At 38.3% G+C, this 230,686-nt stretch carries 220 protein-coding genes, 3 tRNA genes and 6 pseudogenes (2 of these 229 only partly in view); 201 read left to right on the top strand and 28 right to left on the bottom strand.

Going from position 1 to position 230,686, the window contains the following annotated elements; genetic code table 11:
* The 34 genes from BDR01S_RS01945 to BDR01S_RS01775 all read left to right on the top strand — a co-directional run.
* Positions 1–580 carry the 3' portion of a polysaccharide deacetylase family protein gene (locus BDR01S_RS01945; RefSeq protein ID WP_066252761.1) on the top strand. The gene continues 365 nt to the left of window position 1, outside the view, so only the last 580 of its 945 coding nucleotides appear in the window; its start codon lies beyond the left edge, outside the window; its stop codon occupies positions 578–580.
* Between the two features lie 103 nt (positions 581–683).
* The gene (locus BDR01S_RS01940; protein ID WP_066252763.1) at positions 684–1,919 is read left to right on the top strand and encodes a M16 family metallopeptidase; all 1,236 of its coding nucleotides are present in this window, start codon (positions 684–686) and stop codon (positions 1,917–1,919) included.
* Positions 1,920–2,214: 295 nt separating this feature from the next.
* On the top strand, positions 2,215–2,460 hold the full coding sequence (locus BDR01S_RS01930; protein WP_066252765.1) for a YlmC/YmxH family sporulation protein: 246 nt from the start codon (positions 2,215–2,217) through the stop codon (positions 2,458–2,460).
* Between the two features lie 166 nt (positions 2,461–2,626).
* Positions 2,627–3,529: a dipicolinic acid synthetase subunit A gene (gene dpaA / locus BDR01S_RS01925; RefSeq protein ID WP_066252766.1), complete on the top strand. Its 903-nt coding sequence runs from the start codon at positions 2,627–2,629 to the stop codon at positions 3,527–3,529.
* Positions 3,526–4,125: a dipicolinate synthase subunit B gene (dpaB, locus tag BDR01S_RS01920; RefSeq protein ID WP_066252768.1), complete on the top strand. Its 600-nt coding sequence runs from the start codon at positions 3,526–3,528 to the stop codon at positions 4,123–4,125. Before dpaA ends, dpaB begins: the two co-directional genes overlap by 4 nt.
* Positions 4,126–4,319: 194 nt before the next feature.
* A complete protein-coding gene (asd, locus tag BDR01S_RS01915) occupies positions 4,320–5,369 on the top strand; it encodes an aspartate-semialdehyde dehydrogenase (protein ID WP_066252770.1) in 1,050 nt (349 codons plus the stop codon).
* Between the two features lie 34 nt (positions 5,370–5,403).
* Complete coding sequence (dapG, locus tag BDR01S_RS01910; protein ID WP_066252772.1) at positions 5,404–6,648, top strand: aspartate kinase; 1,245 nt, start codon at positions 5,404–5,406, stop codon at positions 6,646–6,648.
* An 89-nt stretch (positions 6,649–6,737) separates the two neighbouring features.
* Positions 6,738–7,610, top strand: a complete 873-nt coding sequence (gene dapA, locus BDR01S_RS01905; protein WP_066252773.1) for a 4-hydroxy-tetrahydrodipicolinate synthase — start codon at positions 6,738–6,740, stop codon at positions 7,608–7,610.
* Between the two features lie 201 nt (positions 7,611–7,811).
* Positions 7,812–9,506 carry a ribonuclease J gene (locus BDR01S_RS01900; RefSeq protein ID WP_218007861.1) on the top strand — a complete coding sequence of 565 codons (1,695 nt, stop codon included), beginning with the start codon at positions 7,812–7,814 and terminating at the stop codon, positions 9,504–9,506.
* A gap of 100 nt (positions 9,507–9,606) precedes the next feature.
* The gene (locus BDR01S_RS01895) at positions 9,607–10,362 is read left to right on the top strand and encodes a ClpP family protease (RefSeq protein WP_066252777.1); all 756 of its coding nucleotides are present in this window, start codon (positions 9,607–9,609) and stop codon (positions 10,360–10,362) included.
* Complete coding sequence (locus tag BDR01S_RS01890) at positions 10,359–10,595, top strand: YlzJ-like family protein (protein WP_066252778.1); 237 nt, start codon at positions 10,359–10,361, stop codon at positions 10,593–10,595. Before BDR01S_RS01895 ends, BDR01S_RS01890 begins: the two co-directional genes overlap by 4 nt.
* Before the next feature lie 131 nt (positions 10,596–10,726).
* On the top strand, positions 10,727–13,072 hold the full coding sequence (locus BDR01S_RS01885) for a DNA translocase FtsK (protein WP_066252779.1): 2,346 nt from the start codon (positions 10,727–10,729) through the stop codon (positions 13,070–13,072).
* Positions 13,073–13,423: 351 nt separating this feature from the next.
* Positions 13,424–14,149, top strand: coding sequence for a GntR family transcriptional regulator (locus BDR01S_RS01880; protein ID WP_066252781.1), 726 nt, complete (start codon positions 13,424–13,426; stop codon positions 14,147–14,149).
* An 87-nt stretch (positions 14,150–14,236) separates the two neighbouring features.
* Positions 14,237–15,319: a BMP family lipoprotein gene (locus BDR01S_RS01875; RefSeq protein WP_066252782.1), complete on the top strand. Its 1,083-nt coding sequence runs from the start codon at positions 14,237–14,239 to the stop codon at positions 15,317–15,319.
* A 210-nt stretch (positions 15,320–15,529) separates the two neighbouring features.
* Positions 15,530–17,065, top strand: a complete 1,536-nt coding sequence (locus BDR01S_RS01870; RefSeq protein ID WP_066252784.1) for an ABC transporter ATP-binding protein — start codon at positions 15,530–15,532, stop codon at positions 17,063–17,065.
* Positions 17,058–18,104 carry an ABC transporter permease gene (locus BDR01S_RS01865; protein ID WP_066252786.1) on the top strand — a complete coding sequence of 349 codons (1,047 nt, stop codon included), beginning with the start codon at positions 17,058–17,060 and terminating at the stop codon, positions 18,102–18,104. The genes BDR01S_RS01870 and BDR01S_RS01865 overlap by 8 nt, the downstream gene beginning before the upstream one ends.
* A 1-nt stretch (position 18,105) precedes the next feature.
* Positions 18,106–19,065: an ABC transporter permease gene (locus tag BDR01S_RS01860; RefSeq protein ID WP_066252788.1), complete on the top strand. Its 960-nt coding sequence runs from the start codon at positions 18,106–18,108 to the stop codon at positions 19,063–19,065.
* A 191-nt stretch (positions 19,066–19,256) separates the two neighbouring features.
* Positions 19,257–20,537 (top strand): EF-P 5-aminopentanol modification-associated protein YfmF, encoded by a 1,281-nt coding sequence (gene yfmF / locus BDR01S_RS01855; protein ID WP_066252790.1) that lies wholly within the window; start codon positions 19,257–19,259, stop codon positions 20,535–20,537.
* The gene (gene yfmH / locus BDR01S_RS01850) at positions 20,538–21,830 is read left to right on the top strand and encodes an EF-P 5-aminopentanol modification-associated protein YfmH (RefSeq protein WP_066252792.1); all 1,293 of its coding nucleotides are present in this window, start codon (positions 20,538–20,540) and stop codon (positions 21,828–21,830) included. It begins immediately after the preceding gene.
* Between the two features lie 72 nt (positions 21,831–21,902).
* The gene (ymfI, locus tag BDR01S_RS01845) at positions 21,903–22,622 is read left to right on the top strand and encodes an elongation factor P 5-aminopentanone reductase (RefSeq protein WP_066252793.1); all 720 of its coding nucleotides are present in this window, start codon (positions 21,903–21,905) and stop codon (positions 22,620–22,622) included.
* A gap of 77 nt (positions 22,623–22,699) precedes the next feature.
* Positions 22,700–22,957, top strand: a complete 258-nt coding sequence (locus BDR01S_RS01840; RefSeq protein ID WP_066252794.1) for a DUF3243 domain-containing protein — start codon at positions 22,700–22,702, stop codon at positions 22,955–22,957.
* Positions 22,958–23,123: 166 nt separating this feature from the next.
* Complete coding sequence (locus BDR01S_RS01835) at positions 23,124–23,915, top strand: DUF3388 domain-containing protein (protein ID WP_066259859.1); 792 nt, start codon at positions 23,124–23,126, stop codon at positions 23,913–23,915.
* A gap of 21 nt (positions 23,916–23,936) precedes the next feature.
* Positions 23,937–24,836 (top strand): helix-turn-helix domain-containing protein, encoded by a 900-nt coding sequence (locus BDR01S_RS01830; protein ID WP_066252796.1) that lies wholly within the window; start codon positions 23,937–23,939, stop codon positions 24,834–24,836.
* Positions 24,837–24,887: 51 nt separating this feature from the next.
* On the top strand, positions 24,888–25,472 hold the full coding sequence (pgsA, locus tag BDR01S_RS01825) for a CDP-diacylglycerol--glycerol-3-phosphate 3-phosphatidyltransferase (RefSeq protein WP_066252798.1): 585 nt from the start codon (positions 24,888–24,890) through the stop codon (positions 25,470–25,472).
* 36 nt (positions 25,473–25,508) lie between these two features.
* Positions 25,509–26,762, top strand: a complete 1,254-nt coding sequence (locus BDR01S_RS01820; RefSeq protein ID WP_066252800.1) for a competence/damage-inducible protein A — start codon at positions 25,509–25,511, stop codon at positions 26,760–26,762.
* Positions 26,763–27,032: 270 nt separating this feature from the next.
* The gene (gene recA, locus BDR01S_RS01815; protein WP_082797276.1) at positions 27,033–28,076 is read left to right on the top strand and encodes a recombinase RecA; all 1,044 of its coding nucleotides are present in this window, start codon (positions 27,033–27,035) and stop codon (positions 28,074–28,076) included.
* 269 nt (positions 28,077–28,345) lie between these two features.
* Positions 28,346–29,896, top strand: coding sequence for a ribonuclease Y (rny, locus tag BDR01S_RS01810; protein WP_174523421.1), 1,551 nt, complete (start codon positions 28,346–28,348; stop codon positions 29,894–29,896).
* A gap of 109 nt (positions 29,897–30,005) precedes the next feature.
* A complete protein-coding gene (gene ymdB / locus BDR01S_RS01805) occupies positions 30,006–30,803 on the top strand; it encodes a 2',3'-cyclic-nucleotide 2'-phosphodiesterase (protein ID WP_066252803.1) in 798 nt (265 codons plus the stop codon).
* A 176-nt stretch (positions 30,804–30,979) separates the two neighbouring features.
* Positions 30,980–31,240, top strand: coding sequence for a stage V sporulation protein SpoVS (gene spoVS, locus BDR01S_RS01800; RefSeq protein ID WP_026566505.1), 261 nt, complete (start codon positions 30,980–30,982; stop codon positions 31,238–31,240).
* A 468-nt stretch (positions 31,241–31,708) separates the two neighbouring features.
* Positions 31,709–33,445, top strand: a complete 1,737-nt coding sequence (locus tag BDR01S_RS01795; RefSeq protein WP_066252805.1) for a 2-oxoacid:acceptor oxidoreductase subunit alpha — start codon at positions 31,709–31,711, stop codon at positions 33,443–33,445.
* On the top strand, positions 33,446–34,312 hold the full coding sequence (locus tag BDR01S_RS01790) for a 2-oxoacid:ferredoxin oxidoreductase subunit beta (protein WP_066252807.1): 867 nt from the start codon (positions 33,446–33,448) through the stop codon (positions 34,310–34,312).
* Between the two features lie 245 nt (positions 34,313–34,557).
* On the top strand, positions 34,558–36,108 hold the full coding sequence (gene miaB / locus BDR01S_RS01785) for a tRNA (N6-isopentenyl adenosine(37)-C2)-methylthiotransferase MiaB (protein ID WP_066252809.1): 1,551 nt from the start codon (positions 34,558–34,560) through the stop codon (positions 36,106–36,108).
* Between the two features lies 1 nt (position 36,109).
* Positions 36,110–36,565, top strand: coding sequence for a YlbF/YmcA family competence regulator (locus tag BDR01S_RS01780; protein WP_066252812.1), 456 nt, complete (start codon positions 36,110–36,112; stop codon positions 36,563–36,565).
* Positions 36,566–36,808: 243 nt separating this feature from the next.
* Entirely contained in the window at positions 36,809–37,354 is a 546-nt protein-coding gene (locus tag BDR01S_RS01775) for an outer spore coat protein CotE (RefSeq protein ID WP_066252813.1), read from the top strand.
* Positions 37,355–37,415: 61 nt separating this feature from the next.
* Here BDR01S_RS01775 and BDR01S_RS01770 read toward each other — a convergent pair whose 3' ends face one another.
* The gene (locus BDR01S_RS01770; RefSeq protein ID WP_066252814.1) at positions 37,416–37,967 is read right to left on the bottom strand and encodes a GNAT family N-acetyltransferase; all 552 of its coding nucleotides are present in this window, start codon (positions 37,965–37,967) and stop codon (positions 37,416–37,418) included.
* A 248-nt stretch (positions 37,968–38,215) separates the two neighbouring features.
* Between BDR01S_RS01770 and BDR01S_RS01765 the strand changes: the two genes are divergently transcribed.
* From BDR01S_RS01765 to BDR01S_RS01590, 36 genes are all read left to right on the top strand, one after another.
* Positions 38,216–38,875 (top strand): protein kinase family protein, encoded by a 660-nt coding sequence (locus BDR01S_RS01765; RefSeq protein ID WP_066252815.1) that lies wholly within the window; start codon positions 38,216–38,218, stop codon positions 38,873–38,875.
* A 466-nt stretch (positions 38,876–39,341) separates the two neighbouring features.
* Positions 39,342–40,541: an MFS transporter gene (locus tag BDR01S_RS01760; protein WP_066252816.1), complete on the top strand. Its 1,200-nt coding sequence runs from the start codon at positions 39,342–39,344 to the stop codon at positions 40,539–40,541.
* A gap of 244 nt (positions 40,542–40,785) precedes the next feature.
* Positions 40,786–43,080, top strand: coding sequence for an arylsulfatase (locus BDR01S_RS01755; protein WP_066252818.1), 2,295 nt, complete (start codon positions 40,786–40,788; stop codon positions 43,078–43,080).
* 92 nt (positions 43,081–43,172) lie between these two features.
* The gene (locus tag BDR01S_RS01750; protein WP_066252820.1) at positions 43,173–44,429 is read left to right on the top strand and encodes an anaerobic sulfatase maturase; all 1,257 of its coding nucleotides are present in this window, start codon (positions 43,173–43,175) and stop codon (positions 44,427–44,429) included.
* Between the two features lie 196 nt (positions 44,430–44,625).
* Positions 44,626–45,507, top strand: a complete 882-nt coding sequence (locus BDR01S_RS01745; RefSeq protein WP_235846469.1) for an alpha/beta fold hydrolase — start codon at positions 44,626–44,628, stop codon at positions 45,505–45,507.
* Between the two features lie 96 nt (positions 45,508–45,603).
* A complete protein-coding gene (locus BDR01S_RS01740) occupies positions 45,604–46,257 on the top strand; it encodes a GntR family transcriptional regulator (RefSeq protein WP_066252822.1) in 654 nt (217 codons plus the stop codon).
* Between the two features lie 53 nt (positions 46,258–46,310).
* On the top strand, positions 46,311–47,504 hold the full coding sequence (locus tag BDR01S_RS01735) for an acyl-CoA dehydrogenase family protein (protein WP_066252825.1): 1,194 nt from the start codon (positions 46,311–46,313) through the stop codon (positions 47,502–47,504).
* 101 nt (positions 47,505–47,605) lie between these two features.
* The gene (locus BDR01S_RS01730; protein ID WP_066252827.1) at positions 47,606–48,559 is read left to right on the top strand and encodes a VOC family protein; all 954 of its coding nucleotides are present in this window, start codon (positions 47,606–47,608) and stop codon (positions 48,557–48,559) included.
* A 47-nt stretch (positions 48,560–48,606) separates the two neighbouring features.
* Positions 48,607–49,089 (top strand): flavin reductase family protein, encoded by a 483-nt coding sequence (locus BDR01S_RS01725; protein ID WP_066252828.1) that lies wholly within the window; start codon positions 48,607–48,609, stop codon positions 49,087–49,089.
* Between the two features lie 49 nt (positions 49,090–49,138).
* Positions 49,139–49,927 (top strand): 2-keto-4-pentenoate hydratase, encoded by a 789-nt coding sequence (locus BDR01S_RS01720; protein WP_066252830.1) that lies wholly within the window; start codon positions 49,139–49,141, stop codon positions 49,925–49,927.
* Positions 49,928–50,029: 102 nt separating this feature from the next.
* The gene (locus tag BDR01S_RS01715) at positions 50,030–51,016 is read left to right on the top strand and encodes a fumarylacetoacetate hydrolase family protein (protein ID WP_066252832.1); all 987 of its coding nucleotides are present in this window, start codon (positions 50,030–50,032) and stop codon (positions 51,014–51,016) included.
* A 29-nt stretch (positions 51,017–51,045) separates the two neighbouring features.
* Complete coding sequence (locus tag BDR01S_RS01710) at positions 51,046–52,899, top strand: XylR N-terminal domain-containing protein (RefSeq protein WP_169801396.1); 1,854 nt, start codon at positions 51,046–51,048, stop codon at positions 52,897–52,899.
* A gap of 189 nt (positions 52,900–53,088) precedes the next feature.
* Entirely contained in the window at positions 53,089–54,405 is a 1,317-nt protein-coding gene (locus BDR01S_RS01705; RefSeq protein ID WP_066252836.1) for an MFS transporter, read from the top strand.
* A 179-nt stretch (positions 54,406–54,584) separates the two neighbouring features.
* Complete coding sequence (locus BDR01S_RS01700; RefSeq protein WP_066252838.1) at positions 54,585–55,424, top strand: alpha/beta fold hydrolase; 840 nt, start codon at positions 54,585–54,587, stop codon at positions 55,422–55,424.
* Between the two features lie 26 nt (positions 55,425–55,450).
* Positions 55,451–56,404 carry a VOC family protein gene (locus tag BDR01S_RS01695; RefSeq protein WP_066252840.1) on the top strand — a complete coding sequence of 318 codons (954 nt, stop codon included), beginning with the start codon at positions 55,451–55,453 and terminating at the stop codon, positions 56,402–56,404.
* Between the two features lie 60 nt (positions 56,405–56,464).
* On the top strand, positions 56,465–57,991 hold the full coding sequence (gene tcuA / locus BDR01S_RS01690) for an FAD-dependent tricarballylate dehydrogenase TcuA (protein WP_082797275.1): 1,527 nt from the start codon (positions 56,465–56,467) through the stop codon (positions 57,989–57,991).
* Positions 57,992–58,015: 24 nt separating this feature from the next.
* Positions 58,016–59,188, top strand: coding sequence for an acyl-CoA dehydrogenase family protein (locus BDR01S_RS01685; RefSeq protein WP_066252842.1), 1,173 nt, complete (start codon positions 58,016–58,018; stop codon positions 59,186–59,188).
* Between the two features lie 32 nt (positions 59,189–59,220).
* A complete protein-coding gene (locus BDR01S_RS01680) occupies positions 59,221–60,090 on the top strand; it encodes an FAD synthetase family protein (RefSeq protein ID WP_066252844.1) in 870 nt (289 codons plus the stop codon).
* 443 nt (positions 60,091–60,533) lie between these two features.
* The gene (locus tag BDR01S_RS01675; protein ID WP_066362961.1) at positions 60,534–61,229 is read left to right on the top strand and encodes a GntR family transcriptional regulator; all 696 of its coding nucleotides are present in this window, start codon (positions 60,534–60,536) and stop codon (positions 61,227–61,229) included.
* A 122-nt stretch (positions 61,230–61,351) separates the two neighbouring features.
* Positions 61,352–61,651 (top strand): hypothetical protein, encoded by a 300-nt coding sequence (locus tag BDR01S_RS01670; RefSeq protein WP_066252845.1) that lies wholly within the window; start codon positions 61,352–61,354, stop codon positions 61,649–61,651.
* A gap of 476 nt (positions 61,652–62,127) precedes the next feature.
* Complete coding sequence (locus BDR01S_RS26165; RefSeq protein WP_066252847.1) at positions 62,128–62,349, top strand: FAD-binding protein; 222 nt, start codon at positions 62,128–62,130, stop codon at positions 62,347–62,349.
* Between the two features lie 270 nt (positions 62,350–62,619).
* Entirely contained in the window at positions 62,620–64,182 is a 1,563-nt protein-coding gene (locus tag BDR01S_RS01660; protein WP_066252849.1) for an ABC transporter substrate-binding protein, read from the top strand.
* A gap of 22 nt (positions 64,183–64,204) precedes the next feature.
* Positions 64,205–65,149: an ABC transporter permease gene (locus BDR01S_RS01655; RefSeq protein WP_066252851.1), complete on the top strand. Its 945-nt coding sequence runs from the start codon at positions 64,205–64,207 to the stop codon at positions 65,147–65,149.
* 16 nt (positions 65,150–65,165) lie between these two features.
* On the top strand, positions 65,166–66,005 hold the full coding sequence (locus BDR01S_RS01650) for an ABC transporter permease (protein WP_066252856.1): 840 nt from the start codon (positions 65,166–65,168) through the stop codon (positions 66,003–66,005).
* A 17-nt stretch (positions 66,006–66,022) separates the two neighbouring features.
* The gene (locus BDR01S_RS01645) at positions 66,023–67,048 is read left to right on the top strand and encodes an ABC transporter ATP-binding protein (RefSeq protein ID WP_066252858.1); all 1,026 of its coding nucleotides are present in this window, start codon (positions 66,023–66,025) and stop codon (positions 67,046–67,048) included.
* Positions 67,023–68,015 carry an ABC transporter ATP-binding protein gene (locus tag BDR01S_RS01640; RefSeq protein ID WP_066259870.1) on the top strand — a complete coding sequence of 331 codons (993 nt, stop codon included), beginning with the start codon at positions 67,023–67,025 and terminating at the stop codon, positions 68,013–68,015. Before BDR01S_RS01645 ends, BDR01S_RS01640 begins: the two co-directional genes overlap by 26 nt.
* A 113-nt stretch (positions 68,016–68,128) precedes the next feature.
* Positions 68,129–69,478, top strand: a complete 1,350-nt coding sequence (locus BDR01S_RS01635; RefSeq protein ID WP_066252859.1) for an MmgE/PrpD family protein — start codon at positions 68,129–68,131, stop codon at positions 69,476–69,478.
* A 202-nt stretch (positions 69,479–69,680) separates the two neighbouring features.
* On the top strand, positions 69,681–70,568 hold the full coding sequence (locus BDR01S_RS01630) for an isocitrate lyase/PEP mutase family protein (RefSeq protein ID WP_066252861.1): 888 nt from the start codon (positions 69,681–69,683) through the stop codon (positions 70,566–70,568).
* Positions 70,569–70,613: 45 nt separating this feature from the next.
* Positions 70,614–72,035, top strand: a complete 1,422-nt coding sequence (locus tag BDR01S_RS01625) for an FAD-dependent oxidoreductase (RefSeq protein WP_066252862.1) — start codon at positions 70,614–70,616, stop codon at positions 72,033–72,035.
* A gap of 34 nt (positions 72,036–72,069) precedes the next feature.
* Positions 72,070–72,792 (top strand): SDR family NAD(P)-dependent oxidoreductase, encoded by a 723-nt coding sequence (locus BDR01S_RS01620; RefSeq protein ID WP_066252863.1) that lies wholly within the window; start codon positions 72,070–72,072, stop codon positions 72,790–72,792.
* 31 nt (positions 72,793–72,823) lie between these two features.
* Positions 72,824–73,261, top strand: a complete 438-nt coding sequence (locus BDR01S_RS01615; RefSeq protein WP_066252865.1) for a GlcG/HbpS family heme-binding protein — start codon at positions 72,824–72,826, stop codon at positions 73,259–73,261.
* Between the two features lie 14 nt (positions 73,262–73,275).
* Complete coding sequence (locus BDR01S_RS01610; protein WP_066252866.1) at positions 73,276–74,652, top strand: FAD-dependent oxidoreductase; 1,377 nt, start codon at positions 73,276–73,278, stop codon at positions 74,650–74,652.
* A gap of 310 nt (positions 74,653–74,962) precedes the next feature.
* Positions 74,963–75,817 (top strand): aspartate/glutamate racemase family protein, encoded by an 855-nt coding sequence (locus tag BDR01S_RS01605; protein ID WP_066252868.1) that lies wholly within the window; start codon positions 74,963–74,965, stop codon positions 75,815–75,817.
* 30 nt (positions 75,818–75,847) lie between these two features.
* Positions 75,848–76,642, top strand: coding sequence for an electron transfer flavoprotein subunit beta/FixA family protein (locus BDR01S_RS01600; RefSeq protein ID WP_066252870.1), 795 nt, complete (start codon positions 75,848–75,850; stop codon positions 76,640–76,642).
* A 13-nt stretch (positions 76,643–76,655) separates the two neighbouring features.
* The gene (locus tag BDR01S_RS01595; RefSeq protein WP_066252871.1) at positions 76,656–77,639 is read left to right on the top strand and encodes an electron transfer flavoprotein subunit alpha/FixB family protein; all 984 of its coding nucleotides are present in this window, start codon (positions 76,656–76,658) and stop codon (positions 77,637–77,639) included.
* Positions 77,640–77,784: 145 nt separating this feature from the next.
* A complete protein-coding gene (locus BDR01S_RS01590; protein WP_066252873.1) occupies positions 77,785–78,594 on the top strand; it encodes an ABC transporter ATP-binding protein in 810 nt (269 codons plus the stop codon).
* Between the two features lie 42 nt (positions 78,595–78,636).
* On the opposite strand, the gene adhE is transcribed toward BDR01S_RS01590, so the two are convergent.
* Positions 78,637–81,246 carry a bifunctional acetaldehyde-CoA/alcohol dehydrogenase gene (gene adhE, locus BDR01S_RS01585; RefSeq protein ID WP_066252874.1) on the bottom strand — a complete coding sequence of 870 codons (2,610 nt, stop codon included), beginning with the start codon at positions 81,244–81,246 and terminating at the stop codon, positions 78,637–78,639.
* 307 nt (positions 81,247–81,553) lie between these two features.
* On the opposite strand from adhE, the gene BDR01S_RS01580 reads away from it, so the two are divergent.
* Positions 81,554–82,414 (top strand): SCO family protein, encoded by an 861-nt coding sequence (locus tag BDR01S_RS01580; RefSeq protein WP_169801395.1) that lies wholly within the window; start codon positions 81,554–81,556, stop codon positions 82,412–82,414.
* A gap of 139 nt (positions 82,415–82,553) precedes the next feature.
* Here BDR01S_RS01580 and BDR01S_RS01575 read toward each other — a convergent pair whose 3' ends face one another.
* The gene (locus BDR01S_RS01575) at positions 82,554–83,096 is read right to left on the bottom strand and encodes a TetR/AcrR family transcriptional regulator (RefSeq protein WP_157406088.1); all 543 of its coding nucleotides are present in this window, start codon (positions 83,094–83,096) and stop codon (positions 82,554–82,556) included.
* Positions 83,097–83,264: 168 nt separating this feature from the next.
* Here BDR01S_RS01575 and BDR01S_RS01570 point away from each other — a divergent pair, with 168 nt between their 5' ends.
* The 5 genes from BDR01S_RS01570 (at position 83,265) to BDR01S_RS01550 (ending at position 86,937) form a co-directional block, all read left to right on the top strand.
* Positions 83,265–84,695, top strand: a complete 1,431-nt coding sequence (locus BDR01S_RS01570) for a DHA2 family efflux MFS transporter permease subunit (RefSeq protein WP_066252878.1) — start codon at positions 83,265–83,267, stop codon at positions 84,693–84,695.
* Positions 84,696–84,834: 139 nt separating this feature from the next.
* The gene (locus tag BDR01S_RS26035) at positions 84,835–85,023 is read left to right on the top strand and encodes a hypothetical protein (protein WP_066252880.1); all 189 of its coding nucleotides are present in this window, start codon (positions 84,835–84,837) and stop codon (positions 85,021–85,023) included.
* 277 nt (positions 85,024–85,300) lie between these two features.
* Complete coding sequence (locus BDR01S_RS01560) at positions 85,301–85,744, top strand: cell wall hydrolase (RefSeq protein WP_066252882.1); 444 nt, start codon at positions 85,301–85,303, stop codon at positions 85,742–85,744.
* Between the two features lie 302 nt (positions 85,745–86,046).
* Complete coding sequence (locus BDR01S_RS01555) at positions 86,047–86,256, top strand: hypothetical protein (protein WP_066252883.1); 210 nt, start codon at positions 86,047–86,049, stop codon at positions 86,254–86,256.
* A gap of 246 nt (positions 86,257–86,502) precedes the next feature.
* On the top strand, positions 86,503–86,937 hold the full coding sequence (locus BDR01S_RS01550; protein ID WP_066252885.1) for a hypothetical protein: 435 nt from the start codon (positions 86,503–86,505) through the stop codon (positions 86,935–86,937).
* Positions 86,938–87,509: 572 nt separating this feature from the next.
* Here BDR01S_RS01550 and BDR01S_RS01545 read toward each other — a convergent pair.
* Entirely contained in the window at positions 87,510–88,481 is a 972-nt protein-coding gene (locus BDR01S_RS01545; RefSeq protein WP_066252887.1) for an SMP-30/gluconolactonase/LRE family protein, read from the bottom strand.
* Positions 88,482–88,701: 220 nt separating this feature from the next.
* Between BDR01S_RS01545 and BDR01S_RS24680 the strand changes: the two are divergent.
* The 4 genes and pseudogenes from BDR01S_RS24680 to BDR01S_RS01535 form a co-directional block, all read left to right on the top strand.
* Positions 88,702–88,917: pseudogene (locus tag BDR01S_RS24680) on the top strand (DUF2179 domain-containing protein); the annotation flags it as partial.
* 37 nt (positions 88,918–88,954) lie between these two features.
* Positions 88,955–89,080 (top strand): hypothetical protein, encoded by a 126-nt coding sequence (locus tag BDR01S_RS26445; protein ID WP_268874647.1) that lies wholly within the window; start codon positions 88,955–88,957, stop codon positions 89,078–89,080.
* Between the two features lie 182 nt (positions 89,081–89,262).
* Entirely contained in the window at positions 89,263–89,550 is a 288-nt protein-coding gene (locus BDR01S_RS01540; protein WP_066252888.1) for a putative quinol monooxygenase, read from the top strand.
* A 109-nt stretch (positions 89,551–89,659) separates the two neighbouring features.
* Entirely contained in the window at positions 89,660–90,052 is a 393-nt protein-coding gene (locus BDR01S_RS01535) for a VOC family protein (protein WP_066252891.1), read from the top strand.
* A 47-nt stretch (positions 90,053–90,099) separates the two neighbouring features.
* Here BDR01S_RS01535 and BDR01S_RS01530 read toward each other — a convergent pair.
* Positions 90,100–90,173: transfer RNA gene (locus tag BDR01S_RS01530), tRNA-Arg, on the bottom strand.
* Positions 90,174–90,390: 217 nt separating this feature from the next.
* Complete coding sequence (locus tag BDR01S_RS01525) at positions 90,391–91,134, bottom strand: YwaF family protein (RefSeq protein ID WP_066252892.1); 744 nt, start codon at positions 91,132–91,134, stop codon at positions 90,391–90,393.
* A gap of 214 nt (positions 91,135–91,348) precedes the next feature.
* Here BDR01S_RS01525 and mutS point away from each other — a divergent pair, with 214 nt between their 5' ends.
* Both mutS and mutL read left to right on the top strand, forming a co-directional pair.
* Entirely contained in the window at positions 91,349–93,949 is a 2,601-nt protein-coding gene (mutS, locus tag BDR01S_RS01520) for a DNA mismatch repair protein MutS (RefSeq protein WP_174523420.1), read from the top strand.
* A gap of 13 nt (positions 93,950–93,962) precedes the next feature.
* Entirely contained in the window at positions 93,963–95,897 is a 1,935-nt protein-coding gene (mutL, locus tag BDR01S_RS01515) for a DNA mismatch repair endonuclease MutL (RefSeq protein WP_066252894.1), read from the top strand.
* Between the two features lie 339 nt (positions 95,898–96,236).
* Here mutL and mreBH read toward each other — a convergent pair whose 3' ends face one another.
* On the bottom strand, positions 96,237–97,244 hold the full coding sequence (mreBH, locus tag BDR01S_RS01510; protein WP_066252895.1) for a rod-share determining protein MreBH: 1,008 nt from the start codon (positions 97,242–97,244) through the stop codon (positions 96,237–96,239).
* Between the two features lie 308 nt (positions 97,245–97,552).
* Between mreBH and miaA the strand changes: the two genes are divergently transcribed.
* From miaA to spoVK, 3 genes are all read left to right on the top strand, one after another.
* Positions 97,553–98,509, top strand: a complete 957-nt coding sequence (gene miaA, locus BDR01S_RS01505; protein WP_066259882.1) for a tRNA (adenosine(37)-N6)-dimethylallyltransferase MiaA — start codon at positions 97,553–97,555, stop codon at positions 98,507–98,509.
* A 26-nt stretch (positions 98,510–98,535) separates the two neighbouring features.
* Positions 98,536–98,766 (top strand): RNA chaperone Hfq, encoded by a 231-nt coding sequence (gene hfq / locus BDR01S_RS01500; RefSeq protein WP_066252897.1) that lies wholly within the window; start codon positions 98,536–98,538, stop codon positions 98,764–98,766.
* Between the two features lie 196 nt (positions 98,767–98,962).
* A complete protein-coding gene (spoVK, locus tag BDR01S_RS01495; RefSeq protein ID WP_066252898.1) occupies positions 98,963–99,910 on the top strand; it encodes a stage V sporulation protein K in 948 nt (315 codons plus the stop codon).
* A 46-nt stretch (positions 99,911–99,956) separates the two neighbouring features.
* Here the strand turns inward: spoVK and BDR01S_RS01490 are convergent, their stop codons facing one another.
* Positions 99,957–100,562 (bottom strand): trimeric intracellular cation channel family protein, encoded by a 606-nt coding sequence (locus BDR01S_RS01490; protein ID WP_066252899.1) that lies wholly within the window; start codon positions 100,560–100,562, stop codon positions 99,957–99,959.
* A 239-nt stretch (positions 100,563–100,801) separates the two neighbouring features.
* Between BDR01S_RS01490 and hflX the strand changes: the two genes are divergently transcribed.
* The 5 genes from hflX (at position 100,802) to BDR01S_RS01465 (ending at position 105,728) form a co-directional block, all read left to right on the top strand.
* Positions 100,802–102,061: a GTPase HflX gene (hflX, locus tag BDR01S_RS01485; protein ID WP_066252901.1), complete on the top strand. Its 1,260-nt coding sequence runs from the start codon at positions 100,802–100,804 to the stop codon at positions 102,059–102,061.
* Positions 102,062–102,075: 14 nt separating this feature from the next.
* Positions 102,076–103,347, top strand: a complete 1,272-nt coding sequence (locus BDR01S_RS01480; protein WP_066252904.1) for a methionine gamma-lyase family protein — start codon at positions 102,076–102,078, stop codon at positions 103,345–103,347.
* Between the two features lie 143 nt (positions 103,348–103,490).
* Entirely contained in the window at positions 103,491–103,892 is a 402-nt protein-coding gene (locus tag BDR01S_RS01475) for a MerR family transcriptional regulator (RefSeq protein ID WP_066252907.1), read from the top strand.
* A 37-nt stretch (positions 103,893–103,929) separates the two neighbouring features.
* Complete coding sequence (gene glnA / locus BDR01S_RS01470; RefSeq protein WP_066252908.1) at positions 103,930–105,264, top strand: type I glutamate--ammonia ligase; 1,335 nt, start codon at positions 103,930–103,932, stop codon at positions 105,262–105,264.
* Positions 105,265–105,473: 209 nt separating this feature from the next.
* Entirely contained in the window at positions 105,474–105,728 is a 255-nt protein-coding gene (locus BDR01S_RS01465; protein ID WP_066252910.1) for a hypothetical protein, read from the top strand.
* A 137-nt stretch (positions 105,729–105,865) separates the two neighbouring features.
* Here the strand turns inward: BDR01S_RS01465 and lexA are convergent, their stop codons facing one another.
* Positions 105,866–106,489: a transcriptional repressor LexA gene (gene lexA, locus BDR01S_RS01460; RefSeq protein ID WP_066252911.1), complete on the bottom strand. Its 624-nt coding sequence runs from the start codon at positions 106,487–106,489 to the stop codon at positions 105,866–105,868.
* Positions 106,490–106,646: 157 nt separating this feature from the next.
* On the opposite strand from lexA, the gene yneA reads away from it, so the two are divergent.
* The 8 genes from yneA to BDR01S_RS01420 all read left to right on the top strand — a co-directional run bounded on the left by yneA (position 106,647) and on the right by BDR01S_RS01420 (position 114,813).
* A complete protein-coding gene (gene yneA, locus BDR01S_RS01455) occupies positions 106,647–106,970 on the top strand; it encodes a cell division suppressor protein YneA (RefSeq protein WP_174523419.1) in 324 nt (107 codons plus the stop codon).
* Positions 106,971–106,982: 12 nt separating this feature from the next.
* A complete protein-coding gene (locus tag BDR01S_RS01450; RefSeq protein ID WP_066252913.1) occupies positions 106,983–107,636 on the top strand; it encodes a YneB family resolvase-like protein in 654 nt (217 codons plus the stop codon).
* Positions 107,637–107,706: 70 nt separating this feature from the next.
* Positions 107,707–107,937, top strand: coding sequence for a DUF896 domain-containing protein (locus BDR01S_RS01445; RefSeq protein ID WP_066252915.1), 231 nt, complete (start codon positions 107,707–107,709; stop codon positions 107,935–107,937).
* A 178-nt stretch (positions 107,938–108,115) separates the two neighbouring features.
* Positions 108,116–110,122: a transketolase gene (tkt, locus tag BDR01S_RS01440; RefSeq protein WP_066252916.1), complete on the top strand. Its 2,007-nt coding sequence runs from the start codon at positions 108,116–108,118 to the stop codon at positions 110,120–110,122.
* Between the two features lie 250 nt (positions 110,123–110,372).
* Entirely contained in the window at positions 110,373–110,813 is a 441-nt protein-coding gene (gene sirA / locus BDR01S_RS01435; RefSeq protein ID WP_066252918.1) for a sporulation inhibitor of replication protein SirA, read from the top strand.
* A gap of 71 nt (positions 110,814–110,884) precedes the next feature.
* The gene (locus BDR01S_RS01430) at positions 110,885–111,100 is read left to right on the top strand and encodes a YneF family protein (protein ID WP_066252919.1); all 216 of its coding nucleotides are present in this window, start codon (positions 110,885–110,887) and stop codon (positions 111,098–111,100) included.
* 166 nt (positions 111,101–111,266) lie between these two features.
* Entirely contained in the window at positions 111,267–113,018 is a 1,752-nt protein-coding gene (locus BDR01S_RS01425) for an ABC transporter transmembrane domain-containing protein (RefSeq protein ID WP_066252922.1), read from the top strand.
* A complete protein-coding gene (locus BDR01S_RS01420; protein WP_157406087.1) occupies positions 113,005–114,813 on the top strand; it encodes an ABC transporter ATP-binding protein in 1,809 nt (602 codons plus the stop codon). The genes BDR01S_RS01425 and BDR01S_RS01420 overlap by 14 nt, the downstream gene beginning before the upstream one ends.
* A gap of 117 nt (positions 114,814–114,930) precedes the next feature.
* On the opposite strand, the gene BDR01S_RS01415 is transcribed toward BDR01S_RS01420, so the two are convergent.
* Positions 114,931–115,107: an aspartyl-phosphate phosphatase Spo0E family protein gene (locus tag BDR01S_RS01415; protein ID WP_066252926.1), complete on the bottom strand. Its 177-nt coding sequence runs from the start codon at positions 115,105–115,107 to the stop codon at positions 114,931–114,933.
* A 266-nt stretch (positions 115,108–115,373) separates the two neighbouring features.
* Between BDR01S_RS01415 and BDR01S_RS01410 the strand changes: the two genes are divergently transcribed.
* Together BDR01S_RS01410 and BDR01S_RS01405 are read left to right on the top strand one after the other, a co-directional pair.
* Entirely contained in the window at positions 115,374–116,081 is a 708-nt protein-coding gene (locus BDR01S_RS01410; RefSeq protein ID WP_066252929.1) for a cytochrome c biogenesis CcdA family protein, read from the top strand.
* Between the two features lie 204 nt (positions 116,082–116,285).
* On the top strand, positions 116,286–116,765 hold the full coding sequence (locus BDR01S_RS01405; protein WP_066252931.1) for a CcdC family protein: 480 nt from the start codon (positions 116,286–116,288) through the stop codon (positions 116,763–116,765).
* A gap of 80 nt (positions 116,766–116,845) precedes the next feature.
* Here BDR01S_RS01405 and BDR01S_RS01400 read toward each other — a convergent pair whose 3' ends face one another.
* Complete coding sequence (locus tag BDR01S_RS01400; protein ID WP_066252934.1) at positions 116,846–117,271, bottom strand: DUF2621 domain-containing protein; 426 nt, start codon at positions 117,269–117,271, stop codon at positions 116,846–116,848.
* Between the two features lie 302 nt (positions 117,272–117,573).
* Between BDR01S_RS01400 and BDR01S_RS25175 the strand changes: the two genes are divergently transcribed.
* Positions 117,574–117,670: transfer RNA gene (locus tag BDR01S_RS25175), tRNA-Sec, on the top strand.
* 134 nt (positions 117,671–117,804) lie between these two features.
* Here BDR01S_RS25175 and BDR01S_RS01395 read toward each other — a convergent pair.
* From BDR01S_RS01395 to BDR01S_RS01385, 3 genes are all read right to left on the bottom strand, one after another.
* Positions 117,805–118,044, bottom strand: coding sequence for a helix-turn-helix domain-containing protein (locus BDR01S_RS01395; RefSeq protein ID WP_066252937.1), 240 nt, complete (start codon positions 118,042–118,044; stop codon positions 117,805–117,807).
* A 154-nt stretch (positions 118,045–118,198) separates the two neighbouring features.
* Complete coding sequence (locus tag BDR01S_RS01390) at positions 118,199–119,431, bottom strand: acetyl-CoA acetyltransferase (RefSeq protein WP_066252941.1); 1,233 nt, start codon at positions 119,429–119,431, stop codon at positions 118,199–118,201.
* Positions 119,432–119,508: 77 nt separating this feature from the next.
* Positions 119,509–120,846, bottom strand: coding sequence for a sigma-54 interaction domain-containing protein (locus BDR01S_RS01385; RefSeq protein WP_066252943.1), 1,338 nt, complete (start codon positions 120,844–120,846; stop codon positions 119,509–119,511).
* Positions 120,847–121,145: 299 nt separating this feature from the next.
* Between BDR01S_RS01385 and BDR01S_RS01380 the strand changes: the two genes are divergently transcribed.
* The 26 genes from BDR01S_RS01380 (at position 121,146) to BDR01S_RS01255 (ending at position 149,930) form a co-directional block, all read left to right on the top strand.
* A complete protein-coding gene (locus BDR01S_RS01380; protein ID WP_235846467.1) occupies positions 121,146–122,870 on the top strand; it encodes a class I adenylate-forming enzyme family protein in 1,725 nt (574 codons plus the stop codon).
* 27 nt (positions 122,871–122,897) lie between these two features.
* The gene (locus tag BDR01S_RS01375) at positions 122,898–123,692 is read left to right on the top strand and encodes an enoyl-CoA hydratase/isomerase family protein (protein WP_066252946.1); all 795 of its coding nucleotides are present in this window, start codon (positions 122,898–122,900) and stop codon (positions 123,690–123,692) included.
* 15 nt (positions 123,693–123,707) lie between these two features.
* Positions 123,708–124,145 (top strand): VOC family protein, encoded by a 438-nt coding sequence (locus BDR01S_RS01370; protein ID WP_066252949.1) that lies wholly within the window; start codon positions 123,708–123,710, stop codon positions 124,143–124,145.
* Positions 124,146–124,213: 68 nt separating this feature from the next.
* Positions 124,214–125,005, top strand: a complete 792-nt coding sequence (locus BDR01S_RS01365) for an enoyl-CoA hydratase/isomerase family protein (RefSeq protein WP_066252951.1) — start codon at positions 124,214–124,216, stop codon at positions 125,003–125,005.
* Positions 125,006–125,020: 15 nt separating this feature from the next.
* Positions 125,021–125,449: a VOC family protein gene (locus BDR01S_RS01360; RefSeq protein WP_066252954.1), complete on the top strand. Its 429-nt coding sequence runs from the start codon at positions 125,021–125,023 to the stop codon at positions 125,447–125,449.
* Between the two features lie 135 nt (positions 125,450–125,584).
* A complete protein-coding gene (locus tag BDR01S_RS01355) occupies positions 125,585–127,159 on the top strand; it encodes an ABC transporter substrate-binding protein (RefSeq protein WP_066252957.1) in 1,575 nt (524 codons plus the stop codon).
* A gap of 58 nt (positions 127,160–127,217) precedes the next feature.
* Complete coding sequence (locus BDR01S_RS01350; protein ID WP_066252960.1) at positions 127,218–128,168, top strand: ABC transporter permease; 951 nt, start codon at positions 127,218–127,220, stop codon at positions 128,166–128,168.
* A gap of 14 nt (positions 128,169–128,182) precedes the next feature.
* A complete protein-coding gene (locus BDR01S_RS01345) occupies positions 128,183–129,082 on the top strand; it encodes an ABC transporter permease (RefSeq protein ID WP_066252962.1) in 900 nt (299 codons plus the stop codon).
* A 51-nt stretch (positions 129,083–129,133) separates the two neighbouring features.
* The gene (locus BDR01S_RS01340; protein WP_066252965.1) at positions 129,134–130,153 is read left to right on the top strand and encodes an ABC transporter ATP-binding protein; all 1,020 of its coding nucleotides are present in this window, start codon (positions 129,134–129,136) and stop codon (positions 130,151–130,153) included.
* Complete coding sequence (locus BDR01S_RS01335) at positions 130,134–131,147, top strand: ABC transporter ATP-binding protein (protein WP_157406086.1); 1,014 nt, start codon at positions 130,134–130,136, stop codon at positions 131,145–131,147. The genes BDR01S_RS01340 and BDR01S_RS01335 overlap by 20 nt, the downstream gene beginning before the upstream one ends.
* Before the next feature lie 66 nt (positions 131,148–131,213).
* Positions 131,214–132,647: an amidohydrolase gene (locus BDR01S_RS01330; RefSeq protein WP_066252968.1), complete on the top strand. Its 1,434-nt coding sequence runs from the start codon at positions 131,214–131,216 to the stop codon at positions 132,645–132,647.
* Positions 132,648–132,958: 311 nt separating this feature from the next.
* Positions 132,959–133,969, top strand: coding sequence for an NAD(P)H-dependent flavin oxidoreductase (locus BDR01S_RS01325; RefSeq protein ID WP_066252971.1), 1,011 nt, complete (start codon positions 132,959–132,961; stop codon positions 133,967–133,969).
* Entirely contained in the window at positions 133,966–135,387 is a 1,422-nt protein-coding gene (locus BDR01S_RS01320) for a carotenoid oxygenase family protein (RefSeq protein ID WP_066252974.1), read from the top strand. Before BDR01S_RS01325 ends, BDR01S_RS01320 begins: the two co-directional genes overlap by 4 nt.
* Before the next feature lie 119 nt (positions 135,388–135,506).
* Positions 135,507–137,213 (top strand): class I adenylate-forming enzyme family protein, encoded by a 1,707-nt coding sequence (locus BDR01S_RS01315; protein ID WP_066252977.1) that lies wholly within the window; start codon positions 135,507–135,509, stop codon positions 137,211–137,213.
* Between the two features lie 34 nt (positions 137,214–137,247).
* Entirely contained in the window at positions 137,248–138,447 is a 1,200-nt protein-coding gene (locus tag BDR01S_RS01310) for an acetyl-CoA C-acyltransferase (protein ID WP_066252980.1), read from the top strand.
* 37 nt (positions 138,448–138,484) lie between these two features.
* The gene (locus BDR01S_RS01305; RefSeq protein WP_066252985.1) at positions 138,485–138,787 is read left to right on the top strand and encodes a muconolactone Delta-isomerase family protein; all 303 of its coding nucleotides are present in this window, start codon (positions 138,485–138,487) and stop codon (positions 138,785–138,787) included.
* Between the two features lie 87 nt (positions 138,788–138,874).
* The gene (locus BDR01S_RS01300) at positions 138,875–139,384 is read left to right on the top strand and encodes an acyl-CoA thioesterase (protein ID WP_066252989.1); all 510 of its coding nucleotides are present in this window, start codon (positions 138,875–138,877) and stop codon (positions 139,382–139,384) included.
* 513 nt (positions 139,385–139,897) lie between these two features.
* Positions 139,898–140,656: an SDR family NAD(P)-dependent oxidoreductase gene (locus BDR01S_RS01295; RefSeq protein ID WP_066252992.1), complete on the top strand. Its 759-nt coding sequence runs from the start codon at positions 139,898–139,900 to the stop codon at positions 140,654–140,656.
* Between the two features lie 162 nt (positions 140,657–140,818).
* Positions 140,819–142,039: an acyl-CoA dehydrogenase family protein gene (locus tag BDR01S_RS01290; RefSeq protein ID WP_066252994.1), complete on the top strand. Its 1,221-nt coding sequence runs from the start codon at positions 140,819–140,821 to the stop codon at positions 142,037–142,039.
* On the top strand, positions 142,008–143,060 hold the full coding sequence (locus tag BDR01S_RS01285; protein ID WP_066252997.1) for a phosphotransferase family protein: 1,053 nt from the start codon (positions 142,008–142,010) through the stop codon (positions 143,058–143,060). The genes BDR01S_RS01290 and BDR01S_RS01285 overlap by 32 nt, the downstream gene beginning before the upstream one ends.
* Positions 143,061–143,081: 21 nt before the next feature.
* Entirely contained in the window at positions 143,082–144,230 is a 1,149-nt protein-coding gene (locus BDR01S_RS01280) for an acyl-CoA dehydrogenase family protein (RefSeq protein ID WP_066253000.1), read from the top strand.
* A 354-nt stretch (positions 144,231–144,584) separates the two neighbouring features.
* Positions 144,585–145,358, top strand: coding sequence for an enoyl-CoA hydratase/isomerase family protein (locus tag BDR01S_RS01275; protein ID WP_066253005.1), 774 nt, complete (start codon positions 144,585–144,587; stop codon positions 145,356–145,358).
* A 16-nt stretch (positions 145,359–145,374) separates the two neighbouring features.
* Positions 145,375–146,550 (top strand): acetyl-CoA C-acetyltransferase, encoded by a 1,176-nt coding sequence (locus tag BDR01S_RS01270; RefSeq protein ID WP_066253008.1) that lies wholly within the window; start codon positions 145,375–145,377, stop codon positions 146,548–146,550.
* The gene (locus tag BDR01S_RS01265; RefSeq protein WP_235846466.1) at positions 146,522–147,385 is read left to right on the top strand and encodes a 3-hydroxyacyl-CoA dehydrogenase family protein; all 864 of its coding nucleotides are present in this window, start codon (positions 146,522–146,524) and stop codon (positions 147,383–147,385) included. Before BDR01S_RS01270 ends, BDR01S_RS01265 begins: the two co-directional genes overlap by 29 nt.
* A gap of 19 nt (positions 147,386–147,404) precedes the next feature.
* The gene (locus BDR01S_RS01260; protein WP_066253010.1) at positions 147,405–148,538 is read left to right on the top strand and encodes an acyl-CoA dehydrogenase family protein; all 1,134 of its coding nucleotides are present in this window, start codon (positions 147,405–147,407) and stop codon (positions 148,536–148,538) included.
* Between the two features lie 1,140 nt (positions 148,539–149,678).
* Positions 149,679–149,930, top strand: coding sequence for a hypothetical protein (locus tag BDR01S_RS01255; protein ID WP_066253013.1), 252 nt, complete (start codon positions 149,679–149,681; stop codon positions 149,928–149,930).
* Positions 149,931–149,981: 51 nt separating this feature from the next.
* Here the strand turns inward: BDR01S_RS01255 and BDR01S_RS25170 are convergent.
* Positions 149,982–150,119 (bottom strand): annotated as a pseudogene (locus tag BDR01S_RS25170) (IS110 family transposase); the annotation flags it as partial.
* A gap of 516 nt (positions 150,120–150,635) precedes the next feature.
* Here BDR01S_RS25170 and BDR01S_RS01245 point away from each other — a divergent pair.
* The 5 genes from BDR01S_RS01245 (at position 150,636) to BDR01S_RS01235 (ending at position 155,049) form a co-directional block, all read left to right on the top strand.
* Positions 150,636–151,604, top strand: coding sequence for a DNA/RNA non-specific endonuclease (locus BDR01S_RS01245; protein WP_066253019.1), 969 nt, complete (start codon positions 150,636–150,638; stop codon positions 151,602–151,604).
* A gap of 281 nt (positions 151,605–151,885) precedes the next feature.
* Positions 151,886–151,970 (top strand) — tRNA-OTHER (locus BDR01S_RS25165).
* A gap of 231 nt (positions 151,971–152,201) precedes the next feature.
* A complete protein-coding gene (locus BDR01S_RS26440; RefSeq protein WP_268874646.1) occupies positions 152,202–152,336 on the top strand; it encodes a hypothetical protein in 135 nt (44 codons plus the stop codon).
* A gap of 658 nt (positions 152,337–152,994) precedes the next feature.
* Positions 152,995–153,465: a Gp49 family protein gene (locus tag BDR01S_RS26155; RefSeq protein ID WP_066362958.1), complete on the top strand. Its 471-nt coding sequence runs from the start codon at positions 152,995–152,997 to the stop codon at positions 153,463–153,465.
* Positions 153,466–154,866: 1,401 nt separating this feature from the next.
* The gene (locus BDR01S_RS01235; RefSeq protein WP_066253022.1) at positions 154,867–155,049 is read left to right on the top strand and encodes a Fur-regulated basic protein FbpA; all 183 of its coding nucleotides are present in this window, start codon (positions 154,867–154,869) and stop codon (positions 155,047–155,049) included.
* A 73-nt stretch (positions 155,050–155,122) separates the two neighbouring features.
* On the opposite strand, the gene BDR01S_RS01230 is transcribed toward BDR01S_RS01235, so the two are convergent.
* Positions 155,123–155,590: a DUF8821 family protein gene (locus tag BDR01S_RS01230; RefSeq protein ID WP_066253025.1), complete on the bottom strand. Its 468-nt coding sequence runs from the start codon at positions 155,588–155,590 to the stop codon at positions 155,123–155,125.
* A 134-nt stretch (positions 155,591–155,724) separates the two neighbouring features.
* A pseudogene (locus BDR01S_RS25630) lies at positions 155,725–155,887 on the bottom strand (IS1595 family transposase); the annotation flags it as partial.
* 27 nt (positions 155,888–155,914) lie between these two features.
* Here BDR01S_RS25630 and BDR01S_RS01225 point away from each other — a divergent pair.
* Positions 155,915–156,829: a VOC family protein gene (locus BDR01S_RS01225; protein ID WP_066253030.1), complete on the top strand. Its 915-nt coding sequence runs from the start codon at positions 155,915–155,917 to the stop codon at positions 156,827–156,829.
* A 264-nt stretch (positions 156,830–157,093) separates the two neighbouring features.
* Here the strand turns inward: BDR01S_RS01225 and BDR01S_RS01220 are convergent, their stop codons facing one another.
* Positions 157,094–157,537, bottom strand: a complete 444-nt coding sequence (locus BDR01S_RS01220) for a GNAT family N-acetyltransferase (RefSeq protein WP_066253032.1) — start codon at positions 157,535–157,537, stop codon at positions 157,094–157,096.
* A gap of 128 nt (positions 157,538–157,665) precedes the next feature.
* Here BDR01S_RS01220 and BDR01S_RS01215 point away from each other — a divergent pair, with 128 nt between their 5' ends.
* The 5 genes and pseudogenes from BDR01S_RS01215 to BDR01S_RS01200 all read left to right on the top strand — a co-directional run bounded on the left by BDR01S_RS01215 (position 157,666) and on the right by BDR01S_RS01200 (position 160,042).
* Entirely contained in the window at positions 157,666–158,118 is a 453-nt protein-coding gene (locus BDR01S_RS01215) for a MarR family winged helix-turn-helix transcriptional regulator (RefSeq protein WP_066253035.1), read from the top strand.
* 25 nt (positions 158,119–158,143) lie between these two features.
* Positions 158,144–158,662 (top strand): spermidine/spermine N(1)-acetyltransferase, encoded by a 519-nt coding sequence (paiA, locus tag BDR01S_RS01210; RefSeq protein ID WP_066253038.1) that lies wholly within the window; start codon positions 158,144–158,146, stop codon positions 158,660–158,662.
* Positions 158,663–158,686: 24 nt separating this feature from the next.
* On the top strand, positions 158,687–159,295 hold the full coding sequence (locus tag BDR01S_RS01205) for an FMN-binding negative transcriptional regulator (RefSeq protein ID WP_066253041.1): 609 nt from the start codon (positions 158,687–158,689) through the stop codon (positions 159,293–159,295).
* A 150-nt stretch (positions 159,296–159,445) separates the two neighbouring features.
* Positions 159,446–159,641 (top strand): annotated as a pseudogene (locus BDR01S_RS26150) (AraC family transcriptional regulator); the annotation flags it as partial.
* Between the two features lie 23 nt (positions 159,642–159,664).
* On the top strand, positions 159,665–160,042 hold the full coding sequence (locus tag BDR01S_RS01200; RefSeq protein WP_066253043.1) for a hotdog domain-containing protein: 378 nt from the start codon (positions 159,665–159,667) through the stop codon (positions 160,040–160,042).
* Positions 160,043–160,240: 198 nt separating this feature from the next.
* Here the strand turns inward: BDR01S_RS01200 and BDR01S_RS01195 are convergent, their stop codons facing one another.
* Positions 160,241–161,653, bottom strand: coding sequence for a PQQ-dependent sugar dehydrogenase (locus tag BDR01S_RS01195; RefSeq protein ID WP_066253045.1), 1,413 nt, complete (start codon positions 161,651–161,653; stop codon positions 160,241–160,243).
* Positions 161,654–161,939: 286 nt separating this feature from the next.
* Between BDR01S_RS01195 and BDR01S_RS01190 the strand changes: the two genes are divergently transcribed.
* From BDR01S_RS01190 to BDR01S_RS01155, 8 genes are all read left to right on the top strand, one after another.
* Positions 161,940–163,382, top strand: a complete 1,443-nt coding sequence (locus BDR01S_RS01190) for a glycoside hydrolase family 1 protein (protein ID WP_066253048.1) — start codon at positions 161,940–161,942, stop codon at positions 163,380–163,382.
* Between the two features lie 200 nt (positions 163,383–163,582).
* Complete coding sequence (locus BDR01S_RS01185) at positions 163,583–163,798, top strand: hypothetical protein (protein WP_066253051.1); 216 nt, start codon at positions 163,583–163,585, stop codon at positions 163,796–163,798.
* A gap of 436 nt (positions 163,799–164,234) precedes the next feature.
* Entirely contained in the window at positions 164,235–164,582 is a 348-nt protein-coding gene (locus BDR01S_RS01180) for an ArsR/SmtB family transcription factor (protein ID WP_066253057.1), read from the top strand.
* 26 nt (positions 164,583–164,608) lie between these two features.
* A complete protein-coding gene (gene arsB / locus BDR01S_RS01175) occupies positions 164,609–165,664 on the top strand; it encodes an ACR3 family arsenite efflux transporter (protein WP_066253059.1) in 1,056 nt (351 codons plus the stop codon).
* 26 nt (positions 165,665–165,690) lie between these two features.
* Positions 165,691–166,113, top strand: a complete 423-nt coding sequence (arsC, locus tag BDR01S_RS01170; RefSeq protein ID WP_066253062.1) for an arsenate reductase (thioredoxin) — start codon at positions 165,691–165,693, stop codon at positions 166,111–166,113.
* A 119-nt stretch (positions 166,114–166,232) separates the two neighbouring features.
* Positions 166,233–166,460: a hypothetical protein gene (locus BDR01S_RS25620; protein WP_066253066.1), complete on the top strand. Its 228-nt coding sequence runs from the start codon at positions 166,233–166,235 to the stop codon at positions 166,458–166,460.
* A gap of 598 nt (positions 166,461–167,058) precedes the next feature.
* Positions 167,059–167,886 (top strand): electron transfer flavoprotein subunit beta/FixA family protein, encoded by an 828-nt coding sequence (locus BDR01S_RS01160; protein ID WP_066253069.1) that lies wholly within the window; start codon positions 167,059–167,061, stop codon positions 167,884–167,886.
* Positions 167,887–168,921, top strand: a complete 1,035-nt coding sequence (locus BDR01S_RS01155; protein ID WP_066253072.1) for an electron transfer flavoprotein subunit alpha/FixB family protein — start codon at positions 167,887–167,889, stop codon at positions 168,919–168,921. It begins immediately after the preceding gene.
* A 164-nt stretch (positions 168,922–169,085) separates the two neighbouring features.
* Here the strand turns inward: BDR01S_RS01155 and BDR01S_RS01150 are convergent, their stop codons facing one another.
* The gene (locus BDR01S_RS01150; protein WP_066253075.1) at positions 169,086–169,574 is read right to left on the bottom strand and encodes a hypothetical protein; all 489 of its coding nucleotides are present in this window, start codon (positions 169,572–169,574) and stop codon (positions 169,086–169,088) included.
* 299 nt (positions 169,575–169,873) lie between these two features.
* Here BDR01S_RS01150 and BDR01S_RS24660 point away from each other — a divergent pair, with 299 nt between their 5' ends.
* Together BDR01S_RS24660 and BDR01S_RS01145 are read left to right on the top strand one after the other, a co-directional pair.
* Positions 169,874–170,296: a hypothetical protein gene (locus tag BDR01S_RS24660; RefSeq protein ID WP_174523418.1), complete on the top strand. Its 423-nt coding sequence runs from the start codon at positions 169,874–169,876 to the stop codon at positions 170,294–170,296.
* A 297-nt stretch (positions 170,297–170,593) separates the two neighbouring features.
* Positions 170,594–171,973, top strand: a complete 1,380-nt coding sequence (locus BDR01S_RS01145; RefSeq protein WP_066253078.1) for a Mur ligase family protein — start codon at positions 170,594–170,596, stop codon at positions 171,971–171,973.
* Positions 171,974–172,116: 143 nt separating this feature from the next.
* Here the strand turns inward: BDR01S_RS01145 and BDR01S_RS01140 are convergent, their stop codons facing one another.
* Positions 172,117–173,139 (bottom strand): YheC/YheD family endospore coat-associated protein, encoded by a 1,023-nt coding sequence (locus tag BDR01S_RS01140; protein ID WP_066253081.1) that lies wholly within the window; start codon positions 173,137–173,139, stop codon positions 172,117–172,119.
* An 82-nt stretch (positions 173,140–173,221) separates the two neighbouring features.
* A complete protein-coding gene (locus tag BDR01S_RS01135; protein WP_066253085.1) occupies positions 173,222–174,439 on the bottom strand; it encodes an ATP-grasp domain-containing protein in 1,218 nt (405 codons plus the stop codon).
* 431 nt (positions 174,440–174,870) lie between these two features.
* Between BDR01S_RS01135 and BDR01S_RS01130 the strand changes: the two genes are divergently transcribed.
* The 9 genes and pseudogenes from BDR01S_RS01130 to BDR01S_RS01090 all read left to right on the top strand — a co-directional run bounded on the left by BDR01S_RS01130 (position 174,871) and on the right by BDR01S_RS01090 (position 186,190).
* Positions 174,871–175,005 (top strand): BA3454 family stress response protein, encoded by a 135-nt coding sequence (locus BDR01S_RS01130; RefSeq protein ID WP_066253089.1) that lies wholly within the window; start codon positions 174,871–174,873, stop codon positions 175,003–175,005.
* A 66-nt stretch (positions 175,006–175,071) separates the two neighbouring features.
* Positions 175,072–176,574, top strand: a complete 1,503-nt coding sequence (gene zwf, locus BDR01S_RS01125) for a glucose-6-phosphate dehydrogenase (protein ID WP_066253092.1) — start codon at positions 175,072–175,074, stop codon at positions 176,572–176,574.
* 25 nt (positions 176,575–176,599) lie between these two features.
* The gene (tkt, locus tag BDR01S_RS01120; protein WP_066253094.1) at positions 176,600–178,597 is read left to right on the top strand and encodes a transketolase; all 1,998 of its coding nucleotides are present in this window, start codon (positions 176,600–176,602) and stop codon (positions 178,595–178,597) included.
* Between the two features lie 47 nt (positions 178,598–178,644).
* Positions 178,645–179,538: a phosphogluconate dehydrogenase (NAD(+)-dependent, decarboxylating) gene (gnd, locus tag BDR01S_RS01115; RefSeq protein WP_066253096.1), complete on the top strand. Its 894-nt coding sequence runs from the start codon at positions 178,645–178,647 to the stop codon at positions 179,536–179,538.
* A gap of 34 nt (positions 179,539–179,572) precedes the next feature.
* On the top strand, positions 179,573–180,232 hold the full coding sequence (gene fsa, locus BDR01S_RS01110; RefSeq protein ID WP_066253098.1) for a fructose-6-phosphate aldolase: 660 nt from the start codon (positions 179,573–179,575) through the stop codon (positions 180,230–180,232).
* 89 nt (positions 180,233–180,321) lie between these two features.
* Entirely contained in the window at positions 180,322–181,659 is a 1,338-nt protein-coding gene (locus tag BDR01S_RS01105; protein ID WP_066253100.1) for a glucose-6-phosphate isomerase, read from the top strand.
* A gap of 272 nt (positions 181,660–181,931) precedes the next feature.
* Positions 181,932–184,217 carry an EAL domain-containing protein gene (locus tag BDR01S_RS01100; RefSeq protein ID WP_082797271.1) on the top strand — a complete coding sequence of 762 codons (2,286 nt, stop codon included), beginning with the start codon at positions 181,932–181,934 and terminating at the stop codon, positions 184,215–184,217.
* A gap of 185 nt (positions 184,218–184,402) precedes the next feature.
* Positions 184,403–184,831 (top strand): annotated as a pseudogene (locus tag BDR01S_RS01095) (VOC family protein); the annotation flags it as partial.
* Positions 184,832–185,176: 345 nt separating this feature from the next.
* On the top strand, positions 185,177–186,190 hold the full coding sequence (locus tag BDR01S_RS01090) for a pirin family protein (RefSeq protein ID WP_066253103.1): 1,014 nt from the start codon (positions 185,177–185,179) through the stop codon (positions 186,188–186,190).
* A gap of 287 nt (positions 186,191–186,477) precedes the next feature.
* Here the strand turns inward: BDR01S_RS01090 and BDR01S_RS01085 are convergent, their stop codons facing one another.
* Complete coding sequence (locus BDR01S_RS01085) at positions 186,478–186,972, bottom strand: hypothetical protein (RefSeq protein WP_066253106.1); 495 nt, start codon at positions 186,970–186,972, stop codon at positions 186,478–186,480.
* 233 nt (positions 186,973–187,205) lie between these two features.
* Between BDR01S_RS01085 and cdaS the strand changes: the two genes are divergently transcribed.
* The 18 genes and pseudogenes from cdaS (at position 187,206) to BDR01S_RS01005 (ending at position 199,364) form a co-directional block, all read left to right on the top strand.
* On the top strand, positions 187,206–187,835 hold the full coding sequence (gene cdaS / locus BDR01S_RS01080) for a sporulation-specific diadenylate cyclase CdaS (protein WP_066253109.1): 630 nt from the start codon (positions 187,206–187,208) through the stop codon (positions 187,833–187,835).
* A 31-nt stretch (positions 187,836–187,866) separates the two neighbouring features.
* Entirely contained in the window at positions 187,867–189,192 is a 1,326-nt protein-coding gene (locus tag BDR01S_RS01075) for a glycoside hydrolase family 18 protein (protein ID WP_066253111.1), read from the top strand.
* Between the two features lie 193 nt (positions 189,193–189,385).
* Positions 189,386–189,790, top strand: coding sequence for a transcriptional regulator SpxA (gene spxA / locus BDR01S_RS01070; protein ID WP_066253116.1), 405 nt, complete (start codon positions 189,386–189,388; stop codon positions 189,788–189,790).
* 118 nt (positions 189,791–189,908) lie between these two features.
* Positions 189,909–190,331 carry a MarR family winged helix-turn-helix transcriptional regulator gene (locus BDR01S_RS01065; protein WP_066253118.1) on the top strand — a complete coding sequence of 141 codons (423 nt, stop codon included), beginning with the start codon at positions 189,909–189,911 and terminating at the stop codon, positions 190,329–190,331.
* A 63-nt stretch (positions 190,332–190,394) separates the two neighbouring features.
* Positions 190,395–190,793 (top strand): DoxX family protein, encoded by a 399-nt coding sequence (locus BDR01S_RS01060; protein ID WP_066253120.1) that lies wholly within the window; start codon positions 190,395–190,397, stop codon positions 190,791–190,793.
* A 92-nt stretch (positions 190,794–190,885) separates the two neighbouring features.
* The gene (locus tag BDR01S_RS01055; protein WP_066253123.1) at positions 190,886–191,842 is read left to right on the top strand and encodes a ring-cleaving dioxygenase; all 957 of its coding nucleotides are present in this window, start codon (positions 190,886–190,888) and stop codon (positions 191,840–191,842) included.
* A pseudogene (locus BDR01S_RS25155) lies at positions 191,820–191,927 on the top strand (carboxylesterase); the annotation flags it as partial. The gene BDR01S_RS01055 and the pseudogene BDR01S_RS25155, both read left to right, overlap by 23 nt.
* Before the next feature lie 135 nt (positions 191,928–192,062).
* Entirely contained in the window at positions 192,063–192,482 is a 420-nt protein-coding gene (locus BDR01S_RS01050) for a DoxX family protein (protein WP_066253126.1), read from the top strand.
* A 47-nt stretch (positions 192,483–192,529) separates the two neighbouring features.
* Positions 192,530–193,195 carry an NAD(P)H:quinone oxidoreductase gene (gene wrbA / locus BDR01S_RS01045; RefSeq protein ID WP_066253128.1) on the top strand — a complete coding sequence of 222 codons (666 nt, stop codon included), beginning with the start codon at positions 192,530–192,532 and terminating at the stop codon, positions 193,193–193,195.
* 199 nt (positions 193,196–193,394) lie between these two features.
* Complete coding sequence (locus tag BDR01S_RS01040) at positions 193,395–193,826, top strand: organic hydroperoxide resistance protein (RefSeq protein WP_066253131.1); 432 nt, start codon at positions 193,395–193,397, stop codon at positions 193,824–193,826.
* Between the two features lie 138 nt (positions 193,827–193,964).
* Positions 193,965–194,477 carry a CBO0543 family protein gene (locus BDR01S_RS01035; RefSeq protein WP_066253133.1) on the top strand — a complete coding sequence of 171 codons (513 nt, stop codon included), beginning with the start codon at positions 193,965–193,967 and terminating at the stop codon, positions 194,475–194,477.
* Positions 194,429–194,614: a diguanylate cyclase gene (locus tag BDR01S_RS24655; protein ID WP_082797278.1), complete on the top strand. Its 186-nt coding sequence runs from the start codon at positions 194,429–194,431 to the stop codon at positions 194,612–194,614. Before BDR01S_RS01035 ends, BDR01S_RS24655 begins: the two co-directional genes overlap by 49 nt.
* A 134-nt stretch (positions 194,615–194,748) precedes the next feature.
* A complete protein-coding gene (locus tag BDR01S_RS01030; protein WP_235846465.1) occupies positions 194,749–194,952 on the top strand; it encodes an NADPH-dependent FMN reductase in 204 nt (67 codons plus the stop codon).
* Positions 194,953–195,070: 118 nt separating this feature from the next.
* Complete coding sequence (locus BDR01S_RS01025; RefSeq protein WP_066253136.1) at positions 195,071–195,784, top strand: pirin family protein; 714 nt, start codon at positions 195,071–195,073, stop codon at positions 195,782–195,784.
* Positions 195,784–196,056: a hypothetical protein gene (locus BDR01S_RS01020; RefSeq protein WP_066253139.1), complete on the top strand. Its 273-nt coding sequence runs from the start codon at positions 195,784–195,786 to the stop codon at positions 196,054–196,056. The genes BDR01S_RS01025 and BDR01S_RS01020 overlap by 1 nt, the downstream gene beginning before the upstream one ends.
* Before the next feature lie 329 nt (positions 196,057–196,385).
* A complete protein-coding gene (locus tag BDR01S_RS01015) occupies positions 196,386–197,018 on the top strand; it encodes an FMN-dependent NADH-azoreductase (protein WP_066253142.1) in 633 nt (210 codons plus the stop codon).
* Positions 197,019–197,426: 408 nt separating this feature from the next.
* Complete coding sequence (locus BDR01S_RS01010; protein WP_066253146.1) at positions 197,427–198,491, top strand: Gfo/Idh/MocA family protein; 1,065 nt, start codon at positions 197,427–197,429, stop codon at positions 198,489–198,491.
* Positions 198,492–198,812: 321 nt separating this feature from the next.
* On the top strand, positions 198,813–199,364 hold the full coding sequence (locus tag BDR01S_RS01005; protein WP_157406084.1) for a hypothetical protein: 552 nt from the start codon (positions 198,813–198,815) through the stop codon (positions 199,362–199,364).
* Between the two features lie 92 nt (positions 199,365–199,456).
* On the opposite strand, the gene BDR01S_RS01000 is transcribed toward BDR01S_RS01005, so the two are convergent.
* Positions 199,457–199,768, bottom strand: coding sequence for a winged helix-turn-helix transcriptional regulator (locus BDR01S_RS01000; RefSeq protein WP_066253152.1), 312 nt, complete (start codon positions 199,766–199,768; stop codon positions 199,457–199,459).
* Between the two features lie 344 nt (positions 199,769–200,112).
* Here BDR01S_RS01000 and glpX point away from each other — a divergent pair, with 344 nt between their 5' ends.
* The 5 genes from glpX to BDR01S_RS00975 all read left to right on the top strand — a co-directional run bounded on the left by glpX (position 200,113) and on the right by BDR01S_RS00975 (position 204,030).
* Positions 200,113–201,063, top strand: coding sequence for a class II fructose-bisphosphatase (glpX, locus tag BDR01S_RS00995; protein ID WP_066253154.1), 951 nt, complete (start codon positions 200,113–200,115; stop codon positions 201,061–201,063).
* Positions 201,064–201,096: 33 nt separating this feature from the next.
* Positions 201,097–202,515 carry an MFS transporter gene (locus BDR01S_RS00990; RefSeq protein WP_066253157.1) on the top strand — a complete coding sequence of 473 codons (1,419 nt, stop codon included), beginning with the start codon at positions 201,097–201,099 and terminating at the stop codon, positions 202,513–202,515.
* Between the two features lie 312 nt (positions 202,516–202,827).
* Positions 202,828–203,115, top strand: a complete 288-nt coding sequence (locus BDR01S_RS00985; protein ID WP_066252888.1) for a putative quinol monooxygenase — start codon at positions 202,828–202,830, stop codon at positions 203,113–203,115.
* A 109-nt stretch (positions 203,116–203,224) separates the two neighbouring features.
* Complete coding sequence (locus BDR01S_RS00980) at positions 203,225–203,617, top strand: VOC family protein (RefSeq protein WP_066253160.1); 393 nt, start codon at positions 203,225–203,227, stop codon at positions 203,615–203,617.
* Between the two features lie 62 nt (positions 203,618–203,679).
* The gene (locus tag BDR01S_RS00975; protein ID WP_066253163.1) at positions 203,680–204,030 is read left to right on the top strand and encodes a Gfo/Idh/MocA family protein; all 351 of its coding nucleotides are present in this window, start codon (positions 203,680–203,682) and stop codon (positions 204,028–204,030) included.
* Between the two features lie 234 nt (positions 204,031–204,264).
* Here BDR01S_RS00975 and BDR01S_RS00970 read toward each other — a convergent pair whose 3' ends face one another.
* The gene (locus tag BDR01S_RS00970) at positions 204,265–204,861 is read right to left on the bottom strand and encodes a hypothetical protein (RefSeq protein ID WP_066253166.1); all 597 of its coding nucleotides are present in this window, start codon (positions 204,859–204,861) and stop codon (positions 204,265–204,267) included.
* A gap of 146 nt (positions 204,862–205,007) precedes the next feature.
* Between BDR01S_RS00970 and BDR01S_RS00965 the strand changes: the two genes are divergently transcribed.
* Entirely contained in the window at positions 205,008–205,712 is a 705-nt protein-coding gene (locus BDR01S_RS00965; protein ID WP_066253169.1) for a DUF421 domain-containing protein, read from the top strand.
* A gap of 59 nt (positions 205,713–205,771) precedes the next feature.
* Here BDR01S_RS00965 and BDR01S_RS00960 read toward each other — a convergent pair whose 3' ends face one another.
* Positions 205,772–207,604: a helix-turn-helix domain-containing protein gene (locus BDR01S_RS00960; protein ID WP_066253173.1), complete on the bottom strand. Its 1,833-nt coding sequence runs from the start codon at positions 207,602–207,604 to the stop codon at positions 205,772–205,774.
* Between the two features lie 241 nt (positions 207,605–207,845).
* Between BDR01S_RS00960 and BDR01S_RS00955 the strand changes: the two genes are divergently transcribed.
* The 13 genes from BDR01S_RS00955 to qoxD all read left to right on the top strand — a co-directional run bounded on the left by BDR01S_RS00955 (position 207,846) and on the right by qoxD (position 221,720).
* A complete protein-coding gene (locus BDR01S_RS00955) occupies positions 207,846–208,985 on the top strand; it encodes an acyl-CoA dehydrogenase (RefSeq protein ID WP_066253176.1) in 1,140 nt (379 codons plus the stop codon).
* A gap of 46 nt (positions 208,986–209,031) precedes the next feature.
* Positions 209,032–210,999, top strand: a complete 1,968-nt coding sequence (locus tag BDR01S_RS00950; protein WP_066253179.1) for an acetate--CoA ligase — start codon at positions 209,032–209,034, stop codon at positions 210,997–210,999.
* 179 nt (positions 211,000–211,178) lie between these two features.
* Positions 211,179–212,540 carry an acetyl-CoA carboxylase biotin carboxylase subunit gene (gene accC / locus BDR01S_RS00945; RefSeq protein WP_066253184.1) on the top strand — a complete coding sequence of 454 codons (1,362 nt, stop codon included), beginning with the start codon at positions 211,179–211,181 and terminating at the stop codon, positions 212,538–212,540.
* An 11-nt stretch (positions 212,541–212,551) separates the two neighbouring features.
* Positions 212,552–212,764, top strand: coding sequence for an acetyl-CoA carboxylase biotin carboxyl carrier protein subunit (locus tag BDR01S_RS00940; protein ID WP_066253187.1), 213 nt, complete (start codon positions 212,552–212,554; stop codon positions 212,762–212,764).
* 32 nt (positions 212,765–212,796) lie between these two features.
* The gene (locus BDR01S_RS00935; RefSeq protein WP_066253190.1) at positions 212,797–213,723 is read left to right on the top strand and encodes a hydroxymethylglutaryl-CoA lyase; all 927 of its coding nucleotides are present in this window, start codon (positions 212,797–212,799) and stop codon (positions 213,721–213,723) included.
* A 13-nt stretch (positions 213,724–213,736) separates the two neighbouring features.
* Positions 213,737–214,519, top strand: a complete 783-nt coding sequence (locus BDR01S_RS00930) for an enoyl-CoA hydratase (protein WP_066259894.1) — start codon at positions 213,737–213,739, stop codon at positions 214,517–214,519.
* 30 nt (positions 214,520–214,549) lie between these two features.
* On the top strand, positions 214,550–216,094 hold the full coding sequence (locus tag BDR01S_RS00925) for an acyl-CoA carboxylase subunit beta (RefSeq protein WP_066253194.1): 1,545 nt from the start codon (positions 214,550–214,552) through the stop codon (positions 216,092–216,094).
* A 47-nt stretch (positions 216,095–216,141) separates the two neighbouring features.
* The gene (locus BDR01S_RS00920; protein WP_066253196.1) at positions 216,142–216,843 is read left to right on the top strand and encodes a CoA transferase subunit A; all 702 of its coding nucleotides are present in this window, start codon (positions 216,142–216,144) and stop codon (positions 216,841–216,843) included.
* Positions 216,844–216,912: 69 nt separating this feature from the next.
* Positions 216,913–217,563, top strand: a complete 651-nt coding sequence (locus BDR01S_RS00915; protein WP_066253199.1) for a 3-oxoacid CoA-transferase subunit B — start codon at positions 216,913–216,915, stop codon at positions 217,561–217,563.
* Between the two features lie 362 nt (positions 217,564–217,925).
* A complete protein-coding gene (qoxA, locus tag BDR01S_RS00910; protein ID WP_066253202.1) occupies positions 217,926–218,831 on the top strand; it encodes a cytochrome aa3 quinol oxidase subunit II in 906 nt (301 codons plus the stop codon).
* A gap of 63 nt (positions 218,832–218,894) precedes the next feature.
* Entirely contained in the window at positions 218,895–220,841 is a 1,947-nt protein-coding gene (gene qoxB / locus BDR01S_RS00905; RefSeq protein ID WP_066253205.1) for a cytochrome aa3 quinol oxidase subunit I, read from the top strand.
* The gene (gene qoxC / locus BDR01S_RS00900) at positions 220,841–221,437 is read left to right on the top strand and encodes a cytochrome aa3 quinol oxidase subunit III (RefSeq protein ID WP_066253207.1); all 597 of its coding nucleotides are present in this window, start codon (positions 220,841–220,843) and stop codon (positions 221,435–221,437) included. Before qoxB ends, qoxC begins: the two co-directional genes overlap by 1 nt.
* A gap of 1 nt (position 221,438) precedes the next feature.
* Entirely contained in the window at positions 221,439–221,720 is a 282-nt protein-coding gene (gene qoxD, locus BDR01S_RS00895) for a cytochrome aa3 quinol oxidase subunit IV (protein ID WP_066253211.1), read from the top strand.
* Between the two features lie 55 nt (positions 221,721–221,775).
* Here qoxD and BDR01S_RS00890 read toward each other — a convergent pair whose 3' ends face one another.
* Entirely contained in the window at positions 221,776–222,048 is a 273-nt protein-coding gene (locus BDR01S_RS00890) for a hypothetical protein (RefSeq protein WP_066253215.1), read from the bottom strand.
* A gap of 298 nt (positions 222,049–222,346) precedes the next feature.
* A complete protein-coding gene (locus BDR01S_RS00885; protein WP_066253218.1) occupies positions 222,347–222,961 on the bottom strand; it encodes an RraA family protein in 615 nt (204 codons plus the stop codon).
* Between the two features lie 467 nt (positions 222,962–223,428).
* Here BDR01S_RS00885 and phaP point away from each other — a divergent pair, with 467 nt between their 5' ends.
* From phaP to BDR01S_RS00855, 7 genes are all read left to right on the top strand, one after another.
* A complete protein-coding gene (gene phaP, locus BDR01S_RS00880; protein ID WP_066253220.1) occupies positions 223,429–224,073 on the top strand; it encodes a polyhydroxyalkanoic acid inclusion protein PhaP in 645 nt (214 codons plus the stop codon).
* Positions 224,074–224,247: 174 nt separating this feature from the next.
* Positions 224,248–224,421, top strand: coding sequence for a sporulation histidine kinase inhibitor Sda (gene sda, locus BDR01S_RS24650; protein ID WP_082797270.1), 174 nt, complete (start codon positions 224,248–224,250; stop codon positions 224,419–224,421).
* Between the two features lie 94 nt (positions 224,422–224,515).
* Entirely contained in the window at positions 224,516–224,698 is a 183-nt protein-coding gene (locus BDR01S_RS00875) for a hypothetical protein (protein WP_066253223.1), read from the top strand.
* A gap of 183 nt (positions 224,699–224,881) precedes the next feature.
* Positions 224,882–225,955, top strand: coding sequence for a Wadjet anti-phage system protein JetD domain-containing protein (locus BDR01S_RS00870; protein ID WP_066253226.1), 1,074 nt, complete (start codon positions 224,882–224,884; stop codon positions 225,953–225,955).
* Positions 225,946–227,460 (top strand): hypothetical protein, encoded by a 1,515-nt coding sequence (locus BDR01S_RS00865; protein ID WP_235846470.1) that lies wholly within the window; start codon positions 225,946–225,948, stop codon positions 227,458–227,460. The genes BDR01S_RS00870 and BDR01S_RS00865 overlap by 10 nt, the downstream gene beginning before the upstream one ends.
* A complete protein-coding gene (locus tag BDR01S_RS00860) occupies positions 227,457–228,203 on the top strand; it encodes a DUF6063 family protein (RefSeq protein WP_066253231.1) in 747 nt (248 codons plus the stop codon). The genes BDR01S_RS00865 and BDR01S_RS00860 overlap by 4 nt, the downstream gene beginning before the upstream one ends.
* Positions 228,181–230,686, top strand: partial view of a coiled-coil domain-containing protein gene (locus BDR01S_RS00855; RefSeq protein ID WP_066253235.1) — the 5' portion only. The gene runs 1,961 nt beyond the window's last position; only the first 2,506 of its 4,467 coding nucleotides appear in the window; the start codon lies at positions 228,181–228,183; its stop codon lies off the right edge, out of view. The genes BDR01S_RS00860 and BDR01S_RS00855 overlap by 23 nt, the downstream gene beginning before the upstream one ends.

Here is a 230,686-nt window from a genome sequence, read left to right as displayed (position 1 = left end):
TCCTAATAAACCAATGGTAACGTTTATTATTAATGTGGCGTGGGGAAATGAATATTTATCAGAGATGCTTGCAACTCTAAAAAAACATAATATATCGGTTAGTTTCTTTCTTGAAGGAAATTGGGTCAAAAAAAATCCCGATCTGGCAAAAATGATTGTCAGTTCTGGTCATGAAGTAGGGAACCATTCCTATTCTCATCCAGATATGAAGCAACTAACCAGTGGTAGCGCCAGGGAACAAATCGTGAAAACCAATGAAATTATCGAAGCGGCTACAGGTAAGAAATGCGTATGGTTTGCTCCTCCTAGTGGCAGTTATCGGGATGAGACCATAAAAGTTGCCAGCGAATTAAAAATGAAGACCGTTATGTGGACAGTTGATACCGTGGACTGGAGGAAACCATCTGCAGATGTTCTTATAAATCGTGTAATGTCAAAAATTAATAATGGGTCAATGGTTCTTATGCACCCAACAGAATCGACTGCGAAATCACTCGATCGCTTAATCACACAAATTAAACAAAAAAACTTAGAAATTGGAACAGTTTCTGAGTTAATGAGTGAAGAAAGAGTTGAGTAATAATCGTAGTAAGATATACTGAAAATTGGAGAAAATACATTTTAATAAGTATAATGGTAAATGGAGTAGCAGCAGCTTCTGTTATAGAGACTGGAGGAAGTCGATGATTAATAAATACACTTGCCAAAATGGAGTAAGAATTGTTTTAGAAAATATCTCTACTGTACGATCAGTTGCAATTGGTGTATGGATTGGTACGGGCTCAAGAGATGAAAACCCCGAGAACAATGGTATTTCACATTTTCTGGAGCATATGTTCTTTAAAGGCACAAATACAAGGTCAGCAAAGGAAATTGCCGAATCCTTTGATAGTATTGGCGGACAGGTGAATGCGTTTACTTCAAAGGAGTATACCTGCTATTATGCAAAAGTTCTTGATACACATTCCCAATTTGCATTAGATGTGTTAGCTGATATGTTTTTTAACTCAACTTTTGTGGAAGAGGAACTAAACAAAGAGAGAAATGTAGTCTTAGAAGAAATAAAAATGTACGAAGATACTCCAGATGATATTGTTCATGACTTACTTAGCAGAGCAGTTTATGGAGAACATCCACTAGGATATCCTATTTTAGGAACAGAAGATACGCTTAATACGTTTACCGGCCAAACGTTAAAGGAATATATTCATGAGAGGTACACTCCTGAAAATGTTGTCATTTCAGTTGCAGGTAATGTATCGGAATCCTTTATTAAAGAAGTCGAAAAGTATTTTGGATCCTATAAAGGTGCGAACAACCAAGCAGTTGAAAATATTCCTACCTTCCATTCTAATCGTATTTCTCGAAAGAAGGATACGGAACAGGCCCATTTATGTATTGGTTTTGAAGGATTAAAGGTTGGGCATGAAGATATCTACAGCCTAATTACATTAAATAATATTTTGGGCGGCAGCATGAGCTCAAGATTATTCCAGGAAGTTCGTGAGCAAAGGGGCTTAGCTTATTCAGTTTTCTCGTACCATTCTGCCTATCAAGACAGTGGGATTGTGACGGTTTATGGTGGAACAGGGGCCAAACAGCTTAATGTTCTATATGAAACCATCCAAGAAACACTTAATAAATTAAAGCAAGAAGGGATTACTGAAAGAGAATTAACAAATAGTAAAGAGCAGCTGAAGGGCAGCTTGATGCTAAGTCTGGAAAGTACAAACAGCCGGATGAGTCGTAATGGTAAAAATGAACTTTTACTGAAACGTCACCGTTCACTCGATGAAATTATCGATCAGATCGATGCAGTTTCCAAAAAGAGTGTGGACGAAATGACCAAGGCAGTCTTTAATGACAACTATTCCGTAACCTTAATCAGTCCAGACGGAGAATTTCCAACTTCATTATAGTAAAAGAAGGCAATGCTAAAGCTTATTTGGCACCATGTTGATTGGAGCGGAAGGCGCGAAGACTCCTGCGGGAGGACGGGGCTGGGGAGACCCCGCAGGCGCTTGCGCCGAGGAGGCTCCCCGGACCGCCCGCGGAAAGCAAAGCGCCTGGAGCGGAAATCAACATGCAAGTTCATATAGCTCGAATGAAAAGAGGTGATCCATTCAGTTGGATTACCTCTTTTTTTAGTTAGTCTAAAGGAGGACTTCCTCTTATAAACTAATAGTAAGGGGTAATGAAGGGGGGACAAAAGCATTGAGGTTAAGTGAACTAAGCGGAAAAGAGATTGTTGATGTAAAAAAGGCAGAACGACTTGGTGTACTGGGCCAAACCGATTTAGAAATTAATGAAGGCACCGGTCAAATTCAGGCTCTGCTCATACCTTCAATTAAATGGTTTGGTTTTCGAAAACAAGGGGAAGAAATCAGGGTTCCTTGGCAGCACATTAAAAAAATTGGCTCTGATATGATCATAATCGATGTACCGGATGAAGACCAGTAACGTACTGTGGCAAAAAAGCCCAAGCAAGTGTCAACTTGCTTGGGCTTTTTTATTTAGTATGGATGGAAAACTCACCGAATGAGGTTAACCGACATAATATGGTGAAGTGATATAAAGAAAAGGGAATTCATAGTAGGATTTTAAAAAAAAGAAGGTGATTGTTTTCATGCTGACAGGGATGCAAATTGCCGTGATTGGTGGGGATGCCAGACAGCTGGAAATCATCCGCAAGTTAACCGAATTAGATGCGAGACTATCGCTTATTGGTTTTGAACAGCTTGACCATGCTTTTACGGGTGCGGTCAAGGAAAAGCTGGATGAAGTCGATTTTTCAACAATGGATACCCTTATCTTACCAGTGCCGGGTACTAACCTAGAAGGACAGGTAGAAACAATCTTTTCAAATGAAAAGGTAATTTTGACTGCAGATATACTTTCTAAGACTCCAGAACATTGTACGATTTATTCAGGAATTAGCAATGCCTATTTAAATGGGATTACCAAAGAAGCCAAGCGGACTCTTATTCAGTTATTTGAAAGGGATGATGTGGCTATCTATAATTCTATCCCTACAGTAGAAGGGACAATTATGATGGCGATCCAACACACTGATTTTACCATACATGGGTCTAATATTACGGTTCTAGGGTTAGGAAGAGTTGGAATGAGTGTTGCAAGAACATTTGCTGCACTTGGAGCAAATGTTAAGGTTGGAGCTAGAAAGAGTGAACATTTGGCAAGAATCACTGAAATGGGATTAACGCCTTTTCATTTGAAGGATTTGGAAAATGAAGTGAATAATAGCGATATCTTAATAAACACAGCGCCACATTTAATCGTAACAGCAAGAGTTATTTCTAAAATGCCTTCACACACGCTCATAATTGACCTTGCATCAAAACCGGGTGGAACTGATTTTAGATACGCAGAGAAAAGGGGAATAAAGGCATTACTTGCCCCAGGATTGCCAGGAATTGTAGCGCCAAAAACAGCGGGTCAAATTCTGGCGAATGTTCTTGCCCAACTGCTTCAAGATGATTTAAGAAAGCGAAAGGGGAAAGTGAAATGAGTTTAAAGGGTAAAAGAATTGGCTTTGGCTTAACCGGTTCTCATTGTACGTACGATGCAGTATTCCCGGAAATAGAAAAATTAGTGCAAGCCGGTGCAGAGGTCATGCCAGTCGTAACTTTTACAGTTAAAAATACAGATACACGATTTGGCAAAGGGGAGGATTGGATTCAGCGAATTGAAGATTTAACAGGGAATAAGATTATTGATTCAATTGTAAAAGCGGAGCCGCTCGGACCAAAAATCCCACTTGATTGTATGGTCATTGCCCCATTAACGGGTGTATCAATGAGTAAATTTGCCAATGCCATGAACGATAGCCCAGTATTAATGGCTGCAAAAGCCACGCTGAGAAATTTAAAGCCCGTTGTCCTTGGAATCTCTACCAACGATGCACTTGGATTAAATGGTGTAAACTTAATGAGGTTAATGGCAACCAAGAATATATTTTTTATTCCCTATGGCCAGGATGACCCCAAAAATAAGCCAAATTCAATGGTTGCAAGAATGGCATTGCTCACTGAAACTGTTGAAGCAGCAATCGAAGGAAAACAAATTCAACCCGTGCTAGTAGAAAGGTATAAAGATTCTGACTAATTATCTCCCCTCATTCATCAAAAAAGGTTATTTCTTTTATGGAATATGTTAAAATAAATTATTCTATCATCAGTGGGAAGATCATTTGCCCGCTGATGAGATAATAAAAATTATGGATAACATGCTGGCAGCTATATAAAGGCCAATTCCTTTTTTTGATATAATGACCAGCTAGTTTGGAAGGGGAACCTGTAATGAGTCAACAAAATGGATTTCACGTTGCTGTTGTTGGAGCAACAGGAGCAGTAGGACAACAAATGATACAAACATTAATTAAAGAGAACTTCCCAATCAGAAAACTAACTCTATTATCCTCAGCTCGATCAGCCGGGAAAAAAATAGATGTTAATGGTCAGGAATATACCGTTGAAGAAGCTAAGCCTGAGAGCTTTGAAGGTGTTGAGATTGCCCTGTTTAGTGCAGGTGGCAGCGTATCAAAGGAGCTTGGTCCAGAAGCTGTTAAACGTGGTGCGATTGTGGTGGACAACACTAGTGCTTTTAGAATGGATGAGAATACACCATTAGTTGTACCTGAAGTGAATGAAGCCGACCTTCACAATCAAAATGGGATTATTGCAAACCCAAATTGTTCTACCATTCAAATGGTGGTTGCCCTTGAGCCGATCCGTCAACAATTCGGCTTGAAAAAGGTAATTGTTTCAACCTATCAAGCTGTTTCTGGTTCAGGTGCAGCAGCAGTTGAAGAATTAATGGAGCAAACTCAGGCGATTTTAAACGGGGATGCATATGAGCCTAAAATATTACCAGTGAAATCCGATAAAAATCACTATCAAATTGCTTTTAATGCCATTCCACAAATTGATAAATTTCAAGAAAATGGATACACATTTGAAGAAATGAAAATGATTAATGAAACAAAAAAAATCATGCACTTGCCAGAATTACAGGTTTCCGCTACTTGTGTTCGACTTCCTGTTGCTGTGGGTCATTCTGAATCTGTTTATTTTGAAATAGAGTCGGATGATGTAAGTGCAAATGACATTAAGGCACTATTAAAAGATGCCCCGGGTGTTATTTTGCAAGATGATCCGGAAAACCAACTATATCCGATGCCGGCAAATTGCGTTGGGAAAAATGATGTATTTGTTGGACGAATTAGAAGAGACATTGATGAACCTCGTGGTTTTCATATGTGGGTAGTATCCGATAATTTACTCAAAGGTGCAGCATGGAATTCAGTTCAAATTGCGGAAAGCTTGGTTAAATTAGGCATTGTAAAATAAAGCTACGACAAAAAAGGCAGGTTTTGGTGTCACCATGAAAATTATTGTTCAAAAATTTGGCGGTACATCTGTAAAAGATGAAAATGGCAGGAAATATGCTAAAGGCCATATTGAGAAAGCGTTAGCTGATGGCTATAAAGTGGTTGTGGTTGTAAGCGCGATGGGTAGAAAAGGTGACCCTTATGCAACTGATACACTACTTTCATTAATCGGTGGCAATGTAAGCAAAATCTCAAAGCGGGAACAGGATTTATTATTGTCTTGTGGTGAGGTTATTTCTAGTGTCGTTTTTGTGAATATGTTATTAGCAAAAGGGATTCAAGCTGTTGCATTAACGGGTGCTCAAGCAGGTTTTCGAACCAACAATGACCATACAAATGCAAAAATCAATGAAATGAAATGCGATAGACTCCTTAGAGAATTAGAGAGTAATGATGTTGTAGTGGTTGCGGGCTTTCAAGGAGCCGCAAAAAATGGAGATGTGACCACAATTGGGCGTGGCGGAAGTGATACTTCAGCTGCAGCTCTAGGTGCTGCCCTTAATGCGGAATGGATTGACATTTTTACTGATGTGGAAGGAATTATGACTGCCGATCCACGAATTGCAGAAAATGCACGGCCACTATCCATAGTAACTTACACTGAAGTGTGTAATATGGCATATCAGGGGGCAAAGGTTATTCATCCGAGAGCAGTAGAAATTGCGATGCAGGCAAAAGTACCGATTCGGATTCGATCAACATACTCTGAAGGATTAGGAACATTGGTAACCTCATTAAATAAAAATAATCGTGGCAGTGACATTAAGGAGCGGGTAGTTACAGGGATTGCTCATGTTTCAAATGTTACGCAAATAAAAGTTTTCGCTAAAAAGGATCAATATTACTTGCAGGCGGAAGTATTTAAGGCAATGGCCAATGAAAGAATTAGCGTAGATTTTATCAACATTTCGCCGAACGGGGTAATCTATACAGTTACAGAGGAGATGACCGATCGAGCTATACAGGTCTTAAATCAATTAGGTCATGACCCTGTCGTTGAGCGTCATTGTGCAAAAGTTTCTGTTGTTGGTGCAGGTATCGCAGGGGTTCCCGGAGTTACTTCAAAAATTGTAACTGCCTTGTCGGATCATGGAATTCGTATATTACAATCTGCAGACAGTCATACGACGATTTGGGTACTTGTAAAGCAGGAGGACTTGGTTAAATCCGTCAATGCCCTCCATGATGCTTTTCAATTAGAAGAAGAATCATTGGAATTTAATCTTTTCGATTTATAATTTAGCTTTGACTGGGTAAATCATTCAAATGAATCGGAAGAGGCGATTAGTGTATTTGTATGATGGATTGTATCGAGAGGAGTAAGAATATGGTTCATTTCGGGCGAGTTTCGACGGCAATGGTTACCCCTTTTGATAAGAAGGGGCATATTGACTTAGCCAAGACGACGCAATTAGTGAATTTTTTAATTGAAAATGGAACGGATTCACTTGTGGTGGCTGGAACCACTGGTGAATCACCCACGTTATCTAAGGAAGAAAAGCTGGCATTATTTGATCATGTAGTAAAAGCGGTAAATAAGCGGATTCCTGTCATTGCTGGAACAGGAAGCAATAATACTTATGCATCTGTTGAATTGACAAAAAAAGCGGAGCAACTTGGCGTAGATGCGATTATGGCTGTAGCACCTTATTATAATAAACCAAACCAAGAAGGTTTGTATCAGCATTTTAAAGCCATTGCGGAAGCCACTTCCTTGCCAGTAATGGTTTACAATATTCCAGGCAGGTCCGCAGTTAATATCCATCCTGAGACGATTATTCGCCTCTCGAGGATAGCAAATATTGTTGCAGTTAAGGAAGCCAGCGGGGATCTAAATGCAATGACACATATCATTGCTAATACAGAGGACGATTTTGTTTTATATAGTGGGGATGATAGTCTAACTATCCCTGTTCTTTCCATTGGCGGTGCAGGCATTGTTTCAGTTGCTTCTCATGTTATTGGAAAACAATTGAAAGAATTGGTTCACGCATTTCTTAATGGTCAGAATGAAAAGGCAGCAAAATTGCATCAGCATCTCCTTCCTATCATGCAAGGTTTATTTACTGCACCTAGTCCTGCTCCTGTTAAAACAGCTTTACAGCTAAAAGGATTAGATGTTGGATCAGTAAGGCTGCCTCTCGTAGGCCTTACAGAACAAGAACGTTCAGCGTTAATAACCCTATTAAATAGGATATAATGAATAACCAAAGCCAACCGATGTATGAATCGGTTGGCTTATTTTTTTAATAAAATTAGACCAATTATTATTAATGTTGGAAAGGTTTTCTAAAATCAAGTATAATAATCATAACTGATTTGGAACGGAAATAAGAAAAGCGGTAGCAGCCGTTTAGCGGAGCTGGAGCTAGACATTTTTCGGAGATCAATTATATAAATTATGATACACCATAGGAGGATTTACAAATTGATAAAGAAACTAAATAATTCCATTAAGGTAATCACACTTGGTGGTATAGGAGAAATCGGAAAAAATATGTATCTTGTTGAGGTGGACAAGGATATATTTGTCATTGATGCTGGCTTAATGTTCCCCGAGGAAGAAATGCTTGGCATAGATATAGTGATTCCGGATCTAACCTACTTAAAAGAAAATAAGGAACGTGTAAAAGCAATTTTCCTAACACATGGACATGAAGATCATATCGGGGCTTTATCGTATGTACTTCGTGAATTAGATGTTCCTGTGTATGGAACCAAGTTAACCCTTGCCCTTGCAAATGCTAAACTTAAAGAGCAAGATTATTTTGGTAAAACAAATTTTATTGAAGTAGATTCAGATACGATTGTTAATATGGATACTGTTGACGTAAGTTTCTTCAAAACAAATCATAGTATCCCTGATTCTGTTGGTGTTTGTATTCATACATCTGAAGGAATCATCGTTTATACCGGTGATTTTAAATTTGATCAAGCGGCGACAAAGCTTTATAAACCAGAAATTGGCAAGATGGCATCGATTGGGGAACAAGGAGTATTATGCTTGTTATCAGATAGTACAGAAGCAGAAAAGCCTGGCTACACGGCATCTGAAGCAATTGTTGAGCGTGAAATGTCTAATGCTTTCTATAATGCACCAGGGAGAATTATCGCTGCGTGCTTTGCGTCTGATATTAATAGAATCCAGCATATTTTTGATGCAGCACAGGAGAACGGACGTAAAGTAGCAGTAGTAGGTAAAAGTCTTGAACGAATTTATCATATAGCCCTTGATTTAGGATATTTAGAAGTTGCAGAGGATTTAATCATTCCTATTAGTGAGATAAAAGACTATCAAGACCGTGAAATTGTTGTGTTAATGACAGGAAGTCAGGGTGAACCGATAGAGGCTCTACAAAAAATGGCGAAGCAAATTGATAAAGTGGTTAATATTCAAAAGGGAGATACCGTACTAATCGCGGCCTCACCGCTTAGAGGCAGTGAAGTGTTTTTATTTAAAACTATCGATATGCTTTTTAGAGCTGGTGCAAATGTTATATCTGGGAAAAGGGCCATCCATGTTTCAAGTCATGGAAGTCAAGAAGAATTAAAATTTATGATTAACTTGATGAAGCCTAAATATTTGATACCTGTTCACGGTGAATTCAGGATGCTGAAGGCTCATCGGAAATTGGCGATGGAATGTGGACTTACTAATGAACAAATTTTAATTCCTGACCGTGGCGATATTGTTGAATTAAAGGAAGGGAAGCTTACACTTGCCGGGAAAGTACCATCTGGGAATATCCTTATCGATGGTATTGGGGTTGGAGATGTAGGAAATATTGTCCTTCGTGATCGCAGGCTTTTATCGCAGGATGGAATTCTTATTGTGGTAGTAACCCTAACAAGACATGAGCGGAAAATAGCTGCAGGACCTGAAATAATCTCAAGAGGGTTTGTTTATGTTCGCGAATCTGAAAAATTGATGGAGGATTCAACCAAATTGGTACGGGACATAGTTGAAAGGAATATTGCAAAGGATTCCTTTGAATGGTCAAGCTTGAAGCAGGATATCAGAGAAGAATTAAATCGAAATTTATTTGAAAAGACGAAAAGAAGACCGATGATTCTCCCAATCATTATGGAAATCTAAAAAGAAGGCACTGGGTCGATCCAGTGCTTTTTATTTTAGGCATGAAATTACCTCATTTAGGTAAATACTAACCTATATCATGCTTGAAGGGAGTATTAGGATGAATAACGATTTACATAAAAATGAATCTGAAAACCAAGAAGGCGGGGAGCCTCAAAAAGAGGATAAACCCTCTTCAACTTTGATGGAAAAAATTCAGCAGCTAGGACAAACCAATGTACCACAGCTTTCAACAGACTCTAAAATTCATTGTTTGACCATAATTGGACAAATCGAAGGACATTTAGCCCTTCCACCACAAAATAAAACGACAAAATATGAACATTTAATTCCACAACTAGTTGCAATAGAACAAAATCCAAAAATCGAAGGAGTCCTTATTATATTAAATACGGTTGGCGGTGATGTTGAGGCTGGTTTAGCAATATCTGAAATGCTGGCCACACTATCTAAGCCAACTGTTTCGATTGTATTAGGAGGAGGCCATTCAATAGGGGTGCCGATTGCCGTTTCCTGTGACTATTCATTTATTGCGGAAACCGCCACAATGACCATCCATCCAATCCGACTGACAGGACTTGTGATTGGAGTTCCGGCAACCTTTGAATATATGGATAAAATGCAAGATCGAGTTGTTAACTTTGTAACAAAGCATTCCAAAATTACGGAAGAAACCTTTAAAGACCTAATGTTTGCAAAGGGGAATTTAACAAGAGACATTGGAACGAATGTCATTGGGGTGGATGCCGTAAAAACAGGGCTAATTGATGAGGTAGGCGGACTAGGCAAGGCAATGAAAAAGTTAAATGAATTGATGGAACTTCATAAGGAAAAGAATGAGGGGTTAGTTCAATGATTCTTTATACGATGATGCCGCCTGAACTAATTTTTCCATATGAGGCCGATTCACCTAGTAATCAACAAATGGTAAGCTATCAAGGCATACCACTCTTAGTAGAGATGTTGGATGGGCAAAATGTTCAAGTTGTCCGGATTCTGAGCACTGACCCACAGCATTATATGGACAATCAAATATGCCCGGGTGCAAAAATTTCTTTCGCGAACCTAGAAGGATTGTCCGCATTGTAATAGTAGATTATGGTATAATCAGGTATGATACAAGAGCAGCCACCCTAGGCTGCTTCTTCCTTTTTTACCCTTTTATCTTGAATTAATAGATAAGAAATTAATATACCATAACAAAATAACAAGGTGATTAAATGGCAAAGAAAAAAAGACGACAACCAAAAAAGAGAGATAACCATCTCAAAAAGACCGTACAATTCGAATTATCCGCACTGGCTCTTTTAGCTATAGCGATCATCTCGATAGCAAAACTCGGTGCAGTAGGCAAGGTAACCGTTATTTTCTTCCGTTTTTGGATGGGAGAATGGTATATGCTTAGTTTAATTGGGCTAATTGTATTAAGCATTTATTTGATGTGGAAACGAACAATTCCTTTTTTCTTCCATATAAAATTGGTTGGAAGTTATTTTATTATTTCGGCTATTCTACTTTTAAGCCATGTAACCCTATTTCATTTGCTGACCAATGATGGGGAATTTAAAGATCCTAGTGTGATCGGAAATACATGGGAATTGTTCATGATGGAACTTAGAGGTGAAACAAGCACAACCGATCTTGGCGGGGGGATGCTAGGGGCAATTTTATTTGCCTTATTCCATTATTTATTTGCCGAAACAGGTACGAAAATTATTGCATTTATTTTTATTTTAATTGGAATTATTTTGCTTACAGGTAAATCATTTGGGGATTTCATTGGGAAAATCATGATTGTAATGGCTGATTTTTCAAGAAGTCAGTGGGATGCCTTTAAAATGGACATGACAGACTGGAAACAAAAACAACAGGAGCGAAAAGCAGAAAAAATAGCTCAGAAGAGACAAGCGCAGGAAACCCGTGAACAAAATCAGCATGTCTTAAATGTAGAAACACCATTCCTTCAGGAGGAAATCATAACAACGGAACCTATTATTTCTAGTTTTGCTGATAGAGCAAATGTAGAAGAAGTAGTGAACGATTACCATCCTAGTGAGGAAACAAAGGCAAACGGAACCCATGAAGAGAATGATGATCCGATTCCGCCCATCACCTTTACTGAGGTGGAAAATACCTCCTATGAGCTGCCGCCGCTTCGATTGCTTAAGCTACCCAAGAAAACAGATCAAAGCGGGGAGTATGAACTAATCCATGCGAATGCGGCAAAACTAGAAAGGACCTTCCAGAGTTTTGGTGTGAAAGCGCGTGTTACACAAGTACATTTAGGACCAGCTGTTACAAAATATGAGGTTCATCCTGATGTCGGGGTTAAGGTTAGTAAAATTGTCAGTTTAAGCGATGACTTAGCCTTAGCACTAGCTGCTAAGGGTATCCGAATTGAAGCTCCAATTCCAGGTAAATCTGCCATAGGAATTGAAGTTCCTAATACTGAAGTGGCCATGGTTTCCCTTCGGGAGGTACTTGAAGCTACGCAAAATGACAAGCCAGATTCAAAGCTTCTTATTGCCTTAGGTAGGGATATTACAGGTGAAGCCGTGTTAGCTGAATTAAATAAAATGCCCCATTTACTGGTTGCAGGTGCAACGGGAAGTGGGAAAAGTGTTTGTATAAACGGTATAATCACAAGTATTTTAATGCGAGCAAAGCCTCATGAAGTAAAATTAATGATGATTGACCCTAAAATGGTTGAATTGAATGTCTATAACGGTATTCCACACTTATTAGCGCCAGTTGTAACGAATCCCAAAAAAGCCTCACAAGCTCTGCAAAAGGTAGTAAGTGAAATGGAAAGGCGTTACGAATTGTTCTCCCATACAGGAACCCGTAATATTGAGGGCTATAATGACCATGTTAGAAGGCATAATTTAGAGGAAAACGATAAGCAGCCTTTGCTGCCATATATCGTTGTTATCGTCGATGAGTTAGCTGACTTAATGATGGTCGCCTCTTCAGATGTGGAAGATGCGATTACCCGTCTCGCCCAAATGGCGCGTGCTGCAGGAATTCATTTAATTATTGCAACGCAACGTCCATCTGTTGATGTTATTACAGGTGTAATTAAAGCCAATATTCCATCTAGAATTGCCTTTGCGGTGTCAAGTGCCACTGATTCAAGAACAATATTAGACATGGGTGGTGCTGAAAAACTATTGGGAAGAGGGGATATGTTATTCCTTCCGGTTGGAGAGGCCAAACCAGTTCGTGTGCAAGGAGCTTTCCTATCAGATCAAGAGGTCGAGGACACGGTTGAATTTGTTATTTCACAACAGAAAGCGCAATACCAGGAAGATATGATTCCTGATGATATCCCTGAAGTATCAGGTGTGGTTGATGATGATATATATGATGAGGCAGTTGGGCTAATTATTGAAATGCAAACAGCATCAGTTTCCATGTTACAAAGACGGTTCCGAATAGGCTATACAAGAGCAGCAAGGTTAATTGATGAAATGGAAGCACGCGGGATTGTTGGTCCATATGAGGGCAGTAAGCCACGAGCTGTTCTCCAATCGAAACCTAAAGATAAAGAAGAACAAAGTTCATAATTAAATAGAAAGTAGTAATCTCTTTCAAAACCTTTATTATGTTAATGCGGAAAATACATAATAGAGGTTTTTTTCATGATAATAATAGAAGTAGGAGTTATTATGAACATTTAGAACTTGGTACTAAATGTTCATAATAAAAATATAAATGTGTTAGGAATTCCATCGAATTTCCCATTTTCAAATGGTTGGAAGTACCTAGCTTTATTTGTGACAACACCATTCATCCTATCTCATCAAATTTTTTTAATATCTATTTATTTATCTCAAAAAACATGTTAAGATAAATTTCGATTAGTAGAAATGATATCAGATGTCTGATGTCTAAGGAATAAGGCTGGAGGAAGCAGCATGTCTATAAAATCCGATAACCGGCATTTATACTTACAAGTAATCGATCGGTTAAAGCAAGATATTGCAACAGGGGTATATAAAGAAAAAGAGAAGTTACCTTCTGAGTTTGATCTTGCTAAACAGCTTGGTGTGAGCAGGGCAACTCTTCGGGAAGCATTACGTATTCTTGAAGAAGAAAACGTTATCATTCGGCGCCATGGTGTTGGAACCTTTGTTAACGTTAAGCCATTGTTTACGTCGGGGATTGAACAACTTAACAGTGTCACTGCCATGATAAAACAAGCTGGAATGATACCAGGAACAATTTTCCTTAGATCATCAACGCAAGGTCCGACCGAAGAGGATATTCGTCGTTTCTCATGTTCTACTAGTGAGGAGATTTTCGTGATGGAGAGGGTCAGAACCGCAAATGGAGAACCAGTCGTCTACTGTATCGACAAGGTGCCCGAACGAATTTTGCCGGAAACCTTTTCCCATACAGAAGAATCTATTTTCCGTATTTTGGATGAGGAGGCAAACCGAAAAATTACATACGCGGTTGCCCAAATCGAGCCAATTGGCTATCATGAAAAAATCTCCCCAATTCTAGAATGCGACCCGGAAACTGCTTTGTTAGTATTAAAACAAATGCATTTCGATGAAATGGATGAACCCATTCTTTTTTCGGTAAATTATTTTAAAGCGGACAAGTTTAGTTTTCATGTCTTAAGGAAAAGAATATAATTTTTTTTATCCATAATGGAAACGCAAACAATCTTGCAACAAAACCATTTTTACTAAATCAAACAATATTCATAGGGGGTCAATACCATGAAAAAGCGTAAAATTGGAATGGCATTATCACTAGTTCTAGCTGCAGGTACACTTTTAGGCGCTTGTGGGAAAAGTGATAACACAACCAAGGAACCAGCTAAGAGTGGAGAAAAGAAAACTGATTTCTCTGTAGCAATGGTTACTGATGTTGGTGGTGTTGATGACAAATCATTTAACCAATCTGCTTGGGAAGGTCTTCAAAAATTCGGTAAAGATAATGGTATGACAAAAGGTAAAGGCGGATATGATTACCTTCAATCAAAATCTGATGCTGATTATTCGACAAACTTAAATACTCTTGCACGCCAAAACTTTGACTTAGTATACGGAATTGGTTTCTTAATGCAAGCTGCAGTTGAAGAGATTGCGAAACAACAAAAGGATTCAAAATTTGCAATCATTGATGCAGAGGTTAAACAACCAAACGTTGCGAGTGTTCTTTTCAAAGAGCAAGAAGCGGCATTCCTTGCTGGTGTAGCAGCTGCCCTCCAAACAAAATCAAACCATATCGGCTTCATTGGTGGTATGGAAATTCCAGTAATTGAGCGCTTTGAATCTGGTTTCTTAGCAGGTGTTAAAGCTGCAAAACCAGAAGTAAAAGTGGATGTTCAATACTCAGGTGCATTTGATAAAGCAGAACTTGGACAAAATATTGCTTCTAAAATGTATTCCTCTGGTGCGGACGTAATTTTCCATGCTGCAGGTGGTACTGGTAATGGTCTATTCAAAGAAGCTACTGACAGAAAAGCAAAAGATCCTAGTAAAGAAATTTGGGCAATCGGCGTAGACCGTGACCAAAATGACATGGGTCCAGATGTTGTTCTTACTTCAGCATTAAAACGTGTAGACGTAGCAGTGCAGGATCTATCTAAAAAAGCAATGGATGGTAAATTCCCTGGTGGAGAAGTTGCATTATACGGATTATCTGAAGATGGAGTTGGCGTAGCCCCAATTAACGCTAAAGCAGATAAAAAAGCTGATATTGAAGCTGCCATTAAAGACTGGGTTGAAAAGATTAAATCAGGTGCAGTAAAAGTTCCAGGAACTCGTGATGAATTAAAGAATTTTAGTGCAAAATAATTTTTGTGAGGAATAAGCAGGATATACATCTTGCTTATTCCTTCCTAATGAATCTTAACTGAAGGGTAGTATAGAAGAAATATTCTACTTTTCATTTAAGATTTTAATGGGGAGGAAATCCCTGTTTTTTTTAAACATCGGAAAGGTCTGACCTCTTACTACTGTTGGTCAATTTTTCCTTTTACCTTATCACAGGGAGTGAGAAAAAGAATGGAATATGTAATTGAAATGCTCAACATCCGTAAAGAGTTTAATGGCTTCGTTGCGAATGATAACATAACCCTCCAATTAAAAAAGGGTGAAATTCATGCCTTGCTTGGCGAAAATGGTGCTGGAAAATCCACCTTGATGAATGTTCTCTTCGGTTTATACCAACCGGAACAAGGTGAAATACGTGTAAAAGGCAAACCGGTTAACATTTCAAACCCTAATATTGCTAACGACCTCGGTATTGGAATGGTCCATCAGCATTTTATGTTGGTTGATACATTTACAGTTACCGAAAATATTATTCTTGGAAGAGAGATTACATCTGCCGGGAAAATCGATATTAAAAAGGCCGAGCAACAGGTTAGAGAAATTTCGGAGCGTTATGGATTAGCAGTTGACCCACAAGCGAAAATTTCCGATATTTCCGTAGGAATGCAGCAACGTGTCGAGATTTTAAAAACACTGTATCGCGGTGCCGAAATTCTTATTTTTGACGAGCCTTCAGCTGTACTAACACCACAAGAAATAAAAGAATTAATCCAAATTATGAAAACGCTTATTAAAGAAGGTAAATCTATTATTCTAATAACCCATAAACTGAAAGAGATTATGGAAGTTTCTGACCGCTGTACCGTTATTCGTAAAGGTAAAGGGATTGGAACTGTTAACGTAAGCGAAACAAATCCTAATGAGCTTGCAAGCTTAATGGTTGGACGTGAGGTTGTCTTTAAAACAGATAAAAAGGAAGGGACTCCCAAACAAGAAGTACTTGAAATCAAGGATTTAGTCGTTAAAGACCCACGTGGTGTTACAGTTGTAAATGGCCTGAATCTAACTGTCCGTGCCGGAGAGATTGTCGGCATCGCAGGAGTCGATGGGAATGGTCAATCTGAATTTATTGAAGCAATTACAGGTTTACGCAAGGCTGAAAGCGGCAGTGTAAAATTAAATGGCAAAGAATTGGTCAATCATACACCAAGGCAAATTACTGATTCAGGCGTTGCCCATATTCCACAAGACCGACACAAGCATGGGTTAGTTTTAAACTTCCCAATTGGCGAGAATATGGTTTTACAGACTTATAATAAGAGGCCATTCTCAAAGAACGGAATCTTAAACTTTAGTGAAATTTATAAGAAAGCAAAAACGCTTATAAGTGAGTTTGATGTTCGGACCCCAAGTGAATACACTTTGGCACGTGCTCTCTCTGGTGGTAATCAACAAAAGGCCATTATTGGACGTGAAATAGATCGGAACCCTGACTTATTGATTGCGGCTCAGCCAACGCGCGGTTTGGATGTTGGAGCAATTGAATTCATTCATAAACGCTTAATTGAGCAACGCGACCATGGGAAAGGAGTCTTGCTTGTCTCCTTTGAATTGGATGAAATTATGAATGTTAGTGACCGTATTGCCGTTATATATGAAGGGAGAATCGTAGCTATTGTTAATCCAAAGGAAACGACGGAGCAGGAACTTGGATTATTGATGGCTGGATCGAATAGAAAGGAAGCAGGTGAACAATCACATGTCTAAGCGGTTTAAAAGTATTTTAACTCCAATCATTGCTGTTTTATTAGGCATCATTGTTGGAACAATTATCATGTTAGTAAGCGGGTACAATCCAGTTGCTGCCTTTACAGCACTATGGAATGGAGCATTTGGAGAAGTCTATTATCTTGGGGAAGTAGTCAGGCAGTTTACCCCATATATTTTAGCCGGATTAGCTGTTGCCTTTGCATTTCGTGTAGGTTTATTTAATATCGGGGTTGAGGGGCAATTCTTAGTAGGCTGGCTTGCTGCAGTATGGGTAGGGGTAGCTTTTGACCTGCCACGTGTGATTCATTTACCACTTGCGATCTTAGCAGCTATAGTTGCAGGTGCGCTTTGGGCATTCATTCCAGGTCTATTAAAAGCTCGTTTTCGTGTTCATGAAGTAATTGTAACCATTATGATGAACTATGTTGCCTTACATGTTTCAAACTATCTTATTCGTAATGTAATTACAAATCACGGGGATAATTCGGGCCCTATTCATAAATCTGCAACATTGCGGTCTCCTTGGTTAGAAAGTATAACAGATTATTCAAGACTTCACTGGGGCATACTTCTTGCAATTATATCTTGTTTTATTATGTGGTTCTTATTAGAAAGAACAACAAGAGGATTTGAATTAAGATCTGTAGGATTTAACCAACATGCCGCTCAATATGCAGGGATGAATGTTAATAAAAATATTATCCTATCAATGGTCATTTCCGGAGCATTTGCTGGCTTAGCAGGTGCAATGGAAGGGCTGGGTACTTTTGAATATGCAGCAGTTAAGGGTGGATTTTCCGGCGTTGGTTTCGACGGAATTGCTGTTGCATTACTAGGCGGTAATACTGCTTTGGGTGTCTTTTTCTCAGCGATACTATTTGGTGTTCTAAAAGTGGGAGCATTAAACATGCCGCTTGAAGCTGGGGTACCAAATGAATTAGTAGATATCATCATTGCTTTAATTGTCTTCTTTGTTGCATCAAGTTATTTCATTAGAGTATTTCTTGACCGAATCAGTAAGAAGGAGGTGAAGTAAGTTGAGTTTAATGGATATCTTAATCATTCTTGTTCCATCCACATTATTATGGGCTGCTCCTCTTGTCTTCACTGCATTAGGCGGTATTTTCTCGGAACGTTCCGGGGTAGTAAATATTGGACTTGAAGGTTTAATGGTCATTGGGGCATTTTCAGCGATCGTGTTTAACTTATTTACATTTGATACATTTGGAAGTGCCACGCCATGGATTGCACTATTAATAGCAATGGCTGCTGGAGCATTATTTTCGATGTTACACGCGGTTGCGGCAATTACATTCCGTGCAGACCATACGGTTTCCGGTGTTGCCATCAACTTATTGGCAACAGGTCTTACCCTGTTTCTTGTAAAACTTATTTTTGATAAAGGTGAAACGGGAATTATCAGTAAGGGGTTTAGCAAAATTGATATTCCTATTTTAAAAGATATTCCTGTCATTGGTAAAATTTTCTTCCAAAATACGTACTGGACATCGTTCCTTGCTATCCTTGTTGCTATTATTGTTTGGTTTATTGTTGCTAAAACACCATTTGGACTCCGCCTCCGCTCAGTCGGTGAACATCCGATGGCAGCAGACACGATGGGGATTAATGTAACGAAAATGCGTTATTATGGCGTCATCCTTTCTGGAGCACTTGGTGGACTTGGTGGCGGAGTATATGCACAATCGATTACATCTAACTTCAGCCACTCGACAATCAGTGGTCAAGGGTTCATGGCGTTAGCTGCAATGATCTTCGGTAAATGGCATCCGCTTGGCTCACTTGGTGCGGCAATATTCTTTGGTTTTGCACAAAGTATTAGTATCATTGGCTCAAGTTTACCGTTCTTAAAGGAAATTCCTAATGTATACTTGTTAATTGCTCCATATGTATTAACAATATTAGCTTTAACTGGATTCATCGGTCGTGCCGATGCACCAAAAGCGAGTGGAACCCACTATATCAAAGGTAATCGCTAATAGTGTTATAAACGAACCCCTGATTAATTTCAGGGGTTGTTTTTGTGAAAACAAAGTTTAATTACTTGTAATGAACAAGCCTGCCAAATTATAGTAATAATACGTATAGGTTTTTTTACAAAGGAAAAGATATAAAGAAAAATGTTTACATATTGTTAAGTATCACCTTGAACCGTTAAGGAGGAATGTAAATGGCCACTGTTACAGAAAAAATAACACCGCTTAAAGGATATAACCTGCACATTATACCAACAGAAAAATATAAAACGAATACCCTGATATGGAAGATGAAAGCACCACTAACAAAGCAAGATGTAACCAAACGTGCGCTTCTTCCGCAGGTATTGCAAAGCAGTTCCGCAAAGTATCCTACAACTACGGCACTTCGGTCGTATCTCGATGAGTTATATGGTGCCACCTTTTTTGTGGATCTCTCAAAAAAAGGCGAATACCATATCATGAGTTTTTCCATCGAAATTGCTAATGAAAAATTCCTAAGTGACCCAAGTCCATTATTAAAAAAAGGATTTGAATTGTTAGCCGAAATATTAACCAATCCAAATATTAAAGGTAATGCGTTTGACCAAGATACTGTAGGTAAAGAGAAGCGGACACAAAAACAAAGGATCCAATCAGTTTTCGATGATAAAATGCGTTACTCGAATGTCCGACTAATTCAAGAAATGTGTAATGGTGAACCCTATGCCTTAGAAGTAAACGGCGATTCAGCAGAGGTTGAGGCTATTACAGCTGAGAATCTCTATGAATATTATAAGAGCGCCTTCTTAAATGATGAAATGGATTTATTTATCATCGGCGATGTAAATGAAGAAGAGGTAAAGAGTTACGCTTCTGAACTATTACATTTTGAGGACAGAAAATCGAAAAAATTAGGAGCACAGGAAATAAACAGAGCTAATGATGTAAAAGAAATAAAAGAAGAACAAGACGTAAAACAAGGGAAATTAAATATTGGCTATCGAACAAATATTGTCTACGGGGACCCAGATTATTTTGCCTTGCAAGTATTTAATGGGATATTTGGCGGGTTTTCACATTCCAAGCTATTTATTAATGTCCGAGAAAAAGCTAGTCTTGCTTATTATGCAGCGAGCCGTCTTGAAAGTCACAAAGGCTTGATGATGGTTATGTCAGGAATTGATCTAAAGAATTATGACCAGGCAGTAGGAATTATTCATGAACAATTAGAAGCAATGAAAAATGGTGATTTCACAGACCAAGAGTTAGAACAAACAAAGGCAGTAATTCAAAATCAAATCCTTGAAACAATTGACACATCCAGAGGGTTGACGGAAATTCTCTATCATAATGTGGTGGCTGCCACAAATATTAACTTGGATACATGGCTCGAAGAAATGCAGAAAGTAACGAAAGAAGAAATTGTCGAGGTTGCGAAGAAAATTCAAATGGATACCATATACTTCTTAACTGGAACGGAGGCGGGCAAATAAATGGAGAAAATATCGTTTGACCAGCTTCAGGAAGAGCTATTTCATGAAAAATTATCCAATGGACTTAATGTATATATATTGCCGAAAAAGGGATTTAATAAAACCTTTGCAACTTTTACGACGAAATATGGATCGGTTGATAATACATTTGTTCCATTAGGAAAAAACGAGTATGTAAAAGTCCCGGATGGGATTGCTCACTTTTTAGAGCATAAGCTTTTTGAAAAGGAAGACGGTGATGTATTCCAGCAATTTAGCCGTCAAGGGGCATCAGCAAATGCTTTTACTTCCTTTACACGGACTGCCTATTTATTTTCAAGTACGTCAGATGTAGAAAAAAATCTTGAAACACTTATTGATTTTGTTCAGGAGCCTTATTTTTCTGAAAAAACGGTAGAAAAAGAAAAAGGGATTATTGGGCAAGAAATCACCATGTATGATGATAATGCGGATTGGCGTTTGTATTTTGGGCTCATTCAAAATCTTTATCAGAATCACCCGGTTAAGATCGATATCGCGGGAACAATCGAGTCAATTTCACATATTACAAAAGACTGGCTATATGAATGCTATAACACCTTTTATCATCCGAGTAACATGCTTTTATTTATTGTCGGCCCTGTGGACCCTGAAAGCTTTATGAATCAAGTTAAAGAAAATCAAGCCAAAAAGGATTACAAGGATATGCCTGAAATTAAACGCAAATTTGAAACGGAACCTGCTCAGGCGGCCGAAATGAAACAAGTTCTTGAAATGAATGTGCAAACGTCCAAATGCTTACTAGGTATTAAAGCACTTCATGTCGACCAAACGGGCGACGAATTGCTTAAGAATGAATTAACAATGAATATACTACTCGATCTATTGTTTGGAAAAAGCTCAGAAAATTATAATCAGCTCTATAATGAAGGATTAATTGATGAAACATTTTCCTTTGATTACACGCAGGAACAAGGCTTTGGGTTTGCAATGATTGGCGGGGATACAGGGGAACCAGATAAGCTCGCTGAAACGCTTGCGGGGATGCTTTTAAAAGCTAAAAGTAAAGCAATCTTTAATGAAGAGCAATTGGAACGAGCGAAGAGAAAGAAGATAGGTGGATTTTTACGGGCGGTCAATTCACCTGAATATATTGCCAATCAATTTACTCGTTATGCCTTTAATGATATGAACCTGTTTGATGTGGTTCCAACACTTGAAAAAATCACCTTAAACGATGTACAATCATTAGCATCCGAGGTAATTTCAGAAGAACGCTTTTCAGTATGTCAAGTAATTCCGAAGAAAAAATAACAAACGTGGAAGCGTCGTAACCCCGGCGCTTTTTTCTCTGTTTTAAGTTTCTAGAAAGAGTGTGTGGGAAAAATGAAATATGTACTAATCACGGGTGCTAGTGGTGGAATCGGACAAGCGATTGCGTTGAACCTAGCAGAAAAAGGCTATCATTTGTATCTGCATTATAATAAAAATGAACAATCAATCGGAGAATTAATCAAAAAACTACAGACTTACGGTGGAGAGTATATTCCTATCTGTGCAGACTTTTCTGTTCCGAATGGATATACGAAGGTTAATTCAGAGATTTTTTCGATAGATGCTATTATCCATTGTGGTGGAAACAGTCAATATGGACTGCTTGTTGATTTGCAGCATACTGAAGCGGAAGCATTACTCAATATTCACGTGCTAAATCCATTAATGCTCACAAAAGAACTGCTGCCAAAATTACTTAGTAAAGGAAAAGGGAGCATTGTCGTCATTACATCCATTTGGGGTCAAACAGGCGCGGCCTGTGAGGTAGCTTATTCAACAGCCAAGGGTGCCCAAATTGCCTTTGTAAAGGCGTTAAGCAAAGAATTAGCACTTAATGGCATTCGTGTTAATGCAATTGCCCCTGGTGCGATTGCAACACCGATGATGAATGGTTTTTCCCAAGAAGAGGTGGATCAGATTTCGTATGAAATTCCGATGGGAAGATTAGGAATGCCAGAAGAGGTAGCTAAGAGTGTTGCCTTTTTGCTCTCTGAGGAATCCTCGTATATGACAGGTCAAGTTCTTTCATTAAATGGAGGATGGTATACCTGAAATTCATATTTATTCATGTATAGTTCGCTTCACTTCATCACAAAATAACCATGTACTAATTCAAAGGAGGGAAAACAATGTCTGTTTTAGAAAACTGGAAACAGTGGGAGGACTTTCTAGCTGATCGTCTTCACCATGCACAAAATGAAGGTATGAGTGAGGGAGCAGTTAGTAATCTCGCCTTTCAAATTGGAGATTATTTAGCAAATCAAGTAGAGCCTAAAAATGAGCAGGAAAGAATTCTTTCAGACCTCTGGTCAGTCGCTGATAAGGATGAACAACAGGCGATTGCTAATATGATGATTAAACTTATCCAGAATAACGGCGGCCGCTAAAAGAGAGGAGGGTTCTCCTCTCTTTTTCTTTGCATAAATTTCTAAAACCACCGATAAAGAACGAATATCTTTGTTTTTACTTTCATCTTCAACCAAAATCATTTATTATAGGGTTTAGATGAGGAAATGTAAAAAATATGTCGAAACTTCTTTAAAGGAGGTTTATATCTTGAAAAAAGAATGGTATTTAGAATATGAGATACAAAAAAATCGTCCAGGGCTATTGGGGGACATTTCATCCTTGCTGGGAATGCTTTCTATTAATATTGTAACGATTAATGGGGTTGATGAAGGCAGACGGGGATTGCTCATTTTAGCAAAAGACGATGATCAAATTAAACGACTTGAGTCAATATTACATACTATGGACACAATAAAACTAATTAAACTTAGAGAACCGAAACTGCGTGATAGGCTCGCAGTTAGACATGGGCGCTATATTCAAAGAGATGCCGATGATAAAAAAACCTTCCGTTTTGTAAGGAATGAACTTGGCTTATTGGTTGATTTTATGGCAGAATTATTTAAGCAGGAGGGGCATAAGTTGATTGGTATTCGAGGAATGCCTCGGGTCGGAAAAACAGAATCATTAGTCGCAGCAAGTGTTTGTGCAAATAAACGCTGGTTATTTGTTTCTTCTACTCTGTTAAAACAAACCATCCGTAATCAACTAATTGAGGATGAATACAACGAAAATAATCTATTTATTCTTGATGGAATCGTCTCAACAAGACGAGCAAATGAGCGTCATTGGCAACTTGTCCGCGAAATCATGCGTCTGCCGTCAGTAAAAGTAATCGAGCATCCTGATATCTTTGTACAAAACTCAGAATATACACTTGATGATTTTGATTATATAATCGAGCTTAGGAATGACGCAGAAGAAGAGATTACATATGAGGTCGTTGACCAGAATAACATGTTCTCCGGATCTGATTTTGGAGATTTTGATTTTTAATAAATTGGAAGGTGTTAACAGGTGTCTGAATTAGGGAATCGACTTAAAGAAGTCCGACTAGCTAAAGGATTAAGCTTGGATGATTTACAATCCATGACTAAAATTCAAAAGCGTTATTTAATTGGAATTGAAGAAGGTAATTATTCGAGCATGCCAGGGAATTTTTACGTGCGTGCATTTATTAAGCAATATGCAGAGGCCTTAAGCCTTAACCCTGATGAGATTTTTGAAACTTATCAAGGTGAAATTCCTGCTACTTATAATGAGGATTTACCCCAGCAATTATCTAGAGTGAAAACTCACAAAACGCTTACGGAAGGTAATTCCAAAATCTTTGCTATTCTCCCAAAGATATTAATCGGTGTGTTTGTGATTGGAGTAGCGAGCCTTTTATATTATTTTATTTCAAATCATGCTGGCGGAAATTCTGATGAATCTATTGGGAAGGAAACTGAACCAGCTAAAATTGTGAAATCCAATAATCTTGAAAAAGACAAACCAGATAATAAAGTTGTTAAGAAAAACAACGAGAACCAGAAGGATAATACAGCACAGGTAGAGGAACAAACAGCCGTAGAAGAGACTCCAAAACAAGAAATTACAGCGGTTCAAAGCAGCGGCAGGAATTCAACTTATGAATTAAAAAATGCAGATAAATTTGTCGTGAAGTTGGTTTCTAAAGGTCAAACCTGGGTTAGTATTAAAAATGGAAAAGGGAAATCCTTTTTTCAGGGAACACTTAAAACAGGTGGAACTGAGAGCCAAACAGAAGATTTATCAGCAGAAAGTTTGGCTGTTATCAGAGTCGGAAACGCTGCTGAAACTGAAATTTATGTTAATGACCAAAAGCTTGAGTATGCAGTCCCTGCAACTGCGAATGTTCAGAACATAACGATTCAATATGTTCTGAAAGAAGAATAGTCATCTATTGATGACTATTTTTCACTTTTATTAATTAAACGGAGGAAAACTATGAATATTCCGAATAGAATTACTGTATCAAGAATATTATTAATTCCAATATTCTTGATTATTATGCTTGTTCCCTTTAAATGGGGTGACATGCATCTTCTTGGGGCTGACCTTCCAGTTACCCATTTTGTCGGTGCATTAATTTTCATTTTAGCGTCTTCAACGGATTGGGTTGATGGCCATTATGCCCGAAAATATAACCTTGTGACCAATATGGGGAAATTTCTAGACCCACTTGCGGACAAGTTACTTGTATCAGCTGCACTTATCGTATTAGTTGAACTGCATGATGTTTATGCACCGTCGTGGTTAGTAATAATTATTATTAGCAGGGAGTTTGCAGTAACTGGATTACGTCTCTTGCTCGCAGGAGAAGGCGAAGTTGTCGCGGCTAATATGCTGGGCAAAATTAAAACATGGGCGCAAATTGTCGCTATATCATCGCTTTTATTACATAATATTATTTTTGCAATGATACCATTTCGTTTTGATGTCGTGTCATTGTGGGTTGCCTTAATTTTTACTATATGGTCCGGTTGGGATTATTTTGTGAAAAATAGTCATGTACTTAAAAATTCAAAGTAAGCAAAAGTTTACTAAAGGTAAGAAAGGTGTGAAGTTATGAATGCTGAGATTATTGCTGTTGGTTCGGAATTATTGCTTGGACAGATTGTGAATACCAATGCGAGGTTTTTATCTCAGCAATTAGCAGGGCTCGGTATTAATGTTTATTTTCATACTGTTGTTGGTGATAATCCCGACAGGCTAAAATTAGCAATTGAATTAGCTGAAAATCGTGCTGAGGTAATCATATTTACAGGTGGTCTTGGACCTACAAAAGATGATTTGACTAAAGAAACCATTGCTCGTCATCTTGGTAAAGAACTCGTTATCGATGAAATGGCATTAGCTTCGATTGAACTTTTTTTTGAGCGAACCAATCGGGTCATGACAGAAAATAACCGAAAGCAGGCACTCGTCTTAGCGGGGTCTCATATTCTCCCAAATAATCATGGGATGGCTCCAGGCATGGTATTAGATTCTGGAAGTCATACATATATGCTGCTGCCTGGCCCGCCAAAGGAAATGGAGCCGATGTTTCTCCAGTTTGGCGTTCAAGCTCTTTCAAAAGTTAACAATTCCAATGAGAAAATTGTTTCAAGAGTGTTAAGGTTTTTTGGGATTGGGGAAGCAGCGTTGGAAACTGAAGTTATCGATTTAATTGATGCACAAAGCAATCCGACGATTGCCCCGCTTGCAGGAGACGGCGAGGTTACTTTACGGTTGACGGCAAACCATGTGGATGAAAATACTGCACAGTCGATGCTTGATGAGTTGGAAAAAACGATAAACCAACGTGTAGGGGCATTTTTATATGGCTATGATGATACGTCTCTATTGAAAGAGGTAATGAAAAATTTAAAAGAAAGAAAGTTAACGATTACTGCCGCTGAGAGTTTAACAGGAGGACTTTTTCAACAGGAGTTAACATCAATTTCTGGTGCAAGCTCAGTGTTTTTCGGTGGTGTGGTTTGTTACTCAAATGAAGTGAAACAACAGCTCTTACAGGTGCAGGAAGAAACGCTTAATACATATGGTGCCGTAAGTGAACAGTGTGCTTGTGAGTTGGCTGAAAATGCCTCTAAGCTATTTAATACCGATATCGGAATTAGCTTTACGGGTGTTGCTGGCCCTGAAGAACTTGAAGGCAAGCCAGTTGGTACCGTATTTATTGGAATTGCAGTTAAGGGAAGACCAACAACTGTTGAAAAGATTACCCTGGGCGGAACGAGAGAAGCGAACCGGAATCGTGCAGTAAAATTTGGCTGCTATTTTCTCCTTCGCATCATAAAAGAGTCACAGAATGCTAATTAGTATTCTGTGATTTTTTTTTTGAATAATTGAGAAGGGGGGGAATTCGGAAAATGGATGAATTTAGCCTTATCAGCCAACCAAAAGTGCAAATATATGCAAAAAGCAGGGGGAATTTCCTTTTATTACATCAATTTTGCTTTGAAAATAAACGAATGAATGTTCGTTTTTTTACTCGACAAATATCCGAAAAGCGGTTATATTATTAATAGGTATTTATTTAATAGATTATAGCAATTTGCATGTGTTTATATATAAGGGAGGAAATAATTCGTGAGTAATGATCGTAAAGCGGCCTTAGAAATGGCGTTAAAGCAAATAGAAAAGCAGTTTGGTAAAGGTTCCGTCATGAAGATGGGAGAGAAAACAGATACGAAGATTTTAACGAGTCCAAGTGGTTCTTTAGCGCTTGATGCAGCACTTGGAGTGGGTGGATATCCTAGGGGCCGTATTATCGAAGTTTATGGCCCTGAGAGCTCTGGTAAAACAACAGTTGCTCTGCATGCGATCGCTGAAGTTCAGGCAAATGGTGGACAGGCAGCATTCATTGATGCTGAACATGCCCTTGACCCGGCTTATGCCCAAAAATTAGGTGTTAACATTGATGAGTTATTGCTATCACAGCCTGATACAGGTGAACAAGCTCTTGAAATCGCAGAAGCATTAGTCCGAAGTGGTGCAATTGATATTATTGTAGTCGACTCAGTAGCAGCCTTAGTTCCAAAAGCGGAAATTGAAGGCGAAATGGGAGATTCTCACATGGGCTTACAAGCTCGTTTGATGTCGCAAGCACTGCGTAAATTATCTGGTGCCATCAACAAATCAAAGACCATTGCAATCTTTATAAATCAAATTCGTGAAAAAATTGGCGTTATGTTTGGAAACCCTGAGACCACACCAGGTGGACGCGCATTAAAATTCTATTCCACCGTCCGTATTGAAGTACGACGTGCAGAGGCGTTAAAACAGGGAACTGATATCGTAGGTAATAAGACGAAGATAAAAATAGTTAAGAATAAAGTTGCTCCTCCTTTCCGAACTGCAGAGGTAGATATCATGTATGGTGAAGGAATTTCTAAAGAAGGTGAGATCATTGATCTTGGCTCAGAATTAGATATTGTTGAAAAGAGCGGGTCATGGTACTCCTATAATGGTGAAAGATTAGGTCAAGGCCGTGAAAATGCAAAGTTATTCTTGAAAGAAAATCCAGATATTCGCCTTGAAATTCAAGGAAAAATCCGTGAACATTATGGTTTAGACGGTGAAAAATTTGTCACTGAGAAAGACGACGATGAACAATTTGAATTAATAGACTAAAGTTGAGGGGCAGAGCTTAATAAAGTTTTGCTCCTTTTTTCCAATAAATGATGTCCTATTCTAAATATTTCAAAAAGCCAGTAGGACTAAGCCTTGACAATGAATATCCCCACCTTTACAATTAACATGTATATTTTACATTTTTGGTAATATTATATTCCGAAAAAGCCTTGGTGCTTGCTGTATGTTGAGTCTAAACAATGTACATGCCGACACTTAAAAAATGTAACAAAAGTTCATAGCAAGAGGAGGTGTAACGATTGGAACCAATGACTATCATCTCCATTTTGCTTGGCCTTATCGTCGGTGCCGTTGTTGGCTATTTTGTTCATAAATCCATTGCTGAAGCAAAAGTAGCAGGAGCAAAGAATGCTGCAGAGCAGATTCTTGAAGATGCGAAACGTGATGCTGATTCATTGAAAAAAGAAGCTTTGCTAGAAGCAAAGGATGAAATTCACAAGCTTCGCACAGAAGCAGAACGTGAGGTTCGTGAACGAAGAAATGAAATGCAAAAACAAGAAAACCGTTTACTGCAAAGAGAAGAGAATTTAGATCGAAAAGAGGAAACGTTAAACAAGCGTGAAAATCTTTTAGAAAAGAAGGATGATTCTCTAAACCAAAGACAACAGCATATTGAAGAGATGGAAAGCAAAGTGGACGAGTTGGTAAGAAAACAACAAACTGAACTCGAACGAATATCGAGCTTAACGCGCGAGGAAGCAAAAACAATCATTATTGATAGAATGGAACAGGAACTAACCCATGATACAGCGATAATGATTAAGGAAAGCGAAAATCGTGCAAAAGAGGAAGCTGACAAGAAGGCAAAGGAAATACTTTCGCTAGCAATCCAGCGTTGCGCTGCTGACCATGTTGCGGAAACGACTGTCTCTGTCGTCAACCTACCAAATGACGAAATGAAGGGCCGCATTATTGGCCGTGAAGGAAGAAATATTCGTACACTTGAAACATTAACAGGAATTGATTTGATTATTGATGATACTCCTGAAGCAGTTATTCTATCAGGATTTGATCCGATTCGTCGTGAAACGGCTCGCTTAGCACTTGAGAAATTAGTTCAAGATGGTCGTATCCATCCAGCGCGAATTGAGGAAATGGTAGAAAAATCACGCCGTGAAGTGGATGAGTATATTCGTGAGGTTGGGGAGCAAACCACATTTGAAGTGGGTGTTCATGGACTTCACCCGGATTTAATCAAAATTCTCGGCCGTTTAAAATTCCGTACAAGTTATGGTCAAAACGTATTAAAGCATTCAGTGGAAGTTGCACAGCTATCTGGGTTACTTGCCGCTGAGCTTGGCCAAGATGAAACCTTAGCACGTCGCGCTGGCCTGCTTCATGATATTGGAAAAGCAATCGATCATGAAGTAGAAGGCAGCCATGTTGAAATTGGGGTTGAACTTGCAACCAAATATAAGGAACATCCGGTAGTAATCAATAGTATTGCTTCCCATCATGGTGATACTGAGGCGACATCAATAATAGCCGTTTTAGTAGCAGCTGCAGATGCCTTATCAGCAGCAAGACCAGGCGCACGTAGTGAAACACTTGAAAACTATATCCGTCGTCTTGAAAAGTTAGAGGAAATTTCTGAGTCTTATGAAGGTGTAGAGAAATCCTTTGCCATTCAAGCCGGTCGTGAAGTGCGAATTATTGTAAGACCAGATTCAGTGGATGACCTTGCTGCACATCGATTAGCACGAGATATTCGTAAGCGAATTGAGGAGGAGCTCGATTATCCGGGACATATTAAAGTGACAGTCATCCGTGAGACACGGGCTGTAGAATACGCGAAATAAAGCGGTGCACATGCACCGCTTTGTTTTTTGCACTACCCTATCCAATTAAATAGTTCCATTTTGTGATACTATTTTAACAATAACAATTTATTTACGAAAGGGACAAATAATGATTCTACTCTTTATTGGAGACGTCGTCGGCTCACCAGGACGGGATATGGTGAAGGAATACCTACCTAAATTAAAAGAAAAATATCGGCCTCACTTTACGATTATTAATGGTGAGAATGCCGCAGGAGGTAAGGGGATTACCGAAAAAATCTACCGCGAATTTTTAGGCTATGGTGCACAGGCTATCACACTTGGTAATCACACTTGGGATAATCGTGAGATATTTGAATTTATCGATACTGCCAAAAATATGGTCAGACCAGCCAATTTTCCAGAAGGGACTCCTGGGAAGGGGATGGCATTCTTTAAAGTTAATGATTTGGAAGTTGCTGTTATTAATTTGCAGGGACGAACCTTTATGGCGCCACTGGATTGTCCATTTAAAAAAGCTGATGAATTGCTTGAAATTGCAAGAGAAAGAACCCCATTTATCTTTGTTGATTTCCATGCGGAGGTAACTAGTGAGAAGCAGGCAATGGGATGGTATTTAGACGGAAGAGTATCAGCTGTCGTTGGTACACATACACATGTTCAGACGGCCGATAACAGGGTCCTGCCAGGCGGCACGGGGTATTTATCCGATGTAGGGATGACGGGGCCTTATGATGGAATATTAGGCGTGGAAAAAGAAGCTGTTCTTAAAAGGTTCCTTACCAGCCTCCCAGTCCGGTTTGAAGTTCCTACCTCAGGAAGAAGTCAGTTAAGTGCAGTAGTAATTGAACTTGATCGAAAAACCGGTTTCACCAAAAAGATACAACCTATTCTAATTAATGATGACCATCCGTTTTACTCTTAAGAGCAAATTTCATTTGCTCTTTTTTTTTTAAAAGGGAGCGCCCGCTTTTCTAATTTTTTCGTCCAAGCTGGAATATGTTTTTTGACAGCTGAATATAGTAGCAGTGGAATGTTATAACCTGATTTGTTCATGAAACTGCTCATGCGGGATCGGGATTTTCTAAGGAGGAGCTAGAAATGGATATATTAAAAGTTTCAGCAAAATCTAATCCTAATTCTGTAGCTGGTGCGCTTGCCGGGGTTCTGCGTGAAAGAGGTGCAGCGGAAATACAGGCAATTGGGGCGGGTGCATTGAATCAAGCCGTTAAGGCAGTAGCGATTGCTCGAGGATTTGTAGCACCTAGCGGAGTTGATTTAATCTGTATCCCTGCGTTTACCGATATTTTAATTGACGGAGAAGAACGCACAGCTATCAAGCTAATTGTAGAACCGCGTTGAAAGCGATAGACTATTACATGAGACCAGACGATAGGGAATTTATTTTACCTGCTTGTTCAACAAGCAGGTTTTTTTAGTTAGATAAAAATGAAAATATTATACCAATATACTATTTGATGATTTTTAGAATATAAATATTAAATATTCATATTTTGTATGACTTTGAAAAACTACCTTATAACGGGGAACAATCAATGATAGGGTAAGGGTCGACATTATCGAATGCAAGTATATTTCAAATAATAAAAAAATATTCATATTTTAGACAATATTTCGCTTTAAAGGGTTGCATTTTTTTGTGCATAGGTCTAGAATTGTAAGCGTTTAGTACATATCTCTGAGAGCTTTTATTAGCTTTATTTAGATAAATATTGAGCTAATTTCTAGTGATTTACTCGGAATAGTGCTAGACTATAATGGATTCTATCTAATCTACTTATTTTTACATATCCAAAAGGGGTGTAAGTCATGATCAATCAACTTTCATGGAAAGTTGGAGGACAACAAGGGGAAGGTATTGAAAGTACAGGGGAAATCTTTGCTATTGCTCTGAATCGCTTAGGATATTACTTGTACGGTTATCGTCACTTTTCTTCACGTATTAAAGGTGGTCATACCAACAATAAGATCAGGGTTAGTACAACAGAAGTTCGATCTATTTCTGATGACTTAGATATCCTGGTAGCTTTTGACCAAGAAACTATTGATTTAAACTACAAAGAGCTCCATAGTAAGGGTGTAATTCTTGCTGATGCTAAGTTTTCACCAAAGAAACCTGAAGATACTGAAGCATCATTGTATGCGGTACCATTTACTGAAATAGCCACTGAATTAGGAACTTCTTTAATGAAAAACATGGTGGCAATCGGTGCGACATCGGCCGTATTAGACTTAGATATTAATGTATTTGAAGTGGTAGTTCGCGAGATTTTTGGCAAAAAAGGCGACCAAGTTGTCGCAAAAAATATGGATGCCATTAAAGCTGGTTTTGATAAGATGAAGGAAAATCTTTCCACAGGTATCAAAACAATGGAGCTTGAAAAGGCTGACGGCAAAAAACGGATGTTTATGATTGGAAATGATGCAATCGCACTTGGAGCTATTGCAGGCGGATGCCGTTTTATGGCTGCATACCCAATTACACCAGCATCTGAAATAATGGAATATTTAATTAAAAAGCTTCCTGCACTTGGTGGGGCCGTCATTCAAACAGAAGATGAAATTGCTGCTTGTACAATGGCAATCGGAGCTAACTACGGTGGTGTCCGTTCGATTACTGCCTCAGCTGGTCCTGGATTATCGTTAAAAATGGAAGCAATTGGTCTTTCTGGAATTACCGAAACACCGCTTGTTATTGTTGACACACAACGTGGTGGTCCTTCCACTGGATTACCAACAAAACAAGAACAATCAGACCTTATGGCGATGATTTACGGAACACACGGAGAAATTCCTAAAATTGTCATGGCGCCAAGTACGGTCGAAGAAGCATTCTACGATACAGCTGAAGCATTCAATTTGGCTGAAGAATATCAATGTCCGGTCATTATTTTATCTGACCTTCAATTATCTTTGGGGAAACAAACGGTTGAACCATTAGATTATGACAAGGTTGAAATAAGACGTGGGAAATTAGTAGCGGAAGAAATACCTGCTAACGAAAACAATGCATATTTTAAACGCTATGAAGTGACAGAAGACGGGGTTTCTCCACGTGTGATCCCTGGAATGAAAAATGGTATTCATCACGTAACAGGTGTTGAGCATGATGAGCAAGGTAAACCTTCTGAATCTGCAACAAACCGTATTGCGCAAATGGATAAGCGTTTCCGTAAGGTCGAAAATATTCGCTTTAATACACCAGTGTATAAAAATGCTAAGCACGAAGATGCAGATGTATTATTTGTTGGTTTTAACTCTACACGCGGTGTTATAGAAGAAGCGATGGTTCGATTAGAAAACGATGGTTTAAAAGTAAATCACGCACATATTCGTTTGATTCATCCGTTCCCGACTGACGAAGTCCTTCAGCTCGTTCGTTCTGCGAAGAAAGTAGTAGTAGTTGAGAACAATGCAACAGGCCAATTAGCCAATATCATGAAAATGAATGTTGGACATGCAGAAAAAATTACAAAGCATCTTAAATATGACGGTAATCCGTTCCTACCACACGAAGTATATACAAAATGTAAGGAGTTGTTCTAAATGGCCACTTTTAAAGACTTTCGTAACAATGTAAAACCGAACTGGTGCCCTGGCTGTGGCGACTTCTCCGTACAAGCGGCAATGCAACGTGCGGCAGCAAATGTAGGCTTAGAACCAGAAAACTTAGCTGTTATTTCTGGAATCGGCTGTTCAGGACGAATTTCCGGATATATTAATTCATATGGCTTCCATGGTATTCATGGCCGTTCACTTCCGATTGCACAAGGTGTTAAAATGGCTAATCGTGATTTAACTGTTATAGCTTCAGGTGGTGATGGTGACGGTTATGCAATTGGAATGGGGCATACGATTCATGCCATTCGCCGAAATATCGATATTACTTATATCGTAATGGATAACCAAATTTACGGTTTGACCAAAGGGCAAACTTCACCACGTTCAGCAGTAGGCTTTAAAACAAAATCAACGCCAATGGGATCAATTGAGGAATCAATTTCTCCTATGAAAATGGCTTTAACTGTTGGAGCAACGTTCGTCGCACAAAGTTTCTCTACCGATCTTAAAGATTTAACTGCTTTAATTGAAGCAGGTATTAACCATAAAGGATTTTCATTAATCAATGTATTCAGCCCTTGTGTTACTTATAATAAGGTCAACACATATGACTGGTTTAAGGAAAATCTAACGAAACTTAGCGATATAGAGGGTTATGACCCATCAAATCGTGAAGATGCAATGCAAACACTAATGAAGCATAATGGTCTAGTAACTGGACTTATTTATCAAAATACAGAGCGTAAGTCATATCAAGAATTAGTCACTGGCTACTCTGAGAGTCCTTTATCAAAAGCAGACCTTGATCTTGATCAAAATTATTTTGATAAATTAGTTTCTGAATTTATCTAATCATACCTAGCAAAATCCCGTGACTTGCCGTCATGGGATTTTCTATTGTTTTCAGGTCAGTTAACCTTTATACTATAATAATGTGCGGATAAAGTCTGAAGACTAGTTTTTCACGATTTTTTGCGCAATTATAAGGCTGTGTTTATGTTCAATGCTATGCTAATTTTATAGCCAAGTTAACAGAGCTAAATTCTAAAAATTAAAAAGCTGCAATATGTAAATGAATAGAAAGGGGCATTTGAACAATGAATGAAAAACAACGTTTAGAAGGTCAAAAAGTCGAGTCTGTTAATTCTTCGGACAAAAAATCCGCCAAGGATTACAGCAAGTACTTTGATAAAGTGATTACTGCACCTTCATTAACAGAAGCGAAAAAACGCGGAAAAGAAGAAGTAAAGTACCAAAATGACTTTTCTATTCCTGAAGAATTTCGTGGCATGGGTGAGGGACGGAAATTTTATATCCGAACTTATGGCTGTCAAATGAATGAGCATGATACAGAAGTTATGGCAGGAATCTTCCTAGCATTGGGCTATGAGCCAACCGACAATACGGAGGATGCTAATGTCATTCTGTTAAATACATGTGCGATTAGGGAAAATGCAGAAAATAAAGTGTTCGGTGAACTTGGTCATTTAAAGTCTTTGAAATTGGAAAAGCCTGATTTACTTATCGGGGTTTGTGGATGTATGTCTCAAGAGGAATCTGTTGTTAACAAGATTCTAAAAACCTACCATCAAGTGGATATGATTTTTGGCACCCATAATATTCACCGCCTGCCAAATATTTTGAATGAAGCCTACATGTCAAAAGAAATGGTTGTCGAAGTTTGGTCAAAAGAAGGCGACGTGATTGAAAACCTTCCTAAAGTACGTCGTGGGAAGATTAAAGCATGGGTTAACATTATGTACGGTTGTGATAAATTCTGTACGTACTGTATCGTCCCTTTTACCCGTGGAAAGGAAAGAAGTCGTCGTCCTGATGAAATTATCCAAGAAGTACGCCATCTAGCTGCACAAGGTTATCAAGAAGTTACATTGTTAGGTCAAAACGTAAATGCCTATGGGAAAGATTTAGAGGACATGGACGGTACTTATGGACTTGGTGAACTGATGGATGAATTGCGCAAAATTGATATCCCGAGGATTCGATTTACAACAAGCCATCCCCGTGATTTTGATGATCGTTTAATTAACATTCTTGCAAAAGGCGGAAACTTAATGGATCATATCCATTTGCCAGTTCAATCAGGATCGACTGATGTATTAAAAATTATGGCTCGTAAATATACAAGAGAACAATATTTAGAGCTTGTGAGAAAAATAAAAGAGGCAATTCCTAATGTAGCTTTAACAACAGATATTATTGTTGGCTATCCAAACGAAACGGACGAGCAATTTGAAGAAACAATGTCCCTCTATCGTGAAGTAGGTTATGAATTAGCTTATACCTTTATTTATTCTCCGCGTGAAGGGACACCAGCTGCTAAAATGGAGGATAACGTTCCTTTGGAAGTGAAAAAAGCACGTTTACAACGCTTAAATGCTCTTGTGAATGAGATGTCATTAGAGGCTATGAAAAAACATGAAGGCCAAATTCTTGATGTTCTTGTTGAAGGGGAAAGTAAGAATAATCCTGATGTCCTTGCAGGATACACTTCTAGGAGTAAGCTTGTGAACTTTGTTGCACCGAAATCCGCAATTGGAAAAATTGTAAAAGTGAAAATTACGCAGGCAAAGACATGGTCATTAAACGGAGAAATGGTGGAAGAACTAGAACCAGCAGAGGTGAACTAAATTGGCAAAATATACAAAAGACGATATTGTCGCTCGTGCAATGGATATAGCACGAATGATTGCAGAAACTGAGGAAGTTGACTTTTTTAAACGGGCTGAAGCTCAATTAAATGAAAATAAGAAAGTTCACACATTAATTGCTGACATTAAAGGTTTGCAAAAGCAAGCTGTAAACCTTCAGCATTATGGAAAACCAGAAGCACTAAAAAAGGTTGAAGATAAAATTGCTTCCATTGAGCAAGAGTTGGATGAAATACCTGTTGTCCAGGATTTCAAACAATCACAAATAGAAGTAAATGAATTGCTTCAAATTATTGCCTCAACCATTTCAAATACTGTAACCGATGAAATTATCATTTCAACGGGCGGGGATATATTATTAGGAGAAACGGGTTCAAGCATGCAAAATGGCGGCGGGGCTTGTGAAGGTCACGACGATTGCGATCACGAACATTAAGATACATGCCAGGCTTTGCGGAGCCTGGCCTTTTTTTATTTACTCTACAGTTATTTTCCCCTGCATTCTAAATCTTATTACACTCCTTTTTTAAAGTACGGGCATGGAAGGCACACACCTATAAATCCCGCATAAAATGAACTATGACTAAACTTTTATCCAGTACTCATCAAAATAAATATCACACTAGTCTAATATCTTGCATACGATGAAATGAAAATGAATGAGGAGGGTTCGCGCGAAATGGGAGAATATAGAGAGATAATTACGAAGGCCGTAGTAGCGAAAGGACGTAAATTCACCCAGTCCAATCATACGATTAGCCCGGCGCACAGTCCAACAAGTATTCTTGGCTGTTGGATCATCAACCATAAATACAATGCGAAAAAGGTGGGCAAAACTGTAGAAATACACGGCTCTTACGACATTAATGTTTGGTACTCATTTAATGATAATACCAAAACAGAGGTTGTGACGGAACGTGTCCAATATACAGACGTCATTAAGTTAAAGTATCGTGACCATGACTGCCTCGATGACAATGAAATCTGTGCTCGAGTACTGCAACAGCCAAATTGTGTTGAAGCGGTTATTTCCCCGAATGGCAATCGTATCATCGTCCATGTCGAAAGAGAATTCCTTGTAGAAGTGATTGGCGAAACAAAGGTTTGTGTTCGAGTCAGTTCTGAAGGATGCAAGGACTGTGACGATGATTGGGAAATGGACGTAGACGACGAAGAATTCGAGGAGTTAAATCCGGATTTCTTGGTCGGTTCAGAAGAAGAATAAAGTGAACTAGGAGGTTTTTACTTCCTAGTTTTTTTCTTTTTCAATTTAAGAAAGCCAGGAACTATGTCTGGCTTTTAATCCAATCCGGTTTTAATAATGATAATACATAGGTATCATGAAATTGCTCATTTTGGTGAATATAGCCTCGAAGTAATCCTTCTTTTGTGAAGCTCAGCTTAAGTAGTAAATTTATCGATGCCTCATTTTCAGGGTAAACGACAGCCCCAATTCGAAATAAATCCAATTGATTAAAACTAAAGCGCAGCACTTCTTTAATGGCCTCTTCACCAAAACCTTTCCTCCAATAAGCTGGATGAAGTTCATAGCCAATTTCAGCACGTTTATTTTGTAACTGTAAACCATTAAGACCCACAGTACCGATGATTCTTTGATTTTCTTTAAGCTTGATGCCCCATCGGATCCCACGTTTATCGAGAAGGTTCTTATGAAACATATCAATTAGTCTTGAGGCCTCGACTGGTAAAGTGAAGCGATTTGTCCCATAAAACCGGGTCACTTCCTCCATAGATAAAATTTCGTATAGGTACTCAACATGCCGGTGGGTAATTTCAATTAATTTGAGTCTTTTCGTTTCTAAAATGGGAAAAGTCATCTCATATCCTCTCTTTAAAACACAATAAACTATTTACTTTCTAAGAATCAGTTAGGGGATTTCCAACTGAATGCTAAATGTTTTATGTAAGTAATAGTGTATAATGGCTTATAAGAAAATTCCATTAAATTTTGAATAAATTTTGGTTTAACATTTTCTCATAGTTAATGGTAAGATATGTTGATAAATCATTTTTTTATGCATATTTGTGTAAAAATGGGCTGTTAATAGATTAGAAGGTGAAAATAATGCCAAAAGCTGAGTATAGAAATTTAATAGAAAAAGAATTATTACCGAAAATAAAATTAACCACTCCCAGTCCGTTTGATCCGATTATCGTAAACAATCAGTCGCCTATCTGGAAGACCATTGGCAGCGGCAATTATGCAGGAGTATTTTCCCTTGATTCTCACCCGGAGTGGGTTGTGAAAGTTTATGGAAGAAATCCTGAGGAACTTAAGAAGGAAATTGATGTTTATAAAAAGTTAGGAAGTCATGAAAGTTATTCTTGCCTCTATGATTATGGTGACAACTATTTAATCTTGAAAAAGCTTAACGGTGTTACTCTATTCGATGCCGTGGTAAAAGGAATTCAGATCCCTGAAGCTGTCATTAATGATATTAATTCAGGTTTGGATTACGCGAGATCGGTTGGTTTAAATCCCTTTGATGTTCACGGCAAAAATGTCGTCATGTATGAGGGGAGAGGTTATATCGTTGATATTTCCGACTTTTATAAGCAAGGTTACTGCAGAAAATGGAAAGATTTAAAAAAGGCTTATTACAAGATTTATTTACCATATTTATATAAATATCATCCACCTATCCCATTTTTTATCGTCGATGCGGTGCGAAAAGGATATCGGATTTATCGTCGTTTGAAAAAGAAAGTCAATAAAGAAAAATAACAGTTAATCTTTTTTGTGGAAAATATTGATTATTAGCCGAGGTATAAATAATGAGATAAGTAGTTTGGTTAGTTTTATACTGTTTTTTCAAAGGCTTTTAATAATTTGATTCTAAAAACAAGGAATTACAGTAAAATTTTATTTGATTACAATATTTGAAAAATGTCCTGAAAATTTCAGGGCATTTTTTACTGTTTTCCCAGAATAATGATTTTTATTCTAAAAATAAAAAATATTTAGAATATATTGACAAGCAATTATCTGGTATGTAGAATTACAGTTAGTAAAAGAAAGCGCTTTTTTACCGTTTTATACAACTAAAAAAGTATTAAACGTAAAATTAAAATTTTAGTTCGGTTGTTTTTGATGGCCAACAAAGCAACTTGTTCGAAATTTACGTTTAACTTTTTAGGCGGATTCATTATCTTTTTCAAAACTTTTTAGAAATGATAAGGGAGGTTTAACAATGGCAGTAAAGACCATCAGCAGAAATTTTCTTAAGTTTTTGGTTGTAATTCTTGCTTTCCAAGATGTAGCTGCAGGGGTAGCAGGATCAATAATGGCTGACATCATTAAGGCATTTCCACAATATGACCCCACGATTGTTATGTTAGTTGCTACTTTTCCAGGATTAATACAAATTGTCCCTGCTCTCTTTTATGGTAAACTTTCCAAAGTATTCAAGAAACGAACACTATTGTTTGTTGGCTTAAGCCTGTTCATTATCGGCGGAGTCCTTCCAACCTTTGTTGATAACCTCTGGGTGATTATTGCAATGAGGGGGATATTAGGTTTAGGTGTCGGGATTACCATGCCATTGTCAGTAGATGTAATTACAGATTTCTTTGATGGCAGAGAAAGAGATTTCTTGATCGGATTTGGTACGTCAACCATTGCTTGTATCGGAGCAATTTTCTTCCAATTAGTTGGAGGGATCTTAGCGGATGCTTATGGTTGGCATTATGGTTTCCTAACCTACCTGTTCCCTATTTGGATTCTTGCGTTTACCATCCTTTATCTGCCCGAGCCTGAGAGGAAACAGGTATCTAAAGTCGATAGTAATCAGGCTGCTGTAAAGGTTAAATTGCCAAAAGCAATTTATTGGGTAAGTCTCGCACAGGTATTATATTCAGGGTTAATTTTTGGCTATGTAGTAAATATTTCAGTTGTCATCCAAGCGGATAAATTAGGTAATGCAACAGAAGCTGGCTTGGCTATATCCGTCTTTACTTTTGGTACGTTAATAGCTGGTTTCCTTTTTGGGAAGATAAAACACAAACTTCCAACCATGTATTTACCAGTGGCTGTTTTATTGACCGGTATTGGAATGGCCATCTGTTACTACGCTCCAACTTTAACAATGATCTTAATTGGAAGTATATTCGGTGGTTTTGCAATGGGAATAGGCCTTCCAGGAGTGTTTACTAGGGTTGCTGAGTTAACTCCAGTTGGTGCTCCTTCTAGTGTAGGTTTAGTTGTTGCAGGGCAAGGTATTGGAGGGGTTTTAGCGCCTTTTGGATTTCAAGTGATTCAAAATATATTTAACCAAGATATAGGTAGATTCCCATTAGCAGTTAGTGCAATTGGATTAGTTCTGTTAGCTTTCATTTGGGGAATATCAGTAATGAAACCAAAAAGGGATATTGAGGCTACTTTAAGTCAATAAGAATCAAAAAGCTAAAATGGTGAGTGCAGAATTCATCATTTTAGCTTTTTATATGATAAAAATTACTTTTTGAGAGGGGACGGACGATGGGGAATTCATTACTAAGACAACAAAATAAGGTTTTAATTCTACCTTCCTATCATCTGATGAAAATAAGCAGGTTAATAAATGATAGATTTGGTTACTAGTTGAAAAGCATCGCTATTATTTATCACTATGAAAGATTTGAGGAGGAGAAGATACATTGGATAAAGGTTTAAAGGTACTTAGTAAGTCCCCATTTCAAAAGTTGACTGCAGTAGCTTCTGCATTAGCACTACTTTCCGGGTGTTCTTATAAAAATATTACTGGTCAGGAAGTAAAAGCAGAGGTTTTAAAGCAGAAAACAAATGAACAAAAAAGCCAAAAAAGAGGGGAAGATTCACCGAAACCAAATATTGTGTATATTGTTTTAGACGACTCTGGTTTTTCTGATATTGGAAGCTATGGCTCTGAAGTCAAAACCCCTAACTTAGATTGGTTAGCAGCGAACGGCCTTCGTTATAACAATTCTCATGTAACGCCGGTGTGTTCACCAACCCGTGCATCGTTACTTACCGGACGGAATCCACATGATATCGGAATGTCAACCGTAGCCAATTTTGATATGGGCCCTGAATATGAGAACAAACGGGGGAGAATCTATCCGGAAGCAGGAACAATTGCTGAAGTTCTTAGCGAAAATAGCTACAATAATTACGCTTTAGGGAAATGGCACTTATCGCCTTCCCACCAGGTAACGCCTGCAGGTCCTTATGAAAATTGGCCGCTAGGGAAAGGCTTTGACCGTTTTTACGGCTTCCTTGAGGACTCTGGTGATCAATACAGACCGGAATTAATACAGGATAACAGTCCGGTTGATGTACCTAAGAAGAAAAACTATCATTTCTCTGAGGATATAGTGGACCGCGCCAATCAATATGTAACCGACCAAGTTTCCGTGAATCCAGAAAAACCATTTTTCTTATACTTATCTTTTGGTGCACAGCACCAACCAGTTCAAGTTCCAAGGAAATATATCGATATGTATAAAGGGGTATATGACAAAGGCTGGGATAAAATCCGGGAAGAAAGGTTTAATAAGCAGAAAGAATTAGGAATTATTCCAAAAGACACTAAATTACCGGGACTAAACCCAGGAGTTAAGCCGTGGGATCAGCTTAATGATGATGAGAAGATGGCATTTATCCGTTTCCAAGAAACATACGCAGGCTTTTTAACGCATACAGATGAACAAATTGGCCGCTTCATTGATAAGTTACGTTCCGTTGGAGAATTGGAAAATACCATGATTGTTTTCTTGTCAGATAATGGGACTAGTTCGATGGGAAAAAACACAGGATCGATTAATCATACACTTCCATACAACGATGTACCTGAAAAATTAGAAGATGTTGTTAATCATATCGACGATATAGGAAGTGACCGAGCTGGAGCAGAATCTCCGACTGGCTGGGCTCAGGTAAGTAATACCCCTTTTAAATTCTATAAAGCTACAACCTTTGAAGCAGGAATTCATACACCGCTGATTGTTTATTATCCAAAGATGATTAAAGATAAAGGAGCGATTCGCAATCAGTATGTGCACGTAAGTGATATCACTCCCACTGTTTATGATGTATTAGGTATTGATATACCTAAGGAGATAAAGGGAGTAAAGCAAATGGAACTTCAAGGCCAGAGTTTTGCCGATTCACTTAGAAGTACCAAATCATCGGGGAAGGAGACTCAGTATTTTGAAAATAATGGGCAGAGGGCCATTTATCATGATGGCTGGAAAGCGTTAACACTCCATAAAAAAGGAGACCTTTATGAAAAGGATGTCTGGCAACTCTACCATGTCGCAGAAGACTTCTCGGAATCGAATGACCTAGCTGCTAAATATCCAGAGAAGGTAAAAGAGATGCAGAAGTTATGGGAAAAGGAAGCAAGGAAATATGGAGTATTTCCAATGACAGATATTGCTGGAGAAGGTTTTTTAACCATCCCTAAGGATTCCATCCGTGCAAGAAATACCTTTACATTTTATCCTGGCATGTCCCGCCTGTCGGAATCTGCATCACCATTTATTATTAACCGGTCTTACTCCATCACAGTTCCAATTGAACGGGACAGCACAAGCGATGATGGCGTCCTTGTTGCTTTAGGAGGTTATGAGAGTGGTTATACGTTATTTATAAAAGATAACAAGCTAGTATATGAATACAACATGGGAAATGCTGTTTATCGAATTGAATCGAAAGTAAATGTTCCTTTGGGTAAATCAGCAATCAGATTTGAATTTAGAAAGACTGAATCAAATAAAGGTATCGGCAGTCTCTATATCAATGGTCAGAAGGTAGGAGAAGGGGAGATAAGCAAAACTCACCAATATAAAATCGCCTTTGAGGGCTTAGACATTGGGAAAGACACACTCTATCCAGTAAGTAAAGACTATCAAAATAAAGGAATTTTTGAGTTTTCAGGAGAGATTGAAAAAGTTGTCTATGAACTGAATTAAAACTATGAAATGTAAGTAAGAAAATAAAAAAGGATTATAAGCCAGAGCCAAAATGGTTACTGGCTTATATCATTAGGCGAAGGAGAATAAAAATGGAGAAAACTTATGATCAAACAAAAGGATTTCATATTCTGGCAAAACCAACAGGTCCTATTTGTAATCTAGATTGCCATTACTGTTTCTATACAGAAAAGGAAGCTTTTTTTTCTGGTAAAAGCGGTTTTAAGATGTCAGATGAAACGCTAGAGGAGTTTATTCAACAATACATAAAAGCTCAGAATGTAAATGAAATTCCGTTCGTTTGGCAGGGGGGGGAACCCACCTTAATGGGTCTTGATTTTTATAAGAAAGTGATTGATTTACAAAAGAAGTATGGAAGCGGGAAAAGAATCACCAACTCTCTGCAAACGAACGGTACACTTTTAAATGAAGAATGGTGTCAATTTCTAGCAAAACATAAATTCCTTGTTGGCCTTAGTCTTGATGGTCCAGAATACATTCATAATGAATATAGAGTTGACCGTGGAGGGGAACCAACATTCCATAAGGTTCAGAAAGCTTTGCGTCTATTAAAAAAATATAAGGTAAATTTTAATGTGTTAGTTTGTGTGACAAAATATTCTTCTAAGTATCCTCTTGAAATTTATCATTTCTTTAAAGATGAAGGTGTAGAGTTCATTCAATTCATTCCTATTGTTGAACGAATGCCGGATATTGAAGCGAAAAAAATCGGGTTGAGACATGCCACACCACCTGCCGTAAATCAAGAAGAAGCCCAGAAAGCCGTTTCTTCTTGGACGGTGGAGTCGGAGAAATATGGTGATTTTCTTATCACTATTTTTGAAGAGTGGGTAAGAAAGGATGTAGGAAAAATTCTTGTTATGAATTTTGAACACGCTCTTACCTCGTGGCTTGGACTTCCATCAACATCTTGTATATTTGCAGAAACATGTGGAAGGGCTGCAATGGTTGAACACAATGGAGATGTGTATTCGTGTGATCATTTTATGTATCCGGAATACCAACTGGGGAATATTTTCGACAATACTTTTGTTGAAATGATTGAATCTAACAAACAGAGAGCATTTGGGGAAAATAAAAAATCCTCACTTCCGAGTTACTGTCAAACATGCGAAGTACGTTTTGCGTGCAATGGAGAGTGTCCAAAACACCGTTTTCTTCAAACACCTGATGGCGAGTCAGGCCTAAACTATTTGTGTGCAGGATATAAAAAATACTTTAACCATATTCATCGATATATGAAGGTAATGGTTCAACTAATTGAAAACGGCTTACCGGCTTCTGAAATAATGGAAGTTATTAAAAGACCTCTCATCATAAAAGGGTGATACATAAATATTTATAAAAATCCCCACGGTGATTACAGAACTATTTAGAATTTGAAAAAATATTCAGAATTTGTTGACAAGGTTGAATAAACCGAGGTAAAATTATAGTTAGTTAAAGAAAGCGTTTTTATTACCGTTTAAACCACTATATTCATAGTGAAAACCTGAAACTGAAATTTTAGATGCATGAGAATTAATGAATAAAATTATTTTACAAAGTGAGGATACGAATATGACAGCAGTTGAAACAAAGAAGGTTCAAACAGGGGATTATCAAACTTTTATCCATGAAGGTGGTGACAACTCCTCTGAAACGATCATCTTTCTCCATGGAAGCGGACCAGGGGTAAGTGCTAAATCAAACTGGCAGCACATATTACCACATTTCAATGAAAAATTTCATGTGGTGGCACTTGATATTTTCGGTTTTGGTAATACCGATCATCCTGAGACCTATCCGAAAAATGGTGTAGAGTGGATGAATGAGAGGATCAAGCAAGTTTTAACATTAATGGATAATTTGGGGGTTGAAAAAGCCCATTTAGTGGGAAATTCCCTCGGTGGTGTCATTGCCCTTCACCTGCTCATGTATGCACCAAATCGATTTGATAAAGTAGTATTAATGGGTGCCGGCGGCGGTTTAACAGAACCAACCCCAGAACTTGCAAAACTAGCAAACTTCCATAAAGACCCAGATCCCGTTGCATTCAAAAATTTATTAAGCTGGTTCTTATTTGATAAAAGCATCCTTGAAGATGAATTGGAGAACATTGTGGCTGAGCGATTGGAGCTATTTTTAAAGCCTGAAGTTCGCAGGTCATATGAAGAGAATTTCTCGAAATCACATTTGTCGGATATGCTAGTCCCTCCTTCAGCACTGAAACAAATGGACCATTCTATGTTACTAATTCACGGACACGGGGACCGTTTCGTACCACTCCAAAGCAGCCTATACGTAATGGACTATTTGCCAAATGCTCAGCTGCATATCTTTAAGCGCTGTGGACATTGGGCGCAAGTCGAGCAAAAAGAAAGATTTATCAAATTAACATCTGATTTTTTCAATGGTGACCTTTAAACAAAATCTAGTATTTCCTAAAGTAATAATAGACACTCGCTAGCAAATTAACATATTATAGGGGGAGCTAATCCTAGAAAATAGCAGGTGTATAATATGAAAATTGATAAGGCTTATCGCTATATTAAAAGATTAATTATTGAAGGAATCTGGGAACCAGAAACTTCGATAAATGTGAATGAGATTACCGAAAAACTAAATATGAGCCGGACACCCGTCCATAAGGCATTATCAAAACTTGAGCAAGAAGGCTTTCTCACCATTATTCCACAGGTAGGTGTCTTCGTAAAAAGACCTGACCCAGAAGAGGTCTTAGAACGATTATTGGTTTGTGCCAACTTAGATGCATTAATGACTGAGCAAGCTGCATTAAATCTGAACGAAGAAGAATTTTGTTATTTGGAAGAACTCTTAATAAAAATGGATAATATTAGGCTGACAGCTGATGAATACGCTAGCTTAAATATTGATTTTCATCGCATCATTTATGAAGCCTCAAAGTTAACTTATACCTTTAATCTCGCGAAGACGCTTTGGGACTACTTGAATTTTGTGGGGAATCCGGATGAATTATTCACGGATGAACGACGGAAACAGTCGCAAACGGAGCATTGGATCATTTTTTATTGCCTGCAAGAAAAGGACAGCAAAATGGCAAAAAGATTGATGGAGAAACATATGCGTCGAGTTGCCAAGTTAGTAGGGGAAAAATATCAGGTCATTGATTTAAGCCAGCGTGTGTTTAACTAAATATTTACAAAATATTTGAAAAGCACCACCACTATTTTGCGGGAGGTATTTTAATGGAACAAAGCGTATTGGACACAAAGAAAGAATTGGTAGAAAAGGCTAGAACTCTGATTCCAAAATTACGTCAATATGGGGAAGAAATTGAAAAGACTAATTCATTACCTAAAGAAATTATTAATGACTTGCAAAATGAAGGTACGTTAAAAGTGTTACGTCCACATCTGTTTGGCGGTTATCAAACAGATATGCGGACATATACAGAGGTTGTCACCGAAATATCTCGTGGAAACGGGTCGGCAGGCTGGTTCGTCGCTCTAAGTAATATCAGGGACTATATGATTTCTTATACCTTTGGAGAAAAAGCATTAAGCGAAATTTACAAACAAGGGGAAGATGTCGTCCTAGCTGGAAATTTCAAACCAATCAAATGTGACATCAAAAAGGTAGACGGCGGCTATTATATCGAGGAAGCACAGTGGCCGTTTGTTTCAGGAAGTCCACATGCTGACTGGTGTTACTTTGGGTTTCCAGTCTCCGATGAAAACGGCGGCGTAGAAATGGCCATTATGGTTATACCTCGTCATGAATTAGATATCCTTGACGACTGGTATGTAATGGGTCTAAAGGGATCAGGCAGTAATAGCTGTCATATTAAAAACGTGTTTGTACCAGACCACCATGTATCATTAGATCGTCTAGCAAGTAAAGGACATTATCTCATTGAGCCGCTTAAAGATGTCGCCTTATACAGGTCTTCATTTGTGCCTTCACTAACCTTGTCGATTGTAGCACCTGCGCTTGGACTCGCAAAGGCAGCAATGGATTTATATATGGAAAGGCTTCCAAAAGCAGGGATAGGAAATACCTTCTATAGCAAACAAGCTGAGGCCCCAATAACACATCACCAGGTTGCCCAGGCGCAGTTGAAAATTGATTCAGCAGAGATGCATCTTTATCGAGCGGTAGACAAAATTGATTCCTATGCTGAGCGTGGACAGGTAATGGATAAAAATGAAATTATCAAAGTAAAAGCAGACTTTGGTTATGTAAATCAATTATGCAAAGAAGCGATTGATCTATTAGTAGCTGGGGTTGGCTCGATGTTCACGTATGAGACAAATCCGATTCAAAGAGTCTATCGTGATTTTCTAACCATGCATTTACATGGCTTCATCACTCCATCAAGTTTAATTGAAACCTATGGTAGAGTCTTGTGCGGACAAGAACCTAATACTTATTTTGTTTAATATCGTTCTACTAATCTATTCAAAACTGTAGCTCAAATTATCTGACTAGTATCTAAAGTATATTTATTATAAATTTTTCGAAAAATTAGGAGGTATATGGGATGAGTTTACCAGAAATCGCAAAATTAGGGCATGTTGCATTAGTATCAACGGATCTTGACAAATCACTTTGGTTCTTTAAAGAGTTAATCGGTCTTGAAGAAACAGAAGTAGTAAACGGAACGCATTATTTACGTGCCTGGGGTGATTTTGAACATCATACGCTTTCAATTACTGCAGGAGAAAAGTCGTATGTAGACCACATTGCCTGGCGGACAAAACGACCGGAAGATGTTGAAGGATTTGCCCAACTTCTAACGGAAGCAGGGACAGAAGTAAATTGGGTTGAAGCTGGTGTAGAAGCGGGCCAAGGAAGAGCGATTCGCTTTCAATTACCAAGTGAACATCGCTTTGAAATTTATTATGACATGGAAAAAACATTAGCAGAGCCGTCCAAACGGTCCGTATTAAAGAATCAGACTTATAAATCATGGGCGCGCGGAGTTTCTCCTCGAAGAATTGATCATGTCAATATCCTTTCGTCGTTGAAGGCAAATGTCATTTCTGATTATTTAATAGAAAAGCTAGGTTTTAAAATGAGGGAATGTGTTCAAGCGCCAGATGAATCTTTAATTGGTGCGTGGTTAAGTGTCACACCATTGGTTCATGATATCGCAGTAAGCCATGATCCATTTTCACCATCAACACATCAAATACACCATTTGTCATACTGGCTTGATAATGCCCAAGACCTACTTCGTGCAGCCGATATCTTAGCTGAGAATGGGATCAAGTTTAAAGGTCCTGGTAAACACGGTATTTCCCAAGCTATGTACATTTACGTTGTAGACCCAGGCAGCGGAGTACGCTTAGAATTGTTTACCAATGGGTATTTAATCTTTGAACCAGACTGGGAGCCTATCGTGTGGACTTTAGATGAAATGGATGTTGGTTTTACCTTCTGGGGTGACCAAACGGACACACTGCCAGAAAACAATCCGACAATAGAAGCATAAGAATATAATAGATAACATAATCGGAAAAGCAGAAAGGGGTCATTAGAATGGATGATCGTTTATTTAGAACCGCAATGGGAAAATTTGCAACAGGTGTAACCGTTATTGCAACAGATGTCGAGGGTGATGTGCATGGAATGACTGCAAATGCCTTCATGTCCGTGTCACTCAGTCCAAAACTAGTTGTTATCTCGATTGGGGAAAAAGCAAAAATTCTTGAGAAAATAAAACAAAGTCAAACATTTTCAGTCAATATTTTAGCTGCAGATCAACAGGAACTATCAATGATTTTTGCTGGACAAATTAAAGAGCCGCGGGAAGTCAGTTTTGATCGTCTTGATGGGAAACCAGTATTAGCTGGTGCTGTCGCCCAAATTGCGTGTGAAGTATCTGCTGAGCACCTCGAAGGGGATCATACTCTTTTTATCGGAAAGGTAACTGATATTAAGCTTGAAGATGCGGAACCACTTCTTTTTTATAGTGGACGCTATCGTACCTTAGTAGAGGAATCAACTATTCCATCAAATTAAAAAAATCACCACCATTCTTTAATAGCATCGACATAAAGGAGCAATGGTAATGGATATTCAAAAAGCTGCTACAGCATTAATGGAAGCGGAAAGTGAGAAACAGCCGATTGCGCCCTTTACTTCATCTATAGAAGAAATTTCTGTGGATGAAGCCTACCAAATTCAGCTGCACCAAATTCATCATAAAGTAGATAAAGGCGCAGTAATTGTTGGGAAAAAAATCGGTCTCACAAGTAAAGCGATGCAGGATATGTTAAATGTGAACGAGCCAGATTATGGGCATCTTCTAAATGACATGATCTATGAGGACGGAGAGACGATTGAACTAAATCAGTATATCCAGCCAAAGATTGAATTCGAAATTGCCTTTGTCTTAAAGAAAGATTTAAATGGTCCTGGAGTAACAATGAATGACGTCATTGAAGCAACCGATTACATCGTGCCGGCACTCGAAATTATTGACAGTCGGATTAAAGACTGGCAAATCAAGTTCGAAGATACGGTAGCAGACAATGGTTCTTCAGCAGGAGCGGTTATCGGCAAAACAACAGCTAAGATAGAGGGGCTTGACCTCACCAAAATCGGCATGAATGTATTTAGGAATAATGAATTTTTGGACTCTGCCGTAAGTGCAGCAGTAATGGGGAATCCCGCGCAAGCAGTTGCCTGGCTTGCTAATGCCCTAGGTAATTATGGTATATCTCTATATGCTGGTGAAGTTATTCTTGCTGGAGCTCTTTCAAAGGCGATAGTTATCGAAGATGGGGATACATTCACAGCAGAATTTGAACAGTTGGGTTCAGTATCAGCGAGCTTTAAAAGATACCGTTTAAAGTAAAAAAACACTAGTATTAATTATGTTTGAAGACTCCTTGTATATCGTTATGTGAGGAGTCTTTATTGTAAGAAAATATATATCCGTAAAATGAGGGGAGATATAATGGGTATTAAAATTGTTAGATTTGAACATAAACAAAAAGTGCAATGGGGAGTTGTATCCGTCGATCAAATCCTCCTTTTATCAGGTACATACCAAAGTTTAGCTGATTTTTTGGAGCAAGGGAAAGAGGAAGCTCGTGCCATCAATGCACAAGATAATACAGAATCAGTTTCATTAAACGAAGTGACGATTTTGAGCCCGGTGACAAAGCCGGCACGAATCATTTGTCAGGGAGTAAATTACTCAGAGCATCGTTCTGAGACGGGAATGGAAGCTGCACGAGCTCCTTTTAATATGATTTTTAGCAAAGCTGACAGTTCCCTTTGCGGCGCAACGAGTGAAATTGTAAGGCCGCGCGGTGTTAAACTACTAGATTATGAATTGGAGCTTGGTCTCGTAATCGGAACAGAAATATCAGAAGCTTCAGATATAACTGATGAAAACCTTCATCTGTATATTGCGGGGCTTGTGATTGTTAATGATGTCTCAGCACGAGATGTACAGTTATCCCAAGGGCAGTGGTTGAAAGGTAAGAGTTATCGAACCTTTTGTCCAACAGGTCCTTATCTTTATTTGCTTGACAAGGATGAACTACCATTGATTCATGATCTTGACTTAAAGCTATGGGTGAATGATGAATTAAGGCAATCTGCTAATTCAAACCAACTGCTCTACAAACCTGCAGAAACCCTTACAGAGTTATCTGAGATTATGGAGTTATCACCAGGGGATCTAATTGTTACTGGAACTGCAGGCGGGGTTGCTCTAAGTCTAACTCCACAAGTAATGGAACTTTTATCTAACATGGCTATTCCTTATCAACAAAAGTTGAATTTACTTGAAGAGGGACAATTAATCAGCGGCAAATATCTTAAGGATGGCGATGTCATTCGCTGTCAGATCAAAAGTGTGAATGGTGTGATTGATCTTGGTGAGCAAATTAGTAAAGTGGTTCCAAGCAAAGGAAAAACCCTTGTAAACTCCTAATAACTCGAATTAGAGAGGGGGAATAAATGTTGGCTAGCATTGCTGAATCTTATAAACCGAGCAAATCCTTGGATGGTAATAAAAAAATCCTTTCCACGGCTGCTGCATTTGGCCTGCTGAGAAAAGGATTAATTGAGAATCTCGGTACCAAAAGAGCAAAAGGATTTCTTATTCGCTATGGCTGGAATTTAGGAATAAGTGATGCAGAAGAAGCAATGAAAACTAGTTCTTCAATAAATGAACTTCTTAATCAAGCTTCGATTCTCCACTTAAGTACGGGGCATTTTAGAGATATACAGTCCGAAAGAATAATTGAAATGAGTGATTCAGAAACCATAAAATCGATCCTTGGCAAAGGAAAATGGATTGACTCATTTGAAGCAATGGAGCATATCAAGCACCATGGCCAATCAGAAGCACCTGTATGCCATACCTTGACAGGATATGCGAGTGGTTATATGTCAACAGTCTGCAGGAAAAGTGTGATTGTAAAGGAAATTAGCTGTATTGCTATGGGAGATGCTGAATGCTGTTTCGAAGCAAGACTTCAAGAGGATTGGGGTAATGAAATTCAAGAGGAGCTTAAGTTCTATCATGAAAGTAATATCATTGATGAACTGGAGTATACTTATGAGCAATTGTTAGAGCAACGGAATTTTATCGAAACCGTGTCTAAGTTCCATAAGAAATTAACGGAAAGTGTTTCGAATGGAAGCAATCTTCAGGATATTGCTGATAACACGTTTAAATTATTGAGAATCCCCATTTCTATTGAAGATTTAAGCTTCCAAAAGATTGTTTACTCAGGGTTGAAAGAAGAGCAATATAGTAGTCTGAATAACAACTTAAAAGAGAATTTAATTCGTAAAAATAGGAATAATCACAACCTGCTGCCATTATTTAATGAAACGACCAGAATAGTGACAGGAAAACAGGAACGTTTAATTACTCCCATTATTGTCCAAAAAAAAGTTATTGGGTATTGTACCTTTCTTTATATAAATGAATCAGGTAAAAGCGCTGAAACAGATATTATGTTTATCGAGAGGGTTGCCAATGCCGCCTCATTGTACCTTTTAAACGAAAAAACAAGTTTTGAAGCACTTGAAAAAATGAAGGGGTATTTTTTAGAACAAATACTTAAGGGACAATATTCTTCCAAGGAGGAAATTGTTAAGCGTGGCCGGCATATGGGATTTGACCTTGAGAACCCTTTCTATATTGCCGCAATTGATTATAAAGAGAAGGGAAAGACAACCCAGAATAGCTTTGATCACTATGAACAAATATTAGAGACCATTGCCAAGTATCTCGATATCCAAGGATATAAAGCGTTAATTGGTCAGTATGAGGGGCAGATTATTATGCTGATCCCCGAAACAGCAAATATTATCGCTATAATGGAAAAGATACTGAAACATATTGAAACAACGTATTCAACTTATCAATATAAAGTAGGGATAAGCGATAAATCTGAGGATATTGAGAGTATTTTGGATTATTTCGAAGAATCCTTAATCGCCTTAAGGATGTCCACGGATAAAAAAATTAATGGTTTTAAAGATTTAGGGATAGTAGGTGTCCTTATAAATTCAAAAAATGTAAGCGGGATTAAGAAAATCGCAAAACAAGAATTTGGACCACTATATAAATTAAATGATGCGAAACAAAAAGAGTTACTGAAAACACTCTATGTCTTTTTATCGAATGGTGGGAAACTTCAGCAGACGATGGATGACCTTTCCTTATCTATGAGTGGTCTAATGTATCGAATTAATAAGATAGAAACGCTTCTCAAAAAAGATTTGCGTGATTCTTCCCAAAGCTATCAGCTCTTGCTCATTCTTGACTCACTAATGGCATTGGGAGAGCTAAAAATATAGACAACTAAGGGCAGTCCAAATTGGATTGCTCTTATTTATTGAACTCATCATTTGATAATAACCAACAAAAACAACTTGAAAATAGTGTAAAATCCAATATTTTTTACTCTAGATACAGTATACAGAATTTTCTAAAATATAAAAATGTAAGCAGTTTCAAACACCAACTATTTATAGGGAGGAATTTATTTGAATCAAGGACAATCTATTAATCTGATTGAAAAAAGCACGGTAAAGAAAACAATGAAGAGAATTCTACCATTTATTTTGCTTTTGTATGTGGTTGCCTTCTTAGACCGAGTCAATATGGGTTATGCTGCCTTACAGATGAATGCGGATTTGTCATTAACAGCAGAAGCATTTGGCTTGTTGTCTGGTCTATTTTTTATCAGTTATTTCCTCTTTGAAGTTCCTAGTAATATGATTTTGAACAAGGTGGGGGCACGGGCGTGGATTGCCCGTATTATGATAACTTGGGGAATTGTCGTTGTTTTACAAGGGTTTATCCAATCTGCAACTCACTTATATATATTACGCTTTTTACTGGGTGCAGCGGAAGCGGGATTTGTCCCAGGGATCATTCTTTATTTAACGTATTGGTTCAGGGCACGTGAACGCGGGAAAGCAACAGCGCTCTTTTTTGTAGCCTTGCCATTAAGTGCGTTGATCGGTGCCCCGTTGTCCACATGGATTATGGATACAATCACATGGAGTGGTATGGCGGGTTGGAGATGGATGTTTATCTTAGAAGGTTTGCCAGCTATTATTTTAGGAATTGTGGTTATATTTTATTTGACCAATAAACCTGCTGACGCAAAATGGTTAACGACGGAAGAAAAAACATGGCTTGAGGGAGAATTAGACAAGGAACGAAAATTAAGTTCCCAATTAAATAAAACCTCTCATCTCGGCATGTTGAAAGAGTCAAAATTGTGGAAATTAGCTTTATTTAATATCGCTGGTTTTATCGCAGTGAATGCACTTTCTTATTGGATGCCAACTATTATTAAATCTTTGTCTTCATCTTCAACGACCAACTTACAAATTGGCTGGTTAGCGATGATTCCATCGATTGTTGCGATTCCGTCGATTCTTTTTACAGGATGGAATGCAGATCGAACGAACTCACACAAATTGCATTTAGGAGCAAGTGTGTTTATTGCTATGGTTGGATTCATTGGCTGTGCTTTTGTATCAAGCGTTCCACTTATGGTCTTAATGCTCTCTATTACTTCCGCGGGATTATATGGTATTTCGGGTACTTTTTATGCATATATCACTTTCTTCTTCTCAGAATCTACTGCACCAGTTGGCATTGCTTTAGTTAGCACTCTTTCCTCCTTAGGGGGTTTCGTTGGACCATATATTATGGGTGTCTTCAATTTTAAACAGGCTATGTTCATCATTGCTGGATTCCTGCTAATCAGTTTAATCACACTCACAACACTTAAATTAGCAAAGAAAGATCAGAAGGAAATTGAAGATAAAATAGTCGTAGAAATATAATTAAAAAACCAATAAAAACTATCTAAAAATGGTAGGAAGTCAGATGATTTTTTCTCTAGAATTAGAATGCTGAATTTTCTAAAATTTAGATAGAGTTAAAATACGAAATAGTGAAAGGGGTTACATTCCATTAGATGTTCCCATGATTGTTTTATTTTTAGAAGGAGGAGAATTTCAAAATGGCAAACATTACTCAACAACTAGTTAAAACGGATAACTTTGAAACATTTGTAAACCGTTCGGGTGAGGGCAATTCTGAAACTATATTATTCTTACATGGCTCTGGACCAGGTGTTTTCGCATGGGCTAACTGGCGGTACGCATTAAATACTTGCGGTGAAACCTATGACTGCATTGCTCCAGATCTGCTTGGCTTTGGACAAAGTGGACATCCTGAGGAACTTCCAAAGAACAGACAGGGATGGACGAACCTTTGGGTAAAACAGCTGATTGAATTGCTGGATCGCTACGGGATACAAAAGGCTCACGTGGTTGGGAATTCGTTAGGCTGTTCCATTGCATTGGAACTATTACTAGAATATCCTGAACGTTTTGGCCGGGTTGTCTTAATGGGACCTGGAGGGACACCGAATACAAAGCTAAGTCCTGAACTAGCACGTGCTAAGGGATTCTACGATAATCCATCCGAAAAGAAAATGCGTCAAATTATGGGCTGGTTCGTGTATGATGCAGAAAAACTTGCTCCAGAAATAGACTCACTTGCCGCTACACGATATGAGACAGCAATGCGTCCGGAAATCCATCTTTCTAACGAATCCATCTTTGCAACAGCAGCTGTCCCTGTGCCAGTAACTGCACTTAAACGAATCCAAAATCCAATATTACTTGTTCATGGACGTGATGATATGGTTTGCTCAGTAGAATCTAGCTATTATCTACTCTCACATCTCCAGAATGTTCAATTGCATGTATACGGAAAGTGCGGCCACTGGACGCAAATTGAGAACCAAGAAAGCTTTAATAATTTAATCCAAAACTATTTCTCTAGTTCAATCTAAAAAATATAACATGCGGAGGTATAAAGATGACTTTACCAGAGATTGCAAAGTTAGGACATGTAGCACTTGTCACTCCAGATTTGGAAAAATCATTATGGTTTTTCAAGGATGTCATTGGATTAGAAGTAACAGAAGAAAAAAACGGAACCTATTACTTACGTGCATGGGGCGACTTTGAACATCACTCTCTTTCTTTAACAGCAGGAGAGAAAGGATATGTTGATCATATCGGCTGGAGAACGAAACGTCCGGAAGATGTGGAGGGCTTTGCCCAGCTGCTTGAGAAAGCCGGAACAGAGGTTAACTGGATTGAAGCGGGCGAAGAAGCTGGTCAAGGACGAGCGATACGCTTTAAACTGCCAAGCCAGCATTCTTTTGAAATTTACTATGATGTGGACAAGCCTAAGGCAGATGAAAAAAGACGTTCCGTCTTAAAAAATCAAACGTACAAAGCATGGGCGCGCGGTTGCTCGCCAAGGCGATTTGACCATGTAAATATTGCTACTTCCATGGATGTCGGTGAAATTCTCGAATACTTAGGCAGCCAATTAGGATTTAAGCTTCGTGAATATGTGAGATACAATGAAAAAACGACCGTTGCAGGCTGGATGAGCGTCACTCCTTTAGTTCACGATATTGCAGTTATTTCAAGACCGCAAGCAGAAACACCAAACCAGCTTCATCACATTTCCTATTGGCACGATAGCGCTCAAGATATCCTAAGAGCAGCGGATATTTTGGCTGAAGCAGGTATCAAATTTATTGGGCCAGGTAAACACGGTGTTTCGCAGGCGTTTTATCTCTATGTATGTGACCCAGGCAGCGGCTGCCGTGTGGAGTTATTTAGCGGATCCTATTTAATTTTTGAACCAGACTGGGAACCGGTCGAGTGGACGGAGGAAGATCACTCGATTGCTAACACTTATTGGGGAGAAACCGTAAGCGATAAGGAATTGAATAAACCAACGATCGAAGCGTGATTTATAAGCTGACTCAGGAAATAGCTTGAGTCAGTTTTTTTGAAAGCGAGGGATAGTTTTGTGACGGAAAACAAAATCTATGAAACTGATATTGTTGTAGTAGGAGCAGGGAATGCCGCCATGTGTGCTGCAATAGCGGCTCGGGAGAATGGTGCTAATGTTATAGTGCTTGAAAAAGCACCAGAGGCTGAAAAAGGTGGTAATAGCACGTTTACTCATGGCTCCATCCGATTTGCCTATAAAGATGTCGAAGAGTTAAAACAAATTATGCCTGACCTAACGCAGGAAGATATAGACATGACAGACTTTGGGTCGTATATGGAGGAAGAATTCTTTGATGATATGTGTCGGATAACGGAATATCGAACCGACCCAGAGCTTGCCTCCCTCTTAACAAGTAAAAGCTTCGAAACAATGAAATGGATGCAGTCCCATAAAGTCAGGTGGGTGCCCATCTACGGTCGCCAAGCCTTTAAAGTGGATGGTATCTTTAAATTTTGGGGTGGAATGATTGTTGAATCCGTAGGTGGAGGACCAGGTTTAGTTGGAGCATTACATGCTGAAGCAGAGAGTTTAGGTGTTCAAGTGTTATTTAATGCGATGGCGACCGAACTCATTCACGATGATGATGGCGTGCATGGAGTCGTTTTTAAGCATAATGGAAAAACAACTGAAGTCCATGCGAAAGCGGTTATCTTAGCATCTGGGGGTTTTCATGCCAACCCGGAAATGAGAACTCGATACTTAGGTCCAAATTGGGATCTAGCTAAAGCAAGAGGGAGCCGTTTTAATACCGGCGAGGGCATTCAAATGGCGTTAAATATTGGAGCTCTTGCTGCGGGAAACTGGTCAGGCTGCCATTCCGTTGGCGGAGACCGCTATCTGCCAGAATTTACAGAAGGATTTCAAAAACTCAGTTATCCGTTTGGAATACTAGTAAATGCTGAAGGAAAGCGTTTTGTTGACGAAGGGGCAGATTTTAGAAACTACACATATGCGAAATATGGAAAAATGATCCTCGAACAGCCAGGCCAATTTGCTTGGCAGATATTCGATTCTAAAGTAGCAGGGCTTTTACGAGAGGAATATCGGGGACGAAAGGTAACCAAGGTCAAAGCTAATACCTTAGAAGAATTGGCGGATAAGCTTGACGGTGTGGATAAGGAAGGTTTTTTAAAGACGATAGCGGAATACAATGAGTCTGTACGTAAAGATATATCATTCAATCCTAATATTAAGGATGGCCGTTGTACAGATGGGTTAGCAGTACGGAAATCCAATTGGGCCAATACCTTAGATGAAGGTCCATTTGAGGCGTATGCTGTCACATGCGGAATCACCTTTACGTTTGGCGGCTTACAAATAAACACGAATACCGAGGTTCAAGACGTATTGTCCCAATCGATTCCAGGGTTATATGCTGCTGGAGAACTGGTAGGCGGCCTATTCTACTTTAACTACCCTGGTGGTGCGGGCTTAATGGCCGGATCCGTTTTTGGGAAAATTGCTGGTGAAAATGCCTCACGTTTTATTACCCAAGTAAAAGAAAAAGAGGAATGTTTTGAAGGTATAAGTAAGGGAGATTAAAAAAATGAATAAGGGGTGCAAAATATGGTAAGCAAAGTAGTGGATGAATACAAGGCCGATTTGAGCCTGTTATTAAAAGGGGCAGAAAAGGTTGGAGAAATTGCGGAATCGGAAGCACTAGAAGCAGATCAAAACAAAACGGTTTCAAAAAATGTCATTGATGCGATAAAAGAGGCTCGATTATCTAAGTTGTTACTTCCAAAAAAATATGGGGAGCCACAAGTAAATTTAAGAGAGTATTCCCAAATTATTCGAACGGTTGGAAAATATAATACTTCTGCTGCTTGGTTAACTTTTCTATATTCCATTCATAATAGTTTAGTAGCATTTATGACGAAAGAGGGAGCAGAAGAAGTGATAAATCAAGGCGGATTAATTGCCGATATTTTTGCTCCAATAGGGAAAGTGGAAAAGGATGGGGACGGTTTTCGGATTACAGGTAAGTATAGTTTTGTAAGCGGAATCTTATATAGTGACTGGGTGGCTCTTGCTGTGAAAATGAAACTGGATGGCAGTGAAGAGACTGAATTATGCATGCTAAATATACCGATATCTGATGTGGAAATAGTAGAAAATTGGGATACGTTAGGACTAAGAGGTACGGGGAGCAACCAGGTAATTGTCGATAATGTATATGTTCCAAAGCACCATCTAATACGGCTTACGGTTGCCGATCGTACAGGCAGACCGCCACAGGGTTATGATAAAGACTATCCTCTTTATGATGTTCCATTTTTCTCATCCTTTAGTGTCGGATTCCCAATGGTTGCATTGGGTGGTGCTGAGCGCCTACTTCAGGAATTTAAAAACCGAACGGAAAAGCGGGTACGAATGGGAGGAAATTCCGCTAAAGATTCCCGACATCAGGGAGTATTGGCTGAATTAACGATTAAATATTACGAATCAGAAGGTCTACTAGACAAATATATTTCTTTATTGGAAAACTATGAAATGGGAAAAGAAGATAAGCGTGGTGAATTCGCGGCGATACGGGCAAAAATTACAAAGAACGTAACGGATATTGCGGTAAAAGTTTTATTGACACTTGGCGGATTTTCCATGTTTAAAGGAGATCCAATTGAAATATTCGTACGCGATCTTTTGGCAGTTTGTACCCATCGATCCAATCTTTACGAAGATTCTGTTGAGTCTTTTGGAAAGACACAATTTGGCTTTGATGTTTCGATTAATGGGTAAAGCGTAATGTGAAATAAGAAGGAGGCACCTGCATGGAGACGATTTATTTGAATCCCGATAATCTGACACACTGGCAGCAAAAAGCAAAACCAAGTATCATGGCGCTAGGATTTTTTGATGGTATTCATATCGGCCACCGTGAAGTCATTCGAACAGCATTTAGGAAGGCAAAAGAGGAAAATCTACTCTTAACGGTAATGAGTTTCTTTCCACATCCCAAAACCGTTTTATCAAATGGAAAAACAAAAGTAGAATATCTAATGCCGTTACCTGATAAAGAGAAACTGTTCTCTGAACTTGGTGTCGATATTTTTTATATTGTTGAATTCGATTGGGAGTTCGCATCGCTGTCGCCAGAAAAGTTTGCTGCTAAATATTTACTCGATCTCGGTGTCGTCCATGCAGTTGCAGGTTTTGATTATACGTATGGCTTTCGCGGTGAAGGGAATATGGATCGATTGAAACGAGATTCGGGTGGAATCCTCAAAGTTACGAAAGTAAATAAAGTCGAATACCGTGGAGAGAAAATTAGCTCAACAAGCATTCGGGAAAAATTATCAAAGGGAAATGTGGAAGACTTGCCTGCCTTTTTAGGATGTTCCTATGAAATTGGCTGTGAATGGGACGGCAGTGCGTTGAGAGTTAAACCTTACTATACCCTGCCATGTCAGGGCAAATATGCTGTTACCTTATCAAGCGGATGTCATTCACAAGAAATAGAAGTATTTGTGACAAATGAAAACGAAATGATCCTGCTTCAAAATGTTTCGGAACGATTCTTAAAGAGTGATACAGCGGTTTTGGTTACTTGGCACCAGCGGTTAACGGAAGATAGAAGGGATTCAATTTGCGAAAGGGATTGGTTACACTCTTCGAAATTAAGTTTTGTGTGGAATGGATGATAAGATAAAAAAAGAAAATATTCAGAGCAATAAAACGGAAAAAACTTAGAAAAAAGCTAATTTTGAACTGTCCTCAAAAGGTGGACTAAAATATTTTGATAATTGCTAGGTGGTAATAATTCTGTACTTTACAGGACTCATACCACCTAGTTTTTTTTACGATTGAAATTGTATTAATCAATTCAATCTGCTGAACTGCTGAAGCTTGAGTTTCGGAAAAACATGTGCAAAAAAAGGATACCACGTCAATTTAACATTTACTTTTTTAACAGGGTAAATAATATCGATTAATTGATTATAAAAATATATTGACAATTAGAGCATATTTCAAATAAAATTAGGCTAACACTTATAATTGTATACAATTACACAAATGTACAGTTATACAATATAGTAATTCCACTATTGAAATTACTAAATTAACTAAAAAGGGAGCTCTAATAATGCTGAATTCATCTCAAATGAATCGGAGGCTATCTACAAAGGACTTTGTTTATTTCGAAATTAAGAAAAGAATTATTGAGTGTATCTTAGCTCCTGATCAACCTATTAATGAAGAGTATTTAGCTACTGAACTCAATATAAGCAGAACACCAATTAGAGAAGCCTTACAGAGGCTGGAAATTGAAGAGCTTATCCTAAGATTACCAAATGGGCGCCTTAAAGTAGCACCTATCTCAATTCAAGAGGTTGAGGAAATTTTTCATGTTCGAAGCTTACTTGAAGGGCTGATAGCTAGGGAGGCAACGACAAAGGCAACATCTAACGATATACAAAAGTTAGGTCAATTTACGAAACTTATTGTCACTGCGGCTAATAATGATAGAGGAGATGAAGTTGTTTATTATGGAAGTGAATTTCACTCCTATCTTTATCAAATTAGCAAAAATAAAACTGCAAATAAAATTTTAAATCAACTTAATGATCACATTTCTAGATATCGTAGGTTAGGACCCATTAAAAATAATGAGAGAAGTAGAAATGCCGCAAAAGAACACCTAGAAATGTTTGAAGCAATCTCCCATAAAAACCCTGATAAAGCTGAAAAATTAATGAGAGAACATATTAACAATAGTTTAAAGGCCGCTGTTCATACAATTGAAGTACATCTTCAACAAAATATTGATGAAAACAATTGATTAATAGCATTTTTAAGTAGAGCTCAAAATTGAGCTCTTAAAAAATAAATAAAATTTTCAGATTAATCAAAATAGACAGATGATAGTGATGATTTATCAAAAGATCCAATAACATTCATTTTATGAAACAAATAAAGAGAGAAAATACCATTGGATTATATCATCCCGGAAGAAATGGCATTAACCAGAACCATCCCGAGCAACATTTGACACTGGCTGGGTTAAATAACAAAAATTGCGTTCAGCCAAATGATATTTCAAATGTAATGGCCGATTCATGCTTGTTTAAAGTGAATGCGTTTACAGTTTTTCCGATTGATGCAATTGGAAGTTGTAGTATTGTAGCCTTATTAGATCCTGAAAGATTTGTTGGGAAATTTACGAAAGAAGGGGAAATATGTGAATGGAAACAGGAAATATGAAACAGATATTTTAATTGTTGGAGCAGGGAGCCAACGTTATTGTCCTAGAAAAGTCACCTGAGAATGAAAAAGGCTGAAACAACGCTTACACCCATGGATCCATTAGGTTCGCCTATAACCGTATAGAAGATTTAATACAAATTATCCCTGACCTTACAACGGAGGAAATAGAGAATACAGACTTCGGAATTTACTCGGAAGAGAATTTCTACGATGACTTATGTCGACTAAGTGAATATAGGACTGATCCTGAATTATCCTTACTTTTAGCAAGTAAAAGTTTTGAAACAATGAAATGGCTTAGATCCCATAAGATTAGATTTGTGCCTATATATGACCGTCAGGCTTTTAAGGTTAATGGAAAATTCAAATTTTGGGGTGGGATGGTTGTCGAATCAGTAGGTGGTGGTAATGGTTTAATTGAAACTCTTCATAATTAAGGAAAAAATTGGGGGGTTCAAATACTTTATAATGCTATGGCTACAAAGCTGATACATGATAATAAGGGTGTCCATGGAGTTGTTATTAAGCATCATGGCGAAACGAAAGAAATTTATTCAAAATCAGTTATTTTATCTTCTGGAGGATTTCATGCAAACACAGAAATGAGAACTCGATATTTAGACACAGGTGGAGATCGTTATGCACCAGAATTTGGTGAAGGCTTTCAAAAGCTAACTATCCTTTCGGAATTATAGTAAATGCAAAGGGGGAGCGTTTTGTAGATGAGGGCTCTGATTTTCACAATTATACCTACGCAAATATTGGAAAACTAAAACTAGAACAACCCGGACAATTTGCCTTGCAAATATTTGATAACAAGGTATCCATCTTTTACGTGACGAGTATAAACTTAAACAGGTTACTAAGGTAACAGCAAATTCAATAGAAGAATTAGCTAAAAAACTTGATGATATTGATCCTGACGGTCTTTTACAAACAATAAAGTTATAGGGGGAATAATCAATATGAAAAAAATCCAATTTAAAATGAGTTTTATAGTTTTATTATTATTTACATTTACAATCGTTTTAGGGGCTTGTTCCTCAAAAACTGACACAAAGGCTATAGAAAACAGTAAAAAAGAGGTGGATGAAGGTACCCCTCAAAAAGGTGGAAATGCAACGATCGCTTATGAAACAGATGTAGCTAATTTTGATCCAATTAAGGCAAGCGGAGGAATCAATTTTCCTTTATTGTTTCCAGTCTATGATACATTAATTCACTTTTCTCCTGAACTAGAGCCTCAACCAGGATTGGCCGTGTCTTGGAAATATTCAAATGATTCTACATTGATTCTTACATTAAGGGAAAATGTTAAATTTCATGATGGTACTACCTTCAATGCTGAAGCAGTAAAATTTAATATTGATCGAATAAACTCTGATAAATCTATGTTGACCGATTTGAAAAATATTATAAGTGTAAAAGTGATAGATGACAAAACGGTTCAATTAAACTTAAAACAACCAGATTCATCAATTTTATTAGCGCTATCGGATCAAGCTGGGATGATGGTTTCACCAAATGCTGTTGAAAAAAACGGAGAAAGTTATTCTCAGCATCCTGTTGGTACTGGTCCATTTAAAATGTCAAGACATGTACCAAATGGTGAAATTGTTTACGAAGCAAATAAAGAATACTGGGATGGAGACCTTCCGTATTTAGATAAAATGACGGTTAAAATTATGGCGGAAGAAACTACTAGAATAAATGCACTGAAATCAGGTGAAGTCGATTTTGTAGAAAATATTTCTCCTGGTACTGTTTCATCTCTTGTAAATGATAAAAATCTTAAAGTGATTCAAGAAATATCATTGCCATTTAAAATGTTGTATTTAAATGATGCTAAAGCTCCGCTAGATAACAAAGCCGTACGACAAGCCATTAATTTTGGTATCGATCGTGAAGCACTTATTAAAGCTATTAATTTTGGAATTGGGGAACCTGCATATCAGCCATTTCCAAAAGAATACTGGGCTGCAAATAAAGATTTAAAGATTAACTACGACCCGGAAAAAGCAAAACAAATTCTAAAAGAAGCTGGGATTAACAAAGTTTCATTTAATTTGGTGCATCATTCAATGGCCTATGATCAAAGGGTTGCTGAAGCCATAAAAAGTCAACTGGCGGAAATTGGAATTGAGGTTAAACTGCAAGCGATGGAGCAGCAGGCTGCGCTAGCTAACTTTTGGGATGAAAAAAAAGCAAACAGCTTCCTTGGAAGATGGTCAGCCCGTCCAGATCCGCAAATTACAATAAAAGCATTATATTCTAGTGGGAGCTACTATAATACAGGCCACACCACAGCAGAAATTGATAAGCTGATTGCTGAAGCTGGGAAGACTTATGATCAAGAAAAGCGTGCTAAATTATATATGCAAATTAGCGAGAAGGCAATTTTAGAAGAAGCAATTGGAATCCCATTATTTTTTACGCCAAGAACAGCCATCATGAATCAATCGTTAAAGGGATATGTGCCAAATAAATTAGAAAAGCCAGTTTTTTCAACACTTTGGAAAAAGGAATAAACAACAAAGGGAGCGATTTAAAGTGTTTTTAAAATTTTTACTTCGGCGCATATTATACGTAATTCCAATGCTATTAATAACAACGCTCATCGTATATTCTTTTATCCTTTTAATACCAGGCGATCCAGCTTTAACGTTGCTTGGAGAGAATGCAACCCCAGAAAAAATAGCCCAGTTGCGCCAGCAACTTGGGCTAGATCAATCGATTATTTCGCAATACTTCGATTGGTTAATAAATGCTTTAAAGGGGGATTTAGGGCGATCTGTTTTTACAGGACAATATGTACATGAAGCAGTAATTGAACGTTTAGCTGTTACATTTCAACTTGTTGTAGTAGCAATGATTATTTCGATTTTTGGTGGAATGTTTTTTGCTATTACATCTACATTTTTCCCAAATAGTTGGATCGACTATGTCTCAAGGTTCTTTGGAACACTTGGAACTGCACTACCTAATTTCTGGCTAGCAATGCTGCTTATTTTATTCTTCAGTCTACACCTTGGTTGGGTCCCAGCGACAGGTTTTACCAGTATAACTGAGAATCCTTTTGAATTTTTTAAAGGGATATTGTTACCTGCCATTTCTCTTGGTGCAGTTGGAACAGCGCAAATTACAAGGCATTTACGGTCATCATTGATGGAAGTAATGAGTGCGGACTATGTACGGACAGCTTATTCCAAGGGAGTTAATCGTTGGCAAGCAATTCTAAAACATGGTATCCAAAATGCTATGCTACCTGTTGTAACGACAATTGGGATTTTATTTGGTCATTTGTTAGGTGCAACAGTTGTTATTGAAACGGTTTTTGCCATCCCTGGTATAGGACAGCTTGCAGTAAATTCGGTATTACAGCATGACTTCACTATGCTTCAGGGAGTTGTACTGATTATGATTGTCATGGTCATTCTCATTAATTTTATTACTGATATCGTTTATGCACTTTTAGATCCACGGATCGAGTACTAGTAGAGGGGTTGTGACTATGAGTTTTCAAACTATCTTTAAAAGGTTAATGTCCGAAAGGATGGCCTTCATTAGTTTTTTCATTTTAGTTTTCCTTATAATCATGTCATTAATTGGGCCATATATTGTTCCACATGATCCATTAAAGCAGGATTTAGCGAAGGTTTTGCTTAGTCCGAATACCGAATACTGGTTAGGTACAGATGAGCTTGGACGTGATATTTTCAGCAGATTAATAATCGGATCTCAAGCTGCAATCGAAGCTGGATTGTTCGCTATCCTGATTCCGCTTTGTATCGGGGTGCCCATGGGAATTCTTTCAGGATATTTAGGAGGGATTGTTGATGATATTTTCATGAGAATTGTAGATGGAATTATTGCAATTCCTTCCATATTATTGGCACTTGGAATAACTGGAGCATTAGGTATTAGCTTATGGAATGCTATGATTGCCATTGGGATAGTATCGATTCCCCAATTTGCAAGACTTGCAAGAGGACAAACATTACAAATTAGAACAGAGCCATATGTTGAAGCAGCCAAAATTTCTGGTGCTGGAGCAATTTGGATTATGGTGAAACACATTATTCCGAATATTGCTCCGCCGGTAATCGTTCAAGCATCGTTTAATTTAAGCTATGCAATTCTTGTTGAAGCATCTCTTAGTTTTCTCGGCATGGGAGCGCAGTCTCCTCAAATTAGCTGGGGAAATATGATACAACAGGCATACAGCATGATTAATATGAACCCTTGGATGATTATTTACCCAGGTTTTGCAATCATGCTTACTGTACTTGCTGGGAACTTTCTTGGAGATGGTCTACGGACAGCACTTGATCCAAAGTATAAAAAGGCCTAACAAAGGGGGACAGAAGTATGAAATCAACAACACAACTTCTAGAAGTAAAGAATTTGAAAGCCTTCATTCCAACAACTAAAGGTGAAATCAAGCCGGTTAACGACGTTTCATTTACTATTCGAAAGGGGGAAATTATGGCATTAGTAGGAGAGTCAGGAAGCGGAAAAAGCGTTACCTCTCTCTCTATAATGGGGCTCAATGCTAGTGCAATTCAATATAAGACCGAAAGTTCTATTTTATTAAATGGGCAGGATTTATTGAAATTGAAAGAAAAGGAAATGAGGAAAATACGTGGAAATGACATCGCAATGATCTTCCAAGATCCGATGTTTTCCCTTAATCCAGTTCACCAAATAGGCAAGCAAATTGTAGAGTCTATTATACTTCATAAAAAAATCAAGTATAAGGAAGCCGAAAAGATAGCATTAGATTTACTAAATAAGGTAGGAATCCCTGATGCACAACGTCGATTAAGAAACTATCCCCATCAGATGTCAGGCGGGATGAGACAAAGAATCATGATTGCGATGGCACTTGCTTGTAATCCACAACTGCTTATTGCTGACGAACCAACTACAGCACTTGATGTAACCATTCAAGCACAAATTTTGAATATATTAAAAAATCTTCAACATGAATTTGGGATTTCTATTCTCTTAATTACTCATGATCTCGGAGTTGTAGCCGAAATAGCAGATCGTGTACTAGTAATGTATTGCGGTGAAATTGTTGAAGAAGGTACAGTCAAAGAAGTGTTTAAAAATCCACGTCATCCTTATACCAAAGGGTTAATGGATAGTGTTCCAGAATTAACTGGGCCGAGAATAGACGAATTGGAAACAATCCCTGGAGTTGTTCCGAATCCACTAGAATTACCATCCGGCTGCAATTTTGTTACCCGTTGTTCATTTGCAACGGAAAAGTGCAGACAATTAGCGCCCGTACACGTGAAGTATTCTACAGGAAACAGCGTTTCTTGTTGGAATCCCCTTGTAAAGGAAGGAGTGAGTTTGAATTATGCAACAACCTCTAGTGTCTCTTAGAGACATAAAAAAATACTTCCCTGTTGGGAGTGGACTATTCGGAAAAAAGGACCAAGTTGTTAAAGCAGTAGATGGTATTAGTCTTGATATCTTTCCTGGTGAGACCGTCGGATTGGTCGGGGAGTCTGGTTGTGGAAAATCAACGACAGGAAGAATGGTTGTTGGATTAAGCCAACCGTCCAGTGGTGAAATCCTATTTGAAGGAAAAAGATTAAGTAATTACAAAAACAAAAAGGAATTAGGGAAAAATCTACAAATGATTTTTCAAGATCCCTACTCGTCATTGAATCCAAGAATGACAGTAGCCAATATTATTGCTGAACCTCTTTTTCTGCATAAATTTGGTTCTAAAAAAGAAATTAAGAAAAGGGTGGATGAATTACTCGAAAGAGTTGGGCTCGCTTCCTACCATGGCACTCGGTACCCCATTGAATTCTCCGGAGGACAAAGGCAAAGAATTGGGATTGCACGTGCGCTTGCTTTAAGCCCAAAACTCATAGTTTGTGATGAACCGGTTTCAGCCCTGGACGTGTCCATTCAAGCTCAAATCTTAAATCTATTAAAAGAAATCCAACAGGATTTTGGATTATCTTATATTTTTATTGCTCATGGAATCCAAGCTGTTAAACATATTAGTGATAAAATTGCTGTGATGTATCTCGGAAGAATTATTGAATTTGCCAAGACAGAGGAATTATTTGAATATCCACGTCATCCCTATACTAAAGCACTGTTCTCGGCTGTACCTCAACTTAATCCGGAATTGAGAGAAAGAGAACGAATTATCTTACAGGGTGACTTGCCGAGTCCTTCAAACCCGCCGAAGGGCTGCCATTTTCATACTCGGTGTCCAGTGGCGATGGAAAAATGCAAAAGTATTGAGCCTGCTTTAATACAAACATCCATTAACAGTCTAACAGCTTGTTTATTATTTCAAGAACCAATAAAGGAACAGATCGCAACTTAAAATACTGAAATTAAAGTTTTCCTAATAATCCTAAGATATTGATGAGTATTGAAAGCGGTGAGGATATTTCATTTGGAGAACTATTTTGAGAAAAAGTTTGGGAGGGCCAATAATTGTCATCATTGAGCTTTGATATTATAAATGCCATTCGCCAAAGACAAAAACTTGGTTTGCCAGAGGAAGTCCATAAAAAGGTAATACTTCATATTTCTGATACTATTGGTATCTCATTGGCGGCTTATAAAGGGGCACCTATTGCCCTACAATCGATATCTGGAATATCTTTAGGAGTAGAAGGTGGTGCGGGCCGAGTAATTGGAAGTAGCCATCAGTTACCTCCTGCTTATGCAGCATTTTCTAATACTGCTTTGGCACATGCATTAGATTTTGACGATATAAATGATTTGGCGAGAATACATCCTACTCCAATTATTTTAGCGTCTGCATTAGCTGCTGCTGACATTGAAGGTTCTAGAGCTACGGATCTTGTCACTGCCGTAGGATTAGGAAATGAGTTGATTTGTCGGCTCGGATATGCTATTGAACCTAGAGGTACAGGCGCTGATTCAAAATGGTTTTTGAGTCAACTTTTCGGTTATCTTGGTGCTGCAATCACTGCAGGTCTTGTTCTTGGGTTAGATGATTCTGAAATGGTTCATGCATTAGGTCTAGCATACATGCAATTAGCTGGTGGAAAAGAGCCGGGAGTTGGTGTTGGTTCTCAAGCTAGGTCGATTTATCCTGCATTTGCATCTATGGGAGGTGTTCAAGCAGCATTTTTGGCCCGAGAGGGAGTATCAGCTCCTGCAAGTAGTTTGGACGGTAAAGCAGGTCTCTTTCGAAACTATTTTGGAAAAGATCTGAGCGAAGGTCAACGAAAAATATTATTAGATACTGAAACCTGGGCATTTTCAGAAACATCTATAAAACTTTTCCCTAGCTGTCGTTATTCACACCTATACATAAAATCGGCGCTAGACCTTCGAAATGAAGTAAAACACTATCAAATCGAAAACCTTGTAATAGGCGTAAATGAAACGGCAAGTATGTTGTGTCATCCATTGCCGGAGCGTTGTCATCCCCAAACATTACAAGATGCTAAATTTAGTATCCCTTTTATAGTTGCATTTACATTTGTACATGGAAATGTCAATTTGAATAATCTTACAGATGAGGCTCTTAAGGATTCTCAAGTTTTAGAATTGTCTAGGCTTGTAAAAATTGAACATACACAACCTAATACTCTTGGGCTTCCTCAAGGTGATATTAAGGTAATAACTGCTCAAGGAACCAAAAGACATATAGAACGTTGTCTTCCTATAGTGAATTTTGATGAAGTTAAGAATAAATTTATTGAATGTTGCCAATTTGCAAACATTGGTGCTCCTGAAGAGGTATGGAAAACGATAAGTAATAGTCCAGATTATGACTTATTAAATAAATTACCTCTCATGCTCCATTAATTTTGTAATGAATCAGTGAGAAATACTTTGCCATTTTTAATCATATTTTACCATTTCAAATACTGTTGAAAATGAATTAATAAAGAAAGACTAATAAAAGTTATTGGAAAATTACTAAAAATTGAATAACTTTTACCTTTGTAATTATTATTTTAATATTCTAAAATTAAATTATGCATAAATAAAAAAGGAGATCCAACAAATGAATAAAACAAAAAAGTTCCAGGAACTTTTGAAACAACGAGGATCATTTATCCTGCCGGGTGCCTATGACGCGATGTCAGCTAGATTAATAGAAGAAATCGGCTTTCAAGCGATATACGCCACAGGTGCCGGAATATCCAATGCCCAATTAGGGTGGGCTGATGTAGGCCTAACTTCCTTAAAAGAAGTGGTTGATATTGTCGCAAGGATGACGGATGTGACGACGATTCCGATTGTTGTGGATGCCGATACAGGCTTTGGAAATGCGATTAATGTGATCCGAACTGTAAGAGAGTTTGAAAGAGCAGGTGTAGCAGCCATCCAAATGGAAGACCAGGTTTCACCTAAGAAATGCGGGCACTTCAATGGGAAAGATGTTATTTCCAAAGAAGAGATGGTCGGGAAAATCAAAGCTGCTGTTGATACAAGAAGAGATGAAAATCTCGCCATTATCGCCCGTACAGATGCTTTAGCCGTATATGGCATGGAAGATGCGTTGGACAGGGCAAATGCCTATGTAGAAGCGGGGGCCGACATAATTTTTGTTGAAGCGCCGACAACCATTGAACAATTAAAAAATATCACCAGTTCATTAAAAGGGGTACCACAGATCATTAATCTGGTGGAAGGCGGTAAAACCCCGCTTATTTCTTTGAAAGAGGCCGAAGAGATTGGTTTTAAAATCATGCTTTGTGCAAATACTGTCCTTCGCTCGGCAATCAAAGGAATCACAGAGTCATTAAGAATATTAAAAGCCGAAGGTTCACACGAAAATATTCACGAGTTAATTTGCACGTGGGAAGAGCGGCAATCACTCTTTAAACTCAATCAGATTAAAGAGTGGGAAAACAAGTATGCAGAGAATCAGCCATTAATAAAAAAGTAAATTTACTTTTTTAATAAATTAGGAACTTAAAAGGAGGACATAGTTGTGGGGAAAGAAGTAGATTACGACATCGTCGTCATAGGATGTGGAGTTGCCGGGACCTCAGCCGCATTGTCTGCCGCTGAAACGGCTAAAAAGGAAAATAAGAATCTAAAAATAGCGATATTAGAACGAGCTGATTATGACCATAGAGGAGGAAATTCCCGTTGGACGGCCTCCTATATGCGGATGAAAAATCTCGATGAAGTAGCCGATAACTTTGTGGAAGATATGATGGCTTTTTCAGACAATTATTCCGATCGGGAGTACATAGAAACTCTCGCCAAGGATGCTGGCAGCACACTTCGCTGGGTCCAGGAAAAAGGGGTTGATTTTGACTACCTGCCAACGATGTTTTTAACTGCATCAAGACCTCGTTTGCTTCCAGTAGGCGGCGGTCGTGCCATCGTTGACACCCTATCCCGCCGTGCAGGTGGACTAGGTGTTGAGATTATTTACGAAGCTACTGCTTGGAAATTACTTCTTGATGACGAGGGTGTCGTCAATGGATTGATGGTACGCGTGAAGGGCGGTACATCCCTTCAATTAAAAGTGGGAGCTGTCGTGTTAGCGTCAGGTGGATTCCAGGGAAATCAGGAGATGATGGCCCAATATGTTGGCAGAGATGCTCATAAAGTCCGGACAGTAGCTGAGGGTGGTTTGTTTAACAAAGGTGAAGGAATCCGGATGGCCATGGAGCTAGGGGCAAAAACGGCAGGTCAGTTCGACTCTTTTCACGCTGAACCGGTCGACCCAAGAAGCAAGCGGGAAGAAGCTGCTGTTATGACCTACCCTTACTTTATTTTGGTCGATCAGAATGGGAACCGTTTCGTTGATGAGGGAAAAACAACAGTCGATGAGCAATATGAAGAGGTTGCCCGGACGATATTCCACGACCTCCCTGGTCACATTGCCTATATGATTGGTGATCAAAAAATGTATGATATTCCCAACTATGAACGGGCAGTGGAAACCGATAAACCGGCCATTGTTGCCGATACGATTGAAGAGTTGGCGGAAAAGATTGGCGTGCCAGTCGGCCAATTAACGGCTACAGTTGAATCTTTTAACGCAGCTGTTCAACCGGGTGAATTTCATTGGGATAAAAAAGACGGTAAACAGGCACTTGGAATTACCCCGCCAAAGTCTAATTGGGCAATCCCAATTGATAAGGCCCCATTTATCGCCTATCCAATTATCTGTTCGAATGTTTTCACCAATGGCGGTCTAGCTACCGACACAGATGGACGAGTCTTGTCACAAGATCAAGATCCGATTCCAGGCTTATATGCAGTCGGGGAGACGGCAGGTCTTTATTACGGGAAATATCCAGGCGGGACATCTGTGCTAAGAGGCCTTGTGTTTGGGCGCCGTGCGGGTGATCATGCGGTTGCATATGTAACTGATTCAAAGAAACTAGAGGTTTAAGTAGTTTGGTTTAATTGAGAAAGGGTGAGGTTTTTTGGAATTAAAGGACAAGGTAGCCCTAGTAACAGGAGGAGGAAGAGGAATCGGCAGAGAAACCTGTATTCTCCTCGCGAAACAGGGCGCTAAAGTGGCTGTTTTTTCCGACAATGAATCTGAAAGCAATGAAACTGCTTCCTATATTTCTGAGGTGGTGGGGGGCGAAGCAATCGCCCTTACCGGGGATGTTCGTTCAGAAGAGGATATAAACCAAGCAGTCCAGACAACAGAAGAAAGTTTGGGTTCGATTGATATATTAATCAATAATGCGGGTGTCATGCTTCTTAAGCCGTTCCATGAAATGACCGTTGAAGAATGGGACTTTGTACAAGATATAAATATTCGTGGAGTCTATTTATGTTCTCGGGCAGTTGTCACGCAAATGATCGAGAAAAGGCACGGTGTGATCATCAATCTATCGTCGATTTGGGGGACAAAAGGCGGTCCTGACAGAAGTGCTTACATTGCTTCGAAATACGCATGTCTCGGATTCTCAAAAGCCTTGGGAGAAGAATTAAAGCCATACAAAATAAGAGTGAATGCAGTCTGTCCAGGTCCTGTTAATACAAAGATGATGGACGACTTTGATGTAAATAAAGACAATTGGCTGCATCCAATAGACCTTGCTAATGTAATCGTCGATTTATGCTTGCCAAAAAGTGCAGCTGTAACTGCAACCGCCATTGAAGCATTTGGTTACGGGCGACCAGTAAATTTATAAATAGATCTAAAAATTGAGAGGGGAAATCATAATGGAAAAATTAATTCCAGCTATTGAATCAAAAAATATCAGTCTAGCACTTGCTAATAAAATGCTTGAGGCCGCACTTGTAAAGGGAAAAGAATTAGGTATGCCGTTTAGCATCTCAATCGTTGATCGTGTGGGGAACCTAAAAGCATTTGCTGCCATGGACGGTGCACCAGTATTAAGCTTGGAGATAGCACAAAATAAAGCCTTTTCTGCAGCGACTTATAATAGAGCAACACACGAATGGTATGACAGATTGAAGGATGATCCACCATTGCTACATGGGATTGTTCACACACCTAGGCTCATTATTTTTGGCGGTGGCTATCCAATTAAAATAAATAACGAACTTATTGGCGGCGTTGGGGTAAGCGGCGGCCATTATACTCACGATATGCAGGTATGCCAGGCAGCATTAGAAGTTCTAAATAACCTAGAGTAAGAGGGTGTTGATGGATGGAAACCTATGATTTGATTATTTTAGGCGGCGGTCTAGCGGGGATGTGTGCTGCAGTTGAGGCTGGTGAAGCAGGTGCACACGTCCTGCTCCTTGAGAAAGAGGATGAACTTGGCGGTAGTACGGTTCTAAGTTCAGGGTATATGGCCTTTGCCGGAACAGATATGCAAGAGCAGGCAGGCATCATCGATTCAACTGAGTACTTATTGGAGGACATGATTGAGGTAGGCGGCGGGGTGAATGATCAAGAGCTTGTTAAAGCTTATGGGCAGAAGCAATTAGCGACCTATACCTGGCTTAATGAGCACGGTGTTGAGTTCCGCTCACTCGAAGCTGTGAGCGGGCACAGTGTTCCCCGAGGACATATTATTGACCCACATCAGGCGATTCAAACACTTAACCAAAGGGTTAAGCAGCTTTCAAACGTGACCATTCGTTTGAATGCCCCTGCTCAAAGACTTTTGAAAAACGACGACGGACGGATTGATCGTGTTTTATATGAGGTTGACGGAGAAGAACGCACTGCACATGCTTCGAAAGGGGTAATTATCGCTTCAGGTGGGTTCGCAAAAAGCGAGGAGCTATTGGGGCAGTTTGCTCCACAATTAAAGGGAGCGTTAAGAATTGGCGGTCGTGGCAATCATGGGGAAGGCATACGAATGGCCTGTGAGCACGGGGCCTGGTTAAAGGATTTACCTTACCTAAATGGGACATACGGATTTCATCCCACTGCTGCCGGACCAGTAAAGTCTCAGGGGTTAGCCTTTTACAAGGGAGCGATCATGGTTAACGAACTTGGGAAACGGTTTGTTAACGAGTCAATCTCTTACAAATTATTAGGAAAAGCCGCTTTCGAGCAGCCTGACCAAGTGAGTTTTCAGGTTTGGGACCAAACTGTGATGGACAAAAGCGTTCACGATGATCCTCTCTATGATTTGGAATTATTAAAGCGACGCAGGCTTCTATATCAAGCAGACACATTGGAGGACTTGGCTGACTGTATTGATGTACCGCTTGAGGTTTTGGAAGAAACGATTTCCAGATACAATCAAGGGGTTGCGGACGGAGAAGATCCTGACTTCGGCAGGAAGTCATTAACACATAACTATGGAAAACCAACACCAATTGAGAAGGCACCATTCTATGCATTTGAGTCGACCGTCGCGATGCTTGCAACCTATGCAGGGGTGTCGGTGAACACCAAAGCACAGGTGGTGAATCCATATGGTGAGCCTATCTTAGGATTGTTTGCAGCGGGAGAGGTGACCGGAGGGTTTCACGGGGCTGGGTATATGACGGGAAGTTCATTAGGTAAGTGTGCAGTGTTTGGACGGATTGCGGTTCAAGAGGCATTAAGCGAGTTAACAGTAAAATAATTGTATTGCATGGGCACGGAAAGGCTCAGCCTAGGATTCGCTGATTGAAATGGAGAATCCGCTGATAGAACAAGAAAATCCGCTGATAGACTTGAAGGATTCGCTGATAGAACAAGAAAATTCGCTGATAGACTAGTAGAATCCGCTCATAGACCGAGAAAATCCGCTCATAAGACTATTAAATTTCACAACCAAACGGGGAATTTCAAAAAATGAGCAAGCAGAGCCTTTTAATAACCAAAACTAATACAATAGTGAACTTTTTCATAATTTTTTCCTAAAAATAGCACTAAAAAGGGAGGTATTTTCAATGAAAATCTGGCATCAGAGTCTAACTACGATTGACCGGGTACCACAATACAGGGATGCTATTGTGAACCACCTGCGAAAAATCGCACGCCCAGACGTGGAAATCGTTTTACATGGGATGTCTGAAGAAACATATCCTTCACATTACCCTGGGCATTTTATCACTCACTCTTACTTGCAGAATCTGCACCGGGAGCAGTTCGTACGAGCTGCACTCATGGCTGAAGCTGCGGGATACGATGCAATGTTTATCGGAACCATTCCAGATGTTGGTCTTCTCGAGGCTCGTACGCTCGTGGATATCCCTGTCGTTGGTTATGGGCAGGCCTCGTTCCATATGGCATCTATGCTCGGAGACCGTATTGGAGTCGTCAACTTTTTAACCCCATTGGCCGATGAACTTAGACAAAATGCTGCACGGTATGGTCTCGGTGAAAAACTTGGACCAATTGTACAGCTCGAGTCAGGGTTTGATGATGTGCTCGCAGGCTTCAATAATCCAGAGCCTGTGATTGAAGCTTTTAAAAGAGCTGCCGAGTCGGCCATTTCTCAAGGAGCCGATGTAATTGTCCCGGGCGAGGGGCCGATGAACGTTTTCCTTGCAACCTTCGGGATTTCAAGGATTGGTGATGTACCCGTCGTTGACTCTTTTGGCGCTGGAATCAAGATGTGCGAATCATTAGCAGACTTAAAGAGGGTGTCCGGAGTTTATATGACAAGACGCGGCTACTACAATTCAAAACCACCTGTCGAAGCAGTTGCAAGATTACGAGAAATGTACGGACTAGAACCATACCCTAATCCTAATAACCAACGAGGATTAGCAGTAAGGGCCGGAGTAGAAGTAAAAGGTTAAAAAAATAAACAATAAAGGGGTGAACACGAGATGCATATCGTCGTATGCCTAAAGCATGTTCTGGATCCGGAAATTACTCCGAGATATTTTCAAATTGACCCAGAGACCAATCGTCCGGAAAATGGAGATTCTGATATGGTTCTGGATTCCTTTGCCGAGAATGCGCTTGAACTGGCCATTCAACTTCGGGATAAAACACCAGGAGCTACGGTGACTGCCATTTGCCTAGGAGATGAATCCTCGGAGGAGGTGCTGCGCCGAGCCTTTGCATTCACGGCTAATGCAGCCATACGAGTTTGGGATGAAGAGTGGGAAAATCTTGACGGTCAGGCCGTTGGACATATCCTTGCGCAAACAATCAAAACCCTTGGTGGTGCAGAGCTTGTGCTGACTGGATACCAAGCAAGTGACATTGAAGAGGGCCTTGTTGGACCAGTCATGGCTGAAGAACTTGGGATACCTTGTGTGACCCTTGTCTCCGAACTTGAACTGGATGAAGAAAGTGTCCAGTCTACCTGCGAAGCGGAAGGCGGTTATACTGTAATGAGCGTTCCGTTTCCAGCTGTTTTTACAATTATCAGTTCTGAGACAAATGTCCCGCGCCTCCCTAAGGTTAAAGATATTCGACTAGCAAGGAGCAAGCCTATTACTCGATTTGAATCTGATGATATTGATTTAGATCCTGTGCGGTGTCAGCCCGGGGTTAAATTGGAGCGGGCCTACGTCCTAAACAGAGATGTCAATTGCGAGATCCTTTCTGGCAGCGATGGCACGGAGCTCGCAGCTGAATTGACTGACAAGCTCTTGGCACTGAAGATTTTATAGGAGGTCGCAAACTATGTCTAAAATTCTTATCTTTGCAACAATACAACAAGATGAATCCTTAAGTTCGGGTGCTAAAGAAGCACTGTCATTTGGCAGTCGATTGGCGAGTGCCACCGCCGGAAGTATAGAAGCTGTCCTGGTTGGGGCCGAAACTACAACAGGTGCCAAGGAAGCCATTGCCTTTGGTGCAAGCAAGGTATATACCGTTACGAATCCTATACTTGCTGAATATCAGGTTGAACTTTTCGTAGATAGCCTGTTCACGGTATTCCAACAGTCTGGTGCCGATGTGCTGCTTCTCTCCTTTGATAGAATGGGTAAGGACCTAGCAGGTCGATTAGCCACACGAATTGGTGCGTCAGCGATAACAGAAGTGACTGATTTTAGAACCGAAGGCTCCAAGCTTACATGGGTGCGCCCGATTTATGGCGATAAAGCATATGGTGAGTATTCAACCACTCGTTCGAAGGTGGTTGTAGGCATTCGCAAAAAAAGTCAGGAATTAGCTGTACCAGATTCAACACGCACAGGTGATATTATTTCAGTAGATTACTCCGTTCCAGAAGATGTTGTCCTAACTAAGCTGGTTGTGAAAATACAGTCTGCCCTGTCAGATATCCGTCTTGAGGATGCTACAATTATCGTCGCCGGAGGTCGTGGACTTGGCGGGCCAGAAGGCTTTCAAGAACTGCAGTCTTTTGCAGAACTGCTGGGCGGGACGGTTGGTGCTTCAAGGGCAGCATGTGACGCTGGATGGGTTCCTTCTAACCTACAGGTTGGACAAACGGGTGCCGTTGTTGCACCAGACCTTTACATTGCAGTCGGAATATCTGGTGCCAGTCAGCATCTAGCAGGCATTACCAGTGCGAAGACCGTAATTGCCATCAACACAGATTCAGAAGCGCCGATTTTTAAACGTGCCAATCTCGGTGTGATTGCCGACTACAAGACAGTACTACCAACACTTACGGAAAAACTGAAAAAGGTACTAGTTTAAATGTTACACATCAAGAAGTTTCATAGTTCTATTTTTAAGTCCTCAATTCGGTAGGACTTATTTTTTTGATTTCAGAAAATTCGGTATAATGGAGATGCAATAACTTAGTATTCAATTGAAACGGATAGAAAAGGAGTTAAAAAGAATGGTATTACAACTTGAAAATGTCTCATTATTACGTGATGGGAATTGGATTTTACAAGATGTAAATTGGAAGATTAATAGTGGAGAAAACTGGGTTTTATTTGGATTAAATGGTTCAGGTAAAACCGCTATATTAAATCTGCTAAATGCTTATTTTTTTCCGACAAAAGGGAAAATGACCGTCCTTGGATTGGAGTTTGGAAAAACCTATCTAAGTGAGAAACTGCGTAAACAGATTGGATTTGTTTCGTTATCCCTTCAAGAAAAATTTCATCCGGGAGATAATGCATTTGAGGTGGTTTTAAGTGGTGCGTTTGCTTCGATTGGCCTTTACGAGACACCTACCGATGAAATGAGAAAAAAGGCTGTTAATCTATTAGAGGCACTTGGCTGTATTAGGTACGCCAACCGAAATTACGAAAATTTATCACAAGGAGAAAAGCAGCGTGTTTTAATTGCCCGTGCATTGATGGCTGACCCATCTTTGCTTATTCTAGACGAACCTACGAATGGCTTAGATTTTATCGCACGTGAACAACTGTTAGAATCGATTGACAGGATTGCCAAAAATCCTAATGCTCCGGCACTGATATATGTAACCCACCATGTCGAGGAAATACTGCCTGTTTTCACTAAAACACTTCTTTTAAAAGAGGGTCAGGTTTTTGCTGATGGGAATACAAATGAACTAATATCCAGTGAAAAGCTATCGGAATTTTTCAATCTTCCAGTTCAGGTGGAGTGGAAGTTCAACAGGCCAGTGCTTTCTAGATTACAAGTGGATGAGAAAGATAGACTAAAGGTCTATTAAATGGAAAAAGGCGCATGAATGTTTCATGCGCCACTTTTATCATCATAAAATTTGAACACCTTTATAAGCCTGTCGCAAAATTTCCGCTAGTTCTTTAATAAGCGGCCGCTTCGGATTAACGTTTGTATCTGGATCATTAAAGGCATGTTGAGACATAGTGTCAATTTTGTTTTCATAAACGGAAGGTGCAACGCCGCATTCTTCCACACTCATCGGCATATCTAGTTCTTCTGCAAGCTCGAGAATAGCACCAATGAGGCTGTCTATACCTTCTTCGGTGGTCCGGGCTGGCAATCCGAGCATTTTTGCAAGCTCTGCATAGCGTTTGTCTGCAACAAAGCTTTGATAGCCTGCTAACGGCGTGAATTTAGTTGGTTTAGTTGCATTAAAACGAATAACATGCGGGAGTAAGATGGAATTTGCACGACCATGTGCAATATTAAACTCTGCTCCAAGCGCATGGGCCAAGCTATGATTAATACCCAAGAAAGCATTATTGAAGGCCATTCCGGCAATGGTGGAAGCATAATGCATTTTCTCGCGGGCTACTTCATCAAGACCGTTTCGGTAGGCTCTTGGCAGATACTCAAAAACAAGCTGAATGGCTTTGATAATTTGGCCGTCTGTAAAGTCGTTTGATACCACGGACACATAGGCTTCAAGTGCATGTGTAAGCACATCCATTCCTGTATCAGCTGTAATATGTTTAGGAACGGTCCTTGCGAATTGTGAATCGATAATTGCTATGTTCGGTAAAAGTTCTGGGTCAGAAAGTGGATATTTAATATTTGTCTTTTTATCCGTAATGACGGCGAACGAGGTGACCTCAGAGCCTGTCCCAGAAGTAGTTGGAATGGCAATAAGCTTAGCCCTCGTTCCCAGCTTTGGATAGGCAACTACCCGTTTTCTTGGATTTAAGAACTTTTGCTTTAAGGCTGAGAAGTCAGTATCAGGATGTTCGTAAAATAGCCACATCCCTTTTGCAGCATCCAATACAGAGCCGCCGCCTAGAGCAATGATAACATCTGGTCCAGAGTGCCTCATTAGGTCTGCACCTTTCAAGACCGTCTCAATGCTCGGATCTGGTTCTACCTCAGAAAAGACGTCGAACTGGATAAAATCTGGACGTTTTTTGAGATAATGGAGGATCTTCTCAACGTAACCATTTTTGACTACGCTTGGGCTTGTGACAATAAATACTTTGGTCAAGTTGGGAATTTCTTCCAAGACTTGGACCGAGTTCTTCTTATAATAAATCTGCGGTGGTGTCCGTATAACTTGGGCGTTGATATTTCTTTTTGCCACCTTCTTAATATTAATTAGGTTTAGCGCACCTACATTGGTAGAAACTGAGTTTCCACCATAAGTGCCGCAGCCGAGAGTCAAGGTTGGCAGAAAATCATTGTAAACATTTCCAGTTGCCCCTTGGGCGGATGGTGTATTCACAAGGATCCTGCCTGCTCTCAACCTTAATGCGAACAGTTCGATGACATCATCGTCAAAGGTATGAATGGATGCGGTGTGACCAAGTCCGCCATATTCCAATGTTTCCTCGGCAATTCTTAGTGCTTCTTCTAAATAATTTGCTTTATAGCAAGCAAGAATTGGGCTTAACTTTTCACAAGAAAGAGGGAATTGTGGTCCAACACCTTCCAATTCGGCGACTAATATCTTCGTGTCACCAGGTACGTTAATTCCTGCCATTTCGGCAATTTGCGAGGCAGGCAATCCAACAACCAACGGATTTAGGGAACAAGTAACCTCTTTAATGGCGATTTTTTCTAACAATTGCTTTTCATCTTCATTAAGGAAATAACAATTGTTCGCAATCATTTCGGTTACTACTTCGGAATAGATTTCTTTATCAATAATGAGTGCTTGCTCAGATGCACAAATCATTCCGTTATCATAGGTTTTTGATAAAATTAAGTCTTGAACAGAGTTCTTGATATTGGCTGTCTTTTCAAAATAACAAGGGACATTTCCAGGTCCGACACCAATCGCGGGTTTCCCAGAACTATAAGCAGCTTTTACCATACTCGACCCGCCAGTCGCAAGAATGAGTGAGACTTTGGGATGCCGCATAAGTGTATTAACGGAGTCACGTGAGGTATCGTCTAACCACTGAATACAATTTTCCGGGGCACCTGCCTTTATTGCTGCATCTCTTAACAGTTTTGCTGTTACGATTCCAGTATTTTGACCCAAATGGTGAAAAGAAAAAATAATCGGATTTCTCGTTTTTAAGGAAATAAGGGATTTATAAATGACCGTTGAGGCGGGATTTGTAACGGGAACAAGTGCGGCAATCACACCGACAGGCTCAGCCATTTCATAGGTTCCATCTTGCTCGTTTTCACTAATAATCCCTGCCGTTCTTAGGTCACGGATACTGTGATAAATCATTTCAGTAGCAAACATATTTTTAGATATTTTATCCTCAAACAAACCTCGCTTAGTTTCCTCAACAGCCATTTTTGCTAGATTGAAGTGGTTATCGAGCGCAGTAAGGGCCATTTCTTTGACGATTTCATCGACCATTTCTTGGGTAAAGGTGCGGAATTCCACTAACGCTTGCGCTCCTTTATTGGCTATATGATCTACCATCGCTCCGGTTTGCTTTTGTTCGAGCACCTTTTCGTCTATTGCCATAAAAATTTCCTCCCTATTAAAAAGCTATTTAAACCTGTACTTTTATAAAATATAACAATGAATATCGTAGAAATTTGTTGAAAGGTGAGGAGAAATTTGGCGAATAGCACATGTTATGATAATGTTCAAAAAAAATTCAAAAAGAGGAACTGCACTGCAGATACGCATTGAATAGATAAATTGCTTTTATTCGGTTAATGTATAAAACTTCACAGTTTTAAAGATGATTGTAGTATATAGTTGAGGGGTGTTAATAATATTTTTGACTGAAAGGTTGGCCAAGATGAAAAGATTATCTGTCTTCATAATGTGTCTTATCATACTAATTATCTCAGGCTGTGGAGCATCGAATGATCTCACCGTGAAGCTTTCTACACCAAAAACAATTACTCCAGGAGAAATATATGCGATGCAATTTACTGTTCTGGATAAACAGGGAAAACCTGTTGAAGATGCTAAAGTAAGTGCTGATATAACGATGAAAAACATGGATCACGGAACCACTCCTGTCGCTGTAGAAGAAATAGGTGAGGGTAAATATATTGGAACCGCTAGTTTACCGATGAACGGTGAATGGATAGCTTCCATTAAGGTGGAACATGATGGGGAAATGGTAGAGGATGAAAAGGAATTTACCATCGAAGCAAAGACATTGGAAAATGCTCATAAAGTGACAAAAGATGTTACTATACCAGATTTTAAGTTGATCGACGAGAATGGGAAGCCCGTGACAAAGAAGGATCTGATCGGAAAAACAGTCGTCATGACCTTTACATATGTAAATTGCGTCGATCCAAATGCCTGTCCAATTTTATTAGGTAATTTTAGCAACTTACAGCAGGATTTGAAATCGAAAGGAACCAAAACAGATAATCTTTTACTCGTTTCTGTTTCACTCGACCCTGAAAATGATACACCAGAAGCGATAAAAGATCATGCAAAGAAAATGAATTTTGATATGTCTTATCTTAAAATGCTGACTGGTGATCTGAAGGGGATTCAAAACTTGGCAGGCACCCTTGGTGAACATTTTGAAAAAAAGGGTTCAGAAGTATTACATGAGAATAAAACCTTTATCTTTAATAGGGATGGAAAGTTGACTCATGAGTTTACAGGCAGTAACATCGATCGTAATGAATTGTATCAGGTTGTTACAATGGAAAAATAACAAAAGGTCCGCTATCTTTCAATGGTAGCGGTCTTTTTGCGGGATCTTGTTTTAAGTTTCACAAAAATGATGTTAAGATCAAAGTTTTTCTCCAACCAAAATATATTCTCTCACAACATCATCACAAATTACTTATTCATTATCGGTATAATGCAATAATTTGATTTGCTATATATTCAGAGCTAAAATGAACCCCATCTTTAAGCCACCACATGATTATCCCAAGTATTGAGGATGCGAGTATATCCCTTGATAGAGCTATTTCCATAGTATCAGTAACTTCTCTTTCACGTTGTATTGAAATCGAGTCTTTTAATATCATATGTAATTTTTTTTTGAAACCAGGGTGCTCAAATAGTACAGCTAAAATCTTTCGATGCTTATAAAAATAATCTAAAAACGTAATTAATTGTTCTTGATTATTTAACGTATCAATTTGTAAAATTGGAGACACTTCCAACAACAAGTCGTCGAAAATATCGTAAACCAACTGCTTTAGCAAATCATTAATATCTAAAAAATGTAAATAAAAAGTAGCTCGATTTAGCTCGGCACGTTTGGTTATTTTTTGTACTGTAAGTTTCGAAATATCCGGGTTCTCAATCAATATTTTTACGACAGCTTCCTTCATCATTTGCTTAGAGCGAACAGCACGTGGGTCCTGCTTCTTTTGTGTGATCAATTTAATTCTCCTTTATCTATTAACCTAGACTTTAATTACACATTTTTAAAATATGTTGCTTAATTAACATATCTTAAAAAATTGTAAATGGGCAGCAATAAAATAAAATGCTATTCTTTATTTTATTGACACAGTGTTAAAAAAGCAAATGAAGAGAGGAAATCGAATATGTCGGAATCAATAAATAAAAAAGTATTGCTAACAGTGTTAATTTTAGGGTGTTTTTTATCCACTCTAAATCAAACCCTGTTAAACGTCGCATTAAGTAATTTGATGGACGTATTTTCTGTATCTCCTACAACTGTTCAGTGGCTATCTACAGGTTTTATGTTAGTAAACGGGGTGTTGGTCCCTATTACTGCATATCTAATGAAACGGTTTTCTACACGCCAATTATTTATAAGTTCGATGCTGTTTTTATTAATTGGCTCTATTCTGTGTGCAGTAGCACCAAACTTTGCCACCTTATTAATAGGTCGAATGATTCAAGCCATTGGAGCAGGAATTATTATGCCTTTGCTAATGACAGTAGTTATGTTTATTTTTCCGTTAGAAAAAAGGGGCAGTATGATGGGGTTAATTGGGCTTGCAATTATTTTCGCCCCGGCAATTGCACCGACATTAGCAGGTTTTATCATAGATTATTCCTCATGGCGCTGGTTATTTATTGGGCTAATTCCATTTGTTGTGATAGTTATTTTATTAGCCATGAAATATTTAATCAATGTTTCAGAAACAGCAAAAACTAAGTTAGATGTAATGAGTGTTACTTTATCAACGATTGGCTTTGGTCTTATTTTGTATGGTTTCAGTAATGCAGGCAGCCGAGGTTGGGATGATAAACTTGTCATAGGTACCATACTTGTAGGAATAGTCACTACAGCCATATTCTGTCTACGACAAATTAAGTCCTCAAATCCGCTTCTTAATTTAACCGTTTTTAAAAATAAAGTATTTACGCTAACATCTATCCTTAACATTATTGTCACAATGATGATGTATGCGGATATGATTTTATTGCCAATATATTTACAGAATGGAAGAGGATTTACTGCATTTGAAGCTGGTTTACTATTATTACCGGGTGCTGTTGTCAATGCCTTTATGTCTCCAGTTACAGGGAAAATGTATGACCGTTTTGGTGCGAAGCCGTTATTTATTATCGGTTTGCTTTTTATCATACCTTCAATGTGGGTTGTAACTGATTTAACTGAAACAACGACCTTTATTTTCTTAATGATACGTACAATTTTTCTACGTATCGGATTAAGTTTTATTACTATGCCATTGAACACAGCTAGCTTGAATGTTTTACCTAGAACACTAGTGACACATGGTACAGCAGTGAATAATACCGTACGCCAAATTTCAGGTGCAATTGGAACGGCTATAGTTATTACCATTTTTACAGCACAAACCACAAGCCATGCCAGAACCTTATTAGAAGAAACACCAAATGCTTCAGTTAAAGCTATCCGCACACTAGCTTCAATTTTAGGATCAAGCGATGCCTATTATTTCATGACGATCTTAGCTATTATCGCATTTGTTTTATCCCTATTCGTTCCATCTAAAAAAATGGTTAAACAACAATCATGATCTTGAAAAATACGAAAAAGGCAACCTAATCAACTCATTTGGTTGCCTTTTGTAATAAAACTAATTAGAAGTTGAAGAGGACATAAAAGAGATGATTTCATCATATTAATCATCAATTAGAGGTTAAAGAGGTGAAATTATGTTACGCTATATTGGCAGAAGATTCATCTGGTTCTTGTTCGGAAGTACGATCTTTGCTACCTTTATTGGATATGTCCTGTTTAAGGCTGGCCTCATATCATTTCCAAGTATTCCTAAGTCCCAAAGAGCACTGAATACTAAAGATCGCAATCTAAATAGAAGAGTTGGTAAAATTCGAGTTTCTTAGAGATTTCTAGTTCAACACTGTGTAATTTTAGTTGCTCAAACGTTCATTTATTTTAATGAGGAAACTAGAAATCAACTGGGAGAAAAAAAGATAAAGCTATTCATTGTAAACTAACAGACCATGTACAGGTCTGTTTTTTTATAAAGGAGCACCGTTTCTTATTTGGGGTGTTCTTGCTCCGAACACTTAAAATGTTTAATGAAAATGACTAAGCCCTCTAATTTAAAAAATGACATCCTTACAGGCTTTTTTTCATACTATATTTTGGGGTGAGAAAATGCCGAGAGTAAATTACCGAAGTTCAGATGTTGACTTAATGGCAAGGATGATGAGAGCGGAAGCCGAAGGTGAAGGAAAACAGGGAATGCTATATGTTGGAAATGTAATTGTGAATCGTCTTAAAGCAGATTGTATAGACTTTAAAGGTTTAAGAACCATTAACCAAGTTATTTTTCAGGTACAAGGAGGGAATTTTTCCTTTGAGGCTGTTCAAAAAGGAAATGTATTTTATCAAAGAGCAAGAACTTCTGAGAAAAGATTAGCAAAACAAAATTTGGATTATTGGAGAGAACACCCAGGGAAATATGCGCTTTGGTATTTTAATCCATATGCTCCATGTCCTCCAACATGGTACGGTCAACCTCAATCTGGTCAATATAAAAATCATTGTTATTATGAACCAAAAGCCGGAACATGTGATAACGTTTATATAGGAAGTTAAGCTTACTCTATGAGTAAGCTTTTTTTGCTATCTTTGGGATTGCTGTTTAAGTATATTAAAGTAATTAGAACAAAAATCGTCCTGTTTTCAGTTGAATTGGGGGGATCCATTACAGGCTATTTCCTATATCATAGTAATTTAATATAAGCATGGATGGGATTTATCTATTAGAGCAAGTGGGTTATAATAATATAGTTATTTTTAAGGGATTTTTAAAAGGAAGTATGGGCGGACACCAAAGGAATTTAGAAATCAAACCACTTAAGGAAATATAAAACAGAAAATCTAAGAGGTGCTAGAGTATGAATAAACGATGGACGATTAGTAAAATTAAAGAATTTGTTGAAAACAATTCGGAAAGTAAGTTACTATCAACAGAATATCACGGGTTTTCTCAAAAGTTACTATTTAAATGTGCATGTGGCAGCAACTTTGAAAAAACATTTACCAAATTTAAAAATAATAACCAGCGGAAATGTGACCTGTGCCAACCGCCAAAAGTGGCAAGATAATCGTGTAGCGAATAAGCAAAGTGCTTAAAAAAATGAACAATTTTCATTGTTTTGTTGGTCCCTTAGTTTAGGTCAACATAAGTTGTCCATTGTGTTTTAATGGTGTATATAACAATAAAGACTGAATTTGTTTAACGAGTGCATTACCGCATCAACGGTAGTGCTTTTTTTACTTTAGGTAATTGCCAGTTTAGTGAAAGAAGAGGTACTATTATATTCCATTCAGTTGTTATAGGAAGTGAAAAAATGTTCTCTTATTATTTAATGCTCATACTTGGAGCCTTATTTGTAATTGGCGCTGTATTTGCCTTAATTGTAATGTATGGTACTAAAGATTTTCGATTATTAAATGTAGGTAAAAGCCTTGGTATCTTATTTCTTGGTGTTTTATTTTTAGCGGTTACTCTCCCTAGTCTAAAATATGTTGTGTTCAAGGAATATGATGTTGTCAGGGGGAAATGTGTAATCGAAATAGATTCATCAGGTCGTTCTTCTGAAGCGGACTTTGAAATGCTCGAAACAGATGAAATGTTTAGCTTCAGAGATATTCCTGAACTTGATGCATATGGAAAGTCAATCCCTTATTATTGTGAGGTAACAGTTACAAAAGACCATATGTTTGAAATTAGTTATAAAATATATGATTCCAAAACACGAAAGTTAATATTAACAAGTAAATAACTGACGTAAACAAGGAGGTAATTAAAAAAGTTAACAAAGAAGAAGTGTGATTACTACCATTTATCAACGATTGAAGATTCCACAAGCATGGGAACTAACATCCGCTTAAATCCAACAAATTTAACTTAATATAAGCAAAACAAAACAAAACCTTATAATACCTAGCATTTCGCTAAATAAATTTGAGTGTTTAGGATAAATCTCAGTGAACCATACCATAAAAAGAGGCGGTTTTTCAGATTAACGAGGTATCACAAGCCTTCATAGATTGCAAAAAAGAAGGAGATACACCACTAATAATTATACCTTCAGAGATGATGTTAGAAATCGTTGATAAAGAGGCCGATAAAGATGATCGAGAATCAATCAAAGCCAAGGCGAAGGTAAATTAAAGACTTTGAAACGTAGTTTTATAATTCAATTTTTATGCAAAGAAGCCTATCACTTCTTACAACCAATTATAGTGCTTGATTACGTTTCGTTTCTAGATACAACAAAAAGGGGGCTATCACAAAATAGATTTTGTGATAGCCCCAGAATATCCGAGAGAAGAACCTCTATCATTGTTAGTTTTATTGTAGCCCGTAAGGCTGCAAACCTTCCTTTTTAACCTTAATACGCCAGACTTCATTTTTCGATGACTCTGTTACATAAAGGTATCCATTATGAAAAGTCAGATTGGTAGTAAAAGTCCCCTCATCCTTAGGCAGGCGAATGGTTCCGTATTTAAACCCACTTGCATCAAGTACGACAATTTCACCAGCTTGGAAATGGGCTACGTAAAGATTGCCCTCCGTATCGACGGCTAGACCATCTGGACCGATTCCGCCTTCAAATTGTCCGAAGACAAACGGCGTTTCACGAGAGTCTTTAGCATTCTTTGAAGGTACAGAGATAATTCGGTTTGTTGCGAACTCAGAGATATAAATACGTTGACCGTTCGCTGAAATCGCAATCCCATTTGGATAAGCAATACCTTCTTGAAAGAGTACTGGTTTTTTACTGTTTGGTGGCAAGTAGAAGACACGTCCTGTTGGTTTCGTTGCACTGGATCCCATTGGCTCTGTGAAGTAAAGTCCACCATCTTGGTCAAACACGAGATCATTTAGTCCATTTAAAGGACTGCCATTGTAAGAATCAACAATGGTCGTGCGATCTCCAGTTTTTGGGTCATAGGCATAGAGTGTTCCAGTAACATCCGTGATAAAAAGGCGTCCATCCTTGTGAAACTTTGCCCCTACAGGGAGGAGCCCTACATATTTTTCTATTACAGAAACCTTATCGTCTTTGACCTTAATAATTTCGCCTGTAGGAGGACTAACCATCCAAATATTTCCGCTGCGGTCGAAATTAATGCCCTCCATAAATCCACTGCCGACAGCTACCTTTTCCCATTTACTACTAGGATTAACAATTTCTGAAATGGAATGTCTTTCATCTTTTGGCACTGGTTTTGTTACATATAACGCTTTTGCTCCAACGACTGTAACAGTAATAAGGGAGAGTATGATTAATACAGTTAGTGCTAATGCCCTTTTTTTCATTTTATACAATCCTCCTTGTTTACCTATAAAGGTCAAATGATAGAACTTTTCTTTTATTCATCTCTCAGAATTCTTACACAGGGAGCCTGTATATCGTTTAAATTTATCATTATATTGTGAATATAAACAATATAAAAAAATATCTGAATTTAGTAAAAAATAAGTAATTTTTTCTTCTATTTAATTAATGTGTATTTTGTTAAACTAAGAGTTTTAGATCGTTACCGTCTTTGAAGGAAGGGGTCGTGATAGTAAAAGATTCCAATTAGAAATACTAACAAAGCGGAACCGCGAAAATGAAGTGATGGATTTAATTGAAGAATACGAGCCTAAAGCATTCATCATCTCTTATGAACCACGTAAATTTAAAGGTGGTTACCTAATTAAATCAATGAAAAAGCATTTGAGAAAAGGTAACGCTGTTAAACAAATATAACTGATGAAAAACTATGCCATGCCTTTGAGGAAGAAGAATGCTAACAAACCGAAAAATTGAAAAAGAAGTATTACAAAAAGAAATTACGATAAAAACAATTATGCAAATAGGGATGAGGCCAAAAATGGTCCATCCTTTTTGTGTTCTATTGTATAAAGAGTAGATATTTATTGACATGGTAATTAATCATTTTTATACTAAATGTAACCTCATTGTGATACAGATGTACTGTTATACGGTTAAGTGTAGAACAAGAGAGTATTTATTATAAATGAAATGAAGAGCTAAATGCTTTCTGGATTTTCTGTTTCTTTTTGAAAATTGAACATAAAAGGAGCTAATAAAATGATAAGAGTGGTTTGTAAGGCGAAACTTAAACCAGGGGTAAATGTTGAAGAATATTTAATTCTTGCTAGAAAAGTTGTGACAGAAACCAGAAAAGAAAAAGGATGCATCATGTATACTCTTCATGAAGATGTCAAAGATCCATCAATCATTACAACGATTGAAGAATGGGAGAATGAAGAGGTTATCAACCAACACAATAAAAGTGAACATTGCATGAAAATTGTTCCAGAGCTGAGGAAATTGAGAGAAAGCACAGAAATCAACAATTATAGAGAAGTGAAATAATTAAGAAATCAAAAAAGAACAAGTACGCCAATTTATTACGGTTGAAAAAGCAAAGGTAGAAACTGCTTTAGTGTAAAAAAATAGTAAAAGGAAAAATGGGGGGGAAAAGATGATTAAAGGGATTAATCACAAAGGATTTCATGTAGTAGATATGGAACGCTCATTGGATTTCTATTGCAATAAGCTTGGTTTTAAGAAAGCGTTTGAATTGAATCAACCAAATGGTGAACCGTGGATTGTCTATGTAAAAGTGGCGGATGGGTGTTTCATTGAATTATTTTACGGTGGTGCCGAGGGGGTTAAGAACAGAGCAGACCATATCTGTTTTGAGGTTGATGATATCAATGAAACGGCAGATCAATTGAAGAAAAAGGGAGTCCCTTTAGAAGTTGAAATTTCTCAAGGCAGGGCTTTGAACTACCAATTTTGGGTATTAGATCCCGATGGAAATTGGCTCGAGTTTATGGAAATGAATCCTGAATCGCCACATTTGAAGAGTTAATTTAGATGATAAATACAGAAAAACCCTTGCATCGCAAGGGTTTTTGATGTCCCAGAGAGGATTCGAACCTCCGACCTACAGTTTAGGAAACTGTTGCTCTATCCTACTGAGCTACTGAGACAAATATAAAGAAAAATTACTTTGTTCCTAACTCACAATTAGAAGTGTCGTCCTAATCTCAGAAAGATTATGCAAGAAGCAGCTCGATTAGAACGCTGAAGTAAATCAATGAAGCATATTCGATCGTGCTCTATCCTACTGAGCTACTGAGACAAATCTTATAGGAACGTTATTTATTATAATTTGTTAATACCAAAAGGTCAATAAAAAAGTTGATATTATTGAATCGGCAGGTGTCTGGCTACTTTGGTTTTATTTACCGATTTTTCACGAAATATCAACCAGACGATTAAACTGAGCCCTATTAATAAACCTTCCAGCGAAAAAATATACCACGGGTATGGTCCTAAAACATCCATTAAACTGGCAGTGTCCGGTTTATGACTTAAGAACATATAATTTCCGTCCACCAGCTTATTGATCAACATAATTATTGGCATTAACACATTCAAGAAGATAAATAATTTAAATACAGACCAAATCGTAGGTCGATAGCCCTTTACCCATGTAAAATAAAGTGGCACCGAGATTTCCATTAAATGTGTATAAAAGAAATGGAAAAACCGAAAATGCGGGAAATCGTAATTTAATGATGGAGTAATAAATGCCTGAGTCGCTCCTAGTAATGCTGTGAATAATAAAATTTCATAGATTATTTTTTTCTTAGTAAGCAATAAAATGACTGTTAATATCAGACTGATGCTGCACAATTCTAATGGGATGGCGTGACTAACATTCCAGCTTCCAGTCAAGAGCATCCAAAAATGATAGGAAACTTCTATTATAATGAGTGATATAGCTACCCCGATTTCCGTTCGTCTCCATTGCGTGTTCTTCATTTTATTTCTAAATAGAAAAAGGCAGACAGATACTAGGAGTAAAATTCCAATCATAACCAAATGACTGATTGAAAACATTTCAAAATCATAGTTTTGGTAACTACGGCTAAATATTCCACTCATTTTGCCACCACCTCTATCATAGTTTTTTTTTAACATGTTGGTCTATATGTAATTATATTCGTTGGAATTGCCTTTACTCCTCTTCTGAAATGATAATTATTTCCATTTTCCCTATTGCATTATTAGGATTATTCTTCCTAATAAAGTCTTCTCGAAGTATGTTATAATTATTTGTCGAACATACTCGAAAGTCTTTTTTATAGTGGAGGTCATTATGGCTGCATATACGCCGATGATACAGCAATACTTAACCGTTAAGGCAGATTATCAAGATGCCTTTTTATTTTTTCGCTTAGGCGATTTTTATGAAATGTTTTTTGATGATGCGATTAAAGCATCACAAGAATTAGAAATAACGTTAACCAGCCGTCAGGGTGGAACCGAAGAACGGATTCCAATGTGCGGCGTCCCATACCACGCAGCAGCAAATTATGTTGAACAGCTCATTTCTAAAGGCTATAAGGTGGCTATTTGTGAGCAAGTCGAAGACCCAAAACTGACCAAAGGTATGGTAAAAAGGGAAGTTGTCCAATTGATCACACCGGGCACGGTGATGGAGGGCAAAGGGTTAAATGACAAAGAGAATAACTATATTGCCTCGATTACAAGCTTTGATGATCAAACTTATGGATTTGCCTACAATGATATCTCAACTGGGGAAAGCCGGGTCACATTGTTGTCGAATAATTTTGATGAAGTTTTAAATGAGCTAGCCGTTTTAAGTGCGAAGGAAGTTGTTGTCGCTAGCAGCTTTGACGGAGAACTTCAAAAGAAGCTTCGTGAACGGGATGTTCTTGCTATTTCGTTTGAAGATAATAGTTCAATAGATATGAATTATTCGCATCTGCTCAAAGATTTAAATCAAGAAAAGTTAAAGACAGCAATTGCGAGGCTTTTTAACTATTTATATCGGTCACAAAAAAGAAGTTTGGATCACCTTCAATCAGTTACCACCTATCAAATCCATCAATATATGAAAATTGATTACTATTCCAAACGAAATTTAGAATTAACAGAAACGATTCGTTCCAAAGGGAAAAAAGGGTCATTATTATGGTTGCTTGATGAGACGATGACCGCCATGGGCGGAAGGATGTTAAAGCACTGGATTGACCGGCCATTAATCAATCAAAAGGAAATTGAATCACGTCAATCGATCGTTGAAGTCCTAATGTCTTATTATTTTGAGCGCCAAGAACTTCGTGAAAAGCTGAAGGAAGTTTATGATTTAGAACGATTAGCAGGCAGGGTAGCGTTTGGAAATATTAATGCCCGTGATTTGGTGCAATTAAAGCGTTCGTTAATACAGGTTCCATTTTTACAACAAATTCTGCAAGGGATGAAGAATGACAAAGTTAACCAAATGGCTGACCTTCTTGATCCATGTGAAGAAATCACTGATTTATTGGAACAAGCGATTGTAGAAAATCCACCGCTCTCCTTAAAAGAAGGCAATATGATTCGTGACGGGTATAATGCCCAGCTTGATCAATACCGGGATGCCAGCCGCAATGGGAAAACTTGGATTGCCCAGCTAGAACGAGAAGAACGGGAGAAAACCGGTATCAAGTCATTGAAGGTTGGCTATAACCGCGTATTTGGTTACTATATTGAAATTACTCGTGCAAACCTGCATCTTTTAACAGAGGGTCAATATGAGCGGAAACAAACCTTATCGAATGCGGAACGGTTTATTACACCAGATTTAAAAGAAAAAGAGGCTTTAATTTTACAAGCAGAAGAAAAATGCGGTGAGCTTGAATATGAATTGTTTACCGAAATTCGCGAGATTGTGAAAGAACAAATCCCACGATTGCAGGCTTTGGCAAAAACAATTAGTGAGCTAGATGTCCTGCAGTGCTTTGCTCAAGTAAGTGAAGACCGGCACTATGTTAAACCGCAATTTTCAATGGAAGGCCGTGTGGTTGTGACGGATGGCCGCCATCCTGTCGTTGAAAAGGTATTAAATGCCCAGGAATATGTTCCGAATGATTGCATCATGGATTTTGATCGCGAAGTCTTATTGATCACGGGCCCGAATATGTCGGGGAAAAGTACGTATATGCGCCAAATCGCCTTAATTGCGATATTAGCGCAAATTGGCTGCTATGTCCCGGCGACGGAAGCAGTCCTACCGATTTTTGATCAAGTATTTACTCGTATAGGTGCAGCTGATGATTTAATTTCTGGACAGAGTACTTTTATGGTCGAAATGCTTGAAGCTAAGAATGCCATTTCCAATGCCACTCAAAACAGCTTAATTTTATTTGATGAAATCGGTCGCGGAACTTCTACGTATGATGGAATGGCACTTGCGCAGGCGATTATTGAATATATTCATACACAAATAGGGGCGAAGACTCTTTTTTCTACCCACTATCATGAATTAACGGTATTAGATGAAGAGTTGACTAAGTTAAAGAATATTCACGTCAGTGCGATTGAACATCACGGAAAAGTCGTTTTTCTTCATAAAATAAAAGAAGGACCAGCGGACAAGAGTTACGGGATTCATGTGGCTCAGCTAGCGGGACTTCCTTCCGACTTAATCAGCCGTGCCAATGAAATATTAACCGCACTTGAGCAGTCTGATACACAGCAAGGGACGCCAAAAACTGAAGCAGTTAAGGTGGAGTCAGTTCAAGAACAGCCTGCCCAGCTTTCTTTCTTTGATGAACCAAAAGGTGTGAAAAAGCAGGACCTCTCCTCGAATGAGAAACGTGTAATAGACAAGATGAAGGAATTAGATATTTTGGATTTAACACCACTTCAAGCGATAAATATGTTGTATGAGCTCCAGAAAAAGTTAAAGTAGGGGGTGAATCCGAATGGGTAAAATCATTCAATTAGATGATGCCTTATCCAATAAAATTGCGGCGGGGGAAGTAGTTGAACGACCAGCCTCTGTTGTCAAAGAACTTGTTGAAAATGCGATTGATGCCGGCAGTACGGTGATTGAAATTGAGGTAGAGGAAGCGGGACTCGCGAAAATCCGGATAACTGATAATGGAAATGGAATCGAGGAAGAGGATGTCTTACTTGCCTTTCAACGCCATGCGACATCCAAAATCAAAAATGAAAATGACCTATTCCGAATCCGCACCCTTGGCTTCCGTGGGGAAGCCCTGCCGAGTGTCGCCTCCGTTTCCAGACTAGAGATGAAGACCTCTACAGGAGAAGGGGCCGGGAACCGATTGGTGATTGAAGGCGGCAAGGTCGAAACGTTCGAAAAAGCATCAAGCAGACGCGGGACCGATATCACGATTACCGATTTATTTTTCAACACACCAGCTCGGTTAAAATATATGAAGACAATTCATACCGAGCTCGGAAATATTACCGACGTTGTGAATCGACTGGCTCTTTCTCATCCAGAGGTTGCCTTCCGTCTTATACACAATGAACGGAAATTGTTACAGACCAATGGAAACGGTGATGTTCGTCAGGTTTTAGCGTCGATTTATGGATTGGGTATCGCCAAACAGCTTGTTCCTATCTCAGGCACCTCGCTTGATTATAAAATAAACGGATTTGCTTCGATGCCTGAGGTAACGAGAGCTTCTAGAAACTATATTTCGACGATGATTAATGGGCGATTTATAAAAAACTATCCGTTAGCCAAGGCTATCCAGGAAGGTTATCACACATTGCTGCCAATCGGCAGGTTCCCGATTGTTCTTCTGAATATTGAGATGGACCCGTTATTAGTGGATGTGAATGTTCATCCCTCGAAAATGGAGGTCCGTATTAGTAAAGAAGCAGAATTGAATGAGCTCGTCACAACGACGATTAAAGAGGTGTTTAAATCAAAAATCCTGATCCCGACAGCCTATACTGCGGTGAAAAAGGAGACACCGAAGGAAGAACAGACTTCTTTAGTGCTAGATGAAGGCACAAAACCTTCACCTACTACTGAGCGAAAAGAGTTGGAATGGCACCAACCTGCACCTGCAGCAACAGCAATCGTTCAAGAGCGCCGTCCGTGGCTGGAAATGCCAGAGGAACACCCAATTTCAAAGTTATCAGGTCACTCTGTTAACGAAGAGACGGTGGTGACTGACACCTGGTACGAGACCAATCCATTTAGTGAATCGCAGGCTAAGTCTGATGCAAGTACCACCACCAGTGTTGAACACAACTTTGAATCGAGTGAAACAGGTTGTGCTGCTTCTTCTGAGAGCAGGGTTCCTCGGTTATATCCAATCGGACAAATGCATGGCACCTATATTTTTGCACAAAATGAAAATGGCTTATATATCATTGATCAGCATGCGGCGCAGGAACGGTTAAAGTATGAGTATTTCCGGGAGAAAGTAGGACAGGTCCAATCAGAACTGCAGGAAATGCTTGTGCCGATAACCTTTGAATACTCGACAGATGAATTTTTGAAAATAAATGAACACCAGGCTGAGCTCGAAAAGGTCGGAGTTTTTCTAGAGGAGTTCGGATTGAATAGTTTTATTGTCCGATCCCATCCACAGTGGTTCCCAAAAGGGGAGGAAAAACAAATCATCGAGGACATGATTGAACAGCTTTTATTGATGAAAAAGGTGGATATTAAGAAACTACGCGAAGAAGCAGCAATTATGATGAGCTGCAAAGCGTCGATAAAAGCGAATCGTCACTTACGAAATGATGAAATCCAAGCACTGTTAGATGATCTGCGGAAAGCGTCGGATCCATTTACTTGTCCGCACGGCAGACCAATTATTGTTCATTACTCGGTTTATGAGATGGAGAAGATGTTTAAACGGGTGATGTAACAGTGAAGAACGTTCCTATTTATGGGAACGTTCTTTTATTTTGAGCATTCATTAAATTTTAGTGTTGAAAAGGGTTCTACGTGCCCGAACCTATTCGTGCCCGCCATAGGTCAAAAAGCTTGTTCACGGTAACGATTAGAACCTATTCGTTCCCGCCGTTGGTGGAAAAGCCTGTTCACGGTAACGATTGGAAGAATAATCATTAACCACGGTCACGTAGACAGGTTCCTCAAGACGACCCAATATGAAAAAGGCTGCAGAAAAGGATTCTTCTGCAGCACTGATATTACTATTACTTAGAGTGCAATCATTAGAGATGATCTCCCCACAAATTGATGCTTATTTCATTGCAACGGGAAGTTTGCTCATATATTGCAGGGCCTTTCCAGTCCCTGTTGCTACCGATTCAAGCGGGTTGGGAGCAAGCTGGACAGGAACGACAATCTCTTCGCTTAGCCAAGCCTCCATCCCGTTCAATAAAGCTCCACCACCGGTTAGAATGACGCCCCTGTCTACGATGTCTCCACTTAGCTCGGCTGGACAATCTTCTAAGGTCGCACGAATTGCTTCTAAAATATGCAATAAGGCTTCCTTGATGGCCACGCGAATTTCATAGGATGATAGTTTAATCGTTTTTGGCAGTCCGGTTAAAAGGTCGCGCCCGCGAACATCCATGAAACGCTCTTCATGGTCAATGAGAGCAAAACCAATTTCCATTTTGATGTTTTCCGCTGTTCTTTCACCTATCAGGATATTATATTCCTTCCGAACATGTTGAATAATATCATCATCAAGTCGGTCGCCACCAATTTTAATAGAATGGCAAGCAACGACCCCGCCAAAGGAAATAATCGCTACCTCGGTATTGCCGCCGCCAATATCGACAACCACGTTTGCCACCGGTTCATCAACTGGCAAGCCTGCGCCAATGGCCGCTGCAACGGGTTCCTCAATTAAGCTTATCCTTTTTGCCCCTGCCTGTTTTACTGCATCTTGGATCGCTCTTCTTTCCACACTTGTCGATCCAGATGGAATACTAACCACGACATTCGGTTTACGAACCGCAAAGCCAATTTTTTTAGAGGCCATACGCATAATGTGTTTTAGCAATTCCGTCGTTACATCATAATCAGCGATGACTCCATCCTTCATTGGACGAATCGCGACGATTTTTTCCGGTGTCTTTCCAATCATTTCCTTCGCTTCAGCACCAACAGCAACAACATTTTTCGTAACGGTATCAATCGCCACAACAGATGGTTCATTAATAACGATTCCTTTATTTTTACTATAAACTAGTATATTTGCAGTACCTAAATCAATACCTATATCAAAAGTAGATAACATAATCATTCACCTAATTTCCCTATTTTTCATTCAAAATAAGCTACGCGTTAGTCTAACATAAATGTGGGGGTGGTAAGCGCTTTGTAAATGAACCGTTATCCTTTTGTAAATTTACATGTAAAATATTCCTGTTTGGGAAGAAAATTGAATAAAAAATTTTCTGTTAGATTTACGGCATAGAAAACAACTTTTATGTGTATACTAGTTTGATGTTCAACTGCTTTTAAAAATTATGTTACGATAAAAGGGGTGGAAGTGGAATCATAACCCTGCTTTCACTGAAAAAGGGATAAGGCAGTGTGAAAATATTGGATTCAAAACAAAAATTATTAGTAATCATCGGACCAACCGCAGTGGGAAAAACAAAGTTAAGTATCGAAATGGCTAAACGCTATAATGGTGAAATTATCAGTGGAGATTCTATGCAAATCTATCGTGGCATGGATATTGGGACGGCAAAGATCAAAAAGGTTGAAATGGAAGGAATTCCTCACTATCTAATTGATATTAAAGAGCCTTTTGAAAACTTTTCTGTCGCTGAATTTCAACACCTAGTTCGGGCTAAAATAGAAGAGATTTCCAAGAAAGGAAAACTGCCCATTATTGTCGGTGGAACAGGACTGTATATTCAGTCCGTCATTTATGATTATCAATTTTCTGATGTTCCGGGAGATGAGTCTTATCGTCTCATGCTAGAGGATAGAGTGCAGAAAATAGGAAATGAAGCATTGTATAAAGAATTGTTGGAGGTGGATCCGGGAAGTGCTTCACAAATCCATCCAAATAATATAAGAAGAGTCATTCGTGCACTTGAGATTTTCCATCTTACCGGGAAGACGATGCAAGAATTCCAAAGCATTCAACAACCGGACCTATTGTACAATACAGCCATTGTTGGTTTATCAATGGAACGAGAGAAACTTTATGAGCGCATTAATTATCGGGTGGATTTAATGATGGAGGAAGGACTTATTGAGGAAGTAAACGGGTTATATCAACAGGGTTTGCGTGGTTGTCAATCAATCCAGGCAATTGGCTACAAAGAAATCTATGCCTATTTAGAGGGGAAGGTTACCTTAGAAGAAGCTATCGCCAATTTAAAACAAAATTCAAGAAGATATGCCAAAAGGCAATTAACTTGGTTTCGGAACAAAATGGAGGTAACATGGTTTGATATGACCGATGTGGAGGACACCTCAAAAAAAATAACGGAAATTTCACGTTGTATTGAAGGAAAGCTTCAAGTAAAATCGAATACATATTAGTAGAGATAAAAGAGGAGGAAATACAAATGAAAACAACAATCAATATTCAGGATCAATTTTTAAACCTGTGCCGCAAAGATAACATACATGTTACCGTCTTTTTACTTAACGGATTTCAATTAAGAGGCCAGATAAAGGGCTTTGATAATTTTACCGTACTGTTTGAATCCGAAGGAAAGCAACAATTAGTATTCAAGCATGCGATTTCAACCTTTGCGCCCCAAAGAAATGTTCATCTTGAATTGGAAAACCAATAAACTTGTCTGTGAAGCCCATACCAATGGGCTTTTTTTATTTATAAAAAACTTTTTTAATGAATTTCAAGGTGTTTGAATACATATAAAATGAAGGGTTATGCTTTCCTTTGCGCAAATAAATGAGTTCAATATAAATTCTGAGTAGCGATAAAAACCATCCTACGTAATCTGTTGGCAAAAATGAGAGGTGAAAGCTTTGGACCAACCCATCCGAATGAAAAGTAACGGCCAAATAAGTGTTGTCCTCAATTCACAAAAAGGGAAAACAATTTCAAAAGAGTTACCTGACTTTCAAGTGGTTCCAAAGGACATTCCAGTTGAGCATGCGGCTCTAAAGGAAATTGAAGAGGAGTTAGGAGCTTTGGTTGGCATGGACGAAATGAAAAGGATGATAAAAGAAATCTATGCTTGGATTTACGTCAATAAAAAACGTGAGGAAATGGGTTTAAAAGCAAGAAAACAAGCCCTCCATATGATGTTTAAAGGAAATCCAGGCACAGGTAAAACAACAGTCGCTAGATTAATAGGTAAATTATTTCAAAAAATGAACGTTTTATCAAAAGGGCATTTAATTGAGGCGGAACGTGCTGACCTTGTTGGTGAGTACATTGGTCATACAGCGCAAAAGACGAGGGATTTAATCAAGAAGGCCCAAGGTGGAATATTATTCATCGATGAGGCCTACTCGTTGGGGCGCGGCGGTGAAAAGGATTTTGGGAAAGAGGCAATCGATACACTAGTGAAACATATGGAGGATAAGCAGCATGAGTTTATTCTTATTCTTGCTGGATATTCAAGGGAGATGGATTATTTCTTAACCCTTAATCCCGGGCTCCATTCACGCTTTCCATTAGTAATTGATTTTCCGGACTACAACATCAACCAGTTAATGGAAATTTCAGCAAGGATGCTAGTCGAACGTGAATACACTTTTAGCCATGAGGCAGAAAAAAAGTTAAAGGAACATTTAATCTGGGTTAAAGCAGTATTAAGTCCCAATAGTTTTTCAAATGGGAGGTATGTCAGGAATATTATTGAAAAATCAATTCGTGCTCAAGCGATGAGGCTCCTTATGTTAAATAGCTATGACAGACACGAGTTAATGACCCTTAGAAGCAATGACCTCGTGTTTGAGGAAGATTAAAAAAAATGGCAGATTCTAAGCAATCTGCCATTTTTATTTGGATGAATTAGTTTGATCCAAGCTTACGAATTGGAAGTTTCCAATCATAGGTATACGAAAGGACGCGTAAAACCGTCACAAGAATAAATAACGTATATAACTGCCATGAAGTTGCTGTTATCTTTAGTCCAATAGAAAGAGCGATAAGAATCGCCCATAGTGCATAAATTTCCGCTCTTAGGACCATTGGTTTTCGTCTGGCTAATAAATCTCGAATAATGCCGCCGCCAATTCCTGTTAAGACTGCTGCAACGATTACGGCACTTAACGGAAGGTTCATTTTAACTGCGTAGATGGCACCTTGGATGGCAAAGGCGGAAAGGCCAATTGCATCAAAAAAGTTCCCCCATTTTTGCCAGTGCTTTAACAGGTTGTTTGGAAATAGAAACACTGCTGTAATAGATAATATAGCAATTTGGAAAAATACCCCTTGGTCCCAAAGGGCTGAAACAGGCACACCTATTAATAAGTTTCGAATCGCCCCACCCCCAAATGCGGTGACAATTCCTAATATATATACTCCGAAAATATCATATTCCTCTTCCATCGCAACAATGGCGCCACTGACGGCAAAGGCGATGGTTCCAATCATACTCAAAACATCCCAAGTCATTTTAAACTGATTTCTCCTTAAAGTTAATTTGATTAAATACTATAAACATAGTGAAAAACAATTATATTAAAACAGTAAAATTTTATCATGATTCAGAAAAATTACAATAACCTTTCAGAAAAATTACAATAACTTTTCGGAAAAATTACAATAACTTTTTAGTGATTATGGGAAAATTAGAGTATGCAACTGTTTTTTGTTATGATGGAGGAAAGAAGTTAGGAAAGGGAGAATGCTTTTTGGAACAAAAAGACACAAAAGAGAAAGCGATCCTCGTTGGCTGTCAAACCAATGGGGAGGATGATTTGCGGTTTCAATATTCAATGGAAGAGTTAGGTGCATTGACAGAAACCGCTCAGGGTGAAGTTTTGATGTCAGTCGTTCAAAAACGGGACCGCCGCCATCCTGCTACCTATATAGGTAAAGGGAAGGTGGAGGAGCTCAATATTCTGGTTGATGAGCTTGAGGCAGATATCGTCATCTTTAATGACGAACTATCACCAAGCCAAAAAAGAAATCTTTCAACCGAACTAAATGCCCGGGTAATCGACAGAACCCAGCTCATCTTAGATATCTTTGCTCAAAGGGCGCGCTCTAAAGAAGGGAAATTACAGGTTGAACTTGCCCAAATGCAATACATGCTTCCTCGTCTTGCCGGTCAGGGAATCGCATTATCTCGTCTCGGTGGGGGGATAGGAACTAGAGGACCAGGTGAAACGAAGTTAGAATCAGACCGCAGGCATATCCGTCGCAGAATCGATGAAATTAAAACTCAACTTTCTGTTATCGTTCAGCACAGGGAGAGGTACAGAGAAAGAAGAAAGAAAAATAAAACCTTTCAGGTCGCGATTGTCGGCTATACCAATGCCGGTAAATCAACACTTTTTAATCGATTATCCGAAGCGGAGTCCTATGAGGAAAATCAATTGTTCGCAACCCTAGACCCGATGACACGTAAATTGATTTTACCAAGTGGCTTCCTCGCATTGATTACAGATACAGTTGGGTTTATTCAAGATTTACCGACCGCACTAATCGCTGCCTTTCGCTCCACGCTTGAAGAAGTCAAGGAGGCGGACCTTCTTCTCCATGTGGTCGATATGTCCAACGCGGATTATTTTCATCATGAAAAAACAGTGAAAAAGCTGCTCGAAGACTTGGAAGTGAAAGATATTCCACAAATAACCGTTTATAATAAAAAAGATATTCAGCATTCAGATTTTGTCCCTACTGCGGATACACCGACTGCATTTATTAGTGCCTTTGATGAAGGTGATCGTCTAGCCTTAAAGCTGCAAATGGAGAAAGTGGTCATGGGAATGATGGATTCATATGACGTACAGGTACCTTCCACAGAAGGAAAGCTGCTTTCTTTATTAAAAAATGAGACAATCTTAAGAGAACTGGTATTTGATGAAGAGGAGCAATTCTATCGCTGCAAAGGATATACGTTAAAGGATCATCAAATTACAGGTCAATTACTGAAATTCACACTATAGATAGGAGTTACAACATGTTTCAACAGTTAAAAAATGGGGAAAAGCTTCAGCCGCTTGTAGAAGCAGTCGAACAACAAATCACAAAAGTACATAAAGAAATAGACAGTAGAATTGAAACCAATCAATTTCGGGTCTTAAAGAGCTATCAAAAACATCGTGTCAGTGATTCACATTTTTTCCCCTCGACCGGCTATGGCTATGACGATATTGGCAGAGATACATTGGAATTAATCTATGCAGACGTTTTTGGAGGAGAAGCAGGACTTGTTCGGCCGCAAATCATTTCCGGCACACATGCTATATCGATCGCTTTATTTGGCGTTCTTCGCCCAGGGGATGAACTTCTATATATTACGGGAAAACCCTATGATACGCTTGAAGAAATCGTCGGACTTCGCGGAAACGGTGTCGGCTCTTTAAAGGAATTTGGAATTTCGTATGATAGTGTCGCGCTGACTCATGAGGGCAGAATAAACTGGGATTCGGTTGCAGAGAAAATAAAACCGAACACGAAAATGATTGGGATTCAACGCTCCAAAGGTTATGCGACGAGGCCATCCTTTACGATTGCGGAAATAGCTGAAATGATTGCATTTGTAAAAGAAATAAAACAGGATGTCGTCGTTTTTGTTGATAATTGTTACGGGGAATTTGTTGAGGAGACCGAGCCTTGTCATGTAGGTGCGGACTTAATGGCAGGGTCACTGATCAAAAACCCGGGCGGCGGGCTGGTGAAAACTGGCGGCTATATCGTTGGGAAAAAACAATGGGTAGAAGCATGTTCCTACCGAATGACATCACCGGGGATTGGAGCGGAAGCGGGAGCATCCTTGTATAGTCTTCAAGAAATGTATCAGGGTTTCTTCTTAGCACCTCATGTGGTCGGTCAGGCACTAAAAGGGGCAGTATTCACAGCGGCTATGTTGGAGAAATTAGGCATGAATTCTTCACCAAAATGGGATGCGAAACGGACCGACTTAATTCAGTCAGTCCAGTTTGATGACCGAGAAAAAATGATTGCTTTCTGTCAGGCTATTCAATTTGCTTCCCCGATTAATTCATATGTCACCCCTCATGCCAGCTATATGCCTGGGTATGAGGACGATGTTATTATGGCAGCAGGGACCTTTATACAGGGAGCAAGCATTGAGCTGACGGCAGATGGGCCGATTAGACCGCCCTATGTTGCGTATGTACAGGGTGGTTTAACATACGCGCACGTTAAGATGGCTGTTTGCCTTGCCATTGATCACTTAACGGATAAAAGATTAATTGAACTGTTTTAAAAAATAATACCCAAATGGACAGCGATTTTAAGTTGTCCAATTTTTTTAAAAATTTCATGTAAGAAAACCTAACATATCATTGACAACTTTTCTAACACGAAATATAATAACAATATAAATAACCCAAGGGGAGGAGGAATTAAGTGAGTGGAAAGGAAATTCGCCGTTCGATGCCACTGTTTCCAATTGGAACAGTCATGCAGCTAACCGAACTTACAGCCAGGCAAATTCGATACTACGAAGAACACCAATTGATTTCTCCTGCAAGAACCGAGGGGAATAGACGTCTATATTGTCTGAATGATATTGATAGGCTTCTAGAAATTAAGGATTTAATCGATCAAGGTGTCAATATGGCTGGCATTAAACAATTGTTCCTAGTGAAAGAACAGCAATCAATCATTCTTGAGCAACAATCAATTAAGACAAAACGTGAATTAACAGATGAACAGCTTAGAAAGCTACTTCGAAACGAAATGATGCATTCAGGTCGAAATAATCGATCCTCATTACGTCAAGGAGATATTTCAAGATTCTTCCATTAGTAGTGGGACTTCTTTTTAAAAAATAGGGGGTAAGAAAATGACAAAGTATTCAAGAGATGATATTAAAAGATTAGCAGTTGAAGAAAACGTGAAATTTATTCGTTTACAATTCACAGATATCCTTGGAACAATTAAAAACGTGGAAATTCCTATTAGCCAATTAGAAAAAGCACTTGATAACAAAATGATGTTTGACGGTTCTTCCATTGAAGGTTTCGTACGAATTGAAGAATCTGATATGTTACTATATCCTGACCTTAATACATGGGTGGTATTCCCGTGGACAGCAGAAAAAGGGAAAGTTGCCCGTTTAATTTGTGATATTTACACTCCAGAAGGAAAACCATTTGAAGGTGATCCTCGTAACAACTTAAGAAGAGTATTAAGAGAAATGGAAGAGTTAGGTTTCACTAACTTTAACTTAGGACCTGAGCCTGAATTCTTCTTATTTAAATTAGATGAAAAAGGTGAACCAAGTCTAGAATTGAATGACCAAGGTGGTTATTTTGACTTAGCACCAACAGATTTAGGTGAAAACTGCCGTCGTGATATCGTTCTTGAGTTAGAAGAAATGGGCTTTGAAATTGAAGCTTCTCACCATGAAGTAGCGCCAGGTCAGCATGAAATTGATTTTAAATATGCGGATGCATTAACAGCATGTGACCAAATCCAAACGTTTAAATTAGTTGTTAAAACAATTGCACGTAAACATGGCTTGCACGCAACCTTTATGCCAAAACCATTATACGGAGTAAACGGATCTGGAATGCACATGAACCTTTCATTATTTAAAAATGGCGAAAATGCATTCTATGAGCCAGGTGGCGACTTAGACATGAGCGAAACTTCACGTCAATTCATCGCTGGAATTCTAAAGCATGCTCCAGCCTTTACAGCTGTAACAAATCCAACTGTAAACTCTTATAAGCGACTTGTTCCTGGCTATGAAGCACCATGTTATGTAGCTTGGTCATCTAGAAACCGTTCACCATTAGTTCGTATCCCGGCATCACGTGGATTGAGTACTCGTGTTGAGGTTCGTAGCGTTGACCCTGCAGCAAACCCATACTTAGCAATGGCTGTGCTTCTAAAAGCAGGATTAGACGGAATTAAAAACAAATTAACTCCTCCAGCACCAGTTGACAGAAACATCTATGTAATGAGCAAGGAAGAAAGAATTGAAGAAGGAATCATCGATCTTCCTGCCACACTTGATCAAGCATTAGATCAACTAAAAGCTGACGAAGTAATTGTTTCAGGTCTTGGCGATCACATTATGGAACACTTTGTTGAAGCAAAAGAAATCGAGTGGGATATGTTTAGAACAGTCGTTCACCAATGGGAACGCGATCAATATATGAGCATGTATTAATATCACCAAAGCCCTGGCGCCTAGCGTCAGGGCTTTTCTATGTCTCGCTCTTTTTCAAACTAATCCTCCCCAATCATTCTAAATAAAAGTTAAAGGAATAGAGTATTATTAAAGAGTTGTTGATGTTCTTTAAAAATTCACAATTCTTACCGTTCCTTTAATCCTAAATAATATATGCTTAAGTTGAAAACATTTGGGAGGTGCTCTAATTGTATAAATTGCAAATTTGTAATGCTCTAACCCAAGAAATACTACGAGTAAAGACGTATAAGAAGCCTGACCTTATTTTAAGTTTGATAGAATCAGGCGCAAAAGGTCAGGAATGTTTTCTATTTGATGAACAATGTAGAACCTTTAAAGGAGTGTATGTCTCACATACCACCTTTATTGAAGAGGGTACAATCGTTTATAATGTATTGTTTAAGGTGAGATTATCTGAAATACAAGCGAGAATAGCAAAATAAGGTGATTTGAGGAGTGGCTTTCTGGCTACTCCTTTTTAATTATTCGCTCTATCCGAATTCATATTAATTGATTTCTTTGGTGATAGGAACACGAACCAAAAAAAGAGCCGGCATCAAAAATGCCAACTCTCTTAAACTTAATGTAAATGCCGGTAAACACCAATGACTTTCCCTAAAATGGATACATTCCTCAATATTATCGGGTCCATTGTAGAATTTTCCGGCTGCAGGCGTATGTAATCTTTTTCTTTGAAAAATCTCTTACAGGTGGCTTCGTCTTCCTCGGTCATCGCTACAACAATATCCCCGTTATTTGCGGTTGGCTGCTGCTTAACAATAACATAATCACCGTTTAGTATCCCGGCCTCTATCATACTCTCACCCATGATTTCCAGCATGAAAACTTGCTCATCAGCAGGTGCAAGTCTTTCTGGAAGCGGGAAAAATTCTTCTACATTTTCAATAGCGGTAATTGGCAGTCCTGCAGTTACTTTACCGACCACCGGAACATTGACTACAGCATTCCTTGGTATATGCGCAGCCACATCTGCCTCTAATATTTCAATTGCTCTTGGTTTAGTTGGATCTCGCCGAATTAGTCCTTTGCTTTCCAATCTTGCTAGATGACCGTGAACAGTAGAACTGGATGCAAGTCCAACCGCTTCTCCAATTTCCCTTACTGAAGGGGGATATCCTTTACTCTTAACCTCACTTTTAATGAAATCTAAGATATCCTGCTGCCGCTTTGATATTTTAGCCATGATAAAATCCACCTCGCCTAGTTTATGTTTACTTTATTATAACATGTTCGCTTTTTTTATACAAACATAAGTTCGAAAAAATAATTGACAACAAACGAATGTTCGGTTTATAATAAAAATATAAAACGAACGTACATTCCTATTCGAGGTGTTTATTATGAAAAAATTATGGAACAAATACTCCTATGCTATTACTCTTATAATATTAAGCTGTTCACTTTCATTCATATTATCAATTCAACATCATTCAAACGATCAGATTGAGTATTTAAAAGTTACTATCGCAGAGGGAGATTCGCTTTGGGAAATATCTGATCAGTTTTCAAATCAGCATTCTTTGTCAAACAAGGAATTTGTTGCTTGGATAAAAAAGCATAATGAAATTGACGAAGATAAAATTTTTCCTGGAGAAGAAATCATCATTCCTGTCAGTAAAGAAGCCTCATCTACAAAAGAATTAGCTAGTGCGCTTGAAGAATAGAAAGGGATTTTTATGAAAGCAATCATTTACTGCCGTGTCAGTACCAAAAAAGAAACCCAAGAAACATCATTAAAGCGCCAGGAAGAGGAATTAATCCAATTAGCCAACACCTATCACTTTGAGATTGATCGGGTAATTAAAGAAAAGGCAAGTGGCTATGATTTCGACCGGGAAGGGATTTTTCAATTATTAGAACGTATTAAAGAAAAGCAAGTACAAGCTATCTTAATACAGGATGAAACACGTCTCGGACGAGGAAATGCAAAAATTGCCCTCTTGCATTGTATATTAAAAGAAAATATAAAACTTTATAGTATCTCCCATAGTGGGGAATTACAGCTTTCAGAATCTGATTCCATGGTTTTGAATATCGTAAGTATGGTAGAAGAGTACCAACGAAAACTACATAATGCCAAAATTAAGCGTGGAATGAAGCGAGCAGTCCAGAAAGGGTATAAACCAGAAAAAAATTTAAAAAACCTCGGTGAAGCTTCCGGACGGGAGAAAATTGAAGTACCAATTGAAGAAATTGTCCGGTTAAGAAAAAATGGTTTAATATTTTCGGAAATAGCCGCAACCCTTAGAGGGTTTGGGTTTAATATTTCTAAAGCCACGGTTCATAGAAGGTATCAGGAATATATTGAATCACAAGAAGAGAAAGCCTAATGCCTTGTCATTAGGTTTTTTTTTTAGTAAAATCAGGTGTCATGTAAATAGTTGAAAGGAAGGTCCTTGAATGCTTTCAAAAGAAAAGATGGCTAGAATAAATGAACTGGCGCGTAAAGCAAAGGCAACGGGATTGACTGAAATAGAAGCTAAAGAGCAATCGAGACTTAGAAGTGAATATTTAGCTACTTTCCGTTCGAATATGCTAGATACTCTTACCAACACCAAGTTTATTGATCCCGAAGGAAACGATGTAACACCAGAAAAAATTAAAGCTAGGAAAAAAAATACACTTCATTAAAAGTTCAGGAATACATTTTTTTGTATTCCTTTATTACATATTGTGACTATTTCTGTGTCAAAATAAGAAGCAAAGTGATATTTGTTTCTTATTTTATGCTATTTGTTGAATAAATAACGGTAGCAATATAAAATTGAAATGTATTTAGTAACCTAGTGATTAGGAAAGGATGTAATTCATGTTTAATACTATTGATGATTTATCTGTAACTTCAATTCGAACACTTGCGATTGATGCGATTGAGAAAGCAAACTCAGGACATCCAGGGATGCCGATGGGTGCGGCGCCAATGGCTTATACTTTATGGACGAGGTTCTTAAACCAAAATCCCAAAAATCCTCACTGGTTTAACCGTGACCGTTTTGTCTTATCGGCTGGCCATGGTTCAGCATTGTTATACAGCATGCTTCATTTGTCCGGTTTCAACTTAACAATGGATGATCTAAAACAATTTCGTCAATGGGGCTCAAAAACGCCTGGTCACCCGGAATATGGCCACACAGAGGGTGTTGAAGCAACCACTGGTCCACTAGGTCAGGGGATTGCGATGGCAGTTGGAATGGCAATGGCAGAACGCCATGTGGCAAGTGTTTATAATAAAGATAAATATGAACTTGTGAACCATTTTACATACAGCATCTGTGGAGATGGAGATTTAATGGAGGGTGTATCTGCTGAGGCAGCTTCATTAGCAGGACACTTGAAACTTGGTCGATTGGTAGTCCTATATGATTCAAATGATATCTCTCTTGATGGAGACTTAAATAAGTCATTTTCAGAAAGTGTCAAAGATCGCTTCCTATCCTATGGCTGGCAATATGTTCGAGTCGAAGATGGCAACAATCTTGAAGAAATTGCAAAAGCTCTTGAAGAAGCGAGAAATGATTTAGACAGACCAACAATGATTGAAGTAAGAACAGTCATTGGATACGGCTCACCAAACCGTGCTGGAACTTCAGGTGTACATGGTTCACCACTGGGAGCAAATGAACTAAAGCTTACAAAAGAGGCCTATAAATGGACCTTTGAAGAAGATTTCCATGTGCCGCAAGAGGTTTATGATAACTTCCAGAAGCTAATCGTTGAAAATGGTGAGAAAAAGGAAAAAGAGTGGAATGATCTTTTCGCTCAATATAAAAAAGAGTATCCTGAACTCGCTACACAGCTAGAACAAGCATTAAATAATGAACTTCCTGAAGGTTGGGACAAAGATATTCCGGTTTATGCTGAAGGAAAAAGCTTGGCAAGCCGTGCTTCTTCAGGTGAAGTCTTAAATGGAATTGCTAAGAATTTACCAATTTTTATTGGTGGATCAGCGGACCTTGCCGGCTCGAATAAAACGATGATTAAGGGTACAACTGATTTTATGCCTGGTTCCTATGAAGGCCGCAATATCTGGTTTGGCGTTCGTGAATTTGGAATGGGAGCAGCTATGAACGGTATAGCTCTTCATGGCGGGGTGAAAGTATTTGGCGGAACCTTCTTTGTTTTCTCTGACTACTTACGTCCTGCAATTCGTCTAGCAGCGTTAATGGGCTTACCTGTTACGTATGTATTCACCCATGACAGTATTGCTGTCGGGGAAGACGGACCAACACATGAGCCAGTTGAACAGCTTGCAGCATTACGTGCGATGTCAGGATTATCAATTATTCGTCCTGCCGATGGCAATGAAACAGCCGCCGCTTGGAAACTTGCAGTTGAGTCAACAAACAAACCAACAGCACTTGTTTTGACTCGTCAAGATTTGCCAACGTTAAAAGGAACAGATACAAATGCATATGAGGGTGTTTCAAAAGGAGCATATGTTGTTTCACCATCAGAAAGGGATACTCCGGATGCATTAATACTGGCAACTGGTTCAGAAGTAAGCCTTGCAGTTGAAGCTCAAAAAGCTCTAGCGGGCGAGGGTGTCCATGTTTCAGTTGTAAGTATGCCTTCATGGGATCGCTTCGAGCAGCAATCCAAAGAATACAAAGAGTCTGTGCTACCAAGAAATGTGAAAAAGCGTCTTGGAATTGAAGTGGGAGCATCCTTTGGCTGGCACAAATATACTGGTGACGAAGGCGATGTATTAGCAATCGATCATTTCGGAGCTTCAGCGCCTGGAGAAAAGATTATGGAAGAGTTTGGCTTTACGGTAAGCAATGTGGTAGCTCGTGTGAAAGTACTTTTGCAACAATAGTTAATATTGAAGTATTAGGGAGAACGGATAATTCCGTTCTTCTTTTTTTACGCTTAATTTTTTTACAATTTTTTGAACAATGCCATTTATTAAAAGGAAAATTCAATAAATCTACCGAATTTATAAAAGAATTGCTTAGAATCCTGCTAATCGACAAAAATAGTGAAAGTTTTTGCCGCCGAAAGACAAAAGTTACGTTTGACTTTTTTTATAATAGTAAAAAGGGTAATCAACGAAGGAGAGAACAGTGGTGAGAAAATATCAGCTATATTTAATAGAAGATGAATTTGCGACCCATTACTTCGGAAGAGAGCGATTGTTTTTTCAGCTTTTTCATGAGCACCAAAAAGCAAACGGCGAGCTTAAATTTATTACACAAAAACAAATTTCCTATATAACCAAAAAAGTAGAGGTACTTAAAATTCATCAGCTCATTCAAAAGCAGCTTGGGAAAATTAAGGGATTTAAAGCAGAGCATGGTGCATATTCAATTGAATTAAGTGGAAAACTAAGTACGGCAAAGTTAGAAGTATTCCAAGACTTAATTACAATTGATGCCCAGGGCAGTTATGAAGCAGAGACGGCTTTTTTTGAAGTATTAAGAAAGTGTGAGTCTTCTTTTTTGGCGTTAGACCTCAAACATCAACGTTACGGCTGGTTAAAGCCAATAAAGGAAAGAAAATTTATCTAATCGCAGATATTGTCTAATCGTGTATAATTTAGTACACTGTAAGATAGACAACACGAAGGAGGAAGTTGAATATGTTATATTACATTCTAGTTGGTATACTAGCATTAGCAGCTGGTGTAGCACTAGGATTTTTCATTGCTCGTAAATATATGATGAGCTATTTAAAGAAAAATCCACCAATCAATGAACAAATGTTAAAAATGATGATGATGCAAATGGGTCAAAAACCATCACAAAAGAAAATCAACCAAATGATGGCTGCTATGAACAAGCAACAATCAAAATAATACGGACAAGCACTCATATAATGAGTGCTTTTTTCGTGGCGTATTTTAAATTCTAAATCTTTATCATTTTATAAAAATTTGGTAAAATGAAACCTCAGTCAGTTGGATTAATTTTCCGGTGCACAATTTTAGGAGAACGATTTTCTTTTGTCTTGGGGGCGTTTGAATGAAAGTATTTTTAGAATTAGGCTGGTATTTTAAACAAGAGAAAAAAGCGTATCTTTCAGGGATATTCATCTTAATGATTGTAGCGATATTACAGCTGGTGCCGCCAAAAATAATTGGGGTCATTGCCGACCATATTAACGATGGCTCGATGACTATTGGATTACTTGGTCAGTGGATGGGTGTGCTCGTCGTTGTAGCTTTGGCCATGTATTTCCTTCGCTACTATTGGAGGATTATGATTTTCGGTTCATCGGTAAAGCTTAGTAAATTGCTTCGAAATCGTCTCTATCAGCATTTTACTAATATGTCACCAGCCTTCTACCAAAAACGTCGGATTGGAGACCTGATGGCACATGCTACCAATGATCTGCAGGCAATTCAGCAGACAGCAGGTGTTGGCGTGTTAACGTTCGTTGATTCTCTTTCAACTGGCGGGTTTGTCATTGCTGCGATGGCTTTTACAATAAGTTGGAAATTAACATTAATCTGTTTAATTCCGATGCCCCTTATGGTAATCCTTACGAGCTGGTTTGGAACGATGCTTCATCGAACCTTTTATCAAGCACAAGAAGCATTTTCATCTTTAAATGATAAGACTCAGGAAAGTATCACCGGGATTAAAGTAATTAAAACCTTTGGTCAAGAAAAGGAAGACATTGAGGATTTTCGTAAGCAATCCGAGGACGTTGTCCAAAAAAATATTACAGTTGCAAAAATTGATTCTCTTTTCGATCCGACGATTTCGATTATTGTGGGAATTTCCTTCTTTTTATCGATTGTGTTTGGAGCGAAGTACGTCCTAAATGGGGAATTAACGATTGGGCAATTACTATCGTTTACTACTTATTTAGGGTTACTCGTCTGGCCAATGCTTGCTTTTGGTTGGCTATTTAACATTGTTGAGCGGGGGAGTGCTTCATATGACCGGGTTTCCTTGCTCTTTCAAGAAAAAGTAGACATCTCCGATGACGAGAAAGCTTTAAATGTCGTGCCGGAAGGTGATATCGAATACAAGCTTGCGGATTTTACTTATCCCGGGGAAACAATACCGGTTTTAAAAGATATTAATTTCATATTACATACAGGGGAAACACTTGGGATTGTTGGGAAAACAGGTGCTGGAAAAACAACTCTCTTAAAGCTCCTTATACGTGAATTTGATCGCTATGATGGTGAGATTATGTTTGGTGGAAAAGCTCTGAAAGAATATAAACTCGAAAAACTACGCGAAGCTATCGGGTATGTTCCACAAGATCATTTCTTGTTTTCAGCCTCTGTCGGTGAAAACATTGCCTTTACTAACCCAAATGCATCAACGAAAGAAATCGAGAATGCTGCTAGGCTTGCTAATATTCATGAGGACATCCTTCAATTTATAGATGGTTACCATACGATTGTTGGAGAACGGGGTGTGTCTTTATCGGGAGGGCAGAAACAAAGGATTTCGATTGCACGGGCTTTGTTGATGAATCCGGAAGTCCTGGTCCTCGACGATTCATTATCTGCTGTTGATGCGAAAACGGAAGAAGCCATTCTTTCTTCTTTAAGAGAGAACAGAGAAGGGAAAACCACCATTATTACCTCACACCGATTAAGCGCCATTCAACATGCAGATCTTATTCTTGTTCTTGAGGATGGTAAGATTGTTGAAAGAGGTATCCATGAAGATTTGATGGAATCAGATGGATGGTATAAGGAAATGTATTTACGCCAGCAATTGGAAGAGCTGGTCGAGCATGGGGGACATTAAGGTGGAAGAAAACACACAGCTCACCGAACGTGAACAAAGAAAGATTTTATTCCGGCTTCTGTCCTATACAAGCCCACATAAAAAACTCCTTGTATTGGCATTTATCTTCTTACTATTAACAACCGTCGGAGATATTGTATTGCCAATTATCGTGAAAATATTTATTGATGATTATTTAACCCCTGGAAAGCTTGCGTTTCAGCCGCTTTTAATTCTAGGCTCCACCTATATGGCCATTCAAATCATCAAAGCGATCCTGATGTTTTTTCAATTTGTTAAATTCCAAGAGCTTGCTTTAAAAATTATCCAACAGCTACGCATTGATGTTTTTTCTAAAGTCCAGTCACTGGGCTTAAAGTACTTTGATAAAACACCTGCAGGAAGTATTGTTTCAAGGGTAACCAATGATACCGAAGCCATTAAAGATATGTTTGTTACCGTTATTGCTACGTTTATCCAAGGTGGATTTTTATTAATTGGTATTTTTATTGCGATGTTTATTCTGAATATCAAACTAGGATTATTATGTGTCGTCATTCTGCCGTTATTAATGTTTGTCATGAACCTTTATAGAAAATTAAGTTCACGATTTTACCTCGATATGCGTGAACGACTAAGCCAGTTAAATGCCAAGCTCAGTGAATCATTATCAGGTATGGGAATTGTTCAAGTGTTTCGTCAGGAAAAACGGCTCCGGGCTGAATTTGGAGCTATTAATGACCAACACTACCAGGCAGGAATGAAAAATATCAAAATTGATGGTCTATTGTTAAGACCAGCGATTGATCTAATCTATATTTTGGGTTTAATCATTGTATTAAGTTATTTTGGGATTACTTCTTTGAACAATGTAGTGGAAATCGGTGTGGTTTATGCCTTCATTAATTACTTGGATCGCTTTTTCGAACCGGTCAATCAGATGATGATGAGGCTTTCCTTGTACCAACAAGCGATTGTGGCAGGTTCGCGTGTCTTCAAACTGTTGGATGAGGACGAATTAGCACCACTGCAAAGGGAAGAGAAGACCATTTCAATTGAACAAGGAAAGATTGAATTTAAGAATTTAAGTTTTTCCTATAATGGGAAACAGGATGTGCTAAAATCGATTACCTTCACCGCCAATCCAGGTGAAACCGTTGCACTCGTTGGCCATACCGGCAGTGGAAAAAGCTCGATTATTAATTTATTGATGAGGTTCTATGAATATGAACGAGGGGACATTTTCATTGATGGTCAATCGATTCGTGATTTTACAAAAGCAGAACTTAGGGAGAAAATGGGGCTAGTCCTACAGGATCCCTTTTTATTCTACGGGACAATCAAGGAGAATATCCGCCTTCACCAGGAAACCATGTCGGATGCGCAAGTAGAAGAGGCAGCAAGGTTTGTCCAGGCCCATACATTCATCGAAAAACTAGATGACGGGTTTGACCACAAAGTAGTCGAGCGTGGTACCACATTTTCAAGCGGTCAAAGGCAATTAATTGCTTTTGCGCGAACGATTGCGGCGAATCCCAAAATTTTGGTATTGGATGAGGCAACTGCCAATATTGATACAGAAACAGAAGAAGCGATTCAAACCGCCCTATCGAAAATGCGCAAAGGGAGAACAACGATCGCTATTGCTCATCGACTCTCAACCATTCAGGATGCGGATTTAATTTTAGTATTACATCAAGGAGAAATCGTTGAACGAGGAAATCATCAGGAGCTGCTTGCCCAAGGTGGTTTGTATCATAAGATGTTTCTTTTACAGAACGGTTCTGTGGAACGTCTTAGGGATGTTGTGAATTAATAACGTGAGGCGTAAAGCAAGAGCGAAGGACACTAGTTGTTAGATGATGAAAAAAGCCTGGCGGTTCAGCCAGGCTTTTACTAGTTCTTAAAATTTATTTCTATTTGACTTTTACTGTTAACAAGCTGAAGATGGAATCTTTTTTATATATACTCTATGATATTCATTTAAAAGATGATCGAGTTCCTGGCTGTAACGAATGGCAACGGAGGATGTCAAGCCGTTAGTAATGGCGACTTGAATTAATTCAGCTCGTTTTTTTTCAATTAATGTCACTAAATCATTTTTTGTCACGGCTGATGTCCTTTCCGAATAACTCCTAAATTATGGTATGAATAGAATTCGAATATATCAAATTGGGACTGGTTTTACTAGTATAACCTATGATGTAAATTTTTTCAAAGACATTTGTAAATAAATATCCAATATACATTAATAAGGGGATTTTTTTAGGGATTCAGAAAAACAGGCGACGACACAAAATATTCAAGTTAACCATTATCTTTTATATCAAACATTTGTTAGAATATAAACGTATCGACTATAGTGGGAGTGTTAATATGTCAGATGTAAATATATTTTTAGCATTAGGAGCAGGATTTTTAAGTTTTATATCACCTTGTTGTTTACCGCTTTATCCTGCATTTCTCTCGTACATTACTGGTATGTCGGTTGGGGAACTGAAAAGCGAAAATGCCATGCTTCAAAAGCGGAGTCTACTCCACACATTATTTTTCCTATTAGGCTTTTCGATTATTTTTATTGCTATTGGTTTTGGAACTTCGTTTCTAGGAAGTTTCTTCTTACAGTATAAAGACCTTATTCGTCAACTAGGCGGGATTTTTATTGTTTTCTTTGGATTAGTTATCGTTGGAATTTTAAACCCGCAATTTATGATGAAGGATCGCCGCATTGAATTTAAAAATCGTCCTTCAGGATATTTTGGCTCGGTATTAATTGGAATGGCTTTTGCAGCGGGCTGGACGCCTTGTACTGGTCCAATTCTCTCGTTTGTTATCTCCCTTGCAGCGACAAATCCAGGTTCAGGTATGATGTATATGATCGCTTATACACTAGGATTTGCGATACCATTCTTTATCCTTTCCTTCTTCCTTGGTCGCATGAATTGGATTAAGAAGAACAGCTCTAAAATTGTCAAAATCGGTGGTTACATAATGATTATCATGGGGATTGTCCTCTTCTTTGACTGGATGACAAAAATTATTATATTCTTCTCAGAAATGTTTGGAGGGTTTACAGGGTTTTAATTTATCTGAATAAGATAGAAAAGGTTATTATATTAAAATATAAATTTCTATTATTGGAAAATTCCTAAAAGGACTTTTTCCTTTTTACTAGCAATTGCCAGTACCGTTAAAAATGGGAAGTGTTTATCAAGGGTTTAACTTTTTCAAATGTATTCATTTGATATATAATGGGTTAGAAAATATATTAGATAAGGAATGAATCTAATGAACTTGGTTGTTGCTTCTTCAATTGGAGCAGTTTTTATGGGCACGCTCGCCTTGGTTGTCCGTATGAAAGCTGCAAAGAAACCCACGAATGCACTGAAGATAATCCTCCCGCCACTTTTCATGTCAAGTGGGGCATTAATGTATATTGAACCGCAATTTAGACTAAGTGGAGCAGAAATGATCGAGGCAGCAATAGTTGGGATGCTTTTCTCAATCTTACTAATCAAAACCTCAAAGTTTGAGATCCGCGATAATGATATTTATCTAAAGCGTTCCAAAGCATTTATTTTTATCTTAATTGGGTTATTAGTTGTTCGCCTCATTATGAAATCTGTCCTAAGTTCAACCATTGATTTTGGAGAACTAAGCGGAATGTTCTTTTTCCTCGCCTATTGTATGATTGTGCCATGGCGGATAGCGATGTATCTGGACTACAAAAAACTCTTTAAACAGCTTCATAGTGGTAAACAGGTTTAGGTTTATGTGGGAGACTGGTCCTTTTTTGGATCAGTTTTTTCTTTTTAAGGTTTAATAAAAACCGTCTATTAGCTAGACGGTTAAAATAGGTGCTCAAAAGGAGCAACATCAATTCGATTTTCAAACAGCTTTTTACGTAGAAACTTATGATCCCTTTTTGGAGTTGCTTGTATATAGCCGCGAATGACGAGGTCTTGAGTAATTTTTGAAGCATTTTCTTTAATGGCAATTTCGCCAATTTTACCGGCAATTTTATGTCTAGCAACATCACGGAAAAGCTCGGGAACAGGACTGACTAAATCCTCAAGGAGAACTTTCTCCTCAGGCCCCCATAAGTGACGAGACTCATTTACATAATGTTCTTCCCAATCCATAACTGACCTGCCGTCTTCTTTCGGCATCTTTTTTAAAAACTTGCGGAACATAAAAAATCCACCGATGGCAAATGATCCGACAAGGAAAAATACCCAGAACAGGATAAACCATAGAAACCAACCATGAAGCATTCTATTCACCTACAAAATACTATATTTTCTTCTTATTATAGTCTGTTTTTATGAACAAAGACAAGTATTGGACATAATTGACTACAATTATACGAAAGAACTTTAGCTAGAATCAAATTATTGTGAATCCTTGGATTAGGTAATTATCCCCAATTTGACTGATAAAAAGCTTGTCGAAAAATTGACAAATACTCTGAATCTATTGATTACCACCATATTAAATAGTAATATGATAACAAATGATAGAGAAGTAAAAAGACTGTGTTACTATAGTCCATACATCTTGATAAAATTACAACCATGGGGCTGAATGGGGTACTGGTGTCCTCCACAGTCTTCAAAACTGCTTGAGACCTGCGTGCCAGGTTTGCTGGGTTCGATTCCCAGGCGGTCCCGCCAACTCAATACTATCAAGGGTTCTGACGAATTCTTATTTTAAATAGACCAGAGGGCACTCGGTCTTTTTTTATTGTCGGGTGCCCAAAAGGTGCCATTTGTGATTTTGTGCCGTCGATGTTAATCAAAAAATTCATCTAAGGTGTTAACTGCCAATCTCTTATAGCGTTTAACTTTAGTTCTTTAGAATAATCTTTCCAGGTTGAGGACTCTATAAGACTTTCTGTGCCAAATTTTTCAAAATTATATTTCCAGTCAATAATTGTGGATTTGTTCACCTTGTAGATTTTAGTAATTTCGTTTAGCGAATACTTCCCCTCTAAATACGATGTCAAGATTGCAAACTTTTCCTCTGCAGAATAAGCACTTTTAGACATAATAAATACTCCCCTTAAAGTAGCCAGATTTTTTATTTTTTAATCTGTCTACCTTATGGGGAGCATATCATTACCGCTAGCTGTGCCTTTTTTAGCGCAAAATTTCCGATTGTCCCCTAAAAGAACCGTCCCAGTGGTTTTCCCGTGTTTTTTCCTATATCCCAATCACAAAGCAGACGGTTGTGGTTGCGCTTCCGCCGATGTTTAGTGTGGCGATATTTTTTGCGTCTTTTATTTGGTAGGTTCCTGCTGTGCCGGTGACTTGTTTGTAGGCGTCGAGGACCATGCGGATTCCGGTTGCGCCTACAGGGTGGCCTGAACCGATTAATCCACCGCTTGGATTGATGGGGATTCGGCCGTCAAAAGCGATATCGCCTGATTCGATCGCTTTCCAGTTTTCACCGGGTTCCGTTATCCCGAAATGGTCGATGGCCATATATTCGGTGATGGAAAAACAATCGTGTGTCTCAATCGCATCAATATCGTTCACGCCGCTAAGACCTGCTCGTACAAACATGTCCTCGATGGCTTGGCGGACATGTGGAAACACGTACCGTTGCTCCGCACTTTCCTTTAGCTTGTCTTCGAGCAGCATCGGCGCTGTCTTATGGCCCCATCCTTTAATGACAGGGATTGTTTCTAATGCCAGCTGATGGCGTGCGGCATATGCCTTTGCGTATTTTTCGGATGCGAGAAAGATTGTTGCTCCGCCGTCTGTGACCTGCCCGCAATCCTGGCGGCGGACACGACCTTCAATCACATGGTTATGCTCGTCATTTTCTATAAAGCTATATTCATTGAATTGCCAATTTCGGGTTTGCGCATTTGGGTTTCGCTTTGCATTTTCAAGATTGATTCTGGCAATTTCAGCCAAGTGTTCGTAGTGAATCCCGTAGCGCTCGTCATAGACATCGACTAACCGGTTAAACAAATAGGGCCAAGGATAGGTAGCGTCTTGTGCCTCTCGACCTGTCCAACAGGCAACCCCAAGGTTATTGGCCGTTTGTTCTCCCGATATATTGCGCAGCATTTCCACCCCAGTTACACAAGCCAAATCATAACGGCCAGACTCAAGATCGGCTGTTGCCGCCAGTATGGCGATACTGCCTGATGCACAAGCTGCTTCATGGCGACTTGCAGGAATGCCGGAAAATGCGGGATGAATCGACGCAAACAATCCGCCAAGCTGTCCTTGTTTACTCCCCAGCTCTCCAATAAAATTTCCGATATGGCAAACATCCACTTCACTCGGATCAATTTTTGTTGCCTGAAGTGCGCCCTCCACACTGGATTTTAATAGATCAAAAATGTCTTTTTCTTCTCGCGCCCAATTTTTTGAAAAATCGGTTTGGTATCCGCCAAGCACATAAACATTCGACGTATTCATGATTAACTGCCCCCTTATAAAAGAATTGATAAAATCGACTTCCTGTTTTTATAAGGATGCAATTTTTGTGCCACAGGCTATTTCAAACGCTGCAGCTTTTTTACAAGTGAGGATTGACTGATGCCCAGCACATCCGCTGTTTTACGAGTTGTCTTATATTCCTTTAAATTTTCTAAAATGATTTTTTTCTCCAGGTCTTGCAGAATCTTTTTCAAGGACCGCTGATGAGGGTTTCCTTTACTAGAATTAAGGAAAGGGAGATCAGTCCATTGAATATTATCATGATCAATGGTCACAGCTAACCGCTCAATTAAGTTTTCCATCTCGCGGATATTTCCGGGCCACTCGTAATCTTCAAATAAATGAATCGTATCATCAGCGAATCTCTTTGTTAAACCATATTTTTTATTCGTTTTTTGCATGAAGTGGAAGGCTAGCGGGGCAATATCCTCCAATCTTTCACGTAGCGGCGGAATCGTAATCGGAATGATATTCAAACGATAAAATAAATCTTGTCTGAAGCTCCCTTCATTTACGAGTTGTTCAAGGTTTTTATTCGTTGCAGAGACAACACGTACATTGATTTTGATGCTTTTCCTTCCGCCAATTCTCGTAATTTCAAATTCTTGTAGAACCCGTAAAAGCTTGACCTGCAAATCAAGAGGCATGTCTCCAATTTCATCTAGAAAGATGGTCCCCCCGTCTGCCTGTTCAAATAACCCTGGCTTCCCGCGGCTGTCAGCCCCTGTAAAGGCTCCCTTTTCGTATCCAAATAGCTCTGATTCAAGTAGATTTGGAGGAATAGCTGCACAATTCACCTTTATTAATGGTTGATTTTCTCGTTTGCTAAGCCGATGGATGTAATTTAATAGCACTTCTTTACCTGTTCCTGATTCGCCATGAATAAGGACAGTTGTATCCACTTGAGCAATTTTTGCACCTATAGCAAGGATTTTTCGAAATGCTGGGCTTTTGGCAACAATACCATCATAAACCGGGATCTCTTCATGAATTTTCATGTTGTCTCTGTCATGATGCTTCATTTTAAGAGCAATCGATAGGATTTGATCGACTTTGAGTTTGTTCAATTCTGCGATATCGCGAATGTTTAAAACCACGTGTGTAATTTGGCCTTTTTCATTTTTTATTGGGCTCCCAGTAAGTAACACATCCGTCCCCCTAATATTGACGACTTGTGTAGTGGGTTTTTTGTATTTTACGACTGCCTGGGAAACCGAGATGTTTATATCTCCCCTTTTTAAAGCATCTTTTACATTTGTACCGACAAACTCTGATTCAGTGTACGAACAAATTCTGCATCCAGCCTTATTGATTGCGATACCGTATCCGTCTGCATCGAAAATACATAGGCCGTCATAGGTCGAATCAAATACGTGTTTATAAAATTCTAGCAAATGAAAACACTCCCTTCATCAGATGTCCTTTGATAAAAAATTCATCACCTGATTCTATTATTCATCACTAACAAGCAAAATCCCTCTTTAATTTCAATAATATTCACAATATTCATTACTATTTATATGTTTCTACTATTGGCACAGTAATTGCATTGTTATATCATGAGGTTGTAACATGATAAAGCTGTTTCTGAAGTCATCATGGTTAGAAAAAGGGGAGAACACAAACACTGCAAAAATGTAAACGAATTCAACAAGTTGCAAATGTTATTATGTGTAAGTTTGGAGGGGAATTTATGGGTATGGAAATGTTTAAACAAACATTAGGGACTGAAGAAGAATCGGTTATCAAACATCTTGAAAAATGGGCAAGAGAAAAAGGAGACAAAACGTTTATCTATTACGGGGAAGACCATCGATCGATTACCTATAAGGTATTCAATGAACTGGCAAACAGTTTCGCACACAAATTAATCGACAATGGCATTCAAAAAGGTGATCGCATTTCACTATTTTTAAAAAATCCTTTCATTACATCAATTGCAATGTTTGGTATTTGGAAAGCGGGGGCTGTTTACTGTCCGATTAACTTTAATTATAAGGGCAACCTGCTTTCATATCAGATTAATGATACAGAGCCAAAAATGCTGATTACGGAAAGGCAAATGGTACCAATCATCAACGATATAAAAGATAGATTAACGTCTATACCAATCGTGCTCCATGATCCAAAAGAGTGGGAACATGATTATCAAGACGAAGTAAATATCAATCTTGATGGAAAGTTTCCTTGTCTGTTGTTTCAAGATTTTATAGTTGGGAATAATGACAATCCAAATATTGACCTCCATTATTACGATATAGCGAATATTATTTACACATCAGGTACAACAGGCCCTTCTAAAGGGGTTGCACAATCCTATCGTTGTCTTCACAGTTATACGTACCTTATCCGCTCTTTTAATAATCAAAAGGATGTCCTTTATAGTGACCTGCCGATGTATCATGTCGGAGCAGCATTTGCGAATGTTGTCAATGCCGCTTTTGTCGGGTGCACGGTTGCGATGTGGGATAAATTCAGTCCAAGTAATTTTTGGGAGCGAATTGAAATAAGCGGAGCGACAAATGCAATCCTTGTAGATGTGATGATTAATTGGTTAATGAAAGCCGCCCCAACTGAAAACGACCGTAATAATACATTGAAAAAAGTACAACTGCAGCCGCTGCCTGAATATCACAATGATTTCGCCAAACGATTTGGTATTCATTTTGTAGAAACAGAGTATGGGCAGACTGAGACCGGGGGCGGGTGTCATATAATTATTGATGAGCTTGGTGAGGAACAAGGCACTCCAATTGAACTGTATAAAGGATATACAAGGGAAGAAGTAGCCGAAATTGCCAAAAATTTAAATCTTTCTTTTCCAAAAGGTAACATAAAATTTCCAAAAGGTTTCGTAGGAGGTTCGACTCCATTTATGGAAGTAGCAATCCTAAATGAACATGATGAGGAATGTGACATTGGAGAGTCAGGACAATTTGCTTATCGCCCTCTTTTTCCGCATATCATGATGAAAGAATATTATAACAAGCCTGCAGCGACTGCAGAAGCCTTCCAAAATCTTTGGTTTCATTCAGGGGATGTAGGCTATAAGGATGAAAATGGATTCTATTATTTCGTTGACCGAATGAAAAGTTTGATAAGACATAAAGGGGAGAATATTTCATCCTATCAAGTTGAAAGTCTCATAAATCAGCATGAATTAGTTGATATATGTGCCGCTTTTCCAATTCCAGCCGAAGAGGGAGATGGGGATGATATTGTTGTCTACGTTGTTCCGAGAACAGATAAATTAAATGAAGAAACACTAAAAGAATGGGCGAGAAGAGAAATGCCTAAGTATATGTGGCCGAAGCACATTCGCATCGTTCCGGACTTGCCAAAAACCCCGACAAATAAAATTGAAAAATATAAATTAAGGGCTTTAATTTTAGAAGAGCTTCAAAAAGTTAAAATCTAAGAATTATGTTTGAAAGAGGTGGGATGATTGTTATCTACTGAAGAAACTTACGAAACGATTCTTTTTGAAAACAATAATGGGATCGCAAAAATTACGCTTAACCGTCCTGAGCAGCTGAATGCCCTAAATAATGCGATGTTACTAGATTTAGATAAGGCTGTTTCCCGGATTAAAAAGGATTCCACCATTCGGGTATTAACTATAACGGGGGCTGGGAAAGCGTTTAGTGCAGGTGGCGATGTTAAGGGGTTTGAAAACTATACCATAGGCGACATGAATCAACAAATGGAAGTTGGAAATCGAGTGATTGCGAATATTGCTAATTTAAAAATTCCAGTTATTTCAGCGATTAATGGGCATGCCGTTGGTCTTGGATTTAACTTCGCTTTAGCAGGAGATATTATCATCGCATCTGATAAGGCTAAATTCTCGCAAATTTTCATTAAAATTGGAGTCATCCCTGACGGCGGAGGTACATTTTTTCTGCCGCGACTTATTGGGTTAGCGAAAGCGAAAGAGCTGATGTTTACAGGAAGAATGATAGATGCGAAAGAAGCCTGTGATATTGGCATAGTAAGTAGGGTAGTAAATAGTGAAGGTTTTGAACAAGAAATAGAAAAGGTGGCTCATCAATTTAGCCAAGCTCCTACAAAAGCTATCGGGATTATGAAACAGTTATTGAACAAAAGTTATGATCATAATCTGCAGACAGCTCTAAGCTTTGAACAACTTGGACAAAACCTTGCTCTTGACTCAGATGATTTTAATGAAGGTGTCCAAGCTTTTATCAATAAAAGATCGCCTAAATTCTTAGGAAAATAAGAGAGGAGAATCAGTATGAATATAACGAATTCATCGAAAGTAACAAAGGTACCATATGTCGCAATTGCAGTCAAGGATCGTGACAAAGCAGCCGATTTTTTTACAAAGACGTTTGGCGGAGAGGTGCTTACTAGGTATTCAGGACCTGACTCCGACTTTTTAGGGTATAAGGATGCTTTGATTCGAATCGGGGATTTTCATCTATATTTAATGGAACCAATGGATGAAAACAGTGTTGTGGGCAAATTTATAAAAAAACGCGGGGAAGGGCTTCATCATATCGCTTTTTCCTTCCCGAATTTACAGGAAGCCGTTGAAGATTTAAGAGAAAGATCGTTAAAGGTTTTCGATTTAGGAGAAGCCACGGATGAGCTTGCTTTTCTTCATCCAAAAGATGCACATGGGGTGTTAATAGAGTTGACACCTGAGAATATTAAATACAGGAATGATTAATTTTATCTATTTTATTTGGATGAAAGAATTTTTAGGGAGAAACAATGTGGTGAAAGGTGGAGTTGAGAATGTCGAGTGTATATGAGTTCAAGACAATTTCTTTGGATGTGGAAGAAGGGATTGCTTGGATAACTTTAAACAGACCGGACAGTCTAAATGCATTAAATTTTGCTTTGATCAAGGAGTTGGATCAGGCTGTATCCTTTATTCAGGATAATAACAAAATTAGAGTTCTTGTCATTACCGGGGCTGGAAAAGCATTTTGCGCGGGTGGAGACGTGAAAGCAATGGAGACCATGACGCAGGAAGATAATCAGGAAGCGCTAAGACTAGCCAACCGTGCACTCTACAACATCGCAAATTTAGAAGTTCCTGTTATTTCTGCTGTTAATGGCTACGCCTTTGGTGCAGGTTTCAGTCTTGCTTTGGCAGGGGATGTTATTATTGCATCTGATCAGGCGAAATTTTCAGCAGCTTTTGTAAAAGTTGGTTTGGCCCCGGAAATGGGCGGATCCTATTTTCTCCCGCGTTTAATTGGATTAGCGAAAGCAAAAGAATTAGTATTCTCTGGTCGAACGCTTGATGCTCATGAGGCCTATAACTTAGGCCTTATTTCTAGAGTAGTAGGGTATGAGGAATTTAATAATGAGGTGGAAAAGGAAGTTAATAAGTTGTCTCAAGCTCCTACGAAAGCACTTGGAATTGCTAAAAAACTTCTTAATCACAGTTTAGAAAGAGATCTCAATACAACCTTAATCTATGAGCAAGTATACTGTCCGAGAGCAGCTCAAACAATGGATCATAAAGAAGCAGTTCGAGCGTTTAAAGAAAAAAGGTTACCGGTATTTACCGGTAATTAATAAAGGAGGGAAAAAATGAATACAAAAGTAACGAAAGTTCCTTACGTTGCCATTGCGGTTAAAGATATCCATAAAGCGGCCGATTTTTTTGCCAATACTTTCGGAGGGGAAATAGTAAGTAAAGGGACAGTTGAGGAAGAATTATATTTGGATTGTATGGTCAAAATTGGGGACTTCTGTCTTTACTTAATGGAGCCTATGTCGGAAGAAAGTGTAATTGGACGATACATTTCAAAAAACGGAGAAGGCCTTCATCATCTCTGTTTCACTTTTCAAGACCCTAAACTGGCTCTAGCCGAGTTAAGAGGAAAAGGGCTTCGCGTTAATAGTATCTATTTTGATGTAGATGACATCGAATTAGGTTTTATGCATCCCAAAGACTCTTTTGGAGTACTTCTTGAACTAACTCCAGAGACCGTTCCCTTACGTACAGATCTCTCATAGAATTTTTCCCTTTCTTGATAGTATTCTAGGTGAATGTATTCTTTTATTATTTAAACTCATTCAATATTTTTGTATGAATTTTTTACAAGACTATGTAGGAGCAGGTATGGCTACTAATATACGAGGAGGAAATAAATGAAGATCAAAAACAGGTTTTTTATGTTTGTAACTATATTGGTTTTAGGGGCAGTTCTATTTGGTTGTAGTGATAAAACTAGTGAAACTCCAAAAGGGAAATCCGGGGAAAATGGGGTAGTTAGTGGTGGGGAATTGAAAGTTGCCATCCCTACTCAGCCACCGACACTGGATGCACATATGACGACTGCATTAGTTACAAGAGATGTATCAAGACATATTTTTGAAACGTTAGTTGCTTTTAATGAAAACTTTGAACCGGTTCCAATGTTAGCGGAGTCGATAGATGTAAGTGATGACGGTAAAACGTATACATTTCACTTGAGAAAAGGTGTAAAGTTTCATAATGGAAAAGAAATGACTGCCGAAGATGTTTTGGTGTCAATGAATCGCTGGTTGGAAAAGTCAGGATCGGCACAAGCGGTTATTAAAGGGGCAAAATTTGAAGCTGGGGACGATGGAACGGTTTTACTTAAAGTGGAACAAGCTTCTTCATTAATCTTAAATGTGCTTGCAAGCACAAGCCAATTTGCTGCGATTATGCCGAAAGAAGTAATCGAGGCAGCTCCAGAGACAGGAGTTGAAGAGTATATTGGTACCGGACCGTTCAAATTTGTTGAATGGAAACATGATCAAAATATTCACTTAGCTAAATTCGACGGTTATCAACCAGTCGATTTACCAGCAAGTGGTTTAGCAGGTAAGAAAGAAGCTTTAGTTGATGATCTTTATTTCGAATTCGTGTCTGACAGCTCTACGAGACTAGCTGGAATTCAAACAGGTCAGTATAACATAACAGATGATATGTCAAGAGACGATTATCAACAGATGAATAGTAATCCGAATTTAAAGATGGTTACATCTTTTAGCGGATATTTATCATTGACTTTTAATAAAAATCAAGGACTTTTTACGGATATAAAAATGAGACAGGCGGTTAATGCAGCCTTGGATGTCGATAGTATATTGAAAGGAGCACTTATCGACGCTTATCGCGCGGATTCCAGTTATATGCTGAAAGAAAATGTGTTGTGGTTCAGTGAAGCAGGAAAAGAGCAATATAATCAGCATGATACTAAAAAGGCGAAACAATTACTTGAAGAAGCAGGTTATAACGGAGAAGAGATTACTATTTTGACTACCAAAGATTCCTTAGCCGCGAAAAATGCAACGATCATCGCTAAAGAACAGCTTGAGAAATTAGGAATGAAAATTAAATTGGAGATTTATGATTGGCCGACAACTGTAGCGCAGCGTGAACAGCCAGATAAATGGCAACTATTTATTAGCGGTTTCCCTCCAGTACCGACTCCTGCAGAGCTTTTATTTTTCGGTGAAAAATTTTATGGTGGGCCAGTTGATGAGAAAATTGCCGAAAAGTTGCATGCAATTAATACAGCAACTTCTATAGAGGAAGCTAAAAAAACGTGGGATGAACTTCAAGAATACTCTTGGGAATACTTACCGATTATTAAATTTGGAGACATTACTCAAGTGTTAGCTGTGGAAAAGAAGATAGATGGATTTAAATTTTTCAACGGTCCGGTTTTATGGAATACCAAAATAACAAAATAATTTGGCATTTCCTCGTCAACTATAGTTGGCGAGGAAAACTTATAAAGGAGGGGAAACGTTGAAGGCTTTTATTTTAAAGCGGGTGTTGGCGCTTCTACCCATTTTGTTTATTGTATCGATAGTCGTTTTCTTAGTTATTCATTTAACGCCTGGCGACCCTGCAACAGTGATGTTGGGAGACACAGCTACGGAGGAGCAGGTTAAAGCATTGCGCGAACAACTAGGATTAAATAATCCAATCCATGAACAATATGTTCATTGGATATCTGGTGTGTTTCAGGGGGACTTTGGCTATTCGTATTTTATGAAACAACCCGTTATGGATACAATTATTAGCCATCTTGGACCAACTGTATCGCTTGCGATTTTGGCAGAGATTATGGCAATTTTAATCGGGATTCCTTTAGGTATTATTGCTGCTACACGTAGAGGATCTGCTACAGATCAATCTTTAATGGGAGTGGCGCTGTTAGGGATTTCCGTTCCAAGCTTCTTGCTTGGACTATTTCTTGTCTTAGTGTTTGCAGTGCAACTAAGATGGTTGCCGGTTGGTGGTTACGAGCCTTTAAGTGAGGGCTTATTGCTTCATTTGAAATATTTAATTATGCCTGCAATTGCCTTGGGAAGCATGCAAATCGCTTTAACAGCTCGGATGACAAGATCTTCCTTGCTCGAAGTTCTAAATACCAATTTTATAAAAGCAGCCAGGTCAAAAGGTGTGAAAGAACGGCATGTGATTTACAGACATGCACTTCGCAATGCTTTTCTACCGATATTAACGGTTCTTGGTCAAACATTTGGAGTGTTAATTACTGGTGCTGCGGTAGTAGAAACGATTTTTAATATTCCTGGGATTGGTCAACTCATTATTAATTCAGTTGGAAGACGGGATTACTCCGTCATTCAAGGTGTTGTTTTATTTGTAACCTTTACGTACGTGTTTATTAACTTGGTGATTGATTTGTTATATGGGGTGATTGATCCACGGGTTAGGCTCGATCAGAAATAGAAAGGAGACGAGAGATGGAGGCGCTGGAAAAAAGAGAAGAACTCATTGTGATCAAGAGTAATTTGAAGAAACAACAACGACAGTTGTTTATCCGCCGTTTTTTTGCAAATAAATTAGCAGTCGTTGGTTTAGCTATTATTATATTCTTAATACTCCTTTCCATTTTGGGTCCGCTTGTTATTTCGCACGACCCTTATGGAATGAAGGTGGATGATAGATTGGGTGCTCCTAGCTCAATTCACCTTTTGGGGACAGATGAATTCGGGCGGGATTTGCTTAGCCGAATTATTTACGGAGCACAAGTATCGATGGGTGTTGGCTTTGCAGTAGCTGCTATCGCCTCTATCGTTGGTATGGCAGTAGGCTTATATGCTAGTTATTATCGCGTGTTAGATAATGTATTGATGAGAATTTGCGATGGGATTATGGCTTTCCCTGCGATTTTATTAGCGATTGCTCTTATGGCGGCTCTCGGAGCAAGTACAAATAATGTTATTTTATCGTTAAGTATCGTGTATATCCCATACATTGCCAGGGTTGTACGCTCGGCTGCGTTAGTCGTGCGGGAAGAAACGTATATAGAAGCAATGAAAGCACAAGGGGCCTCCTCATGGCGAATCATATGGCTTCACATTGCTCCAAACACACTATCTCCGCTTATTGTGCAGGCGACATTTATATTTGCTAATGCGATTATCGTTGAAGCGGCTTTAAGCTTTTTGGGGGCTGGTGTGCCAGCGCCTGATCCAAGCTGGGGGAACATTTTATACGATGGAAAAAAGGTGATTTTTACCGCATGGTGGATGGTTGTATATCCTGGGATATGCATTGTTCTTTCTGTATTAGGATTTAATTTATTTGGAGACGGTCTTCGCGATTTGTTGGATCCGCATACAAACCAAGCTAAGAAATAATCAGGCCAGAATATAAAGCGTTGAAAAAGGCTGTGATAAAGGAGGACTTCCATGCTTCAACAACCACTTTTAGAAATTAAAGAACTGAAAACGCATTTTAACACAGAAAGAGGGAGAGTAACAGCGGTAGATGGGATCAGCTTTCATCTAGAAGAAGGAGAGATTTTAGGTGTTGTCGGTGAATCGGGCTGTGGGAAAAGTGTCACATCACAATCGATTCTTAGGTTGTTTGATGAAAAATATACGGTAAAGTACGATGGCGAAATTCTATTAAATGGTTTGGACTTGTTAAAACTGCCTATGTCGAAAATGCAAAAGCTTAGGGGGAACGATGTTTCGATGATATTCCAAGATCCATTAAGTTCCTTGAATCCTGTCTATACGATAGGCTACCAAATCGCTGAATCGGTTATGCTCCATCAAAAGCTTTCCAAAAAAGCAGCATATGAAAGAGCAGTTGAAATGTTGAGGCTTACAGGTATACCTGCCCCTGAAAAGAGAGTGAACGATTATCCCCATCAATTATCAGGAGGCATGAGACAGCGCGTGATGATTGCAATGGCGCTGGCCTGCAAGCCAAAGCTGCTCATTGCTGATGAACCGACGACTGCCTTAGATGTCACGATTCAAGCGCAAATCTTGGATTTAATAATAGGTTTAAATAAAGAGTTCGGAATGAGTGTCATTTTTATCACTCACGATCTCGGAGTGGTTGCAGAAGTGTGCACGCGCGTTGTTGTGATGTATTTAGGTCAGGTCGTTGAAGAAGCGGATGTGGAGGAGCTTTTTGCCAGACCCTATCATCCATATACGAAAGGTTTAATGAAGTCCATCCCGCAAATGGATGGTGACCGGTCACAAAACTTACATGTCATTGAAGGAACGATGCCTTCGCTGCATGACATGCCCAAGGGATGTCGATTTGCCTCAAGATGTCCATACGCTGATGAACAATGCAAAGAACAAGCGCCTAAATTGGAAACCCTTCAATCGATGCATAAAGTCCGTTGTTGGCACTATGAAAAAATTGTAGAGATGGAGGAGTTGACATATGCTGATGCAAGTAGATAAAAAGCATAACACGATTCAGCCAATCATAGAACCTTCTAAGCCATTATTAGAGGTAAACGGGTTAAAGAAACACTTCTCTGTCCGAAATCCTTTGGGGCGGTTAGAAGCGACGGTAAAGGCGGTTAATAATGTCTCGTTTCAATTGCATGAAGGTCAAACATATGGCCTTGTCGGAGAATCAGGCTGCGGAAAAAGCACAACCGGCCGCACGCTATTAAGGTTAATCGAACCAACCGAGGGGGAGGCCATTTTTCAGGGCAGGGACATTTTTAAGTTAAGGAAAGACGAATTTCAGAAAATTAGACAAGATATGCAAATGGTATTTCAGGATCCATACTCCTCGCTGAATCCAAGAAAAAGGATTGGTCATACATTAGAGGAACCTCTTAAGATCCATGGGATTGGTAAAAAAAGCGAACGAGTTGATCTTGTGATGGATATTCTAGAAAAAGTGGGCTTGCGTATGGAGCATTTTTACAGATATCCACATGAATTTTCTGGTGGCCAGCGCCAGCGTATAGGGTTGGCTCGAGCTCTTATCGTTAATCCGAAGCTTGTTATTTGTGATGAGCCTGTATCAGCGCTTGATGTTTCCATTCAATCGCAAATTATTAATTTATTGCGCCGTTTGCAAGAAGAGTTAAAACTTACTTATTTATTTATTGCTCATGATATTAGCGTTGTTCGTCATATTTCTGATCGAATAGGAGTCATGTATTTGGGGCAGATGGTCGAAGATGCGCCGACCGACAGCCTGATTTCTAATCCGCTTCATCCTTACACGCAAGCGCTATTGTCAGCAGTTCCAATTGCAAAGCCTAATTTCCAAAGAGAGAGAATTATTTTAAAAGGAGAAATTCCATCACCGATGAATCCACCGTCAGGATGTATTTTTCATACAAGATGTCCAAAAGCTATGAAAATATGTAAAACGGATTTCCCGATAATAAAAGAAGTGGCTCCTGATCATTTCGTTGGCTGTCATTTATACTAAATCATTTGGGCGGTTTTTATATGAATTCCGCGGAGAGCATTATTACAAAGAAAGATGTGATGGAGAATGGGAAAATCGAACATTACTAAATGGATTGACGAGAATGAAGCTAAATTTACAGATGTGGCCAAACAAATTTGGGATTATCCTGAGGTAGGCTATAGTGAAATCTTTGCATCTACCTTGCAAATCAAAACGTTAGAAGAGGCAGGGTTTAAGGTTACTTCTGGGGTAGGTGATGTGCCAACCGCATTTGTTGCGGAATACGGAAAGGGAAAACCAATCATAGGTATTCTTGGTGAATTTGATGCTCTACCAGGATTATCTCAGCAGGCCACGCCAAATTATGCCCCTGCAGTTCCAAATGGACCAGGACATGGATGTGGACACAACTTGCTCGGAACAGCTGGGCTAGAAGCTGTGATTGCTCTTAAGGAAAGAATCGATGCGGAAAAACTGCCGGGAACGATACGATATTATGGCTGCCCAGCTGAAGAGCTGCTCTCAGGAAAAACATTTATGGCAAGGGCGGGCGTATTTGATGATTTGGATTGCGCGCTTACTTGGCATCCTGGAACGACCAATATGACAGTAAATTTCCGTACACAGGCATTAACTGCAATTGAATTTTACTTTTCCGGAAGAACGTCCCATGCCGGTGCAGCTCCACATCTAGGCCGAAGTGCACTAGACGCTGTTGAGTTAATGAATGTCGGTGCTAACTATTTACGTGAGCATGTGCCAGATGGTACCAGAATCCACTATCAGATTACGAATGGTGGGATGGCACCCAATATCGTGCCAGAACATGCTAGTGTTTATTATTTCTTGCGCGGAGCAGACCGTAAGCAAGTAAATGAATTGGAAGAAAGATTATTAAAAGTTGCCCAGGGAGCAGCTTTGATGACAGAGACCTCCGTACGCTGGGAAATTAAATCTGGATGCTACGATACATTGCCCAATGAAACTCTAAATGAGCTCATGTTTACGCAAGCGGAAGCAGCAGGACCAATGGATTTTACCAAAGAAGAAAAGAAATTCGCTGAAGAACTCCGCCAAACGGTCGATCCATCTGTGTTGGCCGCAGCTATGCACCAAGCCACAAGCGCGGATGCAAACAAAATACTCGATACGGACTTTTATCACAACAGGAAGCATTTCGGTATAACCATGGGTGGATCATCCGATGTAGGAGATGTATCTTGGATTGTTCCAATGGGGCAAATAATTACTACCTGTGTTCCGCTCGGAGTTCAATTTCATACCTGGCAGGCTACCGCCTCAGTTGGTACATCCATCGGCATGAAGGGAATGCATTATGCAGCGAAAATAATGGCATTATCTGCTTACGAATTGCTTTTGGATCAAGAAGGCATTCTTGAAAAAGCAAAAGCCGAATTCATAGCAAGTACCAAAGGGGTGAGATACAAACCAGGTGTTCCTGCTAAAGTCAAACCACCTGTATCAAAAGGAGACAAGGTTCCTGTTTCGGCAATCTGAAATACTAACTATTTATAGCTGAATAAAAGCTTCTTTCGCTCCAATCAACAGCCATTTTTAATAGATTCATATTCTAAATAGGTTCAGGCGGGGTACAAACTCTGTCTGAACTTTTTTCATTCTTTATAGCACCTTTGATAAAAAATTCATCAATTGATTCCGAAATTCATCAAAAAGAGAATAATTGATTAAATATTCATAATTTACCAGGTATTTATACTATTGGCACGGTACTTGCATTAATAAATAGTGTAGGTTGTAGTTTAATGCCACTGTGGCTGCAAAGTATGAATTAAAAGGAGAGATTGTCCATGAGTCGAAGATTGCCAAAATGGCTAACAGAAAACACAGCATTGCCAATTATTTCTGCACCGATGTTTTTAGTATCGGGACCGGAGCTTGTCTTAAGCTGCTGCAAAAATGGGGTTATTGGTTCTTTCCCTGCCCCAAATGCTCGGACCATCGATATTCTTGAGGAATGGATGACCCGACTGACAACGGAGTTAAAGGAGTACAAAGAAAGAAATCCAAACAAAAAAGTGGCTCCTTGGGCAGCAAATATCGTCGCGCATCGAAGCTATAAACGCCTCCAGGAGGAGCTTGCTCTACTGAAAAAATTTCAACCGCCGATCGTCATTACTGCACTTGGGAGTCCAATCCCTGTTATTGAAACTGTTCATTCCTACGGTGGGCTTGTGTTTGCGGATGTGAATTCAGTCAAATACGCCAAAAAAGCAGCTCAGGCTGGTGTGGATGGTTTAGTCTTAGTCAGCGCTGGGGCAGGTGGACATACCGGATCTATTACTGGCTTTGCCTTTGTAGATGCCGTTCGCGAATTTTGGGATGGTATCATTGTGTTGGCCGGAGGAATTTCTACGGGAAAAAGCATTTTAGCTGCCCAAACATTGGGAGCTGACCTCGTGTATTTGGGGACCAAGTTTATCGCAGCCAGTGAGAGTATGGCGAATGATCAATACAAGGAAATGCTCATCGAAGCAACACATGAGGATATCATTCTGACAAATGCATTTTCTGGTGTTCATGCCAATATGCTCCGGCAAAGTATTGAAAAAGCAGGCTATGATGTGAATAATCTATCGTCAAAAAAAGAAATAAACTTTGAAAATCCACATGGAGAAACAAAAGCATGGCGGGACATCTGGGCGGCCGGGCACGGCGTGGATGCGATTACAAAAACTCAACCGGCAAAAGAAATCATTCAAGAGCTTGAACAGCAATACAGGAAGGCCTATTCAGATCTTAAGCAGTCAAATGAGTGGATTCCAGCGAAACAAAAGGAAAAGGAGGAATTTATTCTATGATAGACACAAAAACCTATCAGAATCCCTATTTCCACGATGGTCTATACGCCCCGATTAAGGATGAAATGTATGTGGATGAATTAACGGTCCTTGAGGGGAAGGTTCCAACCGATTTTTACGGAGCCTATGTGCGAAACGGCCCAAACCCAAAACATGAACCTAAGGGCCGCTATCATTGGTTCGATGGGGATGGAATGCTTCATGCCGTTTATTTCGAAAGTGGAAAAGTCAGCTATCGTAATCGCTATATCCATACAAAGGCCTTCCAGCATGAAGCCATCGAAGGAAAAGCCATATGGGCAGGGTTAATGGAAGATAAAAGGCAAAATCCGTTTTTTGAAAAGGAAAAAAATACATCCAATACGGATGTTGTCTTTCATAACAATAATTTGCTGACACTTTGGTATCGGTCAGGCCAGCCCTACAAAGTTGATGCCAGAACATTGGAGACGATCGGAATAGAGGATTTTGGCGGCCGTCTGACGTGCAATATTTCGGCCCATTCGAAAGTGGATGAGGATACAGGCGAGTTTATTTTTTTCGATTATGGAAATGTGTATCCGTATATGATGTATGGCGTTGCTTCGGCAGCAGGAGAGCTAATGCATGTTGCACCGGTTGAGCTTCCGGGACCACGACTGCCGCATGATATGGCGATTACGAAAAATTACTCGATACTGATGGATTTGCCGTTATTTAATGACCCTGAATCCGCAAAATTGGGGAGATACAGTGTCAAGTTTTTCCGCGAATTGCCAAGCCGATTTGGCATTATACCGCGTTATGGCGGAGCCGAATCTATTCGCTGGTTTGAAGCAAGTCCCTGCTATATTTACCATGTGATTAATGCCTGGGAGGAAGGAGACGAGATCGTTTTAACAGGATGCCGGGTAAAAGAACCTGCTCCTCCTAGTACAAAAAAGGGCGGTCCGATTGAAAGAATGCTTGCCTTTCTTCGTGTGGATGCCCAGCTTCATTACTGGCGCTTTAATTTGAAAACAGGGCAAGTGAAAGAGGGCGAGCTATGTGACATGAACACAGAGTTTCCGGTGATTAACCTCGATTATATAGGGCAGAAATCTCGCTATTCCTATAATGTTCATATCGGTCCGGGTGAAACGGTAGAATTTGACGGGCTTGTCAAATATGACACATGGACGGGGCAATCGAAGAAGTATATGTTCGGAGAAGGCCGTTATGGTACGGAGGGGGCCTATGCACCGAAACTAAATGCCAAAGCTGAGGATGATGGTTATTTGGTGACATATGTTCATGATCAGCGAGAGAATCGATCGGAACTGATTATTATGGATGCTGCGGAATTTGAACTTGGCCCGATTGCCAGACTCCTTGTCCCGCAACATATCCCAATGGGCTTCCATGCGACGTGGATTAACGGTGAAAAGCTTTTCACGTAACAGGCTCAAGTTGGGCATAAAAGTTTGACCTGTTTTTTTAGAAAGGGCTTACTTTTGCTGACGAAAAGAAAAGTGAGCCTTCCAAAATTTACACCTCATGGCAGGGGGACGGTAGAAATATGATTCTTTCATCAGATGAACGAACTAAAGAGTATGTAGAAAAAGGCTGGTGGGGAACTGCGACCATAGAGGCGTATTTTCTTCAGCACGTTGAAGAATGGCCGGACAAGGAAGCAGTTATCGATCCGATTAACCGGGGGGCGTTATGTGGAGGTCTGACACAAAGGCTAACCTATAAAGAATTGGATCACAGGGTGAGCCGGTTAGCGGAAATTCTCCTTGAACACGGTATTGTGAAGAATGATATTGTGGCGATACATTTGCCTAATATCGTGGAACTTGTGATTTCTTATTTGGCGGTTTTGCGAGTGGGGGCGATTTCCAGTCCTTTTCCGGTCCAATATCGTGAATTTGAATGTTCCCAGCAATTGAAAATGTTAGGTGCAAAAGCAGTGATTACGATAGAGAAAATGAATCAACGTGAATATGCAGCCATGCATGTCAAAATACAAGAGCAAGTCCCATTGGTTCAACATGTTTTTGTATTTGGGGATGATGTTCCCAAAGGGGCGATTTCGATTCATACAGACGGGATGGATTCAGAGTTTACGAGATTGAAAGCCTATCGTGAAACGATTGAAATAACAGCGGATGATATATTCACCATTTGCTGGACATCTGGAACAGAGGGTAAACCAAAGGGGGTCCCAAGAAGCCATAATGAATGGTTTATCAGTGCTTATGGAACGGTAGATGCCGCTCAACTAACGGGAGATGACCACATTCTAAATACCTTTCCGATGGTGAATATGGCGGGTATCGGTGGGATGCTGATTCCTTGGTTATTATCAGGGGGAAAATTGGTGCTGCATCATCCCTTCGATTTACCCTCATTTCTTCAGCAGGTTGAACAGGAAACGATTACGTACACACTAATTCCACCTGCCTTACTAAATATGATGCTAAAAAATCAAGCCATGCTAAATGGAAAGGACATTACCTCACTGAGGGCTGTTGGAACAGGATCTGCTCCTTTGACCCCATGGATGATTGCTGGTTGGAAGGAAAAGTACGGCGTGGACATTATCAATTACTTTGGCTCAAATGAAGGGGCGGCATTTTTAAGTAGTCCGAATGATATCCCCGATCCAGAAATGCGATCAAAATATTTTCCGAGATTTGGAGTCAAAGGATTCAACTGGGACAACCGAATTTCTGAAAGGATTGAAAGTAAGATTGTAGATATAGAGACAGGGGAGGAAATTACAGAATCACTTCACCCTGGTGAGCTGCGGATTAGAGGGGCCAGTCTGTTTGCTGGATATTGGAAATCAGACGAAATAAATCAAACGTCATTTGATCAAGAGGGATACTTTTGTACAGGGGATTTATTTGAGATTGCTGGAGATCAAAATCAATATTATCGAGTTGTTGGACGAGTCAAGGATGTAATCAACCGCGGAGGATTAAAGATATCACCTGAGGAGCTGGAAGGATTGCTTCAAGGCCATCCAATGGTGGAAGATGTGGCTGTCGTCTCTTATCCGGATCCAATTATGGGTGAAAATGTATGCGCTTGCGTCGTTCCAAGAGAGTCTGTTGAAATCAAGCTGGAGGAACTTGTTGCATTTTTACGGGAGAAACAGATTGCTTCTTATAAATTGCCGGAGCGATTGGTCCTTTTGGAGCAGTTGCCGCGAAATCCGGTAGGGAAAATCTTGAAGAATCAGCTCCGGGAGATGGTGAAGGGTGAACGAGTAAATTAAGTAGTTTTATTTTTAAGAAAGGAGTGTGAGAAAGATGGAGGCTTATATTTATGATACGATCCGTACACCGCGCGGGGCAGCGAAGAAAAATGGTTCATTGCTTGAAGTGAATCCCATCCATTACGTTTCACAACTGTTTCATGCGCTTGAATCCAGGAACGAACTGCGCTTATCAGAAGTGAACGATATTGTTTTAGGCTGTGTAACACAGGTTCGCGACCAAGGGTCTAATATTGCTAAGGTGGCAGCTCTGTTTGCTGGATTGCCCAATACCATTCCCGGCATGACGGTCAATCGCTATTGTGCGTCAGGTTTAGATGCCGTTCTGATTGCTGCTGCAAAAGTGAAGGGAGAAATGGATGAGCTTGTCATTGCAGGGGGCGTGGAGTCTTCCTCGAGAGTTCCCATGTTTTCTGATGAAGGATCGTGGTTTTCTGCTCCCGAAGTGATGGATAAAACAAATTATGTCCATATGGGGGTATCCGCTGATATTATGGCATCGTTATCGGGATTTACTCGTGAAGAGCTTGACCAATATGCTTATGAATCGCATGAACGCGCCGAGAATGCGTATCAGCAAGGCTATTTCAACCGTTCTTTACTCCCTGTCTATGATCAACAACATCAAGAATTTTTAGAAAAGGACGAGCTCGTTCGTCCTGATATTTCAATGGAAAAATTAACGGCTTTAAAGCCATCGTTTTCCGAAAAACATATAAGTGGAATGGAGAGTCGGATTAAACTGCAATTCCCTCAATTGAAGGAATTCTCCCATGTCCATCATGCCGGGAATTCTCCTTCCTTAGCCGACGGAGCTTCTTTGATTCTCATTGGTTCGGAAGAAAAAGGGAAAAAGCTGGGCTTAACACCGCGAGCCAGAATTGTGGCTTCCGCTAGCGTTGCGGATGACCCTTTCTTATTAGGCGGCGGGCAAAAGGCAGCTGAAGTGGTTCTCAAGAAATCAGGATTAACAATCGGGGATATTGATTTGTTTGAATTTAATGAAGCTTTTGCGGCGACGGTACTAAAGTTCCAACGTGATTTTGGTCTTGACCGGGATCAGCTGAACCCGAACGGCGGTGTGATTGCGATGGGGCATGCACTTGGGGCAACGGGAGGTATGCTCATTTGTACGCTGTTGGACGAATTGGATAGACGCAATCAGAAGCGCGGACTTGTGGCCATAAGCGGAGCAGCAGGAATAGGCACAGCGCTGATCATTGAAAGAGTATAATTTTAAAAAGTGAAGTGAAGCAAGGGAGGCGTTTATCTTGTTATTTTTAATCAAAGCTGCAGTTATTCAAAAGGATCTCTCTATGGATGAGTTATGGGAGAAATGGGAGGCTGAAGCGAAACTTTGTCTTAAAGCAGTTGAGCGAAAGAAAATCATCGGGGCCTATAAGATTTCTGGACAAAGAAAAGTCGTGCTCATTTATAATGCTTCCTCTCATGATGAACTGGATCGAACCTTTATGGCTGGGCTCCCATTATCAGAGTATGTTGAAATTGAGGAAATGCTTCCTATTCGTCCCTATGAGGATTTTGCAATAGATGTCGGCAACCGTTGGAAATAGGAATATCATTGGCTTTCAATGCATTTAAAAGAATCAAAGATTCGGATTTAATGGACAGAGTTTGTGCTTCAGAATAGGAGAGTTTATATGGCAAGAGCCAATTATATTAAGCCAAGCCTGGATGAGTGGTTGAAGCGATTTCATTTTAAAACAGAAATTAAAGTCCGTGTTTGTGAAACCGATCTGTTAGGTCATGTTAATAGTACAAGTTATTTTATGTATTTCGAACAGGCGAGATCAGAATACTTAAATAGTCTGGGTTTTCATCTGGAAAATCTAGGAGCCGTAACTGCTGACATAGCATGCCATTATCATAGTGAAGCATACTTTCCATCTACACTGGCAGTGGGGGTACGAGCAGCAAAGCTAGGTCAGAAATCCATTGATTTAGAGTATTACATTGCAGATAATCACCGATTCGTTGCATCAGGATGTGGAACAATAGTAATAACGGATATGAACGAGAAACAAAGCATTATCATTCCGGATCATATTCGCAAAAAAATTGAAAAAAGAGAAAAACTCAATCTCGATCCTCCAAGGGTGGCTGCGGGGGTCAGACCCAATGTCCTCAACTTAAGATTCTATAAAATGTAATGGCACAATAAGTGTCATAGAATCGTAAGGAACCATCACAAAACCCCTTGACTTTCAAAATCGCCACCGTAATCGTCTTGAAAAATTGAGAAATATAAATTAAGGGCTTTGATTTTAGAAAAGCTTCAAAAGGTTAAAGTCTAAGGATTATGAGGGACCAGGGGGGACGGTTCGAGGCCCCTGAAAAAGTCCCCCTTTTTTCGGATAAAAATCTCTAATCCTACTGCCAAAGTTGTGTTAAAATTCATCGGGCTGATGTTCAATGGTCCATCAAGTCTAGTTCAAACTTCACCATGAGATGTGTGGATCAACAGGATGGCAAACGACATGCCAATGAATGAGATAAGCCGATTTGTCGGAGAACAGGATACCCAATAATGGCGTATCCTTCACTATTATGGTGGCATCTTGCACTTGAAGCACAGGATTTATCCGATGTCACGATAATTAGCTTATCAGTATGGCACCAAATTGAATAAGATTCATGGAATACTAGAAAAGGATGGTGAAAATATGCAGTTATTTAACCTGAAAAATAAAGTTGCAGTAGTAACTGGCGGTAACCGCGGATTAGGTAGAGCAATTGTGTTAGCTCTAGCTGACGCTGGTGCGGACATTGCGGTTGTTGGTAGAGATGAGGAAAAAAATCTACAAGTAGTTTCAGAAGTACAAGAAAAAGGTCGAAAGGCACTTAGCTTTTCTACTGACCTACGGGATATTGATGCAATAGGAGAAATGGTATCGCAAGTAGTTGAACATTTCGGAAAGCTTGATATTTTTGTTAACAATGCAGGGGTTTCACATACCCAGAGTGCTTTTAAAGTTACGGAAAAAGACTGGGATATGGTGATGGACTTAAACGTTAAATCACTCTTTTTCTGCTGTCAGGCTGCAGCGAAGATAATGAAGGAACAAGGATCTGGAAAAATCATCAATGTTGCTTCTGTCGCAGGTGCTGTCGGTGATCTCGGAATAAGTCCTTATACTGCCAGTAAGGCTGCAGTCATCAATCTAACTAGATCGCTTGCCCTCGAATGGGTTAGGTATGGAATCCATGTCAATGCGATTGGTCCTTCTTATATCGAAACTGAAATGAATACGGTTGAACTAAGCAATCCGAAAGTACGAGAAAAAATCGTTGGTAAAACACCAATGAATAGATTAGGTGTGGCTGATGAATTGGGAGGAGTAGCTATTTTACTAGCTTCAAATGCTAGTAATTATATGACAGGGCAAACTGTTTTTGTTGATGGAGGATGGCTTGCTCAATAAGAGCTTGAAGCATGCCTAAAGTTTTATATTTTTTTCAAAAATGAATGAAAAATTTTAATTAGAGATTGTGTATTCTTTCACCTAGTAATAATATTTATCTCTCGATTTTCAACTTTACTATTATTTTGAAATTTATCGTAATTCCAATAGGAGTGATTAATAGTGTTTAATTTTACTGAAAGTGAAGAGCAAAAAAGGATGATTGAGCAAGCAACGGAAATTATGAATAAATATGTGTATCCAAATGAAAAATACATGGTCCCACACCGTGGGTTGCCAGAGGAAATATTAAAGTCATTGCAACAAATCGTTAAGGAGAAAGGATTATGGGCAGGCCACTTACCTAAAGAACTAGGTGGTATGGGTATGGGTTTCGTGTCATTAGGTTTGCTTTCTGAAGTCATTGGCCAAAGTCCAATCGGTCCATATGTTTTTGGTTCGATGGCTCCTGATGCGGGTAATGGAGAAATATTAGTCCATGCAGCGAATGAAGAGCAAAAGGAAAAATATTTAAAGCCATTGGCAAATTACGATGTTCGCTCCTGTTTTGCGATGACAGAGCCGGGGGTTTCTGGCTCAGATCCAAGAACGCTGCTTGGAACTGCAGTAAAGGATGGAGATGAGTGGGTAATCAATGCACATAAGTGGTATACCACAGGTGCCGAGGGAGCTGCTTTTACCATTGCGATGGTTGTAACCGATCCGGATGCTGACCCTCACCATCGAACAAGCCTGTTTATTGTCGAAACAGATAATCCAGGTTTTGAAATCGTTCGCGAGGTACCTGTCATGGGTGACCATTATCCAGGCGGACACTGTGAAGTCCGTTTTAATAATTGCCGAATTCCAGCAAAAAATTTGCTTGGCAAACGAGGCGAAGGATTTAAACTGGCACAATTGCGATTAGGCCCAGGCAGAATCACCCATGCCATGCGCTGGCTCGGTGTCGCTCGTCGTTCATTGAATGAAATGATTGCTTATTCGTTAACAAAAAAGGATGGCGAGAAAACTCTTGCTGACTCACAAACCATTCAAAATTATATCGCCGATTCAGAAGCTGAAATTCAAGCTTCTAGATTATTAACCCTTCAGGCAGCTTGGAAAATGGATCAGGGTGATCAGGCTCGTAAGGAAGTTTCGCTCATCAAACTATACGGTGCTCATATGTTAAACAACGTCCTTGATCGTGCGATTCAAACTTTAGGTATGTATGGGGTAAGTTCGAACACACCACTTGAGGGTCTGCTTCGGGAAGCAAGGGCAGCAAGAATCTACGATGGTGCTGATGAAGTGCACCGGATGGTTGTAGCACGTCAAGTCTTAAAAGAGTTCCAGTTAAAGGAGAGATTGCATGAGCCAACAACAATTACCCAAAAAAGTTAATGATATTAACTGGTTAACCATTAAGGAATATATTCTTCAGCAAATATCCGGACTAACAGATGAGTCACTACAGGTAAAGCAATTTTCTGCAGGTTACTCAAATTTAACTTACTTTATCTCGATTGGGGATTGGCAAGCGGTTTTAAGGCGACCTCCGTTTGGTCCCATACCACCAAAGGCACATGACATGAAAAGAGAATGTGAGATATTAGAAAAGATTAATCGGGTATTCCCACTGGCACCTAAGCCTTTTTTTTACTGTGAGGATCCAAGCGTTATGGACCGACACTTCTATGTGATGGAGAAAAAAGAAGGTGTCGTTCTCGACGATTCACTACCTAAGGAGTTTGAAAATCGGGCAGATACGGGGGTTCTTGTTTCAAATGCTGTGATAGATACGTTAGTCAAATTACATTCGATTGATTATGAAGCTGCAGGTTTAAATGATTTCGGATATCCGGACGGATATTTAAGCAGACAGGTACATGGATGGATTAAAAGGTTCCATATTGCAAAAACAAATGATATCCTCTGGGTTGAATCATTAGAGAAATGGCTCATTGACAATATCCCCCCATCACCGGCACCAACGATTGTTCATAATGATTTCAAGCTGAATAACATGATGTTTTCGGCTACAAATCCAAGCGAGGTAATCGGTGTTTTTGATTGGGAATTAAGTACGATTGGTGATCCCTTAACCGATCTGGGGGCTACATTAGCCTATTGGACGGAACCGGGGGAAGAAGAAACAGGATTTACGTCGGTAACGACAAAACCTGGTTTTGTTTCAAGAAAAGAACTACTAGAAATGTACGCGAAGAAAAGCGGTCAAGATGTATCGCATATTGATTACTACCTCACCTTTGCTTTTTATAAAATCGCTGTCATTCTCCAGCAAATCTATTATCGTTGGAAAATTGGCGAAACAACGGATATTCGATTTAGTAAGTTAGATGTTGGAATCAAGAACCTGCTTGAACAAGCTGCTAAGGCACAGAGAAAAGAGATTTTAAAATAGGTCTCATTTGGAGGGATAATAATGTCTGAATTGTTGGTAGATAAAGAGTTACAACTATTAAAAAAAACTGTACAGTCGTTGATTAAAGAGAGTGTAGCACCTGCAGAGTTATCGCCAGGTGAATATGTAAAAAAATTGCCAGAAGAAGTAGTTAGCCGACTGCAAACAGAAGCAAAGAGTTCGGGTTTACAAGCATTAGGAGCGAAAAAGGAATGGGGCGGTGCTGGCTTATCTGTACTAGCAAGAGCAATTTTGCTTGAAGAAGCCTCACAGCATCGTCTAGGACTATACCATCCAGCTGTAGATGCCTTTGGAGGAGAATTCCCTCGTTTCTTAGAGGAATGTACTAATGAGCAAATCGAATGGTTAGTTAAACCTGCTATTAAAGAAGGAAAGGGTTGTTTTATTGCTCTTTGGGAGGAACATGAGGATAACTATCTTGAGAAACTGACCAGCTCAGCGGTCAGAAGTGGTAATGAATGGATACTCAATGGAAAAAAGACATACATCCAAAACCTTGAACAGTCCGCTTTTGGAGTCGTTCTTGTAAATTGTATATTAGAAAATGGAGAAAATCAACCGACACTTTTCCTTTTAGAATTGGATGACCAATTAGAGAAAGAGGAAACGGTATTGATCGATGTTCAAACAACACATAGTATTTCATTAAAAAACTATCGAGTGAATGACAATCAACGAATTGGTGCAGTAGGTGAAGGTACTGACTTAATGAAGCAGTGGTTGGCAGAAGCACAAATCCTACTTGGTGCAAAATCTATTGGTGTAGCTGCTAAAGCCATTGAGTATGGAAAGCAATTCGCCAAAATGAGAATTACAAGAGGTAAACCTCTCGCAGAATTCCCGTCCATTCGCTCCATGCTTGGAAAAGCGGTTATTAATCTCCAGTCCGCAAGATTAATGGTTCAAGATGCTGCAAGAAAATCAGATACCCAAGAATCCGATTTCGAGCTTGCGGCGCAAATGGCGAAGCTTCATGCAACGGAAACGACTGCAAAAATTATCGATGATGTGTTACAAATTCATGGTGGTACAGGGTATGCAGGGGACCTGCCAATTGAACGATGGTTCAAGGAATTACGAATTGCAAGGGTTAACCTGCAAAAAGCAGAAACCATTATTGAGAATGTTGCAAGAACCATTTTAGGATAATTCAGAAAAGGTACATCAAGATGAAGAAACTCGGCACAAATACTAAATCAAAATCACCAACAAGTTATTTATATACCCGTCGAAATAGCCAATGAAGGTCAAATCAAACAAATGGTTAAGGTAGAGTTTCAGAATTCGGAAGACGGATAAGTTATTTGAAAAATTTGCCGATAGATAGTATTAAAATTGATAAGTCTTTTGTAAATGATATTGTTTTGTTTCAATTCTTTAAGGAAGGGAGCAACAATTCTCGTTCTAGGATGTTTCAATATTCATAATCATTGTTAATCAAAGGCTTATCGATTTGGCATGATACTTGCAATTTAGCTTTTACAAAGAAAGGAGAGATACAACATGTTTTCGTTTGAACATGTTTTAGTAGAACAAGTTGAAAAATCAATTGTCATACTTAGAGCAAATCGACCATATGCAAAAAACGCATTAAATGGAAAAATGGTTGAAGAAATTATATCTTTCATTGATTATTTCACCATTACTGAAGATTTAAAAGTATTAATTCTTACGGGGAATGAAGAGGACTTTATTGCAGGAGCAGACATCCGGGAGATGATGGGTATATCTGTATCTGATGCATTGAAAATTGCAAAGAGAATGAAGTTACTCCATGAAAAATTAACGAAAGTTCAAAAGCCCATCATAGCAGCAATTGAGGGTTATTGTCTTGGCGGAGGATTTGAACTGGCTCTTGCCTGTGACATTAAAATCGCGGGAAATTCAGCTAAATTTGGGCTTCCCGAAGTAAAACTTGGAATTATTCCAGGTGGAGGAGGAACCCAAAGACTACTAAATATGGTTGGTCCATCAGTTACAAATAAACTGGTATTAACTGGAGAAATCATTTCAGCTAAAAGGGCTTACGAACTGAAAATCGTTAGTGATCTTGTAGATAATCCCTTAGAAAAGTCAATCGAAGTAGCCCAAATTTTATCAAAAGGAAGTTCATGTGCAATTGCCACAGCTAAACAACTTATTACAGGTTTATTTGAAAATCGGGTTGAGCCAGGACTACAGGAAGAACTAAATCAATTTTCTATTTTATTTGACTATCCAGATTCAGTTGAGGGATTAAGCGCTTTTATTGAAAAAAGAAAACCACAATTCAGATAGATTTGGAGGAATATTTATGAATGAAGTTTATATTGTTGCCGCTTGTAGAACAGCTATTGGAAGTTTTGGAGGAAGTTTAAAAGATTTCTCTTCTTCTGAACTTGGAGCACTTGTCATTAAGGAAGCAATGAATCGATCAGGAGTTCCATCCCATAGGATTGATGAGGTTATCTTAGGTAATGTCTTCAAAGCTGGAGGAAAAGGAAATCCTGCACGTCAGGCCAGTATAAAAGCCGGTATCCATGTTTCAGTTCCTTCATTAACAATTGATAAACAATGTGCTTCTGGTCTTCGTTCCATAATTATGGGATATCACCAGGTAGCGCTTGGAGAAGCATCACTAATTGTTGCAGGTGGAACAGAAAACATGAGTCGTGTCCCCCACCTCATATTGGATGGCCGTTGGGGAAAAGCAATGGGGAATCTAACTACGGTTGATGGCTTATATTATGATGGCCTCCATTGTGCAATAGAAGGTTATCATATGGGGATTACAGCTGAAAATCTAGTAGAAAAATATAGGATTTCTAGAGAAGAACAAGACGAATTTGCACTCGCAAGTCAAAAGAAAGCTGCTTCTGCTATACAGAATGGTAAATTCGAAAAGGAAATAGTTGGTATAGAAGTTCAACGTAAAAAGGAATCATTTATTTTCTATAAAGATGAACACCCAAGAGGAACAAGCTTAGATAAACTTATGAACCTCAAGCCTGCATTTAAAAAAGACGGGACCGTTACTGCGGGAAATACATCTGGTTTAAACGATGGAGCAGCTGCGGTATTGTTGGCTTCAAAAGAAATGGTACAAGAATTTGATTTACAACCATTAGCAAAAATTAAAGCAGCAGCCAGTGCAGGTGTTGAACCATCTGTAATGGGATTAGGTCCTATCCCTGCTACCATAAAAGCACTAGAAAAAGCCCATATGAGCATTGAGGATCTTGATTTAGTGGAACTTAATGAAGCATTTGCGGCGCAATGCATCGCAGTAAATCGGGAGTTAAAGATTCGTGAAGATATTATTAACGTTAATGGTGGTGCTATTGCTCTTGGACACCCTGTTGGATGTTCAGGTGCCAGGATCATTGTAACATTAGTTCATGAGCTGCAAAGACAAAAGAAAGAAATTGGATTAGCGTCATTATGCGTAGGAGGTGGCCAGGGTGTATCCGTTATCATCGAAGCAATGTAATGAGATTTTAGTTGTTGGGGCAGGGTTAATGGGAGCAGGAATCGCTCAAGTTTTTGCTCAGGCAAATATTAGGGTTGTCCTTGTAGATAGAACGGAGAATGATTTATCCCGGGGGAAAAATCAAATTGAGAAGTGGCTTCTATCTCTGAGTAAGAAAGGAGATATAGAAGCGTTAAGAATTCAGGATATACGTGAACGTATAACATTCACTACGAATTTAGAAGAGGCAAAAGATGTTTCTTTAGTCATTGAGGCTATTCCTGAGAAACTTGAACTGAAAAAAGAAATGTTTAAGCAATTAGATAAAGTCATCAATCCTAATGCTATTCTGGCAACCAATACATCTTCATTATCAGTAGCGGCTATTGGATCTGTTACAAACCGGCCCGAAAAGGTGATTGGAATGCATTTTTTCAGTCCCGTTCCAATTATGAAACTACTAGAACTAGTTGTATCAATCAATACTGATAATGAAACGATTCAATTCGCTCGAGAAATTGGGGAAAGAATCGGAAAAAATACAATTATAGCAAAAGATTTCCCAGGGTTTACAGTTAACCGGGTTTTAGTCCCCATGTTAAATGAAGCTGCGTTCCTTGTTATGGAGGGAAATGATCCGGAAGAAATAGATCAAGGAATGCTACTAGGAGCCAATCATCCGGTAGGACCATTACGTCTTTCCGATTACGTAGGAATTGATGTTCTCTTATTTACATTAGAAAGTTTATATGAAGGATTCAATGATTCAAAATTTAGGCCTTGTCCACTGCTAAAGAGAATGGTAGAGGCAGGGCATTTAGGTAAAAAAACGGGTAAAGGTTTCTATTCTTATTAAATGAGGAGGATGTTTGTTTATGTTATTAACAACAGAACAGGAAATGATTCAAAAAGTAGCCCGCGCAATTGCAAAAGATCATATTGAACCACGTGCAAAAGAAGTAGACGAAAAAGGTGAAACGCCTTGGGAAAATATTTGTATCATGGCTGAAAATGGACTTTTTGGGGTCCACGTTCCTGAAGAGTATGGAGGTGTTGGCAGTGATATGGTTACACACGCAGCCGTTGTTGAAGAAATTGCTTCAGCATGTGCCTCAACTTCTGTTGCTCTCTCTACCCAAGCATTAGCCATTGCACCTTTTTTAATAGCAGGAACAGAAGAACAAAAAAAACGATACGTTACTCCAATGGCTCAAGGTAAGGTTCTAGGGTCATTCGGCATTACTGAACCGAATGCGGGATCGGATGTAGCTAGCATTCGTACCACAGCAAAAAAAGATGGCAATGGTTATATTTTAAATGGACATAAGGTATTTATTACGAACGCAGGCGAATCAGAAATTTATGTGTTTGTAACTAGAACTTCAGAAGATCGAACGAAGGGAATATCGCTTTTCATTGTTGATAAAGGGACACCTGGTTTAAGTTTTGGCAAAAAAGAAGACAAAATGGGAATCCGAGGTTCGGTTACCAGGGAAGTATTTCTTGAGAATGTAAGGGTACCAAAGGAAAATATGCTGGGCGGAGAAGGAGAAGGTTTCAAAATTTTAATGAATGTGTTTAATGAAACACGTCCAATCGTTGGAGCCCAAGCATTGGGTATTGCAAGAGGAGCATATGAATACGCCATTAATTATATAAAAGAAAGAAGACAATTCGGGAAACCACTGTCCAACTTCCAAATAATCCAAAGCATGATAGCCGATATGGCTATTCAAATAGAAACAGCTAAATTACTTGTCAATCAAGCTGCCAGAAAAATAGATGAAGGCAATCCAAACGCTCCTCTATATTCTTCTATGGCCAAATGCCATGCTTCTGATACTGCTATGAAAGTAACGACAGATGCTGTTCAATTACTAGGCGGATATGGATACATTAAGGATTATCCAGTTGAAAGAATGATGAGAGATGCAAAGATTACTCAAATCTATGAAGGTACTAATCAAATTCAAAGAATCATTATTTCAAATCATATTTTAAAAGATTAAGAGGTGATAAATGAATCTGCTTGATATCGAAAATAGAGTAGCGTTGGTAACAGGCGGGAATCGGGGCTTAGGGCAGATCAATAGGTAACGGAAAAATTATAAATCGCTTCTGTGGTAGGAGCAGTAGGGGATGTTGGAATTGCTCCATAAAATCTCATATACATCCGCGATTTTCTTGGCCATGTTGACTTAAAAACTACAGAAATCTATGCCAGAACTGATACTGAGACAAAAAGGAAGGCGGTTGAAAATGTATATCCTGATCTAATTGATTGCAATCTTCCAGACTGGAGTAAGGATGATGAATTGCTTACTTGGCTATCCGAATTAAAATAGATTAGAAATTATGCAAAGTAAATGGAATGAAAATCTTGAATTAATAGGCCTTTGGCTGTTTACTTTGCATAAGGTGGAGTAATATCTCCGATATTAGCCAATGTATACCTCCATTATGTCCTCGACCTGTGGTTTGAGAAAAGGGTTAGGAAACAGTGCAAGGGACAAGCATACATAGTGAGATATGCTGATGATTATGTTTGTTGTTTTCAATATAAAAGTGAAGCATAGCAATTCTTCCATTCATTAAAGTTGAGATTAAAGAAATTTAATTTAGAAATAGCTGAGGCAAAACTAAAATTATTCCCTTCACGCGGTTTGCGGAGCAAAATGCAAATCAACAGGGGAGAAGTAAACCAGCAACTTTTGATTTCCTTGGGTTTACACACTATTGTGGGAAAAGTAAACAAGGGAAATTTCGAGTAAAACGGAAATCAAGCAGGAAGAAAGTACAAGGTAAACTAAAAGAAACGAAAGAATGGCTGAAGAGTAATAGAAGTAAAGATATTCATATGATTATGGGATAGATTTAAACGCTCCCTAATAGGTTATTACAACTATTATTGCATCACTGATAATACCCAAAATGTTAACAACTTCAAAGACAAAATCGAAAAGTTATTGTTTAAATGGCTCAATAGAAGAAGCCAAAGGAAATCCTTTACATGGGATAAATTCAGTCTATTTCTTAAAAAATATCCACTTCCATCACCAAGAATTAAAGTTAATATATATGATTTAAGAAAAGAGAACATATAACAATTACTCTTAGTCGCCTATAAATATTCATAGGGGGCTATTTTTATGCAAAAAACTCTTCGTAAGTTTAAGAGTGGAGAGAGTGTTGGAAGAAGTTCAAAAAGGATTTTAAACACACTAAAACTGGATGAAATGTATGATAAGTTTATGACCTTTAAGAAAACTGAGGCATTAGCACCAAGAACTATCCGAGAGTACTATATACTTTTTGATTATTTGAAAGGATTTCTTGGTGATGATCCGATCAGTGAAAATGTTACATTAGAAGACTTTCGTGTTTATATTCCTTACATATGACGGACACCTTATGAATCATGCTACAGTTAGAATAAATTTAAGGGATTATGGTGCGAGTGCATCTATCTCTGACTCTAACTTGGATAGATGTTCTTTGTATTGAAGAATAATGTTTATATACATACCAAGACTCAAAATATGACTCTGATACAAAGTCTTTTCAAAAGGATTTCGGTTTGCGTCAGCTTTGCCAGTACCACTAATTCCTCCTTGCGGTGTTATAGCTTCGCTTATTATACAAGATTTAAATCCCAACCAGCCTCAATCATGTTTCTACAAGTAGGGGGCGAACCGTTTAGCTGACGGGGTTGAATGCCCCAGGAGTAGTTACATTCTACCATGGCTACTGTTATAATAAAAAAAATGGTCCTAGACTCTTATTTAACAATCGGAACAGATTGTCGAGGTTGTAGTTTAGAATTAATAGTCAACTTTGCGACTTGTCGTTAATTTTGATAATGAATTTGAAAGAATGATAAATCTGGTAAAAAATATATCAAATCTAAAGGAGCAAAGGTTTCAGTGGATTTTATCCATTAATCGCATTGCTTCTCTCAGAGTTCTTACACATTGTGAGTCTCTAATTCTTATACAATATTAACGGTAATATTGTATAAGATTTAAGGTAAATGTATAAATATTTACCTTATAACCCAAATAAATATTGTAAAATAATTCTAATTCAATTATAAAAAGAGGTGCAATATGCAACAAAAATGGTATCAAAAATCATGGGGGATTATTTTATTACTCCTTTCACTACTAATTTTATTTACTAGTTGTTCACAACAAAAAAATACAGAAATCAAAATAAATAAAACTCAAGAAGTAAGCAAAAAAAAAGCAGCCACTGTTGAAAGGGTAGTCGGTCCAAGCGTTCCTGCCACTAGTACACCAACCACAACAAGTGTTAATGGTGACTTTGACTACAGTAAATATACGTTAATCGAAGTAGATGGCGGAGATATATCAGGATATAGAAAGCCGAATGTCAGAGTTGATGTCGGGTTTGGCGACAGGGAATATTGGGCTTTTACAAATGAATACGGACAACTAATTCGTGTTGAGGCAAAAAATATAACACTCCAAAATCCGAATACTGAACATGTTTCATCTTCTGGGAGATACTATTCTGATGAAGCGAAGGTTCCCGGCACAGAGAGTCCAACGTTAGATGAAGGGCATGTAATTGCTGATTCACTTGGGGGAGTATCTAACGCATATAACATTACACCTCAAGACAGCATTCTCAATAGACACGGTGATCAAGCTTATATGGAAAAAGTGATTCGAGATGCAGGAGGTTGTACTGATTTCGTAGCATTGATTCAATATCCAAATACTCAGACGCAAATTCCGAACCATTATAAATTCACATACAAAATTCAGGGCAGATCCATTACAGATGAATTTGACAATGTAAACCCAGATGAAGTGAACAAAAATTTAGGGAAAACGACAGGTACGAGCAGTACGCCACCGAAAACAGACAATGTACCAGCAAACGAAACGGTAAGTAGTAATGAAGATGTTAGTAAGGTGGATACCAATCATAATGGAAGTGTTACGATCGCTGAAGCCAAAGCTGCTGGCTTTAAAATGCCAATTACGCGCGATTCATGGCTCTATAAATATATGGACGATCGAGATGGTGATGGACTAGTAGGTGAGTAAACAAATCGTATATTTATACACATGTAACACAAAAATGAAACAAAATCGTCAAAAATAGGTGCTCTGGGTGTCTTAAACCTTGATCAAATAATTGAGTTTCTAGCATTACATGAAAAAAGGCATATTGAACAAATAAAGGATATCATTAAAGCTTTTATGTAAACAGAAGGGATAAGCCTTCTGTTTGTAAAGGACGAACGGAAACTGTTACGGTGATTCGCATAAAACTGTGTAAGGCGTTGATTGAAAGTTGAGGTTGACGCAATTTCAACGGAATGATTGAGAGGATTATATAGCACAGTCTTCGAAACTGCCTGAGACCTGCGTGCCAGGTCTGGTGGGTTCGATTCCCACGCAGTCCCGCCAATACTGACTTTCTTGTCAAACGAACAATTTCAAACACACGCAGTCTTTTGGTAATTATTATTGAGTCTGTGTGAGTCCGAGAATACAAAACTGTGTGAGATCAGAACCTTCAAATACTACTTATTTGGAGGTTTTTTTGACGTGAGAAAAGGAACAAGAAAACATGGTCGTGTTACATCTACTAAAAAATTCACTTAGTCGTTTACAATGGTTGAAACGTTCGAGCGGTTCATGTGGTTCAAGAACTCTGAAGGTCTAGCTCCAAGAACTGTTGAAGAATACGAGATACATTTCAAGTGGCGATGTGATTACTTTGGTAAGGACTTATCACGAGAAGAAATGACAACGGAAGCGTTTCTTGGTTAGACTGATTTTATGAACCACGAGAAACAACTCAAGCCGAACACGGTCAACATAAGAGTTAGAACAATGAGAGCTTTCCTCCGTTTTTGCTTCATGGAGAATATGATTTTCTTGGGATGCTTGTTTCTCCTTACTATTATTTTTGTTTTCTTCACTTACTGGTATTCTTATTGTTACTGCAACTAATTGTGAGGACTGAGGTATAGCATCTGGGTCTTGAAACTTTCGATAATTTATAGAGGAGGATTTTGTTTAAAGTGTTTGTCCTCCTAACATTTTATTATTATTAGAAAATATTTAAAGCAAACTTGGAAATCAGCGATAAAATGAGCCTTTTTAAGAAGTATTTCCCCCTATTATATATCAAATTGAATGGGCGGCATGATGTAATCCTTTCTATTGATTTTTGACCACCTTTTTTCCACGAAACATGTAGAACGATGTTTAATCCAATTTTCAATTCACCTAAAAGTGCTTTAGATATGATTGTATTTGAAAAAGAGCGATGATTCCTAGTTAGTGTCTGGCCTTCTTGCAATGTGGACTGGCTTTTTTCGTATGAACGGTTGTAATTTTTTCTCAAGTTTCACAGCTTTTCTACATGCTGAATAAACTAGTTTAATGGAAGCTTATTTAAATAGGCATGGTGGAGGGAAAGAGCTTGAAGATATACCGAGTGAAAGGGTCGCCAGATAGTGTAATGGAATTGTTGGAAATCGCAGCAAATGGGAAAGTGAAGGTTAGGGATATCAACAATGATGAGGTCATTGAAATAACAATGCAAGCCTTTGAAATGGCATTTGAACCATCATCCGATTATTCCTTTATTGAGAAACAACAAGCAAAGGCACTAATGATAAATCATAGTGTACCAGCCGTTATCAATGAAATGATCGAAAAATCTCAGGTTAAGGTTGTTAAGGCTTTTGGAAGATGCACTATGGTTGCGGTCCAGTTGCCCAATGGGTTTATCATCACCGAATCGATAACCAGTGTAGATGAGGCATCTTATAACAAAGAAACAAACACCCAGATTTGTTTGGAACGGATTAAACATAAAATTAGTGAGCTTGAAGCTTACAAAACTCAAAGTGTAGCGATACAGTCAAGAAATAGGAATCAGGGAAAATAAAATTGCTGAGCTGAAAAAGGAAAATAAGAAATTTCTAAAGTAGTCAGCGAAAGAAGTAATAGAAAAAGTTGATCATGATGTAGCGGTTAATGAAAATAGAAATGTAATAAAAAAGCTACAATCAGAAATTCTTGAAAAGAAGGATATGTTAAAACGATACACAAAAAGTACAGAGATGGTTGAAAAGTCCAAAATGAACTAAAGAAGCTTATAAATATAAATGATATAACCCCGGAGTTACTTCATAAGCTTATTCATAAAATTGAGCTGAAGGGAAACAAGCATCATATTATGCACTACGGTTTTTCTAACCCTTTTCTGGTCAATGGAAGTAGTGACCAGTTTACGACACATGTGTATATAGAAACAATGTCGGCAAGTTGGTGGCAAACTCCAACATTCCGCCATCAACTCCATCTTATTAAACCATTTATGGATGAAATAAATCCTTTTAAATCAACGTTTTCATAACTAAACTGTTATAATCAGATTCACTTAACTTCCTTGGCAGGGTTGTGGTCACAAGTTCACTCTTCATAGAACATAGTTATTAAGACCCTGATATTATCAGGGCCTTTTTTTATTTTGTTGCTAAAAACTCCTGCGATGATTATTGTTAGTAGGATTTTTACAATACCCCAAATGATAAAGGCATTTTTTAAGGATTCCTCAAGTTTTGATTGATGTACTTCCTAATAACTAGTTTTATTTCAGGTCATATAGGTCCTTGTTGACCTACATGACCTAAAAGATATCAATAAAACAGCAGATTTTTTTTCTTCGTGATTCTAGTTTACTTTTGTTTTTTGCCGACAGAAGTCCAACTATATTGCGGACATGATTTTCTGATCTTTCTACTATCATCTGCCGCTCAGTAATTGGCTGGCAGTGCAGAAAAAAATAGGTAGGTGCTTTTGGTGCCATGATAGGTGCCCAAATTTTTAAAATTAGAAATCACAAGGAAACATTAGAAAACAAGAAACCTTGATTTATCAGTACTTGCGGGTATAAAAAGGTACTAGAAAAACAGGTGCCAGCAAACTTCAAAACTGCTTGAGACCTGCGTGCCAGGCCTGGTGGGTTCGATTCCCACGCAGTCCCGCCAAACATATATTAATTTAATTGTACTGGAAATATTTACTATGCGGTTTTTGTGTTTCCTATAGTTTGGTCCAATAAATAATGAGCAACTTTAAATATGGTATAATTATATTCCTTGGCAGGGGCAACAAAAAAAGAAGCATAAGTCACCCTAAATGACACATGCTTCTTTTTTATTTAATTTTAATCCATACTTTACGGATAGGAATTATAGGTTTATAATGAATTTAATCAAATAAACGAATTTAAAAGTTGTTGTATTCAGATGAAAGTTTTTGTAAAACTAAAGGAGTGTTTCTGATGAGAAATAATGATGAAAAAAAGAGACAAAAACTTATCAATAAATTAATTTTTTTAAACGTATATAACAAAGAAGATCATAAGCTTTATGAGTTGCCACTATCGAAATTAGAATATGAGTATAGAAGATTTAAATTACAAAACCATCCGCATGGTGAGTTTGGGTCTATTCAGTGGGTATAAAATAGGCATGATTCCAACGTAGATGACACAAAGCGCAAGTGGTCGAATTTCTCCACTTGCGCTTTTGCTTACTTTAATATTCTCCTTTAATTACAAAATACGAGCCCCGAATGGTTCCAGCTAGTTTAGACTTCTGCCTGGCAAACTTAAACTTCCCTTCTAACTCCTTTGGTATCTCCATCCCCTCAGAAAGCTTAAAACCAACTGCCCGCTTTGGCTTGGGGTCATCAACCGTATACATGACGTTGATCGAAAGACCGTCCTCATAAAAGACGTAGGCAATTTTGATATTTTCCACTTGAAAACGCGACGTTTCTAAAGGTTTGGCCGCAAACTCAATATCACGTTCTTCTTTCAAAATTCGGTTCACATAATCAAGGGTCTCCTGGCTTTCACTGGCAGGTACAACCGTAAATTCATGCTTATATTTGTTCATAAAGTAACGGGCTTCATTCGCTCGTAAACCAGCAAGCGCTTCTGCTACAGGTGAAGATCCTAATCCAACGGTAGACACAATTTTAAAATCAACGATATAAGACATTTACATCTCCCTTTTCTCTCATTAATTTCAAGTTGTTTCTTTTGAGAATACAAATTTTGGCAAAATGTAGAACCAAGTATATAGACAACCTTCAAATTAATCTCTTATCTACTCTATATTATATCAAAAATGATTTAAGAGAAAATTTTGATTGTTAAATGATGTTCAAGTAGACTAGTATTAACAACCACGTCTTTAATATTCAACGTGGTTGCATCAAACCCTTCATTTCGAGGAATTGAACCATATCAAATAATTATCAAGATATTTTGTTGCAACACCTTTAAATCGGTCAATCTAATGACTTTTCTAGGAGGAATAACTATGTCAAAAACAAATCAAATAATTGTCCCACATTTATGGTTTGACAAGGAAGCAAAAGAAGCAGCCGAGTTTTACTCTTCCATATTTCCAGACTCAAAAATTACGGGTGTAACTACAATCCACAATACACCCTCAGGAGACTCTGATATCGTCTCTTTTGAGCTATGGGGGCAAAAATTCATGGCAATTAGCGCAGGACCTTTTTTCAAGATAAATCCCTCTATTTCTTTCACAGTTAATTTCGACCCATCGAGGGAAAAGGACGCGAGAGAGAAAATAAATGAAGTATGGAAAAACTTGTCCGAAGGTGGCACAGTGTTAATGCCACTTGATAAGTATCCGTTCAGTGAGAGGTTTGGTTGGATTCAGGACAAATATGGTATGTCCTGGCAGTTAATCCTAACCAATCCAGAAGGCGAAGAGCGACCTGCAATAGTTCCATCTTTCTTGTTTGTCGGCGATAAATGCGGTCGCGCAGAAGAGGCGATTCGTTTTTATTTATCAGTATTTAAGAACTCAAAGCAGGGACTTATTGTCCGGTACCCTAAAGGCATGGAACCTGACAAAGAAGGAACAATCATGTTCTCTGATTTCATGATTGAAAATCAGTGGTTTACCGCAATGGATAGCGCACACGAGCATAAATTCAGTTTTAATGAGGCGATCTCATTTATTGTGTACTGCGACACACAAGCAGATATTGATTATTACTGGGAAAAACTCTCTGCGGTTCATGAAGCAGAGCAATGTGGCTGGTTAAAAGATCAGTTTGGTGTATCCTGGCAGATTGTGCCAAGTGAGATGGACGAGATGATGAGCAAGAGTACACCTGAGCAACTTGCACGCGTAACGAAAGCATTTCTAAAAATGAAGAAGTTTGATCTTGTGGAATTACAGAAAGCATACAAGGGATAATCAGAATACAGCCTGCAGTCAATGTCCGTCTTGATGTTGTTATGAGTAACTCCCGAGAAGCGCTCCCATAGTTCAATATGAATAACAAAAACCATTCTATATTATATGGAATGGTTTTTATCAGTATCATTATTAGGTGATGGACTAGAATGTGTTAGTATCCTATCTAAAACCTTTTTAGTAAATGGCATGAAGTAATACCAAGGGTTAAAATTAAAATTCCCAATACAAAAACAACATATTTGGCTTTACTCACCCGCATTATCATTTTTGAGTAGATAATTCTTTGAGCATGAGAATATGTGGGATACCATCTTCCATAAAGATATTGGATGAAGTCCTAAACCCTAGTTTTTTATAAAAACCTTCTGCCTGTGTTTGTCCATGTAATTTAACCTGTGAGGCTCCCCGTTCTTCCGCAATTTCTTCTAACGCTTTGATAATGATTTTTCCAATCCCAAATTTACGGTAAGGTTCTAGGATGCAGATTCTTTCCAATTTACCTACTCCATTAATAAACCTTATCCTACCAGTTCCGACTGGTTGTTCATTGTAATGGACTAGTATGTGTTCGCAAATTCCATCCAGTGTATCAAATTTATCAAATTCATCTTCTAGTGGTACGCCTTGTTCCTTCACAAATACTTGTTTCCTTATTGCAAAAGCTACCTTTAATTCGTCATCTATTGTTATTCTTTTTGCATACATTTCTTTCAGTCCTTTTAGGTTAATATGACTATGATAATTTTATTGCAAATGCAATAAAATTAGGTTAAATTAAATTTATATCACTTTTGTAGTAAATGCAACAAAAAAAGTTAGTTAAGGAGATAATCATGAAAGAAATTCTTCGTGAAATTGGAATGATAGCAAGGTCATTAGATTCGATAAGTAATATAGAATTTAAAGAATATGACCTTACAAAAGGGCAGTATTTGTACCTTGTGCGAATATGTGAAAACCCAGGAATCATTCAAGAAAAGTTAGCTGAGATGATAAAAGTGGATCGAACATCGGCAGCTCGTGCAATACAAAAACTTGAAATGAATGGCTTTATTGAAAAGAAAGAGGATCTACATAACAAAAAAATTAAAAAACTTTTTCCAACAGAGAAAGGGAAACATGTTTATCCTTTCATTAGAAGAGAAAATGATTATTCCAATATGGTCGCATTAGAGGGATTTTCTGAAATAGAAATAGATACCATTTTTAATCTTCTTCAACGAGTTAGAAAAAATATTGAAATAGACTGGGAATTTGTCAAAAAGGGAAATAAGAGAAATTATTGAATATATAAAGGAGCGATATATGTAAATGACTTTAATGATTAAAAAGTGTATCCTTGAGGATTCACGCAAACTTCAAGAAATTAGTTATCAAACATTTAATGAGACATTTAAGGATCAAAATTCACTCGAAAATATGAATGCCTATTTGGAAAGGGCATTTAACTTAAAACAATTAGAAAAAGAATTATCCAATATTTCGTCGAAATTCTTTTTTGTTTATTTTAATAATGAAGTCGTTGGATATTTAAAGGTCAATACAAACGATGCTCAGTCTGAAGAAATGGGCGATGAATCACTTGAAATCGAGAGGATTTATATAAAGAACAAATTTCAAAAACATGGGCTTGGTAAATATCTGCTAAATAAAGCGATGGAAATTGCGCTTGAACGTAATAAAAAGAAAATCTGGCTAGGCGTATGGGAAAAAAATAAAAATGCGATTGCTTTTTATAAGAAAATGGGGTTTGTTCAAACTGGAGCTCACTCGTTTTATATGGGGGATGAAGAACAAACGGACTTAATAATGATCAAAACACTCAAATAACTTTTTTTGAAAGGTGGAATGATTTTGTATATACCTAAACATTTTAAAATCGAAGATGAAAATATTATTTATGACTTTATCGATCGGTACGGCTTTGCAACTTTATTCTCTCAGCATAACGGGGAACCGTACGCAACACATCTTCCACTGATATTAAATAAATCTGATAATGCCTTATATGGTCATTTTGCTCGTCCTAACGAACAATGGAAGGACACTGAAAACCAACAAGTTCTTGTTGTTTTCCAAGGTCCACATTGTTATATTTCACCTTCTTGGTACGAAACAATGAAAGCAGTTCCTACTTGGAATTATGTGTCCATTCATTTATATGGGAAGATGGAGATTATCGAAGATGAAGAGGTGATATTCAATTCTTTAAATGACTTAGTAAATAAATATGAAAGTCCAGATAGTCCATACAATTTAAATGGTGTAGAACCGAGCTTTATTGAAGGAATGAGTAAAGGAATTGTAGCGTTCAGAATAAAAATCACAAAGATTGAAGCAAAAGCTAAATTAAGCCAAAATCACCCTGTGGAACGCCAAGAGTTAATTATTAAGAACCTAGAAAACACTTCTAAACAGGATAACATACAAGTGGCATCTCTTATGAGGAGAAATCTAGTTTGAATCCCACGCAGTTCCATTATGGATTAACAAAATGAATGGGGTTCACCAATTTTTATCAGCTGCATAAAAAAGACGGTTCCTGCTATCTTTAGAGTAGGAGAATCGCATTTATTTTTCCATTCTATTCTATTAATTTATTAATCAGCCAGTATTACTAATTTTACATATAAAGAGCATTCTCACCAGGTGTATGCAATAGGATAACACCTTGCGTGGTATCCCACAATATAACCTGGATAGCAGTTTACAATTATCCTATCAAAATGGTGTTATGCTATTTAATCCAGAACAGGCATATGACGGTATTGCACATGATCATGAAGCATTATTAATATCTATACTGTATAAAAATTTCAGGAGGAGATTTGTATGCCATTAAAAGTAGGAGATAATATTACGTTTGAACGGACTTTTACCGTAAGGGATGTTGAATTATTTACAGAGATTTCAGGTGATGAAGGGATTCATCATCTAACCCCGGATGAACAAGGAAGACTTGTAATTCAAGGACTATTAACGGCAACTCTGCCAACAAAAGTAGGCGGAGACCATAACGTACTGGCTCGTACTATGAATTTTGAGTTTTTAAAACCTGTGTTTACGGGAGATACAATAATTTGTGAAGTTAAAATTGAGGAATTCGAAAGGAAAGAAAATAATAGAACAGCTATTAAAGCCTCCTTTTTATGTAAAAATCAGAATGAAAAAGAGGTACTAAAAGGGGGGTTTTCAGGGATAATACTGTAAATTCTTTATACTTTCTTCGAATAATGGGGCAATAGCAAGCGGGGGTTGTATTATGATTTCGATTAATGAAGCAAAACAAATGCTTATTGAACTAGAATCTAAAAGTACTTTTGTAAAAATATAAACAAAAGCTCTAATTCCTTTATGGAATAGAGCTTTTTTAGCATGCACTTTGCAGTATTAAGTAGAATTTTTAAATTACGGAACAATTTCAAAAACAGTACCTTGGTTAAAATCAGTCACTTTCATCGAACCATAAACCCCTAAATAGAGTTTGGTTTGATCTAGATTCGTTCCCAAACTAACATAATAAGCTGATTGAGCGCCAAAATTATAATCGGTTTCAATCACACTATAATCATTTAGTTTACCATCTGTTCTGACTGGGGAATATGCTAAAACTCCCTTAACCTGAGGTTGAGAATCCCTCCGCGCAAGGTCGGTAAACACTACACTTCCCGTTAAATCGGGGATTGCATTCCCCATATACGCTTGCACTCCTGTAAGTGCCGTTCCACCAAACTTATCGGGTCTGGAATCTTTATGAAAATAACTAGTTAGAGGCGGAAGACGCTCCACTGAAGTCTTTATAGTTTCATCGTAATAAGCAATTGTTTTCTCATTCAAAGCCGGATTTGCAGAGCAGTTTCTTATAATTGAAGTAGGGAAAGCACCTTCCCACCCTCGCCAGCCAAAGTTAATAAAGCCATCTTGGTCAGGTTCAGGCTTCAATAAGGAAGCTTGAACAAGCTGAGGAACAGGTATTGGTTTATAATGAAGGAATGAAAAAATGGACTCTACCAGATCCTGTCCGACATTTCCCACATGTTTGAAGTACTGATTATAATACCTTTGAAATGAAATGCCCGGTATATTACGGACCCCTTTGGCCATAATCGTAAGTGTTTCCTGAATAGGTAGCGGTAGTTCATTAAAACGTGTGACTACAGGTGGATTAGAGATAGAGGTATTCTTAACTACGTCGATTTCAATGATTTTACCGGCTATTTCCATATTATCCTGGCTTAAACTTAATGGATCATAACCTGATCCGCCATCTCCAGTTGTTAGAACAAGTTTCCCAGTTTCAGGTGAAAAGTTTAAGCTATTGACACCATTATGATTAAGAAATGGTCTCCTTAAGTTAAGTAATGTCCGTCGTTTTTGAGATTGCCCATTTGATTGAAAAATCCATTCCTCAACTGTATCAATATGATTATATTGAGTTTCTCTATTTATCCACTTTTGATTTAAGGTAATGGGATCACACGGATTAGGCTCAAAGGATTTAGAAAGAGCACCTGGCCCTTGTGTTCCAGCCACCGAGTAATGAAGATAAAATAGACCGTTATAATTAAATTGGGGATGGAACGCCAACCCTAGCAATCCCCGTTCATCATAACCACCTCTAGGTCCACCTAATTTTAGAATTCGCGGGCGAATATCTAAAAAAGTCCGTAAACTTTCGTTTCCTATGTAAAAGATCTCTCCTACCTGGGTAGCAATAAATAATCTTTCAACTGAGTCTCCTGGAAGGATTGTTGTCTTCAAAACAGTGGGTAAATTAATGTTTCTAACCATTGGCCGTAAACTAACCCTAACTTTTTTCACCTAACTTAACACTCCTACTCATTGATTTCTTTTATAAGAGTATGATTAGAATGGTTCTATTAGTACAAAGGCAAGGCTGAGGAACCTGATAAGTCATAGTAAATGAACGGTGAAGTAAGAAGGAGTCTTGCCAATTTATTTAGAGTACTTTTAACTTTTTAATATATAAGGAAAAACAGAGCACATTAAATAGTGGCCTATAAATATATCCCTTTGAAAAAAGGAAGCACAGCTATTTAACTAGAATATGTTAATTTAACTATAAACAGACAGGAGGAAAAAAGGATTGAAATCTACACAAAAGGCATTTCCGGAGGGTTTTTTATGGGGAGGTGCTACTGCTGCTAACCAGATAGAAGGTGGATTTAATGAGGGGAATAAGGGCTTAAATATTGCCGATGTTCTACCGGGCGGGAAGGAACGCCTGAAAATACTAATGACACCTGGATATAACTTTGAAGTCAATCGCGAAAAATACACTTACCCAAATCATGAAGCGATTGATTTTTATCATCGTTACAAAGAGGATATCGCTCTATTTGCCGAAATGGGCTTTAAAGTGTTTCGGATGTCGATTGCATGGACAAGGATTTTTCCAAATGGTGATGAGTTGGAACCTAATGAAGAGGGTTTGGCTTTTTACGACCGGGTTCTCGTTGAATTACTAAAGCATGGAATTGAACCTGTCGTAACTATTTCTCACTATGAAATGCCTCTACACTTAGTGAAAGAGTATGGAGGCTGGAGAAGTCGCCATGTTGTTACCTTCTTTGAAAAATATGCCAATGTCATTCTAGAGCGTTATAAGGAAAAAGTGAAATATTGGATGACCTTTAACGAAATCAACGGTGCCTTGAAGATGCCGATTATGAGTATGGGCTTTTCTCCCCAAAAAGAAGAAAATCGTTATCAGGAGACTTTCCAAGCATTCCATCATCAATTTGTTGCCAGTGCACTTGCAGTTAAAGCATGTAAACGAATAATTCCTGATGCAAAAATTGGCTGCATGATCCTTTTTGCGCCTGTTTATTCTTACGATTGCAAGCCGGAGAATGTTCTGTACGCCTTAAAAGAAGAGGAATTGTTTAATTATTTCTGTGCTGATGTCCAGGTGCGCGGGGAGTATCCAGCCTTCATTAAACGCTTTTTTAAGAAGAAAAACATCGAATTAGAGATGCAGGATGGTGACTTGGACATAATCAAAGAAGGTACAGTCGATTATATTGGCTTAAGTTATTACATGTCCCGTACGGATAAAAAAGAGAAGACAGAAGAGGAAAAAGCACAAGGAAATATTGTTGGTGGTGTTAAAAACCCATTCCTTAAGGCAAGTGATTGGGGCTGGGAAATAGATCCGGTTGGGTTACGTATCAGCTTAAACAAGCTTTATGGAAGATATCAGGTACCGCTTTTTGTTGTCGAAAATGGCTTAGGGGCGTACGACCAGACGGAGGAAGATGGTTCGATCAATGATGACTATAGAATGAATTATTTACGCGAGCATATAGCAGCCATGGGCGAGGCGATTGAAGATGGTGTGGAACTGATGGGTTATACAAGCTGGGGGTGTATTGACTTAGTTAGTATGTCAACCGGTGAAATGTCCAAGCGCTATGGGTTTATTTACGTCGATAAGAACGATGATGGAAGTGGAACATTGGAACGAAGGAGGAAAAAATCATTCCATTGGTATAAAAATGTGATTGAAAGCAATGGGGAGGTTCTTTGAGAACACAGGAGTATAACTGTTAAATTCGGCAAAACTGTTTACTAATTTGTAGATAAGGCAGTTTTGCCTTTTTTTATTTCAAAAAAACGACCTTAAAAATTCAAAATATTGACAAAGTTGAGAATGGTTTTGTCACTTTAATGGTCATATAATTGACATAAAGAAGGGAGGGCAAAGTTTCTAATAATTCAAATGAACTTATGAAAGAAGGTGATGGAAAAATGTCACTCGCTCACTTTGATGATATTTATCAAATCTGTTGTGGAATGGAAGAGGAAGAAACACTAAGGAAGGCAAAGCTTGCGAATGAACGGTTAAAACTCATGGAAAATCGTAATTCAGATGACTCTCGATGGTGGGAAGAGGCAGTTAGAGAGAGTTTAAACGAAAAAGAAAGAGAGGTATTTTATGTCTAAGAGGAAAAAGAATACATGGTGATTATCCCCCGTTTGTTCCGAATCAAGGAATGATGGGGGATTATTTTTCTGTGTTGTAGGCATTTTGAAGTGCATTTTCTCGGACAATTAAGAAGGCTAGGGTTGCGTGATTTATTGCTTCTTCAAGGGGTGCACCCGTGCATGCTTGAAGATTTAATGGGATCATTGTGAGAATGATTATCGAAGCTATAGCTACAGTTCTTTTTTTTTACAATAACTTTACAATGAAACTCCTTGAATCCAAACGATAATTGTTTTAACATATAAGTAAATAGTTATATTTTAATTTGTATTTAAGCCTGTGGAAATCCATGAATAGATTTCTTGGATACAATAGAAAATTATAGAAATGTAAATTAAATGGATTCTATATAAGTAAATAATTATTTGATTATACATATAGGAGGTGTTCGTTATGTTAAAGTCCAAAGTTGACTTGGAGAGGGCTGCTAACGTTTTAAAATTATTAGGTGATAAAACCCGCTTGACCATTATAGCTATTTTAAAACAACGTGAATGTTGTGTATGTGAAATACTTGAAGTGTTTGATATGAGTCAGCCATCTATCAGCCAGCATCTTCGAAAATTAAAAGATGCAGGTATGGTTAAAGAGGAAAGAAGAGGGCAGTGGATTTATTATTCACTAAATCAACAAAGTGAGCTTTATGGAATTATAGAAGATATCCTGGAACATGTACCCGAACAGACAGATAAAATTAAATTGATTGAAAAAGCAAATCCTACGCTTCAATGTGGATGTTAGCTTTATTATAAATAGGGAGTGAAAACATGAGTAATACAGAAAAGAAACGTCTATCATTTCTGGATCGTTACCTAACGCTTTGGATTTTTCTTGCTATGGCAATAGGGATTGGATTAGGATTTATCTCTCCTGGATTTGTAGACAGTATGAACAGCCTGCAGATTGGAACGACATCGATTCCACTTGCGATTGGCCTAATTTTAATGATGTATCCTCCATTAGCAAAAGTTCGTTATGAGGAGATTGGCCGTGTATTTAAAGATGTAAAAGTCTTAGCTTTATCGCTTGTACAAAACTGGATCATTGGACCCATTCTAATGTTTTTGTTAGCCATTATCTTTCTTCCTGATAAACCAGAGTATATGGTTGGTTTAATTATGATTGGTTTAGCTCGTTGTATTGCGATGGTCATCGTCTGGAATGACCTTGCAAAAGGAGATACGGAATACGCTGCTGGTTTAGTTGCATTCAATTCTATTTTCCAAATGTTATTCTTCTCCGTTTATGCATATGTGTTCGTAACCATCATCCCTGAATGGATCGGGATCCAAGGGGCAGTTGTAAATATAACAATGATAGAAGTAGCTAAATCAGTTTTCATCTATCTTGGAATCCCTTTTATAGCGGGTATGATTACTCGCTTTACGTTGGTAAAGGCTAAAGGGAGACAATGGTATGAAAAAGTGTTTATTCCTAAAATCAGTCCGATTACCTTAATTGCTTTACTATTTACGATAATCCTTATGTTCTCATTAAAAGGGGACGCTATTGTAAGTTTGCCATTAGATGTAGTACGTATAGCCATTCCTTTATTAATTTACTTTGTCATCATGTTCTTTGTTTCCTTTTTTATGGGAAGGAAAATTGGAGCGAACTACCCTGTAACAACAACACTTGCTTTTACAGCTGGAAGTAATAACTTTGAGTTAGCGATTGCAGTAGCTGTTGGCGTATTTGGAATCCATTCCGGTGCTGCATTTGCAGCCGTTATTGGCCCACTGGTAGAAGTACCTGTCATGATTGCATTGGTCAACGTGGCTCTATGGTTTAAACGGAAATATTTTAAAGAGCATGCAGCCTAAATCTTATATTAAAGGTGGAATTCAACATGGAAAACAAAAAGAAACTTTACTTTTTATGTACAGGAAATTCTTGCAGAAGCCAAATGGCAGAGGGATGGGCTTTAAAACATTTAGGATACGAATGGGAAGTACGCAGTGCCGGTATTGAAGCTCACGGATTAAACCCTAATGCTGTAAAAGCGATGAAAGAAGCTGGAATTGATATTTCAACTCATACTTCTGATATTATCGATCCAGAGTATTTGAACAATGCTGATTTAGTTGTCACTTTATGTGGTGACGCTGCTGATAAATGTCCAGTTACACCACCAAGTGTAAAACGGGTTCATTGGGGATTTGATGATCCAGCCAAAGCACAAGGGACAGACGAAGAGAAATGGGCATTCTTCCAACGTGTCCGTGATGAAATCGGAGTGCGTATTCAGCGTTTTGCGGAAACGGGAGAGTAAGCAATAACTAGGAAAAATGAGCTTGATAAAAAGGTTAATAGGTAAAAACGATTTACAGTCTTCAGGTTGTTGTGGTGTAGAAATCAAGGAGGTTCAAAATACTCAAGCGGAGTCCAGATATGGCACTTCGGAAGGTAACACTTGTGATACAACAAATGAACAGCACTTTTCTTAAAATACGTGCCAAAATGACTGCCGTATTGGCATCGTTATTGGTATATAAAAAAGTAAAACTCGCCATAGCTATTGCGAGTTTTTTTATTAAGAGTACAAAACCTTTTTATAAAACCTTACTTGTAAGAGGGTTCACCTTTATGCACCAAAATGAGGTACTATTAGGTTTTTGAGAAAAAACCCACTCTCTTTTAGTTAAGATGTCTTGTCCTTAATCGAGTAACCAGCAAAAGTAAAATAAGCGGAGATTTTCCGCTTAAATGCAGAATGGAGCTCGTTTCGGGGTAAATAAGCGGAGGTTTTCCGCTTAATCAAAGAAAAATCACCCATTTTCGAATTTTTCGAATCAATAAGCGGAATCTCTTCGTCTATTTAAGCCTTTTTTAATAATAATTACGAATTAAGCGGAATTTTTCCGCCTATTTATCAGCTCAGGTGCTTAACCTGATCCCCCAACCGATAAGTACGGACCCTATTGAACCGAGAGACGGGAATCAGCAGCTTTTTATCGACCAGCTAAAGCTTGATAAATAAAGAAAAAGACGTATGCCTATTCATATGTCAATTCTTGTGTCTTTTAATAAGAATGCACCCGAAAACGGAACCCTTTAGATTCCTTCACTCGTGCGGTTTTATTCTTGCATTTATCTTCATTGGGAACACATTTATGAAGATATTTATCAGAAAATTCGAATGTAAGGACATCTCGTTTAATAAAGTAAAAGTAATCGGCTTAAAAAAGCATTTAAGCTGGAAACAGGGAGGGGTTAAATGCTGCATATTGTAGTCTGTATCAAGCAAGTGCCTGACACCAAAATTATTAAGATGAATCCAAAAACAAACACAATGGACCGGAGGACTGCGCCTGCGATCTTGAATCCGTATGATACTCATGCTGTTGAAGAGGCGGTTCGTCTAAAGGAAAGGTACGGGGGGATTGTATCAGTCGTAACGATGGGGCCGCCTCCAGCGGTTAACGCGATAAAAACGTGCATTGAAATTGGCGCCGATGAGGGCTATTTAATCACGGACCGCCGGTTTGCGGGTGCAGATACATTGGCAACGAGTTATGCCGTAACAAAGGCGATTGAAAAAATAGCAAAAACGAAGCCAATAGATTTGATTATTTGCGGAAAAATGTCCATCGATGGAGATACCGGGCAAGTCGGACCCGGAATAGCAAGAAGGATCGATATTCCACCGCTGACTTCTGTAAACAAAGTTGTGGAAATCAATCAAGAAGAAGGATATGCCATTGTCCATCGCAAGTTGGAGGACGGATATGAAGTCGTCCGGTCCACATTGCCGTGTTTATTTTCCGTTGAAAAAACAATCAATGAAGTGCCATATTCTCCGCTTCCCAACATGATAAAAGCTGCCAGATATAAACCAATTATTTGGTCTGTTGATGACCTGGAAGGTGTAGATATAAAGCAGCTTGGTTTGAAAGGATCCCCTACGATTGTCTCCAAAGTATGGGCTCCGCAAAAACCGGCTGGGGGAACGTTCTTTGAAGGCAACCCTGAGGCACAAGTAGATCAATTGCTCTCTATTTTGCTTGGAAAGAAAGAACTGTTTGAAACGAAGGAGGGCGTGTAATTGGATTTCCAAGATTATAAAGGCGTTTGGGTATTCATTGAACAAAAGGATGATGTGGTTGCCTCCGTTTCACTAGAACTTTTAGGTGCCGGAAGAAAGTTAGCAGACAAACGGGGAGTGGAATTGGCGGGTATTCTCATCGGTGAAAATGTTAAACATTTAACAAAGACTGTTTTTGAATATGGAGCAGATACAGTCTACGTTTATGATCAACCCATCTTTAAACATTATCGGACTGAAACCTATATGAAGGCACTATTGGAGTGCTCTGATAAATATAAACCGGAAATTATCGTTTATGGTGCCACCTCAACAGGAAAAGACCTGGCAAGTGCAGTAGCCACCGATTTGCCGACAGGTTTGACGGCAGATACGACGGAGTTGGATGTTGAAGAGGAAACGGGGTTACTATTGGCGAGCAGGCCGGCTTTTGGTGGAAATATTATGGCGACTATTTTATGTAAAAAATACCGGCCTCAAATGGCGACAGTACGTGCCAAGGTGATGAAGGCGCTAACCCCGGAGTCCGGGAGAACAGGAAAGAAAATTGAAGAATCAATATCCCTAAAGGAAGAAGATATTCGTACAAAAGTCTTAGAAATTGTAAAGGAAACGGTAAAGAAGGTAAGAATCGATGAGGCGGATATCATTGTTGCTGGCGGTAAAGGATTAGGGAGTTTCGAAGGATTTCAAATTATACACCAATTGGCGGAAACTCTTGGAGGAGCGGTTGGTGCTAGCAGGGATGTGGTGGAAGCGGGCTGGATCGATCACGCCCATCAAGTAGGGCAAACCGGTGTGACAGTAACGCCAAAAATTTATTTTGCAATTGGAATCTCCGGTGCGATTCAACATATTGTGGGAATGAAAAATTCCAGTTTAATTATTGCTATTAATAAGGACAAAGAAGCCCCCATTTTTCAGAACTGTCATTATGGAATTGTTGGTGATGCCTTTGAAATTGTTCCTATTTTAATTGAACAGTTTAAAAAGGCTTTATCTAGAGAAAAGGTCAGCAATACAAGCAATGGTTGATGTGATGATGCTGGGGCGACAAAAAGGTAGAAGTCTTAAGTTCCAAAAATGAATTAATTGATACTGTCGATGTCTCTATTTTAAAGCCTCACGGTGAATTTTCACCATGAGGTTTTTTCCATATATAACATTTATATTACAAATAGGAATTTTCAATATAACCCCTAACACAAAACTATTATTCTATAGGGTGTGGTTTGGGCGGGGATACTTTTTGTGGAAGGTCCATAAATAACAATTAGATCTCGGTTCACAGGTGTTCTTGAAAAGAGCTGCCCATTGGTTAAAACTATTTGAGTATATGGAGAAATATTTAATCGTAATCGACCATCACTACTCTCTAGCTCACTATTAAAATAATCTACTTTTACATTATGATATGGGCTTTTCTTTACCATGACAAGTGCTTGATATTGCGGAGGGTAAATAAGAAGGGCAGGTGCGTTTCCGTCATAATATCCAGTCACGCGATCTCCTACTGCCATCATTACATGGTCTACAAAGTAAGTTGTGGGAGACACCACGAAATTTACTATTGCACCCATTCCGTTTTCTACAGATATTAACTTCCTACAGCCATCTCCTTCCCCATTTTGTCCTAAAAGATCAGTAATCATCGTGATGGTCCCATGAAACGAAAAAAAGTTTGTCATCATTATACCTCCAATACTTGTACCTCTGCATCCGAATAATCTTTAGAATTCCTGGACAAATGTCCCCCTCCAAAATACATGTAATTGCTTTGTGTACAATATGTAGGTCAATACCTATTTGACTGTGTGGCTGCCCATATTAGATAAGAATATGTTCTGTAGATTAATAGGAAAGGGATATAAAGGTGCTAAGAAAATACTGTGTTATAGGTAAATGCACATTTGTGAGGGTACAAGTTAATAGGTCTATGACTAATGAATATGATGTTGTGAGATTAAAAATATGAGGAGTGAATTTTATGTACCCTAGTCAAGGCCCTTTGTATTATTCCTATCCAAATAGTCAGGATGCTTATATCTATTCGTTTCCATACCAAGAAATGGATTATTACCACTCAGCACTTGATGGAAGACAATTTGGTGGGCATCAACCTCCGTCTGCACCTCCTGGTCAAGAGCTGGAGCCTGGACCGCCAACATCACCACCACCATCTATTGTTCCTCAGCAGACGCAACAAGTAGGAGCGTTTGCTGTAGACCCAGGTAGTATGATTAGGTGTTTACACAGATTCACGTATGTATGGCTTAGAGGTCGTGAACAATTCTGGTTTTATCCAACATTTATCGGTAGACACTCTGTCTCAGGGTTTCGCTGGACTGGACGTAGATGGGTCCGTTTCGGAATAAGCCTTAGACAAATTCAATCGTTTACTTGCGTTTAATAAGGAAGGATTTTGCAATCTGGAATCGTCAAAAAGTATATCCATCATTGGGAACACTGGTTCATTAATACCATTCTCCCATATGTTTACAAATCCAAGAAGAGGAGGTTTATATAAACCTCCCTAAATACTTGTTTAATTTTTATAGCCTGTGTATTTATCACACACCTGCAGGAGGGGACACGTCATATGATACATAAGCCTTTGAATTCAAGGTGATTCAATCGCTACCATCATATAGAACATAATTATTGAGGGAGATGCTTTTTTCAAAAAAGGAACTTCAGGAGGGACATTTTGAAAACTTTATTATTGGAGAACATTTTAACTGCCATGAGTATTCAGCCTAATGAAAAGCAAAAAGGTATACGAATCAAGAACGTCACTTATGACAGATCTGAAATTAGAAGTCAAACGTTATTCTTTCGTTGGAACAATAGAGCGGTGCCTGTTGAATCGATAAAGAAATACAAAAATGTATTCATCGTTACAGATTCACCCTTTTCTCAGATGGAAAGTTTAAATCCGAATCAAATCATTATGGTAAAGGATCTAAAAGACAGTTTCTTTAAATTCACTTCGTACTATAGGCATCTGTTTAACCTTCCTGTAGTCGCCATAACGGGTACATGTGGAAAGTCTACAACGAAAGAAATGCTAAAACATATTTTAGAAGAAACACACAATGTCCAAGCAACAATCTCCAGCAAAAATGCCAGTTATTACAACCTTCCTTATTTAATGGGCATTGATGAAGATACGGATGTGGCAGTGTTTGAAACAGCTGTATCTTCAAAAGGTGATATGACGGAGTCCTGTAGGTATTTTTACCCGACAATTGGGATTATGACAATGATTGATGTGGATCATACGGATAAAATTCAATCATTTGATCGTTATCTAGCAGAAAAGGCAAAAATTATAGAAGGGATGAATAATGAGGGAATTCTCATCCTAAATTCGGATGACCATTATCTATCCTCCATCGATACTTCTAAATTTAAGGGAGAGATTATAACGTTCGGAAAAAACAAGAATGCTATTTTTAGGATTAAGAAATATCAATATCATTCATCCGGTATGACTTTTTGGATGGAATATAAGCAAAGGGGATTTAAAGGATATATACCAGGTCTTGGTGAGCATAGTGTATATAATGCAGTCGCTTCAATAGCAGCTGCTGCAATCTTAGGAGTGGATATTCACTATGCTTTAAAGAGATTATCTTCTTATCATCACATGAGATCCCATTTTCAAATAATTGAAGGACGAAATCAATTTACGTTGGTAGATGATACGTGGAAGTCAAATCCTGCTTCCTTAAGAAAAGGCTTAGAAACATTAAGCCGAATATCATTGCCATCCCAAAGGAAGATTGTTGTTCTAGGAAGAATGGCATCACTGGGAAAATATGCAGATGAAGAATACGAAAAGGCAGGACGTCAAATCGCTGCTTCGGGGGTCGATATTCTCATCACCAAAGGGTCGATTGCAAAAGATTTTCAGAAGCCAGCTATCGAGGCAGGAGTAAATCCAGATCATGTTTATCATTTTTCAGAAGCAGATGAAATGAAGAGGTTTTTTGATTCATTTTTACTCCCAAATGACATTGTTTATTTTAAAACGGGCGGGAATGACTCTGACTTCGATGATGTCATCGACTATTTAAGAAGTTAAAATGGTAGAAACTTTAATCATAAAAAAGCAGCTTTCCTTTAATGGAATGCAACCCAATTGTTTACAATTGGAGGAGCAGTTCATGAGAGGAAGGCTGCCTTTTTTGGGAATGTATTTAGTGTTTATTTTATTTCCTGTTAATGTTAATTTTTATCAGCTAAATATTTAGCATACAAAATCGTATTTTTGGCTACATCTAATTCAACATTATATATATTAGGTGGACCTGGTCTCCAGTTCACCTCAAAAAGCCATAGTTTTTGGTTTGCATCAATGCCGACGTCAATTCCTAATTCATCCAATTCATTATCATATAAAGAATCAAAATGATTTGAAAAGCTGATCGCAAACTGTTCAAGGTACTTTTTAATATCATACCAGGAGTCACCAAACTCTGTTTTTAAAAAAATATCCAAGTAAGTACTATAACCACCACTCCCCATATTAGATGTTATCGTTCCTAAACGCCCAATCCTTGGATATATAGAAGTAATCACCCATTTTCCTTCGCCATTTTTTTGTACATGCAACCGGAAATCGAAAACATGACCAGATTTTGTTTGACTTGTAATAAACTGTTGAACTACGTACTCCTGTTCTTGTATTTTAGGGGTTAACCAATCTACCAATTGTTTTTCATTCATAGATGATTCTACTCCGGCATCATTTATTTTATAATGATTTGATCCATATTTTTCAATAAAAACAACGCCGCCTCCTTGATGCCCAGATAGCGGTTTGATAATAACCTTTTGATAACGTTTGATCATGTCAAAAAAAATCTGAACGTTAGTTAATTCATAGAAAGGAATAAGGTAATGTTTAAATTTATTTGCGTTTTTAATCCTGTTATATACCGTTAATTTGTCCCCAATCGAATGGCTTGTAAACGGAATTCTATCAAACAAATAATCAAAAATATGTCTAGTGTTCTCACCTGCAAGATAACTTGCATTATAAATGACATCAGGGAATGGAAATTCTTTTTCAATCCATCGTCCATTTTCATAGGCTTTTCCTAAAATTTTTTGCTGTTTTATATTCACCTTCCCTAGGGTAAAGTAAAAAAAACTTACTCCTTCTGCTTTTGCTACAGCGGCATAAGCATATACTTTCTTTACATTAATTGGATCTCTACGATGATGAAGCATGCCAATTAGCGTCATTTTTCTTCTTTTCCACCTCTCCACATTCTTTTTCTGATAATAAGACTAGAATTTTTGTTCAATATTTGTCACTCGCAAAATTCTATAATGGGTCAACGTAGAAACGTATATTGCTAGCTGCTCGAATGGCAATTCTTTTCGCTTCCATTTTATATTCCGAGGATGCCAAAATGTATCCGCAACGATCACCCATTGATAATGGCGGACGTACGATCTGGCCTCGTCGAGGTTTTATATACACCTCTTCTACACCAGGATATTGTGAGCTGTGTTCTTTCCCCGTTACCTTATTTAATGTTCCTTTAGAATCAACTGTTAAATAATGTGCATATACATACTTCCTGTGTTTTTTTGTAAGGCGAGGCGCATTTCCTAACATTAATTGAATGGTTTCCTCTACTAAATTAATTCCATATCCGACTTCAATGATTCGATTCATCGCTCCACCTGAGATCCTTGGATTAATTTCAATTAATTTCCATACCCCATTTACTAAACGCATTTCAAGGTGACAGGCACCATTTTTCATTTCAAAAGCCTTTAAGAGGGAACTTATTGTATCAAGGATACTATCGTACATTCTTTGGTTGATATATGGTAGTAAACAATATCCGGTTACGATAAATCGATGTAAAAGAGTAATCTCTTGTTCGATGATCGCGACAATATGCACTTTTCCATTGTGGACTAATACTTCAATTAAATATTGGGGGCCTTTTAGATACTCTTCCAGTAAAATCTGTTCATTTCTTTTTTGTAACTCTTGTATTGCCAGTTTTAACTGGTTCTCGTTTTTTGCCAAGATAACATCTTTTGATCCGGCGGATGTAGGAGACTTTACAATAAGAGGTAAATAGTCCTTGGCTTGATCAATAAAATACTCTAAGGAATAATCATCAGGATTATAAAGGGCATAATAGGGGGAATTTGGGTGTCCTTTGAGAAGCTCACGTGTTAATACTTTATTTTCCATTATAAAAATGGAATCAGTAGAGACTATACTTTTACAAAATTCTTCTGCTAAGACGGCTGCTAGGTGAACGTAAGAATGGACAAAACTAAAAATGCCTTTAATTTGTTTGCCTTGTTGTTGTAGTTTGGTGAGGCATTTTTTTATTTCAGCATCATTCGATAATTCCACTAAAATCATTTGATGGACTTCGGGAAATTCTGTTCTTTGCTGTATGAATTTTTGTCTATTGGTGAATAACACCGTAAAAAAGCCGAGTCGTTCGGCAGCTTTAATTGCTTCTCTGCTGGATCCAGATTTGTTTGTTTCTATAAATACAATGGTTCGCATAAGCTTAGTCATCCTATCTTTACTGGTATTTTTAATGAAGGATTCACTTAACCAGTTTTATTTTAAATTACCTGATACGTACAATTTATTATATTGTCATAAGACAAGAGTGGTCTGGACAAACATCATAATTCTTAAGACAATTTAATTAAAGAATTTGTAAAAATGAAAAGTGTGATCACTATATATGTAAAATAATCTTGATTACAGATCAGGTTTCACAAATACTGTCAGAACTGATTAACTAGGACGAAAAAATCTAATAACCTTACTGTATAATTATATATCTTTAATTCGAGATATTTTACTTGACGATAATTTATTCAGGGTATATCATTGGTTACATAAAGTAACTAAAGTTATTTAAAGTTCCTTGGTGCGTGAATGTTGTTCTAGAGAATGATATTGAAAAATGAATAGGAGTGAACCAAATGATAGAAGTAACTGTGAAATTAAATTATAAAGGAAAATATTATTTAACTAATGTAATTGTTAAAAAGGACACACCTGAAGAACAAATTTTGCATTTCGCACAAGAACAGATTAAGAAACAATGGATAAATTAAAAAATGAATCTCCAGATCTTTAAGTGAAAGAGGCAAATGAAAATAAACGAACATGGGGGAAGAATGATGGAATCAATGACCTTTGTCTTATTTGGAGCAACAGGAGATTTAGCAAAGAGAAAAATTTTCCCTGCTCTATACAATTTGTATGTGGATCAGAAATTACCGCAGTCCATATCCATTATTGGGCTCGGAAGAAGGGATCTTTCTCATTCAGATTTTCAAGAAAAAGTGAAAGACTCTATTTTGGACTTTTCTCGACGCCTAGAACACGAGGCTGCTAATATGGGGGAATTTTTAGATTACTTCCGCTATAGTACATTGGATGTAAACCGTGAAGAAGATTATCAATCATTACTAGAGTTAGTGAGACAGCGTGAAAAGGAACTTCATTTGGAAGAAAATCGCATGTTTTATCTCTCGGTTGCACCAGAATTTTTTGAAACGATTGCCTTAAACATAAAAAATAGTGGTCTTGGACAGACAAACGGCTGGAAACGGTTGATCATTGAAAAGCCATTTGGACATGATCTTCAATCGGCACGGGAACTAAATGAAAAACTAAGTCGTGCCTTTGAAGAAGAGGAAATTTATCGGATTGACCACTACTTAGGCAAACCGATGGTTCAGAACCTAGAAGCCTTATCTTTTGCAAACCCGATTCTACAGTCCTTGTGGAATAAAGAACATATTGCAAATGTTCAAATTACCGCGAGTGAAACAGTTGGGGTAGAAAAAAGAGCTGGATACTATGATCAGGCTGGAGCAATACGTGATATGGTTCAAAACCATATGTTGCAGATGCTGATGATGACTGCTATGGATACTCCTAAAAAAATAAACGCAGCAGAAATTAGAAGAGAGAAACGGAAGGTCATGGTGTCACTTCGTTCCATAAATAAAGAAGATGTTCATTACGATATTGTTCGCGGGCAATACATTTCAGGTGAGGTAAACAGTCAAAAAGTTCCAAGCTATATACAAGAGCCAGGGGTAAATCCTTATTCCAAGACAGATACATTTGTTGCTGCCCGTTTGTGGATTGATCACACTTCTTGGTCTGGTGTTCCTTTTTACATCCGTACAGGAAAAAGAATGAAGGAAAAATCCACACGAATTGTAATTGAATTTAAAAATCAGAAAAACCTCTCATATAAAAATAATCAAATGAACCCTAACTTATTAATCATTGAAATCAATCCAGATGAAAATATTTCTTTCCAATTAAATAGCAAAAACCCATTGAATAATGGAAAGGTTGAACCTGTAAGGATTAATTTGTCGAATGATCAAATAAGCTTGGGAGTCCCTGAAGCTTATGAAAGACTTATTTATGATGCTATTAACGGGGATTCTACCTTCTTTGCTCATTGGAAGGAAGTTGAATTGTCATGGGAATGGGTCCAGCCAATTCTAGACGCCTTTGAGGAAAACCTAATACCACTCAATGAATATAAGTCAGGTTCCTACGGTCCTGATGCGGCTGATTTATTACTTTTAGAAAATGGCTTTAAATGGTGGCTGGATGAAGAAGTTCAAGAAAGCAAGGAAATGGTACTACACAACTAAGAATATCTAGGAGGAAATAAAAACGATGTCACAAAACATTGAAAACCTATCTGTTTCTACTATTCGAACATTATCTATTGATGCCATTAATGCGGCAAATTCAGGTCATCCTGGTCTCCCGATGGGGGCAGCGCCGATGACATATGCATTATGGGCGAAACATCTGAATCATAATCCTGAAAACCCAAAATGGTTTAACCGCGACAGATTTGTTTTATCTGCGGGACATGGATCAAGTTTGCTGTATAGCATGCTGCATTTAGCTGGCTACAATGTCACGATTGATGATTTGAAAAATTTTCGTAAGTTAAATAGCAGAACTCCGGGGCATCCAGAATTCGGTCATACAGCTGGCGTGGAGGCAACTACAGGCCCATTAGGGCAAGGGATTGCAAATGCTGTTGGAATGGCGATGGCAGAAGCTCATTTAGCAGCCAAGTTCAATAAAGAAGGTCACCAGGTAATTGATCACTACACCTACGCGTTAGTCGGGGACGGTGACTTAATGGAAGGTATTTCCTATGAAGCCATGTCAATGGCAGGTCATATGAAACTTGGCAAGCTAGTTGTTTTATATGATTCAAATGATATCTCACTAGATGGAGATTTAAATGCCTCATTCTCAGAAAATATCGAGAAAAGGGCAGAATCAGCAAACTGGCACTATTTGAGAGTAGAAGATGGAAATGATCTTGAAGCCATTTCTAATGCAATCGAAGCAGCCAAACAAAAAACAGACCAACCAAGTTTGATTGAAATCAGAACGATTATTGGATATGGCAGTCCAAAGGTAGCAGGAACCAATAAAGCACATGGTGCACCACTGGGAGCTGAAGAAGGAAAAGCGACAAAACAAGCCTATAACTGGCTTTATGAAGAAGATTTCTACGTTCCAGAGGAAGTAAAAGGACACTTTGCGCAATTAAGGAATAAAGGGATCGACGCTGAGCAAAGCTGGATGAGCTTATTCGAATCATATAAGCAAGCATATCCAGAATTAGCCGATCAATTAACAAATGCTATAGATGGAAAAGTACTGATTGATACAAAAGATATATTAACCTTTGATACAGGGAAAGCTGTTTCAACAAGGGTTGCCAGCGGAGATGCAATCAACCATTATGTGAAATCTGTGCCAGCAATTTTTGGCGGAAGTGCAGACCTTTCCCATTCTACAATGACAGAAATTAAAGGTGAACAAATGTACGCGGTAGAATCATACGGTGCACGTAATGTTTACTTTGGTGTCCGTGAACACGCAATGGGAGCAGCTGCTAATGGTATGGCCTATCACGGTGGTGTGAAACCTTTTGTAAGTACATTCTTTGTTTTTAATGATTATCTGCGACCATCGATCCGTCTTGCTGCATTATCTAAACTTCCAGTGATTTATGTGTTTACACATGATTCAATAGCAGTTGGTGAGGATGGTCCAACACATGAACCGGTTGAACATTTGGCTGCACTTCGATCCATACCTGGATTAACGGTGATAAGACCAACTGATGCAAATGAAACAGCTAGTGCTTGGGCGTATGCTCTTCAGCAAACTGATGGTCCGGTTGCCTTGATCCTAAGCCGTCAAAACTTACCAGTGTTTAATGAAACAAAAGCAAATCTAGAGAACCTTTCTAAAGGTGGCTATGTTTTGGAAGAGACCAATTCAAATCCAGATGTCATTTTAATGGCTACCGGTTCTGAAGTATCCTTGGCTGTGAATGCAAAGACCGAACTTGAAAAAGAAAATATATCGGTCCGTATCGTTTCTATGCCAAGTTGGGAATTGTTTAGTCGGCAATCAGCAGAATATAAAGAAGAGATACTACCTTCTTCTCAATCTAAACGTGTTGCTATTGAAATGGGGATCTCACTTGGATGGGAACGATTTGTTGGATTTGAAGGGAAAATCTTATCCATCGAAACATTTGGAGCTTCAGGTGATGGAGCTGCAGTCATGAAGGAATTTGGATTTACAACTGATAATGTAGTACGAATCACGAAAAGTGTTTTAAATCCTTCTTAAGAAGGTTAATTAACAAAATAAATATCAAATTGTTGGAGGGAAACAGAATGAAGGTTGGATTGATTGGTTTAGGAAAAATGGGATTAAATTTAGGACAAAATTTATTGGATCACCATCATGAAGTTGTCGCATTTGATGTGAATCCAAGTGCAGTCGAAAATATGAAGCAATATGGAGCATCAGGTGTTGCAAGTTATAAAGAACTCATCCAGTCCTTGGAAAAGCCAAGAATTGTATGGATTATGGTCCCACATGCAGTGGTTGATTCGGTTATCGGTGAAATTTCACCCTATTTGGAAAAAGGAGATATTGTCGTTGAAGCAGGCAATTCTCACTATAAGGAATCGATTCAACGCTACAATGAATTAAAGGAAATAGGCGTGAGATTTATGGATGCGGGAACTTCAGGTGGTATGGAAGGGGCTCGAAATGGAGCTTGTTATATGATCGGCGGGGATCCTGAAGCTTGGGAAGTGGTCCAACCCCTTTTCAAAGATACAGCGGTAGAGAATGGTTTCTTATATGCCGGCAAAGCAGGCAGCGGGCATTTCTTAAAGATGGTTCATAATGGAATCGAATATGCCATGATGGCTGCTATTGGAGAAGGCTTCGAAGTTCTTGAGAAAAGCGATTTTGATTTTGATTACGATCAGGTCGCAAGAGTGTGGAATAATGGATCCGTCATTCGTTCATGGCTGATGGAATTAACAGAAAATGCCTTCTCAAAATATCCGAATTTGGATGAAATTAAAGGGATTATGCATTCCTCAGGTGAAGGGAAATGGACGGTAGAGGCAGCTCTAGACCTTAAAACAGCAACACCAGTCATTGCCATGTCATTATTAATGCGTTATCGCTCTCTGGAAGATGATACCTTTACAGGAAAAGTTGTAGCCGCACTAAGAAATGAATTTGGTGGACATACGGTCGAAAAAAACTAAAAATATTATTTAATAAAAAATGGGGGAATAAAATATGAAATTTTTTATCGATACTGCAAACCTAGAGGAAATCAAAAAAGCTTATAAGATTGGCGTGTTATCAGGTGTTACAACTAACCCATCACTCGTTGCCAAAGAAGGCGTGAAATTTGAGGATCGTATCGCAGAAATCCTAAATGCCGTTCCAGAGGTTGAGTCAGTTTCTGCCGAAGTAACACCCAATGCTTTAACGGCTGAGCAAATGATTGCAGAAGCAAACGAGCTCATTAAAATAAATGGCGGCGATAAGAATATTACAATTAAAGTTCCCATGACACTAGATGGACTAGAGACTTGCCGCTATTTAACTAAAAAAGGTGTTAAAACCAATGTTACCTTAATTTTCAGTGTCAATCAGGCATTGCTTGCTGCACGTGCAGGAGCTACTTATGTTTCGCCATTCTTAGGACGTTTGGATGATATTAATGAAGATGGTGTAGAACTTGTCGCAAAAATTGCGGAGATGTTCCGTGTTCAAAATCTAGATTCACAAATCATTGCGGCATCTGTTCGTCATCCTGACCATGTAACCCGTGTAGCGATGGCTGGAGCTCATATTGCAACGATTCCATTTAAGGTCATTGAGCAATTATCAAAACATCCTTTAACAGATCAAGGACTTGAAAAATTTGCTGCTGACTGGAAAACAGTCTAATAAAAAAAGGGCGTTATCTATTTTCCTTGCTAGACGAGGAAATAACGCCCTTGCACATTATTTAAATTAAAAAAAGAGGAGAACCAATAATGGCTATTACTTTTGATTATTCTAATGCATTATCTTTCATGCAGCAGCATGAAGTCGATTATTTAAGTGAATTTGTGAAAACTGCACATGATATGCTCCACGAGAAAAAAGGACCGGGATCTGACTATCTTGGATGGGTCGATTTACCACATAACTACGATAAAGAAGAATTTGCAAGAATCAAAGCGGCTTCTGAAAGAATTAAGAGTAATTCAGATGCATTAATCGTAATCGGAATCGGGGGCTCTTATCTTGGCGCTAGAGCTGCCATTGAAGCACTATCTCATACATTCCATAACCAGATGGGTGACAAGACAGAAATTTATTTCGCTGGACAGAATATCAGTGCTACATATCTTTCTCATTTATTTGATGTGATTAAGGATAAGGATATTTCCGTCAATGTGATTTCAAAGTCTGGTACAACAACAGAACCTGCTATAGCGTTCCGTATTTTCCGGGATTATTTGGAGAAAAAGTACGGTAAAGAAGAAGCGAAAAAACGTATTTATGCCACTACGGATCGTGCTAAAGGAGCATTAAAAACACTTGCCGATGAGGAAGGGTACGAAACATTTGTCATTCCTGATGATGTCGGCGGTAGATATTCTGTGTTAACAGCAGTTGGTTTATTACCGATTGCAACCGCAGGCTTAGATATTGATAAAATGATGGCAGGTGCTGCTTCTGCTGCGGATAAATATAGTAATCCAAACTTGGCAGAAAATCAAAGTTATCAATATGCTGCAGTTAGAAATGCTCTTTACAGAAAAGGAAAAGCGATTGAGCTTCTAGTGAATTTTGAACCATCCCTTCATTATGTTTCAGAATGGTGGAAACAGTTATTCGGTGAGAGTGAAGGGAAAGACCAAAAAGGTCTTTATCCAGCTTCTGTCGATTTCACCACGGATCTTCATTCGATGGGACAATATGTCCAAGAAGGGCGCCGGGACCTTATTGAAACCGTGGTAGCTGTAAAAGAACCGAAACTAGACATCACCCTTGGCGAAGAGGCTTCTGATCTGGATGGATTGAATTATTTAGCTGGGAAGACCATGGACTATGTCAATAAGAATGCCGCACAAGGTACGGTTTTAGCCCATGTGGATGGTGGAGTACCAAACCTATCGGTCGAACTGGATCAATTAAATGAGTATACGTTTGGCGAAATGGTTTATTTCTTTGAAAAAGCATGTGGAATCAGCGGCTTACTCATGGGAGTAAATCCATTTGATCAACCAGGTGTAGAGGCTTATAAGAAAAACATGTTTGCACTACTTGGTAAACCAGGATATGAAGCAGAAAGAGAAGAATTACAAAAACGTATATCTAAATAATAGTAAATGAAAGCACTCTTGTCTTAGATTAACGGGTTCTGTTATCGAGTACTAAACATTAAATAACACACTAAAAAGCAGTCCGAATCGGACTGCTTTTAATTTTGAACGGATGAAAGTGTTCCGTCTGTTGACGAATAAAGTAAAACAATATATTCTTAATTCGAGATATTTTAATTAAATATTAATTAATTGAGGTTTTTTTGCTAGCGATTATGTTAACAAACGAACTTGCTGTCCAACTTAATGTAAAGACCGGGGAGAGTTTATAGATGGAAAACTGGTTTGTAGATCAAGCACATTCCACAGTAGGGTTTGAAGTGAAACATATGATGGTATCAAAGGTAAGGGGGCAATTTGATTCCTTTCAAGCCGATGTAGAGGCTAAAGATTTAACGGATTTAACAACTGCAAAAATTGTATTCAAGTTGGATGGGGATAGTATAAACACTCGTAACCTAGAACGCGATAAACACTTAAAATCAGTTGACTTCTTTGATATTCAAAATTACCCAACGATCGATTTCAAATCTACTAAGATTACAAAAAATCGTGATCGTTATAAAGTTACTGGTGATATAACGATAAAAGGTATAACAAAACCAGTAACATTTGATGTTGAGTTCGGCGGTAAAGGGACAAACCCATTGGGAGTGGAAGTTTACGGTTATGAAGCAGAAGCAACTATTAACCGTGAAGAATTTGGTCTCACCTGGAATGCAGCACTGGAAACTGGCGGAATACTGGTTGGGAAAGCGATTAAAATTAAAGTCGAATTAGAATTAAATCACCAATATAGTGCTTTTTCGAAAACTTCCAGTCAAGAGATGAAATCTCTAATTGAAAAAAAGCAATTGAAGCAAAAAACAACAAGCAATGAAATTCACAGGATAATAGCCGAAAACATAATCGATATGGTGTTGATTATTGATAGGAATGGCGCCATTCACTATGTTTCTCCATCACTTAAAACAGTGTTAAACTATGACCTTCCTTTACTAGAAATGAGTAACTTTTTTGAAAAAATCCAACAGGATGACCAGGATAGGGTTAGAAATGAAATATTATCTTATTGTAGCAGAACCATAAAAAGGGAATTGAAAAGCGAATTCCGTCTCCGTCATGAAGAAGGATATTATATCGACGTCGAGGCAAATATCGTAAGTATTACCGACCCTTCTTTTTCAAAAAATGATAATGATTTTATATTAGTCGTTATGCGTGATATAAGTGAACGAAAAGAAGTAGAAAAAGCGATTTACCGATTAGCATTCCATGATTCCTTGACAAATCTTCCAAATCGACGCTCGTTTATGAATCAGCTTCGCAATGAAGTCATGGACCGAAAATTATCCAAGTCTAAACTGTCCGTCTTTTTTATTGATCTGGATAATTTTAAACAAATTAATGACCAATGGGGTCATGATGCAGGAGACCTTGTGCTTAAAGAAGCCGCTAAAAGGATTCAATCTGTTATTCGATCAACAGATATAGCAGCTAGAATTGGCGGAGATGAATTTGTCGTCATGTTAAAAGATGTCGAGGATGAACAGTATGTATTAACAATTGTTGAAAGAATGTTAAATCAGTTTCAAAATCCTATAAAGGAGGCTGGACAAGATTTTATGCTCACCTGCAGTATTGGTGTGGCACACTATCCTGCTCACGGAGAATCTCCTGAAGATCTGATCAAGAATGCGGACACTGCACTTTATTTTGTGAAAGAACGCGGTAAAAATGACTTTATGATATTCAATCAACTCATGGAACATCAATCTTTAGAGCGGCGTTTACTTGAAAATGCATTAAGACAAGGGATCAATGAGCAACAATTCTACTTGGAATATCAACCGAAAATTAACATGTCTACCAATGAGTTAATCGGAATGGAAGCATTGGTCAGATGGAAGCACCCTGATTTAGGAATTATTCCTCCGGGAAAATTTATTCCACTAGCAGAAGAAACGGGATTAATTGTCCCTTTCGGAGAATGGATACTTAGAGAAAGCTGCCGGCAATCATCCGCATGGCAAGACCAAGGTTATCCACCTTTACACTTATCTGTGAATGTTTCGGTTAGTCAGTTGGAGGACATATATTTTGTTGATAAGGTTAAAACGATTTTGCATGAAACAGGATTAGATCCAAAATGGCTTGAATTTGAGATAACTGAAAGTGTCTTGGCAAGTGTCAAAAGCACGGTATCCATTTTAAAAGAAATTCGAAATCTAGGCATCCAAATTTCTGTCGATGATTTTGGTACAGGGTATAGTTCACTAAGTTATATTAAAGACCTTCCAATTGATACATTAAAAGTCGACCAATCGTTTGTAAAAGATATTCATACGAATAAAGAAAGTAAGGAAATTGCAAAGGCTATCATAAACTTAGCAAAATCCATCGGATTAAATGTCATTGCAGAGGGAATTGAACTAAAGGAACATGTTGATGAACTTAGCAAAGATGGTTATATACTTGGACAAGGTTACTTCTTCAGCAGGCCATTGAAAGTGGGAGCATTTGAGGATTTTATGACCACTAATCATGCAGCATCATAAAGCTTGAAATGGAATTGGTTCATTAAGAGACCAAAATAAGATAATCTCAACAAGGGTGTAATATTTAAGTCATTAATGTTAAATATTTTGCCATTGTACTACATATAAGGGCATTTTAGTTCTATAAAATAAAAGGTTATTGACAAAAAAGTTTATAAGTATTATTATCTCATATTCAAGATAATTTAAGTAAAGAAGGTTCATTCCACTTATTTGAAGTAGGGGAAGGCGGAAATGGTGCCTCTGTCATTGTAGAATATAATGCGGTTCTTCCTGAAGCCCGACAAGGATTTGGTTCGGTTCACCATGCAGCATTACATGTAGAGGATCGCGCTGTTTTAGATGAATGGATTGAACGAATGAATGGTTTTGGATTCCATACATCCGGTTATGGAAATCGTCACTTTTTTGAGTCTTTATATGTAAGAGTTGCACCACAAATTTTATTTGAGTTCGCTACAGATGGTTCTGGCTTTATGGGAGATGAATCCTATGAAACGCTTGGGGAAAAATTATCTTTACCGCCATTCTTAGAGCCGAAACGTGCAGAAATCGAAGAATTAGTTCGCCCCATTGATACAGTAAGAAGTACAAAGGAACGCATCAAAGAGTAAAAGGAAAGGCTGTGTTACTACCAATTGTTGATTTTAGAGTAGGTATGAGAATTCATAGGCGGAGAATTTCCTGCTAATGTATATATAGGAAGCTTATGAAGCAGATATAAGCGGAGATATTCCGATTAACTGCTCTAAATAAGACAAAATCTATAGATTTGGGTAATATAGACGGAAAAACTTCCCTTATTTTTAAGGAAATATGGGTATTCCCCAACTTAGCCGGAATTTTACCGTTTATTTTTCAAACACAGTGAAATCAACATTCAGTTATAACAGTGCTAAAGGAAATATAGGAAACTTATTCAACCACAACACGGTGACTTTTAAAGGAGAGAGGTAGAAATGAATAGCAAAATCATGAAAATACAAAAATTAGGTTTTCCATGGGAGACCGAAGATCCGTTCCTTATGACAGTCCATCATAAAGATGCGTATCCTTCAGGAAACGACCAGCAGGGTCCAAACGTTTCATTGGAAGGCAGAAATCTTGGCGAGGATTTTACGCTGCGTGATGGTTTTAGAATGTATCATGGTACCACAGTTCCGGGATTTCCTGTACATCCCCACAGAGGCTTTGAAACGGTAACCGTCGTTCTTGAAGGTCTTATTGATCATTTTGATTCATATGGGTCCGTAGGACGATTTGGGAATGGAGATGTTCAGTGGATGACAGCAGGAAAGGGCGCACAGCATACTGAAATGTTTCCTCTCGTCCATCAGGACAAAGCTAACCCGCTTGAATTCTTTCAGATATGGCTGAATCTACCTGCAAAAGATAAATTCGCTGATCCTGAATATAAAATGTTATGGGCTGAGGAGATCCCTGATGTACAATTGGATGCTGCTAATGGACAGAAAACGACCATAAGACTGGTTGCCGGAAGTGTGAAGGGGAAGTCTAGTTTAGAACCAAACTCAGCTTCTTGGGCAAACGATAAAAATCATCATGTGGGGATTTACATTATTCATATGGAGCCGGATGCAGTCTTCACCCTGCCGTCGGTTTCAGCGACAATGACGAGAAATATTTACTATTATCAGGGAGATAAACTAAATATAGACGAAACAGCGATTGAAACGTACCATCGTGTAAAGCTTGCTGGTGATCAGGAAATCACGATTACAAATGGAGCTTCTGAGAGTTATATGCTACTCCTAGAGGGTGAGCCGATACAGGAACCTGTCGTATCCTATGGACCGTTTGTATTGAATACTGAGCAGGAAATTCGCGATGCATTCAAGGATTATCAAACTACACAATTTGGAGGTTGGCCGTGGGACCGTCCAGATCCTGTAAATAAGCGTGAGTCAGGAAGATTCGCACGCCATGCGGATGGAAGAGTTGAAAAAAGGTAATCACTATTCATTAAATGTAAGGTAAGGAGGAATCGCAAATCAGTTAAAGCAACTCAATATATATTGGGTTGTTTTTTGACAAAAAGGTATTCCCTAAAATAAGGATAATTCGAATACTATGTAAAAATAGTGTTTGATATTCGATTTTTTATTTACCAAAAATAAATCGGGAAAGCCCATGCTTTTAAAGGAATTCATTAATGGTGTTTCTTTTATGCAGTAAGAACTATTTCAATTAAAAAAGGAGAAAAGCCAGTTAAAATGAGGCTTTTCTCCTTTTTATAAAACTAAGCTATATTTTCCAGTCTAATCATGAATTTTATATCTTCATTACTAACGTTTAATAATCTTTCTAGCACAGCCAGCTTAATGTTAGCTTCCTTGACTTCAAATACATTAACAACATTTTCTCTTTTTATGTTACTTATCATTTCTGATACCACTTGTTTAAAAGTTTGTGAATCAACTAATAAATAATGAATTAATTCAATGGCTGCTTCTTTTTCCTGTTTATTTTTGATGGCAAAAACACTTTGAACATCAGGCTCTATTATAAAAAGAGATTGTAAATCTTCTGAAATTCTTATATTAACGTAACTTGTTTTATTTCCATAATACTCATTATTCCTTATTCGAATTAGATCAAGCCCTACCATAAATTCATAAAAAGAAGTGTTCTTATCAAGAGTATGAAACCCGTTAATTTCAATGTTTGATTTTTCTTCTATAAATATTTCTTTTTCAAATCTAGTTTGAATTACTTTTGATTCTAACATATTCATTTTCCATACCTCGCTTCTAAAATAATATTATATAAAAAGTAACATGTATACTTTTAGTAACTTAAATACATTATAGTAAACTTGAGAAAATAAATCAATTAAAGTAGCGTGGGATTATGTCGGAATGCTCATAAATAATTTTAAAACACCAAACTAATACTATATCTAACAAGTACCGTAAATAAAAAGATTGGAATAAAAGGCTTTTAGCTAATAGTTGGAGGAATATCAACATGGAGAGTAATTGTGATTTTTCACCATTAAAGCAAAATTTAGAAGATGGTATTAAAAATATAATTGATTTACTCGAAACTAATTTAAGTGTCCTGGGTAACGAAAACCACTGTGTATTAGGGAGTTTAGAGGATGTAAAGGAACATCTAATAAAAATTGAATCTATGGCGGCTTCTTTTTATTTAAATTGTTACTTGTCGTCCTTTACGGATACATACGATGAGTTATCTATTGCTGCTCAAATCCTATCGAAGAACCGACATGGTGCACTTATTGTAGTTGAACGTAGTGACTCTGTTGACACCATTATCCAAAAGGGAACAACAATAGAAGCTCTAGTAACACCAAAATTATTGGAATCGATTTTTTACCCGGGAAATCCATTACATGATGGAGCAGTTTTAATCAAGGGAAATCAAGTTGTTTCGGCAGCAAATGTGCTTCCGCTGACAACTGGAGTAACTGGAGATAAGAAAGTTGGAACACGCCACCGTGCAGCCCTAGGAATATCCGAAAAAAGCGATGCACTTGCTCTTGTTGTTTCTGAAGAAACGGGTAAAATTTCTTTTGCGTTACATGGGAGACTATATCCAATAAACACTAGAAACCCTATCTTGTTTCATGCCTAAGAATGATCTTGAAAAATAAGGAGATAAATTTATGATAAAAAAAATAAAATTGTTATTCATTTCAGTTTGTATCATTTTGTTGAACCCGAGTTTGACAAATGCACAAGTCATTCATGAAGTGAAATATGGAGATAGCTTAGGTAAAATATCTAAACAATATAAAATTGACAAAGACAAACTCGCAAAGATAAATGGTTTAGCTAAAAATATGGGACTTGTTCTTGGGCAGGCACTTTTATTACCTGGTTCTACTTACATTGTTCAGCCAGGAGACAGCGTTTGGGAGATTGCAAAACGACATGCAATAAGTGAAGAAACGTTAATGAACCAAAATGGGTTGAAAAATAGAGTTATTGTTCCTGGACAAAAATTGAGTATCCCCCGTCCGCAAAAATTTGATATTTGGACTGGAACCTACTTTGTTCCAAAAGATAAGAACTCGAATACCTGGATGATTAATAATTATAAAAGTACACTCTCTGGTATTTTTGTGTTTGAGTATAAACCTGATGTACAAGGCAATCTGATTGAAGTGCAGGAGAATCAAGCACATAAAATCGCATGGAAAAAGAACGTGACTCCATATGCTACTTTATCCAATTTAAGTGAAAAAGGATTCGATCCTGAATTAATTCATACATTAATGAGTACTGATTGGTTGAGACAAAAATTTATTAATAATATTTATTCCTTATTGGATAGCCACGACTATAAAGGTGTTGTTATCGACTTTGAACAAGTTAGACCTAAAGATCGGAATCACCTTAATCAATTTATAAAAGAATTGGCTGAAAAACTGCACCCAGCAGGAATGGAGGTCATGATGGCCGTCCCACCTAAAAAAGGAGACCAGGAGCCATCTTATTCAGCAGGTTATGATTATCAAACGCTTGGAAAGTATCTGGATAGGATATTTTTAATGACTTATGATTGGCATTGGCCAGGAGGCCCATCAGGTCCGATAGCCCCAATTGAAAAAGTAAAAGCCACACTGGACTATGCTGTATCCGTTGTAGATAGAAAAAAGTTGATGCTTGGAATTCCTCAATATGCTTATGACTGGACGATAAAAGAGAAGAAGCAATCTGGAAAAGCTTATTCGACCCAACATGCCGTCGATTTATATACCGGCTATCAAAGTGCTTTGCATTTTGATGAAAAGGCTGCTGCACCGTGGTTTCGCTATGTAGATAATAAAGGCATTTTACACGAAGTGTGGTTTGAAGACCCGCGAAGCCTGCTTGTGAAGTTCCGATTAGTTGGGCAATATGGACTAGGAGGAATGGGATGCTGGCATCTAGGTTTAACAATGCCTCAAACTGAAAAAATACTGTTAGAGGAATTCAATGTGCAGTAAAACTGAACCCCCTTTATGAGAAATTTCATAAAGGGTTTTTTTGATTATTTGCAGTTGACATATGGAAAAGATGATATATAATAAAAATATCTTCAATTCGAGATATCATAATTCAAGATACGCAGAGTTGGAATAAAATGGAAATTTATTTGATATCAGTCGAAATGACTAAAACATCAAGGGAGTGTTAATAATGGTAACTTTATATATATCACCTAGTTGTGCTTCATGCCGAAAAGCAAAAGCTTGGTTTGATGAACATCATATTGCTTACGAAGAAAGAAATATCGTTTCTGAAAAGCTTACATTAGATGAGATTAAGAATATCCTTCATTTCACAGAAGAGGGCACCGATGAAATTATCTCAACTAAGTCAAAAGCTTTTCAGAAGTTAAATATAAATATCGATTCTCTATCACTTCGAGAATTGTATACGATTATTGAAGGAAATCCTGGGCTATTAAGAAGACCCTTAATTCTGGATGAAAAAAGATTACAAGTCGGGTTTAATGAAGAAGAGATACGGAGCTTTTTGCCGCGTTACATGCGTGTATTTCAACTTGATGAAGTTTATAGCTTGATGGATGAAGTTCAATAATGCCCGTTTGTATCCCAGATTATTTAAAGGAAAATTGTTATTGACTTAATTGTAAAATTATAAAATTATCTTGAATTCAAGATTTATTGATTAAAGGTATTAAATAGGAGGTGTAAGTATGGAAAGGAAATGTACAAACCAGCCATTTTTGCTGCTAATGCAAACCTCAAAAGCCATTCAGGAAAGAATAAGAGATGAAATGTCCAAAAATAAATTAAGTATCACCGAGTTCTCTGTTTTAGAAGTGCTTTTCCACAAAGGAAAACAAACGATTCAGCAGATTGGAAGTAGGATACTGATCTCTAGCGGTTCGATGACATATGTTATAGATAAACTTGAACAAAAAGGAATCATAAAAAGAAATGACTGTAGAGAAGACAGAAGAGTTATTCATATAACCTTGACAGCTGAAGGATTGGAATTGATGGAAAACATTATGCCAAAGTATCAAGAAATAGTTGATTCTTTTTTTGAAAATTTAACAGATGTTGAATCCGAGTTGTTGGTCAACTCTTTAAAAAAAGTTAGTAACAGAGTGTAATCGTATATTTTTTTAACTAATATCTCGAAATCGAGATAAAAGGAAATCAGGAGGATTAATATAATGATGAGTATTGGATTATTAATTATTAGATTAGTGATTGGTTTGTCATTCATGGCACACGGTGCACAAAAATTATTTGGCTGGTTTGGTGGCTACGGCTTGAAGGGTACAGGAGGCTGGATGGAATCCCTCGGATTGAAGCCAGGTGTGACAATGGCCCTCATGGCAGGATTAGCAGAATTAATTGGGGGATTATTGTTTACATTAGGACTCCTTACTCCCCTTGCGGGAATAATGATTGCAGCTACAATGGTAATGGCAATAGTAAAGGTTCATGCTCCTAATGGTTATTGGGCAACACAAAATGGTTACGAATATAACCTGACATTGATTGCAGTGGTAATTGGTTTAGCCTTAATTGGACCTGGACAATATGCATTAGATGCTTTTTTATTCTAAAATATCTCGAAATGAAGAATCTCAAACTTAAAATTTTATCAATAATTTAATAAAAAAATAGACATCATAATATAAAAAGGAGTGTTTTCAAAATGAGTAAGAAAACAATGGGTATTCATCATATTACTGCTATTGTAGGTCATCCACAGGAGAATGTTGATTTTTATGCAGGAGTTTTAGGATTGCGCCTAGTGAAACAAACGGTAAACTTCGATGACCCTGGCACATATCACCTCTATTTCGGAAATGAAGGCGGAAAACCTGGAACCATCATCACATTCTTCCCGTGGGCTGGTGCTCGTCAAGGTACTATCGGTGGAGGTCAAGTTGGGGTTACCTCATATGTTGTTCCTAAAGGTGCCATAGGATTTTGGGAGAATAGATTAGAAAAGTTCAAAGTACCTTTTACAAAAATGGAACGATTCGGGGAGCAATATTTGGAATTCGATGATCCACATGGTCTTCACCTTGAAATTGTTGAAAGGGAAGAAGGCGAGGTTAATAATTGGAACTTTAGCGGGGTAACACCAGATGTTGCCATCAAAGGATTTGGCGGAGCGACACTATTATCCTCTCAGCCTAATAAAACGGCGGATTTGTTAGAAAAAGTAATGGGTCTTGAACTCGTAGGTAAAGAAGGAGATTTTGCGCGATATCGTTCTTCAGCTGATATCGGAAATGTCATTGACCTGAAATTAACGTCGAATGGACGCGGGCGAATGGGTGTGGGAACCGTACATCATATCGCCTGGCGTGCTAGTGATGACCAGGATCAATTGGAATGGAAAAAGTATGTTGCAGCGAATGGGTACGGTGTCACTCCGGTACAGGATCGAAACTATTTCAATGCGATTTATTTTAGAGAACATGGAGAAATCTTATTTGAAATTGCAACCGATCCTCCAGGCTTTGCCCATGATGAAACTCCAGAAACAATGGGAGAGAAATTAATGCTGCCTGCAAAGTATGAACCGCATAGAGAACAACTTGAACGTGGATTGCTTCCATTTAAAGTAAGGGAATTAAATAAGGAAACATATATTCAATAAAGGAAAAAATTCATTAAAGCCAACCTTTCTTATGCTTCATGGTACTGGAGGCAATGAATTAGACCTGTTGCCACTTGCAGGAATAAAGCAAATGCGAAGGTAGAACTCCATTGGGAAAATAGAGGGCATCAATTAACCAGTCAAGAAGTAGAAGCAGCAGCAAATTGGTATCGACAACATTTTAATACTAAATAATATAACTTTAAGGGGAATTAAGTAAATGTTAAAAAATGAAATTGGAGCACTTATTTTACGCGTTACATTAGGAGCAATATTTTTTATTCATGGAGTTGTAAAGTTTCAAGGTGGAATTGAAAACACGGCAGGCTGGTTTGAAAGTCTTGGCTTACCAGGAGCTACGGCATATGGAGTTGCATTACTCGAAATTATTGGGGGTATCCTATTAATCATTGGCTTGGCAACAAGACTTGTAGCAGCTTTGTTCGCATTATTAATGATCGGAGCAACAGTAAAAGTTAAACTAGCCATTGGTTTTTTAGGAAATGGTCAAATGGCCGGTTATGAATTAGATTTAGCTTTCTTAGCTATTGCGGTATATCTAGTCATTAATGGAAGCAAGCTATTCTCATTAAATAAACTAATTTTTCACAGGGATTCAACAAACGCAAAAGCAATTTAATATAAATAGAAATTTAACAACAAGTAAATAATAGGTGGTGTAACAAAATGGGTTTTTTATCCAAACTATTTGGAAATTCAGCAAAAGAGGAGAATGAAAACATGTCAAATGTAAAATTGGCAGTAATTTATTACAGCATGGGCGGAACAAACTATCAATTATCAAAATGGGCGGAAGAAGGTGCAAAGGAAGCAGGTGCTGAAGTAAAAGTATTAAAAGTACCTGAACTTGCTCCGCAATCAGCTATCGAAGGGAATCCAGTTTGGAAAGCACATGTAGATAAAACAAAGGATGTACCTGAGGTTAAATTGGAAGACCTAGAATGGGCAGATGCAATTATTTTCAGTGTGCCTACTCGCTTTGGTAACATGCCAGCACAAATGAAACAATTTCTAGATACAACTGGTGGTCTCTGGTTTAATGGAAAGCTAATGAATAAAGTGGTAAGTGCTATGACTTCCGCACAAAACCCTCACGGCGGTCAAGAGGCAACTATTTTATCACTTTATACGTCCATGTATCATTGGGGTGCAATCGTTGCTGCTCCTGGTTATACGGATCCAGTAACATTCGGAGCTGGCGGTAACCCATATGGAACAAGTGTTACGGTTGGTCAAGATGGTAAAATGATTGAAGATGTTCAGGCAGCTGTTAAACATCAAGCAAAGCGTACTGTTACAGTTGCAGAATGGGTAAAAAAAGCGAACCAATAAAATCTTAATTAATATAAAAAACTAATCGAAGCCATTCGATTAGTTTTTTATTACATAGAAAATACTTTAAAACTCTTAGGAATAATAAATACAACCATATGAAATAATAGGTAGGAAATTATGGTGAACCATCAGGTTTTTAGGAATCATTTTTTAAAAATTTTTTAGTGCTTACATTTAACAATAAAGGAGAAGAACGATGACTAAACAGGAACCCTTATTTACGTCCTCTGCAACCGCCGTTGGGGGAAGACATGGAAGAGTAGAAACGGATGATGGCAATATAAAAATGGATTTAGCCATGCCAGGGACACCAAGAGCAAAGGAATTACCAAATGCCACAAATCCTGAACAATTGTTTGCTTGTGGTTACTCTGCTTGTTTTGATGGGGCATTACAAAACATTGCGAGGAGAGAGCGTGTCAAATTTGATTCTGAGGTAACGGCAAATGTAAGTTTCTTAAATGATGAAGAAGATCAAGGATTCAAAATTGCAGTAACGTTACAAGTAAAAGGACATGGGATTGAAAAAGGAAAATTAGAAGATCTTGTACAAAAGGCACACGAATTCTGTCCATATTCTAAAGCAACCAGAGGGAATATTGATGTTACTCTAGAGGTTGTAGAATAATGCTTTTCTGCTATTCAGACTGTTGTTAAGTATCAGGCGAAACGTACTGTTATGGTTGCTGAATGGGTGAAGAAAAGGAATAGTGAAAAGTGAAAGAGCTAATCGATACAATCGATTAGTTTTTTGGAGGATGTTTTTATGGAAAAGAAGCTGTTGAATTTACTTACTGCTTTGTGTGTAGTTGCCCTGCCATTCTTATTTAAAGGTCCAAAAATGAGAGAAAATCTGGTTATATTTTTTTCAAAAGGAGTTATTGCGATTCTAATTGATGCTTATGTTGTTGGGACTAAAAGACTAGAATATCCAATCCGTCCTTTTCCAAAGATTTTTAAAACTAACATCATTTATACAGTATTATTTTTTCCACTTTTAAGTGTCATCTGGGTAAAACTGTCTTATAACGATCATTTAGGCAAAATACTTTTGAAAAGTTTACTATTTAGTGTTCCGATGAGTATCGGTCAATGGTACTTTGAAAAGAATTCTAGGTTATTCAAATGGAAGAAATGGACACCTTTTCATACTTTTGCAAGTGTAAATTTTACTTTGTTTACTATTAGAGGTTTAGTTGGATTAATAAAAAAATTAGATAAGGTGCGAGTATTGGAATCTCCATTTACCCTAAGGATGAAACGAGAGGAGAAACATTAATAAAATTTGCAGACCAAGCTTTATATTCAGCTAAAGAAACGAGAAACCAACTTAAATATTTTAATTTGAATTTAAAAGTCAGCATTTTCAAATTTAATGAATTTATCAGTTCGGAGAAGCTTTTTTTTGACAATTGAATTTATTTCGAATACAATTATCTCAAATTAAAAATAATAATTAATGGTATAGAATGATATAAAATGACCCAAATCGGTATTTTACTTGGATTTCTACGGAAAGATTCTTTTTCTAAGAAAATTGCCCTGATAACTTGAGTGGATTTGGTGCAAACCACCATTTACGCCAATCACTTGTATTTTTAAATATGCCAATCGTTCAACAGCCGGAAGCTTATATTGGCAATGTTTCAGCTTTATTTGATGAAAACGACAAAATTAAAGATGACGGAACGGTCCAATTCTTACGATCATTTATCAATGCGTTTGTTGATTTGATTAAAAAATATCAAGCATAAGGAAATTCTAGGTATAAAAGAGTTGGAGCATATAGCAGAGGAACTCCTGTTATATATTCCAACTTTTTGTTTTGGATGAAAGAAATAAAGCTCGAAATTCAGAGAAGGAGTGATAGAATTGATTCAACTTTATCCTGCAGGTACACGCTACACTGTAAATAATGAATGGCTGGAAAGCAATTTGAGTTTTTCCTTTGGTGAGTATTATGACACTTCCAATATCCGATTTGGTCCACTGCGTGTCTTTAACGACGACACCGTCCAAGCTGGTCGCGGCTTTGGAATTCATCCGCATCGGGAAGCGGAAATTGTTTCTATTGTATTAAAGGGGAAGCTAAAACATGAAGACAACTTGGGGAACTCTGGAATTATCAGCTATGGAAATATTCAGCGAATAAGTGCTGGAACGGGAGTGCTTCATTCTGAATTTAATGCTTCCAATGATGAAGAAGTCCGATTTTTACAGCTATGGTTTTCACCGAATGAAAAAAAGTTAACACCAGCCTATGAAGATATCTCATATGATGTTGAACAATTAGAAAATAACTTATTACCTGTAATATCCCATACTGCCTCTGAGCGGGTGGCAGGAATCCATCAAGATTTAACCCTTTATTTATCAAAATTAGATGGAAAGAAGACATTGAACTTTCAACAGGAAGTAGGCAGAAAGATTTACATCTTTATGATAGAAGGAGAAATTTCAATTAATAATGCTTCCATTTTACAATCCCAGGATGCGGCACGGATCACAGACATCCACGAAATTACGATTCAGGCAAATCAAAATAGTTTCTTTTTATTAGTTGATTTACCCGGGGGTGGATTTTAATGTTAATGATTCGTCATTCTATAGGCAGCCGATTGCTGTGTCAAACTACTAATTACCGTATTGAACAGCAAGACGATCGTTGGCTAATCTCCTTATCTGTTGATGAAGAAACTGCTTCGACAGTTTTAGATTTTAAGGATGAGTTAAATATATTTGATGCAAAGGAAAACGAAAAGACTTGGTATTACTCCTCTGATGTAAAAATAAATTTTCGACCCGAGGAAAATCTTTTGTTAATCCTTGCTGACCATAAAACGGTCTATCCCATTTAATAATTAACTCTAGTAGGTTAAATGAATAAAAAAAGTCTGATGGGATGATCATTCCATCAGACTTTTTTTGATCAAACTAATCAGCTTTTTTCATCTCTATTAGTAAAATATGGGACGTTTTTTCTGCCTTAATTGTAATGTTTTCCTCAACAATCAAATTTCTAAATATCAACCTAATTATTCAAAAGCAAATTTAATGTTTAGTAATCTAATAAAGAAATATCTACTAAGAGTGTTATATTGGCAAAAATACTAGTTTAATATATTATTAATCCGAGATATATAACTTAAAAATAATAAAATTAAAGATAAAAAGGAGAATTATAGATATGAAAGTTTTAGTAGTAAAAGCAAACAATCGTCCAGCTTCAGAGGCTGTATCAAGTAAAATGTATGAAACTTTTATGGAGAACTTAGAAGGTGCGAATGTAACAACTTTCGATGTTTTCGCTGAAGATATGCCTTACTTTGGTCAAGATTTATTTAACGCTTTCGGCAAAGTTGAATCAGGCGAAGAAATGACTGACTTAGAACAACGTCTTCTTGCTGCAAAACAAAAAGCGATGGATGCTCTTACAGCAGCTGACTTAGTAGTATTCGCATTCCCATTATGGAACTTAACAATCCCAGCACCATTACAAACGTTCATTGATTATGTTTACCAAGCTGGCTTTACTTTCAAGTACGATGAAAATGGTCAAGCTGTCCAATTAATGACACACAAAAAGGCGATTATTCTAAGTGCACGCGGCGGCGTTTACTCAACACCAGAAGCAGCGCCAATGGAAATGTCTGCAACTTATATTAAAAACGTAGTTGGCGGAGTATTCGGCATGGAAATTATTGACGAAGTTATTATTGAAGGTCATGCTGCAATGCCAGCTCAAGCTGAAACGATTATTGCAGAAGGAATGGAAAAAGTAAAAGAAGCTGCAAAGAAATTATCACCAGTAGCTGTATAATAACGAAGTAAATTAAGAAAAGGCGCTGGATATCCTAGCGCCTTTTTTACCTTTTATGTAAGTGTTGATTAATATTTTGACAAGTTTTTAGAAGGTCACTAACTAGCTTTTCTTCATTTCCATAAAAACGTGGGGATGGGAGCGGAATGGAGATTGCACTCCGACTGCCCAATCGATATCTCTGGCCCAAGGCGAAATCCGCTGTTAGCAGAAGCCAGAAGCCGCTGTAACTAGGTTTTCCTTCTGTAATGCAGCTACAATTCTTAGGACGGTTGATCTAGCCACGTCCACTTCAAAATGTACTGTATTGTGGTTAATTATTACGAATTATATCTTTGTTAAATACGAATGTTAATAAATATGATACGGAAAATAGTTGGGAAGTTAATCTGAAGGAGAGCGGCTGTGATGAAAAAGGAATTTAGGTTTGCTATCGTCGGAACTGGGCTTATTAGTACCACGCATTTTGAGCAAATTTCAGCGATTGAAGGAGCAAAAGTGGTTGCTGTATACTCCCGTAAGGAAGAAAAGGCAAAATCACTTGCAGAAAAGGCAGGTGCAGATTGGTATACAGATTATCAAGAAATGCTAAAGAGTAAAGATATTGATATTGTATCGATTATTACACCAAGCGGCACTCATGCTGACATGGCGATAGAGGCTGCACGTGCAGGAAAGCATGTAATCGTTGAAAAACCAATGGATATTTCCCTTGAAAAAGCACAACAAATGATCGATGTATGCCGGGAACATCATGTTAAATTAAGTGTTATTTCTCAACATCGCTTTGATGCATCAGCTGTGAAGATTAAAGAGGATATTGATTCAGGGCGATTTGGACAAATGATTCTTGGGCAAACTGCTGTGAATTGGTATCGTCCTCAAAGCTACTATGATACTAGTAAATGGCGGGGAACAATGGAAATGAATGGAGGCGGCGTATTAATCAATCAGGCCATTCATACTATAGATTTATTTCAATACTTCATGGGAGATGTGGAAAGTGTTTACGCACATACAGCCATATTAGCTCATGAAGGAATTGAAGTGGAGGATGTGGCTGTTGCAACGGTGAAATTTAAAAATGGCGGTTTAGGAACCATTGTTGGAACTACTGCTGCTTATCCAGGCCTGTCAGCCCGATTGGAGATTATCGGAACAACAGGTACAGCAGTGATTGAGAATAATCAATTAATGAAGCATTATCTACGAAATCCAAAAAATGAAAAACAAGCTATCAACTTAGCTGGTATAGAAAATCATTATGGGGGAGATTCTGATCATACGTCTGTTGACCCTGCAGCACTTGAAGGCGCTTCTCATCGTTTACAGTTTATTGATATGATAAATGCTATACAGGAGGATAGAGAACCGCTTGTTAATGGTGAAGAGGGATTAAAGCCACTAAAAATTATTTTAGCTATTTATCAATCCGCACGGACAGGTCAACCTGTACAAATAGATGAAAATTAACAAATAGGAAAGACGAACTATAACCCGAATAATGGAAAAATAAAAATTTCCCTTATTCGGGTTTTTTGTGTCTAATGAACTGGGGTCGCATTATTTCTAAACATTGGAGGCATTGTCATTAACACATTCATTTTCGATTTATGAAGTTTCATTGAATAAGGATTAAAAATTCTGGGTTTACTACATATATACTTACCAAAAGAGTTTACCAATTGTTTTAAATAGAAAAATGTATCTAGGTTACTTTTTATATTTCTGTTATTTTTCGTTAGAACAACATATTTAAAATACAAAAAACGCGAGGTAATTAAAGTGAACTTGTTGGAATCCAAAGTTATCCAAACAAAGTTAGAAAAAGAAATATTTATTGATCAAAGCTCAAACATTGAAATAAAGATATTTCAATTTCTTGAAAAGGACTTACCCTACTATGAATTTATGGTTGGGTTAGAGTTTCTTCGAATAAGGGAAAATGAGTATTATGGAACTGAAAAAAAGTATTTTGGTATACGCTTTACAGATAATATGCAATCTTTAATCGTTTTTGAACCGGATAAATATAGTATTTTTGCCACAAAGAACGAACAGGAAAAAAAAGTAGTTACGGAATTAATTATATATGTATTAACTAAATCCTCTATTTTTAAAGATTTGGTATCGACCATGGTTAATAATCTTCAACATGAAAATGTAGTTTGTGAAAAGGAAGAAAATGAAGTTGATGCAAAACAGGTACAGTTAGAAAAATTGTTAAATGTACACATTGAAAATGTTAAATTTCATATCGAAATGAAAGATGGAGATGTTGAAATTATCCCAATTAGGACGGTGGAAAATTCCGGAATAGAACCAGGGCCAAGACCAGATGAATGACATGATAAATTGTAATTATGTTAAATAAAATCAAAAGAAAAATTTCACTATACAGTAAAAAACCTCTCCATAAATTAGAGAGGTCTTTTAATTTACAACCATTTATCTGCCCAATTCTCTAAAGCTTTGAGCGATCGTCCAAGTTCTGTTCCTTTTTTGGTTAACGAATATTCGGTACGTACAGGACGGTCTGCAATGACATTTCTTAACACAATTCCATTTTCCTCGAGCTCTTTCATCCGTTCATTTAATACCCTTTTACTTAAATTTGGTATAAAGGCATGGATTTCACTAAATCTTTTAGGTTCCTCCATTAATGTATGAATAACAAGGCCCACCCATTTTTTCCCTAATATATGATAGCACTCTTCTACTTTGCTGCATAATTTATTTTCTATCTCCATCTACAAGGACCCCTTAAAGTATCTTGGTTATTTTTAATAACTATATATTTATAATAGCAAACCCAGTAATTAAAATAAAGTATTAATTGGAACAATATTACCAATTAGACAGAAACTGTGCTTATTTGTTCACGTATTTGACACATATGAATTGACAATAGAAATTAAAAAAGTTATTATGGTTACATAAAGTTACCTAGTTATTAATTAAATCAACTGATAAAACAGAGTTGGAGTGAATTTTTTTATAAAAATATCTCGAATTCAAGATTATCAAATTCAAGGGTAATGGAAATGAAATAAAATACATGGATCATTCTATACAAAAAAGGGAGGAAATAAGAATGGATAGAAATTTATCAATGGAACTTGTACGAGTAACGGAGGCTGCAGCATTAGCTGCCGGACGATGGCTGGGCAAAGGTAAGAAAGAAGAAGCAGATGCAGCCGCTACACAAGCCATGAGAGAAATGTTTAATTCAATTTCAATGAGGGGAACTGTTGTTATTGGAGAAGGTGAAATGGATGAAGCACCGATGTTGTATATTGGAGAACAACTAGGAACATGTGATGGGATAGAAGTGGATATTGCCGTAGATCCATTGGAAGGAACCAATATTGTTGCTGCCGGTTCTTCGAATGCTCTTGCTATCATTGCAGTAGCAGAGAGGGGTAATTTATTACACGCACCTGATATGTATATGGAAAAGATTGCTGTAGGGCCAGAATCAGCAGGGAAAATTGATATTAATGCACCAGTAATTGACAATTTAAAAGCTGTTGCAAAGGCTAAAAATAAAAACATTGAAGATCTCGTTGTGGCTATATTAGATCGAGAACGACATAAAAAAATGATTCAGGAAATCCGAGATTCGGGAGCAAGAATTAAACTGATGCAAGATGGTGATGTGGCTGCAGCAATAAATACAGCATTTGATAATACTGGTGTTGATATTTTGCTTGGCTCTGGAGGCGCCCCCGAGGGTGTCATAGCAGCCGCAGCCCTGAAAAGCTTAGGTGGAGACTTTCAAGGGAAGCTGATTCAACAAACGGAAGAAGAAAAAATTCGCTTAAATAAAATGGGCATTACCGATTTTAATAAAGTTTTATTGATGGAAGACATCGTGAAGGGCGATGATGTTTATTTTGCTGCAACAGGTGTAACCAATGGTGAGCTTTTAAAAGGGGTGCATTATAAAGGAAAGATTGGAACAACTCATTCCGTTGTTATGCGTGCGAAAACAGGAACCATTCGTTTTATTGAAGGACAACATAGTTTGGAACAAAAACGATAATCCTCTTCCGGATTAAAGAAATGAGGAATTAAAATGAGTCAAAATGCCAGACAAAAAGTGATGGAACCTGAAACGGTTACTTCAAATGGCCAGAGTAGACCATTCGGATTTAGGGATAAAGTCGGCTATATGTTTGGGGATTTTGGGAATGACTTCTTCTTTATTTTAGTAAGTTCATTTTTAATGGTTTATTACACTGATGTTTATGGGATCAGTGCAGCGTTTGTTGGGATTCTCTTTTTAGTTGCACGTTTGTGGGATGCTGTTGCTGATGTTAGCTGGGGACGGTTCATTGATACAAGGAAACCTGGTAAACATGGTAAATTTAAACCATGGATTTTTAGAATGTCATTTCCTCTCGTTATTTCTGGAGTACTAATGTTTGTTCATATCCCGGGCATGTCCACCGGGTTTTATGAAGCATATGCTTTTGTCACTTATATCCTCTGGGGAACATTTTACAGTACGGTCAATATTCCTTACGGTTCAATGGCCTCAGTTATTACCAATGATTCTGTCGAGCGGACATCTTTATCAACATACAGAACAATGGGTGCGATGTCAGCAAGTTTAATCATCAATGCAGTTGGACCTATCCTTATATTTGTAGACAATAAGGCAAGTGCAGATGGATTTCTATTGGCAGCCATAATTTTTGGCATTCTATCTTACGCGTGTTACCTTGCATGTTATAAATTATCTACGGAACGGATCGTGTTGCAGGAAAATAAAGGATCAAAAGCTAAGTTAGGTCATACAATTAAAGGGCTATTAAAAAACAAACCATTAATTTCCATCCTTGGTGCATCACTAATATTCATGGTGAGTACGATGCTGATTGGTTCAGTTAACGTGTTTTTATTTAAAGATTACTTCACCAATACAGCAGCATTAAGTATTATAGGGATCATTCAAACGGTCGCCGTTTTTATTGCCATTCCATTAGTAAAACCATTAGTGAACAGATTCGGTAAAAAGGAAACCACATCCATAGGCATGTTACTTGCAGCCGCTGTCTATATTCTTTTATTCTTCCTCCCGAATTTATCTACTACGCAATACATTGCGTTATCAGCTATTGGAATGTTTGGATATGCCTTCTTTAATACGATGATATGGGCATTTGTTACGGATGTTATCGATTACCATGAATTTTTAACTGGATTAAGAGAAGATGGGACGGTTTATTCTTTCTACTCATTTGCCCGTAAAGTTGGTCAAGCTATTGCTGGTGGAATTGGCGGGATTGCGATTACAGCCATAGGCTATAATTCAGCTCGTGAAGTACAAACGGAAGGTACCCTAAAAGGAATCTATACACTGGCTACTATCGTACCTGGTGCCATCTATCTATTGATATTCTTTATATTAGTCTTTCTCTATCCATTAACGAAGCAGCGTATGAAGCAGCTTAGCATAGATTTAACAGAACAAAGAAAATTGAAAAAGTAAGGATTGCAATAGGAATTACTATAAAAATGTAAAAAGGGATGAGGCCAAAGATGGTCTCCCCCTTTTCTGTTTTATTAACCTTACAGGTATTCCTAAGCCGATTATTACAGCTGAATGCGTCAAGAAAAGTTATTTATTGACATGATAATTGAACATTTTTATACTAGAGGTAACCTCATTGTGGTACAGGTGTACTGTATTTCGGTTAAGTGTAAAGCGGTAGTGCATTTACTAAAAATGAAATTAAGGACTAAATGGTTTCTTAGAAGTTCTAGTTTATAAAAATAATTAAAAAAGAGAAGGAGTAATAAAATGATTAGAGTAGTTTGTAAGGCAAAACTTAAACCAGGGGTAAATGTTGAAGAATATTTAATTCTTGCTAGAAAAGTTGTGACAGAAACCAGAAAAGAAAAAGGATGCATCATGTATACTCTTCATGAAGATGTCAAAGATCCATCAATCATTACAACGATTGAAGAATGGGAGAATGAAGAGGTTATCAACCAACACAATAAAAGTGAACATTGCATGAAAATTGTTCCAGAGCTGAGGAAATTGAGAGAAAGTACAGAAATCAACAATTATAGAGAAGTGAAATAATTAAAGAATCAAAAAAAACAGGTACGCCAATTTATTACGGTTGAAAAAGCAAAGGTAGAGACTGCTTTAGTGAAAAAAAATAGTAAAAGGAAAAATGGGGGGTTAAAAGATGATTAAAGGGATTAATCACAAAGCATTTCATGTTGTAGATATGGAACGCTCATTGGATTTTTATTGCAATAAGCTTGGTTTTAAGAAAGCGTTTGAATTGAATCAACCAAATGGCGAACCGTGGATTGTATATGTGAAAGTGGTTGACGGATGTTTTATTGAATTATTTTACGGAGGTGCCGAGGGTGTTAAAAACCGAGCTGACCACATTTGTTTCGAGGTAGATGATATCCATGAAACAGCGGATCAATTTAAAAAAAGGGGAGTCCCTTTAGAAGTTGAAATTTCTCAAGGCATGGCTTTGAACTACCAATTCTGGGTATTAGATCCCGATGGGAATTGGCTCGAGTTTATGGAAATGAATCCTGAATCCTCACATATGAAAAGTTAAGTTAGATGAAAAAAGAAAGGGAATTTTTATTATGAAATTTAACAAAGTCCGTTGGGGCATTATTGGATGTTGATGCCGACGCACTTAATAACGATCCAGATGTTGATGTTGTCTATATTGCGACACCACCGGGGTTACATAAAGAATATACAATTAAAGTTGCAAAGGCAGGAAAACTTGTTTATGTAGAAAAACCAATGGCACTCAATTTTGATGAATGCAAAGAAATGATCGCAGCTTGTGAAGCGGCTCAAGTTCCTTTATATGTTGCTTACTACCGTAGGGCATTGCCACGATTTGTAAAAATAAAAGAGTTGTTGGAAAATATAGCGATCGGAGACGTTCGTTTCGTATCAACAGCACAATATCAAAAGGCTTCGGAAGATGAGCTGATTAATTGTAGTTATGTTTAAAGCTCTTTCATCCGTTCATTTACTAACGGATTCTAGGTCAGCTTAAAATTAAATATGATTGGGATGATAAACGGTATTTTGCTAAGTTAATTACATTTAAACAGGCTGAACCTGAAAAATAATAACTCACTGCAAAGTGGTGAGCTTTTTGTTTTATTAAGTAGGTAATCGAATCAAATAAAGAAAAGCCCGAAATCATAAGATTTCGGGCTTTACTTTTATCGGAAATTTGGGTCAGACTCTTCCTTCAAGTATTTGTTTTCGATACTGGACGACTGTCAATAATTTATAACCCCTAAGCTTAGGAATCATGTTACCTAGCAGCGCAACCGCCTCTTTCTTTTTCCCATCATAAACGGCTTGATCGACTTCCAACATGTCTAAGAAAAAGGTGTCTGTTATCTTCTTTTTATTTTGTTTGAGCGATTCTCCGTCGCCTTCATTAATTGCGATATCCGCCAAAGCGTACCATTTTGTCTTATGCCCAACCATTAGTGATAGAAGTTCTTTTGCTTTTCCGTATTGTTTCCGCTCCATTAAAAGCATCAATTCAGAGTTTCGTTTGGATTTTTTGGAACGGATTTTCCCCATCGCTTGTTCCGCTGCTGATAGATCCCCTTGAAGAAAATGGTAAAGGAATTGTAAATGAGGTGATTTAGACTTTTTTAAGTACGCCATCATCCTTTCGGCATCCTTCCCAAATAAGAGAGGGTTTCGAAACATGATAAAAACAAGCACGGCAAGCAATACGCAATACATAATCCAGATGGGAACCTGGAATAATCCCATCAAAAAAGCAAACAGAACAACAAACAGGAAAAACCAAATCATAGAATCCTCCGTAAACAAGTTTTATCCCTATTTTACCACCCTATTTTTCGTGGATTCATCAATTGAAGGTATCAAGATGGATAAATAAAATAGCAAATTGGAAAGATAAATTGGATAAAAACAATATGAGTAAACAGGAGTTTTAAATGGAACATACACTTATACCCATTCTGAGAACAGTTGTCAGCTTTATGATTTTAATACTCGTTACACTCGCAATAGGAAAGCATATTAACTCTCATAAAAACCACTATAGCTTTGCCTTATCCGTTACCATTGGTTCCTTTATAGCCAACATGGGGTTTGATACGAATTTAAAGTTCAAAGAAATGCTAATTTCATTTCTTGTATTAATTTTAATGTTTTATTTGTTCATGGTGTTATCTTCTAGGAGTCGAAGTTTTAGAAAATGGCTTTCTGGTAGACCTACAGTCCTAATAGAAAAAGGAAAATTACTAGACAAGAATATGAAAAAAGTAAAATTCTCGATTGATGACCTTAATCAGCATTTAAGGGAAAAGGAAATCTTTAATATAGCTGAAGTAGAATACGCAATGCTGGAAGTGAACGGGGAATTATCCATTCTTAAAAAGGTACCGTTTCAAAATGCAATTAAAAAAGATTTCAATTTTCCCATTTCATCAGAGTCGCTGCCAGTTGAACTAGTTATGGACGGGCAAATCATCGAAAAGAACGCTTCCGGCATCTATAGCAGTGAGTGGATTGATGCCGAATTCAAAAGAAGAAATTTACGGATAGAAGAAATTTATTATGCGGTAGTCAATAGCGGTGGTAACCTTTTTGTAGACAAATATGAAGATAAACTTTCATCACCTACAGATGTTGAATAAAATACCAGAGGGACACGATTCTCCCGGCCAAAAGGCTGGGAGAACCGTGTCCCTTGGTTTTAGTTTTTGCTTAACTGTAATATATCCTTATCTTTCTCTTTGATATATTGATAAATATTGATGGCTAAATGAATATTAAATAATGGGTGACTATCATTCAAGTCCGTTAATAAAATCTCCTCAATCCGCTTTAAACGATAGCTTAAGGTATTGGTGTGAATATGTAAAGAATCAGCCGTTTTCTTTATGTTTTGATTTTGGTCTAAATATACAATCAGCGTGCTTAACAGTTCGCCTTTTCTAGTTTTTTCATATTCAATTAAGGGACCTAATACTTCATGGATAAAATCGATCAATTCTTCTTTTGAATTTTGTAAAATAAACCTCTGGACGCCAAGGTCTGTATAACTAAGGACTCTATGATCAAATCGATAGTTTCTGAGAAACTTTATGCACTTTGTCGCTTCTACAAATGACTCGTGGACAAAAATAAGCCCTTGTTTAATTCTTCCAATCCCAATTGATACGTCTATCTCTTTATGTTTATTAGTAATTTCATGCTGTAAATTTTTTGCAAGTTCTTTTATTTCGGCAAAAATATTGGAAGAAGAGACTCTTGAAGGCAAGGATAAAAGGGCGACAATTTGATTTTCAGCCCTTACTGCCATTACTTGCGAGTTCCTCCCGAGGAATGAATTGGCCATATGGAGTAAATTCCTTATCAAGTGATTGCTAATCACCTTGTTCTCGTTGAACTTATCCTCAAAATTAATAAGTATAGCAACATAGTTTCGGTTAGGGTCAAAATTTAAATTTTTTGCTTTCTGAATGAGTGCTTCATCAATCTGTCCCGAAAAAAGCTTGGTCACGAATTCCCCTCTTAGACGCTGCTGTGATTCAAAAACAGCCTGTTCTTTTCCCAGTTCAAGTGAAATGACTGTACAGGCATGTTCTAGAGCAGCGATATCCACCTCATTCATTTTTTGTTTTGATAGGAGGATTAGTCCCCCTAAAGACTTCAATTTGGACCCAAGTGGTAATACAACTAATTGATACGTTTCATCATTTAATGATATTTCGGAAACGGTATGTGAGTTTTCAAGTGTTAGGATAATTTGTTTTGCATACGCTTTCATAAACTCGGTCATTTCATCTGAAAAGGAGGAATAGGAGGCAGATGCCCTAAGTTCCCCTATTTCATCAAAGAGAAACATCTGTTGTCCGATTGTTTTATGTATATAATCCATAATCGATTGAATTCCTTCACCATTTACAACGAGATTGGCCAGGTTTCTATGTATTTCGATGGAATGTGAAAGCTTCTGAACCATTTTTTCCTTCTCATTATAAAGAATGGATTTTTCCAAGGCTACTGCTGCTTGGTGTCCAATCGCTTCCAATAGATTAATATCCTCTTGCTTAAACTGCAACGATTGTTCAAAAGAGTCCAATGTAATCACGCCGATACATTTTCCGTTTTGTAATATAGGTGAAGATATGACAGATGTAAAATGAAAATTACTTGGAATAGACTGATCCAATAAATCTCTGTTATAAGGCGCTAATGTAGACAGTGCCTGTTTAATTTCTACCTCATTCCAAAAAATGAGACATTTTTTGGCTGCAAAAGACATCCCAGTCATGGATTCACCACTAACTAGTCTAATTTGCCTAAATATTTGTGGATAAAATAATCCTTGAGCGGATTTTGCGATGAGTCGATTTTGGTTTTTGTCAAAAATCCAGATAGAGCCTCCTCCAGCCGCTTCAACGACAGATATCGTTTCATTCATGATGGAATCAAAAATGGTATCAATATCTAATTTGGAATTAATCACGTTCGACACATGGATTAAGGACTTTAATTGCCGATGAGTTAAGGTATCTTGCATCTGTCATCATCCTTTCTCTAAGACTATACATTTCATCCAATTAGTGTTTTTGTGTAAAAGACACAAATTTTTCATAATTATATTCATGAAAATATACATAGCTTAATACTCATAATGATTATATTCTTATTATAAGAAAGTTTTGAAAATAATGAAAGGAGTTCAGCATAAAGCGAGGTAATGTTGGCATAATTTTTTTTGCTAAAACAAATCAGAATATTAAGAAAGGGGATGTAGATAAATGAATTTTGATTTAACGAAAGAACAAGAGATGATCCGCAAGTTAGTTCGAGATTTTGCTAATGCTGAAGTTGCTCCTGGAGCGGATGAACGTGATCGAACGGGGGAATTCCCTAAGGAAGTTTTTACAAAGTTAACAGAGTTAGGGATCATGGGCCTGCCATTTCCTGAACAATACGGTGGAGGAGAAGCTGACACGATTAGCTTTGCGATTGTCGTGGAAGAACTTAGTCGTGTTTGTGCATCAACAGGCATTACATATTCAGCACATATTTCATTAGGAGGAGCTCCTCTTAATTTATTTGGTACACATGAGCAAAAAGAGAAATACTTAACACCTATTTGTACGGGAGAGTCGTTTGGAGCATTTGGATTGACTGAGCCGAATGCAGGTTCCGATGCAAGTGGAACCCAAACAACAGCAGTTCTTGATGGAGATGAGTGGGTCATAAACGGCTCCAAATGTTTTATTACAAATGCGAGCTATGCGAATCACCTTGCAGTGACGGCGGTTACAGACCGCTCAAAAGGAATCAATGGAATCAGCGCATTTATTGTTCCTACAAATGCTCCGGGATTCACTGTCATCGACAACTACGAAAAAATGGGTCTGCATGCCTCAAATACCACAGAACTTATCATGGAGAATGTAAGAGTTCCAAAAGAAAATCTGCTGGGAACGGATGGAAACGGTTACAAACAATTTTTGGCTACACTTGATGGCGGAAGAATTGGAATTGCTGCGATGGCTGTAGGTATTGCACAAGGAGCTTATGAAAAAGCTCTTCAATATGCAAAAGAAAGAAAACAGTTTGGAAAAAGTTTATTCAACTTCCAGGCCATTCAATTTAAATTAGCGGACATGGCCATGAATATCGAATTAGCCCGGAATATGGTTTTCAAAGCAGCTTGGTTAAAGGATCAAGGAAGAGCCTTTAAAAAGGAAGCGGCATATGCAAAATTATTTGCGTCGGAGATGTGCATGCGAGCATGTGATCAAGCCGTTCAAATTCATGGCGGTTATGGATATATGAAGGAGTATCAAGTAGAACGATTCTTCCGTGATGCAAAACTCTTAGAAATTGGTGAAGGAACATCTGAAGTTCAACGAATGGTTATTGCCAAGCAAATTGGATGTTAAAGAATTTTTATATGAAAAAAATAAAAATTGTTAAAGGAGCCATTACATGGATATCAGTGGAATTTTACAAGTCGTTTCAAATAGTAAACTAATTTATCCAAACGAAGAAAAAGTAAGTTCAACCTCCATTGGGAGCAGCGAAGCATTTCAGGAACTTCTTAAACAATCACAAGAAGATCCTGCTAAATTTTGGGACAGTGCAGCCCGTGAACTGGAATGGTATGAACCGTGGGATGAAACCATTAGTGGACAGCTTCCTGATTTTCGCTTTTTTTCCGGCGGCATTAGTAACCCAAGTGTGAATTTACTAGATCGCCATATAGAAAATGGGGCAGGAAATCGGACCGCTCTCATTTGGGAGGGTGAAAACGGGGACAGCAAATTTTACACATATAATATGCTTCTTGCTGAAGTCAATCGGTTTGCGAATGTTCTTAAATCCTTTGGTGTAAAAAAAGGTGATTGTGTGGCCATTTTTCTTCCCAATCTGGCCGAAGCCTTTATTTCTGTTTTAGCTTGTTTTCGAATTGGTGCTATTTACAATACGATTTTTTCCGGTTATTCGGAAAAATCATTGACAGACCGACTCATCAATTTTGAGCCAAAGGTATTGATTACTGCGGATGCAACGGAACGTAGGGGTAAATTCATTCCTTTAAAAGAAAAAGTGGATCAGGTTGTCCCATCTATTCCATCTATCGAGGCAGTCATTGTAGTCGACCGATTAGGTTCAGAGGTTCAAATGAAAGAGGGCCGGGATTACTGGTGGCACGAGCAGACCAAAGCGGCAAGTATCGTTTGTGAACCTGAGAGAATTGAAGCGAATGAGAGTGGCATTGTCTTTTATACAAGTGGGACAACAGGTAAACCAAAAGGTGTCGTGCATTCCGGCATGGCTTTTGTCACACAGAATTACACATATGCCAAGTATCATATGGATCACCATCAAGACGATGTTTTCTGGTGTACAGCGGATATCGGCTGGTTAACCATGCATATATGGGGAATTACAGGTGCCTTAGCGAATGGTGTAACAACTGTTGTCTTTGAAGGGGCTGTTGATTATCCAACGAAAGATCGTTTCTATCAAATCATTGAAAAATACAGGGTGAATAAACTGTTTACAGCCCCAACAGCATTAAGAATGTTAAAAAGTATGGGAGAAAAGACATTAGAGAAATTTGATTTATCATGCCTCGATGTTATTTCCCTTGTTGGAGAACCCTTCGATCCAGAAACCTGGCATTGGACATATGAAGTTTTAGGGAAGAAGAAGGTATATATCAATAATACATGGGGCCAAACCGAAACAGCAGGATCGCCTATAGCTGGAGCAGCTTGGCTGACGCCGATGAAACCGGGCTCCTCAGGAACGGCCTTTTTAGGTGCAGTTATGGATATCGTTGATGTAGAAGGCAATCCAGTTAAACCTGGTACCCTAGGAAATCTGGTGATTAGAAAACCATTTCCAATGCTATGCAGAACACTTTGGAAAGAACCAGAACGATATTACGCATCCTATTATAGCCAAGTGGATGGCTGCTATTATGCGAGCGATTTGGCATTAATAGATGATGATGGATATTTATGGGTAGTTGGCCGTTCAGATGATGCGTTTAATGTAGCCGGACACCGCTTAAGTACAATGGAAATGGAAAGCGCTGCCCTTGAATGTGAGGGAGTTTCTGAAACCGCAATTATTGGAATTCCTGATGAAATTAAAGGAGAGGTTCCGCTCGTATTTGTCCGTCTGGCTGATGGCTATAAAGGAACAGAAGAATTAAAACAACAAATAAATAATCGGATTATTCAACAAATTGGTAAGATTGCCACTCCAAAATCAATTATTTTTACAGATATGCTGCCGAAAACAGTCAGCGGAAAAATCATGCGCCGCTTATTAAAGGAAATTGTTGTATCTGGAAAAGTTACCGGCGATATTACAGGACTAGAAGACCCGACGACCGTTGCACAAATACAAAAAATACTTTCGGAAAAATCATCTGTTAAATAGTTATTAATTAGAGACAGTCATTTGTCAGGAAGGTAATCGACAAATGACTGGTTCCATATTAGTAGATTAGGAGTTAAAGATAGATGTAAAGATTTACATATCTCCTTTATTATCAAAGTTTAGCCGATGCTGATGAGTTTTGAACCTTCTTAAATAGAGGATAGAAAGGGTGGAAAGTCATGTTTAAAAAAGTATTAATAGCTAATCGTGGCGAAATTGCTGTCCGTGTAATCCGTACTTGCAAGTCCTTAGGGATTACCACAATTGGAGTTTACTCAGAGGCAGATGCGGATGCTCCCCATGTGAAAATGGCAGATGAGGCCTATTTAATTGGCGGTCCCCGTGTAGCCGAAAGCTATTTAAATATCAATAAAATTCTCGAGGTCGCTCTCGAATCAGGAGCGGAGGCAATCCACCCGGGATATGGCTTGTTGTCCGAAAATACGGACTTTGCTCGCCGTTGTGAGGAAGCTGGCCTTATCTTCATTGGACCTTCTCCGGAGGTTATTTCTAAAATGGGAAGTAAGATTGAATCACGCAAGGCGATGGAGGAAGCTGGTGTTCCTGTCGTTCCGGGGATTACCTACCCACTGGCAGATGAAGAGGAAGCGGTAGAAGCGGCGGACCGCATTGGTTATCCCGTTATGCTAAAAGCATCCGCTGGTGGTGGAGGAATTGGAATGCAGGTGGTCCATAACGGAGATGAAATTCGAAAAGCTTTCGCGGGGAACCAAAAGCGAGCGACTGATTTCTTCGGCGATGGAGCGATGTATATTGAAAAATTTGTTGAAAATCCAAGGCATATTGAAATTCAAATCTTGGCAGATAGTTTTGGAAATACCGTGTATCTTTGGGAACGTGAATGTTCAATCCAGCGCCGTCATCAAAAGGTCGTAGAAGAAGCTCCATCCTCATTTATTACTGAAGAAACTCGTACCAAGATGGGCGAGGCTGCAGTAAAAGCAGCCAAATCCATTGGGTATAAAAATGCGGGGACCATCGAGTTCTTAGTGGATGAAGAGCAAAATTTCTATTTTCTTGAAATGAATACCCGTTTACAAGTGGAACATCCGGTTACGGAAGAAATTACAGGGTTGGACTTGGTTGAAAAACAATTGCAAATTGCTGCAGGGGATGCTCTGGAATTTTCTCAAGAAGAGGTTAAACGCGAGGGTCATGCCATTGAGGTTCGAATCTATGCGGAAGATCCGAAAACATTTTTCCCTTCACCCGGAAAAATAACAAAATTAGAGTTGCCGAACGGACCTGGAGTTCGACATGAATTAGCCATTCATGGTCAATCCGTCGTCACACCTTTTTATGATCCAATGATTGCTAAACTTGTTGTCAAGGGCAGCAATCGGGAAGAGGCAATCAATCGTCTACAAGATGCATTAGTGGATTATCATATTGAAGGAATTAAAACAAATATCCCAATGCTTCAAGAGGTTATTGCTCACCCGGCATTCCAATCAGGTGATACGACAACAGACTTTGTTAACAAATATTTAAAAACTAAAAAAGCAAATAACATAAAATAGGAGGAATAATTATGAGTGAAGTAGTTGCAAGCATGGCAGGAAATGTATGGAAGATATTGGTTAAAGCTGGGGACCAGGTAGAAGAGGGTCAAGATGTAGTGATTTTAGAATCGATGAAAATGGAAATTCCAATTGCGGCTGAATTCGATGGAACGGTCAAAGAAGTGAAAGTGAATGAAGGCGACTTTGTTAATGAAGGCGACGTCATTGTAGTAGTTGAATAGAGCCTGAATAAAGGTGTAAAGGAGATGGAACAATGAAGTGGCCGGAGAGTGTAACGATTAAAGAGGTTGGTCCTCGTGATGGATTGCAAAACGAAAAAGCTTTCATTCCAACAGAAGATAAAATTGCTTGGATAAATCAAATGTCAGAAAGTGGGCTAAAACATCTGGAGATTACCTCTTTTGTTAATCCCAAATGGATTCCTGCACTATCAGATGCCGTTGCCGTTGCTGCTGGCATTACTAAAGTGCCCGGTGTCACCTATACAGCACTCGTTCCAAACCTTCAAGGTTTGGAACAGGCATTTAAAGCGAACATTGACGAAGTGGCCGTGTTTATGTCAGCAAGTGAATCACATAACTTAAAAAATATTAATAAAACAATTGGCGCGACTTTCCCAGTGTTAAAAGATTTGGTCAGAGAAACCATTTCAGCCGGAAAATTAAGCAGAGGCTATGTGTCAACCGTTTTTGGCTGTCCGTATGAGGGAAATGTTGATATCGATGCGGTCATAAGAGTTTCCGAAACATTATTTGACATGGGGATTGCAGAATTGTCTCTCGGGGATACAATTGGTGTGGCAAATCCTAAACAAGTTCAAGAAGTGTTAGAAGTCTTACTAAAAAGATTTCCGGCTGATAGATTAGCCATGCATTTTCATGATACACGAGGAACGGCTTTAGCCAACATCTTAGTATCGTTAGAGATGGGAATTACCATTTTTGACTCTTCGCTTGGCGGCTTAGGAGGATGTCCTTATGCCCCGGGAGCATCTGGTAACGTAGCAACAGACGATTTACTTTATATGCTTCATGGGATGGGGATCCACACTGGTGCTGATCAGCAAAAGCTCACTTCTGCATCCCATTTCATTCAGGAGAAGCTTGGCAGACCTTTACCTAGTAAAAGTTTCCAAGCCGCCAGCGCAAAGCTGGGTGGAAAGCTTGGAAATACCGTGTGAGAAAGGTGAGATTATGACTAATACCATAGTAGTTAACAAGTTAGAAAACGGAATCGTGCTGATTACTTTAAATAGGGCAGAAGCTGCTAATGCATTATCAGTAGAGATGTTAGAGGGGCTCAAGGACGCCATTCTTACCAGTAAATATGATCGATCCGTCCGCTGTATCGTCATTACTGGGGCCGGGGAGAAGGCTTTTTGTGCGGGCGCTGATTTAAAGGAACGGGCTGGAATGGATCCGGTTCAGGTGAGGAAGACCGTTTCCTTGATCCGTGATACGATTAACTCTTTAGAATTATTACCCCAACCGGTCATAGCGGCAGTGAACGGCGTTGCTTTTGGCGGAGGAACTGAACTAGCGCTCGCTTGTGATATCCGTATTGCCTCTGAAACTGCGAAACTTGGACTGACGGAAACTTCATTAGGAATTATTCCTGGTGCAGGCGGAACACAACGTTTACCAAGATTAGTAGGAAAGGGACGTGCCAAAGAGCTGATTTTCACTGCCAGACGTATTGATGCAAAAGAAGCCCTTGAGATTGGTTTAGTAGAGTATACGGTCCCTGTTGCAAGCTTAATGGATAAAGCATTAGAAATTGCCGGACAAATTGTTCGGAATGGCCCGATTGCCGTCGCACAAGCAAAGTTCGCCATCGATAAAGGCTATGATGTGGATATTAACACAGGTCTGGCGATTGAACAAAATGCCTATGAAGTGACGATGCCAACAAAGGATCGTTTAGAAGGATTACAGGCTTTTAAGGAGAAACGCGCCCCAATCTACATGGGAGAATAATAAAACTAGATGAATAGAGGAGGAGAAATAATGACAGTGGATATAAAACCTCTACAACAAACACTGCAAGATCGAGTCGAGCAAATCAAAAAGGGCGGAGCTCCCAAATATCATGAAAAGAACCAAGAGCAGGGAAAACTATTTGTTCGTGATCGTTTATCACTTTTATTCGATCCTGGCTTTGAATTAGAGGATGCTGTATTTGCAAACTGTATGGCGGGAGATCTTCCTGCAGATGGTGTTGTGACTGGGATGGGCAAGATTAATGGCCAGCTTGTCTGTGTGATGGCCAATGATTCAACAATCAAAGCGGGTTCTTGGGGAGCTCGAACGGTTGAGAAAATCATTCGAATCCAGGAAACGGCTGAAAAACTTCGTGTGCCATTATTATACCTGGTAGATTCAGCTGGGGCGCGGATAACGGATCAGGTGGAAATGTTTCCGGGGCGTCGTGGGGCAGGAAGAATCTTTTATAATCAAGTGAAACTTTCAGGTAAAATTCCTCAGATTTGTATACTGTTTGGACCATCAGCTGCCGGGGGAGCCTATATTCCAGCTTTTTGTGACATTGTCATTATGGTTGATAAAAATGCATCGATGTACCTGGGATCACCGAGAATGGCCGAAATGGTTATTGGTGAAAAAGTAACTTTGGAGGAAATGGGCGGTGCTCGGATGCACTGTTCTGTTTCAGGCTGTGGTGATGTTCTGGCGAAAAATGAAGAAGAAGCCATTTCAATGGCGAGAAACTATCTTTCTTATTTCCCTGCTAATTTTTCAGAGAAACCGCCAGTTCGAGAGGCTATGGCTCCTAAACTATTGAAAAAACCATTAGAAGAGTTGATTCCGGCTAATCAGAATGCAGCATTTAATATGCATGACTTAATAAATGGGATTATTGATGAAGGTTCCTTCTTTGAAGTCAAAAAACTTTTTGCTGGCGAACTTATTACAGGACTTTCCCGTATGGCGGGAAAATCAGTCGGAATCATCGCCAATCAGCCGCGTGTTAAAGGCGGCGTATTATTCCACGATTCAGCAGATAAGGCCGCAAAATTTATTAATCTTTGTGATGCCTACCATATTCCCCTATTGTTTCTAGTAGATGTGCCTGGATTTATGATAGGTACAAAAGTAGAACGGGCAGGAATCATTCGCCATGGAGCGAAAATGATTTCAGCTATGGCTGAAGCGAGTGTTCCAAAAATCTCTGTTATCGTCCGTAAAGCCTATGGAGCTGGTCTTTATGCAATGGCTGGCCCTGCATTTGAACCGGATGCTTGTCTTGCTTTGCCTTCAGCACAAATTGCGGTTATGGGACCAGAAGCAGCAGTAAATGCCGTATATGCTAATAAAATTGCTTCGCTGCCTGAAGAGGAGCGTGCCGCATTCATCGAACAAAAACGTGAGGAATATAAAGAGGACATTGATATTTACCATTTAGCTTCTGAGATGGTGATTGACGGGATTATTCCAGCAAACTCAATGCGAAAAGAACTTGTTAATCGTTTTGAGGCATACTCTTCAAAATATCTCATTTTTTCAGAACGGAAACACGCTGTTTACCCAGTCTAATTTATTAAAGTCAATTGTAAAAGTTGAAATCTATGGAGGCGGATCCAGTGAAGAATGGAAAAGTTGTGAATTCCTTCACCGAAGCAATAAAAGATATTTCAAATGGCGCTACCATCATCGTCGGAGGTTTCGGACTGTGCGGAATTCCCGAAAAGGCAATTCTTGCCTTAAGAGATCAGGGAACAAAGGATTTAACCATCGTGAGTAATAACTGTGGTGTGGATGATTGGGGGCTTGGTCTATTGCTTGCCAATAAGCAAATTAAGAAAATGGTTTCATCGTATGTCGGTGAAAATAAAATTTTTGAAAAGCAGTTTTTAAGCGGTGAGCTTGAGGTCGAACTAGTCCCTCAAGGAACGCTTGCAGAACGAATTCGTGCTGGCGGCGCCGGAATACCTGGTTTCTATACGGCAACAGGGGTGGGAACTCCCATTGCAGAAGGAAAAGAGCACAAGGAGTTTAATGGAAGGACTTATTTACTAGAAGAGGGAATTGTCGGCGATTTTGCCTTGGTGAAAGCCTGGAAGGCCGACCCGTTTGGAAATCTTGTTTTCCGAAAAACATCACGCAACTTTAATCCATTGGCTGCCATGGCTGGAAAAATCACGATTGTTGAAGTCGAGGAAATCGTTGGGGTAGGAGAGTTAAATCCAGATGAAATCCATACGCCTGGAATCTACGTTCAACGTGTGCTGCTCGGAACAAACTATGAAAAACGGATAGAAAGACGCACAGTAGTACAAGCTTAATAGTTTTTTTAAGAATGTTTATTGGAGCGGAAATCAACAGCCAAGTTTAAGAGACAAGGAGTGAGTGGATTGAAGGATGCGCGATTAACCATCGTAAAACGTGCGGTTCAAGAAATTCAAGATGGAATGAACGTAAATTTAGGAATTGGGATCCCAACTCTTATTGCCAATGAAATTCCAAGCGAATACAATGTCATGCTACAATCGGAAAATGGCTTATTAGGCATTGGCCCTTATCCGGTTGAAGGTACAGAAGACCCTGATCTAATAAATGCGGGAAAAGAAACGGTCACGGACGTACCCGGTGCTTCCTTTTTTGACAGTGCGGAATCATTTGCCATGATTCGCGGCGGTCATATCGATCTTGCCATCTTAGGGGGAATGGAAGTTTCACAAACAGGAGATTTGGCTAACTGGATGATTCCGGGGAAGATGATCAAGGGAATGGGTGGCGCCATGGACTTAGTAAACGGCGCAAAACGTGTGGTGGTTATTATGGAACATGTGAATAAGCACGGAGAATCTAAGGTCAAAAAAGAGTGTACACTTCCCCTTACTGGAAAAGAAGTGGTCCACCGTTTAATAACTGATTTGGCTGTATTTGATTTCACTCCTGAAGGAATGGTTCTCGTGGAAACCCAGGAAGGGGTATCAGTTGAGGAAGTGATTGAAAAAACGGAGGCTTCATTTAAAATTGGTGTTAAATTTCAAGTGAAGTAAGAGATTGAAGCACATTGATGGTGGAATCAGGAGATTGCAGAAAGCTGCTGCTTCTATTTTTTACCTAATAATCCAAAACCCTGTTGTCACATGACAATAGGGTTTTTTTGGCGGTTTAGGAAGAACGATACAATCCTTTTTTAGAATAAATTTTTTATTATAATCACTTCTCGAATAAAATGCCAATGAATAGCCTCCACTTTTAAATGTCAATTTTTCTTTATGAATATTTAATGACATTTCCTATCTGGGAGATGTAATTTCAACTAATTTATATTAAGATTTTTTTAGATGTGATTTATATCACAATATATGAAACATTAAATTTAGAAATATCTTAGATTAAAGAAAGGGTTGCTAAAATGAAATTAAAATCGGTTTTAGTATTGCTTGTATTCACTATTATCACAGTGCTTACAGGATGTGAACCACTCATGGTTCTTGATCCTAAAGGGCCTCAAGCCAAAAGGCAAGCCCATGACATTTTGCTCTCCATTGGCATCATGTCGTTTATTGTGATTGTTGTTTTTGCTATTTTGATATATGTGTTAATTAAGTATCGTGCCTCAAAGCAAAGCCCAGACTATGAACCTCCTCACATCGAAGGAAATAAATGGGTCGAGATCGTCTGTGTCGGAATTCCTGTCATAATAGTAACTTATTTTTCATTTGTTTCTGTTCAAAGTAACTATATCGTTGAAGCAAAACCACAAGGATACCAGGATAAGGAACCTTTAGTTATTTATGCATCATCCTCTGATTGGAAATGGCATTTTAGTTACCCAGAGGAAAATATCGAAACGATTAACTATTTGTATATTCCAACAGACCGTCCAATTGAATTTAAACTCTATTCATTTGGGCCTATTACAAGCTTCTGGATTCCGCAGCTTGGCGGACAAAAATATGCAATGTCTAATATGGTAACGACCTTGAATTTAGCTGCTGATGAACCAGGAGAAATGATGGGGCGCAATGCGAACTTCAGTGGTAAAGGAACTGCTGAAAATATGTTTAATGTCACGGCAATGTCTGAAAAGGATTTTGATAAATGGGTAAAAGACGTTAAAAAAACTGCAAAGCCTCTAACAGAGGGACAATTTAATAAGTTTTTAAAACCGGGTCATCTCGGACAAATGACCTTCACTGGTACTCATTTAGACTTTAGTCCTGCTCCTGAACATCATAATAGTGAGCCCACTAAATCAGAGGAAGGTCATGAGGACCATTCTCAAATGGAAATGTCAGACCACCAAGGTCATCAGTAAATATTGAATGTTTTATGAATGAACAGTTGTTAAAATACATTTTTCGAAAGGAGTCAGTACAGGATGGATTTTTTGGACCGTTTTGCCGTACCAAATCCAAGTATCGCGATATATGCATCAATGGTTGCGATTGGCCTTACCGTAGTCGCTATTTTCGCGGGCTTAACCTATTTTAAAAAGTGGGGGTATTTATGGCGGGAATGGTTAACAACGGTTGACCATAAACGAATTGGAATTATGTATTTAATCTCTGCCTTAATTATGTTATTTCGGGGTGGAGTGGACGCAATTATGATGCGTGCACAGCTTGCTGTACCTGATAATAAGCTGATGGATGCCCAGCATTATAATGAGGTTTTCTCAACACACGGGGTTATTATGCTTTTATTTATGGCAATGCCATTCATCTTTGCTTTTATGAACTATCTTGTTCCATTACAAATTGGGGCTCGTGATGTGGCTTTTCCAAGATTAAACGCATTAAGCTTTTGGCTATTCTTCTTCGGCGCGATGCTGCTTAATATCTCTTTTGTTGTCGGAGGGTCACCTGATGCAGGATGGACTTCTTATTTTCCACTTGCAGGGAATGAACTTAGTCCATCGGTCGGAACGAACTATTATATGTTCGCCATTCAAATATCCGGCCTTGGTTCACTAATGACAGGTATTAACATGATTACAACGATTATTAAAATGAGAGCACCTAGTATGACATTAATGAAAATGCCTATGTTTACATGGTCTTCATTGGTTACAAACCTAATCATTGTAACAGTTTTCCCGGTACTAACAGTGGCACTTGCGATGGGATCAATGGACAGACTCTTTGGTACCCATTTCTTTACAACAACAAATGGCGGGATGGATATGCTCTGGGCCAACCTTTTCTGGGTTTGGGGACATCCTGAAGTATATATCCTCATTTTGCCTGCGTTTGGATTATATAGTGAAATTATCTCAACCTTTGCCGGTCGAAACCTTTATGGCTATAAATCAATGGTTGCTTCAATGGTTATTATCTCAGCCCTTTCATGTTTGGTTTGGGCTCACCATTTCTTTACAATGGGTCAAGGCCCTACGGCAAATAGTTTCTTTTCAATAACAACGATGGCTATTTCAGTTCCGACTGGAGTTAAGATGTTCAACTGGTTATTTACATTATGGAAAGGGAAGATCCGTTTCACTGTTCCAATGTTGTATTCCATCGGTTTTATTCCGCTTTTTGTTATTGGTGGAATGACAGGGGTTATGTTGGCGATGTCGGCTGCTGATTACCAATACCATAATACAATGTTTTTAGTAGCGCACTTCCATAATGTGATCATACCAGGTGTTGTATTTGCGATGCTTGCTGGTCTTACGTACTACTGGCCAAAAATGTTTGGCTTTATGTTAAATGAAAGAATTGGGAAATGGGCATTTTGGCTTCTTTCCATCGGATTTTGCTTAGCATTCTTCCCAATGTATATTACTGGTTTGGACGGTCAAGCACGCCGTATGTACACATATTCTGAGGCGACTGGCTATGGAGCTTTAAATATGGTTTCATTTGTTGGTGCGGGTATTATGGCAATCAGCTTTGCTATAATCGTATACAACGTATATTACAGTGTTCGTTATTCACCAAGGAATATTAGCGCAGATCCTTGGGATGCTCGTTCATTGGAATGGGCTACACATACTCCTGTCCCGGAATATAACTTTGCAATTACACCAAATGTTGCTTCAAGTCAGGCATTCTGGGATACCAAGAAAAAGGGTCATGAGTTGTTTTCAGGTGAATTGGAAAAAATCCACATGCCTAATAACAGCGGAGTTCCATTTATAATGGGGGCAATTTTCTTCGTGTGGGGATTTTCATTCATATTCTCATTGTGGATTCCAGCTATTATTTCAACGATTGCCATACTAGTATGCTTGGTACTTCGCTCATTTGAAGTGGATCATGGCCGTTATATTTCTGTTAAAGAAATTGAAGAAACTGAAATCAAATTGCGAGGTGTTAACTAATGAAAATCGATCACTCGCTGCCATTAGAATATAGTACTAAACAAAATGACCAAAATATTTTTGGATTTTGGGTTTTCCTTGCAGCTGAAATTATGCTTTTTGCGACACTTTTTACGTCCTATTTTACGCTAGAGCATAGAGTAGGTAATGGACCAAGTGGATCCGAAATTTTTGAAATTACCCCAGTCTTAATTGAAACGCTAGTTTTATTGACTAGTAGTTTTACAATAGGGCTTGGCATTCACGCTATGCGTATTGGGAAACAAAAAGCAATGTTAACCTTCTTTGCGATTACACTTGTTCTTGGTTTAGGCTTCCTAGGCTTTGAAATAGATGAATTTATTACGTATATCCATGAAGGTGCAACACTGCAGACAAGTGCATTTACAGCTATTCTAATGATGACATTGGGAACACACGGCGCGCACGTTACATTCGGATTATTCTGGGGAGCCGGCATTGTTATGCAGATAAAAAAACGTGGTTTAACTCCCGAAACAACGAATAAATCATTTATCTTCTCGCTGTATTGGCATTTCCTGGATGTTGTTTGGATCTTTATTTTCAGCTTCATCTATTTGAAAGGAATGATGTAATATGAGCGAATTATTCCCGCGAAAACAAATAATGGGCTTTGTCTTTTCTCTTTCGCTAACGGCAGTCGCTCTTGCAGTTTACTTTTTACATTTGTCTTTTGCAATTGGGATGTTTGTACTTGTTGTTACAGCATTTGCACAGGCACTCCTCCAGCTTGTTGTATTCATGCATGCTGGTGAAACAAAAGATAAATGGATTATTTATGGAAAAGTATATTTTATGATTACAGTGGCATTAGTCACCATTTTAGGTACATTACTAATTTTTCTTTGGGATATGTAGGAGGAAAGGGAGCGTTTTTAACGCTCCCTTTTCAATTACTTTATTTTTCTAACATTTATTTATTATTTTTTACTAAATACAATCCATTTCTTGATTTCATTGGCGAAATTTCAATTCCTTTATGAGTGTTTTCTACCATCTCCTCGGTAGTAATAAAAAACATGCCAATAAGGAAGAAAAGTACGGCTCCTACAATGGTGCCGATCCCAATTCCAATAATCGGAGTAACCTCTCCGATCATTCCATATAAAAAGATCATCATACCCATTATTAATGTAAATCCGCCAGTCCATTTTGTTGCATTTAATATTTTCAAACGTGAATTCATAATATTAACCTCCTTTATATAATATGTTTTCCGAAAATTTTAATTAATCTGTTAATTTATTACAAAAAATTTTTTTTGTGTATCTTAAGCGGAAATCCTATTTCGGCCATTTCCTCTACAATACTATTATTCACTTTGTTCACAAAATTGTCAAAACTTTGTTCACAAAATTGTCAAAAATAATTTAATCAATTGAATGAAGTCCAAGTGAAAAGGACCTATGTATTTCTCTTTTCTTACAAAATAACGAAGAAGGGAAACTAAAATAACCTGTTTTCCCTTCTTTTTGTTAATCTATTTATTTCAGCATGCTATCTAAATAACGGATAACTTCATCGGGTTTTCCTGAAACTTTCTCTTCCCGTTCTTGATCTTTAACAAGTTTTTCTTTTGCTTTCCTTAATACTTCTTCCTCAATTTCTTTCGGAACCACTACAACTCCATCTGCATCAGCTACAATGATGTCTCCTGGACTTACTGAGGTTCCACCGCAAGAAATCGGTACGTTTACCTCTCCCCAACCACCCTTAGCGCTTGAGGCAACAGTTGTTCCTTTGCAAAATACTGGAAAATTAAGTTTTTTTACACCTAGGATGTCACGAATAACCCCATCGGTTACGATCCCTTTAATCCCTAATGTTTGCGCAAGTCCAAGGATGAAATCTCCTGCGATGGTTCGATAGGTATCTCCTTTTGCATCTACAACAATAATATCCCCCGGCTTGGCTTCACGAATTGCACGTAATACGCATTGATTATCACCAACAGGCATTTTAACAGTATAGGCTCGCCCTGCAATTCTGAATTCCTCTTTTAATGGCATAATTGAAGGATCCATATTATTTAGCCCTTGCATCGTGTCAGAAATGCATGTGGTTGGAATAACCTGAAATGCTGAAACAATCTCACTCATTGTTAACCTCCTTTAGGTATTAATAGAATAGAATCTAATCCCATGTTACAAAAAAGTTTGGACATTCTATAATATTAAAAAGGAATGGTTGATTATAACAAAAAGGAATGAAAAATAGTTAGCAAAATATCACCTATTTAATAGTGTACCAGGGAAAGAGCATTCATATATTAATTTTCGTAATAGTCAAATAATATACACATTTATGAATTGTATATATTTTATTGTTAATTTGCAATTGACTAAATGTAGCTTATATATGTAAAATACATATATAGTAATTTTATTAATGTGAACTTGATGTTGGTAATGTGTATTTAAAGGGTCGTGCTAGACAACTCAACATTAATAATCCAAGCTCAATCAATTTTTTACAATGTATTCTAGTTTTCTTGAACTCTACATACTTCCGTTTTATCGGGAGGATAATATAGAGAAATTTATAAAAACAATGAGGAGGAACGAAAATGGTTCAAAAGATGATTCAACAAAAAGAAGAAGTTCTAAACAAGGAAGTTAAAAAATTGGAGGTTCCAAAAGTAGAGGTTGCTAAAGTTGAGATTCAAAAAGTAGAACAGCAAACAGAAACAAACTATGTTTCGGATCCATTTATTGAAACACTTTGGGATCAATTTGAAGGTGCAGTATCTCGTACAAGAGAACTCAGAGAACAAAGTCAAGAACTATACTTAAATGCTATAAAAGAAACAACAAAGTTTAACGGAGTATACCGTAAAACCTTAAAGGGTCTTTTTGAGCAAACAACAAAATTAAATGGCGATTTCCGAAATGGGTTATTCCAAAGCAACATTTTGAAAACAAATGAGTCTACTCAAGAAGTGACTGAATCTTTAAAAAGTCAAGTAAGTGAAGCAGCTAGTAAAGTAGAGGATCTTTATTTAACTCCAATTAACTCAGCCCTTGATTTAATTAAAAAAACTGAGGATCTTTTTGAACAAAATAGCGGGGCATTCATTAAATATACAAATGATGCGCGTAATGCTTGGGATGCTGTCTTTGACAACTATTTTAAACAAGCAAGAAAGACTCATCAAAATATCGCTCATCAATTGGAAGATAGCGTGCGTGTACTAGTTACTCCAATTAAATAGTGTACATACCTATAGGAAAATACTTTTTTTATAGGTTGAGTCTTCTTTGTTAATAAATAATCTATTTTGCACAAAAAAAGCAGTTTTACCTAACTCGGCAGCTGCTTTTTTTGTTTTTGATTAGGAACTGTTTCTAATAAATACACACTTGACTGCAAGTGGAGTGAGATAAGTATGCATAACCTTAGTACTGAACTATTGCTAGAAGCATTTAATTCTGCTATTAAACTAAATCTTTGCAAAGACTTTATTCGGTTATTGGCTAAAGAGTTAGATGGACGATTAATTAATGAATCACCCATCAATGATTATAGAAAAGTTTTACATCAGTATATTAAATTAGATTAGAATTTATTCTTTATTCATTGATCTTCCAAGAAATAAATTGGGTTTAACGCCTAGAATTAAAATTCAGCATTTTATTAAAAATGGAGGGATACGTATGGATGAAAAAGAAAAAACTATATTTATGAGTGAACAAGAAAAAACCTTACTATACAAAACTTCTAGCATTTTAAGAAAAGATACAAGCATTATGAGTTTAAACGATATAATAGAAGAACTTGTTCATGTTATAGAATCAAAAACAAAAGAGGACAGATTGCCAGATCAAGAATATAAATAAATCAATATTAGATTTTAAAAGCCCCATCCATTGATTTAGGGCTTTTTTTATTTGTCCTGTTATAGCAGACCATTATATAAAAAAATTTCATTTACAAACGATAACGCAACTAGTTTATAATATAAGGATGTCCAAATTGGATAATAAGAGTCTATTTCTATAACTCTATGAAGATTTAAGTGGGTGAGTACAATCAACATCATTGAAACACGGGTGAGAGGATTTATAGCTGATATTCAACACCCTAACCAAAAGAAGAAAATAAATAGTAACGATTTAGAACTTCAGTTACGCAGGCTTTTGGATAATTATTTTGAGATGGACGGTTATTCGTTGTTTTACCGTGCAGTTGAAACATTGCAAAGGGAAGGACAACTGATTCCCATCCAAAATAATCAATATAATGGAAGAAACCCGGCGCTAGCCTTATATTACTGGGTCAATATAAAAGTTCAGGAAAACAAATGGGATCGTCTCGAGATGATGAAATTAGGTGATCTGTTTGATTTTTCCTTTTATGAACGGCATCCAGAATGGCAGACGAAAAATGAATGGAATCGAATCCAGAATGTATATTCTTTTCTAAGGTCCAGTTTGGAACGGGAAATTGTGTCAGTCGAAGAAAGAAGTCTGGAACTCTTTGGCCATGAAAAATTCTTACTCGACAATGATAGTTTTCCTGATGGAAAATGCTTCTTAGCCAGAATTGGCATATCAGAAGCGCAGCTTAAAATGGTGAATTACGGGGAACCTTTTGTATTTTGGCTGAAACAAGGGAAAGAAATAAAAGATATTCAGCGGGTACTGATTGTTGAGAATCTATCGTTCTTCCATACTTCCATTAAGTTATTGGAAGCCAATCAACTCGATTATGAACCAGAACTGATTATTTATGGTGAAGGAACTAAAATTGAGCGGAGCTTTTCATTTTTCTTTCGAATGTTTCCAGCTAAATCCTATCTTTTCTATTACGCAGGAGACCTTGATGCCGCGGGTTACGGGATCATGATTCGGCTTATCGAAAAATACCCTGATTGCTGTATACAGCCTGCCTTGAAAATTTATCGCAAAATGCTTGAGTTTCTAGAACAAAGAAATGAACAAAAACAAGGACAAACACAAAATATCAAATACCGTGATTCATTCTTTCAATGGTTTACGGAAGAGGAGCAAGTACTATTACAGCAATTATGGCAGGAAAATAAGCGGATCCCACAAGAAGTCTTAAATATAGAAACATGGAGGAGATGGACGTGAACGAATCATGGGAAGGCTTCGGGAAGCGAATGCAACGATTAAATCCACTGTTTGAGCTTGGGAGGGGAATGGAAGTTGGGGAGCTGAAACCTCATATCCAAACCATTCTCATGCAAGTGCTCCTCATCATCTTTTATCGAGAATTAAATGATGATGATCAAAGGCGCAAATCAGATATCAAGTATATGGTCGAAGAATCCATTAAGCAAATGAAGCTTTTGGCAGACGATAAACAAATGGAACGGATTACAAGCGGGCTTTTATATCAGGGGAAAGAAGAATATAGTAAGCCCTTTGAAGCCTTATATTATGATGAAATAAGACAATCCTGGGAGACACAAACCTTTCGCTATGTGACAATGGATGAATTATATACGAATTTAGAATTGGGCGGGGCAATCGTTTATAAATTAACAGATGTCGCGCAGGAAATGATTTTTATGAGCAGGGAAATGGCGGAGGAGTTCTCGATCACGATTGAACAACTCTACAGTATGCAGCTGATTAAAAACGGTAATTTTAGAAAAGCTACTCGAAACCTCGATCACCTCATTTCACGCGTAAACCGCTTAATGGCAAAGGAATTTACCTTTCAAAAAGAAATGATCAACAATCCCAAAATCTTATTGATTGAAGAGGAATGGCAAAGGGCCGAAAATCGTCAGGAAATAGAAAAGCAATTTGAAGAAGAAAAAAATCATTTCCGTACCATTACTAGTATGATCGATAAAACGAAACGAAGGAATGAAGATGTAGATTCTATTCAGAAAGAATTGATTCTGCTCCAAGAAAAAATTGGTCATACAAGGCAATTACATGATCGTTTTGCAAAGTTGGTCATTCAAAATATTTCATATGAGATGAAATTAAAAGCAGAAAATCCTTCATTGTTTTGGGAAACCAGCCTGGTTTCCTTTCGAGAGCATTATTATGAAAATTGGTTCATGAAGGAAGGGGTCAAAAGTTTCGAGACGATAGATAAAGTCCTTTCTCCGTTATTTTCACCGAAGAATGAATTTATTTTGCCGCTTGATTGGATTTGGGGTGAACAAGAATTCGATGAAAAACAACTAATCGATGTTGTTATTGAAGATGAGGCAGAAGAAAGCATTACTCGTCTGCGAGTGACTAACTGGGATTCTATTATCAAGGCATGGAGTTATGTTTTTCAATTTTTACAAACAAACGGAGAGTTTTCGTTAGCTGATTTAGCGGAGCTGCCGCTTGAAGTACAGGATTTATGGTTTGAAGAATCAGAAACGATTGATTTGTGGATGATGTTCGATAAAAAGCCGCTGAAGGTTCAAGTACTTCATCGGAAGGAAGAGACATTAAGCGATGAGAGAGAAATTCTCTTACATAAATTAATGAAGGAATATCCGCAATTTCAAACGTTTGAAGGCTTAAAGATCTATACTGAGTTTGATCATCGAGCGGAGCCTTTCCAATGGTATCGAATGAAAATGTCCCCTTTTAAAATATGTGTTCAGGAGGAGAAGAAATGAGTGCAGAAAGTATTAAAAGAGCATCCGCTGTCTATTTTACTTTATTAAAAGATAAAGTAATCGACGAAAATAGTGAACACTTTCAGACTTATTTTGATCCGGAAGTGCGACAGACAGTTCTCTTATTAGCAGACGAATCAGGTACATATATCATTGAATCGCCAAAGCGCATCCAATTAGTTGTCCAGCCAACTGGTTCTGTTTTTGCTACGAATTTTACCCATATGAAAGAAAAGCATAAGCAAATCGAAACGAAAAAGCACTTTCATCTAATTAGCATTGTCATTATGTCTTTTTTAGCGGCCATCGACCGCAATCAGGCGGCAAAAATCCGCACGAAGCGGGAAGGGATTAGCTACTACGCATTAGAGCGGTCTGTCAATGACCTCATAATGAATTGGGATAGCATTCTTAAAACGAACCCCAGCTTCGGAGAAGAAGAAAGAATCGATATGAAGGAAGTTGTCACCGCCTGGAAATACATGGAGGTTGACACGGATGATTATGGGATTAAAAAAGGCAATCGACGTACCAGAATCGGTTTAATAGCCATAGCCATGCGCTTGTTAGAGACGGAGGGGCTGATCGTCATTCTGGATCGGGACGATATAGCTAAGGTGATTCCTAAAACGGAACTATTTGAGCGAATTGAATACCTATATCACGATTATGACCGTTATGAATTATTAAAAAAATTAATGACTACAGAGGAGGATATGCATGCCGAAAATCCATCGAATTAGAATTGTCGGCCTGAAATATGATGGCATGCAAAAGCAATACAAAGATACCACTTTTAATTTTCATAATGATGAGACATCAACAAATGGCCTCATTGCGATGATGAATGGGGGTGGGAAAGGTGTCTTCCTTCAGACCATTTTCCAAATACTTAAGCCTGGAACTTCATGGGGAAAACAAAACAATCGATATTATCAGCAATTCTTCTTTAATAATAAAGAGCAATTTATTCCCTATACCTTTCATGTACTTATTCAGTGGGAATTGGACGGTGCAGACCATGCGTCTCTGGTAACTGGAGGAATGTTCTCAGCAGAACAGCGGATCTCCATGAGTGAAGAAAGTGGAATGGAAAGTAAAACATTGGAACAGGAGGCAAAGATTGTTCCAAATATTACTTTTTATACAAGAGAATTTGAACGGAAAGACGAGGCAGCACTCGAGCATATCCCACTCTATGAGAATGGTGAGGTTGCTGACACGGAAAGCTTGAAGGACTACTTAAAATGGAATGGATATGACGTGTATCGAGATACGAAAAAACACTATCGTATCCTTGATACATACGGAATTAACCGTAAAGATTGGGATATTATGAAGGAAATAAATAAGGACGAAGGCGGAGTTGGGAAATACTTCGAGGGTGCTGAGGATGATCATTCCCTGTTCCAAAAGCGAATCATACCTACGATTAGTCAAGTCTTACATCGAACTGAACATCAAAGTAACGATCTTGTCGAGATATTTAAGAGCCAGGCCAGTATCGCGAAGGACTTGCCTATTCTTTTAAAAAGAGAGCAAGCCCATAAAGAATTTTTAGAAGACATTATTCCATTTGAAGAGCACTTGGCTAAAGGTGTTGAACATAAAGAAATTGTTCATTCCAGTATACAGGCAGGAAGACAACTGCTTGGTGCCTTGCAGCATTTAAAGCAATCGGAAGAAGAAACGCTGCTTACTTTAGAAAAGGACTTGGAGAAATTAATCATCAGGCAGGCAGATTTACGCTTTCAAAAAGAAAATCTAGAGTTTGCAAAAGCACACAGAGATGTCATGGATTGGGATAAGAAATTAGTGGAAGAAAGAGAGAAACATACTTCCTTACAAGCAATCGTTAAAGTGAAACAGGAACGAAAAGCACAACTGGACTTTCAGCTGTTATTAAAAGAGTGGAATGAAAACGAACAAAGTATTCGCGCTCTTTCACAGCAAATCGCGACATTGGAACAAAATAGCGGCTTAGAGCAAGTGAATCAAAGAATGGATGAAATTAAACAAGAAGCAAGAAAGCTATGGAATCAATCCTATCTATCGATTCAAGAAGGTGTTAAACAGTATTTAGGATATAAAAAGTTCTTAAATAAAAAAGCTACGGGGCTGTTGCAGCAGGATAAACAAAAGACAAAAGACATTGCTCAGCTAAGTACGGAAATAGATTTTCTATATACACAAATGCATACCTTTGAGACGAAGGAAGCAGCACTCATCCAAGAATTTGGCGATCGCTTAACCTATGACTTAAAGGGCTTAACCCTGAGTCTGTCTAAACAAATTGAAGACAAAAAGGCTAGATTAGTAGAGTTGCAAGCAAAAGATAAGGATTCTAATGAAAAGCAAAATCAACTGGCTACATCACATGGTACGCTCATCCAATCCATACAGTTTTCAGAGGAAAAATGTGAAGAATTAAAGACAGTTAATGAAGGACAAAAGCAAAAGGAAGCAAAACTATTAGAAAAACTTCTTGGGCTAATTGATGACGTCACAGCTCCGTTTACTCACTCACTCTTATCGAAGTACGCTATACAAATAGAAGAAATACTTGGCACTAACCGACAACAAGCTGAACAAATAAAAAAGGAACTTTGGGAAACACAACTCGACCATTCCTTAAACGATGAACCCTTCTGGATCTCAAATAAAGACGTGAAAGAATTAAAGGAATGGATTGATGAGAAGACTGGAATTGATGTGTTTTATGGAGCCCAATTTCTCCAATCATTAAATCCAGAGGATATGGCTCATTCCCTGATGACGAATCCGCTCCTTCCATACGGGTTGGTCGTAAGCGGTCAGCAATGGCAAAAAATTAATCAGCAGGTTCTTACAGGAAAAATGTTTAAAAGTCCTGTTCCAATTTTCCTGCGCGAAGAAATGGACGGAGAAAAGCACCAACCATCCTTTGTGATCATTAACGGAACCGAGAAAGAGCTATTAAGTGATAAGAATCAATTCACTAGCTGGAAAATAACGATTGCGAAACAAATTGAAGAAAAGAAAGATACGCTCGTTGAAATAGAAAAATCAGAAACCTCTTTACGTCGAATTTTAAAAGAAATCGATCGGTTTATATCAAGTGAGCTTTCTAGTGATATCGAAAAAGCTTTCAAGCAGGAACAAAACGCTCTTCTTTCTAAGAAAACGAAATTACAAGAAATCAAAACACAAGAACAAAAAGAAAAAGAATTACAGCTTGGGCTAAAAG

The organism is Neobacillus drentensis NBRC 102427 (assembly GCF_001591445.1).
Taxonomy (GTDB): domain Bacteria; phylum Bacillota; class Bacilli; order Bacillales; family Cytobacillaceae; genus Neobacillus; species Neobacillus drentensis.
The sequence above is the reverse complement of the archived record's forward strand: the minus strand, read 5'-3'. Positions and strand labels throughout refer to the sequence as shown.

Excerpts from the sequence above, each read along its gene's own strand:
- BDR01S_RS01580 (WP_169801395.1), top strand. The coding sequence starts at position 81,554 with ATGTGTCTTATCATACTAATTATCTCAGGCTGTGGAGCATCGAATGAT.
- tkt (WP_066253094.1), top strand. The coding sequence starts at position 176,600 with ATGTCACAAAACATTGAAAACCTATCTGTTTCTACTATTCGAACATTA.
- BDR01S_RS01150 (WP_066253075.1), bottom strand. The coding sequence starts at position 169,574 with ATGACAAACTTTTTTTCGTTTCATGGGACCATCACGATGATTACTGAT.
- BDR01S_RS01765 (WP_066252815.1), top strand. The coding sequence starts at position 38,216 with ATGCCAAAAGCTGAGTATAGAAATTTAATAGAAAAAGAATTATTACCG.
- BDR01S_RS01880 (WP_066252781.1), top strand. The coding sequence starts at position 13,424 with ATGTCTATAAAATCCGATAACCGGCATTTATACTTACAAGTAATCGAT.
- BDR01S_RS01660 (WP_066252849.1), top strand. The coding sequence starts at position 62,620 with ATGAAAAAAATCCAATTTAAAATGAGTTTTATAGTTTTATTATTATTT.
- spxA (WP_066253116.1), top strand. The coding sequence starts at position 189,386 with ATGGTAACTTTATATATATCACCTAGTTGTGCTTCATGCCGAAAAGCA.
- qoxB (WP_066253205.1), top strand. The coding sequence starts at position 218,895 with ATGGATTTTTTGGACCGTTTTGCCGTACCAAATCCAAGTATCGCGATA.
- BDR01S_RS01685 (WP_066252842.1), top strand. The coding sequence starts at position 58,016 with ATGGTAAGCAAAGTAGTGGATGAATACAAGGCCGATTTGAGCCTGTTA.
- BDR01S_RS01885 (WP_066252779.1), top strand. The coding sequence starts at position 10,727 with ATGGCAAAGAAAAAAAGACGACAACCAAAAAAGAGAGATAACCATCTC.
- BDR01S_RS01160 (WP_066253069.1), top strand. The coding sequence starts at position 167,059 with ATGCTGCATATTGTAGTCTGTATCAAGCAAGTGCCTGACACCAAAATT.
- BDR01S_RS00980 (WP_066253160.1), top strand. The coding sequence starts at position 203,225 with ATGATTAAAGGGATTAATCACAAAGCATTTCATGTTGTAGATATGGAA.
- BDR01S_RS01230 (WP_066253025.1), bottom strand. The coding sequence starts at position 155,590 with ATGTCTTATATCGTTGATTTTAAAATTGTGTCTACCGTTGGATTAGGA.
- BDR01S_RS01280 (WP_066253000.1), top strand. The coding sequence starts at position 143,082 with ATGTCTGAATTGTTGGTAGATAAAGAGTTACAACTATTAAAAAAAACT.
- BDR01S_RS01650 (WP_066252856.1), top strand. The coding sequence starts at position 65,166 with ATGAGTTTTCAAACTATCTTTAAAAGGTTAATGTCCGAAAGGATGGCC.
- BDR01S_RS00990 (WP_066253157.1), top strand. The coding sequence starts at position 201,097 with ATGAGTCAAAATGCCAGACAAAAAGTGATGGAACCTGAAACGGTTACT.
- BDR01S_RS26440 (WP_268874646.1), top strand. The coding sequence starts at position 152,202 with ATGTGGTTCAAGAACTCTGAAGGTCTAGCTCCAAGAACTGTTGAAGAA.
- BDR01S_RS01790 (WP_066252807.1), top strand. The coding sequence starts at position 33,446 with ATGGCCACTTTTAAAGACTTTCGTAACAATGTAAAACCGAACTGGTGC.
- BDR01S_RS01865 (WP_066252786.1), top strand. The coding sequence starts at position 17,058 with ATGTCTAAGCGGTTTAAAAGTATTTTAACTCCAATCATTGCTGTTTTA.
- BDR01S_RS01715 (WP_066252832.1), top strand. The coding sequence starts at position 50,030 with ATGGGTATTAAAATTGTTAGATTTGAACATAAACAAAAAGTGCAATGG.
- arsB (WP_066253059.1), top strand. The coding sequence starts at position 164,609 with ATGAGTAATACAGAAAAGAAACGTCTATCATTTCTGGATCGTTACCTA.
- BDR01S_RS01310 (WP_066252980.1), top strand. The coding sequence starts at position 137,248 with ATGGAGGCTTATATTTATGATACGATCCGTACACCGCGCGGGGCAGCG.
- BDR01S_RS01200 (WP_066253043.1), top strand. The coding sequence starts at position 159,665 with ATGCCATTAAAAGTAGGAGATAATATTACGTTTGAACGGACTTTTACC.
- yfmH (WP_066252792.1), top strand. The coding sequence starts at position 20,538 with ATGGAGAAAATATCGTTTGACCAGCTTCAGGAAGAGCTATTTCATGAA.
- BDR01S_RS01870 (WP_066252784.1), top strand. The coding sequence starts at position 15,530 with ATGGAATATGTAATTGAAATGCTCAACATCCGTAAAGAGTTTAATGGC.
- BDR01S_RS01420 (WP_157406087.1), top strand. The coding sequence starts at position 113,005 with ATGGGGGACATTAAGGTGGAAGAAAACACACAGCTCACCGAACGTGAA.
- BDR01S_RS01535 (WP_066252891.1), top strand. The coding sequence starts at position 89,660 with ATGATTAAAGGGATTAATCACAAAGGATTTCATGTAGTAGATATGGAA.
- BDR01S_RS01380 (WP_235846467.1), top strand. The coding sequence starts at position 121,146 with ATGGGTATGGAAATGTTTAAACAAACATTAGGGACTGAAGAAGAATCG.
- BDR01S_RS01490 (WP_066252899.1), bottom strand. The coding sequence starts at position 100,562 with ATGACTTGGGATGTTTTGAGTATGATTGGAACCATCGCCTTTGCCGTC.
- BDR01S_RS01615 (WP_066252865.1), top strand. The coding sequence starts at position 72,824 with ATGGAAAAATTAATTCCAGCTATTGAATCAAAAAATATCAGTCTAGCA.
- BDR01S_RS01100 (WP_082797271.1), top strand. The coding sequence starts at position 181,932 with ATGGAAAACTGGTTTGTAGATCAAGCACATTCCACAGTAGGGTTTGAA.
- fsa (WP_066253098.1), top strand. The coding sequence starts at position 179,573 with ATGAAATTTTTTATCGATACTGCAAACCTAGAGGAAATCAAAAAAGCT.
- BDR01S_RS00965 (WP_066253169.1), top strand. The coding sequence starts at position 205,008 with ATGGAACATACACTTATACCCATTCTGAGAACAGTTGTCAGCTTTATG.
- BDR01S_RS01000 (WP_066253152.1), bottom strand. The coding sequence starts at position 199,768 with ATGGAGATAGAAAATAAATTATGCAGCAAAGTAGAAGAGTGCTATCAT.
- BDR01S_RS01260 (WP_066253010.1), top strand. The coding sequence starts at position 147,405 with ATGTTATTAACAACAGAACAGGAAATGATTCAAAAAGTAGCCCGCGCA.
- gnd (WP_066253096.1), top strand. The coding sequence starts at position 178,645 with ATGAAGGTTGGATTGATTGGTTTAGGAAAAATGGGATTAAATTTAGGA.
- BDR01S_RS01600 (WP_066252870.1), top strand. The coding sequence starts at position 75,848 with ATGCATATCGTCGTATGCCTAAAGCATGTTCTGGATCCGGAAATTACT.
- BDR01S_RS01595 (WP_066252871.1), top strand. The coding sequence starts at position 76,656 with ATGTCTAAAATTCTTATCTTTGCAACAATACAACAAGATGAATCCTTA.
- BDR01S_RS01325 (WP_066252971.1), top strand. The coding sequence starts at position 132,959 with ATGAGTCGAAGATTGCCAAAATGGCTAACAGAAAACACAGCATTGCCA.
- rny (WP_174523421.1), top strand. The coding sequence starts at position 28,346 with ATGACTATCATCTCCATTTTGCTTGGCCTTATCGTCGGTGCCGTTGTT.
- BDR01S_RS25620 (WP_066253066.1), top strand. The coding sequence starts at position 166,233 with ATGGCACTTCGGAAGGTAACACTTGTGATACAACAAATGAACAGCACT.
- BDR01S_RS01245 (WP_066253019.1), top strand. The coding sequence starts at position 150,636 with ATGCAACAAAAATGGTATCAAAAATCATGGGGGATTATTTTATTACTC.
- BDR01S_RS00890 (WP_066253215.1), bottom strand. The coding sequence starts at position 222,048 with ATGAATTCACGTTTGAAAATATTAAATGCAACAAAATGGACTGGCGGA.
- BDR01S_RS01235 (WP_066253022.1), top strand. The coding sequence starts at position 154,867 with ATGAGAAATAATGATGAAAAAAAGAGACAAAAACTTATCAATAAATTA.
- BDR01S_RS01670 (WP_066252845.1), top strand. The coding sequence starts at position 61,352 with ATGAAACAAATAAAGAGAGAAAATACCATTGGATTATATCATCCCGGA.
- BDR01S_RS00955 (WP_066253176.1), top strand. The coding sequence starts at position 207,846 with ATGAATTTTGATTTAACGAAAGAACAAGAGATGATCCGCAAGTTAGTT.
- BDR01S_RS01820 (WP_066252800.1), top strand. The coding sequence starts at position 25,509 with ATGAATGCTGAGATTATTGCTGTTGGTTCGGAATTATTGCTTGGACAG.
- BDR01S_RS01345 (WP_066252962.1), top strand. The coding sequence starts at position 128,183 with ATGGAGGCGCTGGAAAAAAGAGAAGAACTCATTGTGATCAAGAGTAAT.
- BDR01S_RS00985 (WP_066252888.1), top strand. The coding sequence starts at position 202,828 with ATGATTAGAGTAGTTTGTAAGGCAAAACTTAAACCAGGGGTAAATGTT.
- wrbA (WP_066253128.1), top strand. The coding sequence starts at position 192,530 with ATGGGTTTTTTATCCAAACTATTTGGAAATTCAGCAAAAGAGGAGAAT.
- BDR01S_RS01875 (WP_066252782.1), top strand. The coding sequence starts at position 14,237 with ATGAAAAAGCGTAAAATTGGAATGGCATTATCACTAGTTCTAGCTGCA.
- arsC (WP_066253062.1), top strand. The coding sequence starts at position 165,691 with ATGGAAAACAAAAAGAAACTTTACTTTTTATGTACAGGAAATTCTTGC.
- BDR01S_RS01560 (WP_066252882.1), top strand. The coding sequence starts at position 85,301 with ATGCCGAGAGTAAATTACCGAAGTTCAGATGTTGACTTAATGGCAAGG.
- mutL (WP_066252894.1), top strand. The coding sequence starts at position 93,963 with ATGGGTAAAATCATTCAATTAGATGATGCCTTATCCAATAAAATTGCG.
- BDR01S_RS01340 (WP_066252965.1), top strand. The coding sequence starts at position 129,134 with ATGCTTCAACAACCACTTTTAGAAATTAAAGAACTGAAAACGCATTTT.
- BDR01S_RS01015 (WP_066253142.1), top strand. The coding sequence starts at position 196,386 with ATGAAAGTTTTAGTAGTAAAAGCAAACAATCGTCCAGCTTCAGAGGCT.
- BDR01S_RS00875 (WP_066253223.1), top strand. The coding sequence starts at position 224,516 with ATGGATGAAAAAGAAAAAACTATATTTATGAGTGAACAAGAAAAAACC.
- BDR01S_RS26165 (WP_066252847.1), top strand. The coding sequence starts at position 62,128 with ATGGCTACAAAGCTGATACATGATAATAAGGGTGTCCATGGAGTTGTT.
- yneA (WP_174523419.1), top strand. The coding sequence starts at position 106,647 with ATGAAAAAATTATGGAACAAATACTCCTATGCTATTACTCTTATAATA.
- BDR01S_RS01330 (WP_066252968.1), top strand. The coding sequence starts at position 131,214 with ATGGGAAAATCGAACATTACTAAATGGATTGACGAGAATGAAGCTAAA.
- BDR01S_RS01745 (WP_235846469.1), top strand. The coding sequence starts at position 44,626 with ATGAATAAAATTATTTTACAAAGTGAGGATACGAATATGACAGCAGTT.
- BDR01S_RS01700 (WP_066252838.1), top strand. The coding sequence starts at position 54,585 with ATGGCAAACATTACTCAACAACTAGTTAAAACGGATAACTTTGAAACA.
- BDR01S_RS01550 (WP_066252885.1), top strand. The coding sequence starts at position 86,503 with ATGTTCTCTTATTATTTAATGCTCATACTTGGAGCCTTATTTGTAATT.
- BDR01S_RS01445 (WP_066252915.1), top strand. The coding sequence starts at position 107,707 with ATGCTTTCAAAAGAAAAGATGGCTAGAATAAATGAACTGGCGCGTAAA.
- qoxA (WP_066253202.1), top strand. The coding sequence starts at position 217,926 with ATGAAATTAAAATCGGTTTTAGTATTGCTTGTATTCACTATTATCACA.
- BDR01S_RS01220 (WP_066253032.1), bottom strand. The coding sequence starts at position 157,537 with ATGTATGCAAAAAGAATAACAATAGATGACGAATTAAAGGTAGCTTTT.
- paiA (WP_066253038.1), top strand. The coding sequence starts at position 158,144 with ATGACTTTAATGATTAAAAAGTGTATCCTTGAGGATTCACGCAAACTT.
- BDR01S_RS01640 (WP_066259870.1), top strand. The coding sequence starts at position 67,023 with ATGCAACAACCTCTAGTGTCTCTTAGAGACATAAAAAAATACTTCCCT.
- BDR01S_RS00940 (WP_066253187.1), top strand. The coding sequence starts at position 212,552 with ATGAGTGAAGTAGTTGCAAGCATGGCAGGAAATGTATGGAAGATATTG.
- BDR01S_RS00930 (WP_066259894.1), top strand. The coding sequence starts at position 213,737 with ATGACTAATACCATAGTAGTTAACAAGTTAGAAAACGGAATCGTGCTG.
- BDR01S_RS01050 (WP_066253126.1), top strand. The coding sequence starts at position 192,063 with ATGTTAAAAAATGAAATTGGAGCACTTATTTTACGCGTTACATTAGGA.
- BDR01S_RS01395 (WP_066252937.1), bottom strand. The coding sequence starts at position 118,044 with ATGTCTAAAAGTGCTTATTCTGCAGAGGAAAAGTTTGCAATCTTGACA.
- BDR01S_RS01360 (WP_066252954.1), top strand. The coding sequence starts at position 125,021 with ATGAATACAAAAGTAACGAAAGTTCCTTACGTTGCCATTGCGGTTAAA.
- BDR01S_RS01545 (WP_066252887.1), bottom strand. The coding sequence starts at position 88,481 with ATGAAAAAAAGGGCATTAGCACTAACTGTATTAATCATACTCTCCCTT.
- BDR01S_RS01895 (WP_066252777.1), top strand. The coding sequence starts at position 9,607 with ATGAATAACGATTTACATAAAAATGAATCTGAAAACCAAGAAGGCGGG.
- BDR01S_RS01410 (WP_066252929.1), top strand. The coding sequence starts at position 115,374 with ATGTCAGATGTAAATATATTTTTAGCATTAGGAGCAGGATTTTTAAGT.
- BDR01S_RS01645 (WP_066252858.1), top strand. The coding sequence starts at position 66,023 with ATGAAATCAACAACACAACTTCTAGAAGTAAAGAATTTGAAAGCCTTC.
- dpaB (WP_066252768.1), top strand. The coding sequence starts at position 3,526 with ATGAGTTTAAAGGGTAAAAGAATTGGCTTTGGCTTAACCGGTTCTCAT.
- BDR01S_RS01180 (WP_066253057.1), top strand. The coding sequence starts at position 164,235 with ATGTTAAAGTCCAAAGTTGACTTGGAGAGGGCTGCTAACGTTTTAAAA.
- BDR01S_RS01365 (WP_066252951.1), top strand. The coding sequence starts at position 124,214 with ATGTCGAGTGTATATGAGTTCAAGACAATTTCTTTGGATGTGGAAGAA.
- hfq (WP_066252897.1), top strand. The coding sequence starts at position 98,536 with ATGAAAACAACAATCAATATTCAGGATCAATTTTTAAACCTGTGCCGC.
- BDR01S_RS01430 (WP_066252919.1), top strand. The coding sequence starts at position 110,885 with ATGTTATATTACATTCTAGTTGGTATACTAGCATTAGCAGCTGGTGTA.
- BDR01S_RS00935 (WP_066253190.1), top strand. The coding sequence starts at position 212,797 with ATGAAGTGGCCGGAGAGTGTAACGATTAAAGAGGTTGGTCCTCGTGAT.
- BDR01S_RS26445 (WP_268874647.1), top strand. The coding sequence starts at position 88,955 with ATGCTAACAAACCGAAAAATTGAAAAAGAAGTATTACAAAAAGAAATT.
- BDR01S_RS01105 (WP_066253100.1), top strand. The coding sequence starts at position 180,322 with ATGGCTATTACTTTTGATTATTCTAATGCATTATCTTTCATGCAGCAG.
- BDR01S_RS01300 (WP_066252989.1), top strand. The coding sequence starts at position 138,875 with ATGGCAAGAGCCAATTATATTAAGCCAAGCCTGGATGAGTGGTTGAAG.
- BDR01S_RS01795 (WP_066252805.1), top strand. The coding sequence starts at position 31,709 with ATGATCAATCAACTTTCATGGAAAGTTGGAGGACAACAAGGGGAAGGT.
- cdaS (WP_066253109.1), top strand. The coding sequence starts at position 187,206 with ATGGAGAGTAATTGTGATTTTTCACCATTAAAGCAAAATTTAGAAGAT.
- adhE (WP_066252874.1), bottom strand. The coding sequence starts at position 81,246 with ATGGCAATAGACGAAAAGGTGCTCGAACAAAAGCAAACCGGAGCGATG.
- BDR01S_RS01295 (WP_066252992.1), top strand. The coding sequence starts at position 139,898 with ATGCAGTTATTTAACCTGAAAAATAAAGTTGCAGTAGTAACTGGCGGT.
- BDR01S_RS01900 (WP_218007861.1), top strand. The coding sequence starts at position 7,812 with ATGATACACCATAGGAGGATTTACAAATTGATAAAGAAACTAAATAAT.
- BDR01S_RS01610 (WP_066252866.1), top strand. The coding sequence starts at position 73,276 with ATGGAAACCTATGATTTGATTATTTTAGGCGGCGGTCTAGCGGGGATG.
- pgsA (WP_066252798.1), top strand. The coding sequence starts at position 24,888 with ATGAATATTCCGAATAGAATTACTGTATCAAGAATATTATTAATTCCA.
- spoVS (WP_026566505.1), top strand. The coding sequence starts at position 30,980 with ATGGATATATTAAAAGTTTCAGCAAAATCTAATCCTAATTCTGTAGCT.
- qoxC (WP_066253207.1), top strand. The coding sequence starts at position 220,841 with ATGAAAATCGATCACTCGCTGCCATTAGAATATAGTACTAAACAAAAT.
- dpaA (WP_066252766.1), top strand. The coding sequence starts at position 2,627 with ATGCTGACAGGGATGCAAATTGCCGTGATTGGTGGGGATGCCAGACAG.
- BDR01S_RS01085 (WP_066253106.1), bottom strand. The coding sequence starts at position 186,972 with ATGAATATGTTAGAATCAAAAGTAATTCAAACTAGATTTGAAAAAGAA.
- mreBH (WP_066252895.1), bottom strand. The coding sequence starts at position 97,244 with ATGTTATCTACTTTTGATATAGGTATTGATTTAGGTACTGCAAATATA.
- BDR01S_RS01740 (WP_066252822.1), top strand. The coding sequence starts at position 45,604 with ATGAAAATTGATAAGGCTTATCGCTATATTAAAAGATTAATTATTGAA.
- BDR01S_RS01060 (WP_066253120.1), top strand. The coding sequence starts at position 190,395 with ATGATGAGTATTGGATTATTAATTATTAGATTAGTGATTGGTTTGTCA.
- qoxD (WP_066253211.1), top strand. The coding sequence starts at position 221,439 with ATGAGCGAATTATTCCCGCGAAAACAAATAATGGGCTTTGTCTTTTCT.
- accC (WP_066253184.1), top strand. The coding sequence starts at position 211,179 with ATGTTTAAAAAAGTATTAATAGCTAATCGTGGCGAAATTGCTGTCCGT.
- yfmF (WP_066252790.1), top strand. The coding sequence starts at position 19,257 with ATGGCCACTGTTACAGAAAAAATAACACCGCTTAAAGGATATAACCTG.
- BDR01S_RS01730 (WP_066252827.1), top strand. The coding sequence starts at position 47,606 with ATGAGTTTACCAGAAATCGCAAAATTAGGGCATGTTGCATTAGTATCA.
- phaP (WP_066253220.1), top strand. The coding sequence starts at position 223,429 with ATGGTTCAAAAGATGATTCAACAAAAAGAAGAAGTTCTAAACAAGGAA.
- BDR01S_RS01075 (WP_066253111.1), top strand. The coding sequence starts at position 187,867 with ATGATAAAAAAAATAAAATTGTTATTCATTTCAGTTTGTATCATTTTG.
- BDR01S_RS01135 (WP_066253085.1), bottom strand. The coding sequence starts at position 174,439 with ATGCGAACCATTGTATTTATAGAAACAAACAAATCTGGATCCAGCAGA.
- mutS (WP_174523420.1), top strand. The coding sequence starts at position 91,349 with ATGGCTGCATATACGCCGATGATACAGCAATACTTAACCGTTAAGGCA.
- BDR01S_RS01630 (WP_066252861.1), top strand. The coding sequence starts at position 69,681 with ATGAATAAAACAAAAAAGTTCCAGGAACTTTTGAAACAACGAGGATCA.
- BDR01S_RS00860 (WP_066253231.1), top strand. The coding sequence starts at position 227,457 with ATGAGTGCAGAAAGTATTAAAAGAGCATCCGCTGTCTATTTTACTTTA.
- BDR01S_RS01055 (WP_066253123.1), top strand. The coding sequence starts at position 190,886 with ATGAGTAAGAAAACAATGGGTATTCATCATATTACTGCTATTGTAGGT.
- BDR01S_RS01225 (WP_066253030.1), top strand. The coding sequence starts at position 155,915 with ATGTCAAAAACAAATCAAATAATTGTCCCACATTTATGGTTTGACAAG.
- sda (WP_082797270.1), top strand. The coding sequence starts at position 224,248 with ATGCATAACCTTAGTACTGAACTATTGCTAGAAGCATTTAATTCTGCT.
- tkt (WP_066252916.1), top strand. The coding sequence starts at position 108,116 with ATGTTTAATACTATTGATGATTTATCTGTAACTTCAATTCGAACACTT.
- BDR01S_RS01020 (WP_066253139.1), top strand. The coding sequence starts at position 195,784 with ATGTTAATGATTCGTCATTCTATAGGCAGCCGATTGCTGTGTCAAACT.
- glpX (WP_066253154.1), top strand. The coding sequence starts at position 200,113 with ATGGATAGAAATTTATCAATGGAACTTGTACGAGTAACGGAGGCTGCA.
- BDR01S_RS00970 (WP_066253166.1), bottom strand. The coding sequence starts at position 204,861 with ATGATTTGGTTTTTCCTGTTTGTTGTTCTGTTTGCTTTTTTGATGGGA.
- BDR01S_RS01605 (WP_066252868.1), top strand. The coding sequence starts at position 74,963 with ATGAAAATCTGGCATCAGAGTCTAACTACGATTGACCGGGTACCACAA.
- BDR01S_RS01450 (WP_066252913.1), top strand. The coding sequence starts at position 106,983 with ATGAAAGCAATCATTTACTGCCGTGTCAGTACCAAAAAAGAAACCCAA.
- BDR01S_RS01940 (WP_066252763.1), top strand. The coding sequence starts at position 684 with ATGATTAATAAATACACTTGCCAAAATGGAGTAAGAATTGTTTTAGAA.
- asd (WP_066252770.1), top strand. The coding sequence starts at position 4,320 with ATGAGTCAACAAAATGGATTTCACGTTGCTGTTGTTGGAGCAACAGGA.
- BDR01S_RS01750 (WP_066252820.1), top strand. The coding sequence starts at position 43,173 with ATGGAGAAAACTTATGATCAAACAAAAGGATTTCATATTCTGGCAAAA.
- BDR01S_RS01400 (WP_066252934.1), bottom strand. The coding sequence starts at position 117,271 with ATGCTTCATGGTTGGTTTCTATGGTTTATCCTGTTCTGGGTATTTTTC.
- miaB (WP_066252809.1), top strand. The coding sequence starts at position 34,558 with ATGAATGAAAAACAACGTTTAGAAGGTCAAAAAGTCGAGTCTGTTAAT.
- BDR01S_RS01425 (WP_066252922.1), top strand. The coding sequence starts at position 111,267 with ATGAAAGTATTTTTAGAATTAGGCTGGTATTTTAAACAAGAGAAAAAA.
- BDR01S_RS01065 (WP_066253118.1), top strand. The coding sequence starts at position 189,909 with ATGGAAAGGAAATGTACAAACCAGCCATTTTTGCTGCTAATGCAAACC.
- BDR01S_RS01285 (WP_066252997.1), top strand. The coding sequence starts at position 142,008 with ATGAGCCAACAACAATTACCCAAAAAAGTTAATGATATTAACTGGTTA.
- BDR01S_RS01770 (WP_066252814.1), bottom strand. The coding sequence starts at position 37,967 with ATGACTTTTCCCATTTTAGAAACGAAAAGACTCAAATTAATTGAAATT.
- BDR01S_RS01130 (WP_066253089.1), top strand. The coding sequence starts at position 174,871 with ATGATAGAAGTAACTGTGAAATTAAATTATAAAGGAAAATATTATTTA.
- BDR01S_RS01725 (WP_066252828.1), top strand. The coding sequence starts at position 48,607 with ATGGATGATCGTTTATTTAGAACCGCAATGGGAAAATTTGCAACAGGT.
- BDR01S_RS01140 (WP_066253081.1), bottom strand. The coding sequence starts at position 173,139 with ATGACGCTAATTGGCATGCTTCATCATCGTAGAGATCCAATTAATGTA.
- BDR01S_RS00865 (WP_235846470.1), top strand. The coding sequence starts at position 225,946 with ATGGACGTGAACGAATCATGGGAAGGCTTCGGGAAGCGAATGCAACGA.
- BDR01S_RS01525 (WP_066252892.1), bottom strand. The coding sequence starts at position 91,134 with ATGAGTGGAATATTTAGCCGTAGTTACCAAAACTATGATTTTGAAATG.
- BDR01S_RS01090 (WP_066253103.1), top strand. The coding sequence starts at position 185,177 with ATGAATAGCAAAATCATGAAAATACAAAAATTAGGTTTTCCATGGGAG.
- BDR01S_RS01215 (WP_066253035.1), top strand. The coding sequence starts at position 157,666 with ATGAAAGAAATTCTTCGTGAAATTGGAATGATAGCAAGGTCATTAGAT.
- BDR01S_RS01735 (WP_066252825.1), top strand. The coding sequence starts at position 46,311 with ATGGAACAAAGCGTATTGGACACAAAGAAAGAATTGGTAGAAAAGGCT.
- BDR01S_RS01370 (WP_066252949.1), top strand. The coding sequence starts at position 123,708 with ATGAATATAACGAATTCATCGAAAGTAACAAAGGTACCATATGTCGCA.
- BDR01S_RS00885 (WP_066253218.1), bottom strand. The coding sequence starts at position 222,961 with ATGAGTGAGATTGTTTCAGCATTTCAGGTTATTCCAACCACATGCATT.
- ymdB (WP_066252803.1), top strand. The coding sequence starts at position 30,006 with ATGATTCTACTCTTTATTGGAGACGTCGTCGGCTCACCAGGACGGGAT.
- BDR01S_RS01555 (WP_066252883.1), top strand. The coding sequence starts at position 86,047 with ATGAATAAACGATGGACGATTAGTAAAATTAAAGAATTTGTTGAAAAC.
- BDR01S_RS00925 (WP_066253194.1), top strand. The coding sequence starts at position 214,550 with ATGACAGTGGATATAAAACCTCTACAACAAACACTGCAAGATCGAGTC.
- BDR01S_RS01355 (WP_066252957.1), top strand. The coding sequence starts at position 125,585 with ATGAAGATCAAAAACAGGTTTTTTATGTTTGTAACTATATTGGTTTTA.
- BDR01S_RS01540 (WP_066252888.1), top strand. The coding sequence starts at position 89,263 with ATGATAAGAGTGGTTTGTAAGGCGAAACTTAAACCAGGGGTAAATGTT.
- dapA (WP_066252773.1), top strand. The coding sequence starts at position 6,738 with ATGGTTCATTTCGGGCGAGTTTCGACGGCAATGGTTACCCCTTTTGAT.
- BDR01S_RS01680 (WP_066252844.1), top strand. The coding sequence starts at position 59,221 with ATGGAGACGATTTATTTGAATCCCGATAATCTGACACACTGGCAGCAA.
- BDR01S_RS01335 (WP_157406086.1), top strand. The coding sequence starts at position 130,134 with ATGCTGATGCAAGTAGATAAAAAGCATAACACGATTCAGCCAATCATA.
- zwf (WP_066253092.1), top strand. The coding sequence starts at position 175,072 with ATGGAATCAATGACCTTTGTCTTATTTGGAGCAACAGGAGATTTAGCA.
- BDR01S_RS01675 (WP_066362961.1), top strand. The coding sequence starts at position 60,534 with ATGCTGAATTCATCTCAAATGAATCGGAGGCTATCTACAAAGGACTTT.
- BDR01S_RS01480 (WP_066252904.1), top strand. The coding sequence starts at position 102,076 with ATGTTTCAACAGTTAAAAAATGGGGAAAAGCTTCAGCCGCTTGTAGAA.
- BDR01S_RS01010 (WP_066253146.1), top strand. The coding sequence starts at position 197,427 with ATGAAAAAGGAATTTAGGTTTGCTATCGTCGGAACTGGGCTTATTAGT.
- BDR01S_RS01570 (WP_066252878.1), top strand. The coding sequence starts at position 83,265 with ATGTCGGAATCAATAAATAAAAAAGTATTGCTAACAGTGTTAATTTTA.
- BDR01S_RS00950 (WP_066253179.1), top strand. The coding sequence starts at position 209,032 with ATGGATATCAGTGGAATTTTACAAGTCGTTTCAAATAGTAAACTAATT.
- BDR01S_RS24660 (WP_174523418.1), top strand. The coding sequence starts at position 169,874 with ATGTACCCTAGTCAAGGCCCTTTGTATTATTCCTATCCAAATAGTCAG.
- BDR01S_RS01890 (WP_066252778.1), top strand. The coding sequence starts at position 10,359 with ATGATTCTTTATACGATGATGCCGCCTGAACTAATTTTTCCATATGAG.
- BDR01S_RS00960 (WP_066253173.1), bottom strand. The coding sequence starts at position 207,604 with ATGCAAGATACCTTAACTCATCGGCAATTAAAGTCCTTAATCCATGTG.
- BDR01S_RS01315 (WP_066252977.1), top strand. The coding sequence starts at position 135,507 with ATGATTCTTTCATCAGATGAACGAACTAAAGAGTATGTAGAAAAAGGC.
- BDR01S_RS01035 (WP_066253133.1), top strand. The coding sequence starts at position 193,965 with ATGGAAAAGAAGCTGTTGAATTTACTTACTGCTTTGTGTGTAGTTGCC.
- BDR01S_RS01275 (WP_066253005.1), top strand. The coding sequence starts at position 144,585 with ATGTTTTCGTTTGAACATGTTTTAGTAGAACAAGTTGAAAAATCAATT.
- BDR01S_RS01695 (WP_066252840.1), top strand. The coding sequence starts at position 55,451 with ATGACTTTACCAGAGATTGCAAAGTTAGGACATGTAGCACTTGTCACT.
- BDR01S_RS01040 (WP_066253131.1), top strand. The coding sequence starts at position 193,395 with ATGACTAAACAGGAACCCTTATTTACGTCCTCTGCAACCGCCGTTGGG.
- lexA (WP_066252911.1), bottom strand. The coding sequence starts at position 106,489 with ATGGCTAAAATATCAAAGCGGCAGCAGGATATCTTAGATTTCATTAAA.
- BDR01S_RS01760 (WP_066252816.1), top strand. The coding sequence starts at position 39,342 with ATGGCAGTAAAGACCATCAGCAGAAATTTTCTTAAGTTTTTGGTTGTA.
- BDR01S_RS01405 (WP_066252931.1), top strand. The coding sequence starts at position 116,286 with ATGAACTTGGTTGTTGCTTCTTCAATTGGAGCAGTTTTTATGGGCACG.
- ymfI (WP_066252793.1), top strand. The coding sequence starts at position 21,903 with ATGAAATATGTACTAATCACGGGTGCTAGTGGTGGAATCGGACAAGCG.
- BDR01S_RS01270 (WP_066253008.1), top strand. The coding sequence starts at position 145,375 with ATGAATGAAGTTTATATTGTTGCCGCTTGTAGAACAGCTATTGGAAGT.
- BDR01S_RS01185 (WP_066253051.1), top strand. The coding sequence starts at position 163,583 with ATGAAAGAAGGTGATGGAAAAATGTCACTCGCTCACTTTGATGATATT.
- BDR01S_RS01775 (WP_066252813.1), top strand. The coding sequence starts at position 36,809 with ATGGGAGAATATAGAGAGATAATTACGAAGGCCGTAGTAGCGAAAGGA.
- BDR01S_RS01255 (WP_066253013.1), top strand. The coding sequence starts at position 149,679 with ATGCAAAAAACTCTTCGTAAGTTTAAGAGTGGAGAGAGTGTTGGAAGA.
- BDR01S_RS01320 (WP_066252974.1), top strand. The coding sequence starts at position 133,966 with ATGATAGACACAAAAACCTATCAGAATCCCTATTTCCACGATGGTCTA.
- BDR01S_RS26035 (WP_066252880.1), top strand. The coding sequence starts at position 84,835 with ATGTTACGCTATATTGGCAGAAGATTCATCTGGTTCTTGTTCGGAAGT.
- BDR01S_RS01590 (WP_066252873.1), top strand. The coding sequence starts at position 77,785 with ATGGTATTACAACTTGAAAATGTCTCATTATTACGTGATGGGAATTGG.
- BDR01S_RS01390 (WP_066252941.1), bottom strand. The coding sequence starts at position 119,431 with ATGAATACGTCGAATGTTTATGTGCTTGGCGGATACCAAACCGATTTT.
- BDR01S_RS01720 (WP_066252830.1), top strand. The coding sequence starts at position 49,139 with ATGGATATTCAAAAAGCTGCTACAGCATTAATGGAAGCGGAAAGTGAG.
- BDR01S_RS01840 (WP_066252794.1), top strand. The coding sequence starts at position 22,700 with ATGTCTGTTTTAGAAAACTGGAAACAGTGGGAGGACTTTCTAGCTGAT.
- glnA (WP_066252908.1), top strand. The coding sequence starts at position 103,930 with ATGACAAAGTATTCAAGAGATGATATTAAAAGATTAGCAGTTGAAGAA.
- dapG (WP_066252772.1), top strand. The coding sequence starts at position 5,404 with ATGAAAATTATTGTTCAAAAATTTGGCGGTACATCTGTAAAAGATGAA.